This is a genomic window from Streptomyces sp. NPDC021096, from assembly GCF_040641275.1.
In the GTDB taxonomy this organism is placed as follows: domain Bacteria; phylum Actinomycetota; class Actinomycetes; order Streptomycetales; family Streptomycetaceae; genus Streptomyces.
Genome location: NZ_JBFADG010000003.1, coordinates 34289 through 263644 on the forward strand (window position 1 = coordinate 34289; position 229356 = coordinate 263644).

Genomic DNA, 229356 nt, shown 5'->3' on the forward strand with positions numbered 1-229356 from the left:
CCGACGGCCGCATCGTCGACGAACTGCGCGAGCCCACCGCCGACGCCGTCCTGGACCGCATGAAGCGTTTCGACGCCAAGGGCCGCACGAGCTGATCACCGCCGGATCCGACGACCTCCAGGACTGACGCCGAAACCATGTTCCGTACCGCCCTGCGCAACCTCCTCGCGCACAAGACCCGGCTGATGATGACCGCCCTCGCGGTCCTCCTCGGCACCGCCTTCGTCTCCGGCACCCTGATCTTCAGCGACTCCGTCGGCAGCGCCTTCCGCAACAAGATGGCCAAGAGCCTCGACGACGTGGCCGTCTCCGTGACCGCCGGCGGCGGGCGGCCCAGCACCGACCCCAGTGACCAGCAGGTCCTCGACACCCGTACGGTCGAGAAGGTCCGCGCCCTGCCCGGCGTGGCCTCCGTGCGCCCGTCCGTCGAGGGCGTCGCCATGATCGCCGACAAGCACAACAACCCCACCGGCGGCGACTGGGGCAGCGCCGGCGTCAACTACCTCCCCGGCAAGGACGGCAAGGACGGCCGCTACCCGCTCGTCAAGGGACGGGGGCCCGCCGCCGAGGGCGAGATCGCCCTGGACGAGAAGACGGCGGAGAAGACCGGCACCAAGCTCGGCGGCACCGTACGGATGGCCGTCGACGGTCCCGTCATGACCAAGAAGCTGGTCGGCATCGTCCGTACCGACAACCCGCGCGTGAGTGCCGGCGGCAGCCTCGCGCTGTTCGACACCGCGACCGCGCAGAAGCTCTTCGGCAAGCCCGGCGAGTTCAGCGAACTCGTGGTCACCGCGACGCCCGGCACCGACCAGGACAAGCTGACCGCCGAGGTCCGCAGGGCCCTGCCCGGGAGCTTCGACGCGCAGAGCGGACGGAAGCTGGCGGCCGACCAGTCCAAGATGATCGACGAGCAGACCAGCTCGATCCGCACCACCTTCCTGGTCTTCGCCGGCATCTCCCTCTTCGTCGGCGTCTTCATCATCGCCAACACCTTCACCATGCTGATCGCCCAGCGCAGCCGGGAGATCGCCCTGCTGCGGGCCGTGGGCGCCTCCCGCCGCCAGGTGGTGCGCTCGGTGATGATCGAGGCGGGGCTCCTGGGCCTGATCGCCTCCGTCCTGGGCCTGGGGCTGGGCCTCGGCGTGGCCGTCCTCCTGCCCGCACTGCTCAACGCCACCGGGGCGAACCTGCCCGACGGCGCGCTCGTGATCGAGCCGACGGCCGTGCTGAGCACCCTCGCGGTCGGCGTCGTGGTGACCGTACTGGCCGCGTGGCTGCCCTCCCGCAAGGCCGCGAGGATCGCCCCGGTCGAGGCGCTGGCCTCCGTGGACCAGGCACCCGCGCCGCGCGGCCTCATCGTGCGCAACTCCATCGGCGGCGTGCTCGCCGCGCTGGGCGTCGGCCTCATGCTGTACACGACCACCTTCCGCGACCGCGAGGGCCTGGTCCCGGCCATGGCCGGCTCGGCCCTCGTCCTGACGGGCGCCATCGTGCTGGCCCCGCTGCTCTCCCGCCCGTTCATGAAGCTCTTCGGACGGCTCGCCGTCCGTGTCTCGGGCGTCAGCGGCAAGCTCGCCCGGGAGAACGCCCTGCGCAACCCGCGCCGCACGGCCGCCACCGCCTCCGCGCTGATGATCGGCCTCACCCTGATCACGGGCCTGACCGTGGGCGCGGTCTCGGCGAATGAGGGCATGGGCAAGATGGGCAAGCAGGACCTGACCGCCGACTACCAGGTCAAGTCCTCCAGCTACGGCGGGCTCGCCCCCGAGGTCGGCAGGAAGCTCGCCGGGCAGTCCGGCGTCGCCGCCGCCGTCCCCCTGCGGTCGACCGGCTTCCAGTCGGACGGGCACCCCGCCCTGGCCGTCGGCACCGACCTGTCGTCGCTCGGCAAGGTGACCCGGCTGCGCGTCACCGGCGGCTCGCTCGCCGACGTGCGCGACACCGGCGCCGTCGCCGTGTCCGAGGGGTACGCGAAGCAGCGGAACCTCAAGCTCGGCTCCACGCTGCCCATGGAGTTCTACGACGGCAAGCGGGCCAGGCCCCAGGTCGTCGCCGTCCTCGCCGACAACGACGTGCTCGGCGACGTGCTCACCGCCCCCGCCCTCGTGGACCCGCACATGACCAAGGTGCGCGACGACCAGGTGCTGGTGAAGGCCGCCCCCGGCGCGGCCGGCGGCCTGCGCGAGAAGATCAAGGACGCGTTCGGCGGGAACCCGCTCATCAAGGTGGAGACCCCCGAGGACCTGCGCCGCGCCGAGTCCGGGAACATCGACCCGATCCTCAACCTGGCCTACGGCCTGCTGGGCATGGCCGTCGTCATCGCCGTCGTCGGCGTCGTCAATACCCTCGCCATGTCGGTCTTCGAGCGGACCCGGGAGATCGGGATGCTGCGGGCGATCGGCCTGGCCCGCCGCGAGGTCAAGCAGATGGTGCGGCTGGAGTCCGTGGCGATCGCGATGTTCGGCGCGGTCATGGGCGTCGGGGTCGGCATCTTCCTCGCCTGGTCCGGCGGCCATCTGCTGCGCTCGTCCTTCCCGCAGTACGAGATGGTCGTGCCGTGGGCGCGGATCGCGGTCTTCCTGCTGCTGGCCCTCGCGGTCGGCGTCCTGGCCGCGCTCTGGCCGGCCCGCCGGGCCGCCAGGCTCAACATGCTGGAGTCGATCGGGGCGCAGTAGCCCCCCGCGGCTCCCGGCGCCCCCACTCACCTCCAGGTAAGTGCCCACTTATTTGTGCGTACTTGGCGTGGCGCGCCCCATCGGCAAATCTGATGGAGGCGCGCCACAGCCGTTTTCGCACCGCACACCTGGAGCCTGAAGCACATGAGCACCACCCCTGCCTCCCCCGTCACCGTCCTCGGTCTCGGCGCCATGGGAACGGCCCTGGCCACCGCCTTCCTGACGAACGGTCACCCCACCACCGTGTGGAACCGCACCGCCGACAGGGCCGACCCGCTGGTCGCCCGGGGCGCCGTCCGGGCCGGTGACCCCGCCGCCGCCGTGACGGCGGGCGAGCTCATCGTCGTGTGCCTGCTCGACCACGCCTCCGTCCACGAGGTCCTGAACCCCGTCGCGGCCGGCCTCGCCGGCCGCACCCTGGTCAACCTCACCAACGGCACCCCCGCCCAGGCCCGCGAGGCGGCCGCGTGGGCCGCCGCCCACGGCATCACCTACCTCGACGGCGGCATCATGGCCGTCCCGCCGGGCATCGGCACGGAGCAGGCGTTCGTCCTCTACAGCGGTGCGCGGGAGGCCTTCGACGCGCACCGGCCGGCGCTCGAGCGCCTGGGCGCGGCCCACTTCGTCGGCACCGACGCGGGCCTGGCGGCGCTCTACGACATCGCGCTGAGCGGGATGTACGGGCTGTTCTCGGGCGTCGTCCACGCCCTGGCCCTGGTGGACACGGAGAAGGTGCCGGCGGAGCGGTTCGCGCCGATGCTGAGCGCGTGGATCGCCGCCATGGCCGGGAGCATCCCGCACTTCGCCCACGAGATCTCCACGGGCGACTACACGCAGGGGGTGGTGTCCTCCATCGGCATGCAGGCGGCCGCCTTCGGCAATCTCATCACGACGGCCGAGGAGCAGGGCGTGCGGCCCGTGCTGTTCACGGCCCTGCAGGAGCTGATGGAGCGGCGCGTGGCCGACGGGCACGGCGCGGAGAACCTCACGGGCATCGCGGAGCTGCTGCGCACGTGACCTGCGGACATGGCTGTGGGCCACCCCTCGGGGTGGCCCACAGCCATGTCGTGCGGCAGGTCCGTGCCTAGAAGACCGACTCGGCCTCGTTCATCCGGTTCTCCGGCACGCGCTTGAGCTCGGTCACCGCTTCCGCCAGCGGGACCATCTCGATGTTCGTGCCCTTCAGCGCGGTCATCTTGCCGAAGTCGCCCCGGTGGGCGGCCTCGACCGCGTGCCAGCCGAAGCGGGTGGCGAGGACGCGGTCGTACGCGGTGGGGGTGCCGCCGCGCTGGACGTGGCCGAGGATGACCGGGCGGGCCTCCTTGCCCAGGCGCTTCTCGAGCTCGACGGCGAGCTTGGTGCCGATGCCGGCGAAGCGCTCGTGGCCGAACTGGTCTATGGCGCCCTTGGCGTAGTCCATCGTCCCCTCGGCGGGGTGGGCACCCTCGGCGACGCAGATGACGGCGAACTTCTTGCCGCGGGAGAAGCGCTCCTCGACCATCTTGACGAGGTCGGCCGGGTCGAAGGGGCGCTCGGGCAGGCAGATGCCGTGGGCGCCGCCGGCCATGCCGGACTCCAGGGCGATCCAGCCGGCGTGGCGGCCCATGACCTCGACGACCATCACCCGCTGGTGGGACTCGGCGGTGGTCTTGAGGCGGTCGATGGCCTCCGTGGCGACGCCGACGGCCGTGTCGAAGCCGAAGGTGCGGTCGGTGGAGGAGATGTCGTTGTCGATCGTCTTGGGGACGCCGACGACGGGCAGGCCGGCGTCGGAGAGCATCTTGGACGCGGTGAGCGTCCCCTCGCCGCCGATCGGGATCAGCACGTCGATGCCGAGGTCGCGGGCGAGCTCCTTGGAGCTCTCGCAGGCCTCGCGCAGCCGGGCGCGCTCGAGGCGGGAGGAGCCGAGGATGGTGCCGCCGCGGGCCAGGATGCCGCTCACGGCGTCCAGGTCGAGCTTGCGGTGGCGGCCGTCGAGGAGGCCCTTGAAGCCGTCCTCGAAACCGATGACCTCGTCACCGTGGCCGACAAGCGCGCGGTGCACGACCGAGCGGATGACAGCGTTCAGGCCAGGGCAGTCGCCGCCCGCGGTGAGGACTCCGATGCGCATCGTGCTGTGTCTCCTGCTCGCTACTGGTACATGTGAGCCGGGCCGATTGTTTCATGGGCCGGCCGGTACTGCCGCACCCCCGACACCACACTGACGCGCGCCTTATCCACGGGCGCAGGTATTGTCAAGAGGGCAAGGCCACCTTAACGGGTTTATTTTCTTCCGAAGAACACTCGGCGAAGCATCAAGGAGAGCACGCGTGACGCGCAGCGTGTACGTGACCGGGACCGACCGCGGCGACGGGCGCCAGGTCATCGAGCTGGGAGTCATGGAGCTCCTCACTCGCCACGTCGACCGGGTGGGCGTCTTCCGCCCGCTCTTCCACGGCGACGGCCCCGACCGCCTCTTCGACCTGCTGCGGTCGCGCTACCGGCTGAACCAGACCGCGGAGAGCGTCGTCGGCCTGACCTACGGCGAGGCCGCCGCCCTGCAGGCCGAGCGCGGCACGGACGAGCTGGTCTCCCGGCTCGTCGAGCGCTTCCACGCGGTGGCCCGGGAGTACGAGTACGTGCTCGTCCTCGGCACCGACTTCGCCGGCACCACGCTCCCCGACGAGCTGGCCCTCAACGCACGGCTGGCGAACGAGTTCGCCGCGTCCGTCATCACGGTCGTCGGCGGCCAGGAGCAGTCGGCCGAGTCCGTGGACGCCGAGGCCCGCAACGCCTACCGCGCCTACGAGAGCCTCGGCTGCGACGTCGTCTCCCTGGTCGTCAACCGCGTCTCCCCCGCCGACCGCGAGGCGATCGCCGAGCGGCTCTCCACGACCCTGCCGGTGCCCTGCTACGCGCTGCCGGAGGACGGCTCGCTCTCCGCGCCGACCGTGCGGCAGATCGTGCAGAAGCTGGGCGCCGAGGTGCTGCTCGGCGACGACGCGGGCCTCTCGCGCGACGCGAAGGACTTCGTCTTCGGCGGCGCCATGCTGCCCGTCTTCCTGCCGGCCCTGACCGAGGGCTGCCTGGTGGTCACCCCCGGGGACCGCGTGGACCTGATCGTCGGCGCGCTGGCCGCGCACAGCGCCGGCGCCCCGCCCATCGCCGGTGTGCTGCTGACCCTGGACGAGCGGCCGGGCCCGGACATCCTGGCGCTGGCCGGCCGGCTGGCCCCCGGCACCCCGGTCGTCTCGGTGCCGGGCGGCTCCTTCCCCACCGCCGCCGAGCTGTTCGCGGTCGAGGGCAAGCTGGAGGCGTCCTCGCCGCGCAAGGCCGAGACCGCCCTGGGCCTGTTCGAGCGCCACGTGGACACCTCCGAGCTGACGAACCGCATCTCCGTGGCCCGTTCCAGCCGCGTGACCCCGATGATGTTCGAGCACGAGCTGATCGAGCGCTCCCGCTCGGCCCGCCGCCGCGTCGTCCTGCCCGAGGGCACCGAGGAGCGCGTGCTGCGCGCCGCGGACGTGCTGCTGCGCCGTGACGTGTGCGACCTGATCCTGCTGGGCGACGAGGACGCGATCCGCAAGCGCGCCGCCGAGCTGAGCATCGACCTGGGCGGCGCCCAGATCATCGACCCGCAGACCTCCCCGCTGCGCGAGCGCTTCGCCGAGCTCTACGCGAAGGTGCGCGCCCACAAGGGCATGACCGTGGAGCTCGCCCACGACGTCGTCGCCGACGTCTCCTACTTCGGCACCCTGATGGTCCAGGAGGGCCTGGCCGACGGCATGGTCTCCGGCGCGGTGCACTCCACCGCCGCCACCATCCGCCCCGCCTTCGAGATCATCAAGACGGCCCCGGGCGCCCAGATCGTCTCCTCGGTCTTCTTCATGTGCCTGGCCGACCGGGTCCTGGTCTACGGCGACTGCGCGGTCAACCCCGACCCCAACGCCGAGCAGCTCGCGGACATCGCCATCCAGTCCGCGGCGACCGCCACCCAGTTCGGCGTCGAGCCGCGGATCGCGATGCTGTCGTACTCCACCGGCACCTCCGGCTCCGGCGCGGACGTCGACAAGGTCCGCAAGGCCACCGAGCTGGTGCGCGAGCGCCGCCCCGACCTGCTGGTCGAGGGCCCGATCCAGTACGACGCCGCCGTGGACTCGGCCGTGGCGAAGACCAAGCTCCCCGGCTCCGAGGTCGCGGGCAAGGCCACCGTGCTGGTCTTCCCCGACCTCAATACCGGGAACAACACCTACAAGGCCGTGCAGCGGTCGGCCGGCGCGGTCGCGGTCGGACCGGTCCTGCAGGGTCTGCGCAAGCCCGTCAACGACCTGTCGCGCGGCGCGCTGGTGCAGGACATCGTCAACACCGTCGCCATCACCGCCATCCAGGCGCAGGGCGAGCAGCGCGGCGAGCGCACCGAGCCGTAGCACGGAGCCGGGGACGGGGCGGCGCGCCCCGTCCCCGGTCCCGTACCCCTCACAGCCCCGAGAACCCCCACACGGAAAGCCCCCATGACTGCCAACGCCACCCGCGTCCTCGTCCTCAACTCCGGCTCGTCCTCCCTCAAGTACCAGCTGCTCGACATGGCCGACGGCGCCCGGCTGGCCGTCGGGCTGGTCGAGCGCATCGGCGAGGAGACCTCGCGGCTGGCGCACACCCCGCTCGCGACGGGCGGCGCCAAGCGCGAGCGCCTGGAGCCGATGCCCGACCACGACGCCGCGCTGAAGGCCGTCGCCCGGGAGCTGACCGCCGACGGTCTGGGCCTGGACTCGCCGGAGCTGGCCGCGATCGGTCACCGCGTGGTGCACGGCGGCCAGAAGTTCACCGAGCCGACCGTGGTCACCGACGAGGTGATGGCGGAGATGGAGCGGCTGATCCCGGTCGCGCCGCTGCACAACCCGGCCAACATCACCGGCGTCCGCACCGCCCAGGCGCTGCGCCCCGACCTGCCGCAGGTCGCGGTCTTCGACACCGCCTTCCACACCACGATGCCCGAGTCGGCCGCGCGCTACGCGATCGACGTCGAGACCGCCGACGCCCACATGGTCCGCCGCTACGGCTTCCACGGCACCTCGCACGCCTACGTCTCCCGCGAGACGGCGAAGCTGCTGGGCAAGGCCCCCGAAGAGGTCAACGTCATCGTCCTGCACCTGGGCAACGGCGCCTCGGCGTCCGCGGTCAAGGGCGGCCGCTGCGTCGACACCTCCATGGGTCTGACGCCGCTGGAGGGCCTGGTGATGGGCACCCGTTCCGGTGACATCGACCCGGCGGTCATCCTTCACCTGTCCCGCAACGCCGGGATGTCCGTCGACGAGATCGACTCGCTCCTGAACAAGAAGAGCGGTCTGATCGGACTGTGCGGCGACAACGACATGCGCGAGATCCGCCGGCGCATCGACGAGGGCGACGAGCGGGCGGCGCTCGCCTTCGACATCTACGTGCACCGGCTGAAGAAGTACATCGGCGCCTACTACGCGGTGCTCGGCAAGGTCGACGCCGTGGCCTTCACGGCGGGCGTGGGCGAGAACGCCGCGCCCGTGCGCGAGGCCGCCGTGGCCGGTCTGGAGGAGCTGGGCCTGGTCGTGGACGCCGGGCTCAACGAGATCCGCTCCGACGAGGCGCGGCTGATCTCCCCCGACTCCGCGCGGGTCGCGGTGGCCGTCGTCCCGACCGACGAGGAGCTCGAGATCGCCACCCAGGCGTACGCCCTGGTCAGCGCTTGATCACCGGCCCGGCCTTGGCCTTTCCCACAGCTCGAATATTCCGCTCCGAAACAAACCGATAGGATCAGCCCCATGCGCCGTTCCAAAATCGTCTGCACCCTGGGCCCTGCCGTCGACTCCTTCGACCAGCTGAAGACGCTGATCGAGGCCGGTATGAACGTGGCCCGCTTCAACATGAGCCACGGGACCCACTCGGAGCACGAGGAGCGGTACAACCGTCTCCGCAAGGCCGTGGAGGAGACCGGCCGCGCCGTGGGCGTCCTGGCCGACCTCCAGGGCCCGAAGATCCGCCTGGAGACCTTCGCGGACGGCCCCGTCGAGCTGGTGCGCGGCGACGAGTTCGTCATCACCACCGAGGACGTCCCCGGCGACAAGACCATCTGCGGCACGACGTACAAGGGTCTGCCCGGCGACGTCGTCAAGGGCGACCAGGTCCTGATCAACGACGGCAACGTCGAGCTGCGGGTCACCGAGGTCGACGGTCCGCGCGTGAAGACGATCGTCATCGAGGGCGGTGTCATCTCCGACCACAAGGGCATCAACCTGCCCGGCGCGGCGGTGAACGTCCCGGCGCTGTCCGAGAAGGACATCGAGGACCTGAAGTTCGCGCTCGCGATGGGCTGCGACATGGTCGCCCTGTCCTTCGTCCGCGACGCCAAGGACGTCAACGACGTCCACCGCGTCATGGACGAGGTCGGCCGCCGGGTGCCGGTCATCGCCAAGGTCGAGAAGCCGCAGGCCGTCGAGAACATGCACGAGGTCGTCATGGCCTTCGACGGCGTGATGGTGGCCCGTGGCGACCTGGCGGTGGAGTACCCGCTGGAGAAGGTCCCGATGGTGCAGAAGCGCCTCATCGAGATGTGCCGCCGCAACGCCAAGCCGGTGATCGTCGCGACCCAGATGATGGAGTCGATGATCACCAACTCGCGCCCGACCCGCGCCGAGGCCTCCGACGTCGCCAACGCGATCCTGGACGGCGCGGACGCGGTCATGCTGTCGGCCGAGTCGAGCGTCGGCGCGTACCCGATCGAGACGGTCAAGACGATGTCCCGCATCGTCGAGGCCGCCGAGCAGGAGCTGCTCTCCAAGGGCCTGCAGCCGCTGGTGCCGGGCAAGAAGCCGCGCACGCAGGGCGGCTCGGTCGCCCGCGCGGCCTGCGAGATCGCGGACTTCCTGGGCGCGAAGTCGCTGGTCGCCTTCACCAAGTCCGGTGACACGGCCCGCCGCCTGTCCCGCTACCGCACGGCCCAGCCGATCCTGGCCTTCACCACGGACGCCTCGACCCGCAACCAGCTGACGCTCAGCTGGGGCGTGGAGACCTACGTCGTGCCGCACGTGGACAACACGGACGCGATGGTCGACCTGGTCGACGCCGAGCTGCTGAAGCTCCAGCGCTACAGCAAGGGCGACACCATGATCATCACGGCCGGTTCCCCGCCCGGCATCCCGGGCACCACCAACATGGTCCGGGTGCACCACCTGGGCGGCGAGACCGTCTGACCCCTTCGGGCTCCGTAGGACGCCGGGCGGGCTGGAGAAATCCAGCCCGCCCGGCGTCTTCGTATGTCCGGCCCGTGGCCGGCTCTCACGGCGGCCGTCAGCCGACGGAGTCCATGAAGCCCAGCATGCGGCGGTTGGCCTCCTCCGCGTGGTCGATCTGCGGGCCGTGGCCGGTGTTCGTCATGATCTCGGCGCGGGCGCCCGGTATCAGGCGCGGGACGCGCTCCGCCTGCCGCCCCGGGTGCAGGAGCAGGCTGCGCTTGCCGAGCAGCAGATAGAGCGGGGTGCCGATGGTGCGCAGTTCGTCCTCGGTGAGGGGCAGCGGCGCCGGGCGGCGGACGCGGTAGGCGCGGACGCCGGAGCGGATCATGGCGCGCAGCTCGGGCACGACGAGGACCGGCTGCTCCAGCCAGGCCGCCAGGCGCGGGCGCAGCGCCTTGGGCGCGCCCGTCGCGAAGAGGCTGGCGAAGATCCAGACGAAGAAGCGCAGCCCCACCTTCTCCAGTCCGCCGGGATCGAGCAGTGTGACCGAGGCGAGGCGGCCGGGCCGGCGGTGCGCCTGGTTCAGGGCGAGCCAGCCGCCGTAGGAGGAGCCGACGAGGTGGACGCGGTCCAGGCCGAGGCCGGCGAGCGTCTCGTCCAGCCACTGCGCGGCGTGCTCGGGCCGGGAGAGGGGTGCGCGCTGCACGCTGCGGCCCGGGTCGCCGGGGGTGTCGATCGCGTACACCGGGCGCTCGGTGCTCAGCGCGGCGGTGTTCGGATACCACATGGCGGAGCAGGAGCCCGCCCCGTGCACCAGGACGACCGGGGTACGGGACGCGGCTGCCGGATCCGCGGGGCCGTAGCGGTAGACGTGGGTGGTCCCGAAGGCCGTCTCCACGTCGGTCTCCGCGCGGGCGGACGGCCCCAGGGCGTAGACCGCGTCGCAGGCGGCGAAGTAGCGGTCGCGCAAGGCGTCGTTGACGTAGCGGCCGACATCGGCGCGGTTACGGGCGGGGGTCACGGTCTCGGGCACGGCGGGCCACCTCCGGAGCGTCCATTTTCGTGGTACGACCGTACCATGATGGTGATACAGGCGTACCATGAAGGCCCCCCGAGGGGGCCGGCAGCACAGGGACCGACGAATGGAGACAAGGCGATGCCCAAGCGCGTGGACCACGACGAACGACGCGCCGAGATCGCCGAGGCGCTCGTCCGGGTCGCCGGGCGGCGCGGACTGCATGCCGTGGGGATGCGGGACGTGGCCGCCGAGGCGGGAGTGTCGCTACGACTGGTGCAGTACTACTTCGAGACCAAGGAGAAGCTGCTGCTCCACGGGCTGCGGCACCTGACCGCCGGATTCACCGAGCGGGTCGCCGCCCGGGTCCGGGCCGCCGGGGACGACCCCGGGCCGCGCGCGCTGATCGAGGCGCTGCTGACGGCGTCGCTGCCGGCCGACGAGGAGAGCCGCCGCTTCCACCTCGTCCTCACCTCGTACGCCGTCCTGGCCATGACGGACGAGCAGCTCGCCGCGCAGCCCTTCCTGGACGACTCCGACGCCGCCGAGGACACCGTGGCCCGGCTGCTGCAGGAGGCGAAGGAGGCCGGGCTCACCCGCCCCGACGTGGACGCGCGCGCGGACGCGATCGGCCTGCTCGCCATGGCGGCGGGACTCGGCACCGCCGTCCTGGCCGGCCAGCGGGGCCCGGAGTCCGCCGCCGCGGCCCTGACCCACCACTTGGACCGCATCTTCCTGTCGGACGGGCTCGATTTGAGCCCGTCCGGCGATTGAGGACCCCCCACGCCCTACGGGTACGTCCCCTCCGTCAGGTACTGATGCAGGTTCGGGATCTGCAGCGTGCCCCCGAACTGCCCGGACTGACGGATCTTCACGTCCGTGAAGAAGATCGGGATCGGCAGTTTCACCCCGGGGATCAGCGGCGGCAGACTGGTCGGCGACTGCGTCGACGGCAGCACGCCCAGCAGCTTGCCCTTCAACTCCTCCGTGTACATGGTGACCTTGCCGCCGGAGACCGTGGACGTCGTCCCGGGCCCGGTGACGTGGTACTGCTTCCCCTGGTTGTTGACGATCTGATGCAGGTCCTTGATCGCCAGCGAGTCGGCGGTGAACTTCAGGACCGACTTCTGCTGCCCGTTGACCATGGTGATGCGCTTGACGCCCTCGTAGGTCAGGCCGGTCAGGGTGAGCTTGCTCGCCTCCAGGTACCAGGGCTGGTTCGGGAAGGCGCGCTTCTCGTTCTCGTCGAGGACATGCCCGGCCGGGCACGGGGGCAGCGGCTTGTCGGCGTCCGGTGACGCCGACGGGGTGGGCGAGGCCCCGGTCGTGGGCTTGGCCGAGGGCGTGCCGACGGCGGGTCCGCCGGAGGCCCCGGGAGTCGGGGTGGGCGTGCCCTTGGCCTTGGCCTTGGCCTTGCCCTCGTCCTCGGCGGGCGGCGGCGCCGCCTGCCCGGGCACGGGCTTGGGCGCGGCCTGGGTCGGCGTTCCGGACGGCGACGGGGACGCCGAAGGAACGGGCGTCGCCTTCTTGCCGCCCGTCAGGATGTCGGTCAGCTTCTCGCCCAGACCCAGCGGGTCCAACGGGTTCTTCGCCTTGGACGGCGACGGGGACGGCGACGGGCTCACCGGGGCCGGCGCCGGTTGCGTACGCGGTGCGGGCTTCGCGGACGACGAGGCGGAGGGCTCGCGACCCCGGCTCGTACCGGAGGGCGACGCGTCCGGCGACGGGGACGGCGAACTCCCCTCCGGCGCCGGCTTCCCGGCACCGTCGGCACCCTTGGCACCGTCCGCACCCTTGGTCTCGTCGCCGTCCGCCTCCGTGTCCGGCGCCGTCGCGCACTGTGCGTCGCCGAAAGGTTTCGGCGGCTGCACCGGCTTGGCCTGCGCCAGCGTCGGCGTCAGGCCCATGCCCATCAGCACCGCGCTGGGCATCGCCGCCAGGGCGATGGCCTTGCCGGCCGGCATGTGCAGCCGGGACAGCAGGGGCTTGCGCGGTGCGGCGTGGCGCGGGCCCGTTCCGGCGCGGCGCTCCTCGTCAGTCGGCACGGCGCCTCCCGTCGTTCCCCTTCACCAGGCCGGGGCCGGTGGAGGTGCCGGCGGTGTCCCCGCCGTTGTCGGCCGGCGCCTCGGCGAGCGGCTTGCCCGGCATCCAGGAGACGCCGAGTCCCCCGCCGACGAGGGCGAGCAGGAAGCCGATCAGGAAGGCGCCGAAGTTCGAGACGACCAGCGAGACCAGCGCGAGGAGGATCGCGGCGACACCCGCGAAGACCCTCGACTGCGGCTGGAACCACATGGTCAGGCCGAGGACGACCAGCAGCACGCCGATGATCAGCGAGCCGGCGCCGGCCGTCGTGGCCATCCGGATGTGCAGGTCGCCCAGGGTCATGGTCTGGTACGGGATGTACATGATCGGGGCGCCGGCCAGGATGCACAGCAGCCCGCCCCAGAACGGGCGACGGCCCCGCCAGTCCCAGAACGAACGGCGGGTGCGGCCGAAGTTGTCGATCAGCCGTGGTCGCGTGTCGGCGCTCATGGTGTACAGCTCCTCGGGACTGGCGAAATCGGTGGTACGCAAAGAAGCACGCAGAAGCACGCAGAAGCGCGAGGCGGCGCACGCACGGGACGGTACGGGCACGGGAGCCGAACTGCCGCCCCGTACCCTCCCGTTCAGCGCGTCAGTTGTTCTTGCACTCGGCGCCGCCCATGCTGACGCCCATGTGCAGGCCGGGCAGCGTGAAGGTGCCGGCCGAGGTCGCCCAGGCGCGCTGGTCGACGTCGGTGAACTCCACCTCGTCGGCCTGCTGGGCGAAGGAGCCGGGCACGTACGCGCCGCGGTTGTCCTCGCCCGGCTTGGCGGGGCCGGGGCCCTTGGTGGTGTCGCTGACCGATACGCCGATGTCGACGTTGGTGAACTTCGCGTTGGCCTTCATGTCGTCGGCGTCGATGTAGAGCTTGGTCGCCTCGACCTTGTCGGCGCCGCCACCGGCCTCCAGCTTCAGCGACACATCGCCGAAGGGCGTCGGGACGGTCACCGCCTGACAGAGCTTGGTGATCTTCGCGGAGTTCAGGCCGACGACCGCGACGGGCTTGCCGCCCTTCTTCGTCTGGTCCATCGCCCCGTACTGGACGAACCCCTTGCCCTCGAGCTTCTTCGCCGTCACCTGGAACTGCTGGCCCGACACACTGAACGACGCCGCGAGGGCGCCCTGGGCGAGGGCCACGCCGATCGCGGCCGTCGCCGCGACGCTGGGAACCATGACGACGGCGAACCGGCGCCATCTGGTCCCGCCACGAGTCTGGGACTTCACGACTTTCCTCCTTCTCGGACGTACACCTCCGGGCGGGCCGTGGGCCCGTTGCCCGGGATGGGAGAAGCGCTACGTCCTCGGGAAGGAGAGCGCCGTCGCATTCGGCGGCGCCAATCGCGCCCGATACACACCGGCGTTCACCCCCGAGCGACAACCACTGGCCACGCGTTCGCGCAACCGCCGGAACAGGCCCCGCCGTTGGGGCGGGGACCCCCCTGTCCCACTGGCCGGCGCCTGCGCACCGGCCGGCCCGGTGGGGACCCACACCCCGCGCGCGACCGGATGGCCGGGCGGCGGGGGATGGACCGGGCTGGGCCGATCGTGATGCATTCGCGGCCGGGGCACAAGAGGTTGATTACTCGCGAGTAACGGGCCGATAACCGACGGGAGACCAGTCGGCATCGAGCCCCTGCGCGAAGGTGCCGCAGCGTGTCCGGGTAGAAGCGGAGAAAGCAGAAGAACCCGGGCGTAAGCCCGGGTTCTTCTTACTGGCAGTAACAGGGTCCACGATTACCAAGATTTGGTAAAGCGCGGCGGCTGTGCCGCCTGGGACACAGGGTGAGGCGGGGCCTCGCCGGCCTCGTCAGAACAGCGCGCGCGACAGCGCGGTACGCGCCGCCGTCACCCGCGGATCGTCGGGGCCGATCACCTCGAACAGCTCCAGCAGCCGCACGCGGGCCGCGTCGCGGTCCTCGCCGGCCGTCTTGCGCACGGCGTCGATCAGACGCCCGAAGGCGTCCTGCACATGCCCGCCGACCAGGTCCAGATCGGCTGCCGCGATCTGCGCCCGGACGTCACCGGGCGCGTCCGCGGCGGCCTTGCGGACCTGCTGGGGGTCCATACCCTGCACGCGCTGCAGCAGCTCCGCCTGGGCGAGACCCGCCTTGGCCTCGACGTTGGCGGGGTCGTCGGACAGGACGTTCTGGTACGCGCGGATGGCGCCGCCCAGGTCACCGGTGTCCAGCGCCTCGTGCGCCGCGCTCAGGACGCCGTCGTGCGGGCCGGCCGGGGCCTGCGGCACGCCGGCCTCGGCCGCGCCGCCCTCCAGCGGCGGACCCACGATGCCGAAGCGCTGCTCGGACAGGCCGATGAGCTCGTCCAGGACCTGCCGGATCTGCGCCTCCGGGGCCGCGCCCTGGAAGAGCGGCAGGGCCTGCCCGGCCACCACCGCGAAGACCGCGGGGATCGACTGCACGCCGAACTGCTGGAACAGCGTCTGATTGGCCTCGACGTCGATCTTCGCGAGTACGAACCGGCCCGCGTACTCCTGGGCCAGCCGCTCCAGCAGCGGGCCGAGCTGCTTGCACGGCTCGCACCAGTCGGCCCAGAAGTCGATGACGACGGGCACCTCGGCGGAGCGCTGCAGGACTTCCTGGTCGAAACCCGCTTCACCGACGACGTCGAAGACGAGGCGGCCCGCACCGGCGGCAGGCACGCCGCCCTGGCGCGCGGCACTGGCCCGCGCCTGCTCCGCCTTCTGCTTCGCTTCGCCGGCCGCCTTCACCGCGGCGAGGTCGACCACTCCACTCATGGACATGTTCCGTGGCTGCATGGGCCTATCCTCCCCCCTCGGCGCGGTGAACCGGAAAAGTACGCCGAAGGCGTGATCTCCGTACCGTGAACCCGTAGCGGTTCGCTTCCGGCGCCGGGTCCCCACCCGGCATGCGTGGTTGTCGCTCTCAGCTCTTTCGCTACGGCTCGTAGCGTAACTGCAGACACCACACGGGGCACTGTGATCTGAGTCATACCAGAGTGCCTACCCGACGGTAAGGTCCCCTCCATGACCTCCGCTCCTCCCCCCGCGCGCCGCACGCCGCCCGGCGGCCGCACGGGCCGGCCGCGCAGCGCCGAGGCGGACCGCGCGATCCTCGGCGCGACGCGCGAGGCGCTGGTGGAGCTGGGCTGGGGCAAGCTGACGCTGGGCGACGTGGCGGCCCGGGCCGGGGTCGCTAAGACCACGCTCTACCGCCGCTGGGCGGGCAAGAACGAACTCGTCGTGGACGCCGTGGCCGCCCTCTTCGACGAGCACCTGGAACTGCCCGACCGCGGCAGCCTGCAGGCCGACATCGAGGGCGTGGTGCTGCAGTTCGCGGCCCTGCTGGAACGGCCGGAGACGAAGACGGCCCTGATGGCCGTGGTGGCGGAGTCGACACGCGACGACGCCCTGCGCGAACGCATCCGCGGGGCAATCGTGGACCGCCAGAAGCGGCTGGTCCTCCTGGGCCGCGAGCGCGCCCAGGCGCGCGGGGAACTCCCGCACGAGGACGACCCGGGCACGGCGGCCCGCACGGCGGACCTGATCTTCGACGTGATCGCCGGGGCCGTGGTGCACCGGACGCTGGTGAGCGCGGAGCCGGTGGACGCGGAGTGGGCGCGGGGGTTCACGGCCCTGATGGTGGGCGGCGTGGCGACGGTGGCCGGAAACCCAGGGAGTCAGGCGCCGGGCGCATAGCCAACGAAGTTCGCCCAGGCGGTGGCCGGTATGGAAAGGTGCGGGCCGTCCTTGCGTTTGGAGTCACGGACGTGGACGGTGCGGGGGGTGAGGGCGACTTCGACGCAGTCGCTGCCGTCACCCTGGCTGTACTTGGACTTGCACCATGCGAGTCGGTTGCTCATAGCTCCTCCGCCACCTTGGCGATGAATCGTGCGGAGTCCTCAACGTTGAGGGCCTCGGTGCGGATCATGGCATGGCTCTTCATGAGGCAGCTGATCTTCTCCGGGTCCTCGTACAACGTGCCGGTGTTCTGCCCTTCCTCATAGGCACAGTGATCGAACTCGGCCGTCTCCAGCAGCACGAACGGCCCGTTGAGCCCCGGAGTGACGCCGCGATCGGACGGCAGCACCTGGAGGGTCACGTTCCGCTGCTCGCCCGCAGTGAGCAGACGACCGAGCTGCCGTCTCATGACGCCCGGCCCGCCGACGCCAGTACACAGAGCCGCCTCATGGATCACGAAGGTGAACATCACCGTCGGCTTCTTGAGCAGTTCTTGGCGCGCCAGCCGCCCTGCGAGGCGTTCCTCGACGGTCGCTTCGTCCACCGGTGGGCAATGCCGACTCATCAGCGTTCGCGCGTACTCCTCTGTCTGGAGCAGGCCGGGGATGAGGAGGATCTGGTACGAGTGGACGGCGATGGCCTCGGCCTCCACAGCGATCAGCTCGCGTACTCGCCGGGCGAACCGCTCCGGCTGCAGGTAGTTGCGCGCAGCCAGCAACTTCCCGTTCGCCCCGCACATCTCGTCGGCCACCTCCAGCAACCGCTGGCTGGGCCGACGCCGCCCCTGCTCCATCGACTTGACGGTCTCGTACCCGTACCCGGCCTCCTGGCCGAGGGCCTCCCGGCTGACGCCGGCGTCCGTCCGCCATAGCTTCACCTGGTTCCCGCACAGCCGCCAGGCCATCGGTGGCTGAGAAGTCTCACTCGTCACGGCGCCCGCCCCTCTCCGTACCTCTGTCGGTACCAACGGAGGCTAGGGCGGACAAGCCGTGTACGAGCCGGGTTCGAATCCCCATCGCACGTGTGAGTGAACGACTCCCGCAAGCACTCTCCGTACTCTCTGCCCCTAACTAGCCGCGGATGGGCGGGGCCGCGTCGCTCCTCCCGGCTCCCCACGGGAGGAGCGACGCACGCCCAGGAAACGCCGAGAACCTCATCCAAATACGAGGGAGCCGAAATGCACTGAGTTCAGCGCACTGACACGTTGCCGAAGTGCTCACGCTGCCGCGGGGACCTACTCACAGCGTCGTCATGCCCAAGGACGACGCCTACGGTCGGCCAATTCACCTAGAGCTGTGCCACTCCTACGACTCAGACAAGCTCGCGGCCGACGCGCTGCTGCCGTTTTTCGACGGGGGCGGTGGCCGGGACGCCGCGCGCACGGCTGGGCCCAGCAGGAGTCGCCTGACTCGAACCCATGACCCGAGCGTTCAACGGAGCACCGCGCCACGGGATGCCCTCCAGGCAGCTGTCGCTCCTCTATCGCGTGGCTGGCCCTGGTGCCATGCCGAGGCCATACGGCAACCTGATCGCCGTCTCTGCTTTTCCCCGCAGCCCCGCCAGCCAGCGCAGCTGATGGTGCGTTAGCAAGGAATGACCTAAAAACGAGGAAGGACCCTCGGGTGTCGTCCATATATGACGAACTCCGAGGGCCCTCGCCTCTATGTTGCCAGGCCACCTGAAGGGATCAACCCGAGGAGGGGAGATGCCTTCCGCCTTCTGGATCAAGTCGACAAACGCATCGGCCTTAAGTCGATATTTCTTCTATTCGATTACTTCTCCGGTTGCCCGCGTTGCATCATTCAAGAGCCGTTCCACTCTGGATTTCCACTCTTCTCCGCGCCCCGCATCGATCCACAGGCCGTATACCTCGGAGTCATCCGACAGTGTCCTGGCGAGCGCTGATGCGACTAGAGGGAGGAAGTGTGCGGGGATTTCGGAAACGCTCCCTGCCAAGTCGGCCTCCTCGAGAACGTGCTCCCGGCCCAGGAAGCTCGCCAGGATGATAGCCGAAGCTGCCACAGCTGGTTCAGCCAAATCCCGGTCAAGATAATCGCCCGTTGGCACGTCGGCCGCCGAGGCCAAAGCTTCCTCAAGTGCTGCTAGAACTTCAGAACCTTCAAGATCCCTCAGTTCATCGCAGAGATCCATCGCGAAGTCGTTCTCGAATGGGCCAGTTCCTGAAGCGCTCATTCTCCTCTATCCTTACTTCCACTTGTCCATAAATTCGCGAGCTGCCTGCAAGTATTCACCTCGGCGCGGGTTCTCTAGCCGTATTGCGCGCTGGTTGGCAAGAATCGGAGTGTACCAATTCTCGACCATTTCCTCCAGGCCTCGCCGGGCTGCGCGGCTATCCGTCCTGTAGATGACTACGCCTGTGAGGCCGGGATAGGTCCTGGCGTGAGTGGAAAGGCGACTCTGCAGGTTTGTTGCCATGCCAGTGCGCTGCACCGTTCCGTCCTTTGAGACCAGCGCATAGATACCACCCTTCGCTGAAGGATCTCCGGCAGCTTTGTGTGAATCACTGAGAAGCCCAGACAGCGGGCAGCTCGAGTTATGCACCAAGACCGGAGTTGCCCCGGCCAGCACATAGTACGTGTGGAGGCCTTCTACTGTGAGATTGTAGGTCCGCGCGTGGCGGTCGTAGCCGCGATTAGCCTGAACACGGACCGTGGTTTGGTCGCTGGTGAGAAGGCTGTTGCCGGGCCTGAGTTCGCTCGCTTTGAGCCACCGGCGCTCTGAAGGGCTCCAGAACGGGTGCTCATAGGTGGCGGTGAGCTTTTTCGCGCCTCTGGGGGTGTTGATCGTCAGTTCGTTGAAATGTTTGTCGTCTTCAGTGACGATCAGGCGTGAAACTCGGCGGGGAGACGTCTGTCCTGTAAGCGGGTCGGACGCAAGTACCTTGTCGCCCTTCTTAACATCCTCGATGTTCCGCTTGGAACGGTCTCCCATGAGCACCTTGGTGCCGGCGAGGAAGCACTTGCATCCGGACTTGGAAAATCGCGACTTGCTTGCGATTTGTTCGATGCCCTCAACGACTTTCTTGCCCTTGAGGATCTTTCCTGCCGGTATGACCTGGGCTGCGGCCAAGGTGCATTTACCCAGGGCGGGGTTGTCGATGCATTCGGCGATGTCCTTCGCGCCGAGCATGTCAAGAGCAAACCCTGTGATCCCCTTGTAGCAGCGGGGGTCCAACCGGGAGCACTTCTTCTTTTCTCCGGCAGCTTGCCGCTCGACTTCCTCGCGCTTCCGTTTGTCGGCTGCCTCGCGCTCTTCGTTCTTCTGCTCCTCGGCGATCTGCTGGTCTAGTTCCGTCTGGCGCTCAATGGTGCTCAGTTCAGCGACACGGGCTTTGACCTTCGCGGAAGCGATTGTGGCAGCGTCGGCGTCCTGACCGGCTTGCAGAGCGGAGGCCTGTGCAATAGCGGATGAGGCGTATGCGTCGTCGGCTGATTCCTGTGCCCACTGCGCTGATTCGCCAGCCTGAGTTGCGTAGGATTCGGCTGCGTCAGCATCCCTTGCGGCTGATGATGCTGCAGCGGTGGCCGCATGCGCCGACTTAGCCGCGTCTGCTGCGGAAGCTTCGGCCTGCTTTGCGTACCGATTGGCCTGAGATGAGTATTCTTTCGCCCTTCCTGCCGATTCTGCGGCCTGAGTTGCGTATTTGTTTGCATCCTCGGCTGCCTTGTCGGCGGTGGCAGCGGCGACGGCTGCTTCGGCGGCATCCTTCTGTGCGGTGGCTGCGGCTACCGAGGCCTCGGCAATGAGCTGTTTGATCGAGGCGATGTGAGTGGCGGCCAGGTAGTCCTGGCGGGCCGTGGCGTACTGTCCGACCTGGATGAAGTTATGCAGGTGATCGCGAGGGGCGTGAAGGGCGACCTCGGCGGCTGCCTTGGTCTCGGGGCCCCCACTCTCCGTAAGCTGTGTGGCGCGAATGCGCTCATCGGCTTCCCGGGCGTCGTACTGGCCTTCGCTGATGAATTCGCGCAGTTTGTCGACCGAGTCGCTCAGCATCGCCTCGCTGGCGGCTTCGTTGACCTTCCGGCCTCCGTCTTCCGCGATCCGGGTGATGTGTAGGCGGTAGTCGGTGAGCGCTGCCTGGTGCTGGCCGGTGTGCAGAAACTCGCTGATTTGCTTTGGGTCGCCCTTGAGCGCTTGCTCTGCCGCCTTGCGGACATTGCTGAGGCTGCTCTCGAGCGCGATGCTCTGAACCTCTGCGCGCTCGTCTTCTTGTGCAGCTTGCTGCAGGCCGTTCCTTACATATCTGCGGACGTCGTCGTCGGAGCCGGCGAGTGCAGCCTTGGCTGCGGCTGTGCTCCAGGGGCCGCGGGTCCTCATCGCCCAGACGGCGACCTTTCGACCCTTAGCAGCCATCTCCTTGGCATCGACGCCCGGTTTGGCAGCCTCCACGGCAAGGCGGGCCGCCTCCTCGTCGAGGTCCTTCCGCTCCTTGTCTGCCCGGGCTGTGTCAGCCTTGCGCTTTTCGTCTGCCTGAGAGAGGGCCTGGGCCTGCGCGATTCTGACGTTCTTCCTGGCCTCGAGCTCTTCCTCCTCAATCGCGTTTGCAACGTCGTGCACTTTGCGTGCTGTGGCTACCGACTCGCTTGACTTGTCAGCGGCTGCCCGGGCTGCGTCGGCGTGATCCTTGGACTGTTTTGCCGCTGTAGCCGCGTCACCAGCATGCTTGGCGGCTTCCAGCGCGGCCTTCCCGGCCTCCCTCGCATGCTTAGCGGATGAGTAGGCCGCCTCTCGCGCCTCAGCCGCAGCGTCTGCAGCTCGGTTGGCAAGCGCCTGGGACCGCCGGGCCGCGCGGGCTGCTTCCTGCGCCTTGCTGCGTGCGGTTCCCGCCCACTGCCGGGCGATAGCCGACTGCGCGCTGGCTTCCCCGGCATAGCCACCGGCCTCGTCGGCAAAATTCGCCGCATCATTGGCGTTAGCGGCCGCACTAGCGGCTGCACCTGCCGCTGCGCCGGCCGCCCGGGAGGCAACCTCGACCTGCTTGGCGGCTTCGCCCGACTTCTCGGCTGCCTGTGCTGCGCTGTTCGCGTCTTCGGCTGCCTGGCGCGCGGCTGCCGCATGGCCTGCGTCGGTAGCGGCACTGCCTGCTGCGTTGCGGGCACGAGACGCAGCTTCAGCTGCGGCTGCTGCCGCGGCGGAAGCCTGCGCCGCGGCATTGGCGGCCATTCGAGCCGCGTAGTTGGCGGACTGGGCAGCGCCGATGGCCTCTTGCGCGGCCCGGGCAGCACCCGAAGCCGCCTGTGCTGCTCGTCCTGCCGCACTTGCGGCCCGGCTGGCGTCCTTGCCCGCAGCCTTGGTTTCAGCAGCTGCCCTCTTGGCCGCTTCCTTGGCAAGCTCCGATGCCTTCACAGCCCGCTCTGAGGCAGCCTTGGCCTCCTCGGTCTGACGCTTGGCAACATCGCCGGACTCTTTGGCCTGCTGGGCCAGCTGGGAGACGGTGGCGCGCTCCTGATCACGGGATCGGGCGATGTACTGACCTACGTTCAGGAACTCCCGGACGTCTTCAATGGACCCTTGCAGCGCGACCTGGGCAGCCTCTTGGGTCGCCGAGCCGCCAGAAGACATGATCCGTGTGGCCTGGATCCGGTCATCGGAGTCCCGCGCTGTGTATTGGCCTTCGTCAAGAAACTTGCGGACATCCTCAGTCGACCCTTGCAGCGCGGCCTGCGCCGCTCTTCTGACGACGGGACCACCCGTATCAAGGATCCGTGTGGCCTCAATCCTCAGGTCCGACTCATGCGGTGCCTTCCAACCGCCCTTCAGGAAGTTACGCAAGTCGTCCAGGGAACCGGTGTAGGCCGTGTAGGCGGCCGCACGTACCCTCGGTCCACCCGCGTCAGAGATCCGGGTCGCATCGATGCGGTCGTCGCTGAGCTCAGCGATGTCCTTCTCATGGTCGAGAAATTTGCGGATGTCCTCGTCGGTGCCCATGAGAGCCGCCTCGGCAGCAGCCTTGACATGGGAGCCGCCGAGTACCCACAGCTGCACCACCCGGCCCCGGTCGGTAAGCGGTAGAACCCCTGAGTCACCGCCGCCCGGGGGTGCTTCGGCGATTGCAGGTGTCGTCCCCAGCAAGCCGGTGACGAGTACAAGGGGCAGAAGCCGCAGGCTCAGCATGCGTATGCCGATCGGGCTTCTTCCCCCAGGTCTGGTCAGGAAGAGCTTATCTCTCACCACTCAGTTCTTTCTAATCCGATACCGCGTGCCGTAATTGGGCGCGGTGAGCATATCCGCCCCAGCCCGCTCGCCTGAGGCCGAATCAGATGCCGTAACCGCAGGTAGCAGGCCGACGCCTGCACGCGTCTTGGCGCGTACGCGACAACCCTTTGCCGGAGGTATCTCGCTTGGACGACCAGTCGGCGCGACTAGTGGAAGGTCAAGTGACGGCCAATCACACGGCAATGATAGGTTTTCACCTAGCCGTCTTTATCTCGTCATTACGCACGGCACTGCCGCTGCGGGATACTTGAAGGAATCGCTGGTGAAATCGCGCGCGCGCAGAATGTTGTTTACGGGTGTGATCGGGGTCGTCTCCGTGGCCCTGGGTGTTTCTGCCTTTGGCGTTGCCATGGCGGACCCGGGGCCTGTGGAGGAAGACAACCCCCCCAGCGGGGTGGAGACGTTCGAGTACCCCAACGCCGCCGCGATTCTGAAGGAACGAAACATAGTCCTGCGGAAGGGTGACGGCCACATCCTGCTTGCCGACTGCGGCGTCACCAAGGACATCGTGATCTCGACGTCGAAGGTGCTACCCGGACAGACACCGGAGGGGCAGTACTGCTTCAAGGTGACCGGAACCGGCAAGACCGGCTATCTCGCCCTCGAGGTCCCGGAGACCTACAACGTTTACGCTGGCGCTGCTCCCGTGCGGGCAACCGCCACCGTCGGAGACCAAGTCGAAATCGTCGACGTCCCCAAGAAGAAAATGAAGGCCGTGGGAGAAGGCCATGCCGGCCAGGACGACAAGACCGCGATCCTGGTCGAGCTTCGGCTCATCGGCTGACCTTCACCACCAGAGGATCCCATCAGCGGTTCCTCCGTACGACTTGTTTGTTCTCTGACCCAGACTGGATCAACATGCCTGCCAGACACCCGCACACACCGTGGGTCACGGGATTGCTCGCCACCACTGCAGCAGCGAGCCTGCTCACTGCTACGCCCGCCGGCGCTGTCGCCGGTGAGACCGTCCAGGACGGCGCTTACACCTTCACCGCGAAGCTCGATGTCGGCGGCGAGCGCGGCTGCTCTGCCACTCTGATCGACGAGCAGTGGCTGCTCACGGCGTCCAGTTGCTTCGCCGACAAGCCCGCACAGGACTTCAAGGTCGCCCCTGGTGCACCCAAGCTGAAGACCACAGCTGTCATCGGCCGCACCAATCTCAACGGCGAGACTGGGCAGGTAAGGGACGTTGTGGAACTTGTCCCGCGCAAGGACCGCGATCTCGTCATGGCGCGGCTCGCGGCTCCCGCAGCTGGCATCACGCCGGCGGCGCTCGCTACCAGCGCTCCGGCCAAGGGCGAAGACTTGATGGTTGCCGGCTACGGCCGTACGAAGGACGAGTGGGTCCCGGACCGTCTCCACAGTGCCACCTTCTCCGTCGGGTCGGTCAAGGACTCCGCTCTTCGCCTCGCTCCAAAGTCGGCCGACGCCGTCATGTGCCAGGGCGACGCCGGTGGCCCCGCGTTTCGCGAGAACGGCGGCCGCTACGAGCTGGCCGCAGTGCACAGCCGTTTCTGGCAAGGCGGCTGCCTCGGCACCGACAAGAGCGAAACCCGTACCGGTGCCGTCGACACCCGCGTGGACGACGTCACCGGCTGGATCCAGCAAGTCCGCGCCCTGCCCAAGCGATACCTGACCACCACGGGCGACTTCGACGGTGACGGCAAGGCCGACATCGCCACGCTCACCGACTACGGCCAGTCCAAGGACGGCCGCAGCCAGGCCGCCCTGTGGGTCCACACCGCCGGCGGTGAAGGCTTCAAGGAGCCGCGCGCCGTGTGGGAGACCGGCACCGGTGGGATCGACAGCTGGCGGTGGGATGCCAGCAAGCTGACCTCTGGCGACTTCAACGGCGACGGCAAGACCGACATCGGCATCCTGTACAACTACGGCAAGACCGATGGCAGCAACAAGACCGGCCTGTGGACCTTCACCAGCAACGGCACCGGATTCAACGCCCCCGACAAGGTGTGGGAGAGCGGTTCGGGCGCCTGGAAGAGCTGGAACTGGGACTCCAGCAAGGTGACCGCCGGCGACTTCAACGGCGACGGCAAGGCCGACCTGGCCGTCCTGTACGGTCTCGGCACCAACCCCCAGGGACGCAACGAGACCACGCTGATGACCTTCACCAGCAATGGGAAGGGCTTCGAGACGCCCGTCAAGGTGTGGGAGAGCGGCCCGGTCAGCTGGAACTGGAACTCCAGCAAGCTGACGTCCGGCGACTTCAACGGCGACAAGAAGGCGGACCTCGCCGTCCTCTACGGCTACGGCAAGACCTCCGACGGTCGTAACGAGACCGCCCTGTTCTTCACCGCGAACGGCAAGAACGGCTTCGACGAGCCCCGCAAGGTCTGGAACAGCCTGGAGTGGCAGAACGGCAAGGGCAGCTGGAGCTGGGACGCCAGCAAGATTGCCGCCGGTGACTTCAACGGCGACGGCAAGACCGATGTCGCCGTCCTCTACGGCTACGACAAGACTGCCGACGGCCGTAACAAGTCCGCCCTGTGGGTCTTCCCCGGCACCGACAACGGATTCGGCGACCCGCGCAAGATCTGGGAGAGCGGTCCCGGCACCGTCGAAAGCTGGAACTGGAACACCAGCGAGCTGACTGCCGGCGACTTCAACGGTGACGGCAAAGCCGACATCAGCGTCACCTACGACCTCGGGCAGGGCTCCGGCGGCCGGAACGAAGCCGCTCTGTGGACCTTCACCAGCAAGGGCGACGGCTTCAACGAGCCCCACATGGTCTGGACGAACAAGCTGTAGTACGGACGGACTCCTGACGACGGGGGCCGGTTCCTTCGGGATCCGGCCCCCGTCGTGCTACGGGTGAGAGCTTCAGAACCCCGCAGGCTCCGTGTACGTCCCCCACTCGTCCCTCAGCACGCCGCAGATCTCGCCCAGCGTCGCCTCCGCCCGTACCGCCTCCAGCATCGGCTCGATCATGTTCGAGCCGTCCCGGGCGGCGGTCAGCATGGCGTCGAGGCAGGCCTGTACCTTCACGTCGTCGCGGGCCGCCTTGCGCTCGGCCAGGACGCGCACCTGCTCGCGCTCGACCTCGTGGCTGACGCGGAGGATCTCCAGGTCGCCCGTGACCGAGCCCTCGTGGCAGTTGACGCCGACGACGCGCTTGGCGCCCTTCTCCAGCGCCTGCTGGTAGCGGAAGGCGCTCTCGGCGATCTCGCCGGTGAACCAGCCGTCCTCGATGCCGCGCAGGATGCCGGAGGTGACGGGTCCGATGGGGTGCCGGCCGTCGGGGTGCGCGCGCAGCCCGCGCTCCTTGATCTGCTCGAAGATCTTCTCCGCGTCGGCCTCGATCCGGTCCGTGAGCTGCTCGACGTACCAGGCGCCGCCCAGCGGGTCGGCGACGTTGGCGACGCCGGTCTCCTCCATCAGCACCTGCTGGGTGCGCAGGGCGATCTCGGCGGCCTGCTCGCTGGGCAGGGCGAGGGTCTCGTCGAGGGCGTTGGTGTGCAGGGAGTTGGTGCCGCCGAGGACGGCGGCGAGGGCCTCCACCGCGGTGCGCACGACGTTGTTGTACGGCTGCTGGGCGGTCAGCGAGACGCCCGCCGTCTGGGTGTGGAAGCGCAGCCACTGGGCCTTGTCGGTCTTCGCCCCGTAGACCTCCTTCATCCAGCGGGCCCAGATGCGGCGGGCCGCGCGGAACTTGGCGATCTCCTCGAAGAAGTCGAGGTGGGCGTCGAAGAAGAAGGACAGGCCGGACGCGAACGCATCGACGTCCAGGCCGCGCGAGAGGCCCAGCTCGACGTAGCCGAAGCCGTCCGCGAGCGTGTAGGCGAGCTCCTGCGCGGCCGTCGCCCCGGCCTCGCGGATGTGGTAGCCGGAGACCGACAGCGGCTTGTACGCGGGGATGGAGCGCGCGCAGTGCTCCATCAGGTCGCCGATCAGGCGCAGGTGGGGCTCGGGCTGGAAGAGCCACTCCTTCTGCGCGATGTACTCCTTGAAGATGTCGGTCTGCAGCGTGCCGTTGAGGATGCCGGTGTCGACGCCCTGCCGCTCGGCGGCCACGAGGTACATGCAGAAGACGGGGACGGCCGGGCCGCTGATCGTCATGGACGTCGTGACGTCGCCCAGCGGGATGTCCCCGAAGAGGATCTCCATGTCGGCGGCGGAGTCGATGGCCACACCGCAGTGGCCGACCTCGCCGAGGGAGCGGGGGTCGTCGGAGTCGCGGCCCATGAGGGTGGGCATGTCGAAGGCCACGGACAGGCCGCCGCCGCCGTTGGCCAGGATCATCTTGTAGCGCTCGTTGGTCTGCTCGGCGTTGCCGAAGCCGGCGAACTGCCGGATGGTCCAGGTGCGGCCCCGGTAGCCGGTGGGGTACAGGCCGCGGGTGAAGGGGTACTCCCCGGGCCAGCCGATGCGCTCGAAGCCCTCGTAGGAGTCGCCGGGGCGGGGGCCGTAGACCGGGGCGACCTCGTCTCCGGAGAGCGTGGTGAAGTCGGCGTCGCGCTTGCGGGCCTTGTCGAACCGGGCCTGCCAGCGGCTGCGCCCCGCCTCAATGGCTGCTGCGTCCATGGTGGTCTCGTCTGCCTCTCCGCGCCCCGTGCAAGGCCCAAGGTCAAGAATTTAGTAGGACGTCCTACTAAATTTTCGCGCAAGAACGCCCCGGACACAAGGGGCGGCGTGTCCGGGGCGGTGCGGAGCGAATCGGCGCGGTCAGGCGCGGGCGGTCGCCGGGGCGGCGTCCGTGATCAGCGGCTCGATCTCGCGGACGACGTTGCGCTCGACGAAGAAGGCGGCCGTCGGGATGGTGCCGGAGACCAGCACCCAGAGCAGCTTGCCCAGCGGCCACTTGGCCTTGGAGCCCAGATCGAAGGCGAAGACCAGGTAGATGATGAAGAGCACGCCGTGGATCTGGGAGATCACGAGCGTGGCGCCCGCACCTGTGTCGAAGCCGTACTTGAACACCATGCATGTGCACAGGACCAACAACATGACGGCAGTGAGGTAGGCCATCACCCGATAGCGGGTCAGCACGCTGCGTTTCATGCCTATGAGACTAAACCACCCGTGAAAACCCCCGCGGACGCGGGGAGCAGGTCATGCGGCTCGTACTCTGCACCGCCATGGTGGGGTCATCCCCGCTCATTGCGGGGATCAGGCGTGCCGACCCGGTTTCACCGTAGTGGCGGACTTCACTCCGCGTCCTCGAAATCCCCCGACGCCACCCGCAGGGACCGCAGCATCCGGAAGATCTCCCCGCACTCGTCCGCGTCGTACGCGCCGAGCCCGAAGTCCATGGCCATCAGGTCGCGCGTGGCCGACTCGACGACCTCGCGGCCCTTGTCGGTGATGGAGGCCAGCGTGCCGCGCCCGTCGTTGGGGTTGGGCCGCTTGTCGACCAGGCCCGCCTTGACCAGCCGGTCCACGGTGTTGGTCACCGACGTGGGGTGCACCATCAGCCGCTCGCCGATCTTCGACATCGGCAGCTCGCCGGCCTTGGAGAAGGTCAGCAGCACCAGCGCCTCGTACCGCGCGAACGTCAGCCCGTACGGCTTGACGACCGCGTCGACCTGCCCGAGCAGGATCTGGTGGGCCCGCATGATCGAGGTGATCGCGGCCATGGACGGCACCGATCCCCAGCGCTGCTTCCAGAGCTCGTCGGCACGGGCGATGGGATCGAAGGGGAGGCTGAGGGGCTTGGGCACGGAACGAGCCTACAGTTCGGGCATATCCCGGCCGGGGCTATCTCAGACTTCGGACGCGGGGCCCCTGAAGGGGCGGCGCCGGACGTACGGGGGCCAGGCCATCGGACGCCGGGCGCGCCCCGCCTCAGGCCGTGGGCGCCGACGGCCGTCCGGGGTCCGTCGCCGCCGCCTCGCGCACCAGATGGACCGCGTCCACGAGGCTCAGCCGCGGCTGGGCCTTGCGCAGCGCGCGGATCGCGTGGATCTCCTGCGTGTGCAGGTCCACGCCCTGGGTCGCGACGATGCCGCGGACCCACTCGCCCCGGATCTCGCTCTCCGGCCGCGCCGCCCGCTCGGCGATCAGCGCGGCCGCGCGCTCCAGGCCCGGCCGGTCCTCCGCGCTCGCACCCGCGAGCGTCTCGCGCACGGCCTCGGCGACCGCGTGCGAGTCGCGCAGGACGACGACGCCGAGGTCGGGCCCGGAGCGCTTGGCTCCGCCCTTGAACAGTTCGAACATCGCTCGGCTCCCCCTGTCGATCTTCCTCGGGGGGCCGAGCGTACGGCACGGTGCCCAGGCCTCGTTCAGGAGGAGGCGTCGGCTCCGGATGCACCGTCGGCGAGGTAGCGCTCGACGGTCTCGACCTTGGACGTCAGCCCTCCGGTGACGCCCTGGCGGATGTCCGCCTTCAGCACGAGGGAGACCCGTCCGCAGCGCGCCTCGACGGCGGCGACGGCGCGCTTGACGACGTCCATGACCTCGTCCCACTCGCCCTCGACGGACGTGAACATCGCGTCCGTGCGGTTCGGCAGCCCGGACTCGCGCACGACGCGGACCGCGTCGGCGACGTACTCGCCGACGTCCTCGCCCACCCCGATCGGGGAGACGGAGAAGGCGACGATCATGCGTTGATCACGCCTTCCTTACGGGCGCGGGCGGCGATGACGGTCGCCTCGGACTCACGGCGCAGCATGCGGTCGGCGAAGAAGCCGCCGGCGGGCAGGACGGAGAGGACGAAGTAGAGGGCGGCGGTCTTCAGCTGCCACTTGGCCGTCACCCAGGCGTCGATCCAGAAGATCACGTAGATGATGAACAGCACACCGTGGACGCCGCCCATCACGGGCACGGCGTTGAAGTCGGTGGTCCGCTTCAGTACCGAGCAGACGATCAGGAGCAGGAAGGACACGGCCTCCGGAGCGGAGACCAGGCGGAGCCGGCGCAGGGCGGAGGCGGTCTTGAGGTCCACGGGGGCACACCTTCGGTCGACGTGGCTGGACGGTCACAGCTTGTGACGGCATTCACAAGCTGCCCCATTGTCGCAGCCCCGGAAACGATCAGCGGATCCGGGTCCGTTCCGGAGTACTTCAGGGGCCATGGGGCCTGTTGGAGGCGTATGTCCGCCCGCTAGCGTCGGGGGCGTGGCTCAGTTTCGGCTCCATGGGAGCAAAGTTCTCGCCGTCGACATGGCGGGCGACGCGGTCAAGGCCAAGAACGGCTCGATGGTCGCGTACGAGGGCGATATGGCATTCAAGAAGATGACCGGCGGCGGTGACGGCCTGCGCGGCATGGTCACGCGCCGGCTCACCGGCGAACAGATGGAAGTCATGGAGGTGAAGGGGCACGGCACCTGCTACTTCGCCGACCGGGCGAGCGAGATCAACCTCGTCACGCTGCGCGGCGAGACGCTGTACGTGGAGGCCAGCAACCTGCTCTGCACGGACTCGGCGCTGCGGACCGGCACCACGTTCACGGGGCTGCGCGGCGCCTCGCAGGGCAACGGGCTGTTCACCACCACCGTCGAGGGCTCCGGCCAGGCGGCGATCCTCTCGGGCGGCACGGCGATCGTGCTGCGGGTGACCCCGCAGATGCCGCTTCAGGTCGACCCCGGCGCGTACATCGCGCACACCGGGCGGCTCAAGCAGCACTTCCAGTCCGGCGTGAACTTCCGGACGTTCATCGGGGAGGGCTCGGGAGAGGCCTTCCAGATCCGCTTCGAGGGCGAGGGGCTCGTGTACGTACAGCCCAGCGAGCGCAACACGATCGGGGGTGACGTGTAATGCCGTTCCGGCTTCTCAACTCGCGCATGGTCGAGGCCCAGGTCATTCCGGGGCAGCGGCTGTTCAGCCAGCGCGGCGCCATGCTCGCCTACAAGGGCGACGTCTCCTTCACCCCGAGCATCACCGGCGGCCAGGGCGGCGTCATGGGGATGATCGGTCGCCGCATCGCCAACGAGGCGACGCCGCTGATGACCGTGGAGGGCAGCGGCACCGTGATGTTCGGCCACGGCGGCCACCACGTCCACGTCATCGAGCTGTCGGGCGACACCCTCTACGTCGAGGCGGACCGGCTGCTGGCGTTCGACGGGACGCTGCAGCAGGGGACGATGTTCATGGGGTCGCAGGGCGGCGTGATGGGCATGGTGCGCGGTCAGGTCACCGGGCAGGGGCTGTTCACGACCACCCTCAAGGGGCACGGCGCGGTGGCCGTGATGGCGCACGGCGGCTTCATCGAGCTGCCGATCAATCCACAGCGCCCGGTCACCGTCGACCCGCAGGCCTACGTCGCCCACAGGGGCGACGTCCGCAACAAGCTGACGGCGGCGCTGGGTTGGCGTGAGGTCGTCGGTCGCGGCAGCGGCGAGGCGTTCCGGCTCGAGCTCTCGGGCAGCGGCACGGTGTACGTACAGGCCTCGGAGGAGAAGCTGTGAACGCCCCGGTCATCCATGACGCGTCGACCCTGCCGGCCGACGACAACGTCAATCCGTACGCCTTCAGCGTGGACCTCAAGGGTCAATGGTTCCTGCAGAAGGGGAAGATGATCGCCTACTACGGGCGGATCGACTTCCACGGCATCGGCCACGGCCCCCTGGACCGGCTGATCGCCGGCAGCTTCCACTCCCCCCTGCACGCCGCCGACTGGGTGGTGGCGGAGGGGCAGGGCAAGATGCTGCTCGCCGACCGGTCCTTCGACGTCAACTCCTACGACCTGGAGGACGGCAACCTCACCGTCCGCTCGGGCAATCTGCTGGCCTTCGAGCCGACGCTGGCGCTGAAGCAGTCCATCATCCCGGGCTTCCTGACCCTGATCGGCACGGGCAAGTTCGTGGCCGCCTCCAACGGTCCGGTCGTCTTCGTGGAGCCGCCGGTGCGCGTGGACCCGCAGGCGCTGGTGGGGTGGGCGGACTGTCCCTCGCCCTGCCACCACTACGACCACCAGTACATGCGCGGAGTGATGGGCGGCGTGCGCAGGCTCACGGGTATCGGCGGCGCCTCCGGCGAGGAGCACCAGTTCGAGTTCGTCGGGTCCGGGACGGTGCTGCTGCAGTCCACCGAGCAGCTGATGGAGGAGATCGCCACGGGCGAGGGTCCGCCGCAGCAGGCCGGCGTTCCGCACGCAAGTGCCGGAAATCAGACAATGACGCCGCGTCTGCCGGGCCAGCTCGGCGACCTCCAGCGCCGCTTCGGGCTGTGAGCGGTACCCTGCAGAGTGTGACGTCGAACGCATGACCTCTCCTTACGCTCGCCCGTAACCGCCCTTAGTTAATCTTTCAACTTCTTAGGTAGAATCCATTCATGGACACCGAGAACGGCACTCGCTGGCTCAGCGACGAGGAACAGGCCACCTGGCGCGCCCACCTGGACGTGAGCCGGCTGCTGATGCACCAGCTCGAACGGGACCTGCAGCCGTTCGGCCTCACCAACAACGACTACGAAATCCTGGTCAACCTCTCGGAGTCGGACGACCACCGGATGCGGATGAGCGATCTCGCGACCGCCACCCTGCAGTCCAAGAGCCGTCTGTCGCACCAGATCACGCGCATGGAGAACGCCGGGCTCGTCCGCCGGGAGAACTGCGAGTCCGACCGGCGCGGGCTGTTCGCGGTCCTCACCGAACAGGGCTGGGAGACCATGCGCAAGGTCGCCCCGCACCACGTCGCCTCCGTGCGCGAGCACTTCGTCGACCTGCTGTCGCCACAGGAGCTCAAGGCGCTCCACGAGTCCCTGGCCCCGGTGGCCCGGCACCTGCGCTCCACGCGCGGCAAGGTCTGACCGTCCGTCGGCCCCGCGTAGGTGAAGTGAGCCCGGCGCACGCGCCGGGCTCATCTCATGTCCGTGCCGCGTTCTCCGTGAGACCGGCGACGAGTTCGTCCGCCGCCGCGTAGGGGTCGATCCCACCGGCCACGACCCGGGCCGCGAGAGCGTCCACGCGCCGGTCGCCCCGCAGGTCCCCGATGCGCTCGCGCAGTGCGGTGACCGCGATGGTCTCGACCTCCCGTGCCGCCCGCAGCCGGCGGCGCTCGGTCAGGGCGCCGCGCTCCTCCATCCACGCGCGGTGCTTCTCCAGGGCCTCGACGACCTCGTCCGTGCCCTCGCCGCGGGCGGCCACCGTCTTCACGATCGGGGGCCGCCAGTCGCCGGGGGCACGGGACTCGCCGAGACCCAGCATGTGGTTGAGCTCGCGGGCCGTGGCGTCGGCGCCGTCCCGGTCGGCCTTGTTGACGACGTAGACGTCGCCGATCTCCAGGATTCCGGCCTTGGCGGCCTGGATGCCGTCACCCATTCCGGGGGCGAGCAGCACCACGGACGTATCGGCCTGGGAGGCGATCTCCACCTCCGACTGGCCCACGCCCACCGTCTCCACGAGCACCACCTCGCAGCCGGCCGCGTCCAGCACCCGGATCGCCTGCGGGGCGGCCCACGCGAGGCCGCCGAGGTGGCCGCGCGTGGCCATGGAGCGGATGTAGACGCCCGGGTCGGAGGCGTGCTCGGACATCCGCACCCGGTCGCCCAGCAGGGCGCCCCCGGAGAAGGGCGAGGAGGGGTCGACGGCCAGGACGCCGACCCGCTTGCCCATGCGGCGGTACGCGCTCACCAGCGCCGAGGTCGACGTCGACTTGCCGACGCCGGGCGAGCCCGTGATGCCCACGACGTAGGCGTGGCCCGTGAGCGGGGCCAGGGCGGCCATCACCTCGCGCAGCTGCGGGGACGCCCCCTCCACCAGTGAGATCAGCCGGGCCACGGCCCGCGGCCGGCCCTCCCGTGCCTGCTCGACCAGCGTGGGGACGTCCGCCATGACTGCTCCGTTTCGTTCCGGTCCGTTCGGGTCCCGCTCGGGTCCGCCGCGGGGGTCAGTTGCCGGGGACGCGGAGGATCAGCGCGTCGCCCTGGCCGCCGCCGCCGCACAGGGCCGCGGCGCCGACGCCGCCGCCGCGCCGCTTCAGCTCCAGCGCGAGGTGGAGCACGATGCGGGCGCCCGACATGCCGATGGGGTGACCGAGCGCGATGGCCCCACCGTTGACGTTCACCTTTTCCGGGGATACGCCCAGATCCTTCATTGACTGCACCGAAACGGCGGCGAATGCCTCATTGATCTCGATGAGGTCGAGGTCCTCGACGCCCAGCCCCTCCTTGCCCAGCGCATGCCGTATGGCGTTGGACGGCTGCGACTGCAGGGAGTTGTCGGGGCCGGCCACATTGCCGTGGGCGCCGATCTCGGCGATCCACGCCAGGCCCAGCTCCTCGGCCTTGGCCTTGCTCATCACGACCACGGCGGCCGCGCCGTCGGAGATCTGCGAGGACGTGCCGGCGGTGATCGTGCCGTCCTTGGCGAAGGCGGGCCGCAGCTTGGCCAGCGACTCCACGGTGGTCTCCGCGCGGATGCCCTCGTCCTTGCTGAAGATGACCGGCTCGCCCTTGCGCTGCGGGATCTCCACGGGGGTGATCTCCGCCTCGAACAGCCCGTTCTTCTGGGCGGCGGCCGCCCGCTGGTGGGAGCGGGCCGCGACCTCGTCCTGCTCGGCGCGGCGGATGCCGAGGCGGGTGTTGTGCTTCTCGGTGGACTCGCCCATCGCGATGTTCTCGAAGGCGTCCGTCAGCCCGTCGTGGGCCATGGCGTCGAGCATCCCGACCGCGCCGTACTTGAAGCCCTCGCGGGACTTGGGCAGCAGGTGCGGGGCGTTGGTCATCGACTCCTGACCGCCGGCCACGACGATGTCGAACTCACCCGCGCGGATGAGCTGGTCGGCCAGCGCGATGGCGTCGAGGCCGGACAGGCAGACCTTGTTGACCGTCAGCGCGGGGACGCTCATGGGAATGCCGGCCTTGACGGCCGCCTGGCGGGCGGGGATCTGCCCGGCGCCGGCCTGCAGGACCTGGCCCATGATCACGTACTGCACCTGGTCGCCGCCGATCCCGGCCCGGTCGAGGGCGGCCTTGATGGCCACCGCCCCCAGGTCGGCGCCCGAGAAGGTGCGCAGCGAGCCCAGCAGCCGGCCCATGGGCGTGCGCGCGCCCGCGACGATGACGGAGGTCGTACCGGATGTTCCGTTCGTACCAGACATGGGCGCTGCCCCTTCGAGCGGAGGATGTTAACGACGGTTTCCGTCAATGTACTGAGCAGTACCGCACCGGGTCACCGGGCCGAAGGTGTGATCGCGCGCACGTTGCGTAACCACCCCGTCCGGCGGTGCACTGGAGCCATGCTGACGCGCATCGACCACATCGGGATCGCCTGCTTCGACCTCGACAGGACTGTCGAGTTCTACCGTGCCACGTACGGCTTCGAGGTGTTCCACACCGAGGTCAACGAGGAACAGGGCGTCCGCGAAGCCATGCTCAAAATCAATGAGACGTCCGACGGCGGGGCCTCGTACCTGCAGCTGCTCGAGCCCACCCGCGAGGACTCCGCGGTCGGCAAGTGGCTTGCCAAGAACGGCGAGGGCGTTCACCACATCGCGTTCGGTACGCCCGACGTCGACGCCGACGCCCAGGCCGCCCGGGAGAAGGGTCTGCGGGTGCTCTACGACGAGCCCCGCACCGGATCCATGGGCTCGCGCATCACCTTCCTGCACCCGAAGGACTGTCACGGAGTGCTGACGGAACTGGTCACCTCCGCGCCTCCCGGGACGACGGAGCACTGACCCTCCCCTTCCCCGGCCGGTAGAGTGCAGGTTCGGCCGGGTACGGGTGGCCCCCGGACCGGGCTGTACCGATGATCTGACACCATTTCTTCGGAAGGGCGGGCTCCGGGTTCCACACCGACGCAGTACGGGGCCGGCCGCCGACGCGACCAGGGGACGGATGGACCGCGCTGTGCGGGGCTACGAGCGCCAGGAGAGTCAGCTGGAGGAAGCCGACCACCTCTCGAAGTTCGAGGCCGAGATGAAGCGGCTGAAGACCGAGCGGGAAAAGGCTGTCCAGCACGCCGACGACCTCGGCTACCAGGTCGAGGTGTTGCGCGCCAAGCTCCACGAGGCGCGTCGCAACCTCGCCCACCGTCCCGCCTATGACTCGGCGGACATCGGGTACCAGGCGGAGCAGCTGCTCCGCAATGCCCAGATCCAGGCCGAGCAGCTGCGCTCCGACGCCGAGCGCGAGCTGCGCGAGGCCCGGGCCCAGACGCAGCGGCTGCTGCAGGAGCACGCCGAGCAGCAGGCCCGCATGGAGGCGGAGCTGCACGCCGAAGCGGTGGCCCGCCGCCAGCGCCTCGACGAGGAGCTGAACGAGCGCCGCCGCACCGTCGAGTCGCACGTCAACGAGAACGTCGCCTGGGCCGAGCAGCTGCGGGCCCGTACGGAGTCCCAGGCCCGCCGGCTGCTGGAGGAGTCTCGGGCCGAGTCCGAGCAGTCCCTCGCGGCCGCACGCGCCGAGGCCCAGCGGCTGGCCGAGCAGGCCAGCGGCCGGCTCGGCCAGGCCGCCGAGGAGGCCCGCGCCGAAGCCGAAGCGATCCTGCGCCGGGCGCGCACGGACGCCGAGCGGCTGCTGACCGCCGCCTCCGCGCAGGCGCAGGAGGCCACCGACCACGCCGAGCAGCTGCGCTCCAGCACCAGCGCCGAGTCCGACCAGGCCCGTACCGCGGCCGCGGAGATGACGCGCACCGCCGAGGCCCGCATCCAGGAGGCCGACACGGCGCTGCGCGAGGCGCGCGCCGAGGCGGAGAAGCTGGTCACGGAGGCGAAGGAGGCCGCCACCCGGCGGCTGTCCGCCGCCGAGTCGGACAACGAGCAGCGCACCCGTACGGCCCGGGCGGAGATCGCCCGCCTGGTGAGCGAGGCCACCAAGGAGGCCGAGACCCTGCGGGCCGAGGCCGAGCAGCTGCGGGCCGACGCCGCCGCCGAGGCCGAGCGGCTGCTGGCCGAGGCCTCCGAGAAGGCGCGCAGCTCCGTCGCCGAGGACTCCGCCGCGCAGCTCGCCAAGGCCGCCCGTACGGCCGAGGAGGTGCTGGCCAAGGCGTCGCAGGACGCCCAGGCCACGACCAAGGCCGCCGCGGCCGAGGCCGAGCGGATCCGCCGGGAGGCCGAGGCCGAGGCCGAGCGGCTGCGTGCCCAGGCCGCGGACACCGCCGAGCAGCTCAAGGGCGAGGCGAAGGACGACACCGAGGAGTACCGCGCCCGCACCGTCGAGCTCCAGGAGGAGGCGCGACGGCTGCGCGGCGAGGCCGAGCAGCTGCGGGCCGAGGCCGTCGCCGAGGGCGAGCGGATCCGTGGCGAGGCCCGCCGTGAGGCGGTCCAGCAGATCGAGGAGGCGGCCAGCACCGCCGAGGAGCTCCTGGTCAAGGCGAAGGCCGACGCCGAGGAGACCCGCGGCGGGGCGAGCGCCGAGAGCGAGCGCGTACGGGCCGAGGCGGCCGAGCGCGCGTCCGGCCTGCGCAAGCAGGCCGAGGAGGCCCTGGAGCGGGCCCGCGCCGAGGCCGAGGAGATGGCCGAGGAGGCCGAGGACCACGCCGAGCGCACCCGCGAGGAGGCCGCCGAGGCGGCCCGCCGCGTGCGCGAGGAGGCCGAGCGCGCCGCGCGGGCACGCACCGAGGAGGCCGCCGAGGAGCTGGCCCGGCTGCAGGGCGAGGCCGAGCAGCGCCTCGAGGCGGCGGAGACGGCGCTGCGCGAGGCCCGTGCGGAGGCCGAGCGGCTGCGCCGCGAGGCGGCCGAGGAGACCGAGCGGCAGCGCGCGGAGTCCGCGGAGCGGGTCCGTACGCTGCGGGCCCAGGCCGAGGAAGAGGCCGAGCGGCTGCGTTCCGAGGCGGCCGCGGAGGCGTCGGAGGCGCGTGCCGAGGGCGAGGCGACCCTGGCGCGGCTGCTGGGCGAGGCCGAGGAGGAGGCCGAGCGGCTGCGCTCGGAGGCGCAGGAGAGCGCCGACCGGCTCCGTACCGAGGCGAACGCCGCCGCCGAGCGCACGGCCGCCGAGGCGGCCGAGGCGCTGGCCGCGGCGCAGGAGGAGGCCGCCCGGCGCCGTCGTGAGGCGGAGGAGCTGCTCGGGGACGCCCGTACCGAGGCGCAGGCCGAGCGCGAGGCGGCGCGCGAGCAGAGCGAGGAGCTGCTGGCTTCGGCGCGCAAGCGGGTCGCCGAGGCGCAGGAGGAGGGCCGGCGCCTGGTCGAGGAGGCGGAGCAGCGGGCGGGCGAGCTCGTGGCCGCCGCCGAGCAGACCGCGCAGCAGGTGCGCGACTCCGTGGCCGGGCTGCACGAGCAGGCCGAGGAGGAGATCGCCGGCCTGCGGTCGGCGGCCGAGCACAACGCCGAGCGGACGGTCACCGACGCCCAGATCGAGGCGGACCGGGTCCGGGCCGAGGCCTACGCCGAGCGCGAGCGGGCGGACGAGGACGCCGCCCGTACGCGTGCGGAGGCCAAGGCGGCCTCGGACGCGGCGAAGGAGCTGGCGGAGCGCACGGTCGCCGAGGCCACGGCCGAGGCCGAGCGGGTGGAGAGCGCGGCGGCCCGGGTGCTGGACGAGGCGCGCGAGGCGGCCAACGCCCGTCGTGCCGAGGCGGCCCAGCAGGCCGACGAGCTGCTCGCCGAGGCCATGGCCGAGGCGGAGAAGATGGCCGCGGACGCGGCCGGCACCATGGCGAAGGCCCGGGAGAGCGCCGACGCCCACCGGGCGGAGGCGTCCGCGGACGCGGACCGGGTGATCGCGGAGGCCGCGAAGGAGGCGGAGCGGCTGCGCGGCGAGGCCGCCCGCACGGTCGAGGAGGCGCGCGAGGCGGCCGAGGCGCACCGGGCGGAGGCCGACGCCGATGCCGAGCGGCTGCGGTCCGAGGCGGCCCGTGTCCTGGACGGGGCCCGCGAGGACGCCGGTACCCGCCGCGCGGAGGCGGCCCAGCAGGCGGACGAGCTGATCGCCGAGGCCACGAGCGAGGCGGAGAAGATGGCGGCCGAGGCCGCCCGCATCGTCACCGAGGCCCGCGAGGAGGCCGAGGGTCACCGGGCCGAGGCGTCCGCGGACGCGGACCGGCTGATCGCCGAGGCGGCCGAGATGGTCGAGGCCGCCCGGCTCGAGGCGGCCCGCTTCGAGGAGCAGGCCCGCGAGGCGGCGGAGGCCCACCGGGCCGAGGCCGCCGCGGACGCCGAGCGGCTGCGGGCCGAGGCGGCCCGCACGGTGGACGAGGCGCGCGAGGCGGCCAACGCCCGCCGCGCCGAGGCCGCACAGCAGGCCGACGAGCTCATCGCCGAGGCCACGAGCGAGGCGGAGAAGATGGCGGCCGAGGCCGCCCGCATCGTCACCGAGGCCCGCGAGCAGGCCGACGCCCACCGGGCCGAGGCCGAGGGGCAGGCCGATCGCACGCTGGGCGAGGCCATCGCGGAGGCGGAGCGGCTGCGGGTCGCCGCGGCCGAGAAGAAGGCCAAGGCGGACGAGCAGGCCGAGGCCGTCCTCGCCAAGGCGACCGCCGAGGCCGAGCGGGTGGTGGCGGACGCGTCCGCCAGGGCGCAGCAGATGCGCACGGACGCCTCCGACGCGCTGGCGTCGGCCGAGCAGGACGCGGCGCGTACGCGCGCCGAGGCCCGCGAGGACGCGAACAAGATCCGGACCGAGGGCCGGGCCGAGGCCGAGCGCATCGTCGACGAGGCGGCCGAGCTCACCTCGTCCGCGCAGGACGACGCCGACCGCATCGTGGACAAGGCGCGGGAGGCGGCGAACGCCCGCCGCGCCGAGGCCGCACAGCAGGCCGACGAGCTCATCGCCGAGGCCACGAGCGAGGCGGAGAAGATGGCCGCCGAGGCCGCCCGTGCGCTGGCGGAGGCCACCGAGGCCGCCGACGCGCGCCGGGCGGAGGCCGACGCGCAGGCCGAGCGGGTGCTGGCCGAGGCCGCCGGGGAGGCGGAGCGGCTGCGCTCGGACGCCGACGTGGCGCTGGAGAGCGCCCGCGACGAGGCCCGGCGGACCGCCGACGAGGCCCGGGAGGCGGCGAACGCCCGCCGCGCGGAGGCGGCCGAGCAGGCGGACACGCTGGTCACCGAGGCGACGGCGGAGGCCGAGCGGATGGCGGCCGAGGCCGCCGAGGCCCTCGCCGCCGCGCAGGAGGACGCCAACAGCACGCGTGCCGACTCCGCGAAGATCAAGGCCGACGCGGTCCTGGAGGCGGAGCGGCTGCGGGCCGAGGCCCGTGCCGAGGCCGAGCGGACCGTGGACCAGGCGCGGGACGCGGGCGCCAAGCGGCTGGCGGACGCCGCCGAGCAGGCGGACGCGCTGATCGCGAAGGCCCAGGAGGAGGCCGTACGGGCCGCCACGGCGGCCGAGGAGCAGGCCGACACCATGGTGGGCGCGGCCCGCAAGGAGGCCGAACGGATCGTCAAGGAGGCCACCGGCGAGGGCAACGCGCTGGTGGAGCAGGCGCGTACGGACGCCAACACCCTGCTCGCCGAGGCCCGTGGGGACGCCACGGCCATAAGGGACCGGGCCGACGAGCTGCGCTCGCGGCTCGAGGGCGAGGTCGAGGAGCTGCACGAGCGGGCGCGCCGGGAGGCGTCCGAGGCGATGCAGTCCGCGGGCGAGCGCTGCGACAAGCTCGTCGCGGCGGCCACCGAACAGCTGGCGAACGCCGAGGAGAAGGCGGAGAAGCTGATCTCGGACGCCCAGGGCGAGGCCAGCAAGGTGCGCATCACCGCCGTGAAGAAGGCGGACGCGCTGATCAAGGAGGCGGAGCAGAAGAAGACCGCCGCCGTACGCGAGGCGGAGCGCCTGCGCACCGAGGCTCAGCAGGAGGCCTCGCGCCTTCTCGAGGAGGGAAAGCGGGAGTTGGAGGTCCTGGTCCGTCGTCGCGAGGACATTCAGGCCGAGATTTCCCGTGTCCAGGACGTGTTGGAAGCGTTGGAATCATTTGAGTCCCCCGGGGCAGGCGGCTCCAAGGAGGGCGGGGTGAAGGCGGCGGCTGGTGCCGGCGCAACTCGATCGGGTGGCAAGCAGTCACAGAAGTAACACTCAATCGAGGGGTCGGTTTCCGGAATCCTCAACTGTCTACTTCCATCTGCTCGATGAGACGCCGCTCACGCCCCTAGGATTCCTCTATCACCTCACCGGTCTCTTATGACAGGAACCCCATGAGCGACACTTCCTCCCCCTTCGGCTTCGAGTTGGTGCGGCGTGGATACGACCGCGGCCAGGTGGACGACCGCATTACCAAGCTCGTAGCGGACCGTGACAGCGCCCTGGCGCGGATCACCTCGCTGGAAAAGCGCATCGAGGAGCTCCACCTCGAGACGCAGAACGCTCAGGCACAGATCAATGACGCGGAGCCGTCGTACGCGGGGCTCGGCGCGCGGGTCGAGAAGATTCTCCGGCTGGCCGAGGAAGAGGCCAAGGACCTGCGGGAAGAGGCCCGGCGCGCCGCCGAGCAGCACCGTGAGCTGGCCGAGTCGGCCGCGCAGCAGGTGCGCAACGACGCCGAGTCGTTCGCCGCCGACCGCAAGGCGAAGGCGGAGGACGAGGGCGCGCGGATCGTCGAGAAGGCGAAGGGCGACGCGGCTACGCTGCGTGCCGAGGCGCAGAAGGACGCGCAGTCCAAGCGCGAGGAGGCGGACGCCCTCTTCGAGGAGACCCGCGCCAAGGCCGCCCAGGCCGCGGCGGACTTCGAGACCAACCTGGCCAAGCGCCGCGAGCAGTCCGAGCGCGACCTGGCCTCGCGCCAGGCCAAGGCCGAGAAGCGGCTGGCGGAGATCGAGCACCGCGCCGAGCAGCTGCGCCTGGAGGCGGAGAAGCTGCGCACGGACGCGGAGCGCCGGGCCCGCCAGACGGTGGAGACCGCGCAGCGTCAGGCCGAGGACATCGTCGCCGACGCCAATGCCAAGGCCGACCGCATCCGCAGCGAATCCGAGCGCGAGCTGGCGGCGCTCACCAACCGCCGCGACAGCATCAACGCCCAGCTGACCAACGTCCGCGAGATGCTGGCCACGCTGACCGGAGCGGCGGTGGCCGCGGCCGGGGTTCCGGGTGATGACGAGCCGATCTCGCGCGGCGTCCCGGCCCAGCAGAGCCGCTGACGCGGCACGCTGCACGGAACGTACGTCGCTCGTTCGGGGGATCCTGTGTTCAGCGCGCCCTGTCGCCGCCTTAGGTGGCGGCCGGGCGCGCTGAGTGCTTCCTGCCGGTTTCCCCGGAGGCCGCGCCACCGGTGGCGGGCCGGCCGGGGCGCCCTTACCGTGGCTGAATGATCGAGCTGGCGGGTCTGACCAAGCACTACGGCGACGTACGCGCCGTGGATCACCTCACGTTCACCGTGCGGCCCGGCATCGTCACCGGCTTCCTCGGCCCCAATGGTGCGGGCAAGTCCACGACCATGCGGATGATGCTCGATCTGGACAATCCGACCAGCGGCACGGTCCGCATCGACGGCCGGCACTACCGCGAACTGCACGACCCGCTCAAGGTCGTGGGTGCCCTGCTGGACGCCAAGGCGATGCACGGCGGTCGCAGCGCCTACAACCATCTGCTGTGCCTGGCGCAGAGCAACGGCATCCCCCGTACGCGCGTTCGTGAAGTCCTGGACACCGTGGGCCTGTCGTCGGTGGCCGGAAAGCGCTCCAAGGGCTTCTCCCTCGGCATGGGCCAGCGCCTGGGCATCGCCGGCGCGCTCCTGGGCGACCCGCAGATCCTGATGTTCGACGAGCCGGTCAACGGACTCGACCCCGAGGGCATCCACTGGATCCGCAACCTCATGAAGAACCTGGCCACCCAGGGCCGTACGGTCTTCGTCTCCTCCCACCTGATGAGCGAGATGGCGCTGACCGCCGACCACCTCGTGGTCATCGGCCAGGGGCGGCTGCTCGCGGACACGAGCATGGCGGACTTCATCAGGGAGAACTCCCGCTCGTACGTCCGGGTGCGCACCCCGAACCAGGAGCGGCTGCGGGACGTGCTGCACGGCGCGGGCATCGACTTCGCCCCCGGCGCCGACGGCTCCCTGGAGGTCGAGGGCGAGGACGCCCCGCACCTGGGCGAGCTGGCCGCCCGGCACCAGATCGTGCTGCACGAGCTGAGTCCTCAGCAGGCCTCGCTGGAGGAGGCGTTCATGCGGCTCACCGCCGGGTCGGTGGAGTACCACGCGCACGACGACCACCGGCCGCCGGCGGGAGCGCCGCCGGGGGCGGGCGGTGAGACGGCGGTCTGGGGGGCCGGTTGGCGGGAGAAAAAGGTGAAGGGGTCCTGACGATGGCGGCGGTGAATCAGGTTCTCGCATCGGAATGGACGAAGATCAAATCGGTGCGCTCCACGGTGTGGACGCTCGGGATCGCGGTGGTCGTCACGGTCGCTCTCGGCGCGCTGATCAGCGCTTTGAGCAAGAAGGACTTCGACAATCTGTCGGTCGAGGACAAGATCCGATTCGATCCGACGTTCCTCAGCTTCGCGGGTATGGGACTCGGTCAGCTGGCATTGATCGTCTTCGGTGTGCTGGTCGTTTCCAACGAATACAGCACCGGAATGATCCGCACTTCGCTGGCGGCCGTTCCCCAGCGCGGCGTCTTTCTCTTCAGCAAGATCATTGTCGCCACGCTGCTGGCATTCGTGGTCGCCATGATCACCAGCTTTGTGGCCTTCTTCGTCGGCCAGGCGATGCTCGGCAGCCACAAGGCACACCTCGGCGACCCGGGGGTCCTGCGCGCGGTATTCGGCGGCGGCCTCTACATGACGCTGATCACGGTGTTCTCGATGGGGGTGGCGGCGATGCTGCGCAGCCCCATGCTCTCGCTCGGCATTCTGATGCCGTTCTTCTTTCTCATCTCCGCCATCCTCGGCAATGTGCCGGCCACGAAGAAGGTGGGGCAGTACCTGCCGGACCAGGCGGGCCAGAAGGTGATGCAGGTCGTCACGGCCGGGGACGACGCGCCGTACGGGCCGTGGGGCGGCTTCACGATCATGGTGCTGTGGGTGGTGGCGGCGCTGATCGGCGGCTACGTCCTGCTGAAGAGGCGGGACGCGTAGGGGCGGGACCGTTCGATCCGGGCCCGGCGTGGGGAGAGAACCCGGCATGACGCGGCGGCGCACCCTGCGGGATCTCGGGCTGGACGTCGCTCCCGCGCGGCATCCGCTCAGTTATCCCGGCCGGCCGGTCACCGAGCCGGTGCTGCTGGCCGGCGAGGAGCTGCTGGCGCTGGCCCCGGGGCCGGGGCGGCTCGGCTCGTGGCGCATCGGCGCCGCGACCCTCGACCAGGCCCTCGCCTCCCTCGGCGGGGCGGCCACCGGCCGCCGTCACCCGGTCCTCGCCGTGGGGTCCAACGCCTCCCCCGCCCAGCTCGCCCACAAGCTCACCCGTGAGGGCCTGGCGGCCACCGTTCCGATGGTGCCGGTCCGCACGCGCGGCATCGGGGTCGGCTGCTCCGGCCACATCGGCCGCTTCGGGTACGTCGCGGCGGCGCCGTACGCCGACCCGGCCGCCGAGCGCGTGCTCGTGGCCGGCTGGCTGGACGCCGAGCAGCTCGCGGTCGTGGACGCCACGGAGCTCAACTACCGGCGGGTCCTGCTGCCCGGCGACGCGTTCGCGCTGACCCTGCCGTCCGGGGCGCGGCTGGCGGGCGCGTATCTGTACGTCAGCAAGTGGGGCGTGCTCACCGACCCCGGCAGCGGGCTGGCCCGCCCCGGCGGCGGGGACCAGAGCGCCCTGCTCGCCGCCCTCCTGCTGGGTTCGGCGCGGCTGCGCGCCCTGCTCGGCCCCGACCCGGCGGGCTGGGTCGCGCGGGCGGCGGCCGACCCGGAGGTGCGGGCGGCGGGGGCCCGGGTGTTCGCGGCCGAGGGCTGGGTGCGCAGGTCGGAGGGGTTCCCGGCGGGCGACGGCGCGGTGGCACGCTCGTACGACGAACTGGAGGAGACCTCCTCCTTACCGCCGCCATAACTCACGCATATCGGGAACCGTCAACCCCTCGTCTATCCTCCTAACCCTTACGGGGGCTATCGCCCTGACCAAGCTCGCAAGGGGCGGAGAATGATCGAGGCAGTCGGTCTGACGAAGCGCTACGGCGCCAAGACAGCCGTGCACAACCTGACGTTCCGGGTGCGACCGGGTGCCGTCACCGGCTTCCTGGGGCCCAACGGTTCCGGCAAGTCGACCACCATGCGCATGATCCTCGGTCTGGACATGCCCACGTCCGGCCGGGTCACCATCGGCGGCCACCCCTTCCACAAGCTCCCCAACGCCCCGCGCCAGGTCGGCGCGCTGCTCGACGCCAAGGCCGTGCACGGCGGGCGCAGCGCCCGTCAGCACCTGCTGTCGCTCGCCCAGCTCTCCGGCATCCCGGCCCGCCGTGTGGACGAGGTCCTCGGCGTCGTCGGCCTGCAGGACGTGGCCAAGAGGCGCTCCAAGGGCTTCTCCCTCGGCATGGGCCAGCGCCTGGGCATCGCCGCCGCGCTCCTGGGCGACCCGCAGGTGCTGCTCTTCGACGAGCCGGTCAACGGGCTCGACCCCGAGGGCATCCTCTGGGTCCGCAATCTCATGAAGCGGCTGGCCGCGGAGGGCCGCACCGTCTTCGTCTCCTCGCACCTGATGAGCGAGATGGCGCTGACCGCCGACCACCTGATCGTCATCGGTCGCGGGCAGCTCATGGCCGACATGAGCGTCAAGGACTTCATCTCCGCGAACTCCGCGGACTTCGCGCGCGTCCGTACGCCCGACGGCGAGCCGGAGGGCCGCGAGAAGCTGACGGCCGCGCTGGTCGAGGCCGGTGCGCAGGTCCTGCCGGAGCAGGACGGCGCCCTGCGGGTGACGGGGCTGGCGCTGCCGCGGATCAGCGACCTCGCGCACGGCGCGGACGTCCGCCTGTGGGAGCTCTCCCCGCACCAGGCCTCCCTGGAGGAGGCGTACATGCGGATGACCCAGGGCGCGGTCGACTACCGCTCCACCGCCGACCAGCGCGCCGGCCTCCAGCCGGCCGCCCAGCCGTGGCAGCAGCCCGCCGCGGCCCCGCAGGGCTGGCCGGAGCAGGCGTACCCGGTCCTGCCGGGCGAGCAGCCGAACCCCTACGCCCAGCCCCCGCAGCCGCAGCCCGTCGCCCCCGCGGCCGCGCCGCAGCAGCCCGCCGCCACGCCCCCCGCTCCCGTGACCGCCCCCGCCGACCTGACCAAGCGCGACAGCGAGGACGCCCGATGACCACCCCGCAGCAGCCCCCCGCGCCCCCGCAGCACGCCCCGCAGCACCCGCAGCAGCAGCCCGTGGGCGCGCCCGCCTACGCCCAGCAGCACGCCCCGCAGGCGGGCTACTGGCCCGGCCAGGCGCCCGCCGGCGGCCCCGTCGGCTATGTATCGCCGATCCCGATCCGCAAGGCCACCCTCGCCGACGCCCTGCTCTCCGAGTGGACCAAGATCCGCTCCGTCCGCTCGACGATGTGGACGCTCGGTGTGATGGTCCTGCTCGTCGTGGGCATCGGCCTGCTGATCGCGGTGGCGTACAGCAGCACGAACGGCTCGCTGGAGCGCACCTCCCCGCTGTCGCTGGGCTTCTTCGGCATCCTGCTGGGCATCATCTGCGTGATCACGCTGGGGGTGCTGACGATCTCGTCGGAGTACGGCACGGGCCTGATCCGTACGACCCTGACCGCCTGCCCGAACCGCGGCCGCGTGCTGACGGCCAAGGCGATCGTCTTCTTCCTGCTGACGTTCATGATCACGCTGGTGTCGACCGTGCTCGTGGCGATGGCGGACGTCGCGCTGCTGGGCGACCGGTCCTCCACCGATCCGACCGGGGAGGAGTGGCTGCGGGCGACGGTCGGCGTGAGCCTGTACGTGGCGACGCTGGGCCTGCTGGCGCTGGCCGTCGGCACGCTGCTGCGGCACTCCGCCGGGGCCATCACGGTCATGCTGGGCGTGGTGCTGCTGCCGCTGGTCATGGCGATGTTCATGATGGGCGAGACCCTCGAGGACCTGCGCAAGGGTCTGTTCGAGTACTCGATCCCCAACCAGATGTCGGCGTTCTACATGAGCGGGGCCGACGCGGTCACCGACGGCCCCACGGGCTGGGACCCGCTGTGGATCATGCTGGGCGTGGCCGCTGCCGCCCTGGCCGGTGCGTACGCCTCGCTGCTGCGGCGCGACGCCTAGGCCGGGGACGCCCTCAGTACCTCGGCGCGTTACGGGACCGCTGGAGCCGCGCGCTCCGGCGGTCCTTCGCGTTCCAGCAGGCCTTGTGCCAGTGGCGCCGGTCGTCGACCCCGGCGCCGTGCTGCGGCCAGGCGACCACGTGCGGCACCCCCGGCGGGATCTCCTGGTCGCAGCCGGGGCAGCGGTAGTGCTTGGCCGCCGCGCCGCCGCCGATCATGCGGACCGCCCACTCCTCGCCCTGCCAGCTCTCCGTGCGCTCCAGGCCGTACCGCTCGCCGCTCCCGTCGCGCGGGAGGGGGGTGTGTTTGTCGGCGCCGCCTCGCGGGCGGTTTCGGCGCGGGGACACGGGGCACCTCGGAAGGTCTGGGGCTACGGGTCGCGAACAGCCTACGCGGGACGGTCACCGCCCCGGCCCGGCATCCTCGCGCCCCTATGGCGCCTGCGCTCCGATCATCATGAAAACTTCACGCTCGGCCGTACCTTTGGCACGTGTCAGCCGTTATTGCCTCCAGGGGGGTGCCGCGTCGGTCGCTAGGAGGAACAAGAGCGATGCGCGTTGGAGCATTTGTCCTGGCCGCCCAGTTCCCGGGCCAGGGCCACGAGGAGGCGCTGTACCGGGCCGTGCGGTCGGCCGAGGTCGCCGAGGAGGCGGGGCTGGCCGCCGTCTGGCTGGCGGAACACCACTTCGTCCCGTACGGAGTCTGTCCGTCCGCCGTCACCCTGGCCGCCCTGCTGCTCGGCCGTACCCGTGCCATCGAGGTCGGCACCGCCGTGAGCGTGCTCCCCACCACGCACCCCGTCGCGCTGGGCGAGCAGGCGGCGCTGCTGCACCTGACCTCGGGCGGCCGCTTCACCCTCGGGGTGGGCCGGGGCGGCCCGTGGGTCGACCTGGAGGTGTTCAACTCAGGCCTGGGGGCGTACGAAGAGGGGTTCCCCGAATCGCTCGAATTGCTGATGCGGTGGCTGCGCGAACCCCGGGTCGGCAGCGACGGGGAGCGGTTCGCCTTCCGTGAGGTGCCCGTCGTGCCGCGCCCGGACGACGCGTTGGGCTCCGCCGGGCCCGGCGTGATCGTCGCCTGTACCTCGCCCGCGAGCGTGCGGCTGGCCGCGGCGCACGGGCTGCCGATGCTGCTCGGCATGCACAGCACGGACGAGGAGAAGGCCGGGATGGTCGCCCTCTGGCGCAAGTGCGCCCTGGAGTCCGGGAGTTCGCCGGAGGCGGTGGCCGCGGCCGGTCATGTGGCGGCGGGCGTCGTACAGATCGCGGACCGCCGCGAGGAGGCGGCGCAGACGCTGCTGAAGGCGATGCCGGGGTGGTTCCACTACGGCCTGTCGGCCCATGTGACGGTCGACGGCAGAGCCCGCCCGATGCGCGATCCCCTCGCCTATACGGAGCTGCTGTGCGAGCTGCATCCCGTCGGCTCGCCCCGGCTGTGCGCGGACCGGCTCGCGGCCACCTCCGAGCGCACGGGCATCAGCCGCTTCGCCCTCCTGGCCGAGGGCTCGGGTGATCTGGCGGCCACCGAGGAGAACCTGCGCCGGCTCGGCGCCGAGGTGCTGCCGCTGCTCGCCTGACGCTCGGCCGCTGTCGGTCCGGTCCCCCGTCCGAGCTCGCCCGTCCCTTGGGCCGGGCGCCCGGCGGAGCTGCCGCCCCCCGCTCTCTACCCCACCTCCCGGACTCGGAGCGGCAGCACGGAACGCGTCAGCAGTCGCGGAGCTCCGGCGACTGGTTGAGCAGCTGGCCCCGGACCGAGGTGAAACGGGCCAGGCGCTCGTCCACCGAGCGGTCGACGGGGAAGACCGCCACCCGGTGGCAGTTCTGGAACGCCAGCCGGACCCCGAAGTGTCGCTGCAGCGCTCCACGGATCGCGTCACTCGCCAGGGCGCGCAGCAGCTGGCCGCGGGCCTGCTCGTCCGGGGGCGGCGTCCGGTTGTCGGCGAACTCTCCGCCTTCGACCTGGAGCCGGTCCACCAGAGAGCTGATCATCTCCCACGCGTAGGGCAGGGAGTTCCGGACGCAGTCGACGAAGTCGGCTTCGTCGACCTCGCCTCGCTCGGCCTGTTCAAGGAGGGCCGGTGAGACGTCGAGCGACATGGGTTCTCCTCTCGCGACCCCGCGGGCGGGGTCTCAGGGATGGGCGAGCGGACGACGACGCCCTGTGCCCGTACGGCGACCGCCCGCTTCAACGGTAATCCGGCCACTGCGGCCCCACCAGGAGAACACCGACAACTGGCCAAAGCCCGAGGGACGGTCCAGGGCGAATCGCGTGGAGTGGCGTAAGTCGAGTAGCGTGACACACCATGCGTCTCGTCATCGCCCGTTGCTCCGTGGACTACGCGGGCCGGCTCACCGCCCATCTGCCCTCCGCCCCCCGACTGATTCTGGTCAAGGCGGACGGCAGCGTCAGCATCCACGCGGACGACCGTGCCTACAAGCCCCTCAACTGGATGTCCCCGCCGTGCACCCTCAAGGAGGACGTCGAAGGGGGCGTCGGCGTCTGGACGGTGATCAACAAGGCGGGCGAGAAGCTCATCATCACCATGGAAGAGGTGCTGCACGACTCCTCGCACGAGCTCGGCGTCGACCCCGGCCTGATCAAGGACGGCGTCGAGGCGCACCTGCAGGAGCTCCTCGCGGACCGCATCGAGACCCTCGGCGAGGGCTACACCCTCATCCGCCGCGAGTACCCCACGGCCATCGGCCCGGTGGACATCCTCTGCCGTGACGCGGACGGCGCCACGGTGGCCGTGGAGCTCAAGCGCCGCGGCGAGATCGACGGCGTGGAGCAGCTCACCCGCTACCTGGAGCTCCTCAACCGCGACCCGCACCTCGCGCCCGTGCGCGGCATCTTCGCCGCCCAGGAGATCAAGCCCCAGGCGCGGGTGCTCGCCACGGACCGCGGCATCGGCTGCGTCGTCCTGGACTACGACGCGATGCGCGGCATCGAGGACGACAAGCTGCGGCTGTTCTGACGGACCCGGATCGCACGAACGCCGGGCGGGCCGGATCTCTCCGGCCCGCCCGGCGTTCGCGTATCCGCTCTAGGCGACGGGCGTGCCGACGCCCGTTGACGAGGTGGCCGGCGCCGGTCCGCTCGCCGAGTTGGAGCTGCCGCCCGTGGCCGGCTGGGTCGGCGTCGTGGGCGTCGTCTCGGCGGGCTTCGTCGGGGTGCCGCCGTCGCCCGTCTTGGTCGGCGTGGGCTTCGGCGTCGGGGTCTCCCCGCCGCCGGGCGAGGGGCGCGTGGGGCTCTGCGAGGGGCGGCCCGGCCTGCTCGGCGACGGCGACGCCGGGTCGCCGCCCGGCTGCGACGCGGACGGCGAGGCGCTGCCGGAGGGGGCGGGCCCGTCCGGTGATCCGCTCGGGCCGGGCGTCTGCCCGGGCTTGCGCGGCCGGTCCTGCACCTGCGGCGCGCCCGGCTCACCGGCCGCCGGCTCGTCGGCGCTCAGCCCGCCGTCGCCGTCCTGCTGGGTCGCCGACCGGCCCGGCTGGACCGTGTCCGTCTGCGGGCCGCCCTTGCCGCCCGAGGTGGCGCCGAGGGTGACGACGGTGCCGAGCACGGCCGCGAGGACGGCACCCGCGCACGCGGCGAGGAGGTTGCGCCGGTTGCCGCCGGACATCAGCTTCTGCGCCCACGAGCGGGGCTGCGCCGCGGTGGGCCGCGGCGGGGCGGCCGGCGGGTGGGCCGCCGCGCCGGGGGCCAGGATCTTGGGGACGACCGCGGTCGTCGCGTCGCCCTGGCGCGGGGCGCCGAACACCGGGGGCACCTTCGCGGGCGGCGCGGCCGACTCCTCGCTGCGCGCGTCCGGCACCTCCTCGCCGGCCGAGGTGCGGCCGTCGCCGACGCGCAGCCGCCCGTCCGTGCCGCCCGGCAGGGGCGGCACCGTGGGCAGCGGCGGCAGCGGGGGCACCGGCGCGGATCCGGTGCGCCGCGGGGCGCCGCCGGGCACCGTCCGGGCGCCCATGGCCAGGCCGGAGCGGTCGGCGACCAGCGCCAGCGCCCGCCGGCCGGCGACGGCGCCGCGCTTGTCCGCGAGGACACCGCGCAGCCCGATGGACGCCTCCAGCTCGGCGCGGGCCCGGTCGAGGTTGCCGCTGCACAGGGCCAGCACGCCCAACTCGTGGTGGAAATACGCTTCTTCGCCGACTTCGCCCGCCAGCCGGGCGGCTTCCTGACCGCAGCGCAGGCTGCGCTCCCACGCCCCCCAGTGCAGCGCCGCCGCGAACGCCGGTGCGGCGGTACGGGCCAGCAGCACGGCGGCGGCGCGGTGCCCGGCCTCGGCGTCGCCGACCAGGGCGCCCATCGCGGCGAGGATGGCGTCGGCCTCGACGGCGATCCGCTCGGGGGTCACCGACGGGTGCCCGGCCCACCAGGCGTAGTGCTGGGCGGCGGTGTGCGCCTTGGCGGCGGCGTCGCTGCCGTAGTCCGCGGCCAGCAGCTGGTCGGCGATGCCGGCGGCCAGCCGGTAGTGGGCGCCGACGGTGGTGATCAGGCCGCAGGCCAGGAGCTCGCCGACGGCGGCGTCCGCGTGGGTGTCCCCGGCCAGGGCGGGCAGATGCGCCTGGTGGGGCACCTCGCCGCCGAGGGCGACCGCGAACCTCAGGGTCTCGCGGGCGGCCTTGGACAGCCGGGAGGAGAGCAGGACGGCGGGCGCCGCGGCCTGCGCGAGGCTCGGCAGCGGAACGTCCTGGGCGCCGTCGCCCGTCGCGGCGACGTCGGGGTCCCCGTCGGCGGCGTAGGGCCGCTCGGCGAAGACGCCGTACTCGTCGACGGCCGCCGGGCCCAGGGCCTGGGCGTCGCGCCGGCGCAGCAGCGCACCGGCCTGGACGAAGCGCAGCGGCAGCCCCTCGGACTCGAACCACAGGTCCGCGGCCCAGTCCGCCTCGTCGTCGGTGAGCGGCCGGTCCACGGCCCGCTCCAGCAGCTCCAGGCAGCCGGTGCGGTCCAGTCCGCCGAGGAAGACCTCTTCCAGGTGCGAGTCGGCGGAAGGGGCGGCCACGTCGGGGGTGGCGGCGAGCAGGAAGGCGCACTCGGGGGTGGCGTCGAGGAGCTCGTCGAGGGTGGCCCCGCCGAACTCGAGGTCGTCCACGACGACGACCGCGCCGATCTCGTGGACGGCGGCCAGCAGTTCGGTGCGGTCCAGGCGGTGCAGCGGCGCGTGGTGGACGGCCGCGAACAGCTCGTGCAGCAGGTCGGTGGGGGTGCGGTGGTAGCCGCTGAGGCGGACGACGCCGTCGGGCGCGAGGTCCGCGCAGTCCTCGGCGACGGCGTCCAGCAGGACGCTGCGCCCGGAACCGGAGGGGCCGGTCAGGCGCACGGAGCGGCCGCGGGAGAGGAGCCGGCCCAGTCTCTCGCGCTCCTCCTCGCGGTGCAGCAGGGGCAGCTCGGGGCCGGCCTGGCGGGCGGGCACGGGGGGCTGGGCGGCGCGGCGCAGCTCGGCGCGCTGCTCGGGGCCGTGGCGCTCGGGACGGGCGGGCAGGGCGCCGGGCGGGCAGGGCTCTATTTCGCTGCCGTCGAGGGGGTTGACGGTGAGCAGGTAGTCACCCGAGACGAGCTGGACGACGCGGACGGGGCCCTGGCCGCCGCCGGAGGCCTCCGGCGCCGGGACGGCGTCGCGGGGCGGGCGCCGCGTGCCGCCGTCCTCGGCGGGAGTGCGCTCGTCGTCGTGGAATTCCTCGGATCCCCTGTTCGTCGGGTCCATGGTTCAGAGCCCCCAAGATGCGTGGCGTGCCGTCGTGCCCTCCGGCCTGTCCGCACTCCTTCGACCTCCGGCCGGGCGCTGCCCGGGCCGTCGATTCCGGTCCGGTGCCCGCCGTGGGCCGTCGTGGCGGCGGGAAACCGAACAGACCTTGGCACAGTATCTACGACCGGGAGGGTGCCACGTCGCAGCGGGACGTCACAGTCTCGTGAGGATCGGGGTACTCGCACCGCAGGGGGCTCATCACTCCCGTCCGGCGCCCCTCGTCCCGTACGGGGGCCGCGGGTGTGCCCGACGGGCGCTCAGACTCTCGGCAGGGGCTGCTGGGGGGCGGCGTCGACGCGGTTCGCCTCGACGCCCTCGCCCCCCTCGATCGCGAGGATGCGGTGCAGCCGGGTGGCCACCAACAGGCGCTGCATCCGGTCGGGCACTCCGCGCAGGACCAGCCGCCGGCCGGTGCGCCCGGCGCGGCGGTGGGCGCCCATGATGACGCCCAGGCCCGTGGCGTCCCAGGAGTCCAGCTCGGTCAGGTCGAGGACGAGGTCGCCTCTTCCGGCGTCGAGGGCGGAGTGCAGGACCGTACGGGCGTCCGCCGCGTTGCGGACGTCGAGGCGCCCCCCGACGACCAGTTCGGCGTGGTCGCCCCTGATGTGCATATGCGCTCCCGGGAGTGGTGCGTGATGTGGTTGTGGCTCTAAAGAACTGACTGCCTCTCACACGACAAAGTTGCCGCCTGTAAGCGAACCGATACCGAATTCACCCCACGGGGTGAAGACCAGTGGACGGTTCGGCCTCAGTGCTGGTAGAAGCCCTGGCCGCTCTTGCGGCCGAGGTCGCCCGCGTCGACCATGCGGCGCATGATCTCCGGCGGGGCGAACTTCTCGTCCTGGCACTCGGTGTAGATGTTGCCGGTGGCGTGCATCAGGATGTCGATGCCCGTCAGGTCCGCGGTCGCCAGCGGCCCCATGGCGTGGCCGAAGCCCAGCTTGCAGGCGATGTCGATGTCCTCGGCGCTGGCCACGCCCGACTCGTACAGCTTGGCGGCCTCGACGACGAGCGCCGAGATCAGGCGGGTGGTGACGAAGCCCGCGACGTCGCGGTTGACGACGATGCAGGTCTTGCCGACGCCCTCGGCGAACTCACGGGCCTTGGCGAGGGTTTCGTCGCTGGTCTTGTAGCCGCGCACCAGCTCGCACAGCTGCATCATCGGCACCGGGGAGAAGAAGTGCGCGCCGACGACCCGCTCGGGGCGCGACGTGGCGGCCGCGATCTTGGTGATGGGGATGGCGGAGGTGTTGGAGGCCAGCACCGTCTCGTCCTTCACCAGGCCGTCCAGGGTGCGGAAGATGTCCCGCTTGGTGTCGATGTCCTCGAAGACGGCCTCGACGACGATGTCGGCGTCGGCGGTCGCGTCGAGGTCGGTGGTCGTGGTGATCCGGGCCAGCGCCTGCTCGGCGGCCGCGGCCTCCAGCTTCCCCTTGGAGACGAACTTCTCGTACGAGGCCTTGATGCCGTCCGTCCCGCGCGTGAGCGCGGCGTCGGTGACGTCCCGGAGCACGACGTCCCACCCGGCCTGGGCGGAGACCTGCGCGATCCCCGATCCCATCAGTCCGGCACCGATGACGGCGAGCTTCTTGGCCACGGCTGTCCCCTTACTCCCTGTGCATGTATCTGTTCATTTACGTTCTCCGCCCGGAGATTAGCGCTCGTCGGCGCGCGGTTGGGCAGTAAGAGATGCGCGTCACGTCCCGAATGACGGACATCACACTGAGACGGCCGGAGCCGCGACCTCACGGTGCAGAGGGGCCACTTGGGCCCCATCGATCACACGGCGGGCCGGCGGGCGTAGCCGAGGAGCCGGTCGCCGAGCAGGGTCTCGATCTCGTCCAGCACACCGAGCGCCGCACGGGAGGCCTCGGCCGCCGTGCGCCCGGCCATCAGTTCGTGCTGGATGAACTCCACGACGTGGCCGTGGATCCAGCCCAGCTGACTGGCCACCAGGGCGGGCAGCGGGCCGTCCGCCTCCGCGCCGGCCTCCCCGGCGAGCACGTCGACCACCGCCCCGACGGCCCGGTGGCGGATGTCGAACAGCCGTGAGCGCAGCGCCTGCGACCGGCCGATGACCCGCATGAAGCGGTCGTAGCCGTCGACGAGCCCGAGCCGCGGGGAGAGCGCCACCACTTCGGCGCGCAGGGCGCGCAGCACGGCCTCGGCCGCCGACTCCCCGGCGGGGCGGTCGCGGACGACCGTGGCCAGCCACTGGACCACGTCGTCCTCGCGGTCGAGGAAGAGGTCTTCCTTGGCGGGGAAGTAGTTGTACACGGTGTTGACGGAGACGTCCGCGGCCGCCGCGATCTCCGCGATCGTCACGGCGTCGAAGCCGCGCTCCAGGAACAGACCGGTGGCGACATCCGAGATGTGCTGCCTGGTCTGCCGCTTCTTCCGTTCCCTGAGCCCTTCGGTCATGGCCCCATCGTAGCTTCGCTGCACCCGATGAAAACTTGGAGTCATTGCAAACTTTAAGAGACTCTGCTTTTCTTGCGGTCATGGACGCACCGGAAACCCTCAGCATCCGCACCACCGGGCTCGCCCGGACCTTCACCACCCCGCGCGGCCCCGTCGACGCCGTGCGCGGCATCGACCTCGCCGTCCGGCGCGGGGAGATCCTCGGCTTCCTCGGCCCCAACGGCGCGGGCAAGACCACCACGCTGCGCATGCTCACCACCCTGCTCGCGCCCACCGGCGGCACCGCGACCGTCGCCGGGCACGACCTCGTCCGCGACCCCGCCGGGGTACGCCGCCGGACCGGCTACGTCGCCCAGTCCGGCGGCGTGGACCCCGGCGTGTCCGTACGCGAGGAACTGGTCACCCAGGGCCGCTTCTACCGGCTGCGCACGTCGGACGCGCGGGACCGCGCGGAGGAGCTGGCCGCCGAACTGGGCCTGGAGGGGCTGCTGGAGCGGCCCTGCGGCGCGCTGTCCGGAGGACAGCGGCGACGGCTCGACATCGCCATGGCCCTCACCCACCGGCCGGAGATCCTCTTCCTCGACGAGCCGACCACCGGGCTCGACCCCGGCAGCCGCGCCGACCTCTGGGACCTCGTCCGCCGCATCCGCTCCGAGTGGGGCACGACCGTCTTCCTCACCACGCACTACCTCGACGAGGCCGACGCCCTCGCCGACCGGCTGGTCGTCGTCGACAAGGGCGCCGTCGCCGCCGAGGGCACCCCGGCCGAGCTCAAGACCCGGCACGCCGGCTCGCCCACGGCCACGCTGCAGGACGCCTTCCTCGCGATCACCGGGCGCGGCGCCGCGCCCCGGGACGCCGCCCCCCTCGCCGTCTAGGAGCCGATCCCATGCGCCTTCTCCTTTCCGACATCGCCGTCGTCTACAGCCGCTACGCGCGCCAGACCCTGCGCTCCAAGGCCGCCATGCTCTTCGGCGCGCTCATGCCCGCGCTCTACCTCGTGCTCTACGGCCCGCTGCTGACCGACGTACCGCTCGGCGGCTCCGGCAGCTCCTGGCAGGTCCTGGTGCCCGGCCTGCTGCTCCAACTGGCCCTCTTCGGCTCCACGTTCGCCGGGCTCGGGCTCATCGTCGAGAAGCAGCAGGGGGTGGTCGAGCGGATGCGGGTGACGCCGGTGAGCCGGGCGGCCCTGCTGCTGGGGCGGGTCCTGAAGGACGCCACCCTGCTGGTCGTCCAGGCCGTGCTGCTGGTCGTGGTGGCCCTGGCCATGGGCCTGCGGGCCCCACTGCCCGGCCTCCTCATCGGACTCGCCTTCACGGCCGCGCTGGCCCTGTCGCTGGCGTCCCTCTCCTACGCGCTGGCCATGAAGGCCCCGGTGCCGCAGGCGTTCGCCCCCGTCGTCAACGCCGTCAACGTGCCCGTGATGCTGCTCTCCGGGCTGCTGCTGCCGATGAGCCTGGCTCCCGGCTGGCTCGACGCGCTCTCGCACCTGGTGCCGCTGCGCTATCTGGTGGACGCGGTACGGGCCGCCTTCGCCGGCGACTACGCCTCCTCCGCCCTGCTGTACGGCACCCTGGCGGCCCTCGTGCTGATGGCGGCGTCGGTGGCGGCGGGCACGCGGTACTTCCGCCGGGCCGGGGCGTGACTACGCTCGGACCATGGTCAATCTGACGCGCATCTACACCCGCACCGGTGACGACGGCACCACCGCCCTCGGCGACATGAGCCGCACCGTGAAGACCGACACCCGCATCGCGGCGTACGCCGACGCGAACGAGGCGAACGCCGCGATCGGGGTCGCGATCGCGCTGGGCCAGCTGCCGCCGGAGGTCGTCAAGGTGCTCGTACGGGTCCAGAACGATCTCTTCGACGTGGGAGCCGACCTCGCCACGCCCGTCGTCGAGGACCCCAAGTACCCGCCGCTGCGCGTCGAGCAGTCCTACATCGACAAGCTGGAGGCGGACTGCGACCGGTTCCTGGAGGACCTGGAGAAGCTGCGCAGCTTCATCCTCCCCGGCGGCACGCCGGGCGCCGCGCTGCTGCACCAGGCCTGCACGGTGGTACGCCGCGCCGAGCGCTCCACGTGGGCGGCGCTCGAGGTCCACGGCGACATCATGAACCACCTGACGGCGACGTACCTCAACCGCCTGTCGGACCTGCTGTTCATCCTGGCGCGCACGGCGAACAAGGAGCTCGGCGACATCCTGTGGGTACCGGGCGAGAACCGGTAGCTCTCCCGGTCCTCAATCGCCGGACGGGCTGAATTTCAGCCCGTCCGGCGATTGAGGACAAGAATCGCTCAGACCCCCGCCGTCTCCTTCTCCCCGCCCCGGGGTACCGGCACCGCCCCATGCCCGTCATCCGTCAACGTGACCTCGTCGAACGGCACCCGCCCCGCGAGAACCTCCCGCACCCGCCCATGGTCGATCTCCTTGGTCCACGTCCCCACGAGGACCGTCGCCACCGCGTTGCCGGCGAAGTTCGTCAGCGCCCGCGCCTCGCTCATGAAGCGGTCGATGCCGACGATCAGCCCGACGCCGTCGACCAGTTCCGGCCGGTGCGACTGCAGGCCGCCCGCGAGCGTGGCGAGCCCCGCGCCGGTCACGCCCGCCGCGCCCTTCGACGCCACGATCATGAACAGCAGGAGCGACACCTGCTGCCCCAGTGACAGCGGCTGTCCCATCGCCTCGGCGACGAACAGCGACGACATCGTCAGGTAGATGGCCGTGCCGTCGAGGTTGAAGGAGTAGCCGGTCGGCACGGTGATGCCGACGACCGGCTTGCTGACGCCCAGGTGCTCCATCTTCGCGATCAGCCGCGGCAGCGCGGACTCCGAGGACGAGGTGGACAGGATCAGCAGGAACTCCCGCCCCAGGTACTTCAGCAGCGCGAAGATGTTGACCCCCGCCACCAGCCGCAGCAGCGCGCCGAGCACGACCACCACGAAGAGCCCACAGGTCACATAGAAGCCGATCATGATGACGGCGAGGGACTTCAGCGCGTCCAGGCCCGTGGCCCCGACCACCGCGGCGATGGCGCCGAAGGCGCCGACCGGTGCCGCCCACATGACCATGGCCAGGATGCGGAAGACCAGCTTCTGGATGTGCCCGATGCCCCGCAGGACCGGCTCGCCGACCGGGCCCATCGCCTGCAGCGCGAAGCCCGCCAGCAGCGCCACCAGCAGGGTCTGCAGCACCTCGCCGCCGGTGAAGGCGGACACCATGGTGGTGGGGATGATGCCGAGCACGAAGTCGGCCGTCGACTCGTGGCTCGCGCCCTTGGCCTGGGCCTCGCCGGCGTGCCGCAGGGAGTCGGTCAGGTGCAGGCCGCTGCCGGGCTCGAGGAGGTTGCCGACGACCAGGCCGATGGCGAGGGCCACGGTCGACATGATCATGAAGTAGCCGAGGGCGAGGCCGCCCACGGCGCCGACCTTCGCGGCCTTCCGCACGGACCCGATGCCGAGCACGATCGTGCAGAAGATGACCGGCGAGATCATCATCTTGATCAGGTTCACAAAGCCCGTGCCCAGCGGCTTCAGCTCCACCGCGACCCCGGGCGCGGCGAAGCCGACCGCGATGCCGGCGAGCACCGCCGCGATCACCGCTAGGTAGAGGTAGTGCGTACGGTCGGCTCTTCCGCGCGCCTGCTGCGGCTCCTGCGGCGGTGGCTGCACTGCCACGGTGGTCTCCTCGTCGTCCCGGCTCGATGCGGGGCTCCCCGCTCCGTCGCGAGGTCCCCGGACCCCGTTCTCCCGACGAAAGGGGGTCGCGGTGACTATGCATGGCGCTGTGACGGCGGTCACCCTTGCGTGCATTACGTTCACGAACCGGCCAGAGGGCACACTGTCGGCCATGCGCATACCTCGCATACGCCGCCCCCGCAGCCTGGCCGGCCAGCTCTTCGCGATGCAGATCGTGCTGGTCGCCGTCGTGGTGGCCGGATGCGCGGTCTTCACGTACATCTCCGACCGCCGGCAGGCGCAGGAGGCGGCCCGCCGCCAGGTGACCGCGGCCGCCACCGCCGTCGCCGCCTCGCCGGCCGTACGGGCGGCCGTGCGCGGCCCCGACCCGGCCGCCGCGCTGGGGCCGTACGCCGAGCAGGTCCGCCACGACACGGGCGTCGACTTTGTGACGATCATGAGCCCGGGCGGCGTCCGCTGGACCCACCCCGATCCGTCCCGCGTGGGCGAACGCTTCCTCGGCCACACCGGCCCCGCCCTGGGCGGCCGTACGTTCTCCGAGACGTACACCGGCACGCTGGGCCCGTCCGTACGGGCCGTCGCCCCGGTGCGCCAGGCACCGGGCGGCGAGGTCACCGCCCTGGTCAGCGCGGGCATCACCGTCGACGCGATCAGTGCCGAGGTGCGCCGCCAGGTCGCCGCCCTGCTCGCCATGGCCGTGGCCGCCCTCGCCCTCGGCGGCGCGGGCACGTACCTGCTCAACACCCGGCTGCGCCGCCACACGCACGGCATGAACGCGGCCGAGCTCGGCCGCATGCACGACTACCACGAGGCCGCCCTGCACGCGGTGCGCGAGGGACTGTTAATGCTCGACGGGCAGCGGTGCGTCGCCCTGGTCAACGACGGCGGGCGGGAGCTCCTCGGCCTGCGCGGCGACGTCGTCGGCCGGCACGTCCGCGACCTCGGCCTCCCCGCGCCGCTGACCGACGCGCTGCTGGCCTCCGGGCCGCGCGTGGACGAGGTGCACCTGACCGCCGAGCGCGTCGTGGTCGTCAACACCTCGCCCGTCTCCAGCGGCGAGCGGCGCGGCACGGTCGTCACCCTGCGCGACCACACCGAACTCCAGGCGCTGTCCGGGGAGCTGGACTCCGTACGCGGCTTCGCCGAGGCGCTGCGCTCGCAGGCCCACGAGGCGGCCAACCGCCTGCACGCCGTCGTCTCCCTCATCGAGCTCGGCCGGGCGGAGGAGGCGGTGGAGTTCGCCACCGCCGAACTCGAGCTCGCCCAGGCCCTGACCGACCGCGTCGTCGCCGCCGTCGCCGAGCCCGTCCTCGCGGCGCTGCTGCTGGGCAAGGCCGCCCAGGCCAACGAGCACGGCGTGGAGCTCGTCCTGACCGACGACACCCGCGTCGACGACGGCCTCCTGCCGCCCGGCCTGCCCGCCCGCGACCTCGTCACCGTCCTCGGCAATCTGATCGACAACGCCGTCGAGGCGGCCACCGGCTCGCGCACCACCCCCCGCGTCACCGTGACCGTCCGCACCGACGGCACCGACGGCACCGACAGCACCGACAGCACCGACGATGACATCGGCGACGGCGGCGAGCTGCTGCTGCGTGTGGGCGACTCGGGCCCCGGCGTCGCCGCCGAGGCCGTGGCGGAGGTGTTCCGCCGGGGCTGGTCCACCAAGTCGCCCGGCATCGCACCGCACGGCCGCGGCCTCGGCCTGGCACTCGTACAGCAGGCCGCCCGCCGCAACGGCGGTACGGTCACGCTCGGCCGCTCCCCCGCCGGCGGGGCCGAGTTCACCGTCCGGCTGCCCCTGCGCGTCCCCACCCCCGAAGGAGTCCCCGCATGAGCACCGGTCCCTGCCCCGAACCGCCGGGCACCGGGCCGGCGGCCGCGTCGCCGATCCGCGTCCTGGTCGTCGAGGACGATCCCGTGGCCGCCGACGCGCACGCGCTGTACGTGGGCCGGGTGCCCGGGTTCACGGTCGCCGGGGTCGCGCACACGCGCGGCGACGCCTCGCAGTTCCTCAAGCGGACGCCGGTCGACCTGATCCTGCTGGACCTCTACCTCCCCGACGGCCACGGCCTCCAGCTCCTGCGCTCGCTGCGCACGGCCGGGCACACCGCCGATGTCATCGCCGTGACCTCGGCCCGCGACCTGGCCGTGGTCCGCGAGGGCGTCTCGCTCGGCGTGGTGCAGTACGTGCTCAAGCCCTTCACCTTCGCCACCCTGCGCGACCGCCTCGTGCGGTACGCGGAGTTCCACTCCGCCGCCGGGGAGGCCGGCGGCCAGGAGGAGGTCGACCGGGCGCTGGCGGCCCTGCGTGCTCCGCAGCCGGCCGCGCTGCCCAAGGGGCTGGCCGCGGACACCCTGCAGTCGATCACCGACACCCTGCGGGCCGCCGGTCCCGTCGGCGTCTCCTCGGGCGCGGCCGCGAGCGCCGTGGGCATCTCCCGGATCACCGCCCGCCGTTATCTGGAGTACCTCGTGGACACCGGCCGCGCCGCCCGGGCCCCGCAGTACGGCCAGGTGGGCCGGCCCGAGCTGCGGTACACCTGGCTCAGCCGGCGCTGACGCAGAGGGGGAGCCAGGCCGGGGCCGGGGGCGGCGGCACGCGTGCGGCGGGGTCGCCGGGGGAACGTACGACTCGACATCCCAAGGTGCAGGAGGTCGTGCCGTGCGCCCCACCACCCCCGTACTCCTCGTCGCCACCCTCGCCACCGCTCTCACCACCGCGTCGCTGACGGCCTGCGGCGGATCCGGCGGCGATCCGGACACCGTGAAGATCGCCTACCCGCGCAGCACGGACAACAAGGTCCGGATCATGGACGACTACCTGGCCGGGATCAAGAAGCAGTTCGAGCGGGACCACCAGGGCAAGAAGCTCGAACTCGTCCCGATCCAGGCCTCGCAGGACGACTACTACGCCAAGATCCAGCAGATGATGCGGTCGCCGAAGACGGCCCCGGACGTCGTCCGTGAGGATACGTTTCTCATCAACTCCGACATCAAGAGCGGCTACTTGAGACCGCTGGACGACAAGCTGGCGCACTGGAAGCCCTGGGACCACTTCGAGCAGGCCGCGAAGGCGTCGGCGAAGGCGGAGGACGGCAGGACGTACGGGGTGCCGGACGGCACGGACACCCGAGGCCTGTGGTTCAACAAGAGCGTCTTCGCCAGGGCCGGGCTGCCCGAGGACTGGGCGCCGCACACCTGGAACGACGTCCTCGAGGCCGCCCGCACCATCAAGCGCAAGGTCCCCGGCGTCATCCCGCTCAACGTCTACACGGGCAAGGGCCCGGGCGAGGCCGCCACCATGCAGGGCTTCGAGATGCTGCTGTACGGGACGGGGGCCGACCCCCTCTACCGGCCGGCGGAGAAGAAGTGGGTGGTGGGCGGCCAGGGCTTCAAGGACTCCCTCGACTTCGTCCGCACCGTCTACTCCGAGAAGCTGGGCCCCGACCCCTCCGACGCGCTCGACCCGAACGTCTCCACCGTCGTCGCCACCGAATGGCTGCCCACCGGCAAGCTGGCCATCGCCCTCGACGGCTCCTGGCTCGGCAAGAACTGGCTGGCGAACGGGGCCCGCCCCTGGCCGGAGTGGTCCCACGTGATGGGCCGGGCCGCCTTCCCCACGAAGGACGGCAAGGCGCCGGGCCGCGTCAGCCTCTCCGGGGGCTGGACCTGGTCGATCAGCGCCAAGTCCGCCAAGGCCGACCTCGCCTGGCAGGTGATCGAGACCCTGCAGAACACCGCCAACGCCACCGAGTGGACCGTGCGCGACGCGCAGATCGCCGTACGGGACGACGTGGCGTCGGCCCGCCGCTACCGGGAGTCGATGCCGGGCATCGAATTCTTCACGAGCCTCGTCGAGCACACCCACTACCGCCCGGCGCTTCCGGTGTACCCCCAGGTCTCCCACGCGATCCAGGAGGCGATGGAGTCGGTGACGACCGGGGACGCCGACGTGGCGCAGGCGGCGCGCCGCTACGACGAGCGGCTGACGTCGATCGCGGGCGCGTCGGGCGTGACGACGCGATGAGGGGGCGGACGAAAGGAAGGGGGACACCGTGACCGCGACCGCACCGCCGGGCGCAGGCACAGGCCTGGGCCCTGGACCGATCCCTGGACGGGGGCCGGTGGCCCGCCGCGCCCGTACCGCCGTGCGCTGGCTGCCCCTCGCCCCGGCGACGGCCCTGCTGCTGCTCCTGCTCGCCGGGCCCATCGCCTACTGCGTCTACCTGGCCTTCACCGACACCCAGCTGACCGGCCAGGCGTCGGCCTCCTTCGTCGGCTTCGCCAACTTCCGCCGGGCCTTCGCGGACCCGGACTTCCGCAACGCGGTGCTGCTGACGCTCCTCTTCACGGTCCTGTCGTCGATCGTGGGCCAGAACTCGCTGGGCTTCGCGCTGGCGGCCCTGATGCGCCGCGCGTCCAAGGGCGTCCGCACGCTGACGGGAACCGTCGTGATCGCGGCATGGGTGCTGCCCGAGATCGTGGCGGGCTTCCTGCTCTACACCTTCTTCAACCGGCGCGGCACCCTCAACGCCGTCCTGGAGTGGCTGCATCTCCCGCAGCAGAACTGGCTGTTCACCCTCCCCATCCTCGCCGTCTCCTTCGCCAACGTCTGGCGCGGCACGGCCTTCTCCATGCTGGTCTACTCCGCGGCCCTCGCGGAGATCCCCCGCGACGTCACGGAGGCGGCGGAGGTCGACGGCGCGAGCGGCCTGCGCCGCTTCCTGCACATCACCCTGCCGATGATCCGCCGCTCCATCGGCACGAACCTGATGCTCAACACCCTCCAGACGCTGTCCGTCTTCGGCCTCATCTGGGCCATGACCCGCGGCGGCCCCGGCAACCGCAGCCAGACGCTGCCGGTGTTCATGTACGACCAGGCGTTCCTCAAGGCGCTGATCGGCTACGGAACGGCGGTGGCGCTGCTGCTGTTGCTGGTGGGGGCGGTGTTCGCGGCGGTGTACGTCCGGCTGCTGCGGGAGGAGACCTGAGCGTCGCCGTTCGCTGAACCGCACCGCTCCCGGGGGCCTGGCACCACCCCCGGGGCCGGGTGCTGGCCTCATTCCTCCACGCGCGCCGGTCGACGAGGGTAGAGGGGAAGGCGATCACCCACCGAGGAGTACGAGATGACCGAGCAGCGCGCGCTGTCCCCCTTCGAGACCGGCTACTTCAGCGCGGCGGCGCGGTTCGGCAGCGTCCCCGTCGCGGGGCTGCCGGTCTACGTCGGTTCGGTCGTGCGGGGGCCGGTGGACGCCGGTCTGTTGCGGCGTGTCCTGGACGAGCTCGCCGCCGGGCATCCGCTGCTGCGCTGCCGGGTGGCACCGGGCAGTGGCGGGGCCCCGGCGTTCCATGTGAGGGAGGGCTTCCGGCCGCGGCTCGACGTCGTCGACGGGGGCGACGCGGCGTACCTCGCGTTGATCAACTCCCGGCAGGACTGGGCGGACGGGTTCTTCCGCGGCTACCTGATGCGGGACGGCGAGCAGAGCCGGGTCGTCCTGGCGATCCACCACGGGATAGCCGACGGCCGGTCCGTGTTCGCGCTGCTCGACGAGTTGTGGCGGCGCTACACCGCCCTGGCCTCCGGCGCCGGGCTGCCGGTCGTGGTCGGGCACCGCGTGCCGGACGCGGTGGACACCCGGCTCCCGGCCGTCGTGTCCGACGCGGAGGTCACCGCGTTCCTCGACCGGCTCGCCGGGGCCGCCGCCGGTGACGGTCCGGTGCCGGCCGCGCTGCCGACGGACGGCGACGGTACGGGCGAGGACCCGCTCGGCCGCTTCGCCCTGGACCGCATCGAGTTGGGCCCCGACACCACCGCGGCGTTCATGGCCACCGCCCGCGCGCACGGGCTGACCGTCAACAGCTTGCTGTGCGGCGCCGTACTCGCCGCCGTCAGAACGCAGCTCGCACCCGCCTCCGGGGAACTGCCCTTGGTCTGCGGCAACGCCGCGGACCTGCGCGGCACCCTGCGCCCCGAGCTGCCCGCGAGCACAGTGCTGAACTGCGCCTCGGGGTTCGGCACCCTGCTGCCGGTGCCGGCCGGCGCGGATCCCGTCGCACTCGGCCGCATGATGTCCGCCGACGCCCGCCGCGCCCTGGCCGACCGCGACCCGGCCCGCTACGTGCTCGCCGTCCAACGCGCCCGTACGGATCAGGGGGCGGCGGCCCTCGGCGCCCCGCCCACCGTCGCCGTCTCGAACGTCGGCCTCGTCCCCGGGCACCCGACCCCGCCCGGTCTGCGGATCGTCCGCGACGAGGTGTACACGATGGCGGCGGGGATGCCGCCGAAGCTGACCGCGTTCACCTACGACGGGCGGCTGACCGTGCAGGTCGAGTACGACACGGCCGTCCACACCCGCGCCCTGATGGGCCGGCTCGGCGCCGAACTGGACGCGGCCCTGCGGGGCGTGGCGTGCGACGCGCCCGCCGCGACGGTCGGCGCCTAGGCACGGCCAGGGGGCCCGCATGGGCAACGGGCCCCCGCCGCATTGCTCGTGCGGGTCACACCCGAACGGCGGCCGCGGCCCGGGCACGCCGCAGCGCGACGAACTCGACGTCGGCGAAGAGCCCGACCACCACCGCCGTCAGGACCATGAACGCGGTCCCCAGGCCCGTGAGCGGCACCACGTCCGTGAAGGCGAGCGCCAGGAACCCCACGAAGGACAGGGAATTGACGGCGATGACGGCCGCGGCGGGGCCCGACGGGGTCCGCTCGTGGCGGACGATGAAGGCGATCCCGGCGGCTATGCCCAGGATGACGATCCCGAGGGCGACCGACCACGTGGTGGGCAGGCCCAGGGGGTCGCTCAGCAGCTTGCAGCCGGCGAGCAGGACGACGCCCAGCCCGGCGCAGGCCCAGCCGTCGATGCGCAGGGTGATGCGCAGCAGGTCCGCGCTCTTGCCGGCCGCCGAACGCCGGGCGGTCATGGCCTGGGTGCTCATGCGGGTCTCCTTTGTCCGTGGGCAGGGGCCTGACCCGGCCCGGTCTGGGGAGACCGTGACATCGCGGGGGCCGGGGGCTCAATGACCTCCGAGGTCATGGCCGCCGGCCGCCGGCCCGGCGTCGGACCCGTCAGCCCGCCGAAGGCGCCGGCTCCGCCGGCGGCGTCACGCTCTTGATCACCGCGAAGGGGGCGCCGTAGGGGTCCGCGAGCCACGCCATGCGCCCGATGTCGGGCGCGTCGGCGGCCGGCATCAGGACCGAGCCGCCGTTGCCCTGGGTCCGGGCGACGACCTGGTCGACGTCCGGGACCTCGAAGTACGGCAGCCAGTGCGGCTTCTCGGCGGGCTCGTGGAGGGGGACGACGCCGCCGAAGGAGGCCTTCTGCTGGTCCTCGCCGGCCGCGGTGGACAGGACCGTGTACGTCATGCCGGGGACCTTGACGTCCTCGGAGCGCCAGCCGAACAGGCCGCGGTAGAAGGCCTTGGCGGCCGTGGGGTCGCCGGTGTGGAGCTCGGCCCAGCACAGGGAGCCCTGGTCGGTGACCTTCTCCAGGCCCTGGACGGCCGCCGGCTGCCAGACGGCGAACTCGGCGCCGTCCGGGTCGGTGAGGCACCCCATCCGGCCCGCCTCCATCGCGTCGAACGGCGCCACCCGCACCGTACCGCCGCCCTGCTCGGCGGACTTGGCCGTGGCGTCCGCGTCCGGTGTCCGGAAATAGACGGTCCAGGCCGAGCTCGCGCCCTCCTCCGTCAGCGGGCCGAGGGCCGCGACGTTCTTGCCGTCCACCTGGAAGAAGCCGTAGCCGCCCGCCTCCTCCCCCGCCGACCGGAACTCCCAGCCGAAGACGTCGCCGTAGAAGTCGGCGGCACCCTCCGTGTTCGGACTGCCGAGGTCGAGCCAACACGGTGCGCCGGTGACAAAGTCAGTGGTGAGCATGGCGGTGTGCCCCTTCGACGGATTCCGCCGGGTTCCCCCGGCCGGATTTCAGCGGGATCTAGCGAGGAACTCCGGGCGTTTACGCCCGGGAGGAATCGCTTCTCCGGACTGCTCGGACGTGCAGGGGAGCATGGATCCGGCCCCGTTGTCAGTACCTGCTGTTAGGTTGCCGGCATGAAGCTCGTCGTGCAGGTCAGACTCATGCCGGATGCCGTACAGGCAGCGGCACTTGGGGCGACCTTGCACGCGGTCAACGAGGCCGCGAACTGGGTGTCCGCTGTGGCGTTCGAGCGCGGTGTGCCGCGTGAGTACGAGCTGCGCAAGCACACCTACGCAGAGTTGAAGGCGCGTGGGCTGGGTGCGCAGGCCGCCCAGCACACCATCAAGAAGACGCGGGACGCCTACACCACGTTGAAGGCGAACATCCGCGCCGGGAACCTGGGCAAGCCGGGGGCGAAGCGCAGGGCCAAGGCGGAGTCGAAGCCAATCGCATTCCGGGCCGATGCCGCCCAGCCGTATGACGACCGGTGCCTGTCCTGGCAGTACGACGCCCGAACGGTGTCGATCTGGACCACGGCCGGGCGGCTCAGACACGTCCGCTTCGCCTGCGCCCTGGACGCGCTCAAGATGCTCCGCGAGCACCGCAAGGGCGAGTCCGACCTGATCGAACGCGGCGGCGTGTTCTACCTGATCGCCGTCTGCGATGTCCCCGAGGCCGAGCAGTACGAGCCCAGGGGGTTCATCGGCGTCGACCTCGGGATCAACAACATAGCCACCACCTCCACCGGCTACCGGGTTGCCGGGCGCGGCCTGAACCGACACCGGAAACGACAGCTCGCACTGCGGAAGAAGCTCCGGGCCAAGGGCACCAAGTCCGCGAAGCGCCTCCTCAAGAAGCGCTCCCGCAAGGAAGCCCGGCACACCGCCAACGTCAACCACATCATCTCCAAGACCATCGTCACCACCGCTGAACGCACCGGCTCCGGTATCGCCTCGAAGACCTCACGGGCATCCGAAGCCGGGTACGGCTCCGCAAGGACCAGCGGACTCCCCTGCATTCGTGGAGCTTCCTCCAGCTCGGCCAGTACATCGAGTACAAGGCCAAGCGGGCTGGGGTGCCACTGGTGTACGTCGATCCGGCGTACACCAGCCGGCAATGCTCCGAGTGCGGCTATACCGACCGGAGGAACCGTGTCGATCAAGCAACGTTCGCGTGCCGGTCCTGCGGGGCCCTCATGCACGCGGACGACAACGCGTCCCACACCATCGGCCGCAAAGGCGAGACCGTGTGGACCGCGGGGCGTGAGTCACGCGTCCCTGCCACCCCAATAGCGGGTGTCTGGACGGAGGAGCCAACCCAGCAGCCAGTTGGGCACTACCTCCAAGCCCGGTCCCTCAGGGCCGGGACAAGTTGACTCTGGCACCGGCCACTGACAGCCCAGTACGGACATTCGTACGCCCCCGGCGCGCGGGGGCAGGGCGTACCGGCCGCCGGAGGGCGCGACGGGCCCCCTGAACGGAGTAAGCCTCCGATAGCCGGGGGCCAGGGTGCGGGAGACGATGAGAGTGCTGTCAACGACGCAGACGACTCGAGAGGCATTCGCGCTCGGAGGAGGACGATCATGACGACAGCCAAGGACATCATGCACGAGGGCGCCCAGTGGATACCCCAGACGGAGACCCTGGACGTCGCGGCCCAGCTGATGCGGGACCTGAACGTGGGGGCCCTGCCGGTCGCCGACAAGAACGAGCGGCTGTGCGGCATCATCACGGACCGCGACATCGTCGTGAAGTGCATTGCCGAGGGCATCGACCCCTCCCAGTGCCGTGCCGCCGACCTCTGCGAGGGCACGCCCCGCTGGATCGACGCGAACGCCGACGTCGAGGACGTCCTGCACGAAATGGGGGGCCACCGCATCAAGCGGATACCGGTGATCGAGAACAAGCGTCTCGTCGGGATGATCAGCGAGGCCGACCTGGCCCAGCACCTCACGGACGAACAGATCGCCGAGTTCACGGAGCTGGTCTACGCCCGCTGACTGCCACCCGGCAGCCGACGGCTACGACACCCTCCGAGGAGGCGGACAGACCATGACCAAGGCCAAGGACATCATGCATCCGGGCGCCCAGTGGATCACCCGCGAGGAGACCCTGCCCCGCGCGGCCCAGGTGATGAAGATGCTCAACGTGGGCGCCCTGCCGGTCAGTGACGACAACGGGCGGCTGTGCGGGATCATCACCGACCGCGACATCGTCGTGAAGTGCCTCGCCCTGGGGCACGACCCGTCCAAGTGCACGGCCGCCGACCTCTGCGAGGGCACGCCCCGCTGGATCGACGCGAACGCCGACGTCCAGGACGTCCTGCAGGAGATGGAGAGCCACCGGATCCGTCGTCTCCCGGTGATCGAGAACAAGCGCCTGGTGGGCATGATCAGCGAGGCGGACCTGGCCCGCCACCTGCCCGACGCCCAGGTCGCCGAGTTCGCGGGCCACATCTACTCACCGGCGAAGTAGGCGGGCGCGGCGGCCGACGGGCGCGCCGGCTCCACCCGGGGACAGGGCGCGGGGTGAAGTGCGGCCCGGCCCCCTGCCCCCGCACCCCCGCCCCGCGCTACCCTCCGAGCGGCTGTCCGCGCACGTCGCGCCCGGAGGTGCCATGCGCCCGCTCCTCGCCCGCCGCCCCCGCCGCCGCTACCGTCCCGGCCCGTCCCACCGGCTCGCCGCCGACGCCGCGCTGCTCGTCGTGGCGGGCGCGTTCGCCGTGCCGCTGGTATGGCTGCTGCTGGCCTCCGTCGACTCAGGGGCGGGGCTGCGGGTGCGCGCGCCCGAGGACCCCACGTTCGACAACTTCTCGGCGGTGCTGACCGAGGACATCACCTTCCGGCCCATGCTCAACAGCCTGCTGCTGTGCGGCGGCGCCACCCTGCTCACGATCGTGTGCGCCGCCCTCGCCGCGTACCCGCTCTCGCGCTACCGCTCCCGCGTCACCCGGCCGTATCTGCTGGGGGTGCTCTTCACGACCTGTCTGCCCCTGACAGCGATCATGGTGCCCGTCTACGGGCTGTTCGTGCGGATCAACCTCATCGACACCGTCTACGGCACCGCACTCTTCCTCGCCACCGCCCAACTGCCGTTCGCCATCTGGCTGATGAAGAACTTCATGGACGGCGTGCCGGTCATCCTGGAGGAGGCCGCCTGGACGGACGGCGCGGGCCGGCTGCAGGCGCTGGTGCGGGTGATCCTGCCGCTGATGGGCCCGGGCCTCTCGGTCGTGACCATTTACTGCTTCATTATGCTTTGGGGCAATTTTTTCGTTCCGTTCATGCTGCTGCTCTCCCCCGACCAACTGCCGGCGTCCGTCAGCATCTTCACCTTCTTCGGGAACTACGGGCAGGTGGCCTACGGACAGCTGGCGGCCTTCTCCCTCCTCTACTCGACGCCCGTGGTCGTGCTGTACGCGCTCATCGCCCGCCGCCTCGGTGGAGGTTTCGCACTCGGGGGCGCGGTAAAGGGCTGACCCGCCGTCGCCCGCCGCCGGCCCGCCTCCGCCCGCAGGCGGTCCGGTGCGCCTTCAGGATGACGACGTCCGTCTGCAGTACTACGCCCCACCGGCACCACAGGCCCAGAGCACGACGCCGTTTTCCGGCCGTACGGCTGACGCTCGCCGAGGCTGCCGCTCCGAGAATTGGAACTGTTGATTCCAACGTCCCCACCCCCCACGTACCTCCCGGAGGAGACCTCGTGTCCCACACGGCCGCCTACGCCACCCCCCACACGCCCGCCGGTGTCATCGCCGCTCGCGCCACCGGGCTGAGCAAGGTCTACGGGCAGGGCGAGACCCGGGTGGCAGCCCTGGACTCGGTCTCCGTGGAGTTCCGCCGGGCCGAGTTCACGGCGATCATGGGGCCGTCCGGCTCCGGCAAGTCGACGCTGATGCACTGCATGGCGGGCCTGGACACCATCTCCTCCGGCTCCACCCGGATCGGCGACACCGAGCTCGGCTCGCTCGGCGACCGGCAGCTGACCCGGCTCCGCCGGGACAAGGTGGGCTTCATCTTCCAGGCGTTCAACCTGCTGCCCACCCTGACCGCCCTGGAGAACATCACGCTCCCCATGGACATCGCGGGCCGCAAGCCGGACCCGGAGTGGCTGCGGCAGATCGTGACGACGCTGGGCCTGTCCGGGCGGCTCGCGCACCGGCCGAGCCAGCTGTCCGGCGGCCAGCAGCAGCGCGTGGCCGTGGCCCGCGCCCTCACCGCCAAGCCGGAGATCATCTTCGCGGACGAGCCGACCGGCAACCTCGACTCCCGCTCCGGCGCCGAGCTGCTGGGCTTCCTGCACGAGTCCGTGCGGGCGCTGCAGCAGACGGTCGTCATGGTCACCCACGACCCCGTCGCCGCCTCCTACGCCGACCGCGTCGTCTTCCTCGCCGACGGCCGCATCGTCGACGAACTGCGCGAGCCCACCGCCGACGCCGTCCTGGACCGCATGAAGCGTTTCGACGCCAAGGGCCGCACGAGCTGATCCCCGCCGGATTCGATCTTCAGGACTGACCTCAATGTTCCGCACCGCCCTGCGCAATGTGCTCGCGCACAAGGCCAGGCTGCTGATGACCGTGCTCGCCGTCATGCTCGGCGTGGCCTTCGTCTCCGGCACCCTGGTCTTCACCTCGACCATCTCCGACGCCTACAAGAAGAGCTCCGAGAAGGGCTTCACGGGCGTCGACGTCGCCATCGAGCCCCACCGGAAGAGCAGCGAGAAGGACAACCCCGGCGCCGTTCCGCAGCTCAGCCAGCGCCTGCTGGACCAGGCCGCCAAGGTGCCCGGCGCCGCCTCCGCCACCGGTTCGGTCAACGGCTTCGCCGCCATCGCCGACAAGAACGGCAAGCTCATAGGCGAGGGCTTCTCCTCCTCCGGCGCCAACTACTACCCCGCCGCCGGCGGCAAGGACCCCCGCTACCCGCTCAAGAGCGGCCGCGCCCCCCAGAGCGTCGGCGAGATCGCGCTGGACGCCAAGACCGCCGAGCGCGCCGGCTACAAGATCGGTGACACCGTCCGGGTGTCCGTCGACGGCCCCGTCCTGAAGCAGAAGCTCTCCGGCATCTTCACCACCGACGACGGCAACGTCTCCGCCGGCGGCAGCCTCGCCCTGTTCGACACGCCCACCGCGCAGAAGCTCTACGCCAAGCCCGGTGAGTTCGGCCGCATCGACGTGAAGGCCGCCTCCGGCACCTCCCAGACGGCGCTCAAGGCGTCCGTCGAGAAGATCCTGCCCAAGGACGCCGAGGCCACCACCGCCCAGGAGCTCGCCGACGAGCAGAGCCGGATCATCGCCCAGGGCATGGACGGCATGCGCACCAGCCTGCTGGTCTTCGCGGGCATCGCCCTCTTCGTCGGCATCTTCATCATCGCCAACACCTTCACCATGCTGGTCGCCCAGCGCACCAAGGAGCTGGCGCTGATGCGCGCGGTCGGCGCCAGCCGCCGCCAGGTCACCCGCTCGGTGCTCATCGAGGCGTTCGTCGTGGGCTCGGTCGCGGGCGTCACCGGCCTGCTCGCGGGCATCGGCATCGGTGCCGGCCTGCGGTCGCTGATCAGCGGCACCGGCGCCACCATCCCGGACGGCCCGCTGGTGATCGCCCCGAGCACGATTCTGACCTCCCTGGTCGTCGGCATCGTCGTCACCATGCTCGCCGCGTGGCTGCCCGGCCGCCGCGCCGCGAAGATCCCGCCGGTCGCCGCGATGAACAGCGTGCACGCGGTGGCCACCACCAAGTCCCTGGTGGTGCGCAACTCCATCGGTGGCGTCATCACCGCCATCGGTGCCGCGACCGTCCTGACCGCCTCCAGCTCGACCATGATGGGTCTGGGCGCGGGCCTGGTCCTCATCGGCGTCTTCGTGCTGACCCCGCTGCTGTCCCGCCCCGTGATCGCCGCCGCGGCCCCGCTCCTGCGCCCGTTCGGCATGACCGGCAAGCTGGCCCGGCAGAACGCGGTCCGCAACCCGCGCCGCACCGCCGCCACCGCCTCCGCGCTGATGATCGGCCTCACCCTGATCACCGGCATGACCGTGATCGCCGGCAGCGTGCAGCAGGCCATCGACAAGATGGCCACCGGCTCCATGAAGGCCGACTACGTCGTCTCCATGGCCAGCATGACCCCGCTGTCCACCGATGTGGAGAAGAAGCTCTCCACGCACCCGGACGTCGCCGCCACCAGCCCGCTGCGCAGCTCCTGGTCCTCCGTCGCCGACGAGCGCAGGGAGCTCATGGGCGTCAACGGCGCCACCATCGGCAAGCTGATGAACCTCGAGTTCACGGCCGGCTCCTTCGCCGGCCTCTCCGGCGACAAGGTCGTCATCGACGACGCCACGGCCCGCACCAACCACTGGAAGGTCGGCTCGTCCCTCGACGTCACCTTCGAGGACGGCAAGAAGGGCAGCCTGACGGTCTCCGGCGTCTACAAGGGCAACGACCTGATGCGCGGCATCATGGTCGACACCAAGACGCTGACCCCGCACCAGAGCCAGATCGACGACCGCCAGGTGCTGGTCAAGACCAAGGCCGGCACCAGCGAGGCCGCCAAGGACTCGCTGGCCAAGGCCCTCGGCGACAACCCCGCCATCCAGATCCAGACCAAGCAGGACATCTCCGAGAGCATCTCCAAGGGCATCAACCTGCTGCTCAACATGCTCTACGGCCTGCTGGCCATGGCCGTGGTCGTCGCCGTCCTCGGTGTCATCAACACCCTGGCGATGTCGGTCTTCGAGCGCCGGCAGGAGATCGGCATGCTGCGCGCCATCGGCCTGGACCGCAAGGGCATCAAGCGCATGGTGCGCCTGGAGTCCCTGATCATCTCGCTGTTCGGCGGTGTGATGGGCATCGGGCTGGGCGTCTTCTTCGGCTGGGCCGCGGGCGACCTCATCAAGAAGGGCCTGAGCACCTATGAGCTGGTGCTCCCCTGGGAGCGCATGGGCGTCTTCCTGCTGCTGTCCGCCGTGGTCGGTGTGCTGGCCGCGCTGTGGCCGGCCCGCCGGGCGGCCAAGCTGAACATGCTGTCCGCCATCAAGGCCGAGTAGCGGCCGCGGAGGACGAGGAGTAGAGCGAAGGGCCCGGTCCAGGCGGACCGGGCCCTTCGCGCGTGCTCAGCGCCAGTCGCGGGTGCGCAGCGGCAGCCCGCTCCCGCCGCTCGGCGGGGTGCGTACGGCCAGGACCTGGTTGACGCCGATGCGGTTGCGCTCGAAGGCCAGCGCGGAGGCGGCCATGTACAGCCGCCACACCCGGGCCCGGCCCGGCGAGGTCAGGCGCACGGCCTCGTCCCAGTGGGCCTCCAGGTTGGCCACCCAGGCGCGCAGGGTCAGGGCGTAGTGCTCGCGCAGCGATTCCACGTCGCGCACCTCGAAGCCGGCCTGTTCGAGCTGGGCCACGGTGCGGCCGACGGGCGCCAGTTCCCCGTCGGGGAAGACGTAGCGGTCGATGAACTCGTCGACGCGGTAGTCCGCCTCGTCCCGCAGCGGGCGGCGGGCGATCTGGTGGTTGAGCAGCCGGCCGCCGGGCTCGAGCAGGGCGTGGAGCTCGGCGGCGTACTCGGCGTAGCGCGCGGAGCCGACGTGCTCGGCCATGCCGATGGAGGAGAGGGCGTCGAACGGCCCGTCGTGGACCTCGCGGTAGTCCTGGACGCGGATCTCCACGCGGTCCGTCAGACCGGCCTCGGCGACCCGTTTACGGGCGTACGCGGCCTGTTCCTCGGAGAGGGTGATGCCGACCACGCGCACCCCGTACTCGCGGGCCGCGTGCAGGGCCATCGAGCCCCAGCCGCAGCCGACGTCCAGCAGCCGCTGTCCGGGCCGCAGGGCGAGCTTGCGGCAGACGAGGTCGAGCTTGGCGCGCTGGGCTTCCTGCAGGGTGGCGTCCGGGCCGGGCCAGTAGGCGCAGGAGTAGACCATCGAGGGGCCCAGGACGTGTTCGTAGAAGGTGTTGCCGACGTCGTAGTGGTGGCTGATGGCCTGCTTGTCGCGGCGCACGGTGTGCAGCGGGCCGCCGCCGGTGCGGGCCTCCTCGCGCGGCGGTGCGGGCGGTGGCAGCGGTCCGGCGAGGCGGAGCAGCTCGCGGCCGGCGGCGCGCAGGGCGGGGTCGCGCAGGGCGCTCAGGAGGGCGGCGGGGCCGCTGCGGGGTCCGGATCCCTCGTCGCGCTCCCACAGGTGCCCTGCGAGCAGTTCCAGGGCCTGGTAGAGGTCGCCTTCGACGTCGAGGTCCCCGGCGACCCAGGCGCGTGCCAGCCCGAGTTCTCCCGGCTTCCACAGCAGGCGGCGCAGGGCGCGGCGCCGGCGCACGTGGAGGACGGGGGTGCCGGGCGGTCCGGATTCGCTGCCGTCCCAGGCGCGCACCCGGACCGGGAGCGGGGCCCCCAGGACCTGTTCCGCGAGTGTGGTCAGCCGTCGAGCGGCCTCGGCCATGTCGCACACCTCCATGATGAAGTGTCAGGAGATAGATTCACCTAACACCTAAACACCAACAGGCCGTGCTGCAGTCCCTCTTCGGACAGGGTAGGTCAACGAAAACGCCAAGGGCGCCCACCCCACGGATTGGTGGACGCCCTCGAAGGAATGCGGTGCCGGCTAGGAGGCCTTGGCCTTCTGCGCCGTGTCGGACTTGGCGGCCTGCGGGGCCGGCTTGGCGGCCTCGTAGAACTCCTCGCGCGGGTTCTCCATGGCGCGCAGGGAGACGACCTCGCGCTTGAGGAACATGGCGAGGGTCCAGTCCGCGAAGACGCGGATCTTGCGGTTCCAGGTCGGCATGGCCATGCCGTGGTAGCCACGGTGCATGTACCAGGCGAGACGGCCCTTGAGCTTGATCTTCATCTTGCCCATGACGATCATCGCGACGCCCTTGTGGAGGCCGAGGCCCGCCACCGCACCCTTGTTGGAGTGCTCGTAGGTCTTCTGCGGGAAGCCGCGCATCCCGGAGACCACGTTGTCGCCGAGGACCTTGGCCTGGCGCAGGGCGTGCTGGGCGTTCGGCGGGCACCAGGCGTTCTCGTTGCCGGCCTTGCGGCCGACCATGTCCGGGACCTGGGCGTTGTCGCCCGCGGCCCAGATGTAGTCGGTGCCCTGGACCTGGAGGGTCTCGGAGGTGTCGACGTGGCCGCGCGGGCCCAGCGGCAGGCCGAAGCGGACCAGCGCCGGGTTGGGCTTGACGCCCGCGGTCCACACGATGGTGTTGGAGTCGACCTCGAGGCCGTTCTTCAGCACGACGTGGCCGTCGACGCAGGAGTCCATGGAGGTCGAGAGGTAGATCTCGACGCCACGGCTCTCGAGGTGCTCCTTGCCGTACTGGCCGAGCTTGGGACCCACCTCGGGGAGGATCTTGTCGGCCGCGTCGACGAGGATGAAGCGCATGTCCTCGCGCTTCACGTTCGGGTAGTACTTGGCGGCGTCGCGCGCCATGTCCTCGACCTCGCCGATGGTCTCCGCACCCGCGAAGCCACCGCCGACGAAGACGAAGGTGAGCGCCTTGCGGCGGATCTCCTCGTCCTTGGTCGAGTCGGCCTTGTCGAGCTGCTCGAGAACGTGGTTGCGCAGGCCGATGGCCTCCTCGATGCCCTTCATGCCGATGCCGTTCTCGGCGAGGCCGGGGATCGGGAAGGTGCGCGAGACGGCGCCCATCGCGATGACCAGGTAGTCGAAGGGCAGCTCGTACGCCTCGCCGACGAGCGGCGCGATCGTGGCTACCTTGCGGTCCTGGTCGATGGTCGTGACACGGCCGGTCAGGACCTCCGCCTTCGGGAGCACGCGTCGCAGCGGCACCACGACGTGGCGGGGGGAGATGCTGCCGGCGGCTGCTTCAGGAAGGAAGGGCTGGTACGTCATGTACGAGCGCGGGTCGACGACCGTGACGGTCGCCTCGCCGAACCGCATCTTCTTGAGGATGCGGCGCGCCGCGTACAGGCCGACGTACCCACCGCCTACTACGAGGATCCGTGGACGCTCCGTGGTGCTCATGTTTCGAGTATCCAGCACTCTCGGGAGGGGTGCTCGTGCGCCCCTTCACAAGGGGCCGGGGCCTGTCTGCTACACTCCGCCGCCCCTGTGACCGACGCCATGGCGCCGTAATGGAACCAAGCCGTCCGCCGGGGCGTTGATCACCCCTGCTGAACTGGGCTTGCGGCTCGCGGGGCGACTGGACCACAGCCTGTGGACGGCCCGCATAAGCGTTTCTTTAACACGTCTGAAACCGGACCGTTTCCGGCCGCGGAGGCCCCGCGGGCCCCGGAAGGGGGTCTGAAGCCCTCATTCCGGGGTCCTAGGACCACTTTTTCATGTGAAGGATTTCACGAACATTCCCCGGAGAGGGGCCCACCGGGCCCCCGAAGGGTCCGGAACGCCCCTTTACGCCACGCTCCACGCGATGCCGTCCAAGGCTGCTTACACCGGGGGACAACCCCCGGACCCCCGGCCGGACACCCTCGCCGGTGCACGCCAGTCGTCACCGTCCGGCGCGGTTCAAACGGCCACGCCCTACCTGAGTCTGCCGCTGCGAATCGCCACGACGAGGCCGCGCATCTGCCCATAGCCGAACAGGAGCGCGGGCCCCGTGGGGCGCTTGCTGTCTCGCACGGCGATCACTTCTTCTTCCTCGCTTACGATGCCGACCTCGACACAGTCGGACACCGCGCCGGACGCGCTCGACTTCCACCACCTCACGGGAAGTATCGAGGCGTCATCAACGTGAGTCATGCCGTCTTCCTTATCTCTGCGATGCGCTCGGCGGACGCTTCCGGCGTAAGCGCCGCAACGCTCAGCCGTTCGAAAGCGCTCTGATACACGGCTACCTCTTGACCGTCCTCGACGTAAAGGCCGGACGTCAGACTCTCGATGTGGACGACGTCGAGGTCGCTGTGATCGGCGAACCCCAGCAGGGAAAACGAACCCATCTGCCCCACGTGCGGTGAGACGCCAGCCGGCAACACTTGAATGGTGATGTTCGGCCGGCGACTCACCGTGAGCAGGCGCGTGAGCTGGTCATGCATCACGCCATCGTCGGAGCACTTCGTGTGGAGTGCGCTTTCGCCGACGACCACACGCAGGTCGAGCGGGCGCTCGCGCGAGGTGAGCACCGACTGACGAGCCAGGCGTACCTCCACCAGCGCATCGACCTTGTCTTCGATGGCCGCCGACATGGCGGTACTGCTGATGATCTCGCGGGCGTACTCCGCTGTCTGGAGCAGGCCCGGGATCGCGCCCATCTGCCACGACCGCACCGAAGCCGCCTCGGCCTCCAGAGAGATCAGATCCTCGTACACAGGCGACAACACACCCCGGTAGGAATGCCACCACCCGCGAGCGGCACCTTCGTTGGCGAGGGCGAGCAACGCCGCACAGAGCTCGCCGCCGTCAACACCGTAGAGGGCAAGCAACATCTTGACGTCGGCAGATTTCGCCGGCGTACGCGCCGTCTCGAGGCGACTCAGTTTCGCAACGGTGATCCTGCCGTCAGCCCTCGCGGCGACGTCCTCGAGCGTGAGCCCCAGACCCTCGCGGAGTGCTCGCAACTTCGCCCCCAGCCTGCGGCGACGCACAGTCGGTGCGCTCAACTTGCCCTCCATCATCGCGTTCTGTCGGCCAGTCTGCCGCCTGCCCGTTGGCCATGTCATCTGTGTTGATCATTTGACCTTCGCCACTCACACGGGCATATGCAAATTCTCATTCGTGCGTGAGATGGCTTGCGACAGGCTGGAGTTAAGAGCACTCTGTCGTACACGAAACGTCGCCGCACGATCACGCTCTGACGACAATCGGCGTTGGTTAGTGCTGCCCAGAGGGGGTTTTGCATGGCGATCACGCATTCGCATTCGTTCCCACAGACTCCTGAGCGCCGCAGGCCGGACGATCCCGGCCGCATCGGGCACCGCTGGGTCGGCAGGGTGGTGCACGACTCCGAGACGGACCGCATCGGAAGGGTCATGGGCAAGGTTGAGTCGCGCTACCAGCTGCGCCGACTCGACGGCGGGCACGAGTGGGAGGCGGACGGCGACTCCCTCGAAGTCGTCACCCCGCTGCGGTGTGAGTACATCGCCAGACTCAAGGTCGAGCGCAGGAAGGCGGTGGAAGCGGGCCGTGCCAACGCCGCCCACCTGCTCACCCTGGCCATGTGCCGCCACCTGCGGGTGATGCACCCATGAGTCGGCTCTGGCGCCTTCTTCGCCGAGCATGGCGCATCGCGCGACCGACGCCCCCCGGGGCGCCGGTCGGCGGACCGACCCGGAGCCACGTGATTTCGCTTCCCCATACCTCCGGCCCGTCTGCAATGCCGACTCCCTACATGTCCCCGGCGACCCGCGCCCACTACGCTCCCGTGCTGCACCCCACACCCGCCTCTCAGCCGGTGCCCGAAGACAGCTCACGAACGGCGTGCCCGCGGGCCCACACGCACCACCCCTAGACCCCTGCCCGGTCGCCACCCCGCAACGCGGTGAGGACGGTCGGCGGCCGGGCAGGCGCAAGTGCCCATCCGAATGAGCGAAAGGGTACAAAGTGAACATTCAGTTCGTAACCGCCGCCGGCGGCGGGCACAGCAAGGACGAAGGCGAGGGGGACGGACACCCCGGCCAGCCATGGACGCCGCCGTCCGATCCCCCGTCCCCCGACGGCAGTAGCCCCGAGGGAGATGGGGACCACCGCAAGTGACGTTCAACCCGCAGGTGGAGCGCCCCAGCCGAAATGAGCTGGGGCGCGTCCTCTTTGAGACGAAAGCAATGTCGTCGGACTGGGCGCCGACCTTCGCCGCGGTGGACCGGGCCGCCTTCCTGCCCGATCTGGTCTGGCCGTGGGACATGGAATCCGGTACGAGCGTCGCCGTGGACCGGACCGCCGACCCCGACGGCTGGTACGCAGCCGTGGACAGTAACCAACCCATCGTGACCCAGTGGGACGACGGCGAGCACTCCGGCACCGCGCCGGGGCGCGTGTCGACAAGCTCGTCGTCCGCGCCGTCCGTGAACTACGGGCTGTTTCAGGATCTGGGCGCGGAAGAGGGCATGAACGTGCTGGACGTGGCTACCGGTACGGGTGAGACCGCCGGGGCCCTGTACCACCGCTGTGTGGGCTCACGCGGGCGCGGACGCGTCACCACGATCGAGATCGACCGCACAGTATCCATGCGGGCCCGCGAGCGACTGTGTGCGGCCGGGCTGTACCCGGACGTGGTCGTCGGCGATGGGTTCGAGGGCTACGCGGACCACGGGCCGTACGACCGCATCCTCGCCACTGTGGGGCTCCGGGAGTCCCCAGGGGTGTGGCTGCCACAGATCCGTAAGGGTGGGCTCATCGTCGCCCCATGGGGCACGCACTACAGCAACGCGGACGCCGTGGTCCGGCTGCGGGCGGACGGCGGAATCGCACTCGGCCGTTTCACCCGCCCGGTGGAGTTCATGAAGATCCGGGCCCAGCGTTCGCCCCGGCGACCGCACGCGGAGTACGTTCCGGCGGGCACGTTCGACGATGCGGACACCTCCACCACGGCTATTACCGAGTCCGAGTTCGTCACCGGGCGGTACACCGCCCTCCCCTTCGCTCTGGGCCTCCGGGTGCGGAACTGCGTTCAGGCTGTGGCCGACGCACGCGACGGCGCGCGCCCCGTGTGGTTCTACGGGCTGGGTGACCGCTCCTGGGCCTGCGTGATGTTCCGCGAAGGGGAAGAAGCCCGCGTTTGGCAGGCGGGCCCGCGCCGGCTGTGGGACGAGGTGGAAGCGGCCTTTCGGTGGTGGCAGAAGGAGGGCAAGCCGACGCATGACCGGTTCGGGCTCACCGTGACGCCGGACGGGCAAGAGGCGTGGCTCGACATGCCGGGCGACTCCTGGCCGGTGTGAAGCAACGAGGTGGCCCCGGTCCGCGTACAGCGGGCCGGGGCCATTCACGTTTACGGCCTACGAATCAGCGCAGGTCAGGGCCGCTTTTTCTCGGCCTCGGCCTGTTCTGCTGTTTTGAAAGCGATGCCGTCCAGGATGTCGTGCTCGCTGACGACGACCTCGTGGGCGCCGGTCCGCTCCATCACGCACAGCAGCACGAGCGCCCCCGCGGCGATGACATCGACGCGGCCCGGGTGCATCACGGAGATCGCCGCCCGCTGCTCGTGGGTGGAGCCGATCAGCTCGTGGGTGATCTCCCGGACCCGCTCCAGGGAGACGCGCGAGTGGTGGATGGCGGCGGAGTCGTACTCCCGCAGCCCCAGCGCGATCGCGGCGACCGTGGTGACCGAGCCGGCCAGGCCGACGAGCGTACGGGCCTCGGTCAGCGGCACGCTCTGCTCTGCGAGGTCCAGCGCCGCCTCGACGTCGGCCCGTATCGCCTCGATCTGGGCGGCCGAGGGCGGGTCGGTGACCTCGCCGTCCACGACCAGATGACGTTCCGTCATCCGTACGCAGCCCACGTCCACGCTGCGCGCGGCCCGCACGTGCTCCTCGCCGACCACGAACTCGGTCGAGCCGCCGCCGATGTCCACGACCAGGAACGGGGTGGCCAGGTCGGCGCGCCCGGCGAGCTCCCTGGTGGCGCCGGTGAAGGAGAACTCCGCCTCCTGGTCACCGCTGATCACCTCGGGCTCCACGCCCAGGATCTCCACGACGCCGCGCACGAAGTCCTCGCGGTTCTCCGCGTCCCGCGAGGCGGACGTGGCCACGAAGCGCACCCGCTGGGCGCCGTGCGCCTCGATGACCTCGGCGTACTCGCAGCACGCGGCGAACGTGCGCTCCAGCGCCTCCGGCGCCAGGCGGCCCGTGCGGTCCACGCCCTGGCCGAGCCGGACGATCGTCATCCGCCGGTCGAGCTCCTTGAGTTCACCGGTGGCGGGGTCGGCGTCCGCGACGAGCAGCCGGATCGAGTTCGTCCCGCAGTCGATGGCGGCGACGCGCGTCATGCGCACCCCTCGCCCGACTCGCCGCACGGGCTCACGCACGGGCCCTTGGCCCACCACTCCGGCAGCAGCGCCAGCGCCTCGTCACCGAAGGGGTTCACGCCGGGGCCGGCCACCAGCGAGTGCCCGACCAGCACGTGCAGGCACTTGACCCGGTCCGGCATGCCGCCGGCGCTCGGGAAGCCCTCCAGCACCTCGATCGCGTCGCGGCGCGCGAGGTAGTCCTCGTGCGCGGCCCGGTAGGCGGCGGCCAGCTCCGGGTCGGTCGCCAGCCGGTCCTGCATCTCCTTCATCAGGCCCGAGCCCTCGAGGGTGCCGATCGCGGAGGCGGCACGCGGGCAGGTCAGGTAGTACGTCGTCGGGAACGGCGTGCCGTCCGGCAGCCGGGGGGCCGTCTCGACGACGTCGGGCTGACCGCAGGGGCAGCGGTGCGCGATGGCGCGCAGCCCGCGCGGCGGGCGCCCCAGCTGCTCCTTGAACGCGGCGATGTCGGCGTCGGTCGGCTCGGTGGGCTCGGTCTTCGGAGGAGGGGTGTCCATGTGCTCGCTCGTGCTCGCTCGGTCTTGTCGAAAGAATGTGCAGGGTCAGCGGTGGCCGTCGGAGGTGTCCACGCCGTCGAAGAGGTTGCTGTACCAGGGGCGGTCGGCGGCGCCTTCGTTGCGGCGCTGGCGGGTGCCGCCGCTGCCGTCCGCCACGGTGTAGCCGGTCTCGCCGGGCCGTACGAAGTGCAGGTGCTCGCGCGCCTGCTGCTCCACGTACGCCGGGTCCTCGAGCCGGGCCTTCTCGTCGCGCAGCCGCTTGACCTGCTCCCGCGCCTGCTCGGTGCGGTGCCGCTGCTCGGCGATGTCCGAACGCTGGGTGACCCACTGGCGCATGGGGTAGGCGAGGGCGACGACGAGGGAGCAGACGACGAGGGCGAGCAGCGCCGCCCGGCCGGTGAGCCGGCTGCGCCGCGGGGGCCCGGCGCGGTAGATCCGGGCCGCGGTCGGCCCCTGCACGAGGGCCGTGCCCAGCGCCTTGAGCCTGGTCGCGGTGGAGAACCGGTCCGCGCCCACGTCGCCTCCCCTGGAAGAGTCCGCCACGAACGTACGTCCCCGGACACGGTACGGGACCGCGGCCGGGGACGTACGGAGACTGGCGAGAAGGTCAGCCCTTGAAGCGCGGGAACGCGCTGCGGCCGGCGTACACCGCGGCGTCGTCGAGGATCTCCTCGATGCGCAGCAGCTGGTTGTACTTGGCGACGCGCTCGGAGCGGGCCGGGGCGCCGGTCTTGATCTGGCCGCAGTTGGTGGCGACGGCCAGGTCGGCGATGGTGACGTCCTCGGTCTCGCCGGAGCGGTGGGACATCATGCACTTGAAGCCGTTGCGCTGGGCCAGCTCGACGGCGTCCAGGGTCTCGGTCAGCGAGCCGATCTGGTTGACCTTGACCAGCAGGGCGTTCGCGGAGTTCTCCTCGATGCCGCGGGCCAGGCGCTCGGGGTTGGTGACGAACAGGTCGTCACCGACGAGCTGGACCTTGTCGCCGAGCTTCTCGGTGATGGTGTTCCAGCCGGCCCAGTCGTCCTCGAACAGCGGGTCCTCGATGGAGACCAGCGGGTACGCCTCGACGAGCTCGGCGTAGTACTCCGTCATCTCGGCGGCGGAGCGGTCCTTGCCCTCGAAGGTGTAGACGCCGTCCTTGTAGAACTCGGAGGCGGCGACGTCGAGCGCCAGCGCGATGTCCTGGCCGGGGGTGTAGCCGGCCTCCTTGATGGCCTCGAGGATGAGGTCGAGGGCCTCGCGGTTGGAGCCGAGGTTCGGGGCGAAGCCGCCCTCGTCGCCGAGGCCGGTGGACAGGCCGCGGCCCTTCAGCACCTTCTTGAGGGTGTGGTAGACCTCGGTGCCCCAGCGCAGGGCCTCGGAGAAGGACTCCGCGCCGATCGGCGCGATCATGAACTCCTGGATGTCCACGTTGGAGTCGGCGTGCGAGCCGCCGTTGAGGATGTTCATCATCGGAACGGGCAGCAGGTGCGCGTTCGGGCCGCCGAGGTAGCGGAACAGCGGCAGGTCGGACGCCTCGGAGGCGGCGTGCGCGACGGCCAGGGAGACGCCCAGGATGGCGTTGGCGCCGAGCGAGCCCTTGTTGTCGGTGGCGTCCAGGTCGAACATCGCCTGGTCGATCAGGCGCTGCTCGGTGGCGTCGTAGCCGACGAGCTCCGGGCCGATCTGCTCGATGACGGCGAGAACCGCCTTCTCGACGCCCTTGCCCAGGTAGCGGTTCGGGTCACCGTCGCGCAGCTCGATGGCCTCGAAGGCACCGGTGGAGGCGCCGGACGGCACGGCGGCACGGCCCGTGGAGCCGTCGTCGAGGCCGACCTCGACCTCGACCGTGGGGTTGCCTCGCGAGTCGAGGATCTCGCGAGCTACGACGACGTCGATGGACGGCACGAGGGTCTCCTTCGTGATGTGTCTGGAGTTCTGCAGCACGAGCCTAACGGGCCCCGGAGGCTGCACCGGCCCTTGGACCTGCCACCGGACCGAAAAATGGCACAAAAGCCGAGATCACCGGATGAATGGGCGGGGAAAACGGCGGAGCCCCGCTCCGATGCGGCTCGGGGGGAAGTCGCATCGGAGCGGGGCGGTCCCGCGGATGAGCGCGGCGCTCAGCCGGTGATCAGCTGAGATGCAGCTTCTGACCCGGGAAGATCAGGTCCGCGTTGTCGATGATGTCCTTGTTGCGGTCGTAGAGCTTCTGCCAGCCGCCGTCGACCTTCTTGGCGTCGGCGATGGAGCCGAGGGTGTCGCCTTCCTTGACCTCGTACTCGCCGTCACCCTGCTTGACCGGCTTGGCGGGGGCGGCGTGCTTCGGCGCGGTCTGCTTCGGGGCGGCCGGGGCCTCCTCGGCGGTCTCCGCCTGCGGCTTGGCGTGCTTGGGCGCGGAGGGGCGCTCGGCGCGGTCGGCGCGGCTCTTGGTGGAGGTCTCGCCCGCGGCGGAGGAGGAGGACTTCGTGGACTTCTTCTTCACCACGGAGCCGGAGCCGGAGGTGTCGACGTCGGCCTTCGCGCCACCGGCGGTCAGGCCGCCGGCGCCGGCGCAGCCCCAGGCACCCGGGCCCTGCATGGCGAGGAGACGCTCGGCGGTGGCGATCTGCTGGGCCTTGGTGGCCAGGTCGGCGCGCGCGGCGTACTGGGTGCCGCCGGCGGCCTTCCAGGAGGACTGCGAGAACTGCAGGCCGCCGTAGTAGCCGTTGCCGGTGTTGATGGCCCAGTTGCCGCTGGACTCGCACTGGGCGACCTTGTCCCAGGTCGAAACGGAGGCGGCGTTGGCGGAGGTCGCGACCATCAGCGGGGCGGCCACTGCGACGCCGGCGACGCCGGCGAGCGTGACGATGCGGACGGCCTTGGACGGACGACGGTGCTTGCCCTTGGACATAAGTCGGTTTCCTCACCGACGCCTACGAGGTGAGCTGTCGGGTTCGGGCTGTGAGTTTGCCCGGCCCGGTGCGCGGCTGCGCTCCGGGCTTCACCCCAAGCCGTCCCGCTCCCCCGGCCGTGAGGCCGTCGGACCGGTCCGGCGCCTTACCTTGGTTCCCCCGCTCCTGCCAACGGCGCTTGCGCGACGACTCCCCCGGCCGCCGGCAGGATTCGGCGTAGCGACCGTGGTGCTCGCGGTGGCGAGCGGTGACGACGTTAAACACAGCGGGCCGACGGGTTCAAACCCCACTTTTCAGCCACAGTTGCTGGAAGTTACCCACAGGAACCTCCTGTTTCCGCAGGTGAGAGGGGGTTTGAGAAGAACGGACGAGCTCCGTCCAGCCCAAAGCCAACGAGACCCATGTCTCACTTTCGACTGGAACGGACATTCGCCCCGAACCCCCCGGCTACGGACGGATATCGAGCCGCTGACCAGGCTTGATGAGATCCGGATCGGTTCCGACAACTTTTTCGTTCTTCTGATAGATCGTCTGCCAACCACCGTTGACCGAGTGGTCCTGTGCGATGGCTGACAGGTTGTCACCGGGCTGCACGGTGTAGTCCGTCGCACCCGGTACGCCCGTCCGGGCGTCACCGCCGTCGCGCGAGGGGCGCTGCGGCTCGCCCGAACGCGGCGGCTCGCTGCGGTGCTTGCCCGTACCCGGCTCCGCACTCGCGTCGTCGCCCGGCGTGCGCGGGGCGGTGGGCGCGGCGTCGGTGGGCGTGCCCGAGGGTGTGGCGGAGGGGGCGGCCGGACCGGTGGAGGGTTCGGCCGAGGGGTCCTTGCGGTGCTTGCCGTCCGGCTGTCCGGGGGTCTGGCCCGCAGGTGTGGAGGGGTCCGCGGACGGGCTCGCGGCGGGGTCCGACGGAGTGGGCTTGCCGGGCGTCTTGGACGCGTCGGGCGCGGGCTCGTTGGTGCCGGGCGCGCGGTCGGCGGGGGTCTTGTGCTCCGGCGTGGCGGGAGCGGAGCGCTCGGGCGCCGGCTTGCCGGTGGCCTCGGGCTCGGGGGTCTCGATGATGCGGCCGGGGTTCACCTCGGGCGCCGGAGCGTCCTTCGACAGACCCGACTTGACGGCGCAACTGCGCCAGGCGTCCGGGCCCTCGGCGGCCAGGATCCGTTCGGCGACGGCTATCTGCTGCGACCTGCTGGCCAGGTCCGGGCGCGGCGCGTAGGAGATGCCGCCGTTCTGCTCCCACATCTGCTGGGTGAGCTGCAGGCCGCCGAAGAATCCGTTGCCGGTGTTGGCGCTCCACAGCTTGCCGCTCTCGCATTGGGCGACCTTGTCCCAGGTGCCCGTGTCCGCGGCCGTCGCCGCGGTCGCCGCCATCAGCGGCATCGCGATGCCCGCCCCCGTCACCCCCGCCGCGAGCACGATGGCGGGTATCTGACGGGGGCGGCGATGTCTTCCGTTCCCGAAGCGCATGGGGTGGCCCTCTCGTGTGGCGGCTGATGTGGTCGTCGAACATAGCGACGGGTCCGGGTCGTCACAAGCCGGTGTATCCGAGGTCACGCGAAGGTCACGTCGCCTGATAGGGCGTCAGTCGGCGGGCGGCGCCGGGGTGAACTCGACGGGCAAAGTGCGCAATCCACGCATGATCAGACCCCCGCGCCAGCGCAGATCCTCCGGCTCCGCACCCAGGCGCAGATCGGGCATCCGGCGCAGCAGCGTCGCCAGCGCCACCTGCCCCTCCAGGCGCGCCAGGGGCGCCCCCAGGCAGTAGTGGATGCCGTGTCCGTAGCCCAGGTGCTGGTTGTCGCGCCGGGCCAGGTCAAGGGTGTCGGGGTCGGCGAACCGCTCGGGGTCGCGGTCCGCGGCGGCGAGGACGACGAGCACGGGGTCGCCCTCGGCGATGCGCTGCCCGCCCAGGGGCAGGTCCTGCGTGGCGAACCGCCAGGTCGCCAGCTCCACGGGACCGTCGTAGCGCAGCAGTTCCTCCACGCCGGTGGCCAGCAGGCTCTCGTCGCCCTCGCGCAGGGCGCGCTGGAGGCGCTCGCGCTGCCCGGGATTGCGCAGAAGGGCGTAGGTTCCGTTACCGATCAGGTTCACAGTTGTTTCAAAACCAGCAAAAAGCAGAATGAAGGCCATGGCCGCGGCCTCGTCCTCGGTGAGGTGCTCACCGTGGTCACTCGCCCTGATCAGTCCGGAGATGAGGTCTTCGCCGAGATCCTCCCGCTTACGGTGGATCAGCTCCGTGAGATAGCCCCGCATCTTCTTCACCGAGCGGGCCACTCCGCCGCGCGGCCCGCCGCCGTGGCGGATCATCATTCCCGCCCAGTCCCGGAAGTCGTCCTGGTCCTCGCGCGGCACCCCGAGCAGGTCGCAGATGGCATAGATGGGGAGGGGGAAGGCGAACTCGTGGATGAGGTCCGCCTCCCCTCTCTCCGCGAAGGCGTCGATGAGCTGATCCGTCAGCTCCTGCACGCGGGGCGCGAACTCCGCGACCCGGCGCGGGGTGAACGCCTTGGAGACCAGTCGGCGCAGCCGGGTGTGGTCCGGCGGATCGATGTTGAGCAGATGCGTCATCAAATTGGCGCTGCGCTCGCCGGGGATGCCGACCTTGCCCTTGCCGTGGGCGCTCTCGGAGTGGTGCACGGGGTTCTTCGACAGCCGCTGGTCGGCGAGCGCCTGCCGGGCGTCGGCGTACCGGGTGACCAGCCAGGCCTCGACACCGCTGGGCAGGGCGGTGCGGTGCACGGGGGCGTGCTCGCGCAGCCAGGCGTACGCCGGGTAGGGGTCGGCCGCGAATTCCCAGGTGAACAGCGGCGGGGCGGGGGGCGTGGGCATACGGTCGTTCGTGTCGTGCACGCCCCGACGCTACCCGCGGCCCCGCTAGTGGTGCCCGCCGCCGCCGCTGCCGAAGGCCCCGCTGCTGCCCGGGTCCCACTTCTTGCGGTCCTCCGAGCGCTCCTCGGGGTGGCTGCCGGGGTTGTTGATCTCGTGCGGCAGCACACGCTCGCCGTTGGCCTCGGTCTGCAGCTGGTCCGACTCCCGGTGCTCGACGACGTAGCCGACCGAGCTCTCCTCGTCGTCGTTGTGCCCGGGGCCATGGTCGGGCGAGGCCGGACCCCGGTCGTGCTCCTGCCGCGTCTGCCAGGAGCCCTGGCGGCGCTGCGGCTGGGCCGGGGGCGGCGGCTCCCTGTCGCGCCAGCGCTGCCCGTACACGAAGGCCAGGATCAGCAGGGCGCAGACGCACAGCCCCACGATGAAGGGGGCGATGCCGCCGACCCAGTGCGGCAGTGCGAGGTCCATGTGCTCAGTGCGCATGGATGTCGGGTACCCGCCGCGCGCCGTGTCAAGACCGCGCGTGGGCCGAACGGGTGGCGGCCCCTTACTCCCCTTGCTCCCCCCGCGCCCTCTCCGCGGCGAGGATCGCGTCCCGGTAGGTGCGGGCGGCCGCCCGCAGCGCCGTCTCCGGCTCGGTGCCGGCCGCCTCGGCCCGCACGGCCAGGGCCAGCAGCTCGTAGCCGACGCCCTCCCCCACCGGCAGGGCCACGTCCAGGCCCTCGGTACGGGCCCGGGAGGCGAGCTTCGCGGCGAGCGCGAGGGCCGGCTGCCCCAGCGGGACGCCCTCGGTGACGGAGTCGCGGCCCTTCTCGGCGGCCTTGGTGCGCAGCCAGTGCTCCCTGACGTCCTCCGGCGTCCGCGCGCTCTCCTCGCCGAAGACGTGCGGGTGGCGGTGGATGAGCTTGTCGACGATGGTGCCCGCCACATCGTCGACGGAGAACGGCTCGTCCGCGTCGTCCTGCGCGATCCGGGCGTGGAAGACGACCTGCAGCAGGACGTCGCCGAGCTCCTCGCGCAAAGCCTCCCGGTCACCGGTCTCGATGGCCTCCAACAGCTCGTACGTCTCCTCCAGGCCGTACTTCGCCAGGTCCTGGTGGGTGCGGATGCCGCTCCACGGGCAGGCCAGCCGGATCCGGTCCATGACCTGCACCACGTCCAGCAGCCGGGCGCCGGGCAGGTCGTAGGAGCCGGGCAGCAGCTCCAGCGCGGGCATCGACTCGCGGCCGGAGCCCGCCAGCCGGGCCAGGCCGTCGGTGAGGGCCGACTCCCCCTCCGCGGAGGTGATCACCACCGCGGTGCGCCGCCCGTCCGCGCAGTAGTCGACGAGCTCGCGGGCGGTCGGCGAGGCGTGCTCGACCTCCACGCCCGCCTCCCGCAGATACGGCAGCTGCGGATGGCCGGCGTCCGCGCACAGCACCCGCCCGGCGCCGCGCAGCGTCTGCCACGCGGGCCAGGACAGCAGGCCGGGGGCGACCCGGTGGCTGGTGGTGAGCAGGACGATGCGGCCAAAGGAGTCGTTCACGCGGTCGTTCACGCGACCGAGCCTAGGCGACCGGACGCGCCCGGCTCACGCCGGCTGTTCGGCGCCGGGCGCCGCGGCCGGCCGCAGCCACGGCTCCAGCGCGGCCCGGGCCGTACCGCGCTTGGCGTCCCACGTGCCGTAGCGGGGATTGACGTCCACGCGCAGGGAGTCGGAGGTCTTCATCAGCACCTCGCCCGTGCGGGCCTTGCCGAGCTTGTCCTCCAGCTTGGAGCGGACCAGGCCGACCGACAGCTCCCGGTCGATCTGGCCCGGCGCGATGCCGGCCGCCAGGAAACGCTCCTCGACGGCGTCGGCACCGCCGAGCACCCGCTCGACCTGCCCGCGCCGCTCCTGCAGCTCCCGGCGGGTGACCTCCACGCCGTTGTCCCGGCCGGCCTGCTCGATGATCCGGTACTGGATCAGCCGGACCAGCGTGTCCTGGCCCAGCTGCGCACTGCCCGCCAGCAACTGCGCCCCCTCCGGCGAGGACCGCTGCGCCTCGCGCACGTCCGCCACCTGACTCTGCAGCTGCGAGACGGTGATCCGCTCCTTGCCCACGACCGCCGCCGCACCCGGATGCGGTGTGGACCCGCAGCCGGTGAGCAGGGGCGCCGCGACGAGCACGGTGGCGGCGGAGAAGGAGAGCGCTGTCCTGCGGCGGATCATGAAGCCTCCCGGCAGAGATCGCTGGCAAACAGGTGCGGGGTCGATCGATGGTCCGGCGTTGATCGATGGTAGGGAGTCGGCGTGGCCCAGGCCACTGATTCGGCCAACGATTCGCGGGGCGTCGGGATGCGCGCCCCCGCCGCCGGGACCGAGGGGGGCGTCGTAACGATCACGGCCGAGGACGCATACTTCAGACCGACCCCCGCAAATCAGCCCGAGGAGGACCCGCCCATGGACTCGGCCACCGCCCCCGTCGCGGCACAGGACAGGAGCAGGGCCGAGACCGCGCCCGCACGGGGCGCCCGCGGCGCCCGGCTGCGCGCACCGCGACTGGACCCGTACTGGGTGGGCGGCGTCCTCTTCCTCCTCTACACCACGCTCTCCGTCTGCCGGCACCGGCGGATGCTGACCATGTCGTGGGACCTGGGCATCTTCGAACAGGCCATACGGGCCTACTCCCGGCTCCAGACCCCCATAGCCGACCTCAAGGGCCCCGGCACCAACATCCTCGGGGACCACTTCAGCCCCGTCACCGCGCTGATCGCCCCCCTCTACCGCGTCTTCCCCACCCCGGTGACGCTCCTCGTCGTCCAGGCCGCGCTCTTCGCCCTGTCCGCCGTGCCGGTCGCCCGGCTCGCCGCACACCTCCTCGGCCGCCGCCGGGGACTGGCCGTCGCCCTCGCCTACGGGCTGTCCTGGGGCGTCCAGCGGGCCGTCGACTTCGACTTCCACGAGATCGCCTTCGCCATGCCGCTGCTGGCCTTCTCCCTGGAGGCCGTCGTACGCGGCCGCTGGCGGACCGCCGCGCTGTGGGCCGCGCCCCTGGTGCTGGTCAAGGAGGACCTGGGCGTCACGGCCGCGGCCATCGGCGTCCTGATGCTGCTGCGGCTGCGCGGCACCGAGCGCACCCGGGGGGCGACGGCCTGGGCGGCCGGCCTGGTGGCCTTCGGGCTCGCCGGCGCCGCCCTGGCCCTCGGCGTGATCATCCCCGGCTTCAACAGCGGCGGCGGCTACGACTACTGGAACAAGCTCAGCGGCGGCGACGGCCCCGCCCCCGTCATCCCCGTCGACACCGCGCTGCGCACCCTGGCGTGGACCCTGCTGCCCACCACCGGACTGCTGGCCCTGCGCTCACCGGTGCTGCTGGTCGCCCTGCCGACCCTGGGCTGGCGCTTCGTCTCCCACGACGACCACTACTGGGGCACCGACTGGCACTACAGCGCCGTCCTGATGCCCGTCCTCTTCATCGCCCTGGCCGACGCCCTCGCCCGCTCCCGCCGCAGCCCCCGCCCGTGGCTGCGCTCGTACGCCCACCACCTGCCGGCCGCCGTCGCCGCCGCGGCCCTCGCACTCACCGCGTCCCTGCCCCTGTACGGCCTGACCCTGCCGGAGACCTATCGCGTCCCGCAGAGCGTCAAGGACACCGAGCGCCTCCTGGACCTCATCCCCGACGACGCCACCGTCGAGGCCGACATCGCCCCGATAAGCCGCCTCGTGAGCCGCTGCCGCGTCTTCTGGATAGGCGACACCCGCGGCGTCGTCCCCGACTACATCGCCCTGCGCCTGACCGACGGCAGGACCCCGCAGGACCTGGCCGGCGAAGGACAGCGGCTGCACCCCGGCGCGACGTACGCCGTACTGGGCAGCGGCGGCGGGCACGCGGTGCTCAAGCGGGTGCGCTAGCCCCCCGCCGCCCTGCCCCCGGTCAGCCGAGGATCGTCGTCAGGAACTCCCCCGTCCAGGCCAGCAGTTCCCGGCCGACCAGGGGCTTGCCGCCGATGGGGCGGGTCGCCGGGCGGGGGACCAGGATCTGCTGGGTCGCCGGCTTCATGACCGTGCGCGGGTGGAGGCGCTTGAGGCGCAGCTCCTGGGACTCGCGCAGGTCCACCGGGCCGAAGCGGACGTTGGAACCCTGCAGGGTGATGTCGCTGACGCCGCAGGAGCGGGCGAGCATGCGCAGGCCCGCGACCAGCAGGAGGTTCTCCACCGGCTCCGGCAGCTTGCCGTAGCGGTCGGTGAGCTCCTCGCGGACGGCCTTGATGTCCTCCTCGCTGCTCGCGGAGGCGATGGCGCGGTAGGCCTGCAGGCGCAGCCGCTCGCCCGGCGCGTAGTCGTGGGGGACGTGCGCGTCGACCGGCAGCTCGATCTTGACCTCGAGCGGGGCCTCCGCCTCCTCCCCGCCGCCCTCGACGGACGCGCGGTAGTCGGCCACCGCCTCGCCGACCATGCGGATGTAGAGGTCGAAGCCGACGCCCGCGATGTGCCCGGACTGCTCGCCGCCGAGCAGATTGCCCGCGCCGCGGATCTCCAGGTCCTTCATCGCCACGTACATGCCCGCGCCCATCTCCGTGTGCTGGGCGATCGTGGCGAGGCGCTCGTGGGCGGTCTCGGTGAGCGGCTTCTCCGGCGGGTAGAGGAAGTAGGCGTAGCCGCGCTCGCGGCTGCGGCCCACCCGGCCGCGCAGCTGGTGCAGCTGGGAGAGGCCGAAGTTGTCGCCGCGCTCGACGATGAGGGTGTTGGCGTTGGAGATGTCGATGCCCGACTCGACGATCGTCGTCGAGACCAGCACGTCGAACTTCTTCTCCCAGAAGTCGACGACGACCTGCTCCAGCGCCGACTCGCCCATCTGGCCGTGCGCCGTGGCGATCCGCGCCTCGGGCACGATCTCGCGCAGCTTCGCCGCCGCCCGGTCGATGGACTCCACCCGGTTGTGGATGTAGAAGACCTGGCCCTCGCGCAGCAGCTCGCGGCGGATCGCGGCGCCGATCTGCTTCTGGTCGTACGGCCCGACGAAGGTCAGCACCGGGTGGCGCTCCTCCGGCGGCGTGGTGATCGTCGACATCTCACGGATGCCGGTCACGGCCATCTCGAGCGTACGGGGGATGGGCGTGGCGGACATCGTCAGCACGTCCACGTTGGCGCGCAGCTTCTTCAGCTGCTCCTTGTGCTCGACGCCGAAGCGCTGCTCCTCGTCGACGATGACCAGGCCCAGGTCCTTGAACTTGGTCTCGGAGGAGAACAGGCGGTGGGTGCCGATGACGATGTCGACGGAGCCGTCGCGCAGGCCCTCCAGCACGGCCTTGGCCTCGGTGTCGGTCTGGAAGCGGGACAGCGCCCTCGTCACGACCGGGAACTGGGAGTACCGCTCGGAGAACGTGCCGAAGTGCTGCTGGACGAGGAGCGTGGTGGGCACCAGCACCGCCACCTGCTTGCCGTCCTGCACCGCCTTGAAGGCCGCACGGACCGCGATCTCCGTCTTGCCGTAGCCGACGTCGCCGCAGACCAGGCGGTCCATGGGGACGGACTTCTCCATGTCCTCCTTGACCTCGGCGATCGTGGTGAGCTGGTCGGGCGTCTCCGCGTAGGGGAAGGCGTCCTCCAGCTCCCGCTGCCAGGGGGTGTCCGAGCCGAAGGAGTGGCCGGGGGCGGCCATGCGCGCGGAGTACAGCTTGATCAGGTCGGCGGCGATCTCCTTGACGGCCTTCTTCGCGCGCGCCTTGGTCTTCGTCCAGTCCGCGCCGCCGAGGCGGTGCAGGGTGGGCGCCTCGCCACCGACGTACTTGGTGACCTGCTCCAGCTGGTCGGTGGGGATGTAGAGGCGGTCGCCGGGCTGTCCGCGCTTGGCCGGGGCGTACTCCACCAGCAGGTACTCGCGGGTGGCGCCCTGGACGGTGCGCTGGACCATCTCGATGTAGCGGCCCACGCCGTGCTGCTCGTGGACGATGTAGTCGCCGGCCTGCAGGGTCAGCGGGTCGATGGTCTTGCGGCGCCGGACCGGCATCCGGCCCAGGTCCTTGCTGGCGGACTTCTGGCCGGTGAGGTCGGACTCCGTCAGCACCGCGATCTTCTGCACGGGGTCGACGAAGCCGTTGTCGAGGCTCGCGCAGGAGACGTGCACGACGGACGGGGACAGCTGCGGCAGGTCCGCGTCGAGGCGGGCGGGGATGCCCTCGCCGCCGAGCACCTCGACCGTACGGGCCGCGGGGCCGTGGCCCTCGGTGAGGAAGACGGTGCGCCAGCCGTCGGCCACCCAGCCCTTGGTGTCGGCCAGGGCGCGGGCGGTGTCGCCACGGTAGGTCTCGGGGGCGTGCATGCCGAGGGTGAGGGTGTCGCCGTCGAGGTCCTCGCCGGCGGCGAAGGGGCTGACCGACCACCACATCATGCCGAGCTCGCGGGCGCGGTCGCGGACGTCGGCGATGCCCCACAGGGAGGCGGCGTCCACGTCGATGGGCGCCTCGCCGCCGCCGGCGGAGGCGGCCCAGGACGCCTGCAGGAACTCCTGGCTCGTGGCGACGAGGTCGGCGGCCCTGGTCCGTACCCGCTCCGGGTCGCACACGACGGCCATGCTGCCGGCCGGCAGCACGTCCAGCAGCAGCTCCATGTCGTCCACCAGGACGGGGGCCAGGGACTCCATGCCCTCGACCGCGATGCCCTCGGCGATCTTGCCGAGCAGCTCGCCGAGCTCGGGGTGGTCCTCGGCCAGGGCCGCCGCGCGCTCCCGGACGGAGTCGGTCAGCAGCAGCTCGCGGCAGGGCGGGGCCCACAGGCCGTGCTCGGAGACCTCCAGGGACCGCTGGTCGGCCACCTTGAAGTAGCGGATCTCCTCGACGTCGTCGCCCCAGAACTCGATCCGCAGCGGGTGTTCCTCGGTCGGCGGGAACACATCGAGGATGCCACCGCGCACCGCGAACTCGCCGCGCTTCTCGACCAGTTCGACCCGGGCGTACGCGGCCGCCGCCAGCGCCTCGGTGACCTCGCCCAGGTCGGCGCTCTGCCCGCTGCGCAGGCTGACGGGCTCGAGGTCGCCCAGGCCCTTGACCTGCGGCTGCAGTACGGAGCGGATGGGTGCCACCACGACGGAGACGGGGCCGGCCGCCGGGTCGTCCTTGCTGGGGTGCGCCAGCCGGCGCAGCACGGCCAGGCGCCGTCCGACGGTGTCGGAGCGCGGCGAGAGCCGCTCGTGCGGCAGGGTCTCCCACGACGGGTAGTCGACGACGCCGTCGGCCGGGAGCAGGGAGCGCAGCGCGGCCGCCAGGTCCTCGGCCTCGCGGCCGGTGGCGGTCACGGCGAGCACGGGCCGCTCGGCGCCGCGGGCGAGCGCGGCGATGGCGAAGGGCCGCGCGGCGGGCGGGCCGACCAGGTCGACGTGCGGCCGGTTGCCGTCGCCCGCGGCCCTCACCGCTTCGGCGAGCGCCGGATCGTTGACGACGGCGTCGAGCAGACCGTGCAGGCTCATGAAGGCTTTTCCGTCCCGGGGGTGGACAACGCGAACGGCCCGACACGGACTGTCAGGGCCGAGCCGGGGGCCTCCAGCCTACGACGGTGGACCGACACCCGCCGGGCCGCTGCGCGGGGCGGGACGGGGCGGTTCGGCACCGCCGGTCCCGACCCCCGGTTTGTGGGCAATCGTTCCGCAGGGCGGAACGGGTGGGCACAAACCCACCACCGGGCCGCACGGGCGAACCGGCCCGGACGCGCACCCCCGTGTCGCGTCCGGGCCGGAAACCCGGGAACCGCAGCCGCTAGTCCGTCGCGATCGCGTTCAGCACATTCATCCGCCCCGCCCTGAACGCCGGCACCAGCGCCGCCAGCAGCCCCACCACCGCCGAGCCGGCGAAGACCGCGGTGATCGTCGGCCAGGGGATGTCCAGGACGCCCAGGCCCTGCAGGGCCAGCAGCTGCTGCGACGCCGTGCCCCAGGCCATGCCCAGGCCGAGGCCCAGCAGGGCGCCGAAGAGGGCGATGACGACCGACTCCAGGCGGATCATGCGGCGCATCTGGCGGCGCGAGAGGCCGATCGCCCGCAGCAGGCCGATCTCACGGGTGCGCTCGACCACCGACAGGGCCAGGGTGTTCACGACGCCCAGCACCGCGACGATGATCGCCAGGGCCAGCAGGCCGTAGATCATGTTGAGGAGCTGGCCGACCTGGTCCTTGATGAGCTTCTTGTAGTCGGCCTGGTCGCGGACCTTGATCTGCGGGTAGTCGCCGACCGCCGCCTTGAGGGACGCGGCCGCCTCCTTCGCCTTACCGTCGGCGGCCTTGGCGAACATCATCATGTCCAGCGGCATCTTGTCGGCCGGCAGGTACTGCCGGGCAGTGGCGATGTTGGTGAACAGCGCACCCTTGTTAAAGCTGGTGTCGTCCGAGGTGACGGCCTTGACCTGCAGCTTCGCCTCACGGCCGTCGATCATCGCGACGGTCAGCCGGTCGCCGAGCTTGATCCTGTGGTCCTTGGCGAAGCCCTCCGGCACCGAGATGGCGTCCTTGCCGTAGGCGTCCGCGAAGGTGCCCCGGACCGTCTCCGTGCGCAGGTCGTCGCCAAAGGTGGGGTCCGAGGCGTTCAGCGACTCGGTGACGGTCCTGCCGTCCGGGAGGGTCAGCTTGGCGTTGACGGCCGTGATCTCGGTGACGTGCGCGAGGTCGCGGGCCGAGCGGATGGCCCTGGCCTGCGCCGAGGTGAGCGGCTGGCCGTTGTCGGTCTCGATGATGAAGTCCGCGCCCACCGACTTGTCGAGCTGGTCCGTGGCCGAGGCGACCATGGAGGAGCCGACCACCGACAGGGCGGCGACCAGCGCGAGGCCGATCATCAGGGCCGAGGCGGTGGCGCCGGTACGGCGGGGGTTGCGCAGGGCGTTGCGTTCGGCGAGGCGTCCCACGGGGCCGAAGGCCCGCAGGACGACCGTGCTCAGGACGCGGACGACGAAGCCGGCCAGCAGCGGGCCGACGACCACGAAGCCGACGAGAGTCAGCAGCACGCCCAGGCCGAGCATGCCCGAGCCGGCCGAGGCGTCGTCGGACCCGGCGGCGGACAGCAGGGCCGCGGCGCCGGCGCCGGACAGCAGCAGGCCGATCGTGGCCCGCACCTTGCCGGCCTTGCCGTCGGCGGGGTTGCCGGCGTCGCGCAGGGCGGCCATCGGGGAGATCTTCCCGGCCCGCCGGGCGGGCAGGTAGGCGGCGAGGACGGTGACGACGACGCCGATGCCCAGGCCCACGACGGGCGTGGTGGCCTTGATCGTCAGCTCGGAGGTGTCGAGCTTCATGCCGGTGGCGCCCATGAGCTCCATCAGCCCGACCGCGAGCCCGATGCCGCCGGCGATGCCCAGCACCGAGCCGACGACGCCCAGCATCAGGGCCTCGACCAGCACCGAGCGGTTGACCTGCTTGCGGCTGGAGCCGATGGCCCGCATCAGGCCGATCTCACGGGTGCGCTGGGCGACCAGCATGGAGAAGGTGTTGACGATCAGGAAGATGCCGACGAGGACGGCGATGCCGGCGAAGCCCAGCAGCGCGTACTTCATGACGTCGAGGAGGGAGCCGACCTCCTTCTTGTTCTCGGCCTTGGTCTCGGCGGCGGTGTGCACGGTGTAGCCCGTGCCCACGGCGGCGGTGACGTCCTTCTTCAGCTGCTCGTCGCTGACGCCGGAGGCGGCGGTGAGCCCGTAGCCGCTGTACACGCCGGGGCTGCCGAGCAGCTTGGCCTGGGCGGTGGGGGTGTCGAAGTAGAGGACGGCCGCACCGGGGTTCGTCGTCCTGTACGTGGCGATGCCGACGATGCGGACGGCGAAGTCGCCCGGCATGGCCATCACGCGCAGCGTGTCGCCCGTCGTCAGGTCGTGCTTGCCGGCGGTGTCGGCGTCCAGGACGACCTCGCCGGCGCCGCGCGGCTCGTGGCCGCTGGTGATCTCGACGGACTTCTTCTGGCTGTCGTCCCAGTTGGTGCCCACGGTGGGGGCGCCGGAGTCGGGGCTGATGCTCTTGTTCCCGGCCTTCGCGGCGGTGATCCGCTGGCTGGTGGCGTGCCCCTCCACCTTGGCGACGCCCGGCACCTTGGCCAGGCGGCCCTCCAGCGACCCGGGCAGGGTCTGGGGCTTTCCGGTCTCCTGGGCGTTGTCCTTCTTCTCCGGCGAGACGGCGACGTCGGAGGCGGTGGAGGCGAAGAGCTTGTCGAACGTGGCGTTCATGGTGTCGGTGAACACCAGCGTGCCGCAGACGAACGCCACCGACAGCAGGACCGCGACGGCGGACAGCGCCATGCGGCCCTTGTGCGCGAGGAAGTTGCGCAGCGAGGTCTTGAGGACGGTCACGACACCCGCCCGCGGGCGTCGAAGTTCTTCATGCGCTCGAAGACGGCCTCGGCGGTGGGGGCGTACATCTCGTCGACGATGCGGCCGTCGGCCAGGTACAGCACCCGGTCCGCGTAGGAGGCGGCGACCGCGTCGTGGGTGACCATCACGATGGTCTGGCCGAGTTCGTCCACCGAGCGGCGCAGGAAGCTGAGCACCTCGGCGCCGGCGCGCGAGTCCAGGTTTCCGGTGGGCTCGTCACCGAAGATGATCTCCGGTCGGGCGGCGAGGGCGCGGGCCACCGCGACGCGCTGCTGCTGGCCGCCGGAGAGCTGGTTGGGCCGGTGCTTGAGGCGGCCGGCCAGGCCCACGGTCTCCACGACCCGGTCCAGCCACTGCTTGTCGGGCTTGCGGCCGGCGATGTCCATGGGGAGCGTGATGTTCTCGAGGGCGTTGAGCGTCGGCAGCAGGTTGAAGGCCTGGAAGATGAAGCCGATCCGGTCCCGGCGCAGCTGCGTGAGCTTCTTGTCCTTCAGGCCGGTGATCTCGGTCTCGTCGATGAATATCTGCCCCGAGGTGACGGTGTCGAGGCCGGCCAGGCAGTGCATCAGCGTCGACTTGCCGGAGCCGGAGGGGCCCATGATGGCCGTGAACTGCCCGCGGGCGATGTCCACGTCCACGTGGTCGAGCGCGACGACCCGGGTCTCCCCCGAGCCGTAGGCCTTCAGGACCTGACGCGCCTTCGCCGCGACGGCCGCATGCCTTCCGCTGCCCCCGGCCCGGGGAATCGATACAGCCGTTGTCACGGTGGGCTCTCCTCGTAAGTCTGCCGAGCTGCTGAGTAATGGTTCAAAGCCTGCTGGAGCAGGGCCGCGGCCGCGATGGTGCTCGTACGTGTCTTCGGGGTGGTGCCAGCCCCACCCCGGTCCCCCGGCCGTCCCCATGAATCTAGGCAGCGCCGGGGGTGCCCCTCCTCCTGCTGCGGTACGAACCGGGGGGTGGAGAACGTACGGAGGGACCCCTAGGGGATACGGGCCCGCGGGGCGGCGGCGTCTCAGGGTCGGGGTCGGCTACGCACAACAGCGGAGAGAGCACCGCAAGAGGGGTAACGAACGGCGAAGAAACCGTGAAGCCGGTCCCCGGGCAAGACAATTGGGGCTTGAGGGAATTAGTGTTCGGGTCTATGGCCGAGGGGGGCTGACGTGCGACCCCCTTCGTACGGCCGCAGGTCTCCCAAGGAAGCAGCCCCCGTGAAGATACTTCGAACTCGCGCTGCGAGCGTCTCCCGTCAGGGACTGTGCGCTGCCCTGCTCGTCGCCGGCCTGACCACGGCCGCGGTAGGCGCCAGCCCGCCGCACCGCGCCGGACTGGGCGACCCCTCGCCCGGTCCGGACAACCCGCAGAGCCGCCCGCACGGCGTGCCCAACCTGGCCCTGCCCGACCTGGTGCCCCGCCCCGGCACCACGGGCAAGCCCGACCCCAACGCCACCAGAGGCGACACCCCCGACGGCGCCACGGGCATTCCCGCGACCGCCCTCGCCGCGTACAGGAACGCCGAGAAGCTCGCCCAGGAGCGCTACCCGAGCTGCCACATCCCCTGGCAGCTCATCGCGGGCATCGGCAAGGTGGAATCCGAGCACGCCGCGGCCTACGGGCTGCGTTCGGACGGGTCGACCGAGAAGCAGATCCGCGGCCCGCGTCTGACCGGCGGACAGTTCGCCGTCGTCAAGGACACCGACGGCGGCCGCTGGGACGGGGACACGGAGTACGACCGGGCCGTCGGCCCCACCCAGTTCATCCCCTCGACGTGGGAGAGCTTCGGCGCCGACGGCAACGGCGACGGCAAGCAGGACCCCAACAACATCTTCGACGCCACGGCGGGCACCGCACGCTACCTGTGCTCGGGCGGCAAGGACCTGAACAACCCCGGCGACCTCGACCGGGCCATCCTCAGCTACAACCAGTCCCGCGAGTACGTCAACGCCGTGCTCGCCTGGATGCGCGCGTACAAGAGCAGCAGCAGCGCGGTGCCCGACCCGGCGCCCTCGCGGCCCGGCACGGGGAACACCCCCGCGCCGCCGTCGTCGCGGCCGTCGAAGCCCGGCACCACCCCGCCGGCCAAGCCCGGCGGCGGCAGCGGCAGCAGCGGCGGCAGCAACACCCCGGGCAAGCAGAACCCGCCCGCCAAGCCGACGCCGTCGAAGCCCGACGAGCCCAAGAACCCGGGCAACAAGCCCAATCCGGGTGGAAACGGCAACGGCGGGGAGACCAAGCCCACTCCGCCCAAGCCCGCCCCCGTCACCCGCCTCGACCGCGTGGGCGACGAGACCCTGGAAGCCACCGCCAACGAGGTCTTCACCGAACGGGCGCGCGTACGGGCCCTGGACGCCGCCGGCAAGCCGGCCCCCGAGCGCACCCGCGTGCGCTTCGAGATCATCGGCCACACCGACGCGAAGTTCCTCGGCACCGCCACCTCGGTCACCGTCCCCACCGACAAGAGCGGACTGGCCACCGCACCGGAGCTCCACGCGAAGGACTGGCCCGGCTCGTTCACCATCCGCGCCACCGTCGAGGGCAGCGACATCACCCCCGTCGACTTCTACGCGAACGTCAAGGCCGCACCCGCGCCGCGCGCGGACACGCTCAAGCGCGTCGGCGAGGACCCGCTCAAGGCCGCGGCCAAGAGCGCCTTCACACAGAAGATCCAGATCAAGGCGCTCGGCAAGGACAAGGCCGTCTCCGACACCGCGATCACGGCCACCGTGCTCGCCGCCGACGGCAAGACGCCCGCGAAGACCGGACCGTACTTCAAGGACAAGGACGGCAAGCAGCTGCGCACGCTCGCCCTCCCCAAGACCGACAAGGACGGCACGGTCACCCTGCCCGAGCTGTTCACCGACGAGCAGGCCGGCACGTTCGTGCTGCGCCTGACCACCACCGACGGCACGACGCTCGACCTGAAGCTGACCGTCACGGCCCCGCCCGCCGCGGAGCCCTCCGGCACACCCGCGCCCTCCGGCCCGGCGAAGCCCGCTCAGTGAGCCACGGCGTCGTCCCGCCCGCCGCGCGCGGGCGGGACGACGCCGCCCGGCCGACGTCCCGTCAGCCGGCGTCCGCGTCCTCCGCCACCGGCTTGCCCGTCAGGGCCGCCAGGCTGTGCCGGACGTGCGCCATGTGCGACTTGAGCTCCTCGCGCCGCTCCTCATGCTCGCGCAGCACCCGCTCCGTGTCCCGCGCGATCCGCTCCTCGCGCACCCGCGCCTGCGCGATGACCGCCGCCGCCTGCGCCTCGGCGTCCTCCTGCCCGTGCCGGGCGGCCTCCTCCGTGTCGGCGTAGCGCCGCCGCGCCTCACCCAGCGCGGTCCGCGCGTACTCCTCCAGCGCCGCCACCCGCGCGTCCATCGCCGCCTCGCGCTCGGCGATCTCACGCCCCGCAGCGTCCCAGCGCTCGGCGTGCTCCTTCTCCTGCTCGGCCAGCACGTGCGCACACCGCTGCCGCATGTCCTTCAGCGCCGCGAGGGCCTCCTCGCCACGCTCCTTGACCTCCCGGCTCACCGTCGCCCGCAGGTCATCGGCGACCGTCTGCGCGGCGAGCAGCGCCTGCCGCGCCCACTCCTCCGCCTCCGCCCGCACCGCCACCGCGTACTCGTGCGCCGCGTCCCGCAGCTCACGGGTGTGCGTCTGGGAGGCCTCCTGCACGGCCGCCACCTCGGCCTCGGCACGCTCCCGCAGCCCCGCGGCCTCCAGCTCGGCGGTGGTCACCAGACCCTGGGCGCGCGGCCCCAGCGTCTCGTACGTCTGCGGCGGAAGCTGCGCCACCACCTGCGCCAGACGCCGGACCTCGTCCTCCATCTCGCGCGCGAGGACGGTCAGGCGCGCGGCCCGCTCCCAGGCGGAATCCCGCTGCCGGGCGCACTCCGCCATCGCGCTGTCGACCTGCTCCGGCCGGTAACCGCGGCCTCGTACGACAGCGAAACCGTCAGGAGACACCGATGAACTCATCCTTGTAGCCCCTTATATCCGGAAATCCGGTATGCGACAGGTCTGGCGTACATCATTCCCGGACAAGCGAAGCGCCCATGACGCGACACTCCGCAGCGCAGGGCGCAGGGCGCCCGACCCCCGTCCTCGGGTCGAACGCCCTGTGCCGTCCACGCACGCTTCAACCGGCCGCTAGAAGAGACCGTCCCACATCTGCTCCAGCAACACGGCCCACCAGTTCTCCGGCGAGGACAGCGCCGCCGGGTCCAGCGCGGCCAGCTGACTCTGAAAGTCCACGGTCCAGCGCCCGGCCTGCTCCGGCGTCAGCCCGTAACGCCAGCGCCACATCTTTCCGAGCAGCGCCAAAGAGCGAATGAACTGAGGGAGGCTCGTGTTGACGAACTGCGGCGGTACGGGGTGGCCGTCCGGCCCGGCCTCCACCGGCACGGCCACGATGTGCGCCGTGCCGTACTGCACACACAGCTGACGGCCGTAGTCGCTGCCCATGACGAGGTACGAACCGGCGTCCGACGCCGCCCGCACCCCGCGCTCCGCCGCCAGCTCCGCCAGCGTCGGCACCGGGCGGCCCGGCTGGGCCTGACCCCAGAAGAACGGACCGAAGTCGACCGGCAGACCGGCCCACACCAGCGTCTGCGCGACGACCTCCGGCACGCCCTGGCGCGAGACGGCACGCTGGTCGAAGCGGAAGATCCCCTGCGGCCCGAAGCCCTCGGCGAGCTCGCGCCCGATGACGTCCGGCCCGACCGGCGGCGCCGGCTGGATGCTGCCCGGGGGCGGCAGCGGCACCCGGTTCGGCGCCGGCCGCGCGGGCCCGTCCGCCACCTGGTGCAGCTCGCCCTGGTGCTCCACGAGGTGGCGCACGCCCTGCTGCCGGGTCGCGTGGTCGCGCCCGTACGCGGCCGTGTGACTGATCCTCACCTGGGGCCACGTCTCACGGATCATCCGCGCGCAGTACCCGCCCGGCAGGTCGCACGACTCCAGCTCCGTGTGCAGCTCCAGCACCTGCTGCGGCGGCACGTTCATGGACCGCAGCTCGTGCAGGATCTGCCACTCGGGGTGCGGCGTGCCGGGGGCACTGCGCCGGATGACCTGCTGCTCGGACCCGTCCTGGGCCCGGTAGCGGAGCACGGCCATGTACCCGGGCCCCACGGTGGGCACACCGGTGGGCGCCGCGGGCGGATACCCGTAGGCAGGCGCCGGGCCCTGAGGAGCCTGCGGTGCCTGCGGGGTGCCGGGCGCGCCGGGCATGCCCGGAGTCCCGGGCCCGGCCAGCATCGTGGCAGCGGCATGCACCCCACCGCCGGGCCCCTGCGGGGCGGACGGGGCCTGCGGGGGCGCACCGGGGGCCTGCGGAGGCCGCGGAGCGGCGGGAGCACCGGGAGCACCAGGCATGCCGGGCGTCCCGGGCCCCGCCAGCATCGTGGCAGCGGCATGCACCCCACCGGGACCCTGCGGGGCGCCGGGGGCGGACGGGGGCTGCGGCGCACCGGGGGCCTGGGCCCCGGGAACGCCCGGAGCCTGCGGGGCGCCGGGAGCGGACGGCTGCCCGGGGGCGCCGGGGAAGGCGGGGGCGCCGGGGGCGCCAGGGGCACCCGGAGCGTGGGGGCCGGGCTGGCCGGGCGCACCGGGCGCGTGGACACCGGGCTGGCCGGGGGCCTGCGGGGCACCGGGAACGCCGGGCTGACCCGGAACACCGGGAGCGCCCGGACCGGGCGGCTGGCCCGGAGCGCCCGGGAAAGCCGGCGCACCGGCAGCCTGGGCACCAGGCGCACCCGGAGCGGGGGCGGGCTGGCCGGGGGCACCCGGAGTCGCGGACGGCACGGGCGGCATCGCGGCACCCGGCGCGCCGAGCGCGCCCGCGACGAGGCTCGCCTCGTCCAGCTGGGAGACCAGCTGCGTACGCACGTACCGGCCCGCCGGCGGAGCCGTGGGGTCGGCCGGCGGCGCCGCGGCCGCGGCGGCCGGGTCGGTGAGCGCCGGCGCGATCGTCGTCCGCGGCAGCGCGCTGCCCTGCGGCATCAGCTCGGTCTTGGCGTCGGGGCGGATCCCCGGCGGCGGGGTGTCGTCGGCGTCCGAACCCGACAGGGCCGGGGCCAGCACGGTGGCGGGCAGGCCGACGGAACGGTCGTCGTCCACCTCCCCGACGTCCGCCCCGGCCCACGGCTCGGGCGAGGCCTCGGACGAGGAAACGTCCGCCGCGGCCCACGGCTCGGGCGAAGACGCAGGCTCGGAATCGGACGGCGCCTCAGGCGCCGACGCCGCGTCGGACGACACGTCAGCACCGGCCCACGGCCCGGACGAGGCCTCAGCCGCCGACGCCGCATCCGACGCCACGTCGGACTGGTCGTCGGTCCCGACCCGCCGCTCGGACGAAGCGGGCGTGACCTCGGACGACGCCCCGTCGGACCGCGCGTCAGCACCGGCCCGCCGCTCGGGCGAAGCAGGCGTGGCCCCGGCCGACACCGCAGCGGACGGCACGTCCACCCCAGCCCCCGGAACCGGCGCCCCCGGCGCCTCCGGCGCCCCCGACCGCCGGTCGGGGATCCCGATCGCGTCCGCCGCGTCCTGCAACCACTGCGGCGGACTCAGCAGGAACGACGTCTGGTTCAGGTCCACGCGCCGCGGCGGAGCCTCGTCCGCCGTCGCCGGTTCCGGTTCGTCCACGGACCCGTACTCCTCCTCGTACCGCCGGATCACCTCACCCACCGGCAGCCCCGGCCACAGCGTCGTCTCGCCGCTGTCCCGCGCGATGACCAGCCGGACCCGGCCGCCGTCGCCCGTCGGGCCGTCCTCGCGGTCCTCCGCCCAGGCCACGAAGCCCAGGTCGAACTCCCGCACCCGCACCTCGCGTTGGAGATAGGCCGGCACATCGCCGTTGACCCAGCGCTCCGCGCGCTCCTGCGCCTGCGCGAACGTCACCATTGCGCCGCTCATCCCTCCACCGCGACGGCGTGCGCGAAGCCGCCGTCCACCATCAGGTTCGCCACGGTCTCCAGCTCCGGCGGGCCGCCCGCCAGGCGGGACAGGAACGCGTCGAAGTCCTCGCCGCAGGGCAGCATCAGCCGCTCCACCCGCTCCGTCACCGTCCAGCCGTCCTGGTCACGGGCGTCGTCGTACGGGCAGAACCACACGGAACCGACGGCCTCGCCCCGCACCTTCACCGCGAGGACGCCGCCCTGGACGAAGCCGACGCCCAGATAGTCCTTGGTGAAGTGGTCGCGCAGACACTTGTTCACGTACACGAGGTCGTTGACCGCCGCCTCGTCGCGCACCGTGAAGAACGGCTGGTCCACCAGCAGCCCCAGCTCCGCGTCGAGCGCGGCGCCCACCGGGGCGCAGCCGCCGGCCGCCTTCAGGAAGGCGCGGTAGGCGCCGGGCAGGCGGTAGCCGAGGTCCTCCTCGACGCCCTGGACCTGCTCCTCGGTGACCGCCAGGTCCCGCTGCGGCAGCGCGAAGTGCACCGGCCGGGTCTCCTGCAGCGGACGCGTACCGCGCTTGCCGTGGTCCACGGCCGCCGTCGCCAGGCCGCCGTGGTGCCGCAGCAGCGCCTTGACCTCCGCCGGCACCAGCTCGAGCCGGCGCGTACGGGGCACGTGGTGCCAGGTCCAGCCGTGCGGCGTCGCCACCGGCGGCAGGCTGGCCCACAGCTCGTGGCCGGCGGCGTGCTGGGCGGCGTTGGCCGACACGTAGTCGGTCAGCCGCAGCTCGTCGACGCCGAAGCCCTCCGGGGGCTCGGCGATCTCCGCGGCGGCCCGGGCGTACGGCGAGAAGTCCGGGAAGCCCTCGTCGTCGATCCGCACCCCCTTGGGGTGGCGGCCTCGCCGCACCGGGTCCGGGAAGTGCACGACCTGTCCCGCGTAGGCCGCGTTCGGTGGCGCGGCATGCTGCCCGAGCCGACCTGTCGTCATGGCGGAAGCCCCCTGCTGACTGTGTCTCCTACAGGACTACTGAAGACCCGGACATGCGGCGGACGCCGGGAACACTCGTGGGCGACAGCCTATGCGGTGCCGCGAGAAGGGTGTCCCCGGCAACGGGTGACCCCGCCCGCCGCCCCGCGCCCACACGCTTGCAGGTGCGTACGAACCCGTACCAACGGTGGTCGCCCCGACGTCGCCCCGCGACAACTCGTGACCCCACAGTGATCATTCGACACTCCGGACGCACACAACACCGACCTGCCTTCCGCACCCGGCATCCCATTTGGCAGGCTGATCCCCGCAACAGGGGGATTGCACGGGAGGGAAGAACCGCCATGCACACGACCAAGGACCGCCGGACCGCCGACGAAGACGCCACCGCACCCGGCGACCCCCGGCTCACCTGGAGCTCCACCGAGGACGCCGACCGGCCGCCCGTACTGCTCCACCGCCGCGACGGCATCCTGCCCGCCGTGGCCGCCGCCCTCTCCGTACGCGGCGAAACCCTCACCTGCACAGCGGGCAAATCCGACCAACCGCCCAGACTCCACCCACTCGTCCAGGACTTCCTCGACACCCTCACCAACGAACGCCGCGAACGCTTCACCGGCCGCTGCCCCGAAGCCGTCCTCCTCACCCGCTACCTCACCGGCTTCGAAACCGGCCGCAGCAAACGCGCGGCCCGCAAACCCCTCACCCACGGCGAAGCCCGCCGCGCCCTGAAGCAGTCCAAACTGACCGCCCGCCACATCCGCGAGGACGGCGACCCCCGCCACGGCGCCTACGCCCCGCCCTGCCGCTCCTGCACCGAACTCCTGGCCCACTTCGGCGTACGCACCGTCGACCCCGGCGCCCCGACCAACGGCAGGAACTGACCACCACCCATGCGCGCATTCGACCGCACCGCCGCCACCCGCTTCCCCGTCAACGTCGACGCCGCCCTGCGCGAAGCCGGCTGGCAACCCGGCCGCTGGGACATCAAGGCCGCCGAGAACTGGGCCGACGCCCTGCGCGCCCACACCTCCCCCGCCGGCCACCGCCACACCGTCTTCCCCGCCGCCGTCGAGGCCTGGGCCGAATTCGGCGGACTCCACGTCACCCCACCCGGACCCGGCCGCCACATCGCCCCCACGCCGTTCCACATCGACCCCCTGCACGGCCTCCACCTCGCCCGCACCGTCGCCGACCTCGGCCGCGCACTGGGCACCGAGGTCTGCCCCCTCGGCCAGGAAATGGACGGCCAGGCACTCCTCGCCGTCGACGCCCACGGCCGCGTCTACAGCCTCGACCACACCGGGGACTGGTACCTCGGTTCCGACATCGACCACGCCATCGGCGCACTCATCACCGGAACCCGGCCCTCCCGCCTGTCGGCCGCCGCCCCGCCCCGCTGACGCGAGCGCACACCACGGCTCAGCGCCGGTCGGGAATCACCGCCGACACCCGGAACCCACCGGCATCCGTCGGCCCGGACACAAACACACCACCCAGCGCACCCACCCGCTCACGCATGCCGACCAGGCCGTTGCCACCGCTCGGCAGCCCCGGACCCGCGTCCGCACCCCCGTCCGAAGGCCCGTTCTCCACCTGCAACGCCACCTCCGCCTCCCGGTGCGCCAGCCGTACCAGCGCCTTCGCACCCGGAGCGTGCTTGTGGACGTTCGTCAGCGCCTCCTGCACCACCCGGTACGCGGTCTGCTCCACCTCCGGGGCGTAACCACGCTCCTCCCCCATCACCGACAGCTCCACGGCCATCCCGGCCTCCCGCGACTGACCGACCAGATCCCCCAGCCCGTCCAGACACGGCCCGCCGTCCCCCGCCGCCCCGGCCGCGGCACCGCCCGCCGAGACCCGCACCCGCGCCGAAGCCGCCGCGGCCACCGCCGCCAGCCGCTCGGACTGCGCCGCCGAGGACGCCGGCTCACCCGGCCCCCGCCCCGACCCGTCCGCGGACGTCCGCAGCACCCCCAGCATCTCCCGCAGCTCCGTCAGCGCCTGCCGGCCCATGTCACCGACCAGCCCCGCGTTCCTCGACGCCTTCTCCGGATCCTTCAGCGCCACCGCCTGCAACGCCGCCGCGTGCACCACCATCAACGACACCCGGTGCGCCACCACGTCGTGCATCTCCCGCGCGATCCGGGTCCGCTCCTCGTTACGGGCCCACACGGCCCGCTCCTCGGCCCGGTCCGCCAGCAGCGACAGCTCCCGCTCCAGCCCGTCCGCCCGCTCCCGCAGGCTCTCCACCAGCCGACGTCTCGCCCCCACGTACAGGCCCGTCAGCACCGGCGGAGCCGTCAGCCCCAGGGCCATCACCACCGAGAACGCGATCATCGGCCACAGCCCCGGCCGGTAGCCGTCCTCCGCCATGTCCCGGTGGAACCGCGCGATCGCCACCACCAGCGTGCCCGCCAGCGACGCCCCCGACAGCACCACGATGATCCGGCGCGGCACCTCCGAGGCCGCCAGCGTGTACAGCCCCACGATGCCGAGCAGGAAACCCATCTCCGCCGGCGTGGTCGCGATCGACACCAGCACCACCGCGACCGGCCACCGCCGCCGCAGCACCAGCGAGGCACCCGCCGGCACCCCTATCAGCCCACCGAGCAGCGCCGGAATCCCCACGTCGTGCGCGAAGGCGATCCCCTCCAGCACACACTCGAAAGCCGACGCCAGAGCCAGCACCACATCCAGCACCATGCTCCGCCGCCGCGCCCACCACCACGGCCCCACCGGCGCGCCCCGCGCGCCCTCCTCCGCGATTGCCCCCGTTGTGCTCATACCACCCAGACTACGGGCGGGTGCCACCGCATTTCCTGCCCGCACGACAGCAGGCGAGCAATCCGAACGAAGGCGAAAGTGGCGCTTTTCGCTCGAACTGGTGAATCGATCGCGGATTCGAAGCGTCCGCCCTTGGCTCCGCCGGAAGCTGCCGTCATGGTCCAGGCGAAGACAGACATGCAGGCCCGCGCCCGCGAGCTGAGGCGGGCGGGGAGGACGTACGACGAGATCGTCGCCGAGCTGGGGGTGGCGAAGAGCTCGGTGTCGCTGTGGGTGCGGGATCTGCCCAAACCCGAGCGGAAGGTGAGGGAGCACTGCCGCGCAATGGCCGAGGCTCGCTGGGAGCCGATCCGGCAGGCGCGCGACCTCGAACGCAGGCAAGCGAAAACCGTCGCGGCACAGCAGGTCGGCACGCTGTCCGACCGCGACCTGTTCATCGCAGGCGTCGCCCTGTACTGGTCCGAGGGCACGAAGAGCAAGTCGCACCGGCCGAGCGAGCGCGTCATCTTCGTGAACAGCGACCCCGACATGATCAGCCTCTACCTGGCCTGGCTGCGCCTACTCGGCGTCGACCAGAGCCGCCTCAGATTCCATCTCATGATCCATGAGTCGGCCGATGTCGCCAGCGCGGAGCGCTTCTGGACAGAACACGTCGGCCCCGGCATCGGCACCTTTTGCAAGACGACCCTCAAGAAACACAACCCGAAGACCGTCCGTAAGAACGTGGGCGAGGACTATCGAGGATGCCTCGCCGTCCGCGTTTTGGCCGGAGCCGACCTGTACCGTCGCATCGAAGGCTGGTGGTGCGGCATAGTGTCCTCTGTGCGTCCAGTCGATCAATGAAATCGGACATGACGCACAATCCATCCCCTGTGGTGTAATTGGCAACACAACGGACTTTGGATCCGTTATTCCAGGTTCGAGCCCTGGCAGGGGAGCTCAAAGTTCGAATCCGAGGGTCCTGACCTCCCAGGTCAGGACCCTTGCGCGTTTCCCCCCGCTTACGCCCCGGTATCCTGCGGGTGTCCACCCCCTCGAAGCCGAAGGGCACACCCGTGAGCGCCAACCGCCCGGCAGCCGTCGTCGTCCTCGCAGCGGGTGAGGGCACCCGCATGAAGTCGGCTACCCCCAAGGTCCTGCACGCGATCTGCGGCCGTTCCCTCGTCGGGCATGTCGTCGCCGCCGCCCGCGAGCTCGACCCCGAGAACCTCGTCGTCATCGTCGGGCACGCCCGCGAGCAGGTCTCCGCACACCTGGCCGAGATCGACCCCGGCGTCCGTACCGCCGTCCAGTACGAGCAGAACGGCACCGGCCACGCCGTGCGCATGGGCCTGGAGGAGCTGTCGAACAACGGCGTCGTCCTCGACGGCACCGTGGTCGTCGTCTGCGGCGACACCCCGCTACTCACCGGCGAGACGCTGCAGCGCCTGTCGAGCACCCACGCCGCCGACGGCAACGCCGTGACCGTGCTCACCGCCGAGGTGCCCGACTCCACCGGCTACGGCCGCATCGTGCGCGACGAGGCGACCGGCGCCGTGACCGAGATCGTCGAGCACAAGGACGCCACCGACGCGCAGCGCGCCATCCGGGAGATCAACTCCGGGGTGTTCGCGTTCGACGCGCAGCTGCTGGCGGACGCGCTCGGCAAGGTCCGTACCGACAACAGCCAGGGTGAGGAGTACCTCACCGACGTGCTGGGCATCCTGCGCGAGGCCGGTCACCGGGTGGGCGCCGCCGTGGCGGGCGACCACCGCGAGATCCTAGGCATCAACAACCGCGTCCAGCTCGCCGAGGCGCGCAAGCTGCTCAACGAGCGGCTGCTGCACACGGCGATGATGAGCGGTGTGACCGTCGTCGACCCGGCGACCACCTGGGTCGACGTGACCGTGACCTTCGAGGCCGACGCGCTCGTCCAGCCGGGCACGCAGCTGCTGGGCGCCACCCACCTGGCCACCGGCGCCGAGGTCGGCCCGAACACCCGTCTGACCGACACCACGGTCGCCGCGGGCGCTCGGGTGGACAACACCGTCGCGGACTCCGCCGTGATCGGCGAGGGCGCCACCGTCGGCCCCTACGCCTATCTGCGGCCCGGCACCCGGCTCGGCGCGAAGTCCAAGGCGGGCGCGTACGTCGAGATGAAGAACGCCGAGGTCGGCGAGGGCACGAAGGTGCCGCATCTGTCGTACGTGGGCGACGCCACGATCGGGGAGTACACGAACATCGGCGCCGCGAGCGTCTTCGTGAACTACGACGGTGTGAACAAGCACCACACGACGATCGGCTCCCACTGCCGCACCGGATCGGACAACATGTTTGTGGCTCCGGTCACGATCGGGGACGGCGCGTACACCGCCGCCGGCTCGGTCATCACCAAGGATGTGCCCCCGGGTTCGCTCGCTGTCGCCCGTGGCCAGCAGCGGAATATCGAGGGTTGGGTGGCTCGTAAGCGCCCGGGAAGCGCTGCCGCTCAGGCCGCTTCCGCAGCTCGTCGGGAAGGCGACGACGAGCAGTGACCGTGACACGGGACGCCGTCTGGGGCGTACCGTGATAAGCGCACCCAAAGCGACATCCAAGGAGACTGTGCTGTGACCGGGTTCAAGACGACCGGCGAGAAGAAGCTGATGCTCTTTTCCGGCCGCGCCCACCCCGAGCTTGCCGAGGAGGTCGCGCACCAGCTGGGCGTCGGCCTGGTCCCGACCAAGGCCTTCGACTTCGCCAACGGCGAGATCTACGTCCGCTTCCAGGAGTCGGCGCGCGGCGCCGACTGCTTCCTGATGCAGAGCCACACGGCTCCCATCAACAAGTGGGTCATGGAACAGCTGATCATGATCGATGCTCTGAAGCGGGCCTCGGCCCGGAGCATCACCGTGATCCTGCCGTTCTACGGCTACGCCCGTCAGGACAAGAAGCACCGTGGCCGTGAGCCCATCTCGGCCCGTCTGATCGCGGACCTGATGAAGACCGCGGGTGCCGACCGCATCCTGACGGTCGACCTGCACACGGACCAGATCCAGGGCTTCTTCGACGGCCCCGTCGACCACCTGTTCGCGCTGCCGATCCTGGCGGACTACGTGGGCGCCAAGGTCGACCGCAACAAGCTGACCGTCGTCTCCCCGGACGCCGGCCGCGTGCGTGTCGCCGACCGCTGGTGCGACCGTCTGGGCGCGCCGCTGGCGATCGTGCACAAGCGGCGTGACAAGGACGTGGCGAACCAGGTCACGGTCCACGAGGTCGTGGGTGACGTCAAGGGCCGCGTCTGTGTGCTCGTCGACGACATGATCGACACCGGTGGCACGATCTGCGCCGCCGCCGACGCGCTGTTCGCGCACGGTGCGGCCGATGTGATCGTGACGGCGACGCACGGCGTGCTGTCGGGTCCGGCGGCGGACCGTCTGAAGAACTCGAAGGTGAGCGAGTTCGTCTTCACGAACACCCTGCCCACCCCGAACGAGCTGGAGCTCGACAAGATCACGGTGCTGTCCATCGCGCCGACGATCGCCCGCGCGGTGCGTGAGGTGTTCGAGGACGGTTCGGTCACGAGCCTCTTCGACGAGCTGGGCTGAGTGCCGTAACGATCATGCAGTCGCACTGATGCGCTGATCGATTTCTGGGCGGCCTCCCCGCCGGGTAGACTCATCGAGTTGCTCGGCGAGGGAGGCCGCACCGCGTTTACGACGCAGTGTGCGGCGGTCCGTTATCGACGCGCTCTTCGTAGCAGGCCTGTCGTGGGCCGGGTAACCGTCCACCACATCTGTTTACGAGGAGTGCACCATGGCTGAGGTCAAGCTCACCGCTGCCGTCCGTACCGACTTCGGTAAGGGCGCCGCCCGCCGCATCCGCCGCGAGGCCCAGGTTCCGGCCGTTGTCTACGGTCACGGCGGCGAGCCGGTCCACGTGTCCCTGCCGGGCCACGACCTGATGATGGCGCTGAAGACCCCGAACGTCCTGCTCTCCCTGGACATCGAGGGCCGCAACGAGCTGGTCATCCCCAAGCAGGTCCAGCGTGACCCGCTGAAGGGCTTCCTGGAGCACGTCGACCTGCTGGTCGTCAAGCGCGGCGAGACCGTCACCGTCGAGGTCCCGGTCCACACCGAGGGCGACCTGGCCGCCGGTGGCAACCTGCTCGAGCACACCCTGACCGCCCTGCCGGTCGAGGCCGAGGCCACCCACATCCCCGAGGCCGTCACCGTCTCCATCGCGGGCCTCGAGGCCGGTGCCTCCGTCCTGGCCAAGGACGTCGTCCTGCCGGCCGGTGTCGCGCTGGCCGTCGACGCCGACACCGTCGTGCTGCACGTCGTCGCCGGTTCGGTCGAGGCCCCCGCGGCCGAGGGTGCCGAGGCCTGATCCTCGCCCTTCCGGGTTTTTCTTTGCGACCGCCGTCCTGCTCCACCGGAGCGGGGCGGCGGTTGGCTATGAAGGAGACATGCAGATGACGGACGACTCGACTCCCTGGCTGATCGTGGGCCTGGGCAACCCCGGCGGCGAGTACGCGGGCAACCGGCACAACGTGGGCTTCATGGTCGCGGACCTGCTGGCCGAGCGGATGCGTGCGAAGTTCAAGGCGCACAAGGCGCGGGCGCAGGTGGTGGAGGGCCGGCTGGGCGCTCCGGGTCCGACCAGTCGCCGGGTGGTCGTGGCGAAGCCGATGTCGTTCATGAATCTGTCGGGTGGGCCGACGGCGGCGCTGCGGGACTTCTACAAGGTGCCGGTGGAGCGGATCGTCGCGGTCCATGACGAGCTGGACATCGACTTCGGGCAGCTGCGGCTGAAGCTGGGTGGTGGCGACAACGGCCACAACGGTCTGAAGTCCATCACCAAGGCGCTGGGCCCGGACTACTGCCGGGTGCGTTTCGGGATCGGCCGGCCGCCGGGGCGGATGCAGGTGGCGGACTTCGTGCTGAAGGACTTCTCGTCCACCGAGCGCAAGGAGCTGGACTTCGAGGTGGACCGGGCCGCGGATGCGGTGGAGACGCTGATCGTGGACGGCCTGGAGCGCGCCCAGGGTACGTACAACGCGTAGAACGCGTAGCGGGATGCCGGAGGGCGCCCCTTCCGCTCGGCGGAGGGGGCGCCCTCTCGTTGTGTCAGCCGGTGTTGCGCAGGCCGGCGGCGACGCCGTTGACGGTCAGGAGCAGGGCCCTGGCCAGGAGCGGGTCGGCGCTCTCGCCGCGTGCGGCGGCTTCGCGCTGCCGGTGCAGGAGGGTGACCTGCAGGTAGGAGATGGGGTCGAGGTAGGCGTCGCGGATGTGGAAGGTCTGGCGCAGGACGGGGTTGGAGTCCAGGAGCTGGCTCTCGCCGGTGATGCGCAGGACTTCCTGGACGGTGAGCTCGTGTTCGGCCTTGATGGCGTCGAAGACGTGCCGGAGCTCGTCGGGTACGAGTGTGTCGACGTAGTGCTGGGCGATGCGCAGGTCGGTCTTGGCGAGGGTCATCTCGACGTTGGACAGGAAGTTCTGGAAGAAGTGCCAGTGGGTGTGCATTTCGTCCAGGACGGTGTCCAGGCCGGCCTCGCGGGCGGCCTTGAGGCCGGAGCCGACGCCGAACCAGCCGGGGACGATCTGGCGGGACTGGGTCCAGCCGAAGACCCAGGGGATGGCGCGCAGGCCGTCGAGGCCGGCGCCGGAGTCGGGGCGGCGGGAGGGCCGGGAGCCGAGGTGGAGTTCGGCGAGCTGGTCGACGGGGGTGGAGGCGAAGAAGTAGGCGGGGAGATCCGGGTCCTCGACCAGGCGCCGGTAGGCGCTGTGGGCGGCGTCGGAGACGGTGTCCATGGCCGCGTCCCAGCGGGCGAGGGCCTCGTCGGACTGGCGCGGTGCGGTGTGCAGGGCGGAGGCCTGCAGGGTGGCGGCGACGGTCAGCTCGAGGTTCTCGCGGGCGAGGGCGGGGATGAGGTACTTGTCGGAGATGACCTCGCCCTGTTCGGTGACCTTGATCTCGCCTTCGAGGGTGCCCCAGGGCTGGGCGAGGATCGCGTCGTGGGTGGGGCCGCCGCCGCGGCCGACGGTGCCGCCGCGGCCGTGGAAGAGGCGCAGTCGTACGCCGTAGCGGTGGGCGACGTCGCGCAGGCGGCGCTGGGCGCGGTGGATCTCCCACTGGGAGGTGGTGATGCCGCCGAACTTGGAGGAGTCGGAGTAGCCGAGCATGACCTCCTGGACGTCGCCGCGCAGGGCGACGAGGCGTCGGTAGGAGGGGTCGGCGAGCATCTCGTCGAGGATGCGGTCGGCTTCCTTGAGCTCGTCGGTGGTTTCGAGGAGCGGGACGATGCCGATCTTGGCCCAGCCGGCGTGGAGGTCGACGAGGCCGGCTTCGCGGGCGAGGACGGCGGCGGCGAAGACGTCGTCGGCGCCCTGGCACATGGAGATGATGTAGGACTCGACGACCTCGGGTCCGAAGCGTTCGAGGGCTTCGCGGATGGTGTGGAAGACGCCGAGGGTCTTGGCGCCGGCGGCGTCGAGGGGGGCGGGGCTGGGGGCGAGGGGGCGGCGTGAGCGCAGTTCCTTGGCCAGCAGCTTGCGCCGGTAGTCGCGGGGCATGTCGGCGTAGCGCCAGGATTCCTCGCCGAGGCGGTCGAAGAGCTGGCCGAGGGCGTTGTGGTGGGCGTCGGCGTGTTCGCGGACGTCCATGGTGGCCAGGTGGAGGCCGAAGGCGGCGAGGGTGCGCAGGACGCGGTCGAGGCGGCCGTCGGCGATGAGGCGGCCGCGGTGGGCGCGCAGGGAGTCCTGGATGAGCTGGAGGTCGGCGAGGAGCTCGCCGGTGCCGAGGTAGTCGCGGCCTTCCTGGTGGGTGGTGCCGGCCGCGAGGCGTTCGCGGGTGTTGACGAGCTTCTGGCGGATGCAGGTGGCCTTGAGCCGGTAGGGCTCCTCGGCGTTGAGCCGCTTGTAGCGGGGGCTGATCTCGGGCAGGAGTTCGAGGTCCCGCTGGAGGGAGGTGAGGAGCTCTTCGGTGGCTCCGCTGTTGCGGATGGAGTTGGACAGGGCGCCGCGCAGGACGTCGACGAGTTCGAGGGCGTCGGTGATGCCGTGTTCGTGCTGCAGTATCAGCACGTCCCAGGTGACCTGGGGGGTGACGTTGGGGTTACCGTCGCGGTCGCCGCCGATCCAGGTGCCGAAGGTCAGGGGGCGGGTGGTGGCGGGGAGGGGGACGCCGACGCGTTCGAGTTCGGCGGAGAGGTCCTCGAGGACGTCGCCGAGGGCGCCCACGTGGAGCTCGTCGAGGTAGTAGATGGCGTTGCGGGCCTCGTCGGTGGGCTCGGGGCGGGCCACGCGCAGCTCGTCGGTCTGCCAGAGCAGGTCGATGTTCTCGGCGAGGCGCAGGTCGGTGCGGCGCTTGTCGCCGGTGCCCACGACCGTGGTGTCGAGGAGCTCGGCGATGCGGCGGAGCTTGTTGAGGACGCTGCGGCGGGCGGCTTCGGTGGGGTGCGCGGTGAAGACGGGGCGTACGCCGAGGTGCTCGACGGTCTGCCGCAGGTGCTCGGGGTCGGCTTCCTTCAGCTGGTCGGCGGTGCGGGCGAGGATGGAGCCCTCGGCGTCGCGCTTGGCGCGCAGCTCGCGGCCGCGGTGGACCTGCTCGGTGACGTTGGCCAGGTGGAAGTAGGTGGAGAAGGCGCGCACGAGCTTGGCGGCGGTCTGCGGGTCGGTGGTGCCGAGCAGCTCGGCGGCGGCTTCGCCGTCCGTCCGGGTCAGGGCGCGGACGCGCTCGACGAGGTCGAGGAGCTCGTCGCCCTCCTGGCGGACGAGGGTTTCGCCCAGGAGGTCACCAAGACGGCGGATGTCGGCGCGCAGGGCGGCGTTGGTGTTGTCGGCACTGCTCACAGGTGCGGCTCCTTGCGGTGTTTCCGAGCACGTCTGGAGGGGTTGCGGACCGCGCTGTCCGACGTCCCCAGCATAGGTCTCCGCACGACGCGCGGTTGTCCACAGCCCTCTTGCCCACCCTCTTCGCCCTGCCATACTTACGAAGCCGTAGGTTACGGAACCGTAGCCATGCTCCGAGCCCCATGAGGGAACCCATGACTGCAAGCCCCGACGTGATCGAAGACGCGCCGAAGGCCCACCAGGAGGCCCAGCTGCCCGCCGGCACGCTGGGCAGCGACAGCAAGCGTTCGATCGAGCAGATCACGCTGCTGCTCTTCATCACCGTTCCGTTCATCGCGTTGCTCGCGGCGGTCCCGCTGGCCTGGGGCTGGGGCGTGAGCTGGCTGGATCTCGGCTTGATGGTGGCGATGTACTACATCGGCTGCCATGGCATCACGATCGGCTTCCACCGGTATTTCACGCACGGTTCGTTCAAGGCCAAGCGGCCGTTGCGGATCGCGCTGGCCATCATGGGGTCGCTGGCGGTGGAGGGGCCGCTGGTGCGCTGGGTGGCGGATCACCGCAAGCACCACAAGTTCTCCGATGCCGAGGGGGACCCGCATTCGCCGTGGCGGTACGGCGAGAGCGTGCCGGCGCTGATGAAGGGCCTGTGGTGGGCCCATGTGGGGTGGATGTTCGACGAGGAGCAGACGCCGCAGCAGAAGTACGCGCCGGATCTGATCAAGGACCCGGCGATCCGGGCGGTCTCCCGGCAGTTCGTGCTGTGGACGACGGTCTCGTTGCTGCTGCCGCCGCTGGTGGGCGGGCTGGTGACGTGGTCGTGGCAGGGCGCGGTGACGGCGTTCTTCTGGGGTTCGCTGGTTCGGGTGGCGCTGTTGCACCATGTGACGTGGTCGATCAATTCGATCTGTCACGCCGTGGGGAAGCGTCCGTTCAAGTCGCGGGACCGGTCGGGCAACGTCTGGTGGCTGGCGGTGCTCTCGTGCGGTGAGTCGTGGCACAACCTCCACCACGCCGACCCGACGTCCGCGCGGCACGGTGTGCTCAGGGGGCAGCTGGATTCCAGTGCCCGGATCATCCGCTGGTTTGAGAAGGCGGGCTGGGCGTACGACGTGCGCTGGCCGAATGCGGACCGGATCGCGTCCCGTCGGCAGTCCCAGGAGAAAGGATAAGGACGGTGCCGCCCGGGGGTGCCCCCGGCGGTAGCTGGGGGAGGCATGATTGACAGCGTGGCGATCGACAGCAATACCACCGGTGACAAGGACCTGCCCCCTACGTCGGGGGGCAGGCGGGCGCGGCCGCGCCGGGTGCGGATGACCGGCGCGGAGCGTCGTGAGCAGCTGCTGGACATCGGTCGCACGCTCTTCGCCGAGCGGGGGTTCGAGGGCACGTCGGTGGAGGAGATCGCGGCGAAGGCCGGGGTGTCCAAGCCGGTGGTCTACGAGCACTTCGGCGGCAAGGAGGGGCTGTACGCGGTGGTCGTGGACCGCGAGATGCGGCAGCTGCTGGACATGGTGACGGGTGCCCTGACGGCGGGGCATCCGCGGGAGCTGCTGGAGCAGGCGGCGTTCGCCCTGCTGGACTACATCGAGAAGTCCACGGACGGTTTCCGCATCCTGGTGCGGGATTCGCCGGTGGCCCAGTCGACGGGCACCTTCGCCTCCCTGATCAGCGATATCGCGACGCAGGTGGAGGACATCCTGGGCCTGGAGTTCAAGGCCCGGGGCTTCGATCCGAAGCTGGCCCCGCTCTACGCCCAGGCGCTGGTAGGCATGGTGGCGCTGACGGGTCAGTGGTGGCTGGACGTGCGCAAGCCGAAGAAGGCCGAGGTGGCGGCGCATCTGGTGAACCTGGCCTGGCACGGCCTGGACGGTCTGGAGCCCCACCCGCGCCTGGTGGGTCACCGCAAGAACTGAGGTCCCGGCCGTGGGCCGCTCAGCCGTCCTTCCGGGCGACCACGAAGACCCTGCGGAAAGGGAAGAGCGTGCCGTGCGGACCGGGCGGGTAGGCGGCCCGCAGCAGCGCCGCGTACGCGCCGAGGAACTCCTCGGTGGCCGCCGGATCGCCGGCGAGTGCGGTCAGGACGGGCCGTAGCCCCGTTCCCTTGATCCAGTCGAGGACGGGGTCCTCGCCCTGCAGGACATGGGTGTAGGTGGTCTCCCAGGCGTCGACCTCGCAGCCGAGGCCGGCGAGGTGGAGCAGGTATTCGCCCGGTGGGAGGACGTCGAGGGTGCGGCGGCCGGCCGGTCCGAGGCGGTCCCGCCAGTGGGGTGAGGCGCACAGTTCGCGGAGCAGGGCGTGGCTGGGGGCGTCGGAGTTGCCGGGGACCTGGAAGGCGAGGGTGCCGCCGGGGGTGAGGGCGCGTGTCCAGGCGGGGAAGGACCGGGTGTGGCCGGGGACCCACTGGAGTGCGGCGTTGGAGACGATCAGGTCGTAGGGCTCGTCGGGGACCCAGTCGGTGAGGTCGGCGTGGACGAAGTCGGTGTGCCGGCCGGCGGGCAGGGTGGCCAGGTGTTCCCGGGCGGTGTGCAGCATGGCGTCGGAGTTGTCGATGCCGGTGATGCGGGCGTGGGGCCAGCGCTCGGCGAGGAGCGCGGTGATGTTGCCGGCGCCGCAGCCGAGGTCGGCGATGCGGGTGGTGCCCCGGTGGGCGGGCGGCTCGGGGATGCGGGCGAGCAGGTCGTGGAAGGGGCGGGTGCGGTGACCGGAGTGGCGGAGGTACTGCCGCGGGTCCCAGGTGGGTGTGGGGGTGGGTGCGCCGTGCATGGTGGGGCCTCCCTGCAGGTCCTGCGGATGTCGCGTTCCCAGGATCTCCACAGAATTATCTTGACGTCAAGAGACTTCATGTCGACACACCCTCTACACTGATCGTCATGGAGGACGAGGTCGATCGGCTGGTCGCAGCATGGCGCCGGGAGCGCCCTGACCTCGACGTGGAGCCACTCGAGGTGCTCAGTCGGGTCAGCAGGCTGGCCCGCCACCTCGACCGCGCCCGGCGGATCGCGTTCGCGGAGCACGAGCTCGAGCCCTGGGAATTCGACGTCCTGACCGCCCTGCGCCGCGCCGGGGCGCCCTACCAGCTCTCGCCGGGGCAGCTGCTGACCCAGACCCTGGTCACCTCGGGCACCATGACCAACCGCATCGACCGGCTCGCCAAGAAGGGCCTGGTCGAGCGCGAGCCCGACCCGACCGACCGGCGCGGTGTGCTCGTCCGGCTCACCGCCGAGGGGCAGGACCGCGCCGACCAGGCACTCGCCGGACTGCTGGCGCAGGAGCGCGCCATCCTCGCCGAGCTGTCCTCCGCCCAGCGCAGCGATCTGGCCGCTCTGCTACGCCAGTTGACCGCCCCGTTCGACAACGTCCCCGGCTAGGTCCACCGGGCCGACCCCGGCCCGCCGGGCCAGCGCGACGGCGGCCAGCGTGGAGTGCACCCCCAGCTTGCCCAGGACGTTCTGCATATGGGTGCGGACCGTGTGCGGGGAGAGGAAGAGGCGCTCGGCGACGGCCTTGCGGCCCAGGCCGGCCACCATGCAGCGCAGCACCTCGCGTTCGCGCGGGGTGAGCGACTCCACCAGGCGCTCGCTCTCCGTGCGGTGCTTGCGCGCGGCCGTCAGCTCCCGCAGCACGCCCGTCAGCAGGGCGGGCGGCAGATGCGTCTCGTCCCGCAGCACACCGCGTATGACCGACAGCAGGCGCGAGAGGGAGCAGTCCTTGGCGACCCAGCCGCCCGCGCCCGCCTGCAGCGCGGCCGCGGCCCGGCGCGGGTCGTCGCGCTCGGCCAGCACCACCGTCCGTACCCCCGGATGACCCGAGCGCACCCTCGCCACCAGCGAGATCCCGTCGACCGTGCCCTCGCCGGACGACTGACCGCCGTCCTGGCCCCGGAGCTGGCCCGGGACCTGTGCGACGTCCGAACCGACCGTGCCGAGGTCGGCGTCGATCAGCAGGACGTCGAACCGCCGCCCTTCACCCGCCGCGCGCTCCAGTGCGCGCAGCGCCGCCGGCCCGCTGCCGGCCGCCGAGACGTCCACGTCCTGCTCGGCCGCGAGGGCGGCGGCGAGCGACTCGGCGAAGATGCGGTGGTCGTCGACCACCAATACCCGAATACGTGCCACAACCACCCCCATATCCCGGTAGGCAAGGGCAGTGCGGGTACGGCGCCCGAACCTGGGGCCGCCACATGCGCACGGCCGCCGCCGTGCCCTGACAACTACCCCACCCCGGGCGTCGTACCTGCCTGTCTCGCCCCCTGATCAGCGCCGGCCCCCACCGGCACTGTGCATCAGCGTACGGGCGGGGTCCGACAACGGAAGCCGATTGGCAAAACTGCTTGACCCGGGTGTTTATCGTGAGCTTTATGTTCAGTATTGGGACGGTGAACGACTCGGAACGACGCGATGTGGTCCGCGCCGTGACCGAACACCGGCCGGCTCCGCCACAGGGCTAGGCCACCCGCCGCGCGCCCGCCGACGGTGCCGCCGTAAAGACGCGCGGCTCCCGGTGCCCGGCCTCGGCGAACGCACCGGTGACCGCCGCCCGGACCGCCCGGGCGGCCGCCTCCTCGGCCAGCACCACCGCCGAGCCCCCGAACCCCGCCCCGGTCATGCGGGCCCCGAGCGCGCCCGCGCCGAGCGCCGCGGCGACCACCAGGTCCAGCTCCGGGCAGGAGACGGCGAAGTCGTCGCGCAGCGAGGCGTGTCCGGCGCTCAGCAGCGGCCCGGCCGCCCGGGCGTCGCCGGCCCCCAGGAGGGCGGCCACCTCCTCGACGCGGCGGTTCTCCGTCACGACGTGCCGCACCAGCGCCGGCCACTCCCCCGCACCGCCGGTTCCGGCCAACTCCTCCAGGGCGGCGGACAGTTGCGCGTACGGCACGTCCCGCAGGGCGCGCACGCCCAGCGCGCGTGCGGCCGACTCGCACCCCGCGCGCCGCCGTGCGTACCCGCCGTCGCCCACCGCGTGGGTGACCCGGGTGTCGACCACCAGCAGGGTGAGGCCGTGTGCCGCCGGGTCGAAGGGGATCTGCCGCCGGGTCAGGTCGCGGGTGTCCAGGTGCAGCACATGGCCGTCGGTGCAGCACGCCGAGGCGATCTGGTCCATGGCCCCGCAGGGGACGCCCACGAAGGCGTTCTCGGCCCGCTGCGCCAGCCGGGCCAGCCCGGGCAGGGCGCCGGCGGTGGGGCCGGGCCCGAACAGCCCGTCCAGGGCGAGGGCCGTGGCGACCTCCAGCGCGGCGGACGAGGACAGGCCCGCCCCGGCCGGCACCGTGCTCTCGATGTGCAGGTCGGCGCCGGTGATGCCGTACCCGGCCGCGCGCAGGGCCCAGGCGACCCCGGCGGGGTAGGCGGCCCAGCCGGGCACCGTGCCGGGCGCGAGCTCCCGGACGTCCAGCTCGGCGGCCCGGCCCGCGGACGCGGAGTGCAGGCGCAGCCGCCCGTCGGTGCGGGCGCGGGCGGCCACCCAGGTCTGCCGGGGCAGCGCGAAGGGCATGACGAAGCCGTCGTTGAAGTCGGTGTACTCGCCGATGAGGTTGACGCGGCCGGGCGCGGCCCAGACCCCTTCGCAGGGGGCGCCGTGGACGGCGTGGAAGGCCCGCTCGGCCCGGTGGGCGCTCATGCCCGGGCCCGGGCGTCCCGGCGTGCGAACGTCCAGGCGTCCTCGATGATCGCGGCCAGGTCGGGCCGGGCGGGCCGCCAGCCGAGCCGGTGCGCGGCCCGGTCGGCGGAGGCGACGAGCACGGCCGGGTCGCCGGGGCGGCGGGCGGCGGTGCGCTCGGGGATGGCGTGGCCGGTGACCTTGCGGGCGGTCTCGACGACCTCGCGGACGGAGAAGCCGTTGCCGTTGCCGAGGTTGCAGATCAGGTGCTCGCCGGGGCGGGCGGCGGTGAGGGCGAGCAGGTGGGCCTCGGCGAGGTCGGCGACGTGGATGTAGTCGCGTACGCAGGTGCCGTCGGGGGTGGCGTAGTCCTCGCCGTGGACGCAGAGGGCCTCGCGCTCACCCAGGGCGACCTGCAGGACGAGGGGGATGAGGTGCGATTCGGGCGTGTGGCGCTCGCCGTGCCGGCCGTGCGCCCCGGCCACGTTGAAGTAGCGCAGGGAGACGGCGGCCAGGCCGTGGGCCGCGCACTCGCCGCTGATCATGTGGTCGGCGGCGAGCTTGGTGGCACCGTAGGGGTTGGTGGGGAGGGTGGGGGCGTCCTCGGTGATGGGGACGGTGGCGGGCTCGCCGTAGGTGGCGGCGGTGGAGGAGAAGACGAGCCTGCGCACGCCGGCCGCGCGCATGGCGGCGAGCAGTTCGAGGGTGCCGCCGACGTTGTTGCGCCAGTAGGCCTCGGGCTGGGCGACGGACTGCCCGACCTGGGAGAAGGCCGCGAAGTGCAGGACGGCGTCGTGGGAGGGTGCGAGCCAGCGGGCGGCGTCCTGGACCCGGCCCTCGAGGAAGCGGGCGCCGTCGGGGACGGCGTCGCGGTGGCCGCTGGAGAGGTCGTCGAGCACGTCCACCTCGTGCCCCGCGGCCAGCAGGTGCGCGGCGACCACGCTGCCGATGTATCCGGCGCCGCCGGTGACCAGGCACTTCAGGGGGGTGCTGCTCATGGGCTCGCTACCTCTCGCAGTCGCTGGGCCGCGTCCTCGGGCGGCACGTCGTTGATGAACACGTTCATGCCGGATTCCGAACCGGCGAGGAACTTCAGCTTTCCTGCGGTGCGGCGAATGGTGAAGAGCTCGAGGTGGAGGGCGAATTCACTCCTGTGGGGGTGGCGGAAGGGCGCCTGGTGCCAGGCGGAGATGTACGGGGTGGGCCCCTCGGCCTCCCCGCTGTCCCCGTCGAAGATCCGGTCGAAGCGCCGTAAGAGCTCCAGATAGACGCGGGGGAAGTCGGTGCGGGCGTCGTCGTCGAGGGCGAGCAGGTCGGGCACCCTGCGCCGGGGGTAGAGGTGCGCCTCGTAGGGCCAGTGGGCGGCGTAGGGCACGAAGGCGGTCCAGTGCGCGCTCTGCAGGACGATCCGCCGGCCGTCGGCGCGCTCCTGGTCGACGACGTCGTCGAAGAGGTTGCGTGCGGCGCCGCGTTCGCGGTGGGCGGCGGCCGAGGCGAGCATGCGGGCGGTGCGCGGGGTGACGAAGGGGTAGGCGTAGATCTGCCCGTGGGGGTGGCCGAGGGTGACACCGATCTCCCGGCCGCGGTTCTCGAAGCAGAAGACCTGCTCGACTCCGGGCAGGGCGGCCAGTTCGGCGGTCCGGTCGGTCCAGGCGGCGAGCACGAGGGCGGCCCGGTCGGGGTCGAGGCCGGCGAAGGAGGCGTCGTGGTCGTCGGTGAAGCAGACGACCTCGCAGCGCCCGTGGTCGCCGGTCAGCGAGGGGAAACGATTCTCGAAGACGACGACCTCGTAGGCGGCGGCGGGGATCTCGGTGTGCCGGCCGTCGCGGGAGGGGCACAGCGGGCACTGGCCGGGCGGCGGGTGGTAGGTGCGCGCCTGGCGGTGGGAGGCGATGGCGACGCTGTCGCCGAGCAGCCGGTCGCGGCGGATCTCGCCGGTGGTCGCGGGCCGTTCGAGGGGCCGCTGGTCGACGTCGTCGCGTACGGCGTCGTCCCGCGAGTCGTAGTAGAACAGCTCGCGGCCGTCCGCGAGCCGAGTCGCCGTCTTCTTCACGCCGCCCTCCTCACACACCCCCGCACACAACCGAACACAAGGAACCATGACCCCACAACCGGGTCAACAGTGCGTGAAGAGTGGCGTGCGCGTCAGCCGACGGGCGGCCGCGGGCCTCCCAGCGCGCCCGGGGGCGCTCCCGCCGGGCCGGGGCCCCGGGAGGGGGCGGCGGCCTGGGGCGGGACGGGGGCGGAGCCCGTGGCGCGGTCGAGCAGGCCCGTGCGCGCCGCGAGGGCGGCCGCCTCCAGGCGGGAGCCCACGCCGAGCTTCATCAGGACGCGCTGGACGTGCGTACGGGCCGTGCTGGGCGCTATCCCCATGCCGGCCGCGATCAGGCGGGTGTCCTCGCCCTCGGCGACCCGGACCAGGACCTCGACCTCGCGCGGGGTCAGCAGCTGCAGCAGCCGGGCGCCCTCGTCGTCCGGCTGGGCGGCGGGGTTGAGCAGCTCGGCGAAGGCGCCCTGCAGCAGCTGCGGGTCGACCGCGGCCTCGCCCGCCCGGGCCTTCATCATGGCGCGCTCGACGCCCTCGATGCGTTCGTTGTGGCGTACGTAGCCGGAGGCGCCGGCGGCGAAGGCGGCCGCGATGCCGAGCGGGCTCGGCACGGGGCCGAGCACGACGACCGCGACCTGCGGGCGCTCCCGCTTGATCCGTACGACCGGGTCGAAGGCCCCGGGCTCGGCCGGGGTCGCGGTGCCCAGCAGACACACCTCGGGTGCGCGGCTGATCACCAGGTCCGCCGCCCCGGCGCTGGGCGCGGCCGCGGCCAGCACGCGATGGCCGCGCAACTTCAGTGCCGAGGCGAGGGCCTCGGCCAGCAGCCGGTGGTCGTCGACCACCATGAGCCGCACGCCCATGCGCTAACCCCCCTGTCGCCCGCTGCCGCCCTCTGCCGCCCGCGCAGGTCTCCCCGGCACCCTCTTGCCCCGGAAGCTACACGCTTGTTCGACGTTCCGCGCCCCTTACCGGTGAGAAGTCCCCCGGAATGCCGAAATCCCTGCCAATCACGTGTACTTCGAGACTGAAACGGATCGTTCAGGCATGTACGCGCGACGGACAGGGATACGGGCTGGAGCGCTCGTCAAACGATCATTATCAGCTGCCGCCGAAGATCATCGTCAGATACTCCTTGCCGAAGCTCACCGAGCTGGGCTTGTTCGCGTAACTGCTGCCCAGGTAGAGCCGGCCCTGCGACCACAGCCCGTAGTGGGTGCCCGGCGTGAGCCTGCGCTCACTGTCGGCCGTGGTGGCCGGATTCTTCAGCAGCACATCGGTCTTGAACGACTTGGGATCGATCCGTACCACCCTGCCGCCCGACTTGTAGGTGGGTTCCTGGTAGCCGATGGGGTAGCCGTCCTTGTCGACGCCCAGCGGGATCAGCGTGGAGCCTGCGACGCCCTCGGCCTTGCCCTTGGACTGGCCGCTGGCCAGGTCGAAGCCGACGATCTCGTTGACGCGGCCGACCTGCTGGGTGTTGCCGCTCGCGTGCTCCTCGGAGGGCAGGTAGAGCGTGTCCTTGGTGATGGCCAGTTTCATGCAGCCCTCGACGTCCGTGGAGGGACACCTCGGCGTGAACTTGCCGTTCTCCGTGGAGATCTTGGTGCGCAGCTTGGCTTCCTTGGCGCTGTCGTCGATCACCAGGAAGTCGGAGGCGGAGCTGCCGGTGGAGCCGCCCGCGTCGACCGCGATGACCAGCGGGTCGGTGGAGGCGATGTGGACGTACTGCAGTCCGGCGGGCACCTTGTAGACCGACTTGACCGCGCCCGTCTCGGGGGTGAGGGTCTGGACCTGCATCTGGGGCCGGGAGTAGTCGCCGCAGCGGCGCACCGCGACGAGCTTGCCGCCGCCGCCGTAGCCGTCGTCGCGGCAGTCCTCGCCGGGCTTGGGCTTCCACAGCTCCTTGCCGTCGGCCAGCGTCCAGGCGGCGCCGCCGCTGGTGCCGCCCGCGGCGACGGTGCCGCCGCCGACGGTGACCTCGTCGAAGCGGATGTCCTGGTCGCCCGCCTTGGCGGTCTTCTGCCAGAGCTTCTCGCCCTTGTTCAGGTCGATGGCCACGACCTGGGTGCAGGGGCCGCCGTACTTCTTCTCGGAGCTGGGCTTGCCGTCCTTGACGACGATGGCGGTCTTGCCGTCGGCCGTGGCCTGGCGGGAGGCCCAGCAGACCTCGCCGTCGAGCGGGATCTCCCACTTCTGGCCGCCGGAGAGGCCGTAGCCGACGAGCTTGTAGACGTCGACCTTGGCGTAGACCTGGTCGGTGACCCAGTGGCCCTTGACGCCGACGAGGTCGTCGACCTTGGGCTGGTCGACGCTGAACAGCAGCTTGCCGTCGATGGTCGCGGGCGCCTTGGCGCCGCCGCCGGCGCCGCCCTGCTTGCCGGCGTCCTGGCCGCCGGTCGTGCCCTTGGCCTCGTCGTCCTTGCCGCCGTCCTTGGTGGCGAACCAGACGCCGCCGCCGATGACCAGAACCAGCGCCACGACGGCGCTGATGATGATGGCCATGCGCTGCTTGGCCTTGCCGTTGCCGCCGTCACCGCCGGGGGCGCCGCCGGGGAACTGCGCGGTGGGCGGGTACATGCCGTACTGCTGCGGCTGGGGCGGCTGGACGGCGCCGAAGGCCTGGGTGGCCATGTCGGGCTGGCCGGGGACGCCCGGGCCGGGCTGGGCCGGGTAGCCGTAGCCGGCCGGCGGCGGGCTCTGGGGCGCGCCCGGCGGGGGCGGCGGGGCCTGGGGGTAGCCGTACGCGGGTCCGCCCGCGGGCTGGCCCGGCGGCGGAGGCGGGGCCTGCGGGTAGCCGTACGCGGGCCCGGCGGGGGGCTGCGCGGGCGGCGGGGCGCCGAAGCCGGGGGGCACCGGGCCGGAGGGGGCCTGTGGCGCGCCGAAGCCTCCGCCCGGCTGGGCCGGAGGGCCCTGCGGCGGTGGGGGTGGCTGGGGCGGCTGTGACATCAGCTTTCCTCTTTACGCGCGGGTCCAGGGCTTGAATCCGCAGGAATCCGGCCAGTGTGCGGCAGGCGAGCGGGTGTTCTTTGTACCACCCGTCGCCGACAGCCCAAGGGCCGATCTCAGACCTATCCACCACCTGAGACCGGCCCGTGACGAGACTGTTGCGCCTTATTGCGCCTTACGATCCGTCAGTTGGCAGCAGCTGCGCACCGCACCGCCCTCACGCGTCCTCGGCCAGCTCCAGCCAGCGCAGCTCGAGCTCATCGCGCTCGCCGGCCAGTTCCCGCAGCTCGGCGTCCAGCTTGGCGACCGCCTCGAAGTCGGTCGCCTGCTCGGCGATCCGCGCGTGGAGCTTGGCCTCCTGCTCGCTGACGCGGTCGAGCCGGCGCTCGATCTTCTGCAGCTCCTTCTTGGCCGCACGCGCGTCGGCGGCGCCGAGCTTCGCCTTCGCCGAGGACGCGTCCGCGACGGGGGCGGCGGGGGCCGCGGCGTCGATGACGCGCTGCCTGCGCTCCAGGTACTCGTCCAGGCCGCGCGGCAGCATCCGCAGCGCCCGGTCGCCCAGCAGCGCGAAGACGCGGTCCGTGGTGCGCTCGACGAAGTACCGGTCGTGGCTGATGACGACCATCGAGCCGGGCCAGCCGTCGAGCAGGTCCTCCAGCTGCGTGAGCGTCTCGATGTCGAGGTCGTTCGTGGGCTCGTCGAGGAAGAGGACGTTGGGCTCGTCCATCAGCAGCCGCAGGATCTGCAGCCGGCGCCGCTCACCACCGGAGAGGTCACCGACGGGCGTCCACTGCTTCTCCTTGGTGAAGCCGAACTTCTCGCACAGCTGGCCCGCCGTCATCTCCCGGCCCTTGCCGAGGTCGACGCGGTCGCGCACCTGCTGCACGGCCTCCAGGACCCGCTTGGCGGGGTCGAGTTCGGCGACCTCCTGCGAGAGGTAGGCCAGCTTGACGGTCTTGCCGACGACGACCTTGCCGCCCGCGGGCTGCTTCTCGCCCTCGGTGGCGGCCGCCTCGGCGAGCGTGCGCAGCAGCGAGGTCTTGCCGGCGCCGTTGACGCCGACGAGGCCGATACGGTCGCCGGGGCCCAGCTGCCAGGTCAGGTGCTCGATCAGCGCCTTGGGGCCGGCCTGGACGGTGACGTTCTCCAGGTCGAAGACGGTCCGGCCCAGGCGCGAGCTGGCGAACTTCATCAGCTCGGAGCTGTCGCGCGGCGGCGGCACATCGGCGATCAGCTCGTTGGCCGCCTCGATGCGGAAGCGGGGCTTGCTCGTACGGGCGGGGGCGCCGCGCCGCAGCCAGGCGAGCTCCTTGCGCATCAGGTTCTGCCGCTTGGTCTCCTCGGTCGCGGCGATCCGCTCCCGCTCGGCCCGTGCGAAGACGTAGTCGCTGTAGCCGCCCTCGTACTCGTGGACGGTGCCGCGCTGCACGTCCCACATGCGGGTGCAGACCTGGTCGAGGAACCACCGGTCGTGGGTGACGCACACCAGCGCCGAGCGGCGGGCCTGCAGGTGCTGGGCCAGCCAGGAGATGCCCTCGACGTCGAGGTGGTTGGTGGGCTCGTCCAGGACGATCATGTCCTGGTCGGCGATCAGCAGCTTGGCCAGCGCGATGCGGCGGCGCTCGCCACCGGAGAGCGGGCCGATGACGGTGTCCAGGCCCTGGGGGAACGCCGGCAGGTCGAGCCCGCCGAAGAGGCCGGTCAGCACGTCGCGGATCTTGGCGTTGCCCGCCCACTCATGGTCGGCCATGTCCCCGATGACCTCGTGCCGCACGGTGGCGGCCGGGTCGAGGGAATCGTGCTGGGTGAGGACGCCGAGCCGCACGTGGCCGGCGTGGGTGACCCGGCCCTTGTCGGCGTCCTCGAGCTTGGCGAGGATGCGGATGAGGGTGGTCTTGCCGTCGCCGTTGCGGCCGACCACGCCGATCCGGTCGCCCTCGTTCACGCCGAGGGAGACGCCGTCGAGCAGCGCACGCGTGCCGTACACCTTCTCGACGGCTTCCAGATTGACCAGGTTGGCTGCCATGCCGCTCCTTGCTCTATGGGACTGCCTCCAGGATCCCACGCCCGGCCGAGGCCCCCGACCGGGCCGGTGGTGCGCTGTCCACGGCGTGCGGCCCGGCCGCGACGGCCACCGCTGGTAAATTCCACCCGGTCCGCGCCCGTATCCGCGCATTCCCGTCCGGCCAGAAAGACAGAGCGTGAGCCTTATATCGGAGGCCGTCCCCCGGACCGGGTCGGCTCCACGCCCCGGGGCGGTGTCCTCGCGGATACGGCTGGAATCGCTCACCGGTCTGCGCTGGTTCGCGGCGCTGCTCGTGTTCTGTTACCACTTCTCCTACGAGCAGTACGGCGCCGGTACCGCGGAGCAGCTGCGCAGGCTGAAGGACGCCACCTTCGCCGGTCCCTCGGCGGTCTCCTTCTTCTTCATTCTCTCGGGCTTCGTCCTCGCCTGGTCGGCCCGGCCCGGCAGCGCGGCCGCCGGATTCTGGCGGCGGCGTTTCGCCCGTATCTACCCCAGCCATCTGGTGACCTTCGCCATCGCGGTGCTGATGCTGGTCTGGATGGGCAAGAGGCTCGACCCCGACCTGGCGCTGAGCAATCTCAGCCTGACGCAGTCGTGGGTGCCCAACGACGAGGACCGGTGGTTCGCCTACAACGGCGTCTCCTGGTCGCTGAGCTGCGAGGTCTTCTTCTACGCCTGTTTCCCGCTGCTGGTCTCCGCGATCCGCAGGCTGCCGCTCGCGGGCCTGTGGGCCGTGGTCGGCCTGGGGAATGTCTTCGTCCTGCTGCTGCCTTTCGCCACGGACGTCGTCCGGCGCACGGCGGGCTGGGAATCGAAGTTCACGCTGTACATGCTTCCGCCCGTGCGCCTGGCCGAATTCATCATCGGCATCGCGCTCGCCCTTCTGGTGAGGAAGGGCGCCTGGCGCGGCCCGGGTCTGGTGGCGAGTGTCGCGCTGTCCGTGGGGGCCGTCTTCGCGCTGGCGCATCTCGTGCCGGAGGAATTCCACTGGGTCGCGGTCACGGTGGTTCCCTTCACCCTCACCGTCGCCGCGGCCGCGCGCGCGGACGTACGGGGCGAGGAATCACCGTTCCGGAACCGGTTCGTGGTGTACCTCGGCGAGATTTCCTTCGCCTTCTATCTCCTGCACGAAATGGTCATCTTCACGACGAGCCATTTCCTGAGGCAGCACCACGTCACCGTTCCGCTGGCCCTGCACGCCGCCCTGGTGATGGCAATCTCCCTGGGCGGCGCCGTCCTCCTGCACGAGTGCGTGGAGAAGCCGTGCGCGACGTGGCTGGGTGCTTCCCGGGCGGAACGGATCCCTCGCTCAGGCCGATGAGCGGGCGGTCCCGCACACCGTCGCCCCCGGCGCGGGGCCAAAGGTGACGCGGACGGCGCGGCAGGTGCCGGACGTCCGCAGGGCTTCGGCCACCTTCTCGGCCTCTGCCTCCCCGGCCACCAGGAACGCCGTGGTCGGGCCGGAGCCCGAGACCATCGCGGCCAGCGCCCCGGCCTCCGTACCGGCGGCGAGCGTCGCGGCCAGCGACGGCCGCAGGGAGACGGCGGCGGGCTGCAGGTCGTTGCTCACGGCGGCCGCCAGGGCCGCCGCGTCACCGGCCGCGAGGGCGGCCAGCAGGGCGGCCGACGGCTCGGGGTCCGGGATGGCCGCCGCGCCGCGCAGCCGGTCGCACTCGGCGTACACGGCGGGCGTGGACAGGCCGCCGTCGGCGACGGCGAAGACCCAGTGGAAGGTGCCGCCGGTCTCGAGCGGGGTGAGCAGTTCGCCCCGGCCGCGCCCGAGCGCGGCCCCGCCGACGAGGCTGAAGGGCACGTCGCTGCCCAGCTCGGCGCAGATCTGAAGGAGTTCCTCGCGGGAGGCGCCGGTGCCCCACAGGGCGTCGCACGCCAGGAGCGCGCCCGCGCCGTCGGCGCTGCCGCCGGCCATGCCGCCGGCGACGGGGATGTCCTTGGCGATGTGGATGTGGACGTTCGCATCCCGCCCGTGCCGGGCCGCGAGGGCGAGGGCGGCGCGGGCGGCGAGGTTGGTGGCGTCCAGGGGGACCTGGTCGGCGTCGGGGCCGGAGCAGGTGACGCGCAGCTCGTCGGCGGGGGCGACCGTGACCTCGTCGTACAGGCCGACGGCGAGGAAGACGTTGGCCAGGTCGTGGAAGCCGTCGGGGCGCAGCGGGCCGACGGCGAGCTGGACGTTGACCTTGGCGGGGACGCGAACCGTCACGGCGGCGGCGGTCACTGCGTGGCGCCCTTCTGCTCGGCGATGGCGATGAACTCGTGCACGGTCAGGGCCTCGCCCCGGGCCTGCGGGGAGACGCCGGCGGCGACGAGGGCGGCCTCGGCGGCCGCGGCGGAGCCGGCCCAGCCGGCCAGGGCGGCCCGCAGGGTCTTGCGGCGCTGGGCGAAGGCGGCGTCCACGACGGCGAAGACCTCTTCGCGCGTGGCGGTGGTCTCGAGGGGCTTGTCGCGGCGGACGAGCGAGACGAGGCCGGAGTCGACGTTGGGGGCCGGCCAGAAGACGTTGCGGCCGATGGCGCCGGCCCGCTTGACCTCGGCGTACCAGTTGGCCTTGACGGAGGGCACGCCGTAGACCTTGTTGCCGGGCCGGGCGGCGAGCCGGTCGGCGACCTCGGACTGGACCATCACCAGGGTGCGCTCGATGGTGGGGAACTGCTCGAGCATGTGCAGCAGCACGGGCACGGCGACGTTGTAGGGCAGGTTGGCGACCAGCGCGGTGGGCGGCGGGCCGGGCAGCTCGGTGACGCGCATGGCGTCGCTGTGGACGAGCGCGAAGCGGTCGGCGCGGGCGGGCATGCGGGCGGCGATGGTGGCGGGGAGGGCGGCGGCGAGCACGTCGTCGATCTCGACGGCCGTGACCCGGTCGGCGGCCTCGAGCAGGGCGAGGGTCAGCGACCCGAGCCCCGGCCCGACCTCGACGACGACGTCGTCGGGCCGCACCTCGGCGGTCCGTACGATGCGCCGGACCGTGTTGGCGTCGATCACGAAGTTCTGGCCGCGCTGCTTGGTGGGGCGGACCCCGAGGGCTGCGGCAAGTTCGCGGATGTCGGCCGGGCCGAGCAGGGCGCCGGAATCGTCTGTGCTGGGGCTGGAGCTCACCCGTGAAGTTTACGGCCGCACACGGGCCACGGGCTCGCCCCCCGGCTGATGTACAGCTTCTTGGCCCGGAAGGTCTGTTCCTCGGCGGACGCGTCCTGCGGCCGGCCGCTGCCGCCGAGGGAGTGCCAGGTGCGGACGTCGAACTGGTACAGCCCGCCGTAGGTGCCGGAGGGGTCGACGGCGCCCGGCCGCCCGCCGGCCTCGCAGTGGGCGAGTCCGGCCCAGTTCAGGCCGTCCGTGCCCTGGACGGAGGTGGGGCGGGCCTTGGTGCCGACCTTCACGATCTGGGTGCGGGGCTGCTTGACGGTCTCCGAGGAGATCCGCTTGGGCTTCTGCTGGACCCCGTTGACGGTGCGCAGCTCGTAGGTGACGCGCTCGACGCCCTTCTCGCCGCGCTGGACGACGACCTCGGTGCCCTTGTAGAGCGTGGGGTCCTCGCGGCGTTCGGTGGTGTAGTCGATGGGTTCCTCGCGGACCTCGCGGCTGCCGGTGATGCGCATGACGGAGATCGTCTGACCCTCGCGGGGGAAGCTGTCGGGGTCGACGGAGGTGGTGTCCTGGCCGCGCAGGCTGATGCCGGCCTGTTCGATGGCCTCGCGGATGGTGGCGGCGTTGGTGCGGATGGTGCGTTCGCGTCCGTCGGCCATGAAGGTGACGCTGCGCTCGGTGCGGACGTCGAGGTCCAGGCCGTGGCGTCCGATGCGCGCGGAGCGGGAGGCGGAGAGGTAGGCGCCCTCGGCGCGCACGCCGAGCTGGCGCAGGGCGCCGTCGACGGTGCGGGCGGTGGTCCACACCTGGCGGCGTTCGCCGTCGAGGGTGAGGGCGACGGGGCGGCCGTAGCGGATGATGACGCGGTCGCCGGAGGCCAGGTCGTGGTGGGGGCCGGGGGCGATGATGTCGTGCTCGCCGACGGTCATGCCCTCGTCGGCCAGCAGCTCCTCGACGTCGTCGGCGAAGGTGTGCAGCGTGCGGGCCTTGCCGTCGATGCTGAGCTGGACGGATTTGTCGCTGGCGATGAAGGCGGAGGTGCCGCCGGCGAGGAAGGCGACGACGAGGGCCTGCGGGAGCAGCCGGCGCAGCGGTTCGGTCCGCTCGCGGGTGCCGGTGCGCTTGCGGCGCTCCCCGGCGGCGGCCCGGCGCGCGGCGGCGCGGCCGCCGGTCCCGGGGGGCTCGTCGGTGGTCGTGCCGGTGCCCGGCTCGGCGCGGGAGGCGGCGTCGTCCAGGAGCACGGGGGCGACGGCCTGGCGGGGCAGCTGGGGCTGCCCGAAGGGTTCGTAGACGTCGATGGACTCGTACGGGTCGTACGCCTCGTACGGCGGGGCATGGGTCTCGTACGGCTCGTACAGCCCGTACGGCTCGGGGCCGTACGGATCGGGCCGCGCGTACGGGTCGTACGGCGGCGGCGTCTCCGTCGCGGCGCGGGGTGCAGCGTGGGGGCTGCCCTGTGCATGACTCACGACACTCCAGGGGTCCGGCTAGGCCCGGGACTGTAGCGGAGCCACCGTCACCCACCAAAGTCGTATGGTCACAGGGTGTCGCGATTTCTGGGGTCAGTACCCGAAGGCGCGTGCGGTATTCGCCGCGACTGCCGTGGCCAGGGCGTCCTCGTCGATGTCCTTCATCTCGGCCATGGCGCGCAATGTGACCGGAATGAGGTAGGGCGCGTTGGGCCGTCCGCGATACGGCATCGGGGTCAGGAAGGGTGCGTCGGTCTCGACGAGGATCAGGTCCAGGGGGGCTACGGCGAGGGCGTCGCGCAGCGGCTGGGCGTTCTTGAAGGTGATGTTCCCGGCGAAGGACATGTAGTAGCCGGCGGCCGCGCAGACCTTGGCCATCCCGGCGTCGCCGGAGTAGCAGTGGAAGACGACGGTCTCGGGCGCGCCTTCCTCCTGCAGGACGCGCAGGACGTCGTCGTGGGCGTCGCGGTCGTGGATGACCAGGGCCTTGCCGTGGCGCTTGGCGATGTCGATGTGGCGGCGGAAGGACAGCTCCTGGGCGGCCATGCCCTCGGGGCCGGTGCGGAAGTAGTCCAGTCCGGTCTCGCCGACGCCCCTGACCTGGGGCAGGGCGGCGAGGCGGTCGATCTCGTCGAGGGCGGCTTCCAGGGCGGCTTCGCCGCCGGGTTCGCGGGTGCCCTGGCGCGACCAGCCGTCGGGGTCGCCGAGGACGATGCGGGGCGCCTCATTCGGGTGCAGGGCGACGGTGGCCCAGACGGCGTCGTGTGCGGCGGCCGTCTCGGCCGCCCAGCGGGATCCGGCGAGGTCGCAGCCGACCTGGATCACGGTGGTCACTCCGACGGAGGCCGCCTTGGCGAGGGCGTCCTCCACCGTGCCGCTCTGCATGTCGAGGTGGGTGTGGGAGTCGGCCACGGGCACGTTCAGCGGCGCCGGGAGCGGCGGGGGGACGTCCTTGTCGTCGTTCTTCTTCCGCCCGCCGTCAGCCGGGCCGCTGTTCGATGCCATCTTCTGTGCCGCCATGCACGCGATTGTAGGTTTCGCGTGGGGCGGGCCTTACTTGCGGTGGAAGGCCTTGAGGATGTCCGACAGGTGCCAGTGGTGCTCGTCGGCCTTCTGCTCGCCCGTCCCGTCGCCGCGGGTCCTGGAGGCGCGCGGCTCGTGGGTGCCGTACGCGCTCATCTGCAGCGGTCCGGCGGCCGCCTGCATGGTGGCCGGCACGACGGTGCGTCCGGGCAGGTGGAGGGCATCGGCGATTTCGGACACCTGCCCGGAGCGCATGATCCGCACCACGTGCTCGCCGCAGTTCACGCAGGTCGGGCGGGTCAGCGGGGACGGTACGCGCTCGCCGTCCGCGTAGTACGTGACGAAGGGCCGGCCTTCGGCGTCGGTGTAGTGCCGTATTTCGTACGACTGCTCCCAGCCGTGCCCGCATCGCATGCAGGCGAAGGAGTAGGACTCATGGGCCGACTCGAACGCCGGTGCACTCGTGTGGGTGATGGTGTGCGTTCGCGTCGTGGGCTGGGCACCGCTTGAAGCCCCTGCGGTCTCGCTCATGGCAGCTCCCTCTTGTCCGCTGGACAAGTCTCTCCGGGACCGGACGTCCCACATCCAGGGAACGCCTCTCCCGGCGATGGCGCAGCAGCCTGACCCGCGAATTGGGGCAAACTTGGCGGCTTCATGCCCTGAGGCGCCGGCTGCCATGCCCAAGCTTTGCTTTTCAGGTTAGCCCTTTACTTTACGATCAGTCCGGCTGTGCGGCATTTTTTGCCGCTACGACCGCATCGAACACCTCGCGCTTGGGCAGGCCCGCCTCCGCCGCCACGGCCGCGATCGCCTCCTTGCGGCGCTCGCCGGCCTCCTCCCTGACCCGCACCCGGCGGACCAGCTCGGCGGGGTCCAGCTCCTGCGGGCCGCGCTCGGCGGCGCCCTCGACGACGATCGTGATCTCGCCGCGCACGCCCTCGGCGGCCCACTCGGCCAGGTCCTTCAGCGGCCCGCGCTTGACCTCCTCGTACGTCTTGGTCAGCTCGCGGCACACCGCGGCCCGGCGGTCGGCGCCGAACGCCTCGGCCATGGCGGCGAGGGTGTCGTCGAGGCGGTGGGGGGCCTCGAAGTAGACGAGGGTGCGCCGCTCGTCGGCCACCTCGCGCAGCCTGCCGAGCCGCTCCCCCGCCTTGCGCGGCAGGAAGCCCTCGAAGCAGAACCGGTCGACCGGCAGCCCGGACACCGCCAGGGCCGTCAGCACGGCCGAGGGGCCCGGCACGGCCGTCACCTTGATGTCGTGCTCGACGGCCGCGGCGACCAGCCGGTACCCGGGGTCGGACACCGACGGCATGCCGGCGTCCGTCACCAGCAGCACCCGCGCCCCGCCCCGCAGGGCCTCGACCAGCTCGGGCGTACGGGCCGACTCGTTGCCCTCGAAGTACGAGACGACCCGGCCGGTGGTGTGCACCCCCAGGGCCTGGGTCAGCCGGCGCAGCCGCCGGGTGTCCTCGGCGGCGATCACTTCGGCGGCGGCCAGTTCGGTGGCCAGCCGCGGGGGCGCGTCGGCCACGTCGCCGATGGGGGTTCCTGCGAGTACGAGCGTTCCAGTCACGCCTCCATCCTCGCAGGGTGCCGCGGCGGGGCCGCTACGGCCGGGTGACGAGGGTGACGTCCCGCAGGCCGGCGACGGCGACGAAGTGGGGCAGCAGGATCCCGCTCTTGGTCTTCTTGAACTGCATCAGCGTGCCGTCGGCCCGCGCCGGTCCCGGCCGGAACGGGGCGCGGTACGGGCGGGCCGAGTTCCGCCACGTGTGCCGGTCGCCGTCGCACACGGCCCGGCTGCCGCCGATGCCGCTGGACCGGCCGCCCTGCATGAGGTTGCTGGCGACGAGCACGGGGGCCGTGGAGCCGCCGGGCAGCAGGAGGCAGCGGTAGGTGCCCGTCATGGTGATCGTGCCGTCGGGTGCGACGTGGGCGGTGGGGTCGATGGTCAGCTCGTTGCGGGGCGGCGGCGGGGGCGCGGCGGCGGCCTCGGGGACGGACGCGGGGGCGACGGCCGTCAGGGCGACGGCGCCGAGCGCGGTGACGGCGGTGCCGATCACCTCTCGGATGCGGGTGCGGGTGCGGATGCGGGTGGGCATACGGGGTCGGTATCCCTCCATGGAGCTCCATCTGTGACGAAGAGCCAGGAATACCCGACGGTGCGGCCGGGGTGTTCGCACCTCACCCGGTCGGGGGCGCGTCCCGGACGTCCGTCGGCCTCGTCCGTCCCGCTCAGCCGGCGTGGAGCATCAGCCCGATGCCGGCGACCATCAGTGCGGCCGCCGCGATCCGGGGCGCGCCGAAGCGCTCCTTCATGAAGAGCGCGCCGATGGCCGCGCCCACGAGGATGGACGACTCGCGCAGCGCCGCGATCGGGGCGAGGGCCGCCTTCGTCTGGGCCCACAGCACCAGCCCGTAGGCGAAGACCGACAGCAGTCCGCCGAGCAGCCCGCGCACGGCGAAGGGCCGGATCCCGGCGAGGAACCGGCCGCGCCGGGCGGTCACGGCCCAGACCGGGATCACCACTCCCTCCAGGACCATCAGCCAGCCGATGTAGCCCAGCGCCGAGCCGGAGGCCCGTACGCCCAGGCCGTCGACGACCGTGTACGCGGCGATGGCCAGCCCCGTCGCGAGGGCCGCCCCGATGGCCGCCCACTGGGGCCGCGCCCCCGAGCCGCGGATGCCCCACAGCGCCAGGCCGACGAGCCCGGCCGAGGCCACCGCGACGCCCGCGAGCTGCCAGCCGCCGGCGAACTCCCCGGCGAAGACCGCCGCCAGGGCGGTCACCGCCAGCGGCGCGGTGCCGCGAGCGATCGGATACATCTGCCCGAAGTCGCCGAGGCTGAACGACCGCATGAGCAGCGCCTGGTAGAGGACGTGCAGCACGGCCGAGAAGGCGAGGTACGGCCACGCCCCGGCGGCGGGCGCCGGCGCGAACGGCAGGAGAAGCGCCCCGCAGACCGCTCCCCCGCCGCCCACGAGCGTGAAGGCCAGGAGCTGGTCCTTGATGCCGTGGGCTATCGCGTTCCAACTGGCGTGCGCGACGGCGGCGATGAGGACGGCGGCGGCGACCGCGGGTGTCATGCGCGACGTCCGCGCGGGCGGGTGTTCCGGCGAACGCATATGTGTGCGGGGGTGTTCATGAAGCCCGACGCTAGCGGTAGTTGCATGAGCCACGCGATGTTGCGTCGCTCACCCGCGCTTGCGGTGCGGCGCACTCACCCCGCGCGCAGGACCGCCGCGACGACGGGCCCGGCGGAGTCGCCGCCGTGACCGCCCTGCGGGACGACCGCGGCGGCGGCCACGTCACCGCGGTAGGCGGTGAACCAGCCGTTGGGCTTGGTCTGGTTGTCGACCTCCGCCGACCCGGTCTTGGCGCCGACGTCGCCGCCGAGCCCGGCCATCGCCTTGGCGCCCGTACCGGAGACCGCGGTGAGCCGCATCATCGAGCGCAGGTCGCGGGCGGCCGCCGGGGACAGGGCGCGCGGGGCCTTGGCCAGCTGACGGCCGTCCAGGGCGGGGTCGACGAGGTAGGGCTGGTGGAACGAGCCGCTGCGTACGGTCGCGGCGACCGAGGCCATGTTCAGGGGGCTCATCTGCACCCGGCCCTGCCCGATCATCGCGGCGGCCTTGCCGGCGCCGCTGTCGGTGGGCACCCTGCCGTCGAAGGTGGGGATGCCGGCCTTCCACTCCAGGCCGAGGCCGAAGACGTCGCGCGCCTCGGCGGCGAGGGCGTCGTCGGGGACCTGTCCGGCGAGCTGGATGAAGGCGGTGTTGCAGGAGGCGGCGAAGTCCTGGGCGAAGGTGGCGCCCGGGTTCTCGCTCTGCTCCACGTTGTGGAAGGTCATGCCGTACGTGGCGTTCTTCGGGCAGGGCAGCGGCTTGCCCGGCGAGGCCTTGCCCTGCTCCAGCAGCATCGCGGCGGTGACGACCTTCATCGTGGAGCCGGGCGCGGTCTGGCCGGACAGGGCCGGGTTGAACTCGGTCTTCTTGGCGTTGGCGATGGCGAGGATCTCGCCGGTGCTCGGCTTCACGGCCACCACGGAGGCGTCGTCGCGCTGGGCGACCGCGGCCTCGGCGGCGCGCTGCACGGCGGCGCTGAGGGTGGTGCGGAGCTTGCCGGGCTTGCCCTGGGAGAGCACGTGCAGGGTCTTGGCCTGGCCGCCGCTCCCCGGGGCCCCGCCCTCCGCCCGTACCTCCACGGCCGGCTCGCCGCCCGCCTTCTCGCCGAACCGCTTGCGCAGTTCGGGCAGGACGGACGCCAGCGACGGGTAGTCCGAGGCCTTCAGTTCGTTGCCGTCGCGGTCGACGGCGGTGATCTGTGCCGCCTGGGTGGCGCCGGTCCGCAGGGTCCGGCCCTCGGTCAGTTCGGGGTGGACGACCGTGGGCTGCCAGCCCACGAGCGGACGGCCGCTGCTCTGGCCCCGGACGACGGCCAGCGAGGAGTCGTACGTCCACGTCGAGCGCTGCTTGCCGTCGACGACCTCGGCGGTGACGGAGAACGGCACCTTCGCGCCCGTGGCCGCCCCCTGCTTGAACGCCACCTTCTCCACGTGCGCCGTCTCGCGGTAGCCGGTCAGCGCGGTGGTGGCGGCCTCCGCGTTGTCGGTGAGGCCCGCCGCCTTCTGCGTGTCGCCCGCCGCCCACGCGGCGAGGAAGGCGCGCGCGGTCTTCTCGGTCTCGCCCGCCGACGGCGGCCCCGTCCGCACGGGCGCCGCCTGGGTTCTCGAGCCCGAGCCGCCGTCCGCGACGGCGTCGACCAGGTTGTAGGCCCCCAGCCCGGCCGCCCCCACTACCGCGGCGCCCACGACGCCGGTGGCGATTTTCGCGCCAGTACGCATGTGTCTTGCCCCCTCCTGGTTTTAATCACCTGATTAAAACCTCGTTGGGCACTCTACGGGAGGGATGTGGCACATGGAGCGATTCCGGCCCGGCCGCCGGCCCACCGCCTGACGTCACATCAGATCCAGGTGTCGAACCACATCCGGTTGCGCCACGCGTCCATCGGGATCGGCTGGCCCGTGTAGATCGGGAAGAAGTAGATGAAGTTCCAGACGATGAACAGGAAGAGCGTGCCCGCGCCCACCGCCCCGACGACCCTTCGCCGTTCGGAGGCCCCCGGCCTGCCGAGGATCGCCCCGAGCAGCATGGCCACGGCCAGGCACAGGAACGGCACGAAGACGACGGCGTAGAAGACGAAGATCGTCCGCTCCTGCCACATGAACCACGGCAGATAGCCGGCCGCGACCGCGCACAGCACGGCCCCCGCACGCCAGTCGCGCCGCAGCGCCCACCGGTAGAGCAGGTACAGCAGCGCGAAGCACGCCGTCCACCACAGCAGCGGCGTGCCCAGGGCGAGGACCTCGCGCGCGCACTTCTCGGTGGCGTCCATCGGGCAGCCGTCCTGGCCCGCCTTCGGGGACTCGTAGAAGTACGAGACCGGGCGTGACTGGACCAGCCAGCTCCACGGGTTGGACTGATACGTGTGGGGCGAGGAGAGCGTGGTGTTGAACTCCCACACCTGCTTCTCGTAATGCCACAGGCTGCGCAGCGGGTTGAGGAGGCCGGCGAGGAACCCGTCCGGGCTGTGGCCGCCCTCGGTCTCGGCGTAGTGCCGGTAGAAGCCGCTGTGCCGCCAGCCCTCCGTGCGGCTGAACGTACCGCTGTTGACGAACCAGCCGGTCCAGGACGCGATGTACACGCCCACGGCCACGGGTACGGTCGACAGGAACGCCCACGGCACGTCGCGCCGCAGCGTGGAACGCCACGGGTGCCGGGCCCCGGCCAGGCGCCGGGCGCCGACGTCCCACAGCACCACCAGCAGACCGAACGCCGCCAGATACACGGCACCGTTCCACTTCGTGGCGAAGGCCAGCCCGAGGAAGACCCCGGCGGCGATCCGCCAGGGCCGCCACCCCAGCTGCGTCCGGTCGCCGACGGCGGCGTCCGGGAGCGCCACCCCGTCCTCGCCCTCCGTCAGCGCCGCCGCCAGGCGGGCCCGGGCCTTGTCCCGGTCGACGAGCACGCACCCGAAGGCGGCCAGGACGAAGAACATCAGCACCGAGTCGAGCAGGGACGTCCGGCTCATGACGTAGTGCAGACCGTCCACGGCCAGCAGCGCGCCCGCCAGACAGCCCAGGAACGTCGACCGCAGCAGCCGCCGCCCGATGCGGCACAGCATCAGCACCGACAGGGTGCCGAGCACGGCCACCATGAAGCGCCAGCCGAAGGGGTTCAGCCCGTACAACCACTCGCCGATGCCGATGACCCACTTGCCGACAGGCGGGTGCACGACGTACGAGGCGGCGTCGCCGACGGCGGTGTTCCCGCCGATGATCTGATCGTTGGCCTCCTTGGGCCACTCGACCTCATAGCCGTACTTCCACAGCGCCCAGGCGTCCTTGGCGTAGTACGTCTCGTCGAATATGACCGCCTTGGGGCTGCCCAGGTTCCAGAACCGGATCACCCCGGCGAAGAGCGCGACGAGCAGCGGCCCCAGCCACCCCATCGACCGCGCGAGCAGCTCAGCCGTTCTCGGACCGGCCCCCGCGGCCGCCCACAGCCGCGTCCCCGGCTCGGGAAACGGCGGCACGAGCCGCTCCCGCACGTCGGACAGCGCCTTCGCGTGGCTGGGGCCCGCATAGCCGAAGCGGCGGAGTCTGCGCTGCCATGGGGGCGGCTGCTCGTCTGCCGTCGGGCCCTGCTGGGCGTGCGTCGCGGTGTCACTGGTCACCGCGCCATCGTAGGGAACGACCCTGTGGGAGTCCTGAGGGCGCCGCGGGAGGCGGCTGCGGGGTCGGTGCGTGTGCCGTGCTCCGGAAGCTTTGGGGAGAGGCGGTGAAGTGTGTGGAGGATGCGCTACGGTGCGCGCCGAACCAGGGACGAGCCGGAGGCTTGCCCTGACCGCACAGCCCATCCGTCCCCACGAACACGGACGAGGTCAACGCGCGAGGACGTTGCCCGGGTCGTCCAGCCACGTGGTGTGGCCGTCCGCCGTGACGGTGAGGCCGAAGCGCTCGACGCCCGGCCTGCCGTTGTCGGCCCACCAGCGGTAGGCGGCCTCTGCCTCGTCCCAGAGGTGACGGGGCCCGGATTGGTAGACCGTGGCTTCCTTCCGGTCGTCACGGAAGACGACCACTGCCCAGGACCTGTCCGTCAGCCCGTAGAACAACACCGGACGCACGCCGTCGCGCTTCCGATCTGCCACATGAGAGACGTCGCGCACCCGCAGACCGATGGCGAACTCTACGGCGGCGAAGGTTCCCGTACCGCAGAATTCGCCCTCGGTGACCGTCGTGGACGACACGTCCGCGTCGTCGCCCGCCCCCGTCGGTACGTAGGCGTCGTGCGGAGGCCGGACGAACCGTTGCGCACGCATGCGCATGAACGCCACCGGCCGGGTGAAGAACCCGGACGCACTCCGGCCGTCCTCAGCCACCAACAGCCGGGCCGTGGCTTCGGCCGGCCCGTAGTGCGTCCCCCAGGGAACGAGGATCAGGCCGCCCGGTGCCGTCTGCTCCACCCACGCGAACGGGATGGTCCGCAGACCGCACGTCGCGATCATCCGGTCGAACGGAGCCCGCTCGGGGCATCCGAGGAATCCGTCACCGTGCACCACTTCTAGCGGCAGCCCGAACCGTTCCAGCGCGTTGCGCCCGGCCGCCGCCACGACGCCGTCCACCTCCATCGTGACGACGTTCCGGGCGCCGAGTCGATGCGCGAGCAGTGCGGCGTTCCACGCGGTGCCCGTGCCGATCTCCAGCACTCGTTGACCGTCTCGGACGTCCAGGTCGGCGAGCATGGAGAAGACGAGGCTCGGCATGGACGACGACGAACTGAACGAGGTGCCCGGTGTGGTGCCGGCATGCGCTCCGTCGTCCCACTGCGTGACGATCGGGACGTTCGAATCCGCGTGCCTCTGCCATGCCTGCGGATCCCGCGCCTTGTCGACCGGGACACTGCGGCCGGTGGCCATGTCGTGGGGCCACATCAAGTCGGGCAGGAAGTCCGACCGGGGCACGGCGTCAAAGGCGGGAGCCCAATCCGGCGACATCGCTCCCGTGTCGCGGAGGAAGCGGCCCAGCTCCTCACGCGTGGGCCGCCCCGTCCGCTCCGTCGAGCCGGTCACTTGCGGTGCGTCCCGTCGCCGGGAGGCGTCGACCCGTCGGGGGTCGGCTCGTCCGTCGGTGCCCACGGCTGTCCGGGGAGCCCGTCCCCCTCGCCTTCGTCCTTGCTGTGCCCGCCGCCCTCACGCGTGTACCTCCCGCTGGTGCATCCCCATGCGGGCAGCGGCGACACTCATCCCCTCACGGTCACCCCGCTCCTCCGCCTCGCGCCGGGCCGCATTGATGCCGCGGCACTCGGTGCAGCGCGGAGCGGCCCCCGATTCGACGGTTGCGCGGACACCTGTGGCCGCATCCCCCGTGGCATTCCGGCTCACCGGTGGTGTCCCGGCAGGAGGCCTCGCATGTGGTGGCACGCCCGGCCCCAGTCCTGCATGTGCAGGACAGCCGAGCGGAGGCCCGAGCCGGGGCCGGTGGCGAGCTCATGACGGGCGACGTCCACCGTCGATTGGGCCAGGTGCCACTCCGCTGTCCCCCGCACCATGCCGCTGATGTGGCTCTCTGCCTCCGGCAGCAGGCGCTCCAGGAAGTTCCGCAGCCGCTCGGTGGTCTCCTCGACCTCCTCGTGACGGGGCAAGGGGACGGGGTGAGACAGCGCGCGGCGGATCGCATCGGCAAGGTACTGGGACATCTCGGTGGCGGTGTCGCACGCCGGCTGGTCGCTGACGGTCACGGTCACGTGTTGGCTCCCTCGTAGAGATCGGATCGCACGTAGAGATAACTCCCTGCGCAGGCCCGGCCGGTACCGTGTGAGGGAGGCGTGAACGTGAAAGCCATGAAAGTCGGCGGGAGTTGAGACATGGCGAGCAACCCACGCACCCCCAATGCCGGGCTGGCCGGTCTGCTCGACCAGGCACGGTGGTCGCGCACCCAGTTCGCGATGGCGGTGAACCGCACCGGGGCCGAAGCCGGCCTGTCCCTGCGCTACGACCAGTCGGCCGTATCGCACTGGCTGTCCGGGACGATGCCCCGGACGCAGGTCAGGCCCGTTATCGTCGAGGCCCTCGCCCGCCGTCTGAAGCGGCCCGTCACGCACGCCGAGGCCGGCCTCGCCCGGGCAGCCGGGGGCGAGAGCGGGAGCACGCTCGATGATCTCGTCGATGTCGGCCGGGCCGATATGGACCCCTCGCGCCGTGGCGTTCTCACTGCGGGCATGTACTCGGCGGCGTTGGCCGTCCCCCTCTTCCCGGACCTCGCCGGACGCGCGGAAAAGCCGCCGGGTGACACCGGACGCACCGCGCGCATCGGCTCGGGTGAAGTGGCCACCGTGCGCACGATGACCGAGAAGATCGCCGACATCCTCGACGAACTCGGCGGCGGCCACGCGCGCCCCATGGCGGCGGCCTTCCTGGTCAACACGGTCGCCCCATATCTGAAGGCCTCCGCCCCAGAGCCTGTGCGCAAAGACATGCTCGCCGCCGCCTCGGACCTGGTGTACCTGACGGGGTGGATGGCGATGTACGAACGTGAGCACGGTCTCGGCCAGCGTTACTACGTCAAAGCGCTCAAGCTCGCCGGGGCGGCCGAGGACCACATCACGTACTGCCGCACCTTGCGCGGCATGAGCCTGCAGGCGTCGAACCTCGGCTACGGGACCAAGGCACTGCACCTCGCGGACGCCGCCGCCGAGGCGTCTCCAAAGGCCGGCCCGCGTCTGCGGGCCTTCCTCGCCGGGCAGCAGGCGCACGCCGCATCTATGACGGGCGACCGGCACACCGCCATCGCGCGGCTCCGCGAGACGGAAACCGCCTTGTCGAAGGCCGACTCACGGCGGGAGGCCATCGGCGGGTACGACGCCAGCGCCTACCAGTTCCACGTCTCGCACGTGCTGTACGAGTTCAAAGACCTCGAGGGGTCGATCCGGGCCATGCAGGAATGCCTCAAGACCCAACCCCGCCAGGAACGCCAGGGCCGGCTGCACTCCCATGCGCTCCTGGCCCAACGCCAATTCGAACTCGGCCATCTGGAAGCCGCGTGCGCGACGTGGCACCTCTTCCTGGACGACTACGTCCTGCTCTCCACCGCACGCGGCGACGAGCACTTCGCCACGATGCGTCGCCACATCCGGCCGTACACGAAGACCCGCGCGGTGCGCGATCTCACGAACCGGGCCCGCGAGGTCGCCGGGGCGAAGTCCTGAGCCCCCTCACTCCCCCGCAGAGCGCAGGCGCGCGGTGGTGTGATCCGTCGAGGGGTTCACAGCGAGGACCTCGGCGCGCGCCGCATCGACGAGAGCACCGATCTCGGTGACCGCGGCCCTGGCCGCCTCGGCGTCCAGGCCCGAGTCGACGACGGCTTCCAGCTCGTGGAACCGGGCCGCCCGGACAGGATCACGTTCCACGGCCACCACGATGCCCCAGTACTCGGTGAACGACCGGAGCGGCGTGATGCTGTTGAGCTCCTGGGCCTGGGTGGCCGCGTGCACCAGATGCTCGTTCAGCTCGTCCAGCCGGGAGGGAACGAGCCGGGCGACAGCCGCCCGCAGGCCTTCGGGCGTCAACGGCGGCATGGGAATCGCGCCGGAGGAAGAGACAGGCTGAGCGCTCATGCCGCCATCCTGCCACTCACCGGATCCGGCATGTTGGCTGAGCACTCCCCCGCAACGCCTCCCGCAGCCCCACGTTCCCCACCAGGATCCCGCCGTCCACCGGCAGCGTCACCCCCGTGATCCACGCGGCGTCCGCCGAGGCCAGGAAGGCCACCGCCGCCGCGATGTCCTCCGGGCGGCCCACGCGGCCCAGGGGGTAGTGGGCCGCCGCCTGTTGGAGGGAGACCTCGCGGCCGGTCCAGGTGGGGGTGGCGACCGTGCCGGGGGCGATCAGGTTGGCGCGGACGCCTCGGGGGGCGCCGTGGCCGGCGAGGGTGCGGGTCAGGCCGGCCAGGCCGGCCTTCGCGGCGCTGTAGGCGTGGGCGCCGAAGTCCTGTTCGCCGTTGACGGAGCCGATGTTGACGATGGCGCCGCGGCCGTCCGCCGCGGCCAAGTGCGGCATCGCCGCGCGGGCGCAGCGCAGGGCGCCGGTGAGGGTGATGTCCAGGTCGCGGGCCCAGTCCTCGTCCCGTACGTCCTCCAGGAGGTCGGGATCCGGGTGGAAGGAGTAGGCGTTGTTGACCAGGACGTCGAGGCGGCCGAAGCGGTCGGCCGCGTGGGCCGTCGCGGCCTCGACCGCCGCGCGGTCGCCGACGTCGCACGTCGCCGACTCGGCCGTCAGGCCGTCCGCGCGCAGCGCCGCGGCCGCCTTCTCGGCGCGCTCCCCGTCCGCGTCCGTCAGGAGCACCCGCGCGCCCTCGGAGGCGAGGCGGCGGGCCGTGGCCTCGCCGATGCCCCGGCCCGCGCCCGTGATCAGTACCGCATAGCCGTCGAAGCGCATGCGGGCAGCATTACCCCGCCAGGGCCTTGGCAACCGCCCGTACCAGCGCCTGGGCGCGCGGGTCGGCGGTGACGTTCTTCTGCATGCCGTTGGTGACGTAGCCGAAGGAGATGCCGGACTCGGGGTCGGCGAAGGCCAGGGAGCCGCCGCGGCCGGGGTGGCCGAAGGAGCCGGGGGCCAGCAGGGGCGAGGCGGGGCCGTGGAGCATGTAGCCGAGGCCGAAGCGGGTGTTCACGACCAGGACGCGGTCGGGGCCCGCGGACTCCTCCGTGCGGGCCATGGTGAGCGTCGCGGGGGCGAAGAGGCGGCGGCCGCCGTCCACGACGCCGATGAGGGAGCCGTAGAAGCGGGCCAGGGCGTCCGCGGTGGCGATGCCGGCCGAGGCGGGGAGTTCGGCGGCGCGGTAGGCGGGGTCGTTCTCGTCGGCGTGCGGGCTGATCGCGGCGAAGGCGCGGCGGGTGAGCGAGGCGGGGTCGGCGTAGGCGTCGGTGACCGACGCCTTGGCGCGCACCCGCAGGCCGGCCGCGGCGGGGGCGGCCGGGGCCTCGATGTCCGCGATGCGGCCCACCCGGTCCTGCTCGGCCTCCGGCAGGCCCAGCCACAGGTCCAGGCCCAGCGGCCCGGCTATCTCCTCGGCGACCCAGGTGCCGATCGACCGGCCGGTCACGCGCTTGACCAGCTCGCCGATCAGCCAGCTGTAGGTCTGCGCGTGGTAGCCGTGGTCGGTGCCCGGCTCCCAGGCGGGCGCCTGCGCGGCGAGGGCGGCCGGGCCGCTGACGCCGTCGATCGCCTCGGCCGGGGTGAGCGGGGTGTCGAGCGCGGGCAGGCCGGCGCGGTGCGAGAGCAGGTGCCGTACGAGCACCCGCTCCTTGCCGACCGCCTTGAACTCCGGCCAGTACGTGCCGACGGGCGCGTCCAGGTCCACCTGGCCCCGCTGGTGCAGCAGCAGCGGCACGGCCGCGGCCACGCCCTTGGTGGCGGAGCGCACGACCTGTGCGGTGCCCCGGGCCCACGGCTGGTCGCCGTCCGCGTCCTTCGTGCCGGCCCACAGGTCGACGACGCGGCGTCCGTCGCGGTAGACGGCCACGGCCGCGCCCCGTTCGCCGCGCCGCGCGAAGTTGTCCGCGAAGGCGTCCCGGACCGGTTCGAAACCGTCCGCCACCGTGCCCTGGACGTCCACCACTGTTGTCCGCTCCCACTCGTGCCGATTACTGCAAATCCACCCACCATGGTGCAACGTGATCGGCAGTGCTCCGGACCAGGGGGTCACCCCCGCACGGCCACCGACCGCGGATCGAAGCCGAAGGGCAGCTCCAGCCGGTGGGCGCGCATCGTCTCCTCGTCGCACAGCAGCTCCCGGGTGGGGCCGTCCGCCGCGATGACGCCGTCGCTCAGCACGACGGACCGCTCGCACAGCTCGAGGGCGTACGGCAGGTCGTGCGTGACCATCAGCACAGTGACGTCGAGCGAGCGCAGGATGCCGGCGAGCTCGCGGCGGGAGGCGGGGTCGAGGTTGGAGGAGGGCTCGTCGAGGACGAGGATCTCGGGTTCCATGGCCAGGACGGTGGCCACGGCCACCCTGCGGCGCTGCCCGAAGGAGAGGTGGTGCGGGGGGCGGTCGGCGAAGCCGGCCATGCCGACCTGGGCGAGGGCCGCCTCCACGCACGCCTCCAGTTCGGCGCCGCGCATTCCGGCCGCCGCGGGGCCGAAGGCGACGTCCTCGCGCACGGTGGGCATGAACAGCTGGTCGTCGGGGTCCTGGAAGACGATGCCGACGCGGCGCCGGACCTCGGCGAGGTGGCGTTTTTCGACCGGCAGCCCGGCCACGCGCACCGAGCCCGCGCCGCCGCCCAGGATGCCGTTGAGGTGGAGGACGAGCGTGGTCTTGCCGGCGCCGTTGGGGCCGAGCAGGGCGACGCGCTCGCCGCGCCCGACGGTCAGGTCGACGCCGAAGAGGGCCTGGTGGCCGTCGGGGTAGGCGAAGGCGAGGCCGCGGACCTCGAGGGAGGGCACCACAGGTGTCATGTCAGCATCCATCCGGTCAGGCAGACCGCCAACGCGGCCAGGGGCAGGGCGGCCGCGTACGTCCACTGCGCACGCGAGGCGGTCACCTCGTCGATCACGGGCATCGTGCCGGCGTAGCCACGGCTGATCATCGCCAGGTGGACGCGCTCGCCGCGCTCGTAGGAGCGGATGAACAGCGCCCCCGCGGACGTGGCCAGCACCCCCCAGTGGCGCACCCCGCGCGCGGTGAAGCCGCGCGATTCCCGGGCGATGCGCATGCGCCGCATCTCGTCGGCGATGACGTCCCCGTAGCGGATCATGAAGGAGGCGATCTGGACGAGCAGCGGTGGCAGCCGCAGTCGCTGCAGGCCCAGCAGCAGCGCGCGCAGCTCGGTCGTCGAGGCGAGGAGCACCGACGCGGCGACGCCCAGGGTGCCCTTGGCGAGGATGTTCCAGGCGCCCCACAGGCCGGACTGGCTCAGCGAGAGGCCCAGGACGTGCACGCGCTCGCCCTCGGCCACGAACGGCATCAGCAGGGCGAAGGCGACGAACGGCACCTCGATCAGCAGCCGGCGCAGCAGGACGCCGGCCGGTACGCGGGCCGCGCCCGCGACGGCCGCCAGCAGCAGCGCGTACAGGCCGAAGGCCCAGAGCGCTTCGCGCGGGGTGGAGACGACGACCAGGACGAAGCAGAAGACGGCCGCGATCTTGCAGTGCGGGGGCAGGGCGTGGACCGGTGAGCGGGCGTGCCGGTAGAGCCTGTGGGTGTGGCCGGCGCCCATGTCAGACCGCCTCGGCGGACGAGGCCCGGGCCGCGGCGGACGCCCGGCGGCGGCGTACGACGACGAACACGCCGGTGCCCACGGCCAGCGTGGTCCCGACGCCGATCACTCCGGCGAGCCCGCCCGAGATCCGTTCGTCCGCGACGTCCTCGAGCTGGTAGTCGGCGAGGGGGGAGCCCTTGGCGGCGTGGTCCTCGGCCTTGCTGTCGATGCCCTTGTCGTGGGCGACCTTCTCCAGGCCGTCGGGGCTGGAGGAGGCGTAGTAGCTGACGAAGCCGGCGAGGGCGAGGGCGGCGACGAGGCCGACGGCCCAGATCCGGCGGGTGGGGCGCGGGGCGACCGTGGACACGATGGGCTCGATGACCGTCCCGTCGGCCGTGCGCAGCTCCAGCGGCCTGGCCAGGCCCCGGGCACCGTGGACGAGGTCGGGCCGGACGGCGATCACCGCGCCCACCGTCAGGGCGGTGATGGCCGCCTCGCCGATGCCGATGAGGACGTGCACGCCGACCATCGCGGTGAGGACCTTGCCGGTGGGCACGTCGGTGGTGCCGCCCAGGGCGTAGAGGAGGGTGAAGGCGCCGGCCGCCGCCGGTACGGAGACCAGGGCGGCCGCGAAGGCGGCGGCGGTCACGGACGGGCGGCGCCGCGGCAGGGCCGTGACCAGCAGCCGGAAGATGGCGTAGGCGACGACCGTGGTGACCACGGCCATGTCGGTGATGTTCACGCCGAGGGCGGTGAGCCCGCCGTCCGCGAAGAGCACGCCCTGCATCAGCAGCACCACGGATATGCAGAGGACCCCGGTGCAGGGGCCGACGAGTATCGCCGCCAGCGCGCCGCCCAGCAGATGGCCGCTCGTGCCGGCCGCCACGGGGAAGTTCAGCATCTGGACGGCGAAGACGAAGGCCGCCACGAGCCCCGCCAGCGGGGCCGTCTTCTCGTCCAGTTCCCTGCGGGCCCCGCGCAGGCAGACCGCGACGGCCGTCGCGGCGACGGCCCCCGCTGCCAGGGACACGGGGGCGTCGATGAATCCGTCGGGTACATGCATGGCGAGCTCCGTCCGTTCGTGCCTCGCTCGTGCGGTTCAGCCGCTTGCTCAGCCGTGGTGTTCAGCCGTTTGGTTCAGCGATGAACCGCTCGATGATAGGGCCGGGCTGCAAATTAGTGGCAAGAGCGTGGGCGATGCGACTGCGCGCCCCTCGCCGTGCCCCACGCCCGTCAGAGGTGGCGAGTCGGGGCAACTCCCCAAATGCTGGGCACGGGAGGTACGTCACCATGACCACGGCCACCGCGCCCGCCCCACAGGCCCCGGCCCCACCCGTGCTGAGCCGCCGGCGTACGAATCTCGTCTTCGTCACGATCGTGCTCGGCATGCTGCTCGCCGCCCTCGACCAGACGATCGTCTCCACCGCGCTGCCGACGATCGTCGCGGACCTGGGCGGCGGCGGTCACATGGCCTGGGTGGTGACGGCGTACCTGCTCACCGAGACGGTCTCGACGGTTCTGGTCGGCAAGTTCGGCGACCTCTTCGGGCGCAAGGTGGTCTTCCAGCTGAGCGCGGTGGTCTTCACCGGCGGCTCGGTCTTCGCGGGCGCCGCGAACTCCATGGCGATGCTGATCGCCGCCCGCGCCGTGCAGGGCGTGGGCGGCGGCGGTCTGATGGTGACGGCCATGGCGCTGATCGCGGACGTCATCCCGCTGCGCGAGCGCGGCAAGTACCAGGGTGCGCTGGGCGCGGTCTTCGGGGTGACCACGGTCGTCGGCCCGACCCTGGGCGGCGTCTTCACCGACCACGCCACGTGGCGCTGGTGCTTCTACGTCAACGTGCCCGTCGCCGTCGTGATGGTGGCCATGGCGGCCCGGACGATTCCCGTGATCCGCTCGGCGGTGCGCCCGGTCATCGACTACCTGGGCATCGCGCTGGTGGCACTCGGCTCCTCCGGGCTGGTCCTGGGCCTGCAGTGGGGCGGCCAGACGTACGCCTGGGACTCGGCCGTCATCATCGGCCTCTTCACGGGCGCGGTCGTCCTGCTGGCGGGCTTCGTCCTGGTGGAGCTGCGCGCGGAGGAACCGATGCTGCCCATGCATCTCTTCCGCAATCCGGTCTTCACCGTCTGCTCGACGCTGAGCTTCATCGTGGGCTTCGCGATGCTGGGCGCGCTGACGTACCTGCCGACGTATCTGCAGTACGTGGACGGGGTGTCGGCCACGATGTCGGGCGTACGGGCGCTGCCGATGGTGGCCGGGCTGCTGGGCGCGTCCATGCTCTCGGGCATCGTGGTGAGCCGCACCGGCCGCTATCGGGTGTTCCCCATCGCCGGCATGGGCGTGATGGCGCTCGGGCTGTATCTGATGTCGACGATGGGGGCGTCGACCGGGGCGTGGCTGGAGTCGCTGTACATGTTCGTGCTCGGGGCCGGCATCGGGCTCGCCATGCAGGTGCTGACGATCGCCGTGCAGAACACCGTGCCGTACCACGAGCTGGGCACGGCCACCTCGGGCGTGACGTTCTTCCGTACGCTCGGCAGCGCCTTCGGCACGGCCATCTTCGGCACGCTCTACACCGGTCAGCTGGTCCCCAACCTCACCGAGGCGCTGGCCCGTTCGCCCGGGGTGCCGCCGGCCGCGGTGCAGAGCCCGCAGGCGCTGGGCCGGTTGCCGGCGGAGCTGGCGCGGCCCGTCGTCGACGCCTATGCCCAGACCGTGAACTACGTCTTCCTGTGGGTGGTGCCGGTCGCCCTGGCGGGCTTCGTCGCCGCCTGGTTCCTCAAGGAGGTGCCGCTGCGCGACAGCGCCCGGGCCGGGGCCTCCGACATGGGCGAGGCGTTCGCGGCACCGGACTCGGGCGAGGCGGAGCGGCAGCTGGAGCGGGCGGTGGCGAGCGTGATGCGCAGGGCCAAGGGCGGCCCGGTCAGCCGGCAGATCCTCGACGCGTCCGGCAGTGCGCTCGACCCCGTCGAGGCGTGGACCCTCGGCCAGATCCACTGGCGCCTGCGGCTGCGCGGCGATGCCGCCCTGTCGTCGATCGCCGCCGCGCACCGGATGCCGGCGGAGGTGCTGGAGCCGGCGTTCTCCCGTACGGCGCGGGCGGGGTACGCGCGCCTGGAGGGCGACCTGCTGTTCCTGACCCCGGCCGGCGAGGCGGAGCTGGAGCGCCTGAGCACGGCCTGGCGCTCCTGGCTGGCCACCCATCTGGACGACTGGGACGCCGGCGATCCGCAGGACCGCGCCCGCATGGAGCGCGCCCTGGACGGTCTGGCGGAGCGGCTGCTGGAGGAGGACGAGCACGCCCGGGAGCACACGGGTGTGTGAGGCCGTCCCCGCCGAAGCCAATGGGGTGAACCGCTCCAAAAGCATGCATGTACCGACATATTCGGTCAACTCCCTCAGAGCCACGTCGGAGTGGACGTGGACCCAAATGGAGGTTCCATGCGACCGAAGGAGATATTCATGCGCCGTCACCGGCTGACCTTGCCGTCCGCCATCACGGTGGCCCTGGTGTTCAGCGGTACGGCCCTACCGGGCACGGCCGCGGTCGCCGCGCCGGAGCCCGGGCAGGCTCCGGCGCACGAGCGGCACGCGGCGAGCCCCGCGGACTTCGACGAGGTCGACTGCGAGGGCCCGGCCGAAGGAGAGGGCGACGTCTACACCCGGCCCCCCGTGACCGGTCCCCCGAAGGACGCCGAGCACCAAAAGGGCCAGCAGCCCAAGGAAGGGGACCACCCCAAGGGCCGGCCCGGCGGGGACATGGACCACGCGAAGCCCCAGCCGGCCAAGGAACCGGGTCACGTGCAGGCCCAGCCCGCCAAGGACACGGACAACGCGCAGGGACAGCAGCCCAAGGCACCGGACAACGCCCAGGGACAGCAGCCCAAGGAGCCGGACCACTCGCAGGCGCAGCCCAAGGCACCGGAGCACGTGCAGGCCCAGCCGCCCAAGGACACGGACCACGCGCAGGGCCAGCCCGCCAAGGACATGGACTACGGGTGGCAGAGCCAGCCCGCCAAGGAGACCGGTCACGCGCAGGCGCAGGCGCAGCAGGCCGGGGAGTCCGCGAGCACGCCCCACAAGCCCGCGGGCGTCGCGCCCGAGATGCGCCGCGGCCTGCCGCTGAAGTGGCCCAGGAACATCCCGGACCGCGACGACGCCGTGCGCATGCTCGACGAGCTCGAGGTCAAGCCGTTCAGCAGCAAGGGCTACGACCGCAAGCACTTCGGCGGTGCGGCCTGCTGGGTCCGGCACGGCGTCAACCGGTGCACCACCCGGGAGATCGCCCTGAAGTTCCAGTCCCTCGTGCCGGCGAAGCTCGACGGGCCGTGCAGGGTCGTCGGCGGCCAGTGGCGCAGCGAGTACGACAACAGGACGATGCACGACCCGCTGCACATGGACGTCGACCACATCGTGCCGCTGCGGCACGCGTGGGGTTCCGGCGCGAACACCTGGTCGGCGGCCAAGCGCCAGGAGTTCGCCAACGACCTGACCGCCACGCCGCAGCTGATCGTGGTGTCCACCTGGAGCAACCGCCGCAAGGGCGACAAGGCGCCGGACAAGTGGCTGCCGCCGGGCGGCGAGTGCCTCTACAGCCAGGCGTGGATCGCGGTGAAGGACTACTACGGGCTCAGCGTCACCGAGGCCGAGAAGAACAAGCTGCAGCTGGTCCTCAACAAGTGCTGACCCGGTCCGGGCGGCGCTACAGCGCCGCCCGGCTGCCCGTGCTCACCGGCGCCGTCGCCCGGGCGGCGCGCCGCGCGGCCTCGGCGACCTGGTCGGCGGTCAGGACGTAGCCGGTCTCCTCGTCGGCCGTGGAGCGGGCGAAGACGACGCCGTAGACCTTCCCCGTGGGCGTCAGCAGCGGGCCGCCGGAGTTGCCGGGGCGGACCGTGGAGCGCACGGAGTAGACCTCGCGGGTGGTGATGCCGTCGCCGTAGATGTCCTGGCCCTTGGCGCGCAGCTCGTTGGCGACGGTGGCCGCGCGCAGGTCGAGGCCACCGTTCTCGGGGAAGCCCGCGACGACGGCCGCGTCGCCGCGCTTGGCGCTCTTGTCGAAGGGCAGTACGGGCGCGTCCAGGCCTGGCACGTCCAGGACGGCGACGTCGGACTTGGGGTCGAACAGCACGACCTTGGCCCGGTAGGCGCGCCCGACGCCGCCGACCTTGATCGTGGGGTCGCTGACGCCGGCCACCACGTGGGCGTTGGTCATCACGTGCTCGTCGGCGTAGACGAAGCCGCTGCCCTCCTGGCCGCGCCGGCCGCCGCCGACGTTCGCGACGCCCTCGACCTTGACGACGCTGTCGCGGGCCGCCTGCGTCGCGGCGGCGGTGACCGCGTCGCCGGACGGCTTGGGGACGCCGGTGGCGGGTTCGTTCTCGAAGGGGTTGAAGACCTGGGGGAAGCCCGCGCCGGACAGCGCGTCGGTGGTGCGGCTGAACCAGGTGGGCGCCTGCTCGGGCATGGCCCGCTGCACCGCGCCCAGCAGCGTCGAGTCCTTGATCTCCCGCGTCAGCAGCGTCGAGTTCGCCGACACGAGAACGCTCGCGGCCACCCAGCCCACCAGCAGCACGGCCAGCGAGTTGACCGCGGCGCCGCCCACGCCGTCGACGCCGCGCACGGGCGCCCACGTCAGCTTGGACCGCAGCCGCCAGGCCAGCCGCCCGGCCAGGGCGTGGCCGACGGCGGCGGGTATGAGGACCACCAGCACGGCGACGACGGCCGCCGTGGAGGTCCCGGCCTCGAAGGGCTCCAGCGCGTACGGCAGCGCCCACACGCCCAGCACGGCGCCGCCGAGGAACCCGGCGAGCAGCACGGCGCTCGCCACCAGTCCCCGGCGGTAGCCGGACACGGCGTAGCCGAGGACGACAAGCATCAGCAGCACATCGAGCAGGTTCAACGCGGAGCCCTTTCCTTCCACACGCGTCCCCCGATCGCGCCCACAGGCGTGGACTAAGGAAAACGCCGGCCCGAAGGCCGGCGGTTCCCATTCATGCCGAATTCATGGCGTACGCCACGTTGTGGATCGTGCCCGGGGGCGGCGCCGGGGGCGCCGCCCGGGCGTCAGACGCGGCTCGGCTCGCGGACCGGGTCCGGGTCGGCGTCCGGTGCCGTACCGGCGGGCGCGAGCCGCTTCTGCAGCTGCTCGCCCTCGACGTCGACGTTGGGCAGCACCTTGGCCAGCCAGCCGGGCAGCCACCAGGCCGCCTTGCCGAGCAGCGCGAGCACCGCCGGCACGATGGCCATGCGCACCACGAACGCGTCGAAGAAGACGGCGATGGCGAGGCCGAAGCCGATCATCTTGATCATCGGTTCCGAGGAGCCGATGAAGCCCGCGAAGACGCTGATCATGATGACGGCGGCGGCGGTGACGACCCGGGCCCCGTGCCGGAAGCCGGTCACGACGGCCTGGCCGGGCCGCTCCCCGTGGACGTACGCCTCCCGCATGCGGGTCACGAGGAAGACCTCGTAGTCCATCGCGAGGCCGAAGACGACGCCCACCATGAAGATCGGCATCATGCTCATGATCGGCCCGGTCTCCTCGACGCCGAAGAGCCCGCCGAGCCAGCCCCACTGGAAGACGGCGACGACCGCGCCCAGGGCGGCGACCACCGACAGCAGGAAGCCGAGCGCCGCCTTGAGCGGCACCAGCACGGACCGGAAGACGACCATCAGCAGCAGGAACGCCAGGCCGACGACGAGCGCCAGGTAGGGCAGCAGGGCGTCGTTGAGCTTCTGCGAGACGTCGATGTTGACGGCGGTGGTGCCGGTGACCAGGACCTCGGCCTTGGTCTGCGCCTGGATCGAGGCGCCCTTGTCGCGGATGGCGTGGACGAGGTCCTCGGTCTTGGAGCCGCTGGGCTTGGACTTCGGGACGACCGTGATCGTCGCCGTGTCACCGGCCTGGTTGAAGGCGGCGGGGGTGACCATGGCCACGTCGTCCAGGCCCCGGACGGTGGTGACCACGGACTCGGCCGCGGCCTTGCGGTCGCCGGCCTTCGCCGCGTCGACGACGACCATCAGCGGGCCGTTGAAGCCGGGGCCGAAGCCCTCGGACAGCAGGTCGTAGGCCTTGCGCTGGGTGGTGCTCTTGGGCTGCGAGCCCTCGTCGGGCAGGCCCAGCATCAGCGAGCCGGCGGGCACGGCGATCGCGCCCAGGCCCAGCACGCCGACGAGCAGCACCATGACCGGGCGGCGCAGCACGAAGCGGGCCCAGCGGGTGCCCGCGTTGGGCTTGTCCTCGGCGGCGGCGGCCGCCGAGGGGGCCTTGCGGACCTTGCGGGCCAGCACCTTGCGGCCGGCGAAGCCCAGCAGGGCGGGGATGAGGGTGAGCGCGATGAGCACCGCGATGGCGACCGTGAAGGCGGCGGCGACGCCCATCTTCGTCAGCATGGGGATGTTGACGACCGCGAGGCCGGCCAGCGCGATGACGACCGTCAGACCCGCGAAGACGACGGCCGAGCCGGCCGTGCCCGTCGCCCGTCCGGCGGCCTCCTCCGGCTCGCGGCCCTCGGCGATCTCCGCGCGGTAGCGGGAGACGATGAAGAGCGCGTAGTCGATGCCGACCGCGAGGCCGATCATCGTGGCGAGGGTGGCGGTGTTGTTGCCCAGGTCCAGGGTGGAGGCAAGCGCCGTGATCGAGGAGACGCCGATGCCCACGCCGATGATGGCGGTCAGCAGCGGCAGCCCAGCGGCCACCAGGGAACCGAAGGTGATGACGAGGACGACGGCCGAGATGGCGATGCCGATGATCTCGGTCGAGCCGCCCTCGGGCATCGCCTGGAGGGCGCTGCCCCCGGTCTCCACGGTCAGCCCGGCGTCACGGCCGGCCTCGGGAGCGGCCTTGAGGTGGTCGCGCGTCTCGTCCGTCAGCTCGTTGGACTTCACCTTGTAGGTGACGGAGGCGTAGGCGATGTCGCCGTTCTTGCTGACGCCGCCCGCGGTGAACGGGTCCGCGACGGCCGCCACCTGGGGGCCGTTCAGCTCACGGACGACCTTGTCGACCGCCGCCTTGTTCTTCGGGTCGGTGATCTTCTGGCCACCGGGGGCCTTGAAGACGATGCGCGCGTTGGCGCTGTCCGCCTTCATGGCCGGGTTGCGCTTCTCCAGCAGGTCGAAGGCGCGCTGCGCCTCCGTGCCCGGTATGGAGAAGTTGTCGGTCGCCTTGGGCGCGGACGCGGCGCCCGCACCGGCGAGGACCAGCAGCGCCACCCATATCAGGGCGACGTACCAGCGGCGCCGGAAGGCGAGCCGGCCGAGTTTGTAGAGGAACGTGGCCACGAGTGTGGTGCTCCCGTCGGGTCGGAAACGTAAGGAACTGGATATGGGGAACCAGCCCGACGAGAGCGGTGCGTCAGGTGGAGCCTCGGTGGGGAAGCTGAGTGAGGGCTAAGTGAAGGGGAGTCATACGCCGAGAGCGGGGAGGATCACGGCGTCGAGGTAGCGGGCGAGGTACTCGCCGTCCGCGGGCCGGTCGTCGACCAGCGGGCGGGCCATGAACGCGCCGAGCATCATGTGCGCGACGAAGTCCAGGGCGGGGTTGTCCGCGGCGATCTCGCCCCGGTCGACCGCGCGCCTGAGCATCCCCTCGAGCGCGGCGATCTCCGGCTCGATGAGCAGTTCGCGCAGCGCCCGGTTGAGGTCCGGGTTGTCGTGGATGGCGCGCTGCAGCCCCCGCATGAGGGCGGCGTCCTGCTCCATCCGCTCCTCGTCGGAGTCGCAGATCATGGCCTTGAGGTCACCGCGCACCGTTCCGGTGTCGATGTCCGCGAGGCTCACCGGCTTGTTGTGCCGCAGCGCGCTCGCGACCAGCTCCGGCTTGCCCTTCCACTGACGGTAGAGGGTGGCCTTGCTGGAGTGCGTGCGCGCGGCCACGGCGTCCATCGTCAGGGCGTCGTAGCCGACCTCGCGCAGCAGCGCGAGCACCGCCTCGTAGAGCTCGCCCTCGCGCTCGGGGGTCAGTCGCGTGCGGCGACCCGCCGGCTTGGGTGGTTCCGTGGGCATCCGCGCCCCCCTTTCACGCAGTCGTACGAAACGGTTTCGTACAGCAGCGTACGTGAGGCGGGGATCGAAACGGCATCGTTTCGATGGTGTTTTGCGTCACGAACCGAGTTGCCGGGGGCGTGCGAGCCCGAAACGATGAATGGGTGAGCGACGCACGCGCGGCCGCCGGGCCGCAGACGAGCTCGAAGCCCGCAGCTGCGCCGCGCGGGCGGAGAAGCGAACGATCGGATGCAGCGAGCGATGCCTACATCCGCTTTCCCCATCTGCACGGCGATCTGCTCTGCTTCGCCGCGGAGGACGACCTGTGGCTCGCCCCCCTGACCGCGGCCGGGGCCGGGGCCGGGCGGGCCTGGCGGCTGACCGTGGACCGGACCAGGGTGGGGCATCCGCGCTTCTCGCCCGACGGCCGGCACATCGCCTTCACCAGCTGGCGCAGCCTGGACCCCGAGATCCACCTCGCCCCGGTCGAGGGCGGCCCGGCCCGGCGGCTCACCTACTGGGGCAGCACCGACACCCGGGTCTGCGGCTGGACGCCGCCGGAGGAGGGGGTCTCCCACATCCTGGCGGTCAGCTCGCACGGCCAGCCGTTCTCGTACTTCTCCTGGGCCTACAAGGTGCCGACCGACGGCGGTCCCGGCGGGCGGCTGCCGTGGGGGCCGGTCTCGGACCTGGCCGTCGCGGACGTCGACGGCGAGCACAGGACGCTGATCCTCACCGGGAAGCCGCCGCACGAGCCCGCTTCCTGGAAGCGCTACCGGGGCGGCGCCATGGGCCGGCTGTGGCTGCAGGCGACCCGGCTGCTGCCGGAGCTGGGCGGCCACCTGGACTCGGTGATGTTCGTCGGCGACCGCATCGCCTTCCTCTCCGACCACGAGGGCGTCGGCAACCTCTACTCCTGCCGCCCCGACGGCTCCGACCTGCGCCGCCACACCGATCACGCGGACTTCTACGCCCGGCACGCCGCCACGGACGGCTCGCGCGTGGTCTACCAGTGCGCGGGCGAGGTGTGGCTGGCCGAGGACTTCGGCCCGCAGGGCCGCCCCCGCCGGCTGGAGCTGCGCCTGGGCGGGCCGCGGGCGGGCCGGCGCACGTACCAGGTGCAGGCCGCCCGGCACGTCGAATCGCTGAGCGTGGACGGCACGGGCCGGGCCAGCGCGGTGCAGGTGCGCGGCAGCCTGTACTGGCTGACGCACCGCGACGGGCCGGCCCGCGCCATCGCCGACACCCCGGGCGTACGGGTCCGGCTGCCGGAGATGCTGGGGGCGACCGGCCGGGTCGCGTACGTCACGGACGCCGAGGGCGAGGACGCCGTCGAGATCGCCCAGCTGCCGCGCGCCGCGGGCCCCTCCGAGCCGCGGCGGCTGGCGGCGGGCCGCATCGGGCGGGTGCACGAGCTGCTCGCCTCGCCGGACGGCCAGCGGCTGGCGGTCGCCGCGCACGACGGGCGGCTGCTGCTGGTGGACGCCTCGCCCGAGGGGGACGGGGAGGTCGGCGAGGTGATCCGGTCCACCAACGGGCCCGTGCGCGACCTGGCCTTCTCCCCCGACTCGGCCTGGCTGACCTGGTCGCACCCCGGCATCGGGCGCTCGCTGCGCCAGATCAAGATCGCCAGACTGTCCGACCGGCTGATCGTGGACGTCACCAACGGCCGCTTCGAGGACGAGCAGCCGGTCTTCACCCGCGACGGCCGCTATCTGGCCTTCCTCTCCTGGCGCGGCTTCGACCCGGTCTACGACGTGCACACCGGCGACCTGTCCTTCCCGCTGGGCTGCCGCCCCTATCTCGTACCGCTGTCGTCGGTGACGCCCTCGCCGTTCGCCCTGTCGACGGAGGGCCGTCCGGCAGGCGGCGGGCTGGACCTCGACACCGGCGGGGAGAGCAGCGAGGGCGGGGCGGTGACGGTGGAGGCGGAGGGGCTGGAGAGCCGGGTGACGCCGTTCCCGGTGGCCGCGTCGAAGTACTCCGCCCTCCATCCGGTCGGCGGCGGGGGCCTGGTGTGGCTGCGCTGGCCGATCTCCGGCGCGCTCGGCGAGACGTTCGCCAACCCGACCGACACCTCGGGGCGGCCGACGCTGGAGCACTTCGACCTGGTCAAGGCCAAGCGCACCGAGCTGACCGGCTCGCTGGACTGGTACGCGGTCAGCGGTGACGGGACCCGGCTCGTCGTCAACGACGAGGGCGACCTGCGGGTGGTGCCGGCCACGGACCCGGCGGACTCCGACTCGACCGTCTACGTCGACATGCGGCGCATCCTCCACGACGTCGACCCCGCCGCCGAGTGGCGCCAGGCCTACGCCGAGGCGGGCCGCATCATCCGCGCGTACTTCTGGGAGCCCGGCATGTGCGGCGTCGACTGGGACGCGGTGCTGGAGCAGTACCGTCCGCTGATCGAACGGGTCGCCTCCCCCGACGAGTTCGCCGACCTGCTGCGCGAGGTGCTCGGCGAGCTCGGCACCTCGCACGCGTACGTCACCCCCGCGCGCCGCAACGAGGGCCCGCCGCACTACCAGCGCGCCATCGGCCTGCTCGGGGTCAACCTCACCCACCACAAGGACGGCACCTGGACCGTGCGGCGCGTGCTGCCCGGCGAGTCCTCCGACTCCAAGGCCCGCTCCCCGCTGGCCGGTTCGGGCATCCGCGAGGGCTGGGTGCTCACCCACGTCGACGGGCGCCCGGTGGACCCGGTCGCCGGCCCGTACCCGCTGCTGGCGGCGGCCGGCGGGACGACCGTGGAGCTGAGCTTCGACGCGCCCGGGGGCGAGGGGCATCCACGGCGGGTCGCCGTCGTACCGCTGATCGACGAACGGCCGCTGCGCTACCAGGACTGGGTGACCAAGCGCCGCGCGGTCGTCCACGAGCTGAGCGACGGCCGGTGCGGCTACCTCCACATCCCCGACATGGGCGGCTCGGGCTGGGCGCAGTTCAACCGCGACCTGCGGATGGAGATGTCCCGCCCGGCCCTGATCGTCGACGTCCGCGGCAACGCGGGCGGCAACATCAGCGAGCTCGTCGTCGAGAAGCTCACCCGCACCATCATCGGCTGGGACCTCACGCGCGACGCCGAGCCCGTGTCGTACGCCAGCAACGCCCCGCGCGGCCCGGTCGTGGCCATCGCCGACGAGATGACCTCCTCCGACGGGGACATGATCACCGCCGCGTTCAAGCTCCAGGACATCGGGCCGGTCGTGGGCCTGCGCACCTGGGGCGGCGTCGTCGGCATGACCGGGCGGCACCGCCTGGTCGACGGCACCTCGATCACGGTGCCGATGAACGCGGCCTGGTTCGGCGCGTACGGCTGGGGCGTGGAGAACCACGGCGTGGAGCCCGACATCGAGATCGACCGCACACCACTGGACTGGGCCGAGGGCCGCCACCGGCAGCTGGACGACGCGGTACGGGTCGCGCTCGACCTGCTGGAGCGCAAGGGCGCCACCGAGCCCCCGGACTACTCCGACGTGCCCGACCTGCGCCGGCCCGAACTGCCGCCGCGCTGAGGGCATACGGACGAGGGGCGCACCCGGAATGGAATCCGGGTGCGCCCCTCGTGTGCGGCTTGGTCGGCCGCGTCGTCAGCGGTCGTCCAGCTCGTCGCGGAGGTCGTCGAAGGACTGCTGACGCTCCTCCTGCTCGTTGCGCTCCTTGAGCCGGTCCTGCGCCTGCTGGCCCTTCTGACCCTTCTGCTGGGCCTTCTGCTTGGCCTGTTCCGCCTTCTGCTTGGCCTGCTGGGCCTTGCCCTGCATCTCGTCCTTGATGCCCATGCGTGTTCACTCCTCGGGGAGGTCGGGTGGGTGGGCCGCGACCAGCCTCACACGCCGGGGCATACCGCGCATTTCGATCAGTGACGCTCCGTGCTCGCCTTGGTGTCCGCCGCTCCTCCCGGCCCCACCAGCCCCGGGCGCACCTCCGCCAGGCGGGGCTCGGCCCGTCGCATCTCACGGGACCCGCCCGCGGCGACGAGGGCCGGCAGCCAGCCGCGCACCGGCTGCATCCCGCGCAGCCACCACTGCCCGTAGACGTGCGCCGAGCGCCGTTCGATGCCCGCCACCAGGCGGTCGACGGCCGGGCCGAGGGGGTAGGTGCGGCCGGCGGGCCCCGGCAGCCGGCGGCGCATCTCGCGCATCGCCTCGTGCTCGTCCGCGCCGCGCACCATGTCGGTGTCCGTCCAGCTCAGATACGCGACCCCCACCCGTACACCCTTGTGCGCGACCTCGGCCCGCAGGCTGTGCGCGTACGCCTCCACGCCCGCCTTGGAGGCGCAGTACGCGGTCATCAGGGGGGCCGGGGCGAGCGCGGCCAGGGAGGCGATCTGCAGGAGGTAGCCCCGGCTTTCGGTCAGGGCGGGCAGGAAGGCGCGGCCGGTGACGGCGCTGCCGATGAGGTTGACCTCGACGACGCGCCGCCAGGCGTCCGGGTCGGAGGCGGCCAGCGGGCCGCCGGTGGCGACGCCGGCGTTGGCGACGACGATGTCCACCGTGCCGAAGCGCGCCCGGACCTCCTCCGCCACCCGCGTCATCGCCTCCTGGTCGGTGACGTCGGCGTGCCAGTGGGCGGCGCGGGGGCCCAGCGAGCCGGCGACCCGGCGCAGCGCGTCGGGCTCCAGCCCCACCAGGGCCACGCTCGCCCCGCGTGCGGCGAGCTTGCGGGCGAGCGACTCCCCCACCCCGCGCGCCGCCCCGGTGACGACCGCGACCTGGCCGGCCAGGCCCGTGCGCGCCCTCATCGCACGGCCTCGGCGCGGGCGGCCGGCCGGGACGTGCCGCCCGGCGGGCGCAGCACCTGGTACTCGGCGAAGTCGATGCGCCGGGTCACCTTGCGGAACTCGGCCGTGGTGCCGGGCCAGACGGTGGTGTTGCGGCCACCCGCATCCAGGTACCAGCTGGTGCAGCCGCTGTTCCAGACGGTGCGGGTCATGCGCTGCTGGAGCCTGCGGTTCCAGGCGTTCACGGCGGACGGGCGGGCGTCGAGGGCGACCCGGCCGCCGAGGGTGGTCAGCTGGCGCATGAAGTCGGCGAGGTAGTTCAGCTGGGATTCGATCATCAGGATCATCGAGCTGTTCCCCAGGCCGGTGTTGGGGCCGATGACGGTGAGGAAGTTGGGGAAGCCGGCGGCGCTGGCGCCGCGCAGGGACGCCATGCCGTCCTTCCACTCCTCGGCGAGCGTGGTGCCGTGGGCGCCGGTGACCCGTTCGGCGATCGGCATATCGGTGACCTGGAACCCGGTGCCGAAGACGATCGCGTCGGCCTCGGCCTCGGTGCCGTCCGCGGCGACGAGCGTGGAGCCGCGCACCTCGGCGAGGCCGGAGGCGACGACGTCCACGTTGGGCCGGGTGAGCGCGGGGTAGTAGTCGTTGGACAGCAGGATGCGTTTGCAGCCGATGCGGTAGTCCGGCAGCAGTTTGGCACGCAGCGCCGGGTCCTTGACGGCCTTGTCCAGGTGGGCCGTGGCGACGCGCTCCACGAGCCCGAGCCGGTCGGGCCACTTGGTGAAGAGGCCGACCTGCAGCTCCCGTACGCCCCACAGCAGTCCCCGGCGCATTGCCCGGGTGGCCGGCAGTCGGCTGTGCAGCCACTGCTCGGCGGCGCTGATCGGGCGGTCGGCGCGCGGCAGCACCCAGGGCGGGGTGCGCTGGAAGAGGGTCAGGCGGGCGGCGTCGGGCTGGACGGCGGGCAGGAACTGGGCGGCGGAGGCCCCGGTGCCGACGACGGCGACGCGCTTGCCGCGCAGGTCGTAGCCGTGGTCCCAGCGGGCCGAGTGGAAGACCTTGCCGGGGAATGCGGCCAGCCCCGGGACGTCGGGGACCTTCGGGTCGGAGAGCGGCCCGGTGGCGGAGACGACGACGTCGGCGGTGTAGGCGGCGTCGGTGGTGACGACCTCCCAGCGCAGTTCCTCGCCGTCCCATCGCATGCTGCGCACCTCGGAGTTCAGGCGCAGGTGCGGTCTGAGGCCGAAGGTGTCGGTGACGTGCTCCAGGTAGGCGCGGATGTGCGGCTGGCCGGAGAAGTTGCGCGGCCATGCGGGGTTGGGGGCGAAGGAGAAGGAGTAGAGGTGGGAGGGGACGTCGCAGGCGCAGCCGGGGTAGGTGTTGTCGCGCCAGGTGCCGCCGACGGCGTCGGCGCGCTCCAGGACGACGAAGTCGGTGATGCCCTCGCGGCGCAGCCGGATGGCCGCCCCCAGGCCGCCGAACCCCGATCCGATCACCGCGACCCGTACATGCCGTCGCCGTACGTGCTCGACCATGCCGCCTCCCGGGAGCCTGCCTGTTCGACCGCGCCAGTGATCGCTGGCACGGTTGGAGCGTACGGCAGGCGGCGGCCGGGGCGATAGAGGCGCGGGGCAAGGAAGTTACCCGTCCGTTCCCCCGTAGGCTTCCCCGCGTGGCGAACGACGAGGGGACCCCGGGCGGAAGCGGCGGGGAGCGCGAATTCCGGATGGCGGAGCTGGCCGAGGAGGCCGGCATCACCGTCCGTACGCTCCGTTTCTACCGCGAACGCAAGCTCATCCCGCCACCGCGCCGCGAGGGCCGCATCGCCTGGTACGGCGAGCACCACCTCGCCCGGCTGCGCACGATCGGGGCCCTGCTGGAGCGGGGCCACACCCTCGGCGGCATCGCCGAGCTGCTGGCCGCCTTCGAGTGCGGGCGCGACGTGGGCGAGCTGCTGGGGCTGGCGGGCGCCGCCATCACCACCCCCTGGTCGCGGGAGACGGCGGTCCGGCTGACCCCCGAGGAGCTCGCCGACCGCTTCGAGGGCCAGGTCACGCCGGAGAACCTCACCGCCGCGCTCGACATCGGCTACCTCGCGGCGGACGGCGACGAGATCGTCCACGTCAGCGGCCGCCTCCTGGACGCCTCCACGACCCTGGTGCGCGACGGCGTCCCCCTCGCCGCCGTCCTCGCCACCGCCCGCGAGGTGCGCGCCCACGCCGACGCCCTGGCGGAGGCCTTCACCGCCCTGATCCGCACCCATGTCCTGGCGGGCGCGGCGACGGACGGGACGGCCGAGGTGAGCGAGGCGCTGGACCGGCTGCGGCCCATCGCGAAGACCGTCGTCGACGCGGAGCTCTCCCTGGCGATGGACCGCCGCGTCCGCGCCGAACTCCAGGCGTGGCTGTCGGGCCACTGACGCGGCGTCACCACCCGGGTCACTTCTTGGGGATCAGCGGCAGCTCGGCGTGCTCGACGGTGTACCCGCCCTTGGTGACGGGGGCGTACGGCGCCGGGGCCATGCACGTGCCGACCTCGGCCATCGTGGGCTCCTTGTCGCCCTGCGGCACGAGGTTGTTCACCGCCCAGGAGAAGCCCACCCGGTCCTTCGAGCCGCCCTTGCCGTTGTCCTTGCCGCCGTCGAGGACGCTGAAGCCCAGCCGCTTGCCCTTCCAGTCCGGCCCGCCGGGGCTGACCTTGGTGATGACGGCCGTCAGCGTCGCGGTGCGCGGCCCGGTGACCAGGCAGTCCACCGTCCCCTCCGCGGTGTGGGTGACGCCCTCGGCGGCGAAGTAGTGGGACACCTTCACCGTGCCGCGGGCGTCGGTGGGCAGCCCGGTCGGGATGCCCGGCAGGGGCTTGCTGTAGGGGGCGGCCTGCGCGTCGAAGCTGAACGAACGGACGTCGTCGTCCGGCGAGAACGGCAGCATGAAGGACGCCGCCCCCTTCACACTCGCGAGCTTCGGCTGCGGCCGCGCATGGTCGGTGCCGGCCGAGGCGGTGGTGGCGCCGCCCAGGGTCACGGTCGCGGTGAGCGCCGCGAGCACGGCAGCGGCCTTGCGCGGGGACAGGGTTGCCATGGGGAACTCCGAGGTCTGGAAGGAGACGGCCCCGAACGGTGACCGCCGTGATCCCCATCGTTCTCGAACGCCCCTGCCGTGCCGTCCGCCCCGGGACCGAAACCCGGCCTGCAGCCTCCGCCGGGGGGCTAGGGGGACTCGGCCGGGGGGATGATCCCGGGCAGCGCGGTAACGTCTACAGCAGCACGGCCGATGACGAGGAGCGCGAAGGGAAGTAGCGCGTGATCCACGGCGAGCACCTGGCGAAGGACCTACGTCGCGACCATGGATTCATCCACGCCGGGCGCACCAAGGACGGCAAGGCCGTGGTCATGCGCAAACGCGACAGGTGGACCGTGGTTCCCCTGCGATGGCTCACCGATGAAGCCGTAGCCACCATCAAGGCTCAAGCCGGAATCAGCCTCGTCTGAGCATCCGATCGCAGCCCCGCCCGTGCGTCCACCCTCCGGAAGACGCACAGGCCGGCCCTCTCACCGCCGATGCGTGGACTGGTCACTGCCAGAAGATCTCTTCCACAACGATCTGTGGGTCCTCGATCCGCCGCACGAACGTATACCTCAACCAGCCGTGCCCGTTGTCGAAGTGCAGAATGCGGGGGCCCTTCGGATCGCTGGACCTGGCGGGTTCGACAAACATGCCTTCGGCCAGGTCGGCATCCGCGTCGATCCCGCGAAAGTACGGGTCGTCCGCCGTGACCAGCTCTGCACGGGCTGCGTCGATCATCTTCCGCACGTGCTCAGGCAGCGCGTCGCGTGCGGTTTGGGCCTTGAGGGTCCAGTCCATCTGCCAGGGCGGACCCATGAACCCGTTGGTCACTGGCCGGGCTCCGTGCGGGCCGCCATGTGGCGAAGGTTGGACGCTTCTTCCAGGAGTGCTTTGGCTTCGGCCGAGTCGGTGCACTCGTAGGCGGCGCGGTGTTCGAGGCCGGTGACGTGGGCGTCGAGCTGCGGGTCGCGGGCGATTGCGTACTCGCCCCACCACCGGGCCATGAAGGCTGGCACGGTGCTGATGTCGTACGCGTCGGCGACGTACCGCTTCCAGTGCGCGTCGAAATCGGGCAGGAGCTGGGGAGCATGCTGGGCGATGGCTTCACGGAGGGCCTTCGGGGTTCTCTCCGGCATGGGCGGGATGCCTGGCTCACCCATGGCAGCTGTGGTCATCGTGCCCCTCCTCCGTCCGGCCTGTGCTTCCTGGTGCGGGGTACGCCTGTAGCGTATCGCCGCGCAGGCCGTGGGCGAGGGTGTGCAGGGTGAATCAGAGCCGAGCCCCGCCCGCGCGTCCCCCTCCGGACGACGCACAGGCGGACCCCTCTCACCGCCGCGCGTTACGCCCCGAAGACCGCCGTCACCGGCGCGTGGTCGCTCCAGCGCTCCGCATGCGTCGCCGCCCGCTCCACGCGCGCCTTCAGCGCCCGCGCCGCGAGGCCCTGCGTGGCGACGAGGTAGTCGATGCGCCAGCCCGAGTCGTTGTCGAAGGCGCGGCCCCGGTAGGACCACCAGGAGTACGGGCCCTCGACGCCCGGGTGGAGGGCGCGGACCACGTCCACGTACTCCTCGAAGACCTTGGTCAGCCAGGCCCGCTCCTCGGGCAGGAAGCCGGCGCTCTTGCGGTTGGCCTTCCAGTTCTTCAGGTCCGCCTCGGTGTGGGCGATGTTCCAGTCGCCGCAGACCACGACCTCGCGGCCGTCCGCCGCCGCGCGGGCCTTCAGGCCCACGAGGTAGGGCAGGAACTCCGCCATGAAGCGTTCCTTCTCGTCCTGGCGCTCCGTGCCCACCTCGCCCGAGGGCAGGTAGAGGCTGGCGACCGTGACGCCCGGCAGGTCGATCTCGGCGTACCGGCCGCTGCCGTCGAACTCCGCCGAGCCGAAGCCGATGCGCACCGCGTCCGGCTCGCGCCGGGAGTACAGCGAGACGCCCGCGCGGCCCTTCGCCGCCGCCGGGGCGTGCACCACGTGCCAGCCCTCCGGCTCGCGCACCTCGTCGGGCAGCTGGTGGGGCTCGGCGCGCACCTCCTGCAGGCAGACGACGTCGGCCTCGGTCTGCGCGAGCCACTCGACGAAGCCCTTCTTGGCGGCGGCGCGCAGCCCGTTCACATTTGCGGTCGTTACGGTCAGCATCCGGGCACGATAACCGACTTCCACCGGCCCCTGCCGGACCCCGATCGGACGCCCGTACGATCCGTGGCATGGAGATCATGCAGGTCGCCTACGACCATCCCGACGCCGTGAAGCTCAATGACCAGGTGCAATTGGAGTACGCCGAGCGGTACGGCGACGGCGATCTCACCCCCCTGGACCCGGCGCAGTTCGCCCCGCCGGGTGGCCTGTATCTCATCGCGTACGACGCCTGCGGCGCGCCCGTCGCCACCGGCGGCTGGCGGTCGATGGACTCCGGCCGGGAGGGCGGCTACGCGGACGGGGACGCGGAGCTGAAGCGGATGTACGTGGTGCCCCGGGCGCGCGGTCTGGGGCTGGCGCGGCGGATCCTGGCGGCGCTGGAGGACAACGCGCGGGAGGCGGGCCGGATACGCATGGTGCTGGAGACGGGCAACCGGCAGCCCGAGGCCATCGCCCTGTACCTCTCCAGCGGGTACGAGCCCGCCGTGCCCAAGTTCGGCCACTACCGCGGCTACGACAGCAGCCGCTGCTTCAGCAAACCGCTGCGCGGCTGAGCGGGGACTACTTGTGGTGGCCGGCGGCGATCGCCGCCTCCACCTCCGCCCGCACCCGTTCCGCCGGATAGCGCCGCACCTCGCCGAACTGCGCGAGGACGCCGTCGACCATCTCCGGGCCCTCCTCGCGGACCTCGGCCATCAGGACGGTGCTGCCCGGCGGCACCTCGGCCGCCAGCATCTCCAGGGCCGCGTTCGAGGCGGTGGCCGCCCTGGCGTCGTGGGCGCCGCCGATCAGCCCGCCGGCCCCGAAGCCGATCATGACCCCGAGCGGCCCGCCGAGGATGCCCAGCAGCCCGCCGAGCAGGCCGCCCATGGCGAAGGCCGGGGCCGCGCCCGTGTTGTCGGCGGCGTCGGGGAAGTCCAGGGCGCCCTCCGCGTCCCGCGCGATCACCGCGCCCTCGCGCAGGGTGATGTCGCCGGAGGCGTGCGCCTGGCGCAGGGCGTCCAGCGCCCGGTGGCCCTTCCGAGGGCTGTCGGCATTGAGGAACAGGACGTTGTCGTTCACAGCTTCCACTCTTGGGCCTGTTCCCCGCCGCCGCACGTCAGTCGCCGCCCTCCGGCGGAGCCGACCGCACCGCGCCCGTCAGGTCCAGCGTCGCCTGCGCTCCCCCGCCCGCCGGGTTGGCGAAGGCCAGCCGCCCGCCCAGTACCCGCGCCTGCCCCGCCGCGATCGTCAGCCCCAGGCCGAGGCCGGCGCCCGAGCCCGTACGGAAGCGCTGCGGGCCGCCCGCCAGCAGCTGCGCCGGAAAGCCCGGGCCGTGGTCGCGGACGCGTACGACCCCGCCGTCGACCTCGGCCACGACGGGCGCGCTGCCGTGCCGGAAGGCGTTGGTGACGAGGTTGGCGAGTATGCGCTCGACCCGCCGGGCGTCGGTCTCGACCAGGCAGTCGCGCACGATCCGCACCTCCGCGCTCCCCTCGCCGTGGCCGGCCGCCGCCCGCACCGCTCGTCGCGTCAGCTCGCCCAGCGCCCGTACGTCCGTCTCGGCCCGCTCGGCGTCCGAGTCCAGGCGGGCCACCTCCAGGACGTCCTCCATCAGGGACCGCACCCGCTGCGACCGCTCCCGCACCAGCTCGGCGGGGCGGCCCGGGGGCAGCAGCTCGGCGGCGGCGACCAGGCCCGCGACGGGGGTGCGCAGCTCGTGGGCGATGTTGGCGGTGACCTCGCGCTCGGCCTGGAGGCGGGCGGCGAGGGCGTCGGCCATGGTGTTGACGGAGTGGATCAGCCGGGCGATCTCGTCCTTGCCGCCCCGGGGCCGCAGCCGGGCGGTGACGTCGCCGTCGGCGATGCGCTCGGCGGTGCGGGCGGAGGCGGTCAGGCGGCGGCCCGCGACGGTCGCCAGTCCCACGCCGACGACCCCCGCCAGGGCGGTGCCGACCCCGCCGGCCAGCCAGAGGTCCTCGTCGAGGCCCTGGAGGTTGCGGGTCTGGCGGCGGTAGGAGTGCTTGAGGACGACGATGTCCTCGCCGACGCGCATCGCCGCCCACAGCATCGGCTCGGGCCCGGACCGGTCCAGGTAGGTGGCGCGCTGCTCCTTGTCGGCCGCCCGGCGCAGGGGCTCGGGCATGCGGTACGGGTTGAGGATCACGCGGGGCCGGTCGACGCCGGCCGCGTGGTCCTCGGCGGCCGACACCAGCCGCTGGTCGAGGCCCTCGCGCGCGGTCTCCAACTGGTTGACGGCCGTGCGGTGGTGCACGACGAATCCGATGAGGGCGGCGACCAGCGCGGCGGTGGCGGTGATCGCCACACCGATCTTCGTGCGCAGACCCATCGGCAAAGACTCCTCGGCGGCTGGCGCCCGGCGCTGTGGCCCGGCGGTCGCTCGGCTGTCGGTCGGGTTGGTGCGCGGCTATCGCCCGGGGACGAAGAGCCACAGGTCGCGCAGGTCGCGCTGCTGTTCGGGCGAAAGCTCCTCGGCGACGACCGTGGCCCTGCTGTAGTAGGCGGAACGGTCCTTCCGGACCACCCCGCTCAGCGTGACCCTGGCCTTGTACGGGGTGTCCTTGCAGGCCTGCTTGCACCAGCCGCCGCCCACCGCGCCCGTCGCCTCGGCGGTGGACCCGCCCCAGGAGCGCCAGCGCAGGTCGGTCAGGCGGACGGAGCCGCCGATCTCCAGGGACGCCGGACCGCGCATCGGGGGCCTGCCCGGGCCCTCGACGACGTAGACCGGTCCGGCGGTGGGCGTGGGGGTGTGGGCGGGCCCGGCGACCTTGAGCCCGCCGGGATCGGCGCACCCGCAGAGCAGCCCGCACAGCAGCCCGGCGGCGAGGGCCGCGGCGCCGAGCGTGGCGTGGAGTGGTCGCACGGGATTCCTCAGGCCGGGGACGGGCGGACGGTACGGGCGGGACGAGTGGAGCCGGACAGGCGGGTGGAGCCGGGCGGTACGGGCGTGCTCGGGCGGACGTAGCAGGTCGGGGTCGGTCGGTGCGGCCATTCGTGCCAAATGTAACCGGCGTGGCTGGTAAGCCGCCCGTGCCCTTGACCGATTCCCTTCGCGGGCTCATAGGATCTCCGCGCTCAAGTGGTCCAGTCCAGCCCGTCGCCCCAGCGCCACGGCCCCGGAGGTCACTCATGCACGTCGCCCGTCGTACGCTCCTCGGCGCCCTCGCCGGGTCCGCCGCGCTCGGCGCGGTGGGCGTGCCCCCCGCCGGAGCGGCGGGATCCGCCCCGGCGGCCGGCGGCGGAGCCGCCGCGGCCCTGGCCCGGCTGCTGCCCCGCCACCACACCCAGGTCGCCTTCCGCACGATCCCGCGGCGGGGCGGCCACGACGTCTTCCGGGTGTCCGGGGCGAGCGGCCGCATCACCGTCGAGGGCACCACCGCGGCCGTCCAGCTCGCCGGCTTCCACCGCTACCTGCGGCAGGTCGCCCGCGCCCACATCTCCTGGAACGGCGAGCAGACCGCCCTGCCCGGCCGCCTCCCCGCGGTCGGCGCTCCGATCGGCGGCACGTCCAACGCCGTCCACCGCTTCGCCCTCAACGACACCAACGACGGCTACACCGGCCCGTACCACGACTGGGACTACTGGGAACGCGAGATCGACGTCCTGGCCCTGCACGGCTTCAACGAAGTGCTGGTCTACGCGGGCGCCGACGCCGTCTACCACCGCACCTTCCTCCAGCACGGCTACACCGACGCCGAGGTCCGCCGGTGGATTCCCGGCCCCGCCCACCAGCCGTGGTGGCTGATGCAGAACATGGCCTCCTTCGGCGGGCCCGTCTCCCGCGAGCTCCTCGAGCGCCGCACCGACCTCGCGAAGAAGATCGTGCGACGGCTGCGCGAGCTCGGCATGACGCCCGTCCTGCCCGGCTACTACGGCACCGTGCCGCCCGGCTTCGCCGAGCGCAACAAGGGCGCCCGCACCGTCCCGCAGGGCGACTGGGGCGGCTTCCCCCGCCCCGACTGGCTCGACCCCCGCACCCCCCACTTCGCCGCCGTCGCCCGCACCTTCTACCGCACGCAGCAGGAGCTGTACGGCGCCACGTCCCTGTACAAGATGGACCTGCTGCACGAGGGCGGCAGCCCCGGCGACGTACCGGTCGGCGACGCCGCCCGGGCCGTGGAGAAGGCGCTGCGCGCGGCGCACCCGGGCGCGATCTGGGCCATTCTCGGCTGGCAGCAGAACCCCCGGCGGGAGATCGTCGACGCCGTCGACCGCTCCCGGATGCTCATCCTCGACGGCCTGTCCGACCGCAAGGCGGCCGTCACCGACCGCGAGGCCGACTGGGGCGGCACGCCCTACACCTTCGGCACCATCTGGAACTTCGGCGGCCACACCGCGCTGGGCGCCAACGCCCCCGACTGGGCCGAGCTCTACCACCGCTGGCGGACGAAGCCCCACAGCGCCCTGCGGGGCATCGCCGCCATGCCCGAGGCCGCCGACAACAACCCCGCCGCCCTGGCCCTCTTCTCCGACCTGGCGTGGACGGACGGGCCCGTGGACCTCAAGACCTGGTTCGAACGGTGGCCCGTCAGCCGCTACGGCGCCCCCGACGCGGGCGCCGCCCGCGCCTGGGACGTCCTGCGCCGCACCGCCTACGGCACCACCCGCGCCGACGGCTGGAGCGAGCAGGCCGACGGCCTCTTCGGCGCCCGCCCGGACCTCGCCGTGAACCGGGGCGCCGCCTGGTCGCCCCGCGGACTGCGCTACGACGCCGCCGAGTTCGACAAGGCCCTGCCCGCGCTGCTGTCCGTCGCCCCGGCGCTGCGCGGCAGCTCCGCCTACCGCTACGACCTCCTCGACGTCACCCGCCAGTGCGTGGCCAACCGCAGCCGGCTGCTGCTGCCCCGTATCAAGAGGGCCTACGACGCCGGGGACCGCACCCGCTTCGGCGAGCTCACGCGGCAGTGGCTGGAGTGGACCGATCTGCTCGAGCAGATCGTCGCCACGGACGAACGCCACCTGCTGGGCCGCTGGATCGCCACCGCCCGCGCCTGGGGCTCCTCGGACGCCGAACGCGACCGGCTGCAGGACGACGCCCTGTCCCTGCTGACGGTCTGGGGCCCCCGCGCCTCGGCCGACGCCGGCAAGCTCCACGACTACGCCAACCGCGAGTGGTCCGGCCTGGTCGGCGGCCTCTACCGGCTGCGCTGGAAGACCTACTTCGCCGAACTCGACGCGGCCCTGGAGGAGGACCGGGGGCCCCGGCCGGTCGACTGGTACACCCTGGAGGACCGCTGGACCCGCCAGCCCCCGGCCGCCCGCACCCGCCCGACGGGCGACATCGTCCGCGTGGCGAGAACGGTGGCGTCACTGCTGTGAAAACACCGGCGCCGGACGAGCTGCGATGCATACGCAGCCCGTCCGGCGCCGGAAGTTCAGCGGCCTGGTCTACCGCTTCTTGGCCGAGGCCGGCTTCGAAACGCTGCCCTCACCGCCGCCGAGCTTCCACTCCTTGTGGAAGATGTCGAGCGGAATGCGCCGCTCGAACAGCGGCGTACCGAAGATCTTCAGCTGCGCCTGCAGCGCACCCGTCAGATCCACGCCGCCGTACGCCGCCCACTTCCCGGAAGCGGACGCCGAGCCGTCGGTCGCGGCCGTGGCCGTGCCCTCGCCCTCGGCCCGCAGGTACGGCGAGAGGTTGGCGCTCACGCCGACCGCACCGTACAGACCCACGGACGCCTCCGCGCCCAGCGCGGCCTTGACCTTGCCCGAGGCGGTCGCCGTGGCGCGCACCGGGCTGGCGTTCATCTCGGCCTTGCTGACGGAGCTCCAGCCCTTGCCCCAGGTGTAGGCGCCGCCGACCTTGAAGTCGCCCTTCATGTCCTGCTTGACGTCGACGCTGAGCTTGCCCTCGGCGTCGACCTGCAGGTAGCAGGTGAGGTCGAGGTTGACGACGACCGGCACCGGGCCGACCTGGATGACCGGGTCGGCGTGCAGCTTGGCGAACGGCAGCCGGTACGGCTTGTCCGCCGTGGTGGCCTCCGCCTGGCCCTTCAGCTCCCACGCGGAGGTCAGCTGGCCGGACAGCGCCAGCGCCGCCGTGCCGGGACCACGGCCCGAGCCGAAGCCCTTGCCGTCGTAGGAGAAGTCGACCTCGGGGGCCAGCTGGACGAAGCCCCGGGCAGAGGCCTCGGCCTGGACCGGGGAGCCCTTGGGCGTGGGGATGGAGGCCCCGACGTCGAGCCGCAGGTTGCCCAGCGGCACCTTGGCGCCCTGCGGGCCCACCTGGACGCCCCCGGGCTTGGCCCAGGAGACCTTCACGCCCTGGACGAGCGGGTCCACCGTGATCGCGGACGGGTCGACGGCCACCTTGCCCTTGGCCTCGGAGTCCCCGAGCAGTGCGTCGAGGGTGGCCGGGGCGGTGTTGACCTCGGTGCCCTGCTCGGACTTGCCGAGCACCTGGGTGACCTTGGCCAGGACGCCATGGGGAGCGCCGGGCGCGGGCGCGCTGGCGATGACGTCGCCGACGGCCACGTTCGTCTGCCGGTCGGCCGGAGCCGACGGCGAGCCGGACGGCTGGGGAGCGACCCCCTTCGGCTTCTTGGCGGGCGTGGCAGTGGATATGACGGCCCGTCCGCTGCGCTGGTCGAACGAGGCGACCTTCAGGGACGACTTGGCCGCCTTGGGGCCCGTGCCCTTGGCCGGGGAGGCCACGGCGCTCGGGGCCGCCTGTCCGGCCGTGGCGGCCGCCACGGCGAGCTGGGGCGAGGCCCCGTTGGGGGCGGCGGCGGCGACGGGCGCGGCGTCCTCACCCTTGCCGGCGGCCGACGGGCTCGCGCCCGAGCAGCCGGTGACGGCGAGCAGGGACGCGGCAGTTAGAACAGGGAAAACGGCATACCTGGTGGCATTGCGCAAAGTTGATCCTCGGGAGCGTGAGGTGGGGGCGCCCCAGGGGGAGTTGACACCCTGGGGTCGCATCACACGGCAACGGGAAGAGCGGTGATCGCCCCTCGCGGGATTACCGGAGGTAGGCGATCGGCATGATCGTGTCATGGCCCCACATATGCGCAGAACCGTTTCACCGGCTCGGGAATCATGATCTGGATCACAAAATGATCACTGGTCCGCACCAAGACGGCCGACCGCCCCGCCGGCACGGATGCCGACGGGGCGGGGACGGGCGGCGCGGCGCAGGTCACCGCTTGCGGACGTACTTCCTGACCAGCACCCCGTTGTCGAAGGAGCGGACGGACTCCAGCGTGAAGTCGGTGACCGCGAAGTGGGAGCCGAACATCGGCATGCCCGAGCCGTACACCTGCGGATACGTCTTGATCACCAGCTCGTCGACCTCGTCGATCAGCTCGCCCGCGAGCTGCGAGCCGCCGCAGAGCCAGATGCCGAGCTCGCTGTCCTCCGCCTTCAGCTCGCGGATCGCGCCGACCAGGTCGTCGGCGATGAGCGTGACGTTCGCGTCGGGCGACTCCTCCAGGCTCCGGGTCGCGACGTACTCGCGCAGATGCCCGTACGGGCTGGTGAGGTTGGCGTCGAGGGCGAGCTGGTAGCTGCCCCGCCCCTGGATCACCGTGTCGAACTGCCGGCTGTCCAGGTCCTCGAGGCCGAGCATCTTGCGGCCCTCGGCGGAGATGGTCTCCGGGTACTCCGTCTTCAGGAACTCCAGGAACTCCTCGTTCACGAACTGGTACATGGACGACGCGTCACCACTCGGGTCGCCGATGAAGCCGTCGATCGAGCAGGCGACGAAGTAGGTGAGCTTGCGCAAGGTGGTCCTCGTTTCCCTTAGGCGATGGTGGCGGCTGAGCCCTGCCGGGGCAAAACCACTTCACACATAGTGCTCTGGCTGTAGTGGTTACGCAAGGGCATTACTGAAAGTGAGAGATGGCGTTCCGGATGAGGGGAAGGGGGGCCGAGTGCGGCGTCCCGCCGCCGGCGACCTGAGGGGGCTTCAGCTCGAAGAGGCGCGCAACCCCGGAAAACACGAAGATCCCGCCCGATCTAACGATCGGACGGGATCTCGTCAACCATCCCCGAGCTGACTCAAGAACAGTTGTTGCGGTGGACCTGAGGGGATTCGAACCCCTGACCCCCTCGATGCGAACGAGGTGCGCTACCGGACTGCGCCACAGGCCCTTGCAACGAGTGAAACTCTAGCATCCCCATCGGAGTGCTCGGAAATCCGCTCCCCCCGCCCAGCCGCTGGTCGGCGCGGTGCGGGCGGGGCGCCCCGGCCGGGGCGGGTCACTCGTTGGCGGCGCGGGGGCGGTCGTCGTCGGCGTACTGGTCGAACAGCGGGGTGCGGCCGCGCTCGCGGGGGCGGCGGCGGTAGCGGCCCGCGCGGCGCTCCTCGGGGGCGCCCTGGCCGTGGTCGGCCGTGGGCTCGGCTGCGCTCGAGCGGGCGGAGCTCCAGGTGTCCGGACCGCCCAGGTCGACGCCGGCACCGGCGCGGGGGGCGACCGGCGCCGAGACGTACGTCGGCAGCGGCACGGGCACGGGCTCCCAGCCCTCCCCCGCACCGCGGTCGCGCTGCTGGTCGACCCACTCGGCGTGGTCCGTCTGCTCGACCAGGGCGCGGCGGCCCGCGCTGTGCGGGGAGGCGTCGGCGGGGCCGGGGCCCTGGCGGTGGATCACGGTGTCAGCGGCGGCGTCCGTCTCCGGGGCCGCCGCGTGAGGGCGGGGCCGGCCCTCGCGCAGCCGCTGCGCCGCCAGCTCGGCGCGGCGCTGGTCCATGGTGAAGGCGAACCGGCGCCGCTCCTGGATCCGCAGGTAGCAGATGTAGGCGCTCAGGAGCGCCGCCGGGACGGCGGGCGCCCACAGGAACGCCAGGCCGCCGACGCCCGCGACGATCGCGCCGACGGTGAAGCCGAGGAAGAGCAGGACGGTGGTCCGGCGCCTGCGGGCGAGGACCTTGGAGCGGCGGGCGCGCTCGGCGGCCGTCTGCGCGGAGACCTGCCCGGAGGCGGAGGCGGGGCCGGCTGCCGCCGGACCCTGCGCCGGCCCGGAGGCGGGCACGCCGAAGGACCGGGCGTCGACCGATTCGGTCGCGACGTCCGGCTCGGGCGCGCGGGGCTCCGGCTCCGGCTCCGCGGGTTCCGCGGAGGCCGGCGCCTCGGCGGGGGCGCGCCCCTCGAGGTCCTTGGCGTAACGGCGCTCCATGCCCGCCCGTCCGGACAGCAACCGGATGGCCGTGCTGAAGCGTTCCGTCGGACGGGCTTCATTGAGCTCGTCCTGCCTACGGAGCCACATCGGCACCAAGTAGGCGGCCCAGGCCCCGACGATGACTGCGTAGATCAGGCCGCTGCTGCTCACCCGTCCAACGGTAGAGGGGTACGCGCGGCGGATTCCGCCAATTGGCGCGGTGTGTCGCACGATCCGGCTGATATCTCGAACTTTTTTTGTGATTACTGAGACCGGAAGTCAACGAATACCGTCAATTGACAGTCAAATTCGAACGTTTATTTTATTTCTGCGGGGCCGCCCGCACCGGCCCCCGTTCCGTCGACCGGACGGGACCGCCGCCAGCGGGTCAGCAGCCCCTCGGGGACCTCCTCGGCGGTCAGCGCGTAGACCAGGTGGTCCCGCCACGCGCCGTCGATGTGCAGATAGCGCGGGCGCAGCCCCTCCTCACGGAAACCGAGCTTTTCCACGACCCGGCGGCTGGGCAGGTTCTCGGGCCGGATGCAGACCTCGACGCGGTGCAGCCCCACGGTGCGGAAGCAGTGGTCCACCACCAGCGCGACGGCCGTCGGCATCACGCCCCGGCCCGCGACCGCCTCGTCCACCCAATAGCCGACGTGGGCCGAGCACATGGAGCCCCAGGTGATCCCGGCGACGGTCAGCTGGCCCACCAGCTGGCCCCGGTACTCGATCACGAACGGCAGCATCCGCCCGGCGTGCGCCTCGGCCCGCAGGTGGCGGACCATCTGCCGGTAGGTGGGGCGCTGGGCGGGCGGGACGCCGGGCGGGGGCGGGGGGACGGTCGCCTCCCAGGGGCGCAGCCAGTCGCGGTTGCGCCGGTTGACCTCGCGCCAGGCGCGCTGGTCGCGCAGCCTTATGGGGCGCAGGGCGATGTCGCCGTCCGCCAGCTCGACGGGCCAGATGTTCATGCGGGGCTTCGCGGGTGGTCGCCGCCGTGCAGCTGGTCCACGGCGTGGACGAGCAGCCGCTCCAGGACGGCCAGGCCGTCGCGCACCCCGCCCGTCGAGCCGGGGAGGTTGACGATCAGTGTTCGGCCGGCCACTCCGGCCAGCCCCCGGGAGAGCGCCGCCGTGGGCACCTTGGCCATGCCCTCGGCGCGGATGGCCTCGGGGATGCCGGGGATGTCGTGGTCGAGGACGCGGCGGGTGGCGTCGGGGGTGCGGTCGGTGGGCGAGATGCCGGTGCCGCCGGTGGTGACGACGACGTCGTAGCCGGCCGCGACCGCCTCCCGCAGGGCGGCCTCCACGGGGTCGCCGTCGGGGACGACGCGCGGGCCGTCCACGGCGAAGCCCATGCGGCCCAGGCCCTCGGCGAGGAGGGGGCCGCCCTTGTCCTCGTATACCCCGGCGGCGGCCCGGTTGGAGGCCGTCACCACGAGCGCCCGGTAGGCGGTGTCCGGGCGGGGGCTCATACGGCGCCGCCGGTGGCCGCGGGGCGTACGTAGTCGCCGGACTTGCCGCCGGTCTTCTCCTCCACCCGGATGTCGGTGACGACGGCGCTCTTGTCGACGGCCTTGACCATGTCGACCACCGTCAGAGCGGCGACGGCGACGGCCGTCATGGCCTCCATCTCCACGCCCGTACGGTCCGTGGTGCGCACGGTGGCCAGGATCTCGACGGCGTCGTCGGCGAGGGTGAGGTCGACCGTGACCCCGGACAGGGCGAGGGGGTGGCAGAGCGGGATCAGCTCGGGGGTGCGCTTGGCGCCCATGATCCCGGCGATGCGGGCGGTGGCGAGGGCGTCGCCCTTGGGGACGCCCTCGCCGCGCAGGAGCTCCACGACGCGCGGCGCGACGAGCACCCGGCCGCTGGCCCGGGCGGTGCGGGCGGTGATCTCCTTGGCCGAGACGTCGACCATGCGGGCCGCGCCCGCGTCGTCGAGGTGGGTGAGATGCTCCTGCGCGCTGCTCATCGTTCTCCCGGTCCGGGCCCCTGTGGTGCTTGTGGGCAGCCACCGTACCCGGCGGGGCGGCCGGTCAGTCGAGAAGCACCACGTCCAGTTCGGTGCCCGGTGGGACGCAGGTGGCGTCCTCGGGGACGACGATCAGGGCGTTGGCGTCGGCGAGTGCCTTGACCAGGTGTGATCCCGCGCCGCCGACCGTGGTGACGGTCCCGTCCGCGTAGTGGCCGCGCAGGTACTGGCGCCGGCCCTCGGGCGAGGATTCGACGCCCTCGGCGCACACCGCCCGGACGGTCCGGCGGTCGGCGAAGGGCTCGAGCCCCATCAGGGCGCGCAGGGCGGGCCGTACGAAGAGCTCGAAGGAGACGTAGGAGCTGACGGGGTTGCCCGGCAGGGCGAAGAGGGGGGTGCGGTCGGGGCCGATGCGGCCGAAGCCCTGGGGCTTGCCGGGCTGCATGGCCAGCCGGCGGAAGGCCACGCTGCCCTCCTCGCCGGTCAGCCCGGAGAGGGCCTCCTTGACCACGTCGTACGCCCCGACGCTGACGCCGCCGCTGGTGACGACCGCGTCGGCGCGGATGAGCTGGTCCTCGAGGGTGGCGCACAGCGTGTGGGGGTCGTCCTCGACGGCTCCGACGCGGTAGGCGATGGCTCCGGCGTCGCGGGCGCAGGCAGTGAGCATGAAGCTGTTGGAGTCGTGGATCTGCCCGGCGGCGAGCTGCTCGCCGGGCGGGACGAGCTCGCTGCCGGTCGACAGGATCACCACGCGGGCTCGTGGGCGGACCTTCACGGTGGCGCGGCCGATGGCGGCCAGCAGGCCGATCCGGGCCGGGCCGAGGACCGTGCCGGCCTTCAGGGCGATCTCGCCGGCGCCGACGTCGCTGCCGCGGGCGCGGATGTGGGCGCGGGGGGCGGCGGGGCGGTGGACGCGGACCTCGCCGCCGGCGCCGTTCGTGCCGGGCCCGGCGGCCATGGCGGTGACGGGGCCGCCGCCCGTGCCGCCGTCGGTCCACTCGACGGGGACGACGGCCTCGGCGCCGGGCGGCACCGGGGCGCCGGTCATGATGCGGACGGCCTCGCCCGGGCCGACGGCGGTCCGCTCGCCGCTGCCCGCCGCGATGTCGCCGACCACGGTGAGCACCGCCGGGAACTGCTCGCTGGCGCCCTCGACGTCGGCGGCCCGGACGGCGTAGCCGTCCATGGAGCTGTTGTCGAAGGGGGGCAGGGCGGCGGGGACGGTGATGTCCTCCACCAGCACACAGCCCTGGGCGTCCAGGAGTTGCAGCTCGATCGGCTCCAGCGGGCGGATCTTCCCGAGGATGTCGTCGAGGTGCTCGTCCACCGACCAGAGGCGGTCCCCCCTGGCGGCCTTGTCGGCGGTCCTGCTCAAAGCGCTACATCTCCTCGGTGACGTAACTTCGAAGCCAGGCCCGGAAGTCGGGGCCCAGGTCTTCACGTTCGCATGCCAGTCTGACAATGGCACGCAGATAGTCACCGCGGTCACCGGTGTCATAGCGGCGGCCCTTGAAGACCACGCCGTGCACGGGCCCGCCGAGGCCCGGCTCGGCGGCCAGCGCCTGGAGGGCGTCGGTGAGCTGGATCTCGCCGCCGCGGCCGGGCTCGGTCTCGCGCAGCACGTCGAAGATCGCCGGGTCGAGGACGTACCGGCCGATCACGGCGTAGTTGCTGGGCGCCTCGTCGGGGTCGGGCTTCTCGACCAGGCCGGTGACCTCGACGACACCGTCGGTGTCGGTGGGCTTGACCGCCGCGCAGCCGTAGAGGCCGATCTGGGCGTGCTCGACCTCCATGAGCGCGATCACGCTGCCGCCGTGCTTGCGCTGGATCTCGACCATGTGGGAGAGCAGCGGGTCACGGGCGTCGATGAGGTCGTCGCCGAGCAGCACCGCGAAGGGCTCGTCGCCGACGTGCGGGGCCGCGCACAGCACCGCGTGGCCCAGGCCCCGGGGGTCGCCCTGGCGGACGTAGTGCATGGTGGCCAGGTCGCTGGACTCCTGGACCTTGGCGAGCCGGGAGTCGTCGCCCTTGCGGCGCAGGGCCTCCTCGAGCTCGTAATTGCGGTCGAAGTGATCCTCCAGCGGACGCTTGTTCCGTCCGGTGATCATGAGGACGTCCGACAGCCCCGCGTGGGCGGCCTCCTCGACCACGTACTGGATCGCCGGCTTGTCGACGACCGGCAGCATCTCCTTGGGCGTGGCCTTGGTGGCGGGGAGAAAACGCGTTCCGAGCCCGGCGGCTGGGATGACAGCCTTGCTGATCCGAGGGCGGGATTGAGTCATGGGCCGAACACTATCCGTTGAGATTGAGCGGAAGATGTGACTCCGCCGAGTATGACCCGAGACAAGGAGTTTGTACGAACAATGATCGAGTCCGCCGGAACACCCGCCCCCGTCGACCGTAGCAAAGCCGCCTTGCGGCGGTCCCTCCTGGCGGTGAGGTCGGGGTTGACCAAGGATGACATCCAGGCGGCGGAGGCCGCGCTGGGGCGGCGGGCGCTGGAGCTGCCGGAGCTCGCGGGGGCGGGGACGGTGGCCGCGTACGTCTCGGTCGGCGGCGAGCCGGGCACGCGCGCGCTGCTGGACGCGCTGCGCGCGCGGGGCGTGCGGGTCCTGCTGCCGGTCCTGCTCCCCGACAACGACCTCGACTGGGGGCTCTACCGCGGCGCGGACCACCTCGTGCGGGCCGCCAAGGGGCTGCTGGAGCCCGACGGCGAGCGGCTGGGCCCCGACGCCGTGACGCGGGCGGACGCCGTCCTGCTGCCGGGGCTGGCCGTGGACGGGCGCGGGCTGCGGCTGGGGCGCGGCGGCGGCTCGTACGACCGGGTCCTGGCCCGCCTGGACCGGGCGGGGGCCGACCCCGCGCGCGTGGTGCTCCTCTACGACGACGAGGTGGTCGCGCGGGTCCCGGAGGAACCGCACGACCACCCCGTGCACGCGGTGGTCACCCCTGGCGGGGTGCGCCGCTTCCGGCCGTGAGACGGCCGGCTACGGCTTGAGCGTCAGCGTCGCGTCCGCCGCCTTCTTGACCGCGTCCGCGCTGTAGGCCCAGGGGAGCAGCTCGCCCTTGGCCCACTTGTCGGTCTGGTCGTAGTAGTGGGCGTTGTAGGCGTGGCCCGAGGCGCCGGTGAGGTTGATCCAGCGGGACTTGTCGAGGTCGCCGAGGTTGACGACCATCCGCATGGACGGCACCCAGATCACGTCGTAGCCGCCCGCGGCGTTCCAGCCGGCGGCGTTGACGGCCGCCTCGCCGCCGGCGAGGTTCCAGGGCCCGCGGTTGAGCATCCACTTGACGATGGACGGGCCCTCCTTGCCGAGGGTCTGGTTCTTCAGCGTCAGCTGGTGCAGGCGGCCCCAGCTCCACTGCGTGACGTCCTTGCCGAGCTTGGAGGTCAGCTCCCAGCGGGCGTCCTTCATCGCGCGGGCCAGCAGCTCGTCGCGGTTACGGGTGCGCTCGTCGGGGTTGGCGCGGGTGCCGTTGGTCCGCCACCACGCGTTGTCGGGCTTGTCGAGGATGTTGCGGACGACCTCGAACCAGCGGTCGCCGCCGTCGGGCTGGGCGTTGTCGGGCTCGCGCTCGCCGCACTCCACGACCAGGCGGGTGCTGCCGTCCAGGTCCTCCTGGGGGCGGGGGCCGTCGGCCGGGCGCACCCGCAGGCACTGGTCCTTGGCCCGCAGCTCCTTGGGGAGCTTGTTGCCGAAGGCCAGCTTGAGGGTGTTGCGCCAGACCGCGTTGAAGTACGCGGCGGCCGCCGAGTCGGCCTCCTGGTTGTAGTCCCAGTCCTTCAGCAGCTTCTGCGCCTCGCGGACGTACTTCGTCTCGCGCTCGTTGGCGCCCTTGAGGTCGATCTTGAGCAGGTAGGGCGTGAGCAGCTTGGCGATCTCGCTGCTGTTGTCCAGCTGCATCTTCTGCATGTCGTCGGTCGAGATCTTCCCGCCGTCCTTGATCTTCGACTCGATGAGGTCGTTGATCCGCTGGCTGCGGGCGCCGTAGCCCCAGTCCTGCGTCAGGAGGTAGGGGTACTTCTTGTCGGCGACGGCCTGGTTGGCGGTGACGATGTAGCCGCGCTTGGGGTTGTAGTCGTACGGCAGCGCGGACTGCGGCACCCAGCCGGTCCACTGGTAGGCCGGGTCCCAGCCGGGGGCCGGGTAGCGGCCGTCGACGACGGGGGCCTCGGTCTTGCCGTCGGTCCTGCCGTCCGCCTTGGCGGCCTCGTCCCGGGCGTCGATCTTGCCGTCGCCGTTGAGGTCGGCCTTCGGGGTGTTGCCGGTGCCGGTCTGGCCGGTGTTCGCGCCGGTCTGGCCGGCCGGCTCCTCGCCCTTGCCGGCCTTGCCGCGGACCGGGATGCGGCCGGGGGCCTGGTAGCCGATGTTGCCCTTGGTGTCGGCGTAGATCAGGTTCTGCGAGGGGACCTCGAAGTCGGCCGCGGCCTTGCGGAAGGAGGTGAAGTCGTTCGCCTGGTTCAGCGCGAAGAGGCCGTCCATGGTCTTGCCGGCGTCCAGCGCCGTCCAGCGCAGCGCGACCGCGTAGCCCTCGCCGCGGTCGGGCGCCGGGTCCTTCACGGGCGCCTTCTCGCCGACCTTGACGAGCTCGTCGTTGCGGTCGGAGACGATCGGTCCGTTGTTGGTCTCGCGGACGGTGATCTCACGGCTCTTCTCGCCCGCGACCTTGATGGTCTCCTTGCGGGTGGCGAAGGCCTGCTGCTTGCCGTCGTAGAGGTAGGAGTCGGCGGTGACCTTCTCCAGGTACAGGTCGGAGACGTCGGCGCCCAGGTTGGTCATGCCCCAGGCGATGTCCTGGTTGTGGCCGATGACCACGCCCGGCATGCCGGAGAAGGTGTAGCCGGCCACGTCGTACGGGCACTGCGCGCTGGTCTTGTTGCAGTGCAGGCCCATCTGGTACCAGAGCGAGGGCATCTGCGGCGCGAGGTGCGGGTCGTTGGCCAGCAGCGGCTTGCCGGTGGTCGTGTACTGACCGGAGACGACCCAGGAGTTGGATCCGATGCCGTTGCCGCTGGGGCCGAGCAGTGCCGGGACCTTCTCCAGGGTGCTCGACAGCGAGGCCAGGCTGGAGCGCAGGCCCCCGGCGGCGCCCGCGCCGCCCGTCGCCGCGCCCGCGGCGGTGCCCGGCTGGGTGGCGCCCGCGGCGGCACCCTTGGGGTCGTAGGTCTTGCCGGTGGGGTCGACGGAGCCGCCCTCGACGATCGGCTTGTTCCGGTCGTACGGGTACGCCGGGTACAGCTCCTCGATCTGCTGCGGGCTCAGGCGGGAGGCGGAGAGCGAACGGTCGATCTCGTCCTGCAGATTGCCGCGCAGGTCCCAGGCCATGGCCTTGAGCCAGGCGACGGAGTCGACCGGGCTCCAGGGCTCGGGCGCGTAGTCGTTCTCGAACTCCAGGGCCGCGTACTCGACGGACAGCTTCTTGCCCTTGCGGTCCTTCAGGTAGGCGTTGACTCCGTCGGAGTAGGCCTGCAGGTACTTCTTGGTGGTCGGCGACAGCTTGGAGTCGTACTCCTGCTGTGCGACCTTGCGCCAGCCCATGGTCCGCAGGAACGCGTCGGTCTCCACCTGGCCGGAACCGAACATCTCGGAGAGCCGTCCGGCCGTCAGGTGCCTGCGGACGTCCATCTCCCAGAACCGGTCCTGCGCCTGCACGAAGCCCTGGGCGCGGAAGAGGTCCTCGGCACTGTCCGCGTACACCTGCGGAATGCCGTTCTTGTCGCGCGCGACCTTCACCTCTCCGGAGAGGCCCTTGAGCTGCAGAGTGCCTTCCGTCTCCGGGAAGGAGGCGCGAACGGTGCTGACGCTCCAGTACGAGCCGTAGGCGACGCCCGCCACGAGCAGCAGCACGAGGGTGATCACGAGCAGGCGGGCGCGTCGCCCCTTCTTCTTCTTGGCGGGGCCGGTCTTGTTGGCGGGCATCGCTGTCCTTAGAGGGGCAGTGTGGTCCTGGAATGCTGGAAGCAACCATAGGCGCAGGGCGGACAGCGCCCGGACTCGGTGCCGATCAGAGCCACCGGCGCGACGATGCGGCGTCAAGAACCCGTAAAATATTAGATGAGGAAATTAACTTCCCGTCGGCTGAACAGTTGTCCGGCCGTAGGGCGAGTCGTCGGCAGGGCCGTCGAGGATGCCGAACGGGACGTTGACCGGAAGGCTGTCGAGAGGGCGGCCGGACCACCGTCAAGGATCAGGAGGAACGTTTCGGTCATACCGTGAAGACACCGACGCACGACGCCCGTGGAAGACCTCGTGAAGGGACCGGCCCCTGACTGTCCACCACCTCAACGAACTCCTGCTGATCTGCTCGCTCGTTCTGCTCGTCGCGGTGGCGGCGGTACGGGTCTCCTCACGCAGCGGGCTGCCCAGCCTGCTCATCTATCTGGGCATCGGCGTCGCCATCGGCCAGGACGGCATCGGCGTCTCCTTCAATGACGTCGGACTCACCCAGGTCATCGGTTACGCCGCACTGGTCGTCATCCTCGCCGAGGGCGGTCTCGGCACGAAGTGGCACGAGATCAAGCCGGCCCTGCCGGCCGCCGCCGTGCTCTCCACCTTCGGTGTCGCCGTCAGCGTGGGCGTCACCGCGGCCGCCGCGCACTATCTGGCCGGCGTCGAGTGGCGCCACGCCCTGATCATCGGCGCCGTGGTGTCCTCCACGGACGCGGCCGCCGTCTTCTCCGTGCTGCGCAACGTTCCGCTGCCCAGCAAGCTCACCGGCGTCCTGGAGGCCGAGTCCGGCTTCAACGACGCCCCCGTCGTCATCCTCGTCGTCGCCTTCTCGGCCGCGGGCCCGGTCGACGACTGGTACATGCTCCTGGGCAGGATCGCGCTGGAGCTGGCCATCGGCGCGGCCTGCGGCCTCGCCATCGGCTGGCTGGGCGCCTACGGGCTGCGGCACGTGGCCCTGCCCGCCTCCGGCCTCTACCCGATCGCCGTGATGGCCATCGCCGTCACCGCCTACGCGGCCGGCGCGCTGGCCCACGGCTCCGGCTTCCTGGCCGTCTACCTCGCCTCGCTGATCCTCGGCAACGCCAAGCTGCCGCACTGGCCGGCCACCCGCGGCTTCGCGGAGGGGCTGGGCTGGATCGCGCAGATCGGCATGTTCGTCCTGCTCGGCCTGCTGGTCACCCCGCACGAGCTGGGCGACGACATCATGCCGGCGCTGGTGGTGGGGCTGGTGCTCACCATGATCGCCCGGCCGGTGTCGGTGTTCCTGAGCCTGGCGCCCTTCCGGACGTCCTGGCAGGAGAAGACACTGCTGTCCTGGGCCGGGCTGCGCGGCGCGGTGCCCATCGTGCTCGCCACCATCCCCATGGTGGCCGGCGTCTCCGACAGCCGCCGGATCTTCAACGTCGTCTTCATCCTGGTGATCGTCTACACCCTGGTGCAGGGCCCGACCCTGCCCTGGCTGGCCCGGCACCTGCGGCTGGGCGAGAACGAGCCGGAGGACCTGGGCATCGAGTCGGCCCCGCTGGAGCGGCTGCGCGGGCACCTGCTGTCCGTCGCGATCCCCGAGGGCTCGAAGATGCACGGCGTGGAGGTCTCGGAGCTGCGGCTGCCCGCGGGGGCCGCCGTCACCCTGGTCGTCCGGGACGGCTCCAGCTTCGTACCGGGGCCCACGACCGTCCTGCGCCACGGCGACGAGCTACTGGTGGTCGCCACCGATCCGGTGCGCGACGCCGCCGAGCGGCGGCTGCGCGCGGTGGGCGAGGGCGGCAAGCTCGCGGGCTGGCTGGGCACGGCCACCCTGGCGGCCGAAGGTCCCGCGGATGCTTCCGCAAAGCGGAAGGCAAAGAGGGGTCTGGTAAAGAGGAAGTAGGTTAAGTAAGCTATTCGCTCATGTAGTGAGGATTTCCGCTACGTAGCGTTCGTTTACGAACTCTTCCCGAACAAACCGAACCAACTCTGCCTGATGCAGGGCTGGCGCGACCGCACGGCGGCCGCGGTCGCGCGACACAAGGCGGCCGGATAGGCATCTACCACGGTCCTGCGCGAGAGGACAGCTCTCGGCGCGCACCGTGCGGCGACCCCGTTCGGGGCGTGCTACCAGGCGGCGGAAAGGCCCGGCCGTGGCATCCACGGTCAACGACACCGCCGGGGCACGCCCCGGGTACGGCAGCCTGCTGCGCACGCGCGGCGCGCTGTCGTTCCTGCTCCCCGGTTTCCTGGCCCGGCAGCCCTTCGCGATGCTGACCATCGGCATCCTGCTGCTGGTCAACCACACCACCGGCTCGTACGGCACCGCCGGCACCGTCTCCGCGACGGCGGGCGTGGCCATGGCCCTGTTCGCCCCGCAGAGCGGCAAGCTCGCGGACCGCTTCGGACAGGCCGCGGTGCTGATCCCCGGCGTCATCGTGCACGCCGCCGCGATCTCGCTGCTGACAGTGCTCGCACTGTCGGACGCGCCCCTGTGGGCGCTGCTCGCGGCGGCCGTGCCGGCCGGTGCGTCGACCCCGCAGATCGGGCCGATGGTGCGGGCGCGGTGGGCCTCGATACTTGGGGGCACCTCCCAGACGGAGTCTGGGGGAAGCTCGCCGCTGATGCCGACGGCCGCGGCCTTCGAGTCGGTCACCGACGAGTTCACCTTCGTGATCGGCCCGGTGCTGGCCACGGCGCTGTGCACGGGCGTCCACCCGGCCGCCGGTCTGGTCGCGGAGGCCGTGCTGACCCTGGCCGGCGGTCTGCTGTTCGCCTCGCAGCGGCGCACGCAGCCGCAGCCGAGCGGCGCGGCGGCCGGCGCCGCCGAGGCCGGCAAGCGCGTCTCCGCGCTGTCCGTGCCGGGCGTGCGGGTGCTGGCGATCGTCATGCTGGGCATCGGCACCGTCTTCGGCGGCATGCAGGTGTCGATGACCGCCTTCACCAAGGAGATGGGCGACCCGGGCCTGAACGGTCTGATGTACGGCGCCTTCGCGGCCGGAAACATGATCGCGGGCATAGCCTGCGGCGTCATCGCCTGGAAGACGAGCCCGCAGCGCCGTCTGCTGCTGGCCTACCCGCTGCTGGTGCTGGCCACGATCCCGCTGTGGGCCGCGCACCACATGGTCCTGCTGGGCGCCCTCGGCATGCTGGTGGGTCTGTGCATCGCCCCCTCGCTGATCACCGGCTACACGCTGGTGGAGAAGCTGGTCCCGGCGGGCGCCCGCACCGAGGCGTTCACCTGGCTCACCGGCGCGGTCGGCCTGGGCCAGGCGGCCGGCGCCACCGTGGGCGGCCGGCTGATCGACGCCCACAGCGCGAGCACCGGTTTCCTGGTGCCGCTGGGCGGTACGGTCCTGGCCCTGGTGGTCCTGCTGGCGCTGCGCAAGGCGCTCACCCCGAAGGGCGAGTCGGTCGTCGCGGCACGTGGGGTCGGTCACCGTGAGCCGGTTTCGGTGGACTGACGGACCGGAATACTGCACTATTGAGCGTCGTTAGCACTCAACGAGTGAGAGTGCCAGGAGGAGCAAGTGCCGACTTACCAGTACCAGTGCACCGAGTGCGGCGAGGGCCTCGAGGCGGTGCAGAAGTTCACCGATGACGCCCTGACCGTATGCCCGCAGTGCGACGGACGCCTCAAGAAGGTGTTCTCTGCAGTCGGCATCGTCTTCAAGGGCTCCGGCTTCTACCGGAACGACAGCCGCGGCTCGTCGTCCAGCAGCAGCCCGGCGGCGAAGTCGACGACTTCCACGTCGTCCACCTCGAGCAGCTCCTCCACGTCCACGAGCTCCACGAGCACGTCGTCGTCGAGCACGAGCAGCAGCTCGGCCGCCTGACGCACCGCGTACGCACCGAAGCCCGCCGCCTCCCCGTGAGGCGGCGGGCTTCGTCGTTCCGTGCCCTCCGCACGGCGCGGAACGGCGGTTAGGGTGACCGCATGGCCGACACGATCAGCGCAGCAACGCCCGCGGAAACGGCGGGAACGGCGGGAACGGCGGAGATAGGCGTCATCGGCGGGTCGGGGTTCTACTCCTTCCTCGACGATGTGACCGAGATCACCGTGAAGACTCCCTACGGTGCGCCGAGCGACTCGCTCTTCCTCGGCGAACTGGCCGGCCGCAAGGTCGCCTTCCTGCCGCGCCACGGCCGCGACCACCGGCTGCCGCCGCACCGCATCAACTACCGGGCCAACCTCTGGGCGCTGCGCTCGGTCGGCGTGCGGCAGGTGCTGGGCCCGTGCGCGGTGGGCGGCCTGCGGGAGGAGTACGGGCCGGGGACGCTGCTCGTACCGGACCAGCTGGTGGACCGTACGAAGTCCCGCACGCAGACCTTCTTCGACGGTGAGCCCCTGGCGGACGGCACCGTGCCGAAGGTCGTGCACATGACCTTCGCCGACCCCTACTGCCCCGCCGGGCGCGCGGTGGCGGTGGCGGCGGCGCGCGGGCGGAGCTGGGAGCCGGTGGACGGCGGCACGATGGTCGTCATCGAGGGGCCCCGCTTCTCGACCCGGGCCGAGTCGCGGTGGCACGCGGCGCAGGGCTGGTCGGTGGTCGGCATGACCGGGCACCCGGAGGCCGTGCTGGCCCGTGAGCTGGGCCTCTGCTACACCTCGATGTCGCTGGTCACGGACCTCGACGCGGGCGCCGAGACGGGCGAGGGCGTCTCGCACGAGGACGTGCTGCGGGTCTTCGGGGAGAACGTGGACCGGCTGCGCGAGGTGCTCTTCGACGCCGTGGGCGCACTGCCGAAGACGGCGGACCGGTCCTGCCTGTGCACGCGTGCCCACGACGGCTGGGACCTGGGGATCACGCTGCCGTAGCGGGCGCGTCACCCGGGCGGGCGGCGGGGTTTTCCACAAGCCGCGGGTCGTCCACAGGGCTCAGCGGGATGGGGCGGAAGCGGGGATCGTGAGGGGCGTCCGGTTCGGGGTTCCTCACGACAGGCGGTGGTTCCGGTGCCCTTTTCCTCCATGTCCCCCTCCCCTCCGGCGGCGCGTCCGCCCTCCTGGGCTCCCCCTGGGCGCCGAGTGCCGATGTTCGCGCCGGTGCGGGTCGGGCGGCGCGGGCACTACGGTCAAAGGCGGCGGGGGATCGTCGCGGCCGGGGTGGTGGCGGTCGCCGGCGTGGTGGCGCTGTGCTCGTCCGTGCCGGCCCACTGGCGCGTGGGCTGATCGTGTTGCGCGAGTGGACAGAGCGGCTGTTTTCTCTCGTATCTTATGGAATCGACCATTCCGTCACAGGTGCGCACAGAGAGAGGCTGTTCGGTGAGCGAGAAGAAGACAGGGGTCCTTGGAGGCTTCAAGGCATTCCTGATGCGGGGCAACGTGGTAGACCTCGCGGTCGCCGTCGTCATCGGGGCGGCGTTCACCAACATCGTGAACTCTGTGGTCAAGGGTGTCATCAACCCCGTGGTCGGCGCCTTCGGCACGAAGGACCTCGACCACTACGCGGCCTGCCTCAAGGGCCCGTGCGCCCGCGCCGCGACGGGCGAGGTGACCAAGGGCGTCTACATCCAGTGGGGCGCGGTGCTCAGCGCCACGCTGACCTTCGTGATCACGGCGGCGGTCGTGTACTTCCTGATGCTGCTGCCCATGAAGCGCTGGCAGGACCGCCAGGCCGCCAAGGCCCCGGCGGAGAACAAGCCCGCCGAGCCGACCGAGATCGAGCTGCTGGCCCAGATCCGGGACACTCTGATCGAGCAGCGCCGCGGCCCCGGCTCGGACTCCGTGCCGGCGCCGCGCTAGCGCGCCTCAGAGGTGGTGGGGCGGCTTCTCGTCCAGGAACCGGGCCAGGTCGGCGGCGCTGCTCTCGCTGTCGCTCCGGCCCGGGCGGTCGCCCCAGCCGCGGTCCGTGTCGTCCGAGGACTGCTGCGACAGCGGATCGTCGAAGATCAGTGCGGCGGCCGGGGTGGGCCGGGGCGCGCGGGGTTCGGGGGCGGTGCTCATGCCTCCAGGGTACGGGCGCGCCGGGCCCCTCGGCCCTCGCCTCAGTCCCCGTAGAGCTCCCGGTACGAGGGGAAGACGCCGCCGGGGCCGTCGACGCCCTCCGCGGCCAGCAGCGCCTTGACCACCGCGCGGGTCAGCACGTCCGCGCCGGCGGCCAGGATCTCGTTGACGGCCCCCGCCGCGAAGTCGGCGCTGCCGGGGAGGTGGTCCTCCTCGGGCAGCGGGTGCTCGCCCGTGGCCAGCGCGAAGACGGTGTCGCCGTCGGTCAGCAGGTGGACGGGCCGCACGGCGCGGGCCAGGCCGTCGTGGGCGGTGCCGGCGAGCTTCTGCGCCTGGGCGCGGGTGAGGGCGGCGTCCGTGGCGACGACGGCGATGGTGGTGTTCAGCGGGGGCCGCACGGATCCGGCCCAGCGCTCGGCCGACTCCCGGCGGGCGGCATCCAGGGCCTGCCGGGCGGCGCGGTGGCGCTCCGGCTCCGGGTAGGCGACCCGGCCGCCCTCGTACAGGCGCCCGTAGAGCACGCCCGTCGCCGGGTCGGCCACGGCGCCGGCCGCGTTGACGGCGGCGAGGGCGGCGACGGTCACGCCCGAGGGCAGGACGGCGCCGGCGGTGCCGATGCCTCCCTTGAGGCCGCCGGCCACCGCTCCCGTGCCGGCGCCGACGTTGCCCTGGGCCACGGGGGCGCCGGAGGGGGTACGGGCCGCCGCCTCGGCCGCCTCCCGGCCGAGCGCGGCGTCCGGGCGGGCCCGCCAGTCGCCGCCGCGGCCCAGGTCGAACAGCGCGGCGGCCGGCACCACGGGCACCACCTGGGCGGGGTCCGGTCCCACCCGGAAGCCGCGGCCCGCCTCCTCCAGCCAGGCCATCACCCCGGACGCGGCGTCCAGCCCGTAGGCGCTGCCGCCGGTGAGCACGATCGCCTCGACGCGCTGCACGAGATTGCGCGGGTCCAGGGCGTCCGTCTCCCGCGTCCCGGGGCCGCCGCCCCGTACGTCCACGGCCGCGACCGCCCCGCCCGGCTCGGTGAGCACCACGGTGGTCCCGGTCAGCGCCCCTCCCCCGGTCCGCTGCGCGTGCCCCACCCGCAGTCCGGCCACGTCCGTCAGCGCATCCATCGGCTTACGAGCATCAGTCATCCCTCATGCGTATCACGCACCGCCGCCCGCCTGTTGAGGCCTTTCGGACGGCTTGCTGCGGTCCGGGTCGTCCTCGTCGCCCGTGCCGGTCTCCGGGCGCCTCGCCGCGAGCGTGACGCCCAGGGCCACGGTCAGCGCTCCGACCAGCCCGGCCAGCAGCACCGCCGCCGCACCGCCCGCGCAGGTGCAGGCCAGCACGGCCAGGGCCGCGAGCGGAAGGACCAACTGCTGGGCGGGTCCGCGCTTGTGGTGGCGGGAGTGGATGAGCCATACGGAGAACATGAACAGCGCGGCGGGGACGGTGACGCAGGCCGCCGCGGCGACGTCGGAGATGTGGGCCTTGCCGGTGGCCTGTTCGACCGCCACCTCGATGCCCGCGCCGATGGCGGCCGCCGAGCCGAAGACCAGGTAGTGGCCGTAACCCCACAGGAACGCCTGGCGGTTGGAGGCGAGGTGGAGGTGGATGGGCACGGCGAAGTAGATCCAGTAGGCGGCGAAGATGAGCAGCAGCCCGCCTGCGGCGATCGGCAGCAGGGCGTCCAGCGCCTCCTGCTCGTCGACCGCCGACTGCACGGCCACCGTGGCGGCCGCGACCGTCTCGCCGAGCACGATGATGGTGAACAGGCCGTAGCGCTCGGCGATGTGGCGCGGGTGCCAGGCGGTGGGCCGGTCCCGCTCGGCGAGCGCGGGCACGGCCATCTCCACGAGCGCCATCACGAGGAAGACCCACGGCTTGGCGTGATCGGGCAGCAGGAGCACGCCCAGCCAGCCGACCTGGCAGAGGGAGACGCCGATGGCGTACCGCAGCGCGGTTCCGCGTTCCGCGCCGGTGCAGGCGCGTGCGGCGCGCAGCCACTGGGAGACCAGCGCCAGCCGCATCACCAGATAGCCGAACCAGACCAGGGAGAAGTCGCTGTCGTTGAACGCCCGGGGGATGCCCGCCGCCAGGATCAGCACCCCGGCGATCTGCACCAGCGTCACCACGCGGTACAGCACGTCGTCGGTGTCGTAGGCGGAGGAGAACCAGGTGAAGTTGACCCAGGCCCACCAGATGGCGAAGAACATCATCAGATAGCCGGGGATGCCGTGGCCTGGGTGTCCCTCGGCCAGCGAGTGCACCAGCTGCCGGCCCGCCTGCGCCACCGCGACCACGAAACACAGGTCGAAGAAGAGCTCCAGCGGTGTCGCGGTGCGGTGCTCCTCGTCGCGGCCGCGCTCGGCCATCCGGCGCAGCAGGCCGGAAGGCGGCCGGGCGGGGGGCGAGTCCTCGCTCATAGGGCGATTGTCACCGCTGCCCCCGCACGCCGCGCGTTGTGCGCGGGGGAAGGCCGTGCAAAGCCGTCGGCCCCCGCCCGGAGTGCGGGCGGGGGCCGACGGGACCGCTGTGCGGACCGGGGTGCGTCAGTGCGCGGCCAGGGGCTCCTTGGCCGGCTCCGCGGCCTCGCCCTCGGCGGCCGGGGCGGGGGCGGCGGACTTGCGCGGCAGGACGAACATCAGCGCCAGCACCACGGCGAGCACTCCGGCGACCCACCACATGCCGTGGCGGAACGCCTCCCCGAAGGCCTGTCCGGCGCGGCCCTGGGCGACCGCGCGCTCGTCCAGCGCGTTGAAGAAGGCGACCGACACCAGGCCGAGGCCCACGGCGTTGCCGAGCTGCTGCGTGGTGTTTATCAGCCCGGACGCGGAACCGGAGTGCTCCTGGGGCACCTTGGCGATGACCGTCTCGGTCAGCGGCGCGACGATCAGGCCCATGCCGAGGCCCATGACGGTCAGCGGCAGCGCCATCTGCCAGGGCTGGATGTCCGTGCCGAAGTGGTGGGACTCCCAGATGTAGAGCATGACGCCGGCCATCATCGCCACCGCGCCCGCCTGCAGCACCTTGCGCCCGAAGCGCGGTACGAGCTTCTGCACGGAGATGCCGGCGGCCACCGACACGCCGATGGAGAACGGGATGCCGGTCAGGCCGGCGCGCAGCGGGCTCCAGCCCAGCCCGATCTGCATGTACAGGGTCCAGATCAGGAAGAAGATGCCGCAGGCGATGCCGAAGGCGAGCTCCACGCCGATACCGGCGGCGAAGCTCTTGACCTTGAACAGCGACAGCTCGACCAGCGGCGACCCGTCCTTGCGGGTCTTGTGGCGCTCGTAGAGGACGAAGGCGGCGAAGACGAGCACGCTGCCGGCCATGCAGAGGTTGCCCCACAGCGGCCAGCCGTGCTCGCGGCCCTGGGTCAGCGGGTAGAGCAGCATCAGCACGCCGCCCGTCGCCAGCACGACGCCCACCAGGTCCAGCTTCAGGGCCTGGGGCGCCTTGGACTCGGAGATGAAGGTGCGGCCGAGGATCAGGCCCGCGATGCCGACCGGCAGGTTGACCAGGAAGATGGGCCGCCATTCCAGCCCGAAGAGGTTCCACTGCGTGAGCAGGGCACCCAGGATCGGCCCCGAGACGGCCCCGAGGCCCACGATCGCGCCGAACATGCCGAAGACCTTGCCGCGCTCGTGCGCGGGGAAGGTGGCGTGGACGATGGCCAGCACCTGCGGCACCATCAGGGCCGCGGTCGCGCCCTGCAGGACGCGGGCGGCGACGAGCAGCTGCGGGTCGCCGGCGATGCCGCAGAGCATCGAGGCGAGCGTGAAGCCGCCCATGCCCAGCAGGAAGACCCGTCTGCGCCCGTATATGTCACCGAGCCGCCCGCCCGTGATCAGTCCGGCCGCGAACGCGAGCGCATAGCCCTCGGTGATCCACTGCAGGATGCTGAAGGAGGCGCCGATGTCCTGCTGGATGCTCGGCATGGCGATGTTGACGATGGTGACGTCGACGAGGTCCATGAACGACGCGGTCATCACCACGGCGAGCGCCAGCCAGCGGCGGCGGTCGGCGGCGCCCTCGAGGGGCGGATCGGTGGTCGCTGTGGTGGTCACAGGGGTACTGCCTTCCTGATGGTTCGCCGGGGTCGTCCCAAAAGCTAACCCGCGTATAGGTCAGTACGTGTCCTAGATCGCTGGCAACCTGGACGGCATGACCGACACCCCGGCACGGCTGCTGAATCTGCTGTCGCTCCTCCAGACACCTCGCGAATGGCCCGGCAGCGAGCTCGCCGAGCGGCTCTGTGTCAGTCCGCGCACGATCCGGCGGGACATCGAGCGGCTCCGCGACCTCGGCTACCCCGTACAGGCAACGATGGGAGCGGACGGTGGGTACCGGCTGGCGGCCGGAGCCGCTCTGCCCCCGCTCGTCCTGGACGACGAGGAGGCGGTCGCCATCGCGGTCGGCCTGCGGGCGGGCGCGGGCCATGCCGTGGAGGGCATCGAGGAGGCGTCCGTGCGGGCCCTGGCCAAGCTGGAGCAGGTGCTCCCGTCCCGGCTGCGGCACCGCGTCTCCGCGCTGCAGGCGGCGATGGTGCCCCTGACCGGAGGGGACGGCGCGACCGTCGACCCCCACACCCTGACCGCCATGGCCTCGGCCGCCACCGGCCACGAACGGCTGCGCTTCGCCTACCGCAAGGGCGACGGCACGTCGATGAAGCGCCTGGTGGAGCCGCACCGGCTGATCAGCACCGGGCGCCGCTGGTATCTGGTCGCCTACGACATCGACCGCGACGACTGGCGCACCTTCCGGGTCGACCGGGTGAGCGAGCCGTTCGCCACGGGTGCGCGCTTCACCCCGCGCGAGCTGCCGGTGGCGGACGCGTCGGAGTTCCTGAAGCGGTCCATGGCCCGGCTCCAGCCCACGTACCGCGTCGTGGCGACGTTCCGGGCTCCCGTGGAGTTCGTGGCGGCCCGGCTGCCGCAGTGGCTGGGCACGCCGGTGCGGGTCGACGACGACACCTGCCGGCTGGACGTCACCACGTCCGACTCGCTGGAGTGGGTGGCCTTCCGGCTCGCTCTCGTGGACTGCGAGTTCGAGGCGCACGAGCCCCGGGAGCTGGTCGAGCATCTGGGTGAGCTGGGCGCCCGCATCAGCCGCGCCGCCGGCCCCGCCGCCGTGTCCTGACCCGCCGGGGCCCGTCCCACCGGGAAGGCGGGAATAGAAAAAGGGCCCCGGCGCAAGGGGGGGAGTGCGCCGGGGCCCGCTCTAGGGGGTTATGACTAGGTTATGCCCAATTAAGCCGCCGCGTCGAAACCAGTGTCATGGGCCATCTTCTTCAGCTCCAGCAGCGCGTGCTTCTCGATCTGCCGGATGCGCTCGCGCGTGAGGCCGTGCTGCTTGCCGACCTCGGTGAGCGTGCGCTCGCGGCCGTCCTCGATGCCGTAGCGCGCCTTGATGATCGAAGCGGTGCGGTGGTCGAGGCGCCCGATGAGCCCCTCCAGCTCCTCGCTGCGCAGCAGTGCGATGACCGACTGCTCCGGCGATACGGCGGAGGTGTCCTCCAGCAGGTCGCCGAACTGGGTCTCGCCCTCGTCGTCCACGTGCATGTTCAGGCTCACCGGGTCGCGGGCCCAGTCGAGCACGTCACCGACGCGCTCGGGCGTGGTGCCCAGCTCGGCGGCGATCTCCGCGTGCTCGGGCTCGCGGCCGTTCTCGCGGTTGAACTCGCGCTGCACCCGGCGGATGCGGCCCAGCTCCTCCACCAGGTGGACGGGGAGCCGGATCGTCCGGGACTGGTCGGCGATCGAGCGGGTGATGGCCTGGCGGATCCACCACGTGGCGTACGTGGAGAACTTGAATCCCTTGGTGTAGTCGAACTTCTCCACCGCGCGCACCAGGCCGGCGTTGCCCTCCTGGATCAGGTCCAGGAGCGGCAGGCCGCTGCGCGGGTAGCGGCGGGCGACGGCGACGACCAGGCGCAGGTTGGACTTGATGAAGACGTCCTTGGCCCGGGCACCCTCGGCGGCCAGCGCCTCGAGCTCCTCGCGGGAGGCCTCGCCGGCCTTGGCGCCGCCGTCCTCGAGGCCGTCGAGTATCTGCTGGGCGTACACGCCCGCCTCGATGGTCTGCGACAGCTCGACCTCCTTGGCGGCGTCGAGCAGGGGCGTACGCGCGATCTCGTCGAGGTACATGCCGACCAGGTCGCGATCGGCGATCTCCCCGCCTGTGGCGCGAACACTGCTTGCCTCGTCAGCGCCCTTGGTGGTGGTCTGACGACGGGCGACGGCACGGGTTGCCATGCGTGCTCCCTTGCGATGAGACGGTCGCGGGACGGACCGGACACCCGGGCGGGCGCCCCATCCGAAGTAAAGAACGGCCGGAATCCGGACAGAATTCCCCTGATGCGTCTTCTTTTCTGTGATCATGCAGTACCCTGTCCGGCCACAGAGGGGGGTCGCATGCCGTCGCAGCCAGGGGAAGTGCAGGTCAGGCCGGGTACCGAAGCCGACCTCGGGGCCCTCACGGAGCTCTACAACCACTACGTCCGTGAGACGGCCATCACATTCGACGTCACCCCGTTCACCCCGCAGGAGCGCCGGCGGTGGCTGCTCTCCTACTCCGAAGACGGCCCGTACCGGCTTCTGGTTGCCACGGAAGGCCCGGAAAGCCGGATTCTGGGGTACGCGACCAGCGGTCCCTTTCACGCCAAGGCCGCCTACAGCACCTCCGTCGAGGTCAGCGTGTACTGCGCGCCCGGGGCGGCAGGGCGGGGCATCGGCACGCTGCTGTACGAGGCGCTCTTCGAGGCGCTGGCCGCCGAGGACGTCCACCGCGCGTACGCGGGCGTGACCGAGCCGAACCCGGCCTCGGACCGGCTGCACCGGCGCTTCGGCTTCTCGGTCGTGGGGACGTACCGCGAGGTGGGGCGGAAGTTCGGGCGGTACTGGGACGTGACGCACTATGAGCGGACGCTCGGCGGGGCCTGAACCGGGCCACCCGGTCAGGTGATCGAGTTGCCCGGGGTGTGGGGCGGGTGTGCCCTGGTGGGACGGGGGTGAGTGAGAGGAGCCCTCATGTCCACGCACTCGATCATGCCCGGGCGGCACCACGCCCATGAGGGCCCCGGCCCCGTCCCCCGTACGGGTCATGTCCATTACGGCGGGCGCGCCGAGCGCTGGACGTGGGCCGTCCCCGTCGTCGGCGGCGTCGTCTTCGGCCTCTACACCGTCTTCCTGGCCCACGACAACGGCTTCTCCGAGCTCTCCGGCTGGCTGCTGGGGCTGGTGGCCGCCCTGGTCTCCATGGGCCTGGGCCTCGTGCTGATCCGCGGGCGCGACAGGATGATCACGGAGGTGCGGGCGGCCGCGTTCGGCGCGCTCTTCGGCGCGAGCATCGGCTTCCTGCGCAGCCTGACGGGTGTCTCGGTGCTGCGCTCGGCCGGGATGGGGCTCGTCTTCGGCCTGTGCATGGGCCTGGTGGCGTACTACGTCTTCTACGAGCACGAGCACTGACGGGCACGTACCGGTCCCGATCCGCCCCCGACCGGTCACATACCGGCCGGGAACGTCGCGGACCGGTCGTAGGACCATGGACGGTTCCGCATGCGCGCCCACCCGCCTAGCGTGAACTGCATGGCACCTACAGGCACTTGCATGACAGGCCGCACGGTCCAGGAGGCCCCGGAGCCCTACCCGAACTGCACCGAGCGCTTCGCCAGACCGCTCCAGAAGCCGTCGATGACGGAACGCTGGCCGCCCAACTCCCCCTCGGCGGCGCCCAGGGCGACGAAGAGCGGTGCGAAGTGCTCGGTGCGCGGATGAGCCAGCCGCGCCGCCGGGGCCTTGTTCCCGAAGTCCAGCAGCGCGTCGACGTCCTGCCGCCCGAGCGCCTCGCGCCCCCAGGCGTCGAACTCGGCCGACCAGGCGGGCGGGGCGGTGCCCGCGTGCCGCAGCGCGGCCAGGTTGTGGGTGAAGAAGCCGCTACCGACGATCAGCACGCCCTCGTCGCGCAGCGGCGCGAGCCTGCGCCCGACCTCCAGCAGCCGCCGCGGGTCGAGCGTGGGCAGCGACATCTGCAGCACGGGTATGTCCGCGTCGGGGTACATCTCCACGAGGGGGACGTACGCGCCGTGGTCGAGCCCCCGGTCGGGCAGGTCCTGGACGGGCATGCCGGCGCCGCGCAGCGTCTTGCGCACCCGTTCGGCGAGGGCGGGGGCGCCCGGGGCCGCGTAACGCACCTGGTAGTAGCGCTCCGGGAAGCCCCAGAAGTCGTACACGAGCGGCACCGCCTCGGTAGCACCCAGGGCGAGCGGGGCCTCCTCCCAGTGGGCGGAGACCATCAGGATCGCGGAGGGGCGGGGCAGGTCCCCGGCCCAGGCGGCGAGCTGGCCGGGCCACAGCGGATCGTCCGCGAGGGGCGGCGCGCCGTGCGAGAGGTAGAGGGCGGGCATGCGCCCGCCGGCCTGGGCGCCGGTGACCTGCATCGGGAAGCCTCCTCGGGGTGCTGGTGGGGGTCCTGCCGAGCATTGCTTGAAGTCTCAAGCTCTAAGCTCGACCCCGACCTTAACTCCATCTTATTGAAACTTCAAGCATCAGCCTTGCGGAAGCACGAGAACCGGCGAGTGGAACAGTGGATGTCATGACGAACCGACCCGCGGAGAGCGCGGTAGCCGCGGAGGCCCCGGGGGCCAAGGCCGGACCCCGCTGGCTCACCGAAGCAGAGCAGGACACCTGGCGGGCGTACATGCACGCCTACACGCTCCTGGAGGACCACCTCGACCGGCAGCTGCAACGCGACGCCGGCATGCCGCACATCTACTACGGGCTGCTGGTCCAGCTCTCCGAGGCACCGCGCCGCCGGATGCGCATGACCGAGCTCGCCCAGCACGCCAAGATCACCCGCTCCCGGCTCTCGCACGCCATCGCCCGGCTGGAGAAGAACGGCTGGGTGCGGCGCGAGGAGTGCCCCTCCGACAAGCGGGGACAGCTGGCCGTCCTCACGGACGAGGGCTTCGAGATGCTGCGCAGGTCCGCGCCGGGCCATGTGACGGCCGTCCGCGCGGCGGTCTTCGACCGCCTCACGCCGGAGCAGGCGGCCCAGTTCGGCGAGGCCTGCCGCATCATCGCGACGGGCCTGCAGCCGGCCGGCGCGGACCTGCCCTGGCTGCGCTGAGCGGGAGTACGCGCGTGGGCCCCCGCCGGTGACGGCGGGGGCCCACAAGGATCACGGGTGGCGCGGCGAGGGCCTCAGTGGGCCATCACCGGGACGAGCTCCTCGGCGCTCTCGCCGTCGCCGGAGGCGGCGGCCGGGCCGCCCTGGTGACCGGCGTTGACGAAGACGACCGCGACCAGCGCGGCCAGCGCCAGGATGCCGACCGCCCACCACACCGCGGTGGAGTAGCCGTGCACCATCGACTGGAAGGTGAGTATCTTCTGGTTCGCGCCGGGCTCCATGTGGGACTTGAAGTAGTCCGTGGTGGCGCTGGCGGCGATGGTGTTGAGCAGCGCGGTGCCGATGGCGCCGCCGACCTGCTGCGAGGTGTTGACCATCGCCGAGGCGACACCGGCGTCACGGGCCTGGACGCCGTAGGTGGACAGGCTCATGGCCGGCATGAAGGCCGTACCCATGCCGAGGCCCATCAGCAGCAGACCGGGCAGCACCACGAAGGTGTACGAGGTGTCCAGGTCGATCTGGGTGAGCAGCACCATGCCGACGGCGGCCAGCAGGAAGCCCGGGCCCATCAGCCAGCGCGCCGGGACGCGGGTCATCAGCCGGGTGCCGATCTGCGTGGAACCGGCGATCATCGTGGCGATCATCGGCAGGAACGCGAGACCGGTCTTGACCGGCGAGTAGCCGCGGACGACCTGCAGGTAGAAGGTCAGGAAGAGGAACAGGCCGAACATCGCGATGGCGGCCAGGCCCAGGGAGACGTAGACGCCGCCGCGGTTGCGGTCGGTGAGCACGCGCAGCGGCAGCAGCGGGGCCTTGACCTTCTTCTCGACGACCACGAACGCGAACAGCAGCACGGCCGAGGCGACGAACAGGCCGATGGTGGCACCGGACGTCCAGCCGTCGGACTCGGCGCGGGTGAAGCCATAGACCAGCGAGACCAGGCCGAGGGTGGCCAGGATGACGCCGGGGACGTCCAGCTTCGAGGGGTTGCGGCTGCCGGCCGGCTCGTGGATCACGGCGATCGCGCCGATCGCGGCGACGACGGCGAAGGGGATGTTCACGAAGAACGTCCAGCGCCAGTTGAGGTACTCGGTGAACAGGCCGCCGAGGATGAGGCCGACGCCACCACCGGCACCGGCGATGGCACCGAAGATGCCGAACGCCTTGGCGCGCTCCTTGGCCTCGGTGAACAGCACGGCGAGCAGCGAGAGCGCGGCCGGCGCGAGCAGCGCGCCGAAGACGCCCTGCAGGGCGCGGGCGCCCAGCAGCATGCCGGTGTTGACCGCGGCGCCGCCGAGGGCGGAGGCGGCCGCGAAGCCGATCAGGCCGACGACGAACGCACGCTTGCGGCCCCACAGGTCGGAGACGCGGCCGCCGAAGAGCAGCAGGCCGCCGAAGGCGAGGGCGTAGGCCGTGATGACCCACTGCCGGTTGCCGTCCGAGATGCCGAGGTCGGTCTGGGCCGAGGGCAGCGCGATGTTCACGATGGTCGCGTCGAGCACGACCATGAGCTGGGCCAGGGCGATGAATATGAGCGCTTTCCAGCGCCTGGGGTCGGGTTGCGTGGTCAGATCGGGCATGCGTGGGCCTACCTAGCGAAGTGCGGTGTGTACTACCGGTGGGACAAGTCGTGGGCGGAGGACGGGAACTTGCGGCGCAGGTCCTCCAGCGTGGCGGGCGATCCGGGGAGTTGGGACCGGGCGGGCGTCATCAGGCCGTCCAGGAACAGCTGGAGGTGCCGGTGCACGAACTGGTCGAAGTCCATGCAGCCGGTGTCCGGCAGCGGTCTGGTGAGCTGGGTGATGGCCACCATCAGGTCGCCGATGGCGATGTCGGAGCGCAGTTGCCCGGAATCACGGGCGGCGGCCATCAACGCCTCGATCGCGCTTTCCAGCCGGTCGCGTGCCTCGACATGGTCGGGGTGGTCCTTGTCGACGCCCTCGGCGAGCAGGGGGCAGAGCGCCCCGATCCGCTCGTCCGCCGCGGCGTGGACAAAGCGCCTCAGCGCCAGGAAAGCATCGCGCTCCTCGGCTCGTGCGCTCTCGGCCCGGTCCGCGATGCGGGCCATGACGGAGAGGGTGACGTGATGGATCAGCTCGCGGCGGTCCGCGAAGTGCCGGTACAGCGTGGCATTTCCGACCCCGGCGCGTCGAGCGATTTCATCGAGCGAGGATTCGGCCCCGTGTTCGACCAGCGCCTCACGGGCGGCCGCGATGATCCGTTCGCGGTTGCGCAGGGCGTCGGCGCGGAGGCGGGGCTGCGGCGTATCTGGCACGGCCGGCGCTCCTTTCCGTGAGACAAGTGATAAACGGGGATCCGCTCCCCGTTTGACAGGAACGCTCAGTTAAACGGGGAGAACCTCCCCGGATATTTCGCCACTCGCTGTGAGCCGGCTCACACCGCCGGACGTGGGAGTCGACGCCTCCATCTGCCGCAGTCCAGGACGCGCACCGGCGCCGGCCGGGAACAGGGTGAACACGATGCGCGGCCCGGGGCAGGCGGCCGCCCGCCCTGGAGGTGACCGGCATGAAACCCCTGGCCATCGCGGCCGTGGCGGCCACGGCACTCGTCCTCACCTCGCCCGCGCCGCCCTCGCGGGCCGGGGAGGCGGACCCCGTCCGCGCCGCCAAGGCGCCCCCCGGACTCCCCCTCGCCGGCCGGGCCCCCTCCGGCCCCTGCGCCCTGCGCACCCTGACCCCGGGCGTCTCGGAGGGCGCGCGCACCCCGCGCGGCTACGCCCGCTCCAGCGGCACGGTGCGGGCCGTCACCCTCTTCATCGACTTCCCCGACGCCCCGGCCCGCATCTCCACCCGGCAGCGGTACGCCGAGTTCTTCCCCGCCGTCCCGAACTACTACCGCGCGAGCTCCTACGGGCGCCTCGACTACCGCTCCACGCCGGTGCACGGCTGGATCCGCATGGCGCGCCCGTACCGCTCGTACGGCATCCGGCGCGGCTCCTCCTTCGACCCGCGCAGCGACGCCGGCTACCACGCCATCACCAGGGAGATCCTCGACGCCACCGACCACATGGTCGACTTCCGCCGCTTCGACCTCATCAACATCCTGGCCACCCCCAACGCGGGCCCACCCGCGACCCAGGACGTCCGCTCGGTCACCTTCGCCGGCGCGTCCACGGGCCTGGACACCGACGACGGCGTCCCCGTGAAGAACGTGTCCTTCATCTGGAGCCGCCAGACCGGTGACAGCCCCTACCGCGTCCTCAGCCACGAGAACGCCCACAGCTTCGGCCTGCCCGACCTCTACTACACGGGCCGCGGCCGTGCGGTGAAGACCCCCGTGGGCCACTGGGACCCGATGGACGAGGACTGGGGCCCCTCCAACGACTTCCTCGCCTGGCACAAGTGGAAGCTGGGCTGGCTGGCCCCCTCCCAGGTCCGCTGTCTGCCGGGCCTGGGCGTGCGCACCTTCACCCTGACACCCACCTCGGTCGCGGGCGGCGTGAAGCTGGTCGTCGTCCCGCTCTCCCCCACCCGCGCCATCACCCTCGAGGCCCGCGCCCCGGGCCGCCTCGACCACGCCGTCTGCCGCCCCGGCGTCCTGGTCTCCTCCGTCGCCACCGACCTCCCCTCCGGCTCCGCCCCCATCCGCGCCTCCGACGCCACCCCCGCCAGCGCCGGCTGCTACACCAAGGACCCCAACGTCACCGCCGCCCTCACCGACGCCCCCTACCGCACCGGCCAGCGCTGCACCGCCGCCGGCGTCACCATCGACGTCCTGGGCCGCACCCCGGCCGGCGCCTGGCGCGTCACCGTGACCCGCCGCCCTGCCCCCGCGGGCAGGGCACCCGCTACACTGACGGCTGCCCCGCCTCCGTAGCTCAGGGGATAGAGCACCGCTCTCCTAAAGCGGGTGTCGGCAGTTCGAATCTGCCCGGGGGCACCGCCGAAGAGCCCCTCCGCGAAGCCCGCGGAGGGGCTCTTCCGCATGGGGGGACATTTGCGATGCGGTGATCGTTTTGTCGTACGGGCGACTAAAGTCGGCAGGGCACCGAACGTCGTCGGGGGAGGAACGCAGCCATGAGTCGCCGCTCCAGTGGGCTGATGGGGATCTGGGCCGAGGCGCAGCGGCAGCAGCAGCGTCAGCACGAGGCCCGGCAGCGGGCGGCGGCGGCCGAGCAGCGCGAGCTGGAGCGGCAACAGCGGGCGTACGAGCGGGACTTGGCCCGGCAGGACCGGGAGCGTCAGCGCGCGTACCGGCAGGCCCGCGAGGCCGAGGCGCGGCAGCGGACCGATGAACTCCAGGCGCGCGTCGAGGCGCTGGAGGGGCTGCTGGTGGCCGGCTGCCGGGCGCCCGCGTTCAGCACGGGCGCGCTGGCGCGCTCCGAGCATCTGGAGCCTTTCGGCCCGGGCCATCTGGGGCAGCCCGTGGCCATGCCGGATCCCTATGACTTCCGCTACCGCGGCAACCGGCCGCAGTTCGAGAGCGACTGGCACGCGGCACAGGCCGCCGAGGCGCAGCGGCTGCGGCAGTTGGCCGCCTACCGGCAGCAGTACGACCAGTGGGCCGCGGCCACGCTCGCGCAGACGCGGGAGTACAACGCCGGCATCACGGAGATGGCGGCGGCGCTGCGGGAGGCGGACCCGGAGGCGGTGGTGGAGTACTTCTCCGCCGCCCTGTACGCCTCCGGCGCCTGGCCCGACGACTTCCCGCACCAGATATCGGCCGCGTACGACCCGGCGGCCCGGCAGCTGGTGCTGAACTGGGAGCTGCCGGGCTTCGGCATCGTCCCGGAGACGAAGTCGGTGCGGTACATGGTCAACGCCGACGAGCACAAGGAGATCGCCCGGCCGGTCACCCAGCGGCGGGCCGTCTACCGCGACGTGCTGGCGCAGTGCGTGCTGCTGGCGCTGCGCGAGCTGTTCGCGGCGGACGAGTTCGGGACGCTGGAGTCCGTGGTCCTCAACGGCTTCGCCGACGACCACGATCCGGCGACGGGACGGCCCGCCCGGATCGTCCTGGCCTCCGTCACCGTCTCCCGCGCCGTCTTCGCAGCTCTGCACCTGGAGCAGGTCAGCGCCGTGGAGTGCCTCACCGAGGGGCTCGGCGGGCTGCTGTCCGCCCGCCCGGACCAGCTGGCCGCCGTGCGGCCGGGGCGGCAGCCCGACGACGTGGGCCGGGGGGTCGTCTCGCACGGCGGGGGCGACGACCCGGACCTCTTCGAGATGGACCCGGTGGCCTTCGAGGCGCTGGTCGCCGAGCTGTTCCGGGCCCGCGGCATGCAGGCGGTGATGACGCAGCGCTCCAACGACGGCGGCGTGGACGTCGAGGCCCTGGACCCGGACCCGATCAGCGGCGGCCGGATCATCGTGCAGGTCAAGCGGTACCGCAAGACGGTGCCGCCGACGGCCGTGCGTGATCTGTACGGGACGGTGCAGGGCGCCGGGGCCAACAAGGGCGTCCTGGTGACGACTTCCGGGTTCGGGCCGGGTTCGTACGCCTTCGCCAACGGCAAGCCGCTGACGCTGGTGTCCGGCGAGGAGCTGGTGGAGCTGCTGGCGCGGCACGGGCTGCGGGGGCGGCTGGGCGGGGGCGCCCGTACGGCGCCCGCCTCCCGGCAGGAGCCCGGGCCGGCCGGTGATCACAACGTGCTGGGCATGTCCTGGACCGGCGGCGTCGCCCTGGACGTGTGCGCGCTCGTCTGCCAGGGCTCGCGCGTCCTCAGCGACGATCACTTCGTCTTCTACAACAACCGGCAGACCCCGGACGGGGCCGTGCGCTCCGTCGACCCCTCCCCCGCCGACAAGGCCGCCCTCCACGTCGCCTTCGAGGCGCTGCCCGCCCCCGCCGACCGGCTCGTGCTCGTCGCGGCCATAGACCCGGCGGTCGATCCGGACGCCGATCTCTCGGGGTTCACCGGCGCCCGCATCCGGCTCGCGAACGCCTCGGGCGGCGAGCTCGGGCAGCTGGAGGTATCCGACGGGCGGCCGGGCGAGACCGCGCTGGTGCTGGGGTCGTTCCGCCGGAGGGCGAGCGGCGACTGGGACTTCGTGATCGGCGGCAAGGGCTACGCGGGCGGCCTGGAGGCGCTGGTGCGGGAGTACGGGATCGACGTGGCGTGAGGTACCGGGCGCCGCGGTGCCCGGTACCGGTGGTCTTTCTTGATCCACCCGGCTTTGTCGGTGGCGGCTCGTAGACTTCTGAAATGGCCGACCCCACACAGCCCCCAGCAGAGATCGGCAGCGATGCCCTGCGCTGCCTGCGCCGCGTCTTCGGGTACGACGCGTTCCGCGGCGAGCAGGAAGAGATCATCGAGCATGTCGTGGCCGGCGGTGACGCGCTCGTCCTGATGCCCACCGGTGGCGGCAAGTCGCTGTGCTACCAGATTCCGGCGCTGGTCCGGCCGGGCGTCGGGATCGTGGTGTCGCCGCTGATCGCGCTCATGCAGGACCAGGTCGACGCGCTGCGCGCGCTCGGGGTGCGGGCCGGCTTCCTGAACTCCACGCAGGACGTGGACGAACGGCGCATGGTGGAGGCCGAGTTCCTCGCGGGCGAGCTGGACCTGCTCTACCTGGCGCCGGAGCGGCTGCGCGTGGAGGCCACGCTGCGGCTGCTCGACCGGGGCAAGATCTCCCTCTTCGCCATCGACGAGGCGCACTGCGTGGCCCAGTGGGGGCACGACTTCCGCCCGGACTACCTGGCCCTGTCCGCGCTGCACGAGCGCTGGCCGGACGTGCCGCGCATCGCGCTGACCGCGACCGCCACCGACGCGACGCGCACCGAGATCGCGGCCCGGCTGAACCTGCGCGAGGCCCGGCACTTCGTCGCCAGCTTCGACCGCCCCAACATCCAGTACCGCATCGCGCCGAAGAACGAGGCGAAGAAGCAGCTGCTGGAGCTGGTGCGCACCGAGCACGCGGGCGACGCGGGCGTCGTCTACTGCCTGTCACGCAGGGGTGTGGAGGAGACCGCCGCGTTCCTGGCGCAGAACGGCGTCGAGGCGCTTCCGTACCACGCGGGCCTCGACGCCCGCACGCGCGCCGCCAACCAGGCCCGCTTTCTGCGCGAGGACGGCGTCGTCATGGTCGCCACGATCGCCTTCGGCATGGGCATCGACAAGCCGGACGTGCGCTTCGTGGCCCACCTGGACCTGCCGAAGTCCGTCGAGGGCTATTACCAGGAGACCGGCCGCGCCGGGCGTGACGGGCTGCCGTCGACGGCCTGGCTGGCGTACGGCCTGCAGGACGTGGTCCAGCAGCGCAAGATGATCGACGGCTCGGAGGGCGACGAGGCGCACCGCCGCCGGCTCGCCACCCACCTCGACGCGATGCTGGCCCTGTGCGAGACGGTGGAGTGCCGCCGGGGACAGCTGCTCGCCTACTTCGGGCAGCGGCAGCAGGACGCCGCGTGCGGCAACTGCGACACGTGCCTGACGCCTCCCGTCACCTGGGACGGCACGATCGCCGCGCAGAAGTTCCTGTCCACGGTGTTCCGGCTGGCCCGGGAGCGGCGGCAGAAGTTCGGCGCGGGCCAGATCATCGACATCCTGCTGGGCAAGAAGACCGCGAAGGTCATCCAGCACGACCACGACGGCCTCTCCGTCTTCGGCATCGGCACGGAGCTGAGCGTCGCGGAATGGCGGGGCGTGGTGCGGCAGTTGCTGGCGCAGGGGCTGCTGGCGGTGGAGGGCGAGTACGGCACGCTGGTGCTCACCGACGCCAGCGCCGAGGTGCTGGGCTCGCGGCGCCAGGTGCCGCTGCGGCGCGAGCCGGAGAAGCCGGCCCGTGCCGCGCGGGCGGCCAAGTCGGGCGGTGCGGGTACGGGCAAGCGCGCGGCCCCCGCCGATCTGTCCCCGGCCGCGGCGGCGGTCTTCGAGGAGCTGCGCGCCTGGCGGGCGGCGACCGCGAAGGAGCAGGGCGTGCCCGCGTACGTCATCTTCCACGACGCGACGCTGCGCGAGATCGCCACGGCCCTGCCGGGCTCGCTCGACCAGCTGTCCTCGGTCAGCGGTGTCGGCGAGAGCAAGCTGGCCAAGTACGGGCAGCCCATCCTCGACGTGCTCGCGAAGCTGCCCGCTCCCCGGCAGGAGGAGCAGCCCGCGCCGGCCGGTGCGCCCGCCCCTCCCGCGGCGGCGGCCGTTCCGGCGCCCAGGGCGGCGGCGCCCGCGGCCCGGCAGCCCGCCGCCCGCCCCGCCGCGGCACCCCGCGCCGGGGACGAGGCACCGTGGCCCGAGGAGGAGCCCTCCTGGGACGAGGAGCCGCCCTGGGAGGAGTACTAGAAGCGGGGCCGGGGCTAGCCGCGCATCAGCTGCGGCGTCTGTCGTACGGACGTCAGGTGCGCGTAGACCACGACGTTGCCGAGGTAGGCGTCCTCCTCCTGGGAGAAGCCGCCGCCGCAGGTGATCAGCCGTAGCTCGGCCCGCCCGGTGGCGCCGTAGACCTTCGCGGAGGGGAAGCGGTCGCGGTCGTAGACCTCGATGGCGTCGATCGTGAAGACGGCGGTGCGGCCGTCCGCGCGGGCCATCTCCACGGTGTCGCCCTTCTTCAGGGCGCCGAGGTTGTAGAAGACCGCGGGCCCGTTCTCCGTGTCGACGTGGCCGGCCACGACGGCGGTGCCGGCGGCGCCGGGAGCGGGGCCGCCCGCGTACCAGCCGGCGAGGTTCTTGTCCGCGTCCGGCGGGGTGGCCAGGCTGTGGTCCGGCAGCAGCCCCAGGGGCGTCAGCGGCGCGTCGACGCGGATGGCGGGGATGCTCACGCGTGTGGGAACGGCCGACGGCAGGGGTGGAACGGACCGTTCGCGCCGCGGCGGGGTCAGCAGGGGCTCGCCGGGCGTGGGGAAGGCCTCGGCCTTGGAGGGCTGCGGGGGCGGCGCCTGGTCCTTCGCTCCGTGCTCGATGAGCCAGCTGGCCGCCAGCACCACGACCGCGAGGACGGCGGCGAGCACGCTCTTGCGGCGCGATTCGCGCGCCTGCCGCGCCATGTGCGCCGGACCCGCCGGGTGCGCCCACCGCGCCGGGGCGGCACCCCCCAGGTAGGCGCTGCGCAGCCGGGCGCCCGCGGGCTGCGGCCCGCCCGGCCTCCGCCACCGCTCGTGGCCCCGGCCGTCCCCGGCCCCCGGGCGCAGTGCGCGCGTCCGGGGACCGAGGGGCGGACCGGCCGGCACGGGGACGGCCCTCGGTCAGACCCGGTTGCTGCCGCCGCCGCGGCGGCGCAGGAACACGGTGCCGGCGACCGCGACGGTGGCCAGGACGGCCGCGCCGGCCACGATCTCGATCGTGCCCGAGCTCGCGCTCGTACCGCCGACGCCCGTCTTCACGCCGCCCATGGGGGGCGAGGCCGGGGTGCTCGGCATGACGGAGGCCGGGGCCGACGCCGGGGCGGAGGACGCGCTGGTGGAGACGGTGAGGTCGCCGGTGGCCTCCTTGCCGTTGTCGCACTTGGCGCCGATGCCGTAGGTGCCGGGCTTGGCCGAGTCGGGCACCTTGAACTGGCCGACGACGACCTCGGCGCCCGTGCCGGGCCGCAGCTCGAACGACGACGGGCCGCCCACGGCGCTGGCGTCACCCGTGCCGCGGCCGTCGGCTCCGCAGGCGCTGGTGCTCACCGTGACCGTGGCGCCCGGCCGGACGGTACTCGGGCTGATCTCCAGCTTCCCGAAGGAGTCGGCGAGCGCGGGGACGTACGGCAGCCCCAGCGCGGCTATGGTCAGGGCGGCCCCGGTGAGCACTCGTGCAGTACGCATGCTTCCTCCGTGAGCGCGGACGCGGCACGCCGATGTGCCGCAGCAGGAGTCGGAATTCCGCGCTCCTCTTCTGCCGAGCGAAACCGCGTTCCGCGGGCTCCGCACCCCGACGGCCCTGGGCCACCGACGCCCGCCACGGCCTGGCAGCGGGCCGAACGAGCAGGTCATCCGGGGTGGGGCGAGATCATCCGGACGGACCCGCCGGAAGACGGCGAACGGGTGACCGGGAGACTACTCCCGGTCACCCGTTCGACCACGGTCTCGGCCTCGGCCTGGGCGTCTAGCGCGCCAGATCGTCCGGACAGCCCGTGCCGCGCGGCAGCTTGTACGGGGCCGCGATCCGGTACGTACCGGCGTGCGGGGCGCGCAGCAGCGTCCAGTCGTCCTCCGGCGCGCCGTCCTTCGGCGGCTGGACCTGCTTGGTCAGGCACCCGTTGACGTTGACGGGCGGCTCCCCGCCCGGCCCGGCCTTCGGCGGCTGTACGGCCTTGCCGGACTTGTCGATCAGGCCCAGCCACGGCGAGTACGGGATGCGGATCAGCACGGGACCCGCCTGGTTCACGGTGATCGTCAGCTCGCCGGCGTCCGCGCGCTCCACGATCGCCGGGGGCTCGGCCAGCGGGGTGGGGTCCTTGACCTCGTACAGCCGCCAGTTGGCGTCCGACCAGATCTCCCGCAGGTACGGCAGGCCCTGGCCGACCAGCTTGGCCTCCTCGACGGCGGCGTTGTCCGGCTCACCGGTGGGCAGCACCACGTGGTGCACCGCCCAGCGGCTGAGCCAGGCGCGGTAGCTGGCCGGGGTGAGCATGCCCTCCTCGTAGAAGAGCGGGTTGCGCTTGAGGTCCGCCTGCCGGTTCCAGCCGCGTGCGAGGTTGACGTACGGGGCCAGGGCGGACGCCTCGCGGTGGCTGCGCGCGGGGACGACCTCGACCCGGCCGCGCGCGGCGTCGACCTTCTGCAGCCGGTCCACCAGGGGTGCCAGCGCACGGGCCCAGGAGGCGGCCGGGGTGGTGTGCACGATGTCGCTGATGGAGTTGGCCATCTGCCAGACCGTGCAGGTCAGCACGGCGAGCACGGTCGCGGTCCAGACCCGGCCGCGCCGGAGCAGCTCGGCGCGGGGCGGCACCTGCACCTCGGTCAGCGCGGCGACCAGCACCACACCGCCGAAGATCATGCCGAGCCGGGAGATGTTCGTGCCGATCTGCGAGGGGATCAGCCAGACCAGCAGCACCCCCAGCACGTAGAGGGCGGACCCGATCCGCACCGTGCGCCAGGAGGAGGGCGTCATCGTCATCCCGAAGACGCCCGCGAGGAGGGGCAGGATGGCGGACGCGAAGGCCATCGGCTGCTGCCCGGAGAACGGGAACAGCCACGCCGACAGCGCCACGACCAGCACCGGGGTCACCCCCAGCGCGTACGCCGCCGGGCGCCGCTTGCCCAGCCACAGCGCCGCGGCCACGACGCCCACGTACAGGCCCGCCACCGGGCTCGACGCCGTCGCCAGCGCCGCCATGAGCCCCGCCAGCGCGGCCCGCGCCCAGCGGTAGCGGCCGTCCGAGCGCCAGCGCACCGGCCACGCGAAGATCGTGGCCACCGCCGCCAGCCCGAACATCATGCCGAGCCCGAACGTCACCCGCCCCGAGATGGCGTTGCAGGTGAGCGCGAACGCGCCGTACAGGGCCGGCCACAGCGGCCGTCGCACGGCGCGGCTGCGCACCAGCAGCAGGGCGATCAGCCCGGCCGACAGCGTGCCCGCGATCATCATCGTGGTGCGCACGCCGAGCAGGGCCATCAGATACGGGGAGATCACGCTGTACGAGACGGGATGCATCCCGCCGTACCAGGCGAGGTTGTACGCCGACGCCGGGTGCTGGAGCGCGAACTCCGCCCAGGCGTCCTGAGCGGCCAGGTCGCCGCCGCTGTTCGCGAACAGGCACACCCACACCACGTGCAGCACGGCCGCGGCGAACAGGGTGACCGGCACGGTCCCGCTGAGCGCCTGGAGCCGGCCACCGCCACGGTGTCCCGGCACGACCGCCCAGGAGGGCCGCCGCCACGCGGGCTTCACGGCACCGGTCGCCGCGGAGGCGGCGGATGCGCCGGCCGGTCCGGACGCATGCGAGGGGACGGAGGCATCCGGTGTACCGGCGGCGTCGCCCTCACTACCGGGCTCTCCCGGCTTTCCGGCCCGCGCCGGCCCCACGGTGGTCACTGCGGCTCTCCCCGTCCCTGGTCTTTCCCCCTCATTTTCACGCATGCTCGGGCTGAGGCGAGCAAACCCCCGCGACGCTAACACGCCGCCCACGCGCCGCCGCGGCCGCGAAGCGGCTCCCGGTCCGTACCCACTCGTACGGGCCGGGAGCCGTCGACGACGGCCGGCCGGCGGCCGTGGATCAGCCCAGGCGGCCCAGCTTCGCGCCGAACGAGGGCTCCGCGAGAGCCGTCTTCAGCGCCACGGGCACCTTGACCGCGTCCAGGCCGGTGCCCACGGTCAGCTCGCCGACCTCGGTGCCGGCCTTCGCCGCGTGCGGGATCTTGTGGCCGCCTGCCGAGAGCGTGAACTTCGTGGCGAAGCCCGCCCAGCCGACCGCCTTGACGTCCTTGGTCGCGACGACCGGCGTCTTCCCGCCCAGGCCGTCGTCGACGGAGCCGACGACGTCGCCCTTCTTCACCACGAGGGCCGCGACGAGGGCCTCCTGGATGGCACGGGTCTGCTTGTAGCTGTTGTCCAGCACCATCTTCAGGCTGTTCTCGGCGTTGATGTCCGGGCCGCCCTTGAAGTGCTGGTCCATGGTCGCGCCGACGATCAGCCGCTCCTTGCCGTCGATCGTCCGCTTCGCCGCCCACATCAGCGAACCGCCGGCCGGACCGCTGGAGCCGGTCTTCACGCCCAGGACGCCGGTGCCCTTGGTCAGCAGCTTGTCGTTGTTGTTGTAGATCGGCTCGGCGAGGCCGGGGATCTTGGCGTTGGGCTTGCCGACGATCTCGCGCAGCACGTCGTTCTTGATGACGACCTCGGCCAGCTTCACCTGGTCACTGGCGGTGCTCTTGGTCGTCTCCTTCAGACCGCTGGGGTCGGTGTACGTGGTGTTCGTCATGCCGAGGTCCTTGGCGACCGCGTTCATCTTCTTGACGAACTCGTCCTCGGACTTGGCGTCCCAGCGCGCCAGCTGGCGGGCGATGTTGTTGCCGGAGGGGATGAGCAGCATCTGCAGCATGTCGTACTGCGAGAAGGTCTGGCCCTCGGTCACGGACAGCCGCGACTCGTCCTTCGACTGCGACTCCTTCGCCGCCTGCGCGTCGATGACGAGGTCCGCGCCCTTTTCCCCCTTCTTGAGGGGGTGGTCCTTGAGGATCACGTAGGCGGTCATCACCTTGGCGACGCTCGCCGTGGGCACGGGCTTCTGCGCGCCGGACGTCCCCACGTCCCCCGCGCCCAGCACCTTGGCCGCGGACTGGCCCTCGGCGGGCCAGGCGAAGTTCGGCTGGCCGCCCTCGAAGGTGAACGCCTTCTTCGCGCCGAGCGCCAGCTTCGGGTCGGGCAGCGGCCGGAAGGACTGGACGACCACGAAGACGATCCCGAGCAGCAGGACGAGCGGCGTCCAGATCTTCACGCGGCGCATCGCCGTGCGCACCGGGGTCTCCGGCGGCGGCGGGGTGTTCGTGAGCTGCGCGAGCAGGTCGAGCGGGGCCTCGGGGCGCCCGGCCTCCGCGGCCGGGGCCGTGCCCGCCGGCCGGCCGGGGAAGGGCGTCTGCTTGGTGCGCTCCGCCTCGGCCGGGGCCGCGGGCGCCTTGGGCGGCGTGACCGAGACCGGAATGCCGGGCTTGGCGGGAGCGGCGCCGGGCTTGGCGGCCGGCTTGTCGCCCGGCTTGGCGGGCGCGGCCTTGGCGGGGGCGGCCTTGGCCGGGGCGTCGTCCTTCAGCGGGACGAACTGGCTCTTGCGCTCCTGGCCCGCGCCCGCCTTCGGCGCGGGGGCCGGGGCCTTGAGCAGCTCGGTCGGCTGGTCACCGGCGTCGGCCTTGGGCTCGGCCTTGGCGCCGGCCTTGGGCTCGGCCTTGGCTTCCTTGGGCCGTACGGTGCCGAAGACGGCGGTCGGCTGGTCGCCGCCGGCCTTGGGCTCGGGCTTCGACTCGGGCTTGGGCTGGTCCTTGGGCTCACCCTTGGGCTCGTCCGTGGACTTGTCCTTGGGACGTACGGTCCCGAAGGCGGCCGTCGGCCGGTCGCCGGCGGGCTTCGCGGCGCCGGAATCCTTGGCGCCGGTCTCCTCGGCGGCGTCGTCCGCCTTGGGGCGCATCGTCTTGAACACGGCCGTCGGCTGGTCGGCGGCGGGCTTCTGCCCCGCGTCGGGCTTCCGGTCCGTCTCGTCGGACTTCCGGTCCGCCGCAGCGGGCTTCCGGGCGGAGGTGTCGCCGGAGGCGTCCGCGTCGTCGGCCTTGGGGCGCACGGTCTTGAACACGGCCGTCGCCTGGTCGGCGGCGGGCTTCCCGGGCTCGCCATCGGCCTGACCGGCCGTCTGATCGGTGGCCTCACCGGCCGGCTGACCCGGCGTCCGGGCAGCGGGCTTCTTGCCGCCCGCGTCGGTTACCTTCGCGTCCGCAACCTTCGGCTCGTCGCCGGTCGAGGGCGCCTCGTCCGCGTCCCCGTCCTCGTCGGCGCTCGCCACCCAGGCCGCCACGGCCGCCTTCAGCCGTGCGTCGCCCTTGACCGCGTCGACGCCGTTGACGGGCTTGGCCTTTGCATCCGCATCGACATTGGCGTCGACATCCGAGTCGGCGGCAGGGCTGTCGCCCTCGCCATCACCGTCGGCGGCAGCCTTCGCCGCCGGCTCGGCCCTCGCCTCGCCGTCCCTCGGACGTACGGTCCGGAAGACGGCCGTCGCCCGGTCGCCCTCGCGGCCCGTGGCCGCCTCGGCGCCGTCCTCGGACTCCGGGGCGGACGGGGACGTCGTCACCGTCGCCTCGGCCGGCGTCGCCGGTTTCCGGATGACCCCAAGTCGCGGGTCGCGTTCACTGCCAGTCGTGCCGGTCGTCTCCCCCGACGACTTCAGCTGCTCCGACTTGTCGGGGGACTCGCCCGCCACCGATGCCTCCTCGAATTACCGCGCCATACGCCGAGGCGGGGCGACAAGCCGCCCCGCTGCCCGATTCTCTCAACGTCTTACCAGTGTCCTCTGCCGCCGCCGCGCCGGGGCACGACCGGACAGCCGGAGGGCATTGTGTGCCTTCACCCACGTGCAAGACGAGACGACATACCTACCGGTTCCCACCCGAAGCCACCACGCACTCTCGACAGACCAATGTGAGAGGGGTCACCCTGTCACTCATCCACGCGGGGAGGCATGGATGGGCAGGAGCCGCAGAACAATTCCGGAGGAGCTTCTGCTGCTCGCCCTGGACCCGGCCACGGGTACCACGGCGCAGCCGCAGTCGCTCGACCTCGGTCTTGCCGGAGCACAGCTAGTGGAGCTGGCTCTGGCCGGACGGATAGCCCCAGACGGGGATCGTATCGCCGTGGTGCACCCACGGCCCACAGGAGATCCGACCCTGGACTCCGCGCTCGAACTGCTGCGTCGCCGCGGCAGCCCGGTGCGCGCCGTCCACTGGATCGGCGGGCCCCGGCTGGGGCTGCGCCAGACGTATCTCACGCACCTGGAGCGGTGCGGCATGGTGCATGCCGTGGCGGGCCAGATGTGCGGGGTGCTGCCGACGACGCGCTACCAGGCGACGGACACCGCCATCAGCCGGGAGATCAGAACCCGGCTGGACAGCGCGATCCGCACCGGCGTGCCGCCGGACCCGCGGACCGCGGCGCTCGCCGCCCTGGCGCACGCCGTCGGGCTGGGAAAGCACCTGTACCCGGGCAATGAGGGGCGCTCTTCGCGGTCCCGGCTCCGGGACTTGATCAGGCACGACCCGATGGGCGGGCTCGTGGCGCACGCGGTGATGGACGTGCAGAACGGCGTCGGCGCGCAGCCGCGCCGGGCACCGGCCACGGCCGGCTCCGCGGGCGGCGGCAGCGGTGGCGGACCGGGGCGCAGGACGGCGGCACGGCCTCCGGCCGAGGCGGCCGGTCTCGCCGCGGCGCAGCCGACGGCGCACCACAGCGGCGTGATGGCCCGCGCGGGCGCTTCGTGAAACGGTTCGGCACGCGAGGCGCCGACCACGCCCGTTAGCCGCGGACGGCTCCCCGGAAGCACGTAGGACGCCGGGAGCATCCGCACCCTCGAGCACCACTCGCAGCACCTTCCGCTCCACAGACCGCACCGCAGTCCCCATGAACCGGTTCGGGAGCCGCAGCAGCGCGCGGGGTGGTGGGCCGGCCCGTCCCGGACGGCGGTACGGCCCACCGCCCCGCGCGTGCGTGTGCGCGGGCGCCCGCCGCGACGCGTCCCGCGCGCGGACGTACGTACAAGGGCTACGCCAGTCGTGCCCAAGTGCCGGGCGCCGGAAGCCGACTTGGTGTAAGCATTTTCCAGCGCCGCCCCGGCCAGTGGTGGCAGGCTGCGGAGCAGGAGAGAAGCAGCATGACGGAGCCGGAGGTGCGTCCCGTGGCGTCCAGTGTCAACCCCACCGTAAGGCGGCGCCGATTGGGGCAGGAGCTGCGCAAGCTCCGTGAACTCAAGGGCATGACCGCCGAGGAGGTAGCCGAGCGGCTACTGGTCTCGCAATCGAAGATCAGCCGCTTGGAGAACGGCCGCCGCAGCATCAGCCAGCGTGATGTCCGTGACCTGTGCGGGGTGTACGGCGTCGAGGACCATCGCATCGTCGATTCGCTGATGCAGATGGCCAAGGAGTCACGACAGCAAGGCTGGTGGCATGCCTTCGGCGACATCCCCTACAGCGTCTACATCGGTCTGGAGACCGATGCCGCGTCCCTGCGCGTGTACGAGGCCTCGCTCGTGCCCGGGCTGCTGCAGACGCCGAACTACGCCAGCGCCGTGACGGAGGGGTCGTGGCCGGAGGCCACGGCGGCGGACGTGGAGCGGCGCGTCCAGGTGCGCATGCGGCGCCAGGAGCGGATCACGGACCCGGAGAACCCGCTGCGCCTGTGGGCGGTCATCGACGAGTCCGCGCTGCGCAGGATCGTGGGCAACAACGCCATCATGCGCGAGCAGATGGAGCACTTGGTGGAGTTCAGCCTGCAGCCGCACATCACCGTTCAGGTGCTGCCCTATGCCGTGGGCGCGCATCCGGGCATGTACGGAAAGTTCTCCATCCTCGAATTCCACGACCCGCAGGACGCGAGCACGGTCTATCTGGAGGGAATCACCAGCGACCTCTATCTGGAGAAGCCGAACGACGTCCAGGCGTACAGCGTGATGTACGAGCATTTGCGGATGCAGGCGCTCAACGCGGAGGACTCGCGGCGGTTCGTCCTTCAGGTGGCCGAGGACTGGGCGAAGGCGGCCGAAGGGGACTGACGTACCGGACGCCGGTGCTGTGGGGGCGGAAAAGTACACCCCTCCCACCCTGCGGGGAAGGGGTAATCGGAATACGCCATCCGGTCGAGTGAAGGGCCAATTCATCAGCTGATGTTGGCGCGTAACGTCGATCGCACCTCGAGGAACCGACGTTCAGTACTCACATACATCGGAGAAATCATGGCGATTCAGCAGGGTAAGACCACGTGGCGGAAGTCCTCCTACTCGCTGGCCAACGGCGACTGCGTGGAGGTCGCCTCCCCGGCCCAGCAGTCCATCGCGGTCCGTGACTCGAAGGACGTCGAGCGCCCGGCCCTCGCCTTCACCCCGCAGTCGTGGTCCGCGTTCGTGGCGATCGTCGACAACGGCACCCACGCCGTCTGACCTCTGGACTGACCGCGGATCGCCCGGCAATGGCGATAGCAGCGCCGCCGCATCGATACTCCCGCACAGAGCCCTCTCGCCTGGTACGCCGTCCCGGCCGAGAGGGCTCGGTCATGTCCGGAGCCGGGTCGGGGTGTCAACGCACCCCGCCGGCCGTGGATAGCCCGTTCGGTCGACCTAGGCGCGCGGGTAGCGCGCCAGCCAGGCGGCCGACCGGTCGCCCGGACCGTGGGCGAGCTCCATCGCGAAGTCGTCGGCGAGTTCGAGGATCGTCGCCCGGCCCTCCAGTTCGGCCAGCCACCCCGGCGGCAGCACGGTCTCGCCGTGCACCGCGCCGAGGAGGTTGCCGCAGATGGACCCGGTGGAGTCGGAGTCGCCGCCGTGATTGACCGCGAGCAGCAGGCCGTGGCGTACGTCCTGGGCGACGAGCGCGCAGTACAGGCCCATCGACAGGGCCTCCTCGGCCACCCAGCCCTCGCCCAGCGACTGGACGCGCTCGGCCGTCGGCACACCCTGGCGCACGGCGACCAGGGCCTTCCGCAGCCCCTCGCTGGTCTCCTCGTGGCCGGGGCGGCCCGCCAGCATGCCCAGGGTCCGGTGGACGGAGACCTCGAGCGCCTCACCGCGCACGACGCCGTGCACGATGGCCGCGAAGGCGCCCGCCGCGAGATGGCCGGAGGGGTGGCCGTGGGTCTGGGCGGCGCACTCGGTGGCCAGCTGGAAGACGGCCTCCGCGTCCCAGTCCGCCAGCAGCCCGAAGGGCGCGGAGCGCATGACCGCGCCACAGCCCTTGGAGCCGGGGTTCTTGGGGTCCTGCACGGTGCCCATCCGGTCGTCCTCGAGCCCGCCGAGGCAGGCGTTGCCGGGCGCCCTGCGGGCGTAGAGCCACTCCTCGCGGGCGAGCCAGCCGGCGTCCCGGACGCGCTCGTCGGGCCCCCAGCCGCGCTGGGTGGCGGCCCAGCGCAGATGGGCGCGGTGCACATCGGCCTGCGGCTGCCAGGCGCCGGTGTCGCGGCGCACGTGCGCCCGAATCAGGCCCTCGGCCGTGAAGAGCGTCATCTGGGTGTCGTCGGTGACGGCACCGCGCCGCCCGTAGGCCGGGACGTAGTCGGTGACGCCCCGGGGCCCGTGGGCGGCGCGGATCGCGTCGAGGGAGTCGAACTCGATTCCCGCGCCGAGCGCGTCCCCGATGGCCCCGCCGAGCAGGCAGCCGCGCACGCGGCTGCGGAAGTCCTGCTGTTGGGCGCGGCCCCGGAGGACGGACCCCGCGCCTCCCGTTCCGGCGGTCGTGGTCACGTCGTCCGGCCTCCCGGCATCGAAGTGGGTGCGGCCCGGGGCCTTCGCCCCGCGTCCGCGGTCGGCACAGCACTGTAATCGGCTACCGCCGGTCGGGCACCGGGCCGTCGGCGGGCCGTCCGGTCAGTCCGACTTCTTCGCCGGCCGCACCGTGTTCATGATCTTGTCGATCTGCTCGGTGGACAGCGCGTCCGGCACGCCCTGGTCGGCGTAGATGACCCAGCCGTGGAAGGTGCCGTCGGGCAACTTCTGGGCGATGCTCTTCACGATCGCGGTGGGCGGCACACAGGGGCTCGGGCGGTTGTTGACCGTCACCTTGGCGGTGGCGGTCCAGCCGTCGATGCCGTTCTTGTTCCAGGCCTTCTCGTCCGTGATCTCGATCTTGGGCTTGTTGCTCTTGCCGCCGTAGGCCATGAAGCCCCAGTTGCCCGCCCAGTTGCGGGCGTTCTCCTTGAGGTCGCCGTCCTTGCCGCCGCCGGTGGTGCCGACCGTGGCCAGCTGGCCCGAGCCCGCCTCGCCGATCGAGTCGGGGTTGGCCTTCGAGGAGCAGCCGCCCTCACGGAAGTTGGCCGTGCCCGTCATCACGACGACCGGCTTGCCGTCCTCGGTGTACGAGACGGCCGTGGTGTTCGGGAAGACCCGCCACTTGTCGTCCTTGCCCGGCACGTCGTACTGGAAGGCGTGCTCCTCGCGCACCTGCGTCTGCCAGCCGGCGACCATCGGCTGCGCGGCGCCGGGGCTCGCCTGGCCGCTGCCCTGCGGGGCCGGCTGGTCGGGCTTCTGGTCCTGGCCGGGGGCGGCCGGGGCCTGGGAGGCGCCCTTGGCGTCGTCGGCCTTCTTGTCGTCGTCACCGCCCTTGAGGAAGAACACGGCGCCGCCGCCGATGACGGCCAGCGCCACGACGCCGCCGATGATGGCGAGGAGCGTGGTGTTCTTCTTCGGCTGCTGCGGGGCCGGTGCGGGGGCCGGGGCCATGCCGTACTGCGGCGCCATGCCGGGCGGGTTCATGCCGGGCGGGGTCGCCCCCGGCGGCGGCACCATGCCGGGCGCGGGAACCGACGGCGGTACGGGGCCGGCCGCGGGGCCCGGCGCGGGCGGCGGGGGCGGCGGCATGCCGGGGCCGGGCGCGCCCGGAGCGGGCACCGCCGGCTGGGAGAGCACGGTGGGCTGGGCGTGCCCGGGGGCGGGTGCGGGCGGCGGCGAGGGCACCGCCGGCTGCGAGACGACGGTGGGCTGCGCATGGCCGGAACCGTCCGGGCCCCATGTGGGCGCCGGCCCGAAGCCGCCCTGCGGGGGCGTCGGAGGGTTCTGCGGCTGCTCGGGCTGCTGGGGCTGGTGAGGGTTCTGGGGCCAAGACATGCGGGACACCCTATGCGCCGTCTGTCGCCGCCGGATCGGGGGCAGGCGACAGATCGGCAACACTTGTCCGATAAGCGGTCAGTCGTTCTCCAGTACCGGCAGAAGGTCCGGCAGATGGCCGTCCGAGGCCATCGCCGCCTCCTGCCGCTCCCGCGGCACCTCACCGTACGTCGTCGTCCTCGGCCGTGCGGGCCGGCCCGCCGACTCCGCTATGGCGATCAGGTCCTGGACCGAGCGGTACGAACCGTAGGAGGAGCCCGCCATGCGGGAGATGGTCTCCTCCATCAGCGTGCCGCCCAGGTCGTTCGCACCCGAGCGCAGCATCTCCGCCGCGCCCTGCGCGCCCAGCTTGACCCAGCTGGTCTGGATGTTGGGGATGTAGGGGTGGAGCAGCAACCGGGCCATGGCGGTGACCGCGCGGTTGTCCCGCATCGTCGGGCCGGGGCGCGCGATGCCCGCGAGGTAGACGGGTGCGTTGGTGTGGATGAAGGGCAGGGTGACGAACTCCGTGAATCCCTCCACCCCATGGGCCAGGGCCGACTTCTGGACCTCCACCAGCTGCCGGAAGTGGCCCAGCCAGTGCCGGGGCTGGTCCACGTGGCCGTACATCATCGTGGAGGACGAGCGGATGCCGAGCTCGTGGGCGGCCTTGACGACCTCGATCCAGGTCGCCGTGGGCAACTTGCCCTTGGTGAGGACCCAGCGGACCTCGTCGTCCAGGATCTCGGCGGCCGTCCCCGGGATGGAGTCGAGCCCGGCCTCCTTGGCGGCGGCCAGCCACTCGCGGATGCTCATGCCGGTGCGGGTGGCGCCGTTGACGACCTCCATCGGCGAGAAGGCGTGCACGTGCATGCCCGGCACGCGCTCCTTCACCGCGCGGGCGATGTCGAAGTAGGCCGTGCCCGGCAGGTCGGGGTGGATGCCGCCCTGCATGCACACCTCCACCGCGCCGACGTCCCACGCCTGCGCGGCGCGGTCGGCGACCTGGGAGAGGGAGAGGGTGTAGGCGTCGGCGTCCGTGCGCCGCTGCGCGAAGGCGCAGAAGCGGCAGCCGGTGTAGCAGACGTTGGTGAAGTTGATGTTCCGCGTGACGATGTAGGTGACGTCGTCGCCCACCACGTCGCGCCGCAGGTCGTCGGCGATGCGGCACAGGGCGTCCAGCGCGGGCCCGTCGGCGTGCAGGAGGGCGAGGGCCTGGGCGTCGGTGAGCCCGGTGGGGTCCTCGGCGGCCTGCTTCAGCGCCTGGCGCACGTCGGCGTCGATGCGCTCGGGGACCATGCCGGGGGCAGCCGCCTCGCGCAGCGCCTCCCAGTCGCCGTAGACCTCGTCGAAGTCCTCGCGCCGGTCGTCGGTGCGGCCCTCGGTGTCGATGGTGCGGTGCAGTTCGGTGCGGCCCGAGGGGACGAACACCTCCTCGGGCTCCTGCCAGGGATGGCCCTCGACCACGGCGTCCTCGCGGGCCAGGCCCGTCTCCGGGTCGGCCAGCGCCCGGACGTGCGGCAGCAGACGGGGGTCCAGCCAGGGCTCGCCGCGCTGGATGAATTCCGGGTAGACGCACAGGCGTTCCCGCAGGCTGAAGCCGGCCGCGGCGGACCGCTCGGCCAGCTCCTCGATCTGCGGCCAGGGGCGCTCGGGGTTGACGTGGTCGGGGGTGATCGGGGAGACCCCGCCCCAGTCGTCGATGCCGGCGCCGATGAGCCGCGCGTACTCGTCGTCGACGAGGTTGGGCGGGGCCTGGAGACAGGCGGAGGGGCCCATGATGTGCCGGGCGACGGCGACGGTGGCGACCAGCTCGTCGAGCTCGGCGTCCGGCATGCCGCGCATCGCCGTGTCCGGCTTGGCGCGGAAGTTCTGCATGATCAGCTCTTGGATGCCGTGGTAGGCCCGGGAGACGCGGCGCAGGGCGAACAGCGACTCGGCGCGCTCCTCGTACGTCTCGCCGATGCCGAGCAGCAGCCCGCTGGTCAGCGGTACGGAGCTGCGGCCCGCGTCCTCCAGGTGCCGCAGCCGGACCGCGGGCTCCTTGTCGGGCGAGCCGTAGTGCGGGCCGCCGGGCTCGCTCCACAGCCGCTCCGCCGTGGTCTCCAGCATCAGGCCCATGGACGGGGACACCGGCTTGAGGCGCTGGAAGTCGGTCCAGGTCATGATGCCGGGGTTGAGGTGCGGCAGCAGCCCGGTCTCCTCCAGGATGCGGATGGAGATGGCCCGTACGTACGCGATGGTGTCGTCGTACCCCTCGGCCTCCAGCCACTCGCGGGCCTCGGGCCAGCGCTCCTCGGGCTTGTCGCCGAGCGTGATCAGGGCTTCCTTGCAGCCCAGTTCGGCGCCGCGGCGGGCGATGTCGAGGACCTCGTCGGGGGACATGAACATCCCGTGGCCGGCGCGGCGCAGCTTGCCGGGGACGGTGGCGAAGGTGCAGTAGTGGCACTTGTCGCGGCACAGGCGGGTGAGCGGGATGAAGACGCTCTTCGAGTACGTGATGACGCCGGGGCGGCCCGCCGCCTCCAGGCCGGCGTCGCGCACCCGGGCCGCCGAGGCGCACAGGTCCGTCAGGTCGTCACCGCGGGCCTGGAGCAGCACGGTGGCCTCGGCGACGTCCAACGCGACGCCGTCACGGGCCCGCTTGAGCGCGCGCCGCATGGCGTTGGCGGTCGGTGCAGCCTGCTCGGGTCGCTGTGCGCTCGAAGTCATTGTCCGAGCATACGAGCGCACACTGACACCGCCACGTACGGGAAGCACCGGTTCGGTGTGCCTCTCATCACGTCATACGGAGGCACCCTCCGGACCCCTCTCCGGCGGCGGCCTAGAGGAACTCGGCGTGCGCGTCCAGGGCGCGCAGCACCTCGGCCTCGGGCGCGGACGGCAGCCCCACCACGACCTCCTCGATGCCCAGCTCGGCGTAGTGCGCGAGCTTGCCCGCCGAGGGGTGCACGGCGTACGGCACGACGTCCGGCTCTCCCGGACGCCCCGCCTCCGTCCACACCCGGCGCAGCTCGGGCAGTGTCTCCCGCAGTCCGCTGCCACCCACCGGAATCCAGCCATCCGCGTACTCCGCGACGTGCGCGAAGAGCTTGGGCCCGGCCGCCCCGCCGATCAGGGTGCGCGGCCCCACCAGCGGCTCTGCCCCCTTGCGCTCCCGCGGCGGGTGCACGGGCTTGGGATGCGCCCAGCTGGCGCTGACGTCGCCGAACTCACCCTCGTAGGCCGTCGGTTCCCCGGCCCACAGGGCGCGCATCAAGGACATCCGGTCCCGCACCAGTTCGCGGCGCGTGTGCCAGTCGACGCCGTGGTCGGCGGCCTCCTCCACGTTCCAGCCGTAGCCGATGCCGAAGGTGAACCGGCCGCCGCTGAGGAAGTCGAGCGTGGCCGCCTGCTTGGCCAGCACGATCGCGTCGTTCTGGGCGACCAGCACGACGCCCGTGCCGACCACGATCCGGTGCGTGACCGCGGCGGCCTGCGCGAGCGCGACGAACGGGTCGAGGGCCCGCCCGTACTCGGGCGGCAGCGGGTCGCCCGTGGGCGCCGGCGTCTCGCGGCTGACCGGGATGTGGGTGTGCTGGGGCAGGAAGAGCCCGGCGAAACCGCGCTGCTCCAGCTCGCGGGCGAGCCGGACCGGGCTGATCGTCTCATCGGTGAGGAAGATCGTGGTGGCGATGCGCATGCGGGGGCACCTCCGTCGTCGCGTGGGACCAAAGGTATGCCCTGAAGTTCCACTTTGGCCCCCGCGACAATCGGCCGACACACGACAGATGGACAGAAGGGCGACCGCACACGTTCCGCTGCCCGCCACCCGGGCGTACAACGGTGTCTCCAGCGGCACGGGCGAGGGGGCGACGATGCACCGGCGCGACGTACTGAGACTGACGGCTATCGCCGCGGCGACGGGTGTGCTTACGTTGGAAGGCGTGAGCTTCGCCCGTGCCGGCGGCCCGGAGGGGGCCGACGGCGAAGAGACCCGCAAGGTCACCGGCCGACTGCCGGCCGGCGCTCCGGACTACGTCCACCTCCCCGTGGAAGTACCGCGCGGCGTCCGCGAGATCGCCGTCTCCTACACCTACGACCGGCCCGCCGTCCCGCCGGGCACCCAGGGCAACGCCTGCGACATCGGCATCTTCGACGAGCGCGGCACCGAGCCGGGCGGCTCCGGCTTCCGGGGCTGGTCGGGCGGTGCGCGCTCGGAGTTCGCCATCAGCGCCGAGCGGGCCACGCCCGGCTATCTCGCCGGCCCCGTCCGACCCGGCACCTGGCACGTCGTCCTGGGCCCGTACACCGTGGCACCGCAGGGCATGGCCTACGAGGTCACGGTCACCCTGCGGTACGGGCGCCAGGGGGCGACGCCGGCGCCCGCGTACCCCCCGCAGCGCGCCAAGGGGCGGGGCCGGTCCTGGTACCGGGGCGACAACCACCTGCACAGCGTCCACTCCGACGGCAGACGCACCCCCGCGGAGATCGCCGCCGCGGCACGGGCGGCCGGCCTGGACTGGATCACGACGACGGAGCACAACACCACCTCCTCGCACGGCGCGTGGCAGGGACTGTGGGGTGACGATCTGCTGATCCTCACCGGCGAGGAGGTCACCACCCGCAACGGCCACGTCCTGGCCCTCGGCACGGACCCCGGCGTCTTCGTCGACTGGCGCTACCGCGCCCGGGACGACGCCTTCGGACGTTTCGCGCGCAGAATCCGGCAAACAGGCGGACTGGTCGTCCCGGCCCACCCGTACGCCACCTGTGTCGGCTGCGGCTGGAGGTTCGGCTTCGCCGAGGCGGACGCGGTAGAGGTCTGGAACGGCCCGTACACCGCCGACGACGAGATGGCCGTCGCCGCGTGGGACGCCCTGCTGGTCGCCGCCACCCGTTCCGGCGGCAGGCGCTGGCTGCCCGCCATGGGCAACAGCGACGCCCACCGCGAACCCCAGGTCGTGGGCCTCCCCCAGACGGTCGTCCTGGCCGACGACCTCTCCCGCGACGCCCTCCTGGCCGGCATCCGGGCCGGCCGCAGCTGGATCGCCGAGTCCTCGGCCGTCCGGCTGACCCTCACGGCGACGACCGGCCGCGGCGCCCACGCGGGCATCGGCGAACGACTGCGCGCCGACCACGACACGGAGGTCACGGTGCGGCTGGCGGTGACGGGCGCACCGGGCTGCTCGGCGTCCTTCGTCACGGACCAGGGACGGCTGTTCACCACCCCGCTGCCGCCGGACGGCCGGGTGGAATGGCGCACGACGGCGGCCCGTTCGGCGTACGTACGGGCGGAGGTCCGGCGTCCGGGCGGCGACGGACCGGTGGAGACGGGCGCCATGGCCGCCCTGACGAACCCCGTCTTCCTCGGACGGCACTGACGTACGGCTATATGGGGTGGACGGACCCGGGGCTGCTCGCGAACACCCGGGCGCTGGCGACGATCGAGTCCGCGGGCCCCCCGGCCTCCGTCCAGAAGGTGCCGCTGCCGCTGTAGCGGTAGACGCCGCTCCTCCACGGATTCAGGCCGTAAACGGTGTCATGCGCGACGGCGAAGGATGCCCCCGGGCCACCGATGTGCTGCCAGGCGTGCGGGCTGCCGAGATAGCGGTAGACGTTGCCGCCGCGGTCCGTGACGACCAGCCCCCAGTCCCCGCCGTACAGCTGACCGGTCCAGTCGCCGATCCTCGTCCAGGACGTGCCGTGGCCGTCGTAGCGGTACAGCCGGTTGTGATCGGGGGTCACCCCGTAGACGGATTCGTCGGTGACGGCGAACGTCGCACCCTCGACGCCGATCTGCTCCCACCTGTGGGGACTGCCGAGGTAGTGGAAGAGCGCCCCGGTCGTCGGGTCGTTCGCCACCAGACCCCAGGTGCCACCGAAGATCCGGCTCGCGGCGCTGCCCACCTGGGTCCACGAGGTGCCCGTGCCGTCGTACCGCCACACGCCATTCCTGGTCGGGGTGAGCCCGTAAATGCCCTCCCCGGTGACGACGAACGACGCACCGGGGCCTCCGATGCGATCCCAGATGGCCCCCCGCCCGTCGGGGTTCTCGAAGGCCATCCGGAGACGGAACACGTCGCCGTGGGGCGGCATCGTGGCCAGCAGCCCCAGCTGCCCCCCGTACAGGCGGATGATGGGAACGCCACTGATCTTGCTCCAGGACTGTCCGGAACCGTTGTACCGGTACGCCCGGAGCCTGTCCGGAGTCAGCGCGCAACAGGTCGACGCCGCGGCCGTCGTCAGGGGGCCAGCCCGCGCGGAGCTGTGTTCCGCCGCGCCCGGGACCAGGGGAATGCCGCTGGCCAGTCCGGCGGCAGCCGCCGTGACGCCCAGGGAACGGGCGAGGAAGGACCGGCGTGTCGTCTCGTCTCCGGGGCGGCGCTCCCACGCGCCCGGCTCTCTGGAACTGATCATCGTCCGTCCTCCCGCCAGTACGTGCTTCGGGGCAGGCCTTCCGGGAACAGAATCAGCCGACGCCAGGATGGCACATACCGGAACAAACAGCTCGCCCGGCGGGTCGTCGCCGTCAGCGACGCGTGTGAGCGGATTCCCGGTGCTCCACGAGCCGGTCGTTCGCCTTTCTCATTCCGGCCCAGTCGCACCGCCGCTCCGCCGCGTGGCGCTGGGCGGTGAACCCGAGGCACACGGGGCAGGTCTCGGCGGGGCCGAGGACGAGGGCGGCGGGGGCCACGGGTGCGGGGGCCGCCCCCTTCGACCGCAGCCCACTCAGCTCCCGCTGGTGCCGCAGGAGGTCTTCGGCAGTACGGCCGAGGCCTCTGGCGAAGCTGATGGCGGAGACGTAGCCGTTGCCGGGACCGCCCCGGAGCCGGTGCCGCGCCTCGCGCACCGCCGCGAGGGCGTCCTTGCGGAGCGGGTCCCCCACGGGCCGTCGGTTCGCGGCGGCCTCCACGTCGAAGGCGGTCGCGTTGATGAACGCGCACAGCCGGGTGGTGAGCGCCCGAACCCGACCGGGTGCGGGGAGCCACCGCTCTGTGGCGGTGGTCTCGTGGATGGCCGCCTCGATGCCGGGTGCCGCCTGGGGCGGCTTGAAGCTGATCCCACCGCCGGTGTTTCCGGTGTACGGGCAGGGAGGCATGGCGGCTCCTTCGAGAGCGACGTGGGGGGAACTGGCCCAACCAGCCTTGCGCACAGGCCTGTTAACCGGCAACCGCGTCAGCGAAACGCTGCTCACATTGGCATATGACAAACCTCGGCAGAGCTTGCTCGAAGAGGGACAGGGGGTGGAACACTGCCAACAGGGCGGCCCTGAACACCAACGGGGCCCCGTCGAGGACCAACAGGAACGCACCGGCGGGGTACACGAGCACGCCGACGGGGAACAGCACCAGGAGGGCTCAAGGGTGGCAGCACGACGCGGTCCAACGTTCAGAAGGCGGGAGCTCGGCAAGGAACTCCGGCGACTGCGGGAGAAGCATGGGATCAGCGCGAGGGACGCCGCTGCACACATCGAGGGCTCCGAGACAAAGCTCAACCGGGTCGAGACCGGCCAGAATCAACTGCCGCGTGTCCGTGACCTGACGGACCTGCTGGATCTCTATGGCGTCACAGACCGGGTCGACCGTGAACTGCTGCTCACGCTTCACCGCGACTCACTCAGCAAGGACTGGTACAGGCCCTACCAGAACGTAATGCCGTCAGGCACGACGATGTACGTCGGACTGGAGTCCGACGCCCGCACGATGCGCGCCTGGCACTCGCAAGTGATCTTCGGTCTCCTTCAGACCGAGAGCTACGCCCGAGCCCTGTTCATGACGGCGAAGCACGTAGAGGAGAGGACCAGTGAATTCGTTGAAGAATCCGTAGCTCTGCGCATGGAGCGCAAGGCCATCCTCACCGGCGACGATCCCGTCGAACTGCGCGTGATTCTCGACGAGGCAGCCCTGCGTCGCATGGTCGGCGGCCCAGACGTCATGCGCGAGCAATACGCGGAGATCGAGCGAGCAGCAGCACTCGATCACGTGACAGTCCAGATCGTCCCCCTGTCCCGTAGCACCTTCCGGGCAACGGCGAACTTCGTCCTGCTGGAGTTCGACTACAACCTCGATCCGGTTGTCATGGAGGAGGGCGCTGCCGTCATGACCGTCTCCGACAGGACGCGCGAGGTCTGGAAGTACGGCCGCAGGTTCGACGCGATGCGCGACGGAGCTCTGGCCCCTGCCCAGACCGCCGAGTTTCTGCACCGTCTAGCAAGAGAGATCGATGACCATTAACGCCTACCTGACGGCCCTCGAAGTGGCCGATGAGACGTCCTGGTTCAAGTCCTCTTACAGCACTCAAGACAACGGCGGCGGCTGCGTCTCGATCGCCGTACTGCCCGGGCGAGTCGGCATCCGCGACTCGAAGCAGAAGAACGGCCCCGCCTTCGTCACGCCGGCATCGGCCTGGGCCTCGTTCACCGACGGGCTCCGGTCCGGCCGGCTCGGCTGACAGCCGAAAGTGCGGCCACGGTCCCCTCCCCCGCCCCGGGAGGGGATCAGCCCTGGACCTCCGCCACCCACGCCGTGAGCCCGGCCACGAACCCCGCACGCTCCCCCGGCGACAACCCGTCCAGCGCGCGCAGCAACGGCTCGCCGCGGGCGGCGACGAAGACCTCGAGCAGCGGTCTGTACGCGTCGGCGAGCGAAACCAGGATCCGGCGACGGTTCGCCGGGTCCTCGGAGCGCACCACGATCCCAGCCCTACTGAGGGCACCGACCAGTTCGCTGGCGGTCGGCAGGGAGACGTGCAGCCGCCGCGCGATCTCACCGACGGTCAGCGGCGGCCCGGCCAGCAGCTGCGGCAGCACCGCACCGTGGCGCGGCGTCAGGCCGTGGGCGTCCATCGCGTCGCGCAGGGGGGCCGGCATGAGGTCCCGTACCACCGCCCCGCGGAAGAACGGCTCCAGCAGCGGCACGAGGCCGACGACCGCGAGCTCGTCGGGCGTCGGTTTCCGGGGCGCCTTCCCGGCCTCTTCGATGTGCGGCATACTGCGCAGTGTAGATGGTTTGGATATCCAAACTGTTGGGACATCCGAAAGGTGGTCTTCCCATGCCGTCGGTCAGCTACAGCGATGCGGTCAACGACGCTCTGGAACGGATGGACGATCTCGGGTACGAACGCGGGCAGGGCGTCGACCTCGCCAACCACGGACCCATGGCCGCCGAGGCACTCGCACTCCTCGGGCAGGAGGACGAGGTCGCGCGGTGGGTGGGGCGCTATCGCAAGGCCATGGAGCACCACGCGCCGCCGGCCGCGCGCTTCGCGCTGGACGCCGCGGACGAGTCGTCCTGGCGGCCCGCGCTGGGGACGATCGGGCGGGCCG

195 protein-coding genes, 3 tRNA genes, 2 pseudogenes and 1 riboswitch (1 of these 201 running past the window's edge) are annotated in these 229356 nt (G+C 71.8%); of the genes and pseudogenes, 83 read left to right on the top strand and 117 right to left on the bottom strand.

The genetic code is table 11. The features are described 5' to 3' along the window. The 3 genes and pseudogenes from AB0G59_RS06580 to AB0G59_RS06590 all read left to right on the top strand — a co-directional run. Positions 1-95, top strand: a pseudogene (locus tag AB0G59_RS06580) (ABC transporter ATP-binding protein); the annotation flags it as partial. 42 nt (positions 96-137) lie between these two features. Next, on the top strand, positions 138-2678 hold the full coding sequence (locus AB0G59_RS06585; RefSeq protein ID WP_360908717.1) for an FtsX-like permease family protein: 2541 nt from the start codon (positions 138-140) through the stop codon (positions 2676-2678). A 144-nt stretch (positions 2679-2822) separates the two neighbouring features. Beyond that, positions 2823-3695 (top strand): NAD(P)-binding domain-containing protein, encoded by an 873-nt coding sequence (locus tag AB0G59_RS06590; protein ID WP_360908719.1) that lies wholly within the window; start codon positions 2823-2825, stop codon positions 3693-3695. 67 nt (positions 3696-3762) lie between these two features. Here the strand turns inward: AB0G59_RS06590 and AB0G59_RS06595 are convergent, their stop codons facing one another. Next, positions 3763-4788 (bottom strand): ATP-dependent 6-phosphofructokinase, encoded by a 1026-nt coding sequence (locus AB0G59_RS06595; RefSeq protein ID WP_071964123.1) that lies wholly within the window; start codon positions 4786-4788, stop codon positions 3763-3765. Between the two features lie 199 nt (positions 4789-4987). On the opposite strand from AB0G59_RS06595, the gene pta reads away from it, so the two are divergent. The 3 genes from pta to pyk all read left to right on the top strand — a co-directional run bounded on the left by pta (position 4988) and on the right by pyk (position 9880). Beyond that, entirely contained in the window at positions 4988-7084 is a 2097-nt protein-coding gene (gene pta / locus AB0G59_RS06600) for a phosphate acetyltransferase (protein WP_360908721.1), read from the top strand. A gap of 84 nt (positions 7085-7168) precedes the next feature. Continuing rightward, positions 7169-8380 carry an acetate kinase gene (locus AB0G59_RS06605; RefSeq protein WP_071964127.1) on the top strand — a complete coding sequence of 404 codons (1212 nt, stop codon included), beginning with the start codon at positions 7169-7171 and terminating at the stop codon, positions 8378-8380. Between the two features lie 72 nt (positions 8381-8452). Next, positions 8453-9880, top strand: coding sequence for a pyruvate kinase (gene pyk / locus AB0G59_RS06610; RefSeq protein WP_360908724.1), 1428 nt, complete (start codon positions 8453-8455; stop codon positions 9878-9880). A gap of 97 nt (positions 9881-9977) precedes the next feature. On the opposite strand, the gene AB0G59_RS06615 is transcribed toward pyk, so the two are convergent. Further along, the gene (locus AB0G59_RS06615; RefSeq protein ID WP_360908726.1) at positions 9978-10895 is read right to left on the bottom strand and encodes an alpha/beta fold hydrolase; all 918 of its coding nucleotides are present in this window, start codon (positions 10893-10895) and stop codon (positions 9978-9980) included. A 123-nt stretch (positions 10896-11018) separates the two neighbouring features. On the opposite strand from AB0G59_RS06615, the gene AB0G59_RS06620 reads away from it, so the two are divergent. Next, on the top strand, positions 11019-11651 hold the full coding sequence (locus AB0G59_RS06620; RefSeq protein WP_360908728.1) for a TetR/AcrR family transcriptional regulator: 633 nt from the start codon (positions 11019-11021) through the stop codon (positions 11649-11651). A gap of 14 nt (positions 11652-11665) precedes the next feature. Here AB0G59_RS06620 and AB0G59_RS06625 read toward each other — a convergent pair whose 3' ends face one another. The 4 genes from AB0G59_RS06625 to AB0G59_RS06640 form a co-directional block, all read right to left on the bottom strand. Then, the gene (locus AB0G59_RS06625) at positions 11666-12922 is read right to left on the bottom strand and encodes a hypothetical protein (protein ID WP_360908730.1); all 1257 of its coding nucleotides are present in this window, start codon (positions 12920-12922) and stop codon (positions 11666-11668) included. Continuing rightward, positions 12912-13409, bottom strand: coding sequence for a DUF6114 domain-containing protein (locus AB0G59_RS06630; RefSeq protein ID WP_360908732.1), 498 nt, complete (start codon positions 13407-13409; stop codon positions 12912-12914). Before AB0G59_RS06630 ends, AB0G59_RS06625 begins: the two co-directional genes overlap by 11 nt. 142 nt (positions 13410-13551) lie before the next feature. Continuing rightward, complete coding sequence (locus tag AB0G59_RS06635) at positions 13552-14184, bottom strand: DUF6230 family protein (protein ID WP_360908734.1); 633 nt, start codon at positions 14182-14184, stop codon at positions 13552-13554. 583 nt (positions 14185-14767) lie between these two features. Beyond that, positions 14768-15736, bottom strand: coding sequence for a tetratricopeptide repeat protein (locus tag AB0G59_RS06640; RefSeq protein WP_360908736.1), 969 nt, complete (start codon positions 15734-15736; stop codon positions 14768-14770). Between the two features lie 228 nt (positions 15737-15964). Here AB0G59_RS06640 and AB0G59_RS06645 point away from each other — a divergent pair, with 228 nt between their 5' ends. Further along, positions 15965-16636, top strand: a complete 672-nt coding sequence (locus tag AB0G59_RS06645) for a TetR/AcrR family transcriptional regulator (protein WP_360908738.1) — start codon at positions 15965-15967, stop codon at positions 16634-16636. Here AB0G59_RS06645 and AB0G59_RS06650 read toward each other — a convergent pair. The 4 genes from AB0G59_RS06650 to AB0G59_RS06665 form a co-directional block, all read right to left on the bottom strand. Next, a complete protein-coding gene (locus AB0G59_RS06650) occupies positions 16618-16800 on the bottom strand; it encodes a DUF397 domain-containing protein (protein ID WP_360908740.1) in 183 nt (60 codons plus the stop codon). The two genes, AB0G59_RS06645 and AB0G59_RS06650, sit on opposite strands and share 19 nt — an antisense overlap. After that, positions 16797-17582: a helix-turn-helix transcriptional regulator gene (locus tag AB0G59_RS06655; RefSeq protein WP_360908743.1), complete on the bottom strand. Its 786-nt coding sequence runs from the start codon at positions 17580-17582 to the stop codon at positions 16797-16799. The genes AB0G59_RS06650 and AB0G59_RS06655 overlap by 4 nt, the downstream gene beginning before the upstream one ends. Before the next feature lie 860 nt (positions 17583-18442). Then, entirely contained in the window at positions 18443-18871 is a 429-nt protein-coding gene (locus AB0G59_RS06660; protein WP_360908745.1) for a DUF4259 domain-containing protein, read from the bottom strand. Between the two features lie 12 nt (positions 18872-18883). Beyond that, the gene (locus AB0G59_RS06665) at positions 18884-22813 is read right to left on the bottom strand and encodes a polymorphic toxin-type HINT domain-containing protein (RefSeq protein WP_360908747.1); all 3930 of its coding nucleotides are present in this window, start codon (positions 22811-22813) and stop codon (positions 18884-18886) included. A gap of 364 nt (positions 22814-23177) precedes the next feature. Here AB0G59_RS06665 and AB0G59_RS06670 point away from each other — a divergent pair, with 364 nt between their 5' ends. Together AB0G59_RS06670 and AB0G59_RS06675 are read left to right on the top strand one after the other, a co-directional pair. Then, the gene (locus tag AB0G59_RS06670; RefSeq protein WP_360908749.1) at positions 23178-23699 is read left to right on the top strand and encodes a hypothetical protein; all 522 of its coding nucleotides are present in this window, start codon (positions 23178-23180) and stop codon (positions 23697-23699) included. Positions 23700-23773: 74 nt separating this feature from the next. Beyond that, complete coding sequence (locus tag AB0G59_RS06675) at positions 23774-25681, top strand: FG-GAP-like repeat-containing protein (RefSeq protein ID WP_360908751.1); 1908 nt, start codon at positions 23774-23776, stop codon at positions 25679-25681. A gap of 72 nt (positions 25682-25753) precedes the next feature. On the opposite strand, the gene AB0G59_RS06680 is transcribed toward AB0G59_RS06675, so the two are convergent. From AB0G59_RS06680 to AB0G59_RS06705, 6 genes are all read right to left on the bottom strand, one after another. Further along, positions 25754-27454: a methylmalonyl-CoA mutase family protein gene (locus AB0G59_RS06680; protein ID WP_360908753.1), complete on the bottom strand. Its 1701-nt coding sequence runs from the start codon at positions 27452-27454 to the stop codon at positions 25754-25756. A gap of 141 nt (positions 27455-27595) precedes the next feature. Next, positions 27596-27928 (bottom strand): DUF3817 domain-containing protein, encoded by a 333-nt coding sequence (locus AB0G59_RS06685; protein WP_360908755.1) that lies wholly within the window; start codon positions 27926-27928, stop codon positions 27596-27598. Positions 27929-28074: 146 nt separating this feature from the next. Then, positions 28075-28587, bottom strand: a complete 513-nt coding sequence (locus AB0G59_RS06690; RefSeq protein ID WP_360908757.1) for a MarR family transcriptional regulator — start codon at positions 28585-28587, stop codon at positions 28075-28077. 124 nt (positions 28588-28711) lie between these two features. Next, positions 28712-29083, bottom strand: coding sequence for a hypothetical protein (locus AB0G59_RS06695; RefSeq protein WP_360908759.1), 372 nt, complete (start codon positions 29081-29083; stop codon positions 28712-28714). Positions 29084-29148: 65 nt separating this feature from the next. Further along, positions 29149-29469 carry an MTH1187 family thiamine-binding protein gene (locus AB0G59_RS06700; protein WP_360908761.1) on the bottom strand — a complete coding sequence of 107 codons (321 nt, stop codon included), beginning with the start codon at positions 29467-29469 and terminating at the stop codon, positions 29149-29151. Continuing rightward, positions 29466-29810 (bottom strand): DUF3817 domain-containing protein, encoded by a 345-nt coding sequence (locus AB0G59_RS06705; protein ID WP_360908763.1) that lies wholly within the window; start codon positions 29808-29810, stop codon positions 29466-29468. The genes AB0G59_RS06700 and AB0G59_RS06705 overlap by 4 nt, the downstream gene beginning before the upstream one ends. Before the next feature lie 127 nt (positions 29811-29937). On the opposite strand from AB0G59_RS06705, the gene AB0G59_RS06710 reads away from it, so the two are divergent. The 4 genes from AB0G59_RS06710 (at position 29938) to AB0G59_RS06725 (ending at position 32613) form a co-directional block, all read left to right on the top strand. Next, the gene (locus tag AB0G59_RS06710; protein WP_071962648.1) at positions 29938-30621 is read left to right on the top strand and encodes an AIM24 family protein; all 684 of its coding nucleotides are present in this window, start codon (positions 29938-29940) and stop codon (positions 30619-30621) included. Then, positions 30621-31271, top strand: a complete 651-nt coding sequence (locus AB0G59_RS06715) for an AIM24 family protein (protein WP_071962649.1) — start codon at positions 30621-30623, stop codon at positions 31269-31271. Before AB0G59_RS06710 ends, AB0G59_RS06715 begins: the two co-directional genes overlap by 1 nt. Next, positions 31268-32035 (top strand): AIM24 family protein, encoded by a 768-nt coding sequence (locus AB0G59_RS06720; RefSeq protein ID WP_360908766.1) that lies wholly within the window; start codon positions 31268-31270, stop codon positions 32033-32035. The genes AB0G59_RS06715 and AB0G59_RS06720 overlap by 4 nt, the downstream gene beginning before the upstream one ends. Before the next feature lie 101 nt (positions 32036-32136). Beyond that, positions 32137-32613: a MarR family transcriptional regulator gene (locus AB0G59_RS06725; protein WP_360908768.1), complete on the top strand. Its 477-nt coding sequence runs from the start codon at positions 32137-32139 to the stop codon at positions 32611-32613. 55 nt (positions 32614-32668) lie between these two features. Here the strand turns inward: AB0G59_RS06725 and meaB are convergent, their stop codons facing one another. Both meaB and AB0G59_RS06735 read right to left on the bottom strand, forming a co-directional pair. Continuing rightward, positions 32669-33637: a methylmalonyl Co-A mutase-associated GTPase MeaB gene (meaB, locus tag AB0G59_RS06730; protein ID WP_360908770.1), complete on the bottom strand. Its 969-nt coding sequence runs from the start codon at positions 33635-33637 to the stop codon at positions 32669-32671. Between the two features lie 55 nt (positions 33638-33692). Further along, a complete protein-coding gene (locus AB0G59_RS06735; protein WP_360908772.1) occupies positions 33693-34904 on the bottom strand; it encodes an acetyl-CoA C-acetyltransferase in 1212 nt (403 codons plus the stop codon). 138 nt (positions 34905-35042) lie between these two features. Between AB0G59_RS06735 and mce the strand changes: the two genes are divergently transcribed. The 8 genes from mce (at position 35043) to AB0G59_RS06775 (ending at position 46854) form a co-directional block, all read left to right on the top strand. Beyond that, positions 35043-35483 (top strand): methylmalonyl-CoA epimerase, encoded by a 441-nt coding sequence (mce, locus tag AB0G59_RS06740; protein ID WP_360908775.1) that lies wholly within the window; start codon positions 35043-35045, stop codon positions 35481-35483. A 160-nt stretch (positions 35484-35643) separates the two neighbouring features. Beyond that, the gene (scy, locus tag AB0G59_RS06745; RefSeq protein WP_360908777.1) at positions 35644-40749 is read left to right on the top strand and encodes a polarized growth protein Scy; all 5106 of its coding nucleotides are present in this window, start codon (positions 35644-35646) and stop codon (positions 40747-40749) included. A gap of 122 nt (positions 40750-40871) precedes the next feature. Further along, positions 40872-41810, top strand: a complete 939-nt coding sequence (locus AB0G59_RS06750; protein ID WP_071962662.1) for a cellulose-binding protein — start codon at positions 40872-40874, stop codon at positions 41808-41810. Positions 41811-41977: 167 nt separating this feature from the next. After that, the gene (locus tag AB0G59_RS06755) at positions 41978-42976 is read left to right on the top strand and encodes an ATP-binding cassette domain-containing protein (RefSeq protein WP_360908779.1); all 999 of its coding nucleotides are present in this window, start codon (positions 41978-41980) and stop codon (positions 42974-42976) included. Positions 42977-42978: 2 nt separating this feature from the next. Next, a complete protein-coding gene (locus AB0G59_RS06760; RefSeq protein ID WP_360908781.1) occupies positions 42979-43749 on the top strand; it encodes an ABC transporter permease in 771 nt (256 codons plus the stop codon). Between the two features lie 46 nt (positions 43750-43795). Beyond that, complete coding sequence (locus tag AB0G59_RS06765; protein WP_360908783.1) at positions 43796-44656, top strand: hypothetical protein; 861 nt, start codon at positions 43796-43798, stop codon at positions 44654-44656. Positions 44657-44746: 90 nt separating this feature from the next. Next, positions 44747-45907, top strand: a complete 1161-nt coding sequence (locus AB0G59_RS06770; protein WP_360908785.1) for an ABC transporter ATP-binding protein — start codon at positions 44747-44749, stop codon at positions 45905-45907. Further along, positions 45904-46854: an ABC transporter permease subunit gene (locus AB0G59_RS06775; protein WP_360908787.1), complete on the top strand. Its 951-nt coding sequence runs from the start codon at positions 45904-45906 to the stop codon at positions 46852-46854. The genes AB0G59_RS06770 and AB0G59_RS06775 overlap by 4 nt, the downstream gene beginning before the upstream one ends. Before the next feature lie 13 nt (positions 46855-46867). Here the strand turns inward: AB0G59_RS06775 and AB0G59_RS06780 are convergent, their stop codons facing one another. Continuing rightward, positions 46868-47200 (bottom strand): ATP/GTP-binding protein, encoded by a 333-nt coding sequence (locus AB0G59_RS06780; protein WP_071962668.1) that lies wholly within the window; start codon positions 47198-47200, stop codon positions 46868-46870. Between the two features lie 203 nt (positions 47201-47403). Here AB0G59_RS06780 and AB0G59_RS06785 point away from each other — a divergent pair, with 203 nt between their 5' ends. After that, a complete protein-coding gene (locus AB0G59_RS06785; protein ID WP_360908789.1) occupies positions 47404-48429 on the top strand; it encodes an LLM class flavin-dependent oxidoreductase in 1026 nt (341 codons plus the stop codon). A 127-nt stretch (positions 48430-48556) separates the two neighbouring features. Here the strand turns inward: AB0G59_RS06785 and AB0G59_RS06790 are convergent, their stop codons facing one another. Then, entirely contained in the window at positions 48557-48949 is a 393-nt protein-coding gene (locus AB0G59_RS06790) for an SCO5389 family protein (protein ID WP_071962670.1), read from the bottom strand. A gap of 206 nt (positions 48950-49155) precedes the next feature. On the opposite strand from AB0G59_RS06790, the gene nucS reads away from it, so the two are divergent. After that, positions 49156-49827: an endonuclease NucS gene (gene nucS, locus AB0G59_RS06795; protein WP_360908791.1), complete on the top strand. Its 672-nt coding sequence runs from the start codon at positions 49156-49158 to the stop codon at positions 49825-49827. Between the two features lie 69 nt (positions 49828-49896). Here the strand turns inward: nucS and AB0G59_RS06800 are convergent, their stop codons facing one another. From AB0G59_RS06800 to AB0G59_RS06815, 4 genes are all read right to left on the bottom strand, one after another. After that, positions 49897-52554, bottom strand: coding sequence for an ATP-binding protein (locus tag AB0G59_RS06800; protein ID WP_360908793.1), 2658 nt, complete (start codon positions 52552-52554; stop codon positions 49897-49899). 299 nt (positions 52555-52853) lie between these two features. Continuing rightward, complete coding sequence (locus AB0G59_RS06805) at positions 52854-53207, bottom strand: STAS domain-containing protein (protein ID WP_071965166.1); 354 nt, start codon at positions 53205-53207, stop codon at positions 52854-52856. A gap of 137 nt (positions 53208-53344) precedes the next feature. Beyond that, complete coding sequence (locus tag AB0G59_RS06810; protein WP_360908795.1) at positions 53345-54193, bottom strand: 3-hydroxyacyl-CoA dehydrogenase family protein; 849 nt, start codon at positions 54191-54193, stop codon at positions 53345-53347. A 182-nt stretch (positions 54194-54375) separates the two neighbouring features. Then, the gene (locus AB0G59_RS06815) at positions 54376-55017 is read right to left on the bottom strand and encodes a TetR/AcrR family transcriptional regulator (protein WP_360908797.1); all 642 of its coding nucleotides are present in this window, start codon (positions 55015-55017) and stop codon (positions 54376-54378) included. Positions 55018-55097: 80 nt separating this feature from the next. Here AB0G59_RS06815 and AB0G59_RS06820 point away from each other — a divergent pair, with 80 nt between their 5' ends. Genes AB0G59_RS06820 through AB0G59_RS06830 form a run of 3 tightly spaced genes read left to right on the top strand, consistent with a single transcriptional unit; the run spans position 55098 to position 57248 of the window. Then, on the top strand, positions 55098-55895 hold the full coding sequence (locus tag AB0G59_RS06820; RefSeq protein ID WP_360908799.1) for an ATP-binding cassette domain-containing protein: 798 nt from the start codon (positions 55098-55100) through the stop codon (positions 55893-55895). Between the two features lie 11 nt (positions 55896-55906). After that, on the top strand, positions 55907-56662 hold the full coding sequence (locus AB0G59_RS06825) for an ABC transporter permease (protein WP_360908801.1): 756 nt from the start codon (positions 55907-55909) through the stop codon (positions 56660-56662). A gap of 13 nt (positions 56663-56675) precedes the next feature. After that, positions 56676-57248, top strand: coding sequence for a cob(I)yrinic acid a,c-diamide adenosyltransferase (locus tag AB0G59_RS06830; RefSeq protein WP_360908803.1), 573 nt, complete (start codon positions 56676-56678; stop codon positions 57246-57248). A gap of 68 nt (positions 57249-57316) precedes the next feature. Here the strand turns inward: AB0G59_RS06830 and AB0G59_RS06835 are convergent, their stop codons facing one another. Next, positions 57317-58696 carry a cation:dicarboxylase symporter family transporter gene (locus tag AB0G59_RS06835; protein WP_360908805.1) on the bottom strand — a complete coding sequence of 460 codons (1380 nt, stop codon included), beginning with the start codon at positions 58694-58696 and terminating at the stop codon, positions 57317-57319. 172 nt (positions 58697-58868) lie between these two features. Between AB0G59_RS06835 and AB0G59_RS06840 the strand changes: the two genes are divergently transcribed. The 5 genes from AB0G59_RS06840 to AB0G59_RS06860 all read left to right on the top strand — a co-directional run bounded on the left by AB0G59_RS06840 (position 58869) and on the right by AB0G59_RS06860 (position 65163). Continuing rightward, positions 58869-60554, top strand: a complete 1686-nt coding sequence (locus AB0G59_RS06840; protein ID WP_360908807.1) for an ATP-binding protein — start codon at positions 58869-58871, stop codon at positions 60552-60554. Beyond that, positions 60551-61279, top strand: coding sequence for a response regulator (locus AB0G59_RS06845; protein WP_360908809.1), 729 nt, complete (start codon positions 60551-60553; stop codon positions 61277-61279). The genes AB0G59_RS06840 and AB0G59_RS06845 overlap by 4 nt, the downstream gene beginning before the upstream one ends. 103 nt (positions 61280-61382) lie before the next feature. Beyond that, a complete protein-coding gene (locus tag AB0G59_RS06850) occupies positions 61383-62747 on the top strand; it encodes an extracellular solute-binding protein (protein ID WP_360908811.1) in 1365 nt (454 codons plus the stop codon). Between the two features lie 79 nt (positions 62748-62826). Continuing rightward, positions 62827-63711 (top strand): sugar ABC transporter permease, encoded by an 885-nt coding sequence (locus tag AB0G59_RS06855; protein ID WP_360909337.1) that lies wholly within the window; start codon positions 62827-62829, stop codon positions 63709-63711. Between the two features lie 135 nt (positions 63712-63846). Next, entirely contained in the window at positions 63847-65163 is a 1317-nt protein-coding gene (locus AB0G59_RS06860) for a hypothetical protein (RefSeq protein WP_360908813.1), read from the top strand. Between the two features lie 55 nt (positions 65164-65218). Here the strand turns inward: AB0G59_RS06860 and AB0G59_RS06865 are convergent, their stop codons facing one another. After that, positions 65219-65659, bottom strand: coding sequence for a hypothetical protein (locus tag AB0G59_RS06865; protein ID WP_360908815.1), 441 nt, complete (start codon positions 65657-65659; stop codon positions 65219-65221). Between the two features lie 130 nt (positions 65660-65789). Beyond that, positions 65790-66596 carry a VOC family protein gene (locus AB0G59_RS06870; protein ID WP_360908817.1) on the bottom strand — a complete coding sequence of 269 codons (807 nt, stop codon included), beginning with the start codon at positions 66594-66596 and terminating at the stop codon, positions 65790-65792. A 174-nt stretch (positions 66597-66770) separates the two neighbouring features. Between AB0G59_RS06870 and AB0G59_RS06875 the strand changes: the two are divergent. The 6 genes and pseudogenes from AB0G59_RS06875 to AB0G59_RS06900 all read left to right on the top strand — a co-directional run bounded on the left by AB0G59_RS06875 (position 66771) and on the right by AB0G59_RS06900 (position 73674). After that, positions 66771-68011: pseudogene (locus AB0G59_RS06875) on the top strand (transposase). Positions 68012-68218: 207 nt separating this feature from the next. Beyond that, entirely contained in the window at positions 68219-68635 is a 417-nt protein-coding gene (locus AB0G59_RS06880) for a CBS domain-containing protein (protein WP_360908819.1), read from the top strand. Positions 68636-68687: 52 nt separating this feature from the next. Then, positions 68688-69110, top strand: a complete 423-nt coding sequence (locus tag AB0G59_RS06885; protein ID WP_360908821.1) for a CBS domain-containing protein — start codon at positions 68688-68690, stop codon at positions 69108-69110. 142 nt (positions 69111-69252) lie between these two features. After that, complete coding sequence (locus AB0G59_RS06890; RefSeq protein WP_360908823.1) at positions 69253-70113, top strand: carbohydrate ABC transporter permease; 861 nt, start codon at positions 69253-69255, stop codon at positions 70111-70113. 224 nt (positions 70114-70337) lie between these two features. Further along, positions 70338-71120: an ABC transporter ATP-binding protein gene (locus tag AB0G59_RS06895; RefSeq protein WP_071964119.1), complete on the top strand. Its 783-nt coding sequence runs from the start codon at positions 70338-70340 to the stop codon at positions 71118-71120. A 34-nt stretch (positions 71121-71154) separates the two neighbouring features. Then, on the top strand, positions 71155-73674 hold the full coding sequence (locus AB0G59_RS06900; RefSeq protein WP_360908826.1) for an FtsX-like permease family protein: 2520 nt from the start codon (positions 71155-71157) through the stop codon (positions 73672-73674). Between the two features lie 66 nt (positions 73675-73740). Here AB0G59_RS06900 and AB0G59_RS06905 read toward each other — a convergent pair whose 3' ends face one another. The 4 genes from AB0G59_RS06905 to AB0G59_RS06920 all read right to left on the bottom strand — a co-directional run bounded on the left by AB0G59_RS06905 (position 73741) and on the right by AB0G59_RS06920 (position 78188). Then, positions 73741-75051 (bottom strand): cyclopropane-fatty-acyl-phospholipid synthase family protein, encoded by a 1311-nt coding sequence (locus AB0G59_RS06905; RefSeq protein ID WP_360908828.1) that lies wholly within the window; start codon positions 75049-75051, stop codon positions 73741-73743. A gap of 162 nt (positions 75052-75213) precedes the next feature. Continuing rightward, on the bottom strand, positions 75214-76596 hold the full coding sequence (locus AB0G59_RS06910; RefSeq protein WP_360908830.1) for an NAD(P)/FAD-dependent oxidoreductase: 1383 nt from the start codon (positions 76594-76596) through the stop codon (positions 75214-75216). Between the two features lie 516 nt (positions 76597-77112). Next, entirely contained in the window at positions 77113-77331 is a 219-nt protein-coding gene (locus tag AB0G59_RS06915; RefSeq protein WP_360908832.1) for a DUF397 domain-containing protein, read from the bottom strand. Next, positions 77328-78188: a helix-turn-helix transcriptional regulator gene (locus AB0G59_RS06920; RefSeq protein WP_360908834.1), complete on the bottom strand. Its 861-nt coding sequence runs from the start codon at positions 78186-78188 to the stop codon at positions 77328-77330. Before AB0G59_RS06920 ends, AB0G59_RS06915 begins: the two co-directional genes overlap by 4 nt. A gap of 237 nt (positions 78189-78425) precedes the next feature. On the opposite strand from AB0G59_RS06920, the gene AB0G59_RS06925 reads away from it, so the two are divergent. Both AB0G59_RS06925 and AB0G59_RS06930 read left to right on the top strand, forming a co-directional pair. Continuing rightward, positions 78426-78776, top strand: a complete 351-nt coding sequence (locus AB0G59_RS06925; RefSeq protein ID WP_360908836.1) for a hypothetical protein — start codon at positions 78426-78428, stop codon at positions 78774-78776. A gap of 573 nt (positions 78777-79349) precedes the next feature. Next, positions 79350-80462, top strand: coding sequence for a protein-L-isoaspartate(D-aspartate) O-methyltransferase (locus AB0G59_RS06930; protein WP_360908838.1), 1113 nt, complete (start codon positions 79350-79352; stop codon positions 80460-80462). Positions 80463-80536: 74 nt separating this feature from the next. On the opposite strand, the gene AB0G59_RS06935 is transcribed toward AB0G59_RS06930, so the two are convergent. From AB0G59_RS06935 to AB0G59_RS06980, 10 genes are all read right to left on the bottom strand, one after another. Next, positions 80537-81508 (bottom strand): Ppx/GppA phosphatase family protein, encoded by a 972-nt coding sequence (locus AB0G59_RS06935; protein ID WP_360908840.1) that lies wholly within the window; start codon positions 81506-81508, stop codon positions 80537-80539. Further along, complete coding sequence (locus AB0G59_RS06940; protein ID WP_071965325.1) at positions 81505-82044, bottom strand: DUF501 domain-containing protein; 540 nt, start codon at positions 82042-82044, stop codon at positions 81505-81507. Before AB0G59_RS06940 ends, AB0G59_RS06935 begins: the two co-directional genes overlap by 4 nt. 45 nt (positions 82045-82089) lie before the next feature. Further along, positions 82090-82560, bottom strand: a complete 471-nt coding sequence (locus AB0G59_RS06945; protein ID WP_071965324.1) for a septum formation initiator family protein — start codon at positions 82558-82560, stop codon at positions 82090-82092. A gap of 91 nt (positions 82561-82651) precedes the next feature. Then, positions 82652-83932 carry a phosphopyruvate hydratase gene (eno, locus tag AB0G59_RS06950; RefSeq protein WP_071965323.1) on the bottom strand — a complete coding sequence of 427 codons (1281 nt, stop codon included), beginning with the start codon at positions 83930-83932 and terminating at the stop codon, positions 82652-82654. A 226-nt stretch (positions 83933-84158) separates the two neighbouring features. Continuing rightward, positions 84159-84917: a transglycosylase family protein gene (locus tag AB0G59_RS06955; protein WP_360908843.1), complete on the bottom strand. Its 759-nt coding sequence runs from the start codon at positions 84915-84917 to the stop codon at positions 84159-84161. A gap of 4 nt (positions 84918-84921) precedes the next feature. Next, positions 84922-85071, bottom strand: a riboswitch (cyclic di-AMP (ydaO/yuaA leader). A gap of 294 nt (positions 85072-85365) precedes the next feature. Then, complete coding sequence (locus AB0G59_RS06960) at positions 85366-86331, bottom strand: transglycosylase family protein (protein ID WP_360908845.1); 966 nt, start codon at positions 86329-86331, stop codon at positions 85366-85368. Between the two features lie 165 nt (positions 86332-86496). Further along, positions 86497-87744 carry a cytochrome P450 gene (locus AB0G59_RS06965; protein WP_360909339.1) on the bottom strand — a complete coding sequence of 416 codons (1248 nt, stop codon included), beginning with the start codon at positions 87742-87744 and terminating at the stop codon, positions 86497-86499. Between the two features lie 45 nt (positions 87745-87789). Next, the gene (locus AB0G59_RS06970; protein ID WP_360908847.1) at positions 87790-88224 is read right to left on the bottom strand and encodes a DUF6479 family protein; all 435 of its coding nucleotides are present in this window, start codon (positions 88222-88224) and stop codon (positions 87790-87792) included. A gap of 64 nt (positions 88225-88288) precedes the next feature. Then, entirely contained in the window at positions 88289-89278 is a 990-nt protein-coding gene (locus AB0G59_RS06975) for a nucleoside triphosphate pyrophosphohydrolase (RefSeq protein WP_360908849.1), read from the bottom strand. A gap of 33 nt (positions 89279-89311) precedes the next feature. Beyond that, positions 89312-89932 (bottom strand): SurA N-terminal domain-containing protein, encoded by a 621-nt coding sequence (locus AB0G59_RS06980; RefSeq protein WP_360908851.1) that lies wholly within the window; start codon positions 89930-89932, stop codon positions 89312-89314. A 231-nt stretch (positions 89933-90163) separates the two neighbouring features. Here AB0G59_RS06980 and AB0G59_RS06985 point away from each other — a divergent pair, with 231 nt between their 5' ends. Further along, complete coding sequence (locus tag AB0G59_RS06985) at positions 90164-91615, top strand: DUF2079 domain-containing protein (RefSeq protein WP_360908854.1); 1452 nt, start codon at positions 90164-90166, stop codon at positions 91613-91615. Positions 91616-91637: 22 nt separating this feature from the next. On the opposite strand, the gene mfd is transcribed toward AB0G59_RS06985, so the two are convergent. The 3 genes from mfd to AB0G59_RS07000 form a co-directional block, all read right to left on the bottom strand. Further along, a complete protein-coding gene (gene mfd, locus AB0G59_RS06990; RefSeq protein ID WP_360908856.1) occupies positions 91638-95168 on the bottom strand; it encodes a transcription-repair coupling factor in 3531 nt (1176 codons plus the stop codon). A 286-nt stretch (positions 95169-95454) separates the two neighbouring features. After that, positions 95455-98019 (bottom strand): FtsX-like permease family protein, encoded by a 2565-nt coding sequence (locus AB0G59_RS06995; RefSeq protein WP_360908858.1) that lies wholly within the window; start codon positions 98017-98019, stop codon positions 95455-95457. Next, a complete protein-coding gene (locus tag AB0G59_RS07000; RefSeq protein ID WP_360908860.1) occupies positions 98016-98804 on the bottom strand; it encodes an ABC transporter ATP-binding protein in 789 nt (262 codons plus the stop codon). Before AB0G59_RS07000 ends, AB0G59_RS06995 begins: the two co-directional genes overlap by 4 nt. Positions 98805-99248: 444 nt before the next feature. Between AB0G59_RS07000 and AB0G59_RS07005 the strand changes: the two genes are divergently transcribed. Further along, positions 99249-101039 (top strand): lytic transglycosylase domain-containing protein, encoded by a 1791-nt coding sequence (locus AB0G59_RS07005; RefSeq protein WP_360908862.1) that lies wholly within the window; start codon positions 99249-99251, stop codon positions 101037-101039. 61 nt (positions 101040-101100) lie between these two features. Here the strand turns inward: AB0G59_RS07005 and AB0G59_RS07010 are convergent, their stop codons facing one another. From AB0G59_RS07010 to AB0G59_RS07020, 3 genes are all read right to left on the bottom strand, one after another. Beyond that, a complete protein-coding gene (locus AB0G59_RS07010; RefSeq protein WP_360908864.1) occupies positions 101101-101988 on the bottom strand; it encodes a cellulose-binding protein in 888 nt (295 codons plus the stop codon). A 183-nt stretch (positions 101989-102171) separates the two neighbouring features. Further along, entirely contained in the window at positions 102172-104922 is a 2751-nt protein-coding gene (locus AB0G59_RS07015; protein ID WP_360909341.1) for an SUKH-4 family immunity protein, read from the bottom strand. 8 nt (positions 104923-104930) lie between these two features. Continuing rightward, a complete protein-coding gene (locus tag AB0G59_RS07020) occupies positions 104931-105908 on the bottom strand; it encodes an SMI1/KNR4 family protein (protein WP_071964924.1) in 978 nt (325 codons plus the stop codon). 344 nt (positions 105909-106252) lie between these two features. On the opposite strand from AB0G59_RS07020, the gene AB0G59_RS07025 reads away from it, so the two are divergent. After that, positions 106253-106792, top strand: coding sequence for a YwqJ-related putative deaminase (locus AB0G59_RS07025; protein WP_360908866.1), 540 nt, complete (start codon positions 106253-106255; stop codon positions 106790-106792). Positions 106793-106801: 9 nt separating this feature from the next. Then, the gene (locus tag AB0G59_RS07030) at positions 106802-107311 is read left to right on the top strand and encodes an SUKH-3 domain-containing protein (protein ID WP_360908868.1); all 510 of its coding nucleotides are present in this window, start codon (positions 106802-106804) and stop codon (positions 107309-107311) included. A 19-nt stretch (positions 107312-107330) separates the two neighbouring features. Here the strand turns inward: AB0G59_RS07030 and AB0G59_RS07035 are convergent, their stop codons facing one another. Beyond that, positions 107331-108695, bottom strand: a complete 1365-nt coding sequence (locus AB0G59_RS07035; protein WP_360908870.1) for a histidine kinase — start codon at positions 108693-108695, stop codon at positions 107331-107333. Positions 108696-108851: 156 nt separating this feature from the next. On the opposite strand from AB0G59_RS07035, the gene AB0G59_RS07040 reads away from it, so the two are divergent. The 6 genes from AB0G59_RS07040 to pth all read left to right on the top strand — a co-directional run bounded on the left by AB0G59_RS07040 (position 108852) and on the right by pth (position 113715). Beyond that, on the top strand, positions 108852-109538 hold the full coding sequence (locus tag AB0G59_RS07040) for a hypothetical protein (RefSeq protein WP_360908872.1): 687 nt from the start codon (positions 108852-108854) through the stop codon (positions 109536-109538). A 23-nt stretch (positions 109539-109561) separates the two neighbouring features. Further along, positions 109562-109633 (top strand) — tRNA-Gln (locus AB0G59_RS07045). Between the two features lie 117 nt (positions 109634-109750). Next, positions 109751-111208, top strand: a complete 1458-nt coding sequence (gene glmU / locus AB0G59_RS07050; protein WP_071964929.1) for a bifunctional UDP-N-acetylglucosamine diphosphorylase/glucosamine-1-phosphate N-acetyltransferase GlmU — start codon at positions 109751-109753, stop codon at positions 111206-111208. A 72-nt stretch (positions 111209-111280) separates the two neighbouring features. Beyond that, a complete protein-coding gene (locus tag AB0G59_RS07055; RefSeq protein ID WP_360908875.1) occupies positions 111281-112258 on the top strand; it encodes a ribose-phosphate diphosphokinase in 978 nt (325 codons plus the stop codon). A gap of 208 nt (positions 112259-112466) precedes the next feature. After that, on the top strand, positions 112467-113039 hold the full coding sequence (locus AB0G59_RS07060; RefSeq protein ID WP_360908877.1) for a 50S ribosomal protein L25/general stress protein Ctc: 573 nt from the start codon (positions 112467-112469) through the stop codon (positions 113037-113039). Positions 113040-113124: 85 nt separating this feature from the next. Further along, on the top strand, positions 113125-113715 hold the full coding sequence (pth, locus tag AB0G59_RS07065) for an aminoacyl-tRNA hydrolase (RefSeq protein WP_360908879.1): 591 nt from the start codon (positions 113125-113127) through the stop codon (positions 113713-113715). Positions 113716-113779: 64 nt separating this feature from the next. On the opposite strand, the gene ppc is transcribed toward pth, so the two are convergent. Beyond that, positions 113780-116503 carry a phosphoenolpyruvate carboxylase gene (gene ppc, locus AB0G59_RS07070; RefSeq protein ID WP_360908881.1) on the bottom strand — a complete coding sequence of 908 codons (2724 nt, stop codon included), beginning with the start codon at positions 116501-116503 and terminating at the stop codon, positions 113780-113782. A 194-nt stretch (positions 116504-116697) separates the two neighbouring features. Here ppc and AB0G59_RS07075 point away from each other — a divergent pair, with 194 nt between their 5' ends. Both AB0G59_RS07075 and AB0G59_RS07080 read left to right on the top strand, forming a co-directional pair. Continuing rightward, positions 116698-117675, top strand: a complete 978-nt coding sequence (locus AB0G59_RS07075) for an acyl-CoA desaturase (RefSeq protein WP_360908883.1) — start codon at positions 116698-116700, stop codon at positions 117673-117675. Positions 117676-117720: 45 nt separating this feature from the next. Continuing rightward, positions 117721-118419, top strand: coding sequence for a TetR/AcrR family transcriptional regulator (locus AB0G59_RS07080; RefSeq protein WP_360908885.1), 699 nt, complete (start codon positions 117721-117723; stop codon positions 118417-118419). Between the two features lie 19 nt (positions 118420-118438). Here the strand turns inward: AB0G59_RS07080 and AB0G59_RS07085 are convergent, their stop codons facing one another. Next, on the bottom strand, positions 118439-119269 hold the full coding sequence (locus AB0G59_RS07085; protein ID WP_360908887.1) for a trans-aconitate 2-methyltransferase: 831 nt from the start codon (positions 119267-119269) through the stop codon (positions 118439-118441). Between the two features lie 107 nt (positions 119270-119376). Here AB0G59_RS07085 and AB0G59_RS07090 point away from each other — a divergent pair, with 107 nt between their 5' ends. Then, positions 119377-119874 (top strand): MarR family transcriptional regulator, encoded by a 498-nt coding sequence (locus AB0G59_RS07090; RefSeq protein WP_071963251.1) that lies wholly within the window; start codon positions 119377-119379, stop codon positions 119872-119874. Here the strand turns inward: AB0G59_RS07090 and AB0G59_RS07095 are convergent. The 7 genes from AB0G59_RS07095 to AB0G59_RS07125 form a co-directional block, all read right to left on the bottom strand. After that, positions 119833-120618, bottom strand: a complete 786-nt coding sequence (locus tag AB0G59_RS07095; RefSeq protein WP_071963252.1) for a response regulator transcription factor — start codon at positions 120616-120618, stop codon at positions 119833-119835. The genes AB0G59_RS07090 and AB0G59_RS07095 overlap by 42 nt on opposite strands. A gap of 328 nt (positions 120619-120946) precedes the next feature. After that, on the bottom strand, positions 120947-122116 hold the full coding sequence (galK, locus tag AB0G59_RS07100; RefSeq protein ID WP_360908890.1) for a galactokinase: 1170 nt from the start codon (positions 122114-122116) through the stop codon (positions 120947-120949). Further along, entirely contained in the window at positions 122113-123093 is a 981-nt protein-coding gene (gene galE / locus AB0G59_RS07105) for a UDP-glucose 4-epimerase GalE (RefSeq protein WP_360908892.1), read from the bottom strand. Before galE ends, galK begins: the two co-directional genes overlap by 4 nt. Beyond that, on the bottom strand, positions 123090-124148 hold the full coding sequence (galT, locus tag AB0G59_RS07110; RefSeq protein WP_360908894.1) for a galactose-1-phosphate uridylyltransferase: 1059 nt from the start codon (positions 124146-124148) through the stop codon (positions 123090-123092). Before galT ends, galE begins: the two co-directional genes overlap by 4 nt. 92 nt (positions 124149-124240) lie before the next feature. Continuing rightward, on the bottom strand, positions 124241-125005 hold the full coding sequence (locus AB0G59_RS07115; protein ID WP_360908896.1) for a LuxR C-terminal-related transcriptional regulator: 765 nt from the start codon (positions 125003-125005) through the stop codon (positions 124241-124243). A gap of 238 nt (positions 125006-125243) precedes the next feature. Then, a complete protein-coding gene (locus AB0G59_RS07120; RefSeq protein WP_360908898.1) occupies positions 125244-127091 on the bottom strand; it encodes a PQQ-binding-like beta-propeller repeat protein in 1848 nt (615 codons plus the stop codon). A gap of 217 nt (positions 127092-127308) precedes the next feature. Further along, positions 127309-129117, bottom strand: a complete 1809-nt coding sequence (locus AB0G59_RS07125) for an ABC-F family ATP-binding cassette domain-containing protein (RefSeq protein WP_360908900.1) — start codon at positions 129115-129117, stop codon at positions 127309-127311. Between the two features lie 175 nt (positions 129118-129292). Here AB0G59_RS07125 and AB0G59_RS07130 point away from each other — a divergent pair, with 175 nt between their 5' ends. After that, positions 129293-130438, top strand: coding sequence for an acyltransferase (locus AB0G59_RS07130; protein ID WP_360908902.1), 1146 nt, complete (start codon positions 129293-129295; stop codon positions 130436-130438). On the opposite strand, the gene AB0G59_RS07135 is transcribed toward AB0G59_RS07130, so the two are convergent. The 12 genes from AB0G59_RS07135 to AB0G59_RS07190 all read right to left on the bottom strand — a co-directional run bounded on the left by AB0G59_RS07135 (position 130427) and on the right by AB0G59_RS07190 (position 143513). Further along, the gene (locus tag AB0G59_RS07135) at positions 130427-131350 is read right to left on the bottom strand and encodes a 4-(cytidine 5'-diphospho)-2-C-methyl-D-erythritol kinase (RefSeq protein WP_360908904.1); all 924 of its coding nucleotides are present in this window, start codon (positions 131348-131350) and stop codon (positions 130427-130429) included. The two genes, AB0G59_RS07130 and AB0G59_RS07135, sit on opposite strands and share 12 nt — an antisense overlap. Continuing rightward, positions 131347-132228: a 16S rRNA (adenine(1518)-N(6)/adenine(1519)-N(6))-dimethyltransferase RsmA gene (gene rsmA, locus AB0G59_RS07140; RefSeq protein WP_071965831.1), complete on the bottom strand. Its 882-nt coding sequence runs from the start codon at positions 132226-132228 to the stop codon at positions 131347-131349. Before rsmA ends, AB0G59_RS07135 begins: the two co-directional genes overlap by 4 nt. Beyond that, entirely contained in the window at positions 132225-133685 is a 1461-nt protein-coding gene (locus AB0G59_RS07145; protein WP_360908906.1) for a ubiquitin-like domain-containing protein, read from the bottom strand. Before AB0G59_RS07145 ends, rsmA begins: the two co-directional genes overlap by 4 nt. 93 nt (positions 133686-133778) lie before the next feature. Beyond that, positions 133779-134690, bottom strand: coding sequence for a TatD family hydrolase (locus AB0G59_RS07150; RefSeq protein ID WP_360909343.1), 912 nt, complete (start codon positions 134688-134690; stop codon positions 133779-133781). Positions 134691-134738: 48 nt separating this feature from the next. Continuing rightward, positions 134739-135239: a hypothetical protein gene (locus AB0G59_RS07155; RefSeq protein ID WP_360908908.1), complete on the bottom strand. Its 501-nt coding sequence runs from the start codon at positions 135237-135239 to the stop codon at positions 134739-134741. Positions 135240-135426: 187 nt separating this feature from the next. Then, entirely contained in the window at positions 135427-136281 is an 855-nt protein-coding gene (gene rsmI / locus AB0G59_RS07160) for a 16S rRNA (cytidine(1402)-2'-O)-methyltransferase (protein ID WP_360908910.1), read from the bottom strand. A gap of 34 nt (positions 136282-136315) precedes the next feature. Continuing rightward, positions 136316-136810: a DUF6299 family protein gene (locus tag AB0G59_RS07165; RefSeq protein ID WP_360908912.1), complete on the bottom strand. Its 495-nt coding sequence runs from the start codon at positions 136808-136810 to the stop codon at positions 136316-136318. 133 nt (positions 136811-136943) lie between these two features. Then, positions 136944-137795: a DMT family transporter gene (locus tag AB0G59_RS07170; protein WP_360908914.1), complete on the bottom strand. Its 852-nt coding sequence runs from the start codon at positions 137793-137795 to the stop codon at positions 136944-136946. A gap of 134 nt (positions 137796-137929) precedes the next feature. Then, positions 137930-139552 carry a penicillin-binding transpeptidase domain-containing protein gene (locus AB0G59_RS07175; RefSeq protein ID WP_360908916.1) on the bottom strand — a complete coding sequence of 541 codons (1623 nt, stop codon included), beginning with the start codon at positions 139550-139552 and terminating at the stop codon, positions 137930-137932. Between the two features lie 119 nt (positions 139553-139671). Further along, on the bottom strand, positions 139672-141444 hold the full coding sequence (locus AB0G59_RS07180; RefSeq protein WP_360908918.1) for a phospholipid carrier-dependent glycosyltransferase: 1773 nt from the start codon (positions 141442-141444) through the stop codon (positions 139672-139674). A 207-nt stretch (positions 141445-141651) separates the two neighbouring features. Further along, positions 141652-142764 carry a protein-L-isoaspartate(D-aspartate) O-methyltransferase gene (locus tag AB0G59_RS07185; RefSeq protein WP_360909345.1) on the bottom strand — a complete coding sequence of 371 codons (1113 nt, stop codon included), beginning with the start codon at positions 142762-142764 and terminating at the stop codon, positions 141652-141654. A 383-nt stretch (positions 142765-143147) separates the two neighbouring features. Continuing rightward, the gene (locus AB0G59_RS07190; RefSeq protein WP_360908920.1) at positions 143148-143513 is read right to left on the bottom strand and encodes a DUF6415 family natural product biosynthesis protein; all 366 of its coding nucleotides are present in this window, start codon (positions 143511-143513) and stop codon (positions 143148-143150) included. Positions 143514-143633: 120 nt separating this feature from the next. Here AB0G59_RS07190 and AB0G59_RS07195 point away from each other — a divergent pair, with 120 nt between their 5' ends. Next, entirely contained in the window at positions 143634-144974 is a 1341-nt protein-coding gene (locus AB0G59_RS07195) for a hypothetical protein (RefSeq protein ID WP_360908922.1), read from the top strand. Positions 144975-144980: 6 nt separating this feature from the next. On the opposite strand, the gene AB0G59_RS07200 is transcribed toward AB0G59_RS07195, so the two are convergent. The 6 genes from AB0G59_RS07200 to AB0G59_RS07225 form a co-directional block, all read right to left on the bottom strand. Next, positions 144981-145382: a hypothetical protein gene (locus AB0G59_RS07200; protein WP_360908924.1), complete on the bottom strand. Its 402-nt coding sequence runs from the start codon at positions 145380-145382 to the stop codon at positions 144981-144983. Positions 145383-145398: 16 nt separating this feature from the next. Then, entirely contained in the window at positions 145399-146202 is an 804-nt protein-coding gene (locus AB0G59_RS07205; RefSeq protein ID WP_360908926.1) for an SDR family oxidoreductase, read from the bottom strand. Positions 146203-146212: 10 nt separating this feature from the next. Beyond that, complete coding sequence (locus AB0G59_RS07210; RefSeq protein ID WP_360908928.1) at positions 146213-147385, bottom strand: serine hydrolase domain-containing protein; 1173 nt, start codon at positions 147383-147385, stop codon at positions 146213-146215. Positions 147386-147468: 83 nt separating this feature from the next. Then, positions 147469-148227, bottom strand: a complete 759-nt coding sequence (locus AB0G59_RS07215) for an ABC transporter ATP-binding protein (RefSeq protein WP_360908930.1) — start codon at positions 148225-148227, stop codon at positions 147469-147471. Beyond that, on the bottom strand, positions 148224-148988 hold the full coding sequence (gene cbiQ, locus AB0G59_RS07220; protein ID WP_360908932.1) for a cobalt ECF transporter T component CbiQ: 765 nt from the start codon (positions 148986-148988) through the stop codon (positions 148224-148226). Before cbiQ ends, AB0G59_RS07215 begins: the two co-directional genes overlap by 4 nt. Before the next feature lies 1 nt (position 148989). Beyond that, a complete protein-coding gene (locus tag AB0G59_RS07225) occupies positions 148990-150033 on the bottom strand; it encodes an energy-coupling factor ABC transporter permease (protein ID WP_360908934.1) in 1044 nt (347 codons plus the stop codon). A 227-nt stretch (positions 150034-150260) separates the two neighbouring features. Here AB0G59_RS07225 and AB0G59_RS07230 point away from each other — a divergent pair, with 227 nt between their 5' ends. Both AB0G59_RS07230 and AB0G59_RS07235 read left to right on the top strand, forming a co-directional pair. Further along, on the top strand, positions 150261-152297 hold the full coding sequence (locus AB0G59_RS07230) for an MDR family MFS transporter (RefSeq protein WP_360908936.1): 2037 nt from the start codon (positions 150261-150263) through the stop codon (positions 152295-152297). Positions 152298-152435: 138 nt separating this feature from the next. Continuing rightward, positions 152436-153659: a DUF1524 domain-containing protein gene (locus AB0G59_RS07235; RefSeq protein WP_360908938.1), complete on the top strand. Its 1224-nt coding sequence runs from the start codon at positions 152436-152438 to the stop codon at positions 153657-153659. Between the two features lie 16 nt (positions 153660-153675). Here the strand turns inward: AB0G59_RS07235 and AB0G59_RS07240 are convergent, their stop codons facing one another. From AB0G59_RS07240 to AB0G59_RS07250, 3 genes are all read right to left on the bottom strand, one after another. Continuing rightward, complete coding sequence (locus AB0G59_RS07240) at positions 153676-154872, bottom strand: MarP family serine protease (RefSeq protein WP_360908940.1); 1197 nt, start codon at positions 154870-154872, stop codon at positions 153676-153678. Positions 154873-155036: 164 nt separating this feature from the next. Beyond that, entirely contained in the window at positions 155037-157253 is a 2217-nt protein-coding gene (locus AB0G59_RS07245) for an MMPL family transporter (RefSeq protein WP_360908942.1), read from the bottom strand. A gap of 123 nt (positions 157254-157376) precedes the next feature. Beyond that, positions 157377-157976: a TetR/AcrR family transcriptional regulator gene (locus tag AB0G59_RS07250; protein ID WP_360908945.1), complete on the bottom strand. Its 600-nt coding sequence runs from the start codon at positions 157974-157976 to the stop codon at positions 157377-157379. Between the two features lie 248 nt (positions 157977-158224). Between AB0G59_RS07250 and AB0G59_RS07255 the strand changes: the two genes are divergently transcribed. Next, complete coding sequence (locus AB0G59_RS07255; protein WP_360909347.1) at positions 158225-161470, top strand: S41 family peptidase; 3246 nt, start codon at positions 158225-158227, stop codon at positions 161468-161470. Positions 161471-161545: 75 nt separating this feature from the next. Here AB0G59_RS07255 and AB0G59_RS07260 read toward each other — a convergent pair whose 3' ends face one another. The 3 genes from AB0G59_RS07260 to AB0G59_RS07270 form a co-directional block, all read right to left on the bottom strand. Then, the gene (locus tag AB0G59_RS07260) at positions 161546-161734 is read right to left on the bottom strand and encodes a hypothetical protein (RefSeq protein ID WP_360908947.1); all 189 of its coding nucleotides are present in this window, start codon (positions 161732-161734) and stop codon (positions 161546-161548) included. Positions 161735-161811: 77 nt separating this feature from the next. After that, positions 161812-162696 (bottom strand): SDR family oxidoreductase, encoded by an 885-nt coding sequence (locus tag AB0G59_RS07265; protein ID WP_360908949.1) that lies wholly within the window; start codon positions 162694-162696, stop codon positions 161812-161814. Beyond that, positions 162693-164213, bottom strand: a complete 1521-nt coding sequence (locus tag AB0G59_RS07270; RefSeq protein ID WP_360908951.1) for an NAD(P)/FAD-dependent oxidoreductase — start codon at positions 164211-164213, stop codon at positions 162693-162695. The genes AB0G59_RS07265 and AB0G59_RS07270 overlap by 4 nt, the downstream gene beginning before the upstream one ends. Positions 164214-164404: 191 nt before the next feature. Here AB0G59_RS07270 and AB0G59_RS07275 point away from each other — a divergent pair, with 191 nt between their 5' ends. Beyond that, a complete protein-coding gene (locus AB0G59_RS07275) occupies positions 164405-165097 on the top strand; it encodes a MerR family transcriptional regulator (protein WP_360909349.1) in 693 nt (230 codons plus the stop codon). A 19-nt stretch (positions 165098-165116) separates the two neighbouring features. Here AB0G59_RS07275 and AB0G59_RS07280 read toward each other — a convergent pair whose 3' ends face one another. Further along, positions 165117-165758, bottom strand: coding sequence for a hypothetical protein (locus AB0G59_RS07280; RefSeq protein WP_360908953.1), 642 nt, complete (start codon positions 165756-165758; stop codon positions 165117-165119). Between the two features lie 221 nt (positions 165759-165979). Between AB0G59_RS07280 and AB0G59_RS07285 the strand changes: the two genes are divergently transcribed. Next, positions 165980-166168 (top strand): hypothetical protein, encoded by a 189-nt coding sequence (locus AB0G59_RS07285; RefSeq protein WP_360908955.1) that lies wholly within the window; start codon positions 165980-165982, stop codon positions 166166-166168. A gap of 82 nt (positions 166169-166250) precedes the next feature. Here AB0G59_RS07285 and AB0G59_RS07290 read toward each other — a convergent pair whose 3' ends face one another. The 3 genes from AB0G59_RS07290 to AB0G59_RS07300 all read right to left on the bottom strand — a co-directional run bounded on the left by AB0G59_RS07290 (position 166251) and on the right by AB0G59_RS07300 (position 167874). Continuing rightward, positions 166251-166574, bottom strand: a complete 324-nt coding sequence (locus AB0G59_RS07290) for a hypothetical protein (protein ID WP_360908957.1) — start codon at positions 166572-166574, stop codon at positions 166251-166253. Then, a complete protein-coding gene (locus AB0G59_RS07295; RefSeq protein ID WP_360908959.1) occupies positions 166571-166918 on the bottom strand; it encodes a hypothetical protein in 348 nt (115 codons plus the stop codon). The genes AB0G59_RS07290 and AB0G59_RS07295 overlap by 4 nt, the downstream gene beginning before the upstream one ends. 164 nt (positions 166919-167082) lie before the next feature. Next, positions 167083-167874 (bottom strand): exodeoxyribonuclease III, encoded by a 792-nt coding sequence (locus AB0G59_RS07300; RefSeq protein ID WP_360908961.1) that lies wholly within the window; start codon positions 167872-167874, stop codon positions 167083-167085. A 68-nt stretch (positions 167875-167942) separates the two neighbouring features. Here AB0G59_RS07300 and AB0G59_RS07305 point away from each other — a divergent pair, with 68 nt between their 5' ends. Continuing rightward, a complete protein-coding gene (locus AB0G59_RS07305) occupies positions 167943-168428 on the top strand; it encodes a GNAT family N-acetyltransferase (protein WP_360908963.1) in 486 nt (161 codons plus the stop codon). 7 nt (positions 168429-168435) lie between these two features. On the opposite strand, the gene AB0G59_RS07310 is transcribed toward AB0G59_RS07305, so the two are convergent. The 3 genes from AB0G59_RS07310 to AB0G59_RS07320 all read right to left on the bottom strand — a co-directional run bounded on the left by AB0G59_RS07310 (position 168436) and on the right by AB0G59_RS07320 (position 170737). Then, positions 168436-168936, bottom strand: coding sequence for a DUF1269 domain-containing protein (locus AB0G59_RS07310; RefSeq protein WP_360908965.1), 501 nt, complete (start codon positions 168934-168936; stop codon positions 168436-168438). Positions 168937-168973: 37 nt separating this feature from the next. Further along, positions 168974-170203, bottom strand: coding sequence for a HAMP domain-containing sensor histidine kinase (locus tag AB0G59_RS07315; RefSeq protein ID WP_360908967.1), 1230 nt, complete (start codon positions 170201-170203; stop codon positions 168974-168976). Positions 170204-170281: 78 nt separating this feature from the next. After that, positions 170282-170737 carry a hypothetical protein gene (locus tag AB0G59_RS07320; RefSeq protein ID WP_360908969.1) on the bottom strand — a complete coding sequence of 152 codons (456 nt, stop codon included), beginning with the start codon at positions 170735-170737 and terminating at the stop codon, positions 170282-170284. Between the two features lie 266 nt (positions 170738-171003). Between AB0G59_RS07320 and AB0G59_RS07325 the strand changes: the two genes are divergently transcribed. Next, positions 171004-173193 carry an alpha-N-acetylglucosaminidase gene (locus tag AB0G59_RS07325; RefSeq protein ID WP_360908971.1) on the top strand — a complete coding sequence of 730 codons (2190 nt, stop codon included), beginning with the start codon at positions 171004-171006 and terminating at the stop codon, positions 173191-173193. Positions 173194-173262: 69 nt separating this feature from the next. Here AB0G59_RS07325 and AB0G59_RS07330 read toward each other — a convergent pair whose 3' ends face one another. The 9 genes from AB0G59_RS07330 to galU form a co-directional block, all read right to left on the bottom strand. Further along, positions 173263-174729, bottom strand: a complete 1467-nt coding sequence (locus AB0G59_RS07330; protein ID WP_360908973.1) for a hypothetical protein — start codon at positions 174727-174729, stop codon at positions 173263-173265. Positions 174730-175009: 280 nt separating this feature from the next. Beyond that, positions 175010-175594: a dihydrofolate reductase family protein gene (locus AB0G59_RS07335; RefSeq protein WP_360908975.1), complete on the bottom strand. Its 585-nt coding sequence runs from the start codon at positions 175592-175594 to the stop codon at positions 175010-175012. Between the two features lie 294 nt (positions 175595-175888). Further along, a tRNA-Ala gene (locus tag AB0G59_RS07340) sits at positions 175889-175962 on the bottom strand. A 108-nt stretch (positions 175963-176070) separates the two neighbouring features. Then, complete coding sequence (gene glpR, locus AB0G59_RS07345; RefSeq protein WP_360908977.1) at positions 176071-177138, bottom strand: gephyrin-like molybdotransferase receptor GlpR; 1068 nt, start codon at positions 177136-177138, stop codon at positions 176071-176073. Positions 177139-177284: 146 nt separating this feature from the next. Next, positions 177285-177935 carry a GNAT family protein gene (locus AB0G59_RS07350; protein WP_360908979.1) on the bottom strand — a complete coding sequence of 217 codons (651 nt, stop codon included), beginning with the start codon at positions 177933-177935 and terminating at the stop codon, positions 177285-177287. Beyond that, positions 177932-178438: a MogA/MoaB family molybdenum cofactor biosynthesis protein gene (locus tag AB0G59_RS07355; RefSeq protein ID WP_071965255.1), complete on the bottom strand. Its 507-nt coding sequence runs from the start codon at positions 178436-178438 to the stop codon at positions 177932-177934. The genes AB0G59_RS07350 and AB0G59_RS07355 overlap by 4 nt, the downstream gene beginning before the upstream one ends. Beyond that, positions 178435-178938: a cyclic pyranopterin monophosphate synthase MoaC gene (gene moaC, locus AB0G59_RS07360; protein ID WP_360908981.1), complete on the bottom strand. Its 504-nt coding sequence runs from the start codon at positions 178936-178938 to the stop codon at positions 178435-178437. The genes AB0G59_RS07355 and moaC overlap by 4 nt, the downstream gene beginning before the upstream one ends. A gap of 64 nt (positions 178939-179002) precedes the next feature. Beyond that, the gene (gene glp, locus AB0G59_RS07365) at positions 179003-180313 is read right to left on the bottom strand and encodes a gephyrin-like molybdotransferase Glp (RefSeq protein ID WP_360908983.1); all 1311 of its coding nucleotides are present in this window, start codon (positions 180311-180313) and stop codon (positions 179003-179005) included. A 4-nt stretch (positions 180314-180317) separates the two neighbouring features. Continuing rightward, positions 180318-181220: a UTP--glucose-1-phosphate uridylyltransferase GalU gene (gene galU / locus AB0G59_RS07370; RefSeq protein ID WP_360908985.1), complete on the bottom strand. Its 903-nt coding sequence runs from the start codon at positions 181218-181220 to the stop codon at positions 180318-180320. A gap of 81 nt (positions 181221-181301) precedes the next feature. Between galU and AB0G59_RS07375 the strand changes: the two genes are divergently transcribed. After that, positions 181302-181916 (top strand): 5-formyltetrahydrofolate cyclo-ligase, encoded by a 615-nt coding sequence (locus AB0G59_RS07375; RefSeq protein WP_071965252.1) that lies wholly within the window; start codon positions 181302-181304, stop codon positions 181914-181916. Between the two features lie 9 nt (positions 181917-181925). Here the strand turns inward: AB0G59_RS07375 and AB0G59_RS07380 are convergent, their stop codons facing one another. Beyond that, positions 181926-184859, bottom strand: coding sequence for a penicillin acylase family protein (locus tag AB0G59_RS07380; RefSeq protein ID WP_360908987.1), 2934 nt, complete (start codon positions 184857-184859; stop codon positions 181926-181928). Positions 184860-185265: 406 nt separating this feature from the next. Between AB0G59_RS07380 and AB0G59_RS07385 the strand changes: the two genes are divergently transcribed. The 5 genes from AB0G59_RS07385 (at position 185266) to mscL (ending at position 190599) form a co-directional block, all read left to right on the top strand. Then, positions 185266-186759 (top strand): potassium/proton antiporter, encoded by a 1494-nt coding sequence (locus tag AB0G59_RS07385; protein WP_360908989.1) that lies wholly within the window; start codon positions 185266-185268, stop codon positions 186757-186759. A 250-nt stretch (positions 186760-187009) separates the two neighbouring features. Then, positions 187010-188320, top strand: a complete 1311-nt coding sequence (locus AB0G59_RS07390; RefSeq protein ID WP_360908991.1) for an MFS transporter — start codon at positions 187010-187012, stop codon at positions 188318-188320. 66 nt (positions 188321-188386) lie between these two features. Then, entirely contained in the window at positions 188387-188692 is a 306-nt protein-coding gene (locus AB0G59_RS07395; RefSeq protein WP_071961679.1) for an FmdB family zinc ribbon protein, read from the top strand. A gap of 101 nt (positions 188693-188793) precedes the next feature. Further along, positions 188794-189675, top strand: coding sequence for an S-methyl-5'-thioadenosine phosphorylase (locus AB0G59_RS07400; RefSeq protein ID WP_360908994.1), 882 nt, complete (start codon positions 188794-188796; stop codon positions 189673-189675). A gap of 444 nt (positions 189676-190119) precedes the next feature. Beyond that, complete coding sequence (gene mscL / locus AB0G59_RS07405) at positions 190120-190599, top strand: large conductance mechanosensitive channel protein MscL (RefSeq protein ID WP_360908996.1); 480 nt, start codon at positions 190120-190122, stop codon at positions 190597-190599. 6 nt (positions 190600-190605) lie between these two features. Here the strand turns inward: mscL and AB0G59_RS07410 are convergent, their stop codons facing one another. The 4 genes from AB0G59_RS07410 to AB0G59_RS07425 form a co-directional block, all read right to left on the bottom strand. After that, entirely contained in the window at positions 190606-190800 is a 195-nt protein-coding gene (locus AB0G59_RS07410; protein WP_360908998.1) for a hypothetical protein, read from the bottom strand. A 41-nt stretch (positions 190801-190841) separates the two neighbouring features. Next, entirely contained in the window at positions 190842-191933 is a 1092-nt protein-coding gene (locus AB0G59_RS07415) for a P1 family peptidase (protein ID WP_360909000.1), read from the bottom strand. Positions 191934-191945: 12 nt separating this feature from the next. Further along, entirely contained in the window at positions 191946-193208 is a 1263-nt protein-coding gene (locus AB0G59_RS07420) for a low temperature requirement protein A (RefSeq protein WP_360909002.1), read from the bottom strand. 126 nt (positions 193209-193334) lie between these two features. Continuing rightward, positions 193335-194852 (bottom strand): MFS transporter, encoded by a 1518-nt coding sequence (locus AB0G59_RS07425; protein WP_360909004.1) that lies wholly within the window; start codon positions 194850-194852, stop codon positions 193335-193337. A 97-nt stretch (positions 194853-194949) separates the two neighbouring features. Here AB0G59_RS07425 and AB0G59_RS07430 point away from each other — a divergent pair, with 97 nt between their 5' ends. Then, positions 194950-195924: a YafY family protein gene (locus AB0G59_RS07430; protein ID WP_360909006.1), complete on the top strand. Its 975-nt coding sequence runs from the start codon at positions 194950-194952 to the stop codon at positions 195922-195924. A gap of 110 nt (positions 195925-196034) precedes the next feature. Here AB0G59_RS07430 and AB0G59_RS07435 read toward each other — a convergent pair whose 3' ends face one another. Next, on the bottom strand, positions 196035-197039 hold the full coding sequence (locus AB0G59_RS07435; RefSeq protein ID WP_071965025.1) for a sigma-70 family RNA polymerase sigma factor: 1005 nt from the start codon (positions 197037-197039) through the stop codon (positions 196035-196037). A gap of 159 nt (positions 197040-197198) precedes the next feature. Between AB0G59_RS07435 and AB0G59_RS07440 the strand changes: the two genes are divergently transcribed. Together AB0G59_RS07440 and AB0G59_RS07445 are read left to right on the top strand one after the other, a co-directional pair. After that, positions 197199-197726, top strand: a complete 528-nt coding sequence (locus tag AB0G59_RS07440) for an N-acetyltransferase family protein (protein ID WP_360909008.1) — start codon at positions 197199-197201, stop codon at positions 197724-197726. 87 nt (positions 197727-197813) lie between these two features. Then, positions 197814-198251 carry a hypothetical protein gene (locus tag AB0G59_RS07445; protein WP_360909010.1) on the top strand — a complete coding sequence of 146 codons (438 nt, stop codon included), beginning with the start codon at positions 197814-197816 and terminating at the stop codon, positions 198249-198251. A 176-nt stretch (positions 198252-198427) separates the two neighbouring features. Here AB0G59_RS07445 and AB0G59_RS07450 read toward each other — a convergent pair whose 3' ends face one another. Then, complete coding sequence (locus AB0G59_RS07450; protein ID WP_360909012.1) at positions 198428-199222, bottom strand: class III extradiol ring-cleavage dioxygenase; 795 nt, start codon at positions 199220-199222, stop codon at positions 198428-198430. Positions 199223-199377: 155 nt separating this feature from the next. Between AB0G59_RS07450 and AB0G59_RS07455 the strand changes: the two genes are divergently transcribed. Continuing rightward, on the top strand, positions 199378-199911 hold the full coding sequence (locus tag AB0G59_RS07455; protein WP_360909014.1) for a MarR family transcriptional regulator: 534 nt from the start codon (positions 199378-199380) through the stop codon (positions 199909-199911). Between the two features lie 74 nt (positions 199912-199985). On the opposite strand, the gene AB0G59_RS07460 is transcribed toward AB0G59_RS07455, so the two are convergent. Beyond that, complete coding sequence (locus AB0G59_RS07460; protein ID WP_360909017.1) at positions 199986-201491, bottom strand: MFS transporter; 1506 nt, start codon at positions 201489-201491, stop codon at positions 199986-199988. Between the two features lie 32 nt (positions 201492-201523). After that, positions 201524-202186 (bottom strand): helix-turn-helix domain-containing protein, encoded by a 663-nt coding sequence (locus AB0G59_RS07465; RefSeq protein ID WP_360909019.1) that lies wholly within the window; start codon positions 202184-202186, stop codon positions 201524-201526. Between the two features lie 251 nt (positions 202187-202437). On the opposite strand from AB0G59_RS07465, the gene AB0G59_RS07470 reads away from it, so the two are divergent. From AB0G59_RS07470 to recQ, 4 genes are all read left to right on the top strand, one after another. Continuing rightward, the gene (locus AB0G59_RS07470) at positions 202438-203748 is read left to right on the top strand and encodes a M6 family metalloprotease domain-containing protein (protein ID WP_360909022.1); all 1311 of its coding nucleotides are present in this window, start codon (positions 202438-202440) and stop codon (positions 203746-203748) included. After that, a tRNA-Arg gene (locus tag AB0G59_RS07475) sits at positions 203739-203811 on the top strand. The genes AB0G59_RS07470 and AB0G59_RS07475 overlap by 10 nt, the downstream gene beginning before the upstream one ends. Before the next feature lie 137 nt (positions 203812-203948). After that, positions 203949-205991 (top strand): restriction endonuclease, encoded by a 2043-nt coding sequence (locus AB0G59_RS07480; RefSeq protein WP_360909024.1) that lies wholly within the window; start codon positions 203949-203951, stop codon positions 205989-205991. An 83-nt stretch (positions 205992-206074) separates the two neighbouring features. Next, positions 206075-208147, top strand: coding sequence for a DNA helicase RecQ (gene recQ / locus AB0G59_RS07485; RefSeq protein WP_360909026.1), 2073 nt, complete (start codon positions 206075-206077; stop codon positions 208145-208147). Positions 208148-208161: 14 nt separating this feature from the next. Here recQ and AB0G59_RS07490 read toward each other — a convergent pair whose 3' ends face one another. From AB0G59_RS07490 to AB0G59_RS07505, 4 genes are all read right to left on the bottom strand, one after another. Further along, on the bottom strand, positions 208162-208848 hold the full coding sequence (locus AB0G59_RS07490; protein WP_360909028.1) for a class F sortase: 687 nt from the start codon (positions 208846-208848) through the stop codon (positions 208162-208164). 198 nt (positions 208849-209046) lie between these two features. Then, positions 209047-209610 (bottom strand): hypothetical protein, encoded by a 564-nt coding sequence (locus tag AB0G59_RS07495; protein ID WP_071965036.1) that lies wholly within the window; start codon positions 209608-209610, stop codon positions 209047-209049. A gap of 280 nt (positions 209611-209890) precedes the next feature. Further along, positions 209891-211642 carry an MFS transporter gene (locus tag AB0G59_RS07500; protein ID WP_360909031.1) on the bottom strand — a complete coding sequence of 584 codons (1752 nt, stop codon included), beginning with the start codon at positions 211640-211642 and terminating at the stop codon, positions 209891-209893. 361 nt (positions 211643-212003) lie between these two features. After that, a complete protein-coding gene (locus tag AB0G59_RS07505; RefSeq protein WP_360909033.1) occupies positions 212004-214691 on the bottom strand; it encodes a D-alanyl-D-alanine carboxypeptidase in 2688 nt (895 codons plus the stop codon). Positions 214692-214953: 262 nt separating this feature from the next. On the opposite strand from AB0G59_RS07505, the gene AB0G59_RS07510 reads away from it, so the two are divergent. From AB0G59_RS07510 to AB0G59_RS07520, 3 genes are all read left to right on the top strand, one after another. Then, complete coding sequence (locus tag AB0G59_RS07510) at positions 214954-215745, top strand: GPP34 family phosphoprotein (protein WP_360909035.1); 792 nt, start codon at positions 214954-214956, stop codon at positions 215743-215745. Between the two features lie 413 nt (positions 215746-216158). Next, the gene (locus AB0G59_RS07515) at positions 216159-217031 is read left to right on the top strand and encodes a helix-turn-helix transcriptional regulator (RefSeq protein WP_360909037.1); all 873 of its coding nucleotides are present in this window, start codon (positions 216159-216161) and stop codon (positions 217029-217031) included. A gap of 180 nt (positions 217032-217211) precedes the next feature. Then, complete coding sequence (locus AB0G59_RS07520) at positions 217212-217415, top strand: DUF397 domain-containing protein (protein ID WP_360909039.1); 204 nt, start codon at positions 217212-217214, stop codon at positions 217413-217415. Between the two features lie 177 nt (positions 217416-217592). Here AB0G59_RS07520 and AB0G59_RS07525 read toward each other — a convergent pair whose 3' ends face one another. The 4 genes from AB0G59_RS07525 to AB0G59_RS07540 form a co-directional block, all read right to left on the bottom strand. Next, positions 217593-218711 carry an ADP-ribosylglycohydrolase family protein gene (locus AB0G59_RS07525; RefSeq protein ID WP_360909041.1) on the bottom strand — a complete coding sequence of 373 codons (1119 nt, stop codon included), beginning with the start codon at positions 218709-218711 and terminating at the stop codon, positions 217593-217595. A gap of 123 nt (positions 218712-218834) precedes the next feature. Further along, a complete protein-coding gene (locus tag AB0G59_RS07530; RefSeq protein WP_360909043.1) occupies positions 218835-220070 on the bottom strand; it encodes a hypothetical protein in 1236 nt (411 codons plus the stop codon). A 78-nt stretch (positions 220071-220148) separates the two neighbouring features. Beyond that, positions 220149-222761: a bifunctional FO biosynthesis protein CofGH gene (locus tag AB0G59_RS07535; protein WP_360909045.1), complete on the bottom strand. Its 2613-nt coding sequence runs from the start codon at positions 222759-222761 to the stop codon at positions 220149-220151. Positions 222762-222873: 112 nt separating this feature from the next. After that, a complete protein-coding gene (locus AB0G59_RS07540) occupies positions 222874-223731 on the bottom strand; it encodes a TIGR03619 family F420-dependent LLM class oxidoreductase (protein ID WP_360909047.1) in 858 nt (285 codons plus the stop codon). Between the two features lie 175 nt (positions 223732-223906). Here AB0G59_RS07540 and AB0G59_RS07545 point away from each other — a divergent pair, with 175 nt between their 5' ends. Then, on the top strand, positions 223907-225412 hold the full coding sequence (locus tag AB0G59_RS07545) for a CehA/McbA family metallohydrolase (RefSeq protein ID WP_360909351.1): 1506 nt from the start codon (positions 223907-223909) through the stop codon (positions 225410-225412). Between the two features lie 7 nt (positions 225413-225419). Here the strand turns inward: AB0G59_RS07545 and AB0G59_RS07550 are convergent, their stop codons facing one another. After that, positions 225420-226448 carry a twin-arginine translocation signal domain-containing protein gene (locus AB0G59_RS07550; protein WP_360909049.1) on the bottom strand — a complete coding sequence of 343 codons (1029 nt, stop codon included), beginning with the start codon at positions 226446-226448 and terminating at the stop codon, positions 225420-225422. A gap of 112 nt (positions 226449-226560) precedes the next feature. Continuing rightward, the gene (locus tag AB0G59_RS07555) at positions 226561-227130 is read right to left on the bottom strand and encodes a DUF6415 family natural product biosynthesis protein (RefSeq protein ID WP_360909051.1); all 570 of its coding nucleotides are present in this window, start codon (positions 227128-227130) and stop codon (positions 226561-226563) included. A 265-nt stretch (positions 227131-227395) separates the two neighbouring features. Between AB0G59_RS07555 and AB0G59_RS07560 the strand changes: the two genes are divergently transcribed. Together AB0G59_RS07560 and AB0G59_RS07565 are read left to right on the top strand one after the other, a co-directional pair. Further along, entirely contained in the window at positions 227396-228265 is an 870-nt protein-coding gene (locus AB0G59_RS07560; protein ID WP_360909053.1) for a helix-turn-helix transcriptional regulator, read from the top strand. Next, positions 228255-228482 (top strand): DUF397 domain-containing protein, encoded by a 228-nt coding sequence (locus AB0G59_RS07565; protein ID WP_360909055.1) that lies wholly within the window; start codon positions 228255-228257, stop codon positions 228480-228482. The genes AB0G59_RS07560 and AB0G59_RS07565 overlap by 11 nt, the downstream gene beginning before the upstream one ends. Positions 228483-228528: 46 nt before the next feature. On the opposite strand, the gene AB0G59_RS07570 is transcribed toward AB0G59_RS07565, so the two are convergent. Beyond that, positions 228529-229020, bottom strand: a complete 492-nt coding sequence (locus AB0G59_RS07570; protein WP_360909057.1) for a MarR family transcriptional regulator — start codon at positions 229018-229020, stop codon at positions 228529-228531. Between the two features lie 62 nt (positions 229021-229082). Here AB0G59_RS07570 and AB0G59_RS07575 point away from each other — a divergent pair, with 62 nt between their 5' ends. After that, positions 229083-229356, top strand: the 5' end (the start) of a protein-coding gene (locus AB0G59_RS07575; protein ID WP_360909059.1) for a hypothetical protein. The gene runs 884 nt beyond the window's last position; the window shows 274 of its 1158 coding nt (coding positions 1-274); the start codon lies at positions 229083-229085; its stop codon lies beyond the right edge, outside the window.

Excerpts from the sequence above, each read along its gene's own strand:
- AB0G59_RS07420 (WP_360909002.1), bottom strand. The coding sequence starts at position 193,208 with ATGAGCGAGGACTCGCCCCCCGCCCGGCCGCCTTCCGGCCTGCTGCGC.
- AB0G59_RS07545 (WP_360909351.1), top strand. The coding sequence starts at position 223,907 with ATGCACCGGCGCGACGTACTGAGACTGACGGCTATCGCCGCGGCGACG.
- AB0G59_RS06820 (WP_360908799.1), top strand. The coding sequence starts at position 55,098 with ATGGACGCACCGGAAACCCTCAGCATCCGCACCACCGGGCTCGCCCGG.
- AB0G59_RS07260 (WP_360908947.1), bottom strand. The coding sequence starts at position 161,734 with ATGGGCATCAAGGACGAGATGCAGGGCAAGGCCCAGCAGGCCAAGCAG.
- AB0G59_RS06805 (WP_071965166.1), bottom strand. The coding sequence starts at position 53,207 with ATGCACATCAGGGGCGACCACGCCGAACTGGTCGTCGGGGGGCGCCTC.
- AB0G59_RS06735 (WP_360908772.1), bottom strand. The coding sequence starts at position 34,904 with ATGTCTGGTACGAACGGAACATCCGGTACGACCTCCGTCATCGTCGCG.
- pyk (WP_360908724.1), top strand. The coding sequence starts at position 8,453 with ATGCGCCGTTCCAAAATCGTCTGCACCCTGGGCCCTGCCGTCGACTCC.
- AB0G59_RS06775 (WP_360908787.1), top strand. The coding sequence starts at position 45,904 with ATGACCACCCCGCAGCAGCCCCCCGCGCCCCCGCAGCACGCCCCGCAG.
- recQ (WP_360909026.1), top strand. The coding sequence starts at position 206,075 with ATGGCCGACCCCACACAGCCCCCAGCAGAGATCGGCAGCGATGCCCTG.
- AB0G59_RS07520 (WP_360909039.1), top strand. The coding sequence starts at position 217,212 with ATGGCGATTCAGCAGGGTAAGACCACGTGGCGGAAGTCCTCCTACTCG.
- AB0G59_RS06760 (WP_360908781.1), top strand. The coding sequence starts at position 42,979 with ATGGCGGCGGTGAATCAGGTTCTCGCATCGGAATGGACGAAGATCAAA.
- AB0G59_RS06940 (WP_071965325.1), bottom strand. The coding sequence starts at position 82,044 with ATGGACACCCCTCCTCCGAAGACCGAGCCCACCGAGCCGACCGACGCC.
- AB0G59_RS07435 (WP_071965025.1), bottom strand. The coding sequence starts at position 197,039 with ATGGCAACCCGTGCCGTCGCCCGTCGTCAGACCACCACCAAGGGCGCT.
- AB0G59_RS07460 (WP_360909017.1), bottom strand. The coding sequence starts at position 201,491 with ATGCCCGATCTGACCACGCAACCCGACCCCAGGCGCTGGAAAGCGCTC.
- AB0G59_RS06965 (WP_360909339.1), bottom strand. The coding sequence starts at position 87,744 with ATGCCCACGCCCCCCGCCCCGCCGCTGTTCACCTGGGAATTCGCGGCC.
- AB0G59_RS07510 (WP_360909035.1), top strand. The coding sequence starts at position 214,954 with ATGGGCAGGAGCCGCAGAACAATTCCGGAGGAGCTTCTGCTGCTCGCC.
- AB0G59_RS06630 (WP_360908732.1), bottom strand. The coding sequence starts at position 13,409 with ATGAGCGCCGACACGCGACCACGGCTGATCGACAACTTCGGCCGCACC.
- AB0G59_RS06765 (WP_360908783.1), top strand. The coding sequence starts at position 43,796 with ATGACGCGGCGGCGCACCCTGCGGGATCTCGGGCTGGACGTCGCTCCC.
- AB0G59_RS07165 (WP_360908912.1), bottom strand. The coding sequence starts at position 136,810 with ATGCCCACCCGCATCCGCACCCGCACCCGCATCCGAGAGGTGATCGGC.
- AB0G59_RS06715 (WP_071962649.1), top strand. The coding sequence starts at position 30,621 with ATGCCGTTCCGGCTTCTCAACTCGCGCATGGTCGAGGCCCAGGTCATT.
- AB0G59_RS06890 (WP_360908823.1), top strand. The coding sequence starts at position 69,253 with ATGCGCCCGCTCCTCGCCCGCCGCCCCCGCCGCCGCTACCGTCCCGGC.
- AB0G59_RS07170 (WP_360908914.1), bottom strand. The coding sequence starts at position 137,795 with ATGACACCCGCGGTCGCCGCCGCCGTCCTCATCGCCGCCGTCGCGCAC.
- AB0G59_RS07215 (WP_360908930.1), bottom strand. The coding sequence starts at position 148,227 with ATGACACCTGTGGTGCCCTCCCTCGAGGTCCGCGGCCTCGCCTTCGCC.
- AB0G59_RS06905 (WP_360908828.1), bottom strand. The coding sequence starts at position 75,051 with ATGGCCGAGGCCGCTCGACGGCTGACCACACTCGCGGAACAGGTCCTG.
- AB0G59_RS06710 (WP_071962648.1), top strand. The coding sequence starts at position 29,938 with ATGGGGCCTGTTGGAGGCGTATGTCCGCCCGCTAGCGTCGGGGGCGTG.
- AB0G59_RS07530 (WP_360909043.1), bottom strand. The coding sequence starts at position 220,070 with ATGTCTTGGCCCCAGAACCCTCACCAGCCCCAGCAGCCCGAGCAGCCG.
- AB0G59_RS06605 (WP_071964127.1), top strand. The coding sequence starts at position 7,169 with ATGACTGCCAACGCCACCCGCGTCCTCGTCCTCAACTCCGGCTCGTCC.
- AB0G59_RS07430 (WP_360909006.1), top strand. The coding sequence starts at position 194,950 with ATGACCGACACCCCGGCACGGCTGCTGAATCTGCTGTCGCTCCTCCAG.
- AB0G59_RS07205 (WP_360908926.1), bottom strand. The coding sequence starts at position 146,202 with ATGCGCTTCGACGGCTATGCGGTACTGATCACGGGCGCGGGCCGGGGC.
- AB0G59_RS07555 (WP_360909051.1), bottom strand. The coding sequence starts at position 227,130 with ATGCCTCCCTGCCCGTACACCGGAAACACCGGCGGTGGGATCAGCTTC.
- AB0G59_RS06680 (WP_360908753.1), bottom strand. The coding sequence starts at position 27,454 with ATGGACGCAGCAGCCATTGAGGCGGGGCGCAGCCGCTGGCAGGCCCGG.
- AB0G59_RS06970 (WP_360908847.1), bottom strand. The coding sequence starts at position 88,224 with ATGCGCACTGAGCACATGGACCTCGCACTGCCGCACTGGGTCGGCGGC.
- AB0G59_RS06935 (WP_360908840.1), bottom strand. The coding sequence starts at position 81,508 with ATGACGCGCGTCGCCGCCATCGACTGCGGGACGAACTCGATCCGGCTG.
- AB0G59_RS07075 (WP_360908883.1), top strand. The coding sequence starts at position 116,698 with ATGACTGCAAGCCCCGACGTGATCGAAGACGCGCCGAAGGCCCACCAG.
- scy (WP_360908777.1), top strand. The coding sequence starts at position 35,644 with ATGGACCGCGCTGTGCGGGGCTACGAGCGCCAGGAGAGTCAGCTGGAG.
- AB0G59_RS06665 (WP_360908747.1), bottom strand. The coding sequence starts at position 22,813 with ATGCTGAGCCTGCGGCTTCTGCCCCTTGTACTCGTCACCGGCTTGCTG.
- AB0G59_RS07155 (WP_360908908.1), bottom strand. The coding sequence starts at position 135,239 with ATGAGCGAGACCGCAGGGGCTTCAAGCGGTGCCCAGCCCACGACGCGA.
- AB0G59_RS07410 (WP_360908998.1), bottom strand. The coding sequence starts at position 190,800 with ATGAGCACCGCCCCCGAACCCCGCGCGCCCCGGCCCACCCCGGCCGCC.
- AB0G59_RS07565 (WP_360909055.1), top strand. The coding sequence starts at position 228,255 with ATGACCATTAACGCCTACCTGACGGCCCTCGAAGTGGCCGATGAGACG.
- nucS (WP_360908791.1), top strand. The coding sequence starts at position 49,156 with ATGCGTCTCGTCATCGCCCGTTGCTCCGTGGACTACGCGGGCCGGCTC.
- AB0G59_RS06700 (WP_360908761.1), bottom strand. The coding sequence starts at position 29,469 with ATGATCGTCGCCTTCTCCGTCTCCCCGATCGGGGTGGGCGAGGACGTC.
- AB0G59_RS07480 (WP_360909024.1), top strand. The coding sequence starts at position 203,949 with ATGAGTCGCCGCTCCAGTGGGCTGATGGGGATCTGGGCCGAGGCGCAG.
- AB0G59_RS07325 (WP_360908971.1), top strand. The coding sequence starts at position 171,004 with ATGCACGTCGCCCGTCGTACGCTCCTCGGCGCCCTCGCCGGGTCCGCC.
- AB0G59_RS06620 (WP_360908728.1), top strand. The coding sequence starts at position 11,019 with ATGCCCAAGCGCGTGGACCACGACGAACGACGCGCCGAGATCGCCGAG.
- AB0G59_RS07125 (WP_360908900.1), bottom strand. The coding sequence starts at position 129,117 with ATGGCAGCCAACCTGGTCAATCTGGAAGCCGTCGAGAAGGTGTACGGC.
- AB0G59_RS07080 (WP_360908885.1), top strand. The coding sequence starts at position 117,721 with ATGATTGACAGCGTGGCGATCGACAGCAATACCACCGGTGACAAGGAC.
- AB0G59_RS07060 (WP_360908877.1), top strand. The coding sequence starts at position 112,467 with ATGGCTGAGGTCAAGCTCACCGCTGCCGTCCGTACCGACTTCGGTAAG.
- AB0G59_RS06910 (WP_360908830.1), bottom strand. The coding sequence starts at position 76,596 with ATGAGCACCACGGAGCGTCCACGGATCCTCGTAGTAGGCGGTGGGTAC.
- AB0G59_RS07355 (WP_071965255.1), bottom strand. The coding sequence starts at position 178,438 with ATGAGCCCCCGCCCGGACACCGCCTACCGGGCGCTCGTGGTGACGGCC.
- AB0G59_RS06725 (WP_360908768.1), top strand. The coding sequence starts at position 32,137 with ATGGACACCGAGAACGGCACTCGCTGGCTCAGCGACGAGGAACAGGCC.
- AB0G59_RS06900 (WP_360908826.1), top strand. The coding sequence starts at position 71,155 with ATGTTCCGCACCGCCCTGCGCAATGTGCTCGCGCACAAGGCCAGGCTG.
- AB0G59_RS07085 (WP_360908887.1), bottom strand. The coding sequence starts at position 119,269 with ATGCACGGCGCACCCACCCCCACACCCACCTGGGACCCGCGGCAGTAC.
- AB0G59_RS06815 (WP_360908797.1), bottom strand. The coding sequence starts at position 55,017 with ATGACCGAAGGGCTCAGGGAACGGAAGAAGCGGCAGACCAGGCAGCAC.
- AB0G59_RS06655 (WP_360908743.1), bottom strand. The coding sequence starts at position 17,582 with ATGGCCTGGCGGCTGTGCGGGAACCAGGTGAAGCTATGGCGGACGGAC.
- AB0G59_RS07225 (WP_360908934.1), bottom strand. The coding sequence starts at position 150,033 with ATGCATGTACCCGACGGATTCATCGACGCCCCCGTGTCCCTGGCAGCG.
- AB0G59_RS07025 (WP_360908866.1), top strand. The coding sequence starts at position 106,253 with ATGCACACGACCAAGGACCGCCGGACCGCCGACGAAGACGCCACCGCA.
- AB0G59_RS06595 (WP_071964123.1), bottom strand. The coding sequence starts at position 4,788 with ATGCGCATCGGAGTCCTCACCGCGGGCGGCGACTGCCCTGGCCTGAAC.
- AB0G59_RS07375 (WP_071965252.1), top strand. The coding sequence starts at position 181,302 with ATGATCGAGTCCGCCGGAACACCCGCCCCCGTCGACCGTAGCAAAGCC.
- AB0G59_RS07300 (WP_360908961.1), bottom strand. The coding sequence starts at position 167,874 with ATGCTGACCGTAACGACCGCAAATGTGAACGGGCTGCGCGCCGCCGCC.
- AB0G59_RS06590 (WP_360908719.1), top strand. The coding sequence starts at position 2,823 with ATGAGCACCACCCCTGCCTCCCCCGTCACCGTCCTCGGTCTCGGCGCC.
- galU (WP_360908985.1), bottom strand. The coding sequence starts at position 181,220 with ATGACTCAATCCCGCCCTCGGATCAGCAAGGCTGTCATCCCAGCCGCC.
- AB0G59_RS07250 (WP_360908945.1), bottom strand. The coding sequence starts at position 157,976 with ATGCCCACGGAACCACCCAAGCCGGCGGGTCGCCGCACGCGACTGACC.
- AB0G59_RS07265 (WP_360908949.1), bottom strand. The coding sequence starts at position 162,696 with ATGAGGGCGCGCACGGGCCTGGCCGGCCAGGTCGCGGTCGTCACCGGG.
- AB0G59_RS06790 (WP_071962670.1), bottom strand. The coding sequence starts at position 48,949 with ATGTCGCTCGACGTCTCACCGGCCCTCCTTGAACAGGCCGAGCGAGGC.
- AB0G59_RS06885 (WP_360908821.1), top strand. The coding sequence starts at position 68,688 with ATGACCAAGGCCAAGGACATCATGCATCCGGGCGCCCAGTGGATCACC.
- AB0G59_RS07200 (WP_360908924.1), bottom strand. The coding sequence starts at position 145,382 with ATGAGCGCTCAGCCTGTCTCTTCCTCCGGCGCGATTCCCATGCCGCCG.
- AB0G59_RS07305 (WP_360908963.1), top strand. The coding sequence starts at position 167,943 with ATGGAGATCATGCAGGTCGCCTACGACCATCCCGACGCCGTGAAGCTC.
- AB0G59_RS07415 (WP_360909000.1), bottom strand. The coding sequence starts at position 191,933 with ATGACTGATGCTCGTAAGCCGATGGATGCGCTGACGGACGTGGCCGGA.
- AB0G59_RS07540 (WP_360909047.1), bottom strand. The coding sequence starts at position 223,731 with ATGCGCATCGCCACCACGATCTTCCTCACCGATGAGACGATCAGCCCG.
- AB0G59_RS06660 (WP_360908745.1), bottom strand. The coding sequence starts at position 18,871 with ATGAGCGCTTCAGGAACTGGCCCATTCGAGAACGACTTCGCGATGGAT.
- AB0G59_RS07120 (WP_360908898.1), bottom strand. The coding sequence starts at position 127,091 with ATGTCACAGCCGCCCCAGCCACCCCCACCGCCGCAGGGCCCTCCGGCC.
- AB0G59_RS07090 (WP_071963251.1), top strand. The coding sequence starts at position 119,377 with ATGGAGGACGAGGTCGATCGGCTGGTCGCAGCATGGCGCCGGGAGCGC.
- AB0G59_RS07035 (WP_360908870.1), bottom strand. The coding sequence starts at position 108,695 with ATGAGCACAACGGGGGCAATCGCGGAGGAGGGCGCGCGGGGCGCGCCG.
- AB0G59_RS06675 (WP_360908751.1), top strand. The coding sequence starts at position 23,774 with ATGCCTGCCAGACACCCGCACACACCGTGGGTCACGGGATTGCTCGCC.
- AB0G59_RS07115 (WP_360908896.1), bottom strand. The coding sequence starts at position 125,005 with ATGGGCGTGCGGCTCATGGTGGTCGACGACCACCGGCTGCTGGCCGAG.
- AB0G59_RS06585 (WP_360908717.1), top strand. The coding sequence starts at position 138 with ATGTTCCGTACCGCCCTGCGCAACCTCCTCGCGCACAAGACCCGGCTG.
- AB0G59_RS06985 (WP_360908854.1), top strand. The coding sequence starts at position 90,164 with ATGGACTCGGCCACCGCCCCCGTCGCGGCACAGGACAGGAGCAGGGCC.
- AB0G59_RS07470 (WP_360909022.1), top strand. The coding sequence starts at position 202,438 with ATGAAACCCCTGGCCATCGCGGCCGTGGCGGCCACGGCACTCGTCCTC.
- AB0G59_RS07280 (WP_360908953.1), bottom strand. The coding sequence starts at position 165,758 with ATGGCAACCCTGTCCCCGCGCAAGGCCGCTGCCGTGCTCGCGGCGCTC.
- AB0G59_RS06865 (WP_360908815.1), bottom strand. The coding sequence starts at position 65,659 with ATGAGCACCCAGGCCATGACCGCCCGGCGTTCGGCGGCCGGCAAGAGC.
- meaB (WP_360908770.1), bottom strand. The coding sequence starts at position 33,637 with ATGGCGGACGTCCCCACGCTGGTCGAGCAGGCACGGGAGGGCCGGCCG.
- mce (WP_360908775.1), top strand. The coding sequence starts at position 35,043 with ATGCTGACGCGCATCGACCACATCGGGATCGCCTGCTTCGACCTCGAC.
- AB0G59_RS07495 (WP_071965036.1), bottom strand. The coding sequence starts at position 209,610 with ATGCGTACTGCACGAGTGCTCACCGGGGCCGCCCTGACCATAGCCGCG.
- AB0G59_RS06755 (WP_360908779.1), top strand. The coding sequence starts at position 41,978 with ATGATCGAGCTGGCGGGTCTGACCAAGCACTACGGCGACGTACGCGCC.
- AB0G59_RS07015 (WP_360909341.1), bottom strand. The coding sequence starts at position 104,922 with ATGGTGACGTTCGCGCAGGCGCAGGAGCGCGCGGAGCGCTGGGTCAAC.
- AB0G59_RS07550 (WP_360909049.1), bottom strand. The coding sequence starts at position 226,448 with ATGATCAGTTCCAGAGAGCCGGGCGCGTGGGAGCGCCGCCCCGGAGAC.
- AB0G59_RS07150 (WP_360909343.1), bottom strand. The coding sequence starts at position 134,690 with ATGGCATCGAACAGCGGCCCGGCTGACGGCGGGCGGAAGAAGAACGAC.
- AB0G59_RS06925 (WP_360908836.1), top strand. The coding sequence starts at position 78,426 with ATGGCGATCACGCATTCGCATTCGTTCCCACAGACTCCTGAGCGCCGC.
- AB0G59_RS07195 (WP_360908922.1), top strand. The coding sequence starts at position 143,634 with ATGGCGAGCAACCCACGCACCCCCAATGCCGGGCTGGCCGGTCTGCTC.
- AB0G59_RS07275 (WP_360909349.1), top strand. The coding sequence starts at position 164,405 with ATGGCGGAGCTGGCCGAGGAGGCCGGCATCACCGTCCGTACGCTCCGT.
- AB0G59_RS07570 (WP_360909057.1), bottom strand. The coding sequence starts at position 229,020 with ATGCCGCACATCGAAGAGGCCGGGAAGGCGCCCCGGAAACCGACGCCC.
- AB0G59_RS07020 (WP_071964924.1), bottom strand. The coding sequence starts at position 105,908 with ATGACGACAGGTCGGCTCGGGCAGCATGCCGCGCCACCGAACGCGGCC.
- AB0G59_RS07030 (WP_360908868.1), top strand. The coding sequence starts at position 106,802 with ATGCGCGCATTCGACCGCACCGCCGCCACCCGCTTCCCCGTCAACGTC.
- AB0G59_RS07295 (WP_360908959.1), bottom strand. The coding sequence starts at position 166,918 with ATGACCACAGCTGCCATGGGTGAGCCAGGCATCCCGCCCATGCCGGAG.
- AB0G59_RS07535 (WP_360909045.1), bottom strand. The coding sequence starts at position 222,761 with ATGACTTCGAGCGCACAGCGACCCGAGCAGGCTGCACCGACCGCCAAC.
- cbiQ (WP_360908932.1), bottom strand. The coding sequence starts at position 148,988 with ATGGGCGCCGGCCACACCCACAGGCTCTACCGGCACGCCCGCTCACCG.
- AB0G59_RS06695 (WP_360908759.1), bottom strand. The coding sequence starts at position 29,083 with ATGTTCGAACTGTTCAAGGGCGGAGCCAAGCGCTCCGGGCCCGACCTC.
- mfd (WP_360908856.1), bottom strand. The coding sequence starts at position 95,168 with ATGAGCCTGCACGGTCTGCTCGACGCCGTCGTCAACGATCCGGCGCTC.
- AB0G59_RS06845 (WP_360908809.1), top strand. The coding sequence starts at position 60,551 with ATGAGCACCGGTCCCTGCCCCGAACCGCCGGGCACCGGGCCGGCGGCC.
- AB0G59_RS06825 (WP_360908801.1), top strand. The coding sequence starts at position 55,907 with ATGCGCCTTCTCCTTTCCGACATCGCCGTCGTCTACAGCCGCTACGCG.
- AB0G59_RS06800 (WP_360908793.1), bottom strand. The coding sequence starts at position 52,554 with ATGGACCCGACGAACAGGGGATCCGAGGAATTCCACGACGACGAGCGC.
- pth (WP_360908879.1), top strand. The coding sequence starts at position 113,125 with ATGACGGACGACTCGACTCCCTGGCTGATCGTGGGCCTGGGCAACCCC.
- AB0G59_RS06980 (WP_360908851.1), bottom strand. The coding sequence starts at position 89,932 with ATGATCCGCCGCAGGACAGCGCTCTCCTTCTCCGCCGCCACCGTGCTC.
- AB0G59_RS06830 (WP_360908803.1), top strand. The coding sequence starts at position 56,676 with ATGGTCAATCTGACGCGCATCTACACCCGCACCGGTGACGACGGCACC.
- AB0G59_RS06640 (WP_360908736.1), bottom strand. The coding sequence starts at position 15,736 with ATGCAGCCACGGAACATGTCCATGAGTGGAGTGGTCGACCTCGCCGCG.
- AB0G59_RS07490 (WP_360909028.1), bottom strand. The coding sequence starts at position 208,848 with ATGGCGCGGCAGGCGCGCGAATCGCGCCGCAAGAGCGTGCTCGCCGCC.
- AB0G59_RS06955 (WP_360908843.1), bottom strand. The coding sequence starts at position 84,917 with ATGTCCAAGGGCAAGCACCGTCGTCCGTCCAAGGCCGTCCGCATCGTC.
- AB0G59_RS07185 (WP_360909345.1), bottom strand. The coding sequence starts at position 142,764 with ATGTCGCCGGATTGGGCTCCCGCCTTTGACGCCGTGCCCCGGTCGGAC.
- AB0G59_RS06860 (WP_360908813.1), top strand. The coding sequence starts at position 63,847 with ATGACCGAGCAGCGCGCGCTGTCCCCCTTCGAGACCGGCTACTTCAGC.
- AB0G59_RS06685 (WP_360908755.1), bottom strand. The coding sequence starts at position 27,928 with ATGAAACGCAGCGTGCTGACCCGCTATCGGGTGATGGCCTACCTCACT.
- AB0G59_RS06770 (WP_360908785.1), top strand. The coding sequence starts at position 44,747 with ATGATCGAGGCAGTCGGTCTGACGAAGCGCTACGGCGCCAAGACAGCC.
- AB0G59_RS06645 (WP_360908738.1), top strand. The coding sequence starts at position 15,965 with ATGACCTCCGCTCCTCCCCCCGCGCGCCGCACGCCGCCCGGCGGCCGC.
- AB0G59_RS06785 (WP_360908789.1), top strand. The coding sequence starts at position 47,404 with ATGCGCGTTGGAGCATTTGTCCTGGCCGCCCAGTTCCCGGGCCAGGGC.
- AB0G59_RS07040 (WP_360908872.1), top strand. The coding sequence starts at position 108,852 with ATGGTCCAGGCGAAGACAGACATGCAGGCCCGCGCCCGCGAGCTGAGG.
- AB0G59_RS07450 (WP_360909012.1), bottom strand. The coding sequence starts at position 199,222 with ATGCAGGTCACCGGCGCCCAGGCCGGCGGGCGCATGCCCGCCCTCTAC.
- AB0G59_RS07440 (WP_360909008.1), top strand. The coding sequence starts at position 197,199 with ATGCCGTCGCAGCCAGGGGAAGTGCAGGTCAGGCCGGGTACCGAAGCC.
- AB0G59_RS06840 (WP_360908807.1), top strand. The coding sequence starts at position 58,869 with ATGCGCATACCTCGCATACGCCGCCCCCGCAGCCTGGCCGGCCAGCTC.
- AB0G59_RS07315 (WP_360908967.1), bottom strand. The coding sequence starts at position 170,203 with ATGGGTCTGCGCACGAAGATCGGTGTGGCGATCACCGCCACCGCCGCG.
- AB0G59_RS07380 (WP_360908987.1), bottom strand. The coding sequence starts at position 184,859 with ATGCCCGCCAACAAGACCGGCCCCGCCAAGAAGAAGAAGGGGCGACGC.
- moaC (WP_360908981.1), bottom strand. The coding sequence starts at position 178,938 with ATGAGCAGCGCGCAGGAGCATCTCACCCACCTCGACGACGCGGGCGCG.
- AB0G59_RS06915 (WP_360908832.1), bottom strand. The coding sequence starts at position 77,331 with ATGACTCACGTTGATGACGCCTCGATACTTCCCGTGAGGTGGTGGAAG.
- AB0G59_RS07235 (WP_360908938.1), top strand. The coding sequence starts at position 152,436 with ATGCGCCGTCACCGGCTGACCTTGCCGTCCGCCATCACGGTGGCCCTG.
- galE (WP_360908892.1), bottom strand. The coding sequence starts at position 123,093 with ATGAGCAGCACCCCCCTGAAGTGCCTGGTCACCGGCGGCGCCGGATAC.
- AB0G59_RS06870 (WP_360908817.1), bottom strand. The coding sequence starts at position 66,596 with ATGCTCACCACTGACTTTGTCACCGGCGCACCGTGTTGGCTCGACCTC.
- AB0G59_RS06930 (WP_360908838.1), top strand. The coding sequence starts at position 79,350 with ATGTCGTCGGACTGGGCGCCGACCTTCGCCGCGGTGGACCGGGCCGCC.
- galK (WP_360908890.1), bottom strand. The coding sequence starts at position 122,116 with ATGAGCGCCCACCGGGCCGAGCGGGCCTTCCACGCCGTCCACGGCGCC.
- AB0G59_RS06750 (WP_071962662.1), top strand. The coding sequence starts at position 40,872 with ATGAGCGACACTTCCTCCCCCTTCGGCTTCGAGTTGGTGCGGCGTGGA.
- AB0G59_RS07230 (WP_360908936.1), top strand. The coding sequence starts at position 150,261 with ATGACCACGGCCACCGCGCCCGCCCCACAGGCCCCGGCCCCACCCGTG.
- AB0G59_RS07175 (WP_360908916.1), bottom strand. The coding sequence starts at position 139,552 with ATGCGTACTGGCGCGAAAATCGCCACCGGCGTCGTGGGCGCCGCGGTA.
- AB0G59_RS06650 (WP_360908740.1), bottom strand. The coding sequence starts at position 16,800 with ATGAGCAACCGACTCGCATGGTGCAAGTCCAAGTACAGCCAGGGTGAC.
- AB0G59_RS07350 (WP_360908979.1), bottom strand. The coding sequence starts at position 177,935 with ATGAACATCTGGCCCGTCGAGCTGGCGGACGGCGACATCGCCCTGCGC.
- AB0G59_RS06880 (WP_360908819.1), top strand. The coding sequence starts at position 68,219 with ATGACGACAGCCAAGGACATCATGCACGAGGGCGCCCAGTGGATACCC.
- AB0G59_RS07455 (WP_360909014.1), top strand. The coding sequence starts at position 199,378 with ATGACGAACCGACCCGCGGAGAGCGCGGTAGCCGCGGAGGCCCCGGGG.
- AB0G59_RS07445 (WP_360909010.1), top strand. The coding sequence starts at position 197,814 with ATGTCCACGCACTCGATCATGCCCGGGCGGCACCACGCCCATGAGGGC.
- AB0G59_RS07270 (WP_360908951.1), bottom strand. The coding sequence starts at position 164,213 with ATGGTCGAGCACGTACGGCGACGGCATGTACGGGTCGCGGTGATCGGA.
- AB0G59_RS07400 (WP_360908994.1), top strand. The coding sequence starts at position 188,794 with ATGGCCGACACGATCAGCGCAGCAACGCCCGCGGAAACGGCGGGAACG.